Consider the following 230686-nt stretch of genomic DNA (forward strand, 5'->3'; position numbering starts at 1 on the left):
GTCAATGCCGCCAGCCACGGCGTGTGCCCGGTGGTCGTGGTGCACCAGCGCGACGGCGAGGTGCCCAGCGAGGGCCCGGTCGTCGTGGGCATCGACGGCAGCCAGACGAGCGAGCGTGCCACCGCGGTGGCGTTCGAGGAGGCGGCGCTGCGCGGGGTCCCCCTGGTCGCCGTGCACGCCTGGAGCGACACCCCGCACGGCACCCTGGCCGGTGGCCGCAGCGCGATCCGGGATCCGCGTGCGTTCGAGGACGCCGAGCGCGAGGTCCTCTCCGAACGTCTCGCCGGTTGGCGCGATCGCTACCCGGACGTCGAGGTCCAGCGCGAGCTGTACATCGACGGACCGCGCACCCATCTGCTGGCGTGGTCCCAGAAGGCGCAGCTCGTGGTGGTCGGCAGCCGTGGTCGCGGCGGATTCCGCGGATTGCTGCTGGGCTCGACCAGCAACGAGCTGGTCCAGAAGGCGCAGTGCCCCGTGATGGTGGTTCGGCCCGAGCGGTCGTAGAGTCCACTCCGTAACGTCCGTCACAGGTAAATACGGAATGGGGTCGCCGAAGTGCGCATCGGTATGGGCTTGAACTACAGCGGCGGGTTCGCCGAGACCGTCGAGGAGGTCGCCGACCTCGAACGGGCGGGCCTGGACATCGTCTTCGTCCCCGAGGCGTACTCGTTCGACGCGGTCAGCCAGATCGGCTACCTCGCGGCGAAGACGTCGACGGTGGAGTTGGCGTCGGGCATCTTCCAGATCTACACCCGCACCCCGAGCCTCACCGCGATGACCGCGGCGGGTCTGGACTACGTCTCGAACGGCCGATTCGTGATGGGTATCGGGGCGTCGGGCCCGCAGGTGATCGAGGGCTTCCACGGCGTCAAGTACGACGCGCCGCTCGGCCGCACCCGCGAGCTCGTCGACATCTGCCGTCAGGTGTGGCGGCGGGAGAAGGTCGAGTACCAGGGCAAGTACTACAAGGTGCCGCTGCCCGCCGACCAGGGCACGGGGCTGGGCAAGCCGCTCAAGCTCATCAACCACCCCGTGCGCGACCGGATTCCGATCGTCATCGCCTCGCTCGGACCGAAGAACGTGGCGCTGACGGCGGAGATCGCGGAGGGCTGGGAACCGATCTTCTTCCACCCGGAGAAGGCCGACGCGGTGTGGGGCGACGCGCTCGCGACGGGCAAGGCCAAGCGTGATCCGAGCCTGGGCGACCTGCAGATCTACGCGAGCCCGGCGCTGGCGATCGGCGACGACGTCGAGCCCATGCTGGAGTGGATCAAGCCGAATCTGGCGCTCTACATCGGCGGCATGGGCGCCAAGGGCAAGAACTTCTACAACGACCTCGCGTGCCGCTACGGGTACGAGGAGGAGGCCGAGAAGATCCAGGATCTGTACCTGGCCGGCAAGAAGGCGGAGGCCACCGCCGCCGTGCCCGACGACCTCGTGCGCGCGATCTCCTTGATCGGCACCGAGAGTTTCGTCAAGGAACGGGTCGCGGCCTTCGCGGCCGCCGGCGCCACCACTCTCAACGTGATGCCGCTGGCCGCAGACCGTGCCGGGCGCGTCGCGCTCATCGAGCAGTTGCGCGCGATCGTCGACTGACGGACCCCGGCGAGCCGTGACGTGCCGAGCGTCACGGCTCGCCCGGGACCGAAGGCCCACACGCGGGCCGCCGGAAATCAGGACAATGGGTCTCGACAGGTCCCGGAACACACCGCGGGTGTGAAGGAGAATCAGAATCCATGAGCGCAACAGATGCGATCGTCGTCGCAGTAGACGGTTCCGAAGCGGCATCGAACGCGGTGGTCTGGGCGGCCCGTGCCGCCGCGGCCCATCAGCGTCGCCTGCACATCGTGACCGCCGTGCACATCCCGGCGTTCTACTACTCCGAGCCCTACCTGGCACGCAGCTTCCAGGACGAGCTGCACGACACCGCCCGCGCCCGCCTCGACAGCGCACAGGTCCTCGCCCGGCAGTCGGCCGACGACAACGCGGCGATCGAGATCACGACCGAGGAACTCGAGGGCCGGCCGGCGCCGCTGCTGATCGACCTGTCGAAGCAGGCGTGGATGGTGGTCCTCGGCTCGCACGGCCACGGTGAGATCACCGGGCTGGTCGTCGGTTCGGTGACGGCCGCGGTGGCCGCGCACTCCGAGTGCCCCGTCGCCGTCGTTCGTGGCCGCACGCTCGACGGGCATCCGCCCACCGAGGGTCCGATCGTCGTGGGCGTCGACGGCTCCGAGTCCTGCAAGCCCGCCGTCGCCGCAGCGTTCGAGGAGGCCGCGATGCGCGGCGCCACCCTGGTTGCGGTCAACGTGTGGAGCGATGTCAGCGTGCAGCCGTCGCTCGGCGCGACACCCGACGACCCGCACTGGAGCCGTATCCAGACGGGTGAGGAAGTGGTGCTCGCCGAGCGGCTCGCGGGCTGGCAGGAGCGCTACCCGGATGTGACCGTCGAGCGTGTGGTCGCGCGTGACCGTCCGGTGCGGGTGCTCAGCGAGTACGCCGAGCAGGCGCAGTTGATCGTCGTCGGCACTCGCGGCCGGGGCGGCTTCAAGGGCATGCTGCTGGGTTCGACCAGTCGCGCGATGCTGCACACCGCCGATTGCCCGGTGCTGATCGTGCCATCGGGCACCTAGATCCGAGCTTTTCGCCGGGGCCGTGCGGTTCGCCGCGCGGCCCCGTGAAAATCGTGTGGTCTTCGACCCTCTCAGGCGCGGGCCAGGGCCCGATAGCCCGACTCGTTGAGCGCGTGATGGCGCGCCCACCGCGTCGCTGTCCAGCCGGCGTCGGTGTGGGCCGCGACCAGAGCGGCCGTCGTGGCCGAGTGCAGGTCGAACTCGAGGGCGCGTCGCAGCTCCCGAATCTCGGCGGGGTCGGATGCGGTGTCGACCTGTCCGATCGTCGCGTCGACCCGGGCGTCGGCGTCGTCGAGGATCCGCCGGTACGACGCGGGCAGCACCGCCCACAGCACGACGACGGCGACGACGACACCGATCACCGTCTCGACCAGGCGGTCGCGCGTCACCGCCGTCAGGTCCGCCGGGGACCCGAGCCCGGCGAGCAGCAGCGCGAGGATCGTGATGAACACCATCGCCAGCCCGTAGTTGCGGACCAGGTACGCCTGGATGCCGGCCATCGACGCGGCCAGCACGACGACGAGTGCCGCACCCGTCGGGTCGAGCGGGGTCAGCGCGGCGAGGATCACCAGGCCCAGGACGGTCCCGGCGAACCGGTGCACGGCCCGGTACGTCCCCAGGATCCGGTCCGGGCCCTGATGCAGGATCATGGCCGCGGTGATGACGGCCCAGTCCGGGCGGGCGACGCCGAGGAGCATCGCGGCCGCACCCGCTGTCGGGCAGGCGACGAGCAGTCGCACCACGATGAGCGTCGATCGGCTCCGCAGGTGCGCCGCGCGGCCGAGCCGGAATCGGACCGTCGGCCTCGGAGCGGGAACGCTCCGAGACAGGTCCTCGCCGTCGGCGTCGAGCGTCGAAGTGCTCCCGTGCAACAGGGCGACGCAGCGGTCCTGCGCGGTGAGCAGGTCTCCGGTGAGGGAATGGTCGCGGGCGGCGAGGTCGGCGTCGTGCAGGCACTGCCACGCGGTGTGGACCGCCTTGACCGCGGCGTGCCGTCGCACCGCCGATCCCCGGTCGTGGTCGAGGGCGTCGACCGCCGCGATCGCCGACGCCACCGCCGCGCGCTCGGGGGTCCGTGGCCGCAGCACGCATCCGGACATGGCGACGGCCACCGCGGTGGCCGCCCCGATCGCGGTCCAGCCGACGACGTGACCGACGGGAAGGCCGGCCGCCGGGAGGGCCGACGCGATCTCCACCGCGAGCAGCGGAAGGAAGGCGCCCGGCGCGCCGATGCGCAGCGCGTCGACCACGAAGGCGGCAACGGCCACGAAAACCGACATCGTCAGCACCAGCGCCATGGGCCACCACGCCGACCCATCGGCGGACGCCGCTTCGTGGACCGCGCTGCCGACGACCGCGCCGAGCGTGGCCGCGACCACCATCACTCCGGCCGCGGCCGAGACCGCTCGCCACCGCACCCGATACGGACGGCTCTCCCCGTACACGACCGCGAAGGCGCCGAGAGCGGCCGTCGCGGCCGCCGGACCGTGACCGAGTGCGATGCCGAGCAGGCCGGGCAGGGCGACGGCGACCGCCGCCCGCGCAGTTCCCGGCCAGCGCCGACCGTCCCGCGGCACGCGCACCAGCGCGGGCCAGGGCCGCGCCGGGGTGGGAATCGGGGGAGGGGCTTCGATCGACACGGATCCTTACGTTACGAAACGGTCGGGGGCGCGATCGAATCAGGCGAACCGGGAATGTCGCCTACCGTGCATCCGGGTCTCGTGGCCTTCTCGATTCCTCCCCTCGGCGGAGGGGATCGGAGTTAAATGGATTCGAACAGGCGCAAGGGATTTCGACAGCAGTAGCACGGCCAGCCCAGTCCACCGCCCGCCCGCACCGGTTCGTTGCCGCCCGCGGGAGGCAGATCGTTTCGGGGATGCGCGATGAACGAAGCAGCCTTGGGAGTCCACGCGAGCGGGAGCCGGCCCGCCTTGTCCGGATCGGAGCCGGCCGAGTCGTCCGACGACGACGCGGGCAGTGGCGGTGGCGGCGCCCCCGGTGGCCGTATCACGCTCCCGGCGCTGCTCGCGGTGGCCCGCCTGACGCCGCCGCAGGCCGCGCAACTGGTCGCGGACCTGCTCGAACAGGTCGAACTGACAGCTACGCGTCGGGGCAGGCCGGTAACGCTGCCCCCCGAGGCCGTCACGGTGTCCGACGGTGGACGGCTCACGATCGACGGTGTCGACTCCCGTATCGACGTGGACGACGGCCTCGTCGATCTGATCCGGGGCATCGCAGCCAACTGCCGCGGTTCGGGCTTCGGTGATCTTCTTCGCGAATCAGTCTCGGGCACTGTGGATCCCCAGGAGTCGTCTCATCGGATTCGTCGGGTGATCGATCCCGAACTCGACCCCGACGGGGAGGCCCGGCGGCGGCGCCGGATCGCCGACCTCGTCGAGGCGGCGACCGTCCGGCCCTCGGCGAGCAGCCGGGCGGCCGGGGATTCGCGCGACCCGTCCGCGACCCGGAACGGCCCGGCCGTGGCGACCGGATCGCTGGTGACGGGCACCGGTTGGTATCCGCCGGTGCGGAGTCCCTGGCACAGTCGGCGGCGGCGACCGTCCCGGCGTCAGGGCCTGTACGCCGTGCTCGCGCTCGTCGTTCTCGCCGGGTCGGCCGTCGCGGCTCCCCGCGCCTGGGATCAGTTGAGTCGGGGCTGGGACGCGCTGGTCCATCCGGTGAACACCTCGTCAGCACAGAACCGCATCGAGCCGGTGTCGCCGCCGCCACCCGCACCCGAGGACCCGGCGGCCGCAGGCGGGGTCGCGCCGGCGGCGGTGGACACCGGCGCCCCGGCCGCGTCAGGTCAGATAACCGGGGTCACAGCAAGTTTCGCCGACGGCTCGTGCAGTCCCGGCAAGCCCTGCGCCGTCCGAGTGGACGTGCGACTGGACCCGTCGACGGTGGGCGCGGTCACCTGGAAGCTGAACGTCTACGACCGTTGCACCGGCGAGGTGCGCGAGGGGTCCGACGTCACCATCCCGGCGGAGCCGGCGCGCGACGGCGTCTACGGCCTGAGCCGGGCCACCCTTCCGGACAGTCCGGCGCTCGCCGTCGCGGCGATCACGAGCGTCCCGGCCGTCGCCGCGTCGGAGCCGCTGTACGTACCCGCCGAGAACGCGGTCTGCCGATGAGTGGGGACGGCGGCCGGATTCGGGGACACGATCGGGAGTCCGACCCCTGGATCGTGGCGGCGGCGGTCGTTCTCGCGGTTCTCGGTCTCCTCAACCTGGTTTCCATCGGGTTCACGTCGCAGGCCATCCGCCACGCCTTCTTCACGGTGATCGGACTCGGATTGATGTGGGTCGTCTCCCGCATGCGCGTGAACAATCTGGCCCGGTTCGGATGGGTGACCCTCGCAGTCTCGGTCGTGATGCTGGCGGCGGTGCCGCTCGTCGGCGTCGCGGTGAAGGGCGCGCAGCGCTGGCTGGATTTCGGCCTGTTCACCGTGCAGCCGTCGGAGATCGCCAAGCTCGGTCTGGTGATGGTGTCCGCGACCATCCTGGCCGGTGGCTACACGGTGGGCCGACTGACGGCGGCGTTGGCGATCGCAGGCGGCGTCGTCGCGCTCGTCGCGCTGCAGCCCGACCTGTCGAGTGCCGTGGTACTCGTCGCGATCGCGGTGTTGATGCTGATCCTGGCCCGGGTGCCGGCGGCGCCGCTGATGCCGCTGTTCGCCCTGGGGATCGCCGCGCTACCCATCGCCGTGCTCTTCCTGCGCCCGTACCAGCTCGAACGGATCCAGACGTTCATCTCCAGCGACGCCGATCCGGGCGGGTCGGGCTGGGCGTCGATGCAGGCCGACATCGCGGTCGGCAGCGGCGGCCTGTGGGGCCTGGCGCGCGACCCGGTCTACGACCTGAGGGCGGCATACCTGCCCGAGGCGGAGCACGACCTCGCGTTCGCGAGCGTCGTCTACGGGTGGGGGCTGTTCGCCGGTATCGCCGTCATCGCGGCCAGCCTGGTGATCACGTGGCGGGCCGCGCTCGCCGCGCGCCGCGCCCGGACCCGGGAGGCCGCGCTCATGGCCGCGGGAATCGGCGGACTGTTCGGGATCCACGCGGTGCTGTCCATCGGGGCGAGCCTGTCGGTGCTGCCCCAGACCGGGATGCCGCTCCCGATGTTCAGCTACGGAGGCACCGTCGCGGTCGTCGGATTCGTGGCGATCGGACTGGTGCTCGCGGTGCGCCGCGACGGTGTCGGCCGCCCGCTGTGGGCGCAGCCGTCGACTCGCCGCGGTCGGCCCCGGGGCGTCACGGCCGGCTCGCTCGCGGTCACCGCGCTCCTCGTGGCCATGTCGGTCTTCGCGTGGCAGTTGCAGAGTGGCAGGGGTCCGGAGTTGCGCGCGCTCAGCGACACCCAGATGACCCGGTGCATCCGATTGCCCGCCGAGCGCGGCGAGATCCTCGACCGCAACGGGGTGCCGCTGGCGACCAACGTGCCCGAGTACTCCATATCGGTGGTCAGCCGCATGTTCGACGAGGACGATTCCGGGGAACGCATCATGCTGGCCGGGCTGCTCGGCGAGCCCGACGCCGAGCTGGCGGAAACGTTGAGCGCCCGCGGCGACGGCGAGATGCAGGCCGTCGTCGGCCGGGTGCCCCCGGAGCAGGCGCGGCGGATCATCGACGCGAAGCTGCCCGGGGTGCTCGTCGTGCCCTCCGGGAAGCGGCACTACCCGTACGGACCCTCGCTCGCCTCGGTGCTCGGCTACGTCGGCGTCGGCGATCCGCAGGACATGGAACGTTGGCCGCAGCTGGCCCTCGGGTCGAGGGTGGGCCGGGCGGGCCTCGAGAAGCAGTACGACGCGCTGCTCCGCGGCACCGACGGCAGACAATGTGTGTACGTCGACCCCGCCGGCAACCTGGTGGGCCCCGCCGAGCGGGTCGATCCGGTGCCGGGCCACAACCTGCGACTGCACCTGGACATCGGCCTGCAGACGCTGGCGACGGACGCGTTGGCCCAGGCGGTCCGTAGCAGCGGAGGCGACCTCGGCGCGGCGGTCGTGATGGACGCGCGTACCGGTGGGGTGCTCGCGCTCGCCAGCGTGCCCGGGTACGACAACAACGTCTACGGTCCCCCCGTCGACGCCGTCGCGCTGGCCGCCCAGACCGAGGGGGCGGGGCCCGGCAAGATGCTCAACCACGCCTACCAGACCGCCGCGCCACCCGGCTCCACCTTCAAGATCGTCGTCGCGTCGGCGAACCAGGAGGAGCAGGTCCTGGACCCGGAAGAGGTGATCGAGACCGGTGCCGCCTACAGCTACGGCGGGCACACGTTCGCGAACTGGCAACCGATGGGACCGAACAAACTGTTGGGCGCGATCCAGTGGTCGGACAACGTGTACTTCTACAAGCTCGGGGAACTCCTCGGTCCCGAACGGATGGCGCGGACCGCGTCCGAGCTCGGTGTGGGCAGCCGATCCGGCATCGACCTGCCCGGCGAGTCCGCCGGGTTCCTCGGCACCCCGGAGAACGTCGCCGACATCGGTGGCACGTGGTATCCCGGCTCCACGCTGTTGATGGGTATCGGCCAGGGCACCGTGATCGCGACGCCGGTGCAGGTGGCGCGCTGGACGTCCGGCATCGCGACCGGCGCGCTCGTCACCCCGCAACTCGCCGCCGCCGACGCCACCGGCGACGGCGCCCCGATTCCCACGGGCGAGCCGCAGCGCCTTCCCTTCGCCGACAAGCTCGGTCCTGTCCGCGCCGGAATGCGGGCCTCGGCCACCGCGGGTACCGCGGGCCAGCTGGCCACGCTGCCGGTGACGGCCGGCGCCAAGACCGGTACGGCGGAGGATCCGTCGGCGCCGGGCGGGCTCAACGCCTGGTTCTCCGCGGTGGTGCCCTTCGAATCCCCCGAGATCGTCGTGACCGCGCTGGTTCGCGGCGGCGGGTTCGGTTCCGCCACATCCGGCCCCGTGGTCAAGGCCATCCTCGAGCGCTACCTCGCGGAGCGGCCGGGCCCCCCGCCTGCGGCACCGGCGCCGGAACCCGGCCGGTGATCAGCCGCTGTAGGCGGCAACGACCTCGGGGTGATCGAGGCAGGCGGTGGCGCCCTCGGCGACGCACGTGAGGGGGCGTTCGGCCGTCTTCACCGGCAGGCCGAACGACTCCTCGAACAACTGGGACAGCCCGCGGAGCATCGCGCCACCGCCGATCATCAGAACACCCTCGGACATCACGTCGCTGATCGCTTGCGGGGGAAGATCTTCCAGGCATGCGGTGAGGGTCTGCACGATTCCCGTCGTGGTCGGTCGCAGCGCCTCCACGATCTCCTCGACGTCGAGCGAGATCAGCCGGGCGCGGCCGGTGACGGCGTCCAGTCCCTCCACCACGAGCGATTGTTCGTCGGCGGTGTCGGGGGCGCCCATCTTCGCCCGCTCCGCGGTGAGTTCGCCAACGATGATCTGGTGTTCTTCGCGCAGGTAGTGGTGCAGCGCCTCGGTCAGTTCCTCGCCCGCCAGTTGGCAACTGCGGTGCGAGATCACGCCTCCGAAGCAGATCGCGGTGACTTCCGAGACGCCGCCGCCCACGCTCACGACGAGATGCGCCCGCGGTTCGAGGGGGTTGACGCCGCACCCGAGTGCCCCGGCCACGGGTTCGGGGATCAGCCCGACCTTCCGCAGGCCGGCCTCGTGCCCGACCTCGAGCAGGGCGCGGCGCTCGAGCGGGGTGGCCCCGGCGGGTGCCGAGAAGACGGCCGTCTGCCGTCGGCCGTAACGGCGGTGCGGCGCGACCTGCTCGATGACGGCCGTGACGAAAGCCCGGGCCGACTCCAGGTCCACGATCACGCCGTCGCGCATGGGCCGCACCTGGGAGATCCCTGCCGGGGTGCGGCCGACGAGATTGCGCGCGTCCTGGCCGATCACGAGGGCCCGATGCGGGTCCTTGTTCCGCACCAGCATGAAAGACGGTTCGTTCAGGACGATTCCGCCGTCGAGGGTCCCGACGACAGTGTTGGTAGTTCCGAGATCGATGCCAAGTCCACGCACGTCGGCCTCCCGAAGGGAATCGAACGAGATGGATTAGATGCTACGCACACCACGCAGCTTCATGGCCGGTTTCGCGGGGCAGCGCTCGGTGCGATCGTGCGTCGCGAACGACCGCGCCCGCGGGAGGTGACTCCCGCGGGCGCTGCGTCGAACCTGTGAGCGTGTCTAGAGGGTCCGTGCCAGGCGGTTTGCGAGCATTTTCGCGAAGTGTGCCGGATCCTCCAGCTCGCCGCCCTCCGCGAGAAGAGCGGTGCCGTAGAGCAATTCGGCGGTCTCGGCGAGACTCGGATCGTCACCGCGTTCGGCGTGCGCGGCGCGCAGGCCCTCCACCAACGGGTGGGTCGGGTTGAGTTCGAGGATCCGCTTGAAGTGCGGGACCTCCTGGCCCGATGCCCGGTACATGCGCTCGAGCGACGGCGTCATGCCGAACTCGTCGCCGACGATGCAGGCGGGGGAGTCGGTGAGGCGCGTCGACAGGCGCACCTGCTTGACCTGCTCCTCCAGGGTGGAGGTGAGCCAGGCGAGAACGTCGGCGAACTGCTTGTCCTGTTCCTCACGCTTGGCCTCGGCGTCCTTCTTCTCCTCCTCGGTGTCGAGGTCCACCTCACCCTTCGCGATCGACTGCAGCGGCTTGCCGTCGAACTCGGGGACCGACGTCACCCACATCTCGTCGACCGGGTCGGTGAGGAGCAGCACCTCGAGGCCGCGGGCTCGGAACGCCTCCATGTGCGGCGACGCCTCGAGCTGCTGACGGGACTCGCCGGTGAGGTAGTAGATCTGCTCCTGGCCGTCCTTCATCCGCTCGACGTACTGCGCGAGCGTGGTCTGCTCGTCCTCGCTGTGCGTCGACGGGAACGACGAGATCTCGAGCAGGGTGTCGCGGTTGTCGAAGTCCGAGAGCAGACCCTCCTTGAGGACCCGGCCGAACTGCGACCAGACGGTCCGGTACTTCTCGCGGGTCGCCTCGTCGTCGGACGAGAGCATGTCCTTGATCGTGGTGAGGACCTTCTTGGTGAGCCGGCGCCGGATCGCCCGGATCTGGCGGTCCTGCTGCAGAATCTCGCGAGAGACGTTGAGCGACAGGTCCTGCGCGTCCACCACGCCCTTGACGAAGCGCAGGTACTCGGGCATGAGTTCCTCGCAGTCGTCCATGATGAACACCCGCTTGACGTACAGGTGGATGCCCGCGCGGTGCTCCCGGGAGAAGAGGTCGAACGGGGCGTGCGACGGGATGAACAGCAGCGCCTGGTATTCGAACGTGCCCTCGGCCTTCATCGGGATGACCTCGAGCGGGTCGTCCCACGAGTGGCTGACGTGCTTGTAGAACTCGTTGTACTCGTCGTCGGTGACCTCGCTGCGCGGCCGGGCCCACAGCGCCTTCATGGAGTTGAGAGTTTCGGTCTCGACCACCGTCTTCGGCGCGGCGTCGTCCGCATCGTCGTCACTCTTCGGTGCCGGACGCTCCACCTGCATCCGCACCGGGTACGCGATGAAGTCCGAGTACCGCTTGACGATCTCGCGGAGCTTGCGCTCGGACGCGTAGTCGTACAGGTGATCCTCGACGTCCTCGGGCTTGAGGTGCAGCGTCACCGACGTGCCCTGCGGGGCGTCGTCGACGGTCTCGATCGTGTAGGTGGCGTCGCCGCTCGACTCCCAGCGCGTGCCGTGCTTCTCGCCGGCCTTGCGGGTGAGCAGCGTGACCTTGTCGGCGACCATGAACGTCGAATAGAAGCCGATGCCGAACTGTCCGATCAGCTCCTCCGACGCCGCCGCGTCCTTCGCCTCGCGCAGCTTGCGGCGAAGCTCGGCGGTGCCCGACTTGGCGAGGGTGCCGATCAGGTCGATCACCTCGTCGCGGGACATGCCGATGCCGTTGTCGCGCACCGTCAGGGTGCGCGTGTCGGCGTCCACCTCGAGCTCGATGTGCAGATCCGACGTGTCGGCCTCGAGGTCCTTGTCGCGGTAGGCCTCCAACTTGAGCTTGTCGAGCGCGTCGGACGCGTTCGAGACGAGCTCACGGAGGAAGGTGTCCTTGTTGGAGTACACCGAGTGGATCATCAGATCCAGGATCTGGCGAGTCTCCGTCTGGAACTCGCGCTGTTCGATACCCGTGGTCATTCGTGGTCCCCTTCGACAGCAGAACGTTCGACGCAGATGGTAGCGGCTGGCCGGCCCGCGCACCGTCGCACGAACCGGCTGTTCGCGTGACGCGAACGTTACGCTCGCCTGCTGGTCGGAGTGGCTTTCCGGTGACGCGCGCGGACGTATCTTGGAATCGTGCGCGGTGCGGTGCGGACCGACGCGGGGATCGGCAGGGCGAGTCTTCCCGAGGAGCTGGACAGCTTCGTGGGACGGCAGAACGAGGTGGCCGAGATCCGGCGGCTGCTGTCCGAGTCGCGCCTGGTGACGCTCACCGGACCCGGCGGCGTCGGCAAGACCCGGCTCGCGCTCCGCGTCGCTCGCGAGTCCCGCAAGGTGTTCACCGGTGGAACGTGGTTCGTGGAGTTGGGGGACCTGCGCGATCCCGACCTGCTGTGGCAGACGGTGACGGACGTCCTCGGTCTGCAGGACTGGTCGGCCCGCCCGCCGGAGGCCGTGCTCGTCGAGCACCTGGCGGACGGGCGTGCACTGCTGATCCTCGACAACTGCGAGCACCTGGTCGACGCCGTGGCGAACTTCTCCGACACCCTGCTCCGCGCGTGCCCGGGCCTGTCGATGCTCGCGACCAGCCGCGAGCCGCTCGGTATCGGCGGGGAGGCCGTCGTCCGGGTGCCGCCGCTGACGGTCGCCGCGGGGACCGGTCCGGGCGAGCAGATGTCCGACGCGGTCCTGCTGTTCGAGGAACGGGCGCGTGCCGCAGTGCCCGATTTCCGCGTCACCGACGACAACCGGGCGGTGGTCGAGGAGATCTGTGCGCGGCTCGAGGGCCTGCCACTGCCGATCGAGTTGGCCGCCGCCAGGCTGCGGGCGCTGTCGGTGGAGCAGATCCGCGACCGGCTGAGCGATCGCTTCCGGTTGCTGACGCTCGGTGGCCGCACCAGCCCGGGCCGACAGCAGACGCTGCGGATGAGCATCGACTGGAGCTACGACCTGTGCACCGACTCGGAACGGCGGCTGTGGGCCTGCCTGTCGGTGTTCGCGGGTGGCTTCGATCTCGATACGGCCGAGAGCGTGCTGCACGACGAAGCCGGGCCGGTGGACGTGCTCGACGTGGTGACCGCGCTGGTGGACAAGTCGATACTGGTGCGCGACGAGGCGGACTCGACGGGGGTTCTCGCCCGGTACCGGATGCTCGAGACGATCCGCGAGTACGGGCAGGAGAAGCTGGAGGAGTTCGGCTGGACGGACATCGTGCGCCGTCGGCACCTCGACTGGTTCGAGCGTTTCGTCCTGCGCGCCAAGGACGACTGGATCGGTCCCCGGCAGGTCCAGTGGGCCGCCGCCGTGGACGTCGAGCAGTCGAACATTCGTGAGGCGATCGAATTCGCACTGGGGGAGCGTGATTGGGGTGCCGCGTTGCGGATCACGGCGGCGCTGTACCCGGCGTGGATCGTGCGGGGCCGGTTCAACGAGGGCCGCCTCTGGCTGAGACGGTCGTGGGAGGGGGACGGTGGGCCGATCGACGACCGTATCGAGGCGCTGTGCGTGAATAGCATGCTCGCCGCGCTCCAACAGGACATCGTCGCCGCAACAGTGTTGGCGGACAAGGCCCGTCGGCTGGCCGAGGAAGGTGTCGACGACGTGTCGACCGCACGGGCGGCGGCAGCGGTCGCCTACGCCGCGGTCACCCGGGGCGACCTGGAACCGGCGCAGGCCGACCTGGGGCGGGCGATCGCGGTGTTCCGCGAGCGTGACGATCTCTACGATCTCGTGCCCGCGCTCTACTGGCAGGGGTACGTGATCGACATCCTGGGCGATCCCGACGAGGCGTCCGCGCACTACGACGAGGCGCTCGCCGTCACCGAGGCCCACGGCGAAATCATGTGGCGCGCGATGATCATGTCCGACTACGGGTCGTCGCTGTGGCGGCACGGGCAGCTCGAGCGGGGGAGTGCGATGCTCGTGGAGGCTCTACCCCTCCTGCGTGCGTTGGACAACCAGTTCGGTGGGGCCTGGTGTTTCGAACAGCTGGCTTGGACGGTCGTCGAGCAGGATCCGGAACGGGCCGCGGTGTTCCTCGGCGCCGCCGAGGTGCTCTTCACCGCGACGGGCAGTCCCATCGAGACGTTCCAGCCGTTGGTGGCCTACCACGAGCAGTGCGTGCGTCGAGCCCGTGAGGCGCTCGGCGACAACGCCTTCGACGCTGCTCGTCAGCGCGGCGTGGCGATGAACACCGAGGAGGTCATCGCGTACGCGCTCGGGGAACAGCCGCTGGACGTTGCGGAACCGGCCGCCGACAGCGGGCACAACCTCACCCGCCGCGAGATGCAGGTCGCGGAACTCGTCGCCGAGGGCATGACGAACCGCGCCATCGCCGAGCGCCTCGTCATCGCCCCGCGCACCGTCGAGGGGCACGTCGACCACATCCTCGCCAAGCTCGGGTTCACCTCGCGCACCCAGGTCGCGGCGTGGATGGTCGCGCAGCGCGGGGGAGCCCGCTGACCGTGTCAGCCGACGAGGATCGGCTCCTCGATTCGGCAGAAGCTGTGGCACAGGGCGGTCACGATGCGCTGCCCGCGCTCGGCGTCGAACCAGCGGTCGACGTGCGCCCAGTGATAGGGGTGCGTCATGTACGGGCCGGTCAGTCCGTCCAGGCTCGCGTACTCCTGCTCCCACACGTGCGTCCACCGCGCCGAGCCCGACGCCTCGTGTACCCGGCCGAGTTGCGACGCCCCGATCGAGGGGATGTAGTCCGCCATCGCCGCGGTCTCGGATTCGAACTGCCGTAACACCTTCGGGTCCGTCGACGGATCGACCGCGACCAGCAGTGTCCGGAAGACGGTGGGCGGGGCATCGGACTTCGCGGGTCGCGGTGTCCCGGTGTGGGTCACGGAATCCACGTGCTCGACCGTTGCGGTCCACAAGCGTCGCTCGACGTCGTTCTGAGCTGCCCGCCAATCAGATTCGACGTCGAACCGGAACCGGGCGATGACGTCCCCGGCCGCGATACCGCCCGGCAGCGTGGGCCGGATCAGGGCGCTCCGGGCATGGGGCAAGACGTCGGACGCCACCCCCGACAGCACGGTCTCTCTTTCGGGTTCGTCGACGCCGTCGGCGAACCTGATCAGCTTGGTGACCTCAAACACCGGTCACCGCCGCGAGATCCTCGACCGGACACGACGTGCTGCGGTTTCGGCTGAGCAGCCAGTCGTCCGCTTCGGCCCACCACTGCGCGACGCCGGGGTCGCGTCCCGCCGCCCACCGCTGCTGCCACCACGCGTCGACTCCCGGGACCGTCCACGTGACGGTCACGGTGTTCGACTGGTCGTCGAGCCACACCGGCGGACTGACGAGGGCGCGGTCGAGGGTGAGGCCGCGAGCTTCCGCGCCGGGCGCGTACCGCTCGAGGTAGGCGGAGAGGAATTCGCGGCCCCGTCCAGGCCGGACCACCATCTCGTCGACGATGTAGACGATGGCTTCCGCCGTGTGCGTCATCGGGCTCCTCTCACCACAGCAACTCGACGCCGACGCTAGGTGTGGTGTGTGCGACACCGCCACGGCCGATTCCATGCAGCGGGAGGTCCGGCACCAGGAAAGCGGCCGCGGCGCGGTAGCGTTTTCCGGAACGGACATGGAGGTGACACCGATGACTCGGGTCTTTCTCGTCGACGATCACGAGATCGTGCGACGCGGGCTGGTGGATCTACTCGGCAGCGCGCCCGACCTCACCGTGGTCGGCGAGGCCGCGTCGGTGGGCGAGGCGATGGCCCGGATCCCGTCCAGCGGCGCCGACGTCGCGGTGCTCGACGTCCGGCTCCCCGACGGCAACGGCGTCGAACTGTGCCGTGACCTGCGCACCGTCCTCCCAGACCTCCGCTGCCTGATGCTCACGTCGTTCGCCGACGACGAGGCCCTGTTCGACGCTGTCATGGCTGGCGCGTCCGGGTTCGTGCTCAAGCAGATCCTCGGTACCGACCTGATCTCGGCGGTGCGGACCGTCGGCGCCGGCGGTTCGCTGCTCGACAGTCGCGCCACCGCCGCACTGATGCAGCGCATGCGCTCCGAGCGCACCGCCGACCCGCTCGCCGAACTGTCCGATCAGGAGCGAGCCGTCTTCGACCTCATCGGCCAGGGTCTGACCAACCGTGAGATCGCCGAACGGCTGTTTCTCGCCGAGAAGACGATCAAGAACTACGTCTCGCGACTGCTCGCCAAACTGGGCATGCAGCGACGCACCCAGGCCGCGGTGCTGGCCACGGAGCTGCGGAACAAGCGATAGGCGCCTGCGGCGCCCGTGCGCCTTTTTGGTAGCCGGCCCCACCACAAGTGCGCACGGGCGCGGAGCGCCTAACGCAGCGGCACCCGCCACGTCAGTTCGGTGCCGCAGCTGACACCCGGCAGCAGCGTGAAGGTACCGCCGCACTGCTCAGCGCGTCGGGCCAGGTTGTCGAGGCCGCTGCGTCGCGTGGTCTCGGGCACGCCGACGCCGTCGTCGCAGATCCGGATCGTGAGCCGGTCGGCCGCGTCGATCACGACGTCGATGGTCGTCGCATCGGCGTGCCGCAACGCGTTGCTCAGCCCCTCCCGCAGCACCGCCTCGGCGTGCGGATGGATCCGCGGCGGCACCAAGGTGTCGATCGCGCCGGTGAACTGGACGTTGGGCACCACTTCCGAGCGGGTCGTCAGGTCGCCGATCGCGTCGAGCAGGCGCCGGCGCAGGCTCGTGCTGGGCTGATCCCCCGTCGTCTGCAGGTCGAAGATCGTGGTGCGGATCTCGTGGATCATCCGGTCGAGCTGGGACACCGACTTCGTGATCGTGCCGGCCGTCGCCTCGGGCAGCGGCGCGGTCGTGTCCAGCAGCAGGCTCTGCAGGCTCATCCCGGTCGCGAACAACTGCTGGATGACGTTGTCGTGCAGGTCGCGCGCGATGCGGTCCCGGTCGGCGAGGACATCGAGCTGACGGCGACGTTGCTGCTGATCGGCGAACTCGACGGCCAGGGCCGCCGAATCGGCCATCGACCCCAGCCTCGTGATCTCGTCGGCGGCCCAACTCGCGGTGCCGGCGCGGGTCACCACGAGCATTCCGGCGACCCCCGACGTCGTCGAGAGCGGGAGCGCCGCGATCCGCACCGGTTCGTCGGCACCGAACGGCCCGATCCGGTCGTGCTCGCCGAGCAGCGCCGGGCGGCGGCCGCGGACCACGGACAGCAGGTCGGACCCGGACAGGTCGATGTGGCTGCCGGGGCGGAGACCGCCGTCGGACGACGCCGCCTCGATCGTCGCGTCGTCGTCCTCCTCCACCACGATCACGTAGGCTCCGCTGGCCGAGCACAGGTCGCGGGTGCGGGTGACCAGCAGATCGAGCGCCTCGTCGATGGACCCGCCGGACAGCAGGCGGGCGTTCGCGGACCGGAGCGCCGTCACCCAACGCTCCCGGGTTCGGGACTCCTCGAACAGATGCGCGTTGTCGATCGCGACGCCGGCCGACGTGGCCAGGGCGTCGAGGATCGTCTCGTCCTCGTCGGTGAACTCGGGGCCGGTGCGCTTCTCGGTGAGGTAGATGCTGCCGAAAACCTGGCCGCGCACGATGATCGGCATGCCCAGGAAACTGTCCATCGGGGGGTGGTTCGGCGGGAAGCCGACCGACGCCGGGTGCGCGCCCAGGTGTGAGACACGAACCGGCCGGGGGTGTTCCATCAACAGCCCCAGCAGCCCGTGCCCCTCCGGGAGGTGCCCCATCCGCGCCCGCTGCTCGGTGGTGATGCCCTCGTACACGAACTCCGACAGTCCGCCGTCCGGATCGCGGACACCGAGCGCCCCGTAGCGTGCGTCGAGCAGTGTCGTCGCCGCCTGCACGATGCGTTGCAGGATCGAATCGAGTTCCAGCCCCGCCCCGACGACCAGGACCGCCTCGAGCAGTTCCCGCAGCCGGGCCGGCGTCGCGACGCTCTCCACGAGGCGACTGCGCATGTCGGCGAGCAGTTCCTCCAGGTCGTCGAACTCCCCGAGGTCCCAGCTGCCGCTCTCCACCATGCACGCAGCATAGGCGCCCGAAACTCTCCCGAAAATTTGGTTGTGTCCGGGTGTAACGCGTTGCAGTAGGCGCCCGATGTAGGGAATGAAGTGATCGGGAGCGGGGTCGTGGTGGCCTGCTCCCGCCTTTGACTGTCCGGCGTCGATCCTCGGGGGAGGGGGTCGGCGCCGGACTTCCCTCTAGCATGGCCGCATGAGCTGCTCTCTGATCACGACCTGGCGAAGGCGGGATCTGCGAGCACTCGACGGGAGGGTTACCGGCGGCAGTGTCGCGCGCACCGCGATCCTCGACTGGGATGCGCCGGTGTTCGAGAGCCTCGGCGTTCCCGACGTCGACGGCGCCGGTGTGGAGTATCTGCAACAGGTCCACCGAATGGTTCAGCTGCGCATTCGGCCGGTCTACGCACTCGACGACACGCAGCGGACATCGGTGACGTTGGCAAAGCTCCGTGGATCGTGCAGCCAGCGTCTCGCTGTCGTCGAAGCGCTCGCGCGACGGAACGGAATCCCGACCAGGGTCGAGGGACTCGTCCTCCGCGGGGAGTTCTGGTATCCGCGCTTCCGCTGCCTTCGTCCTGTCGTTCCGGACCGAGTCCTGCTGGCGTGGCCGAGCTTTCTCGTCGACGGCGAATGGGTCGACGCGTCCCGCGCATTCACGTCCGGCTGCGCAACCTCGGCGGCCGACTTCTCTAATCGAGGCGGGGAAACACTTTTCGACGCCGCCGGAAGAAGCGTCATAACCTGGGAAAACACTGCTGCCACGGGGTGCGTCGACCTGTCGCGGTTCGTGATTCGGTCACTCGGCACGTTCGATTCGCGGGACGAGTTGTTCCGCGCGTACGGGCAGACCCTTCCCCGGGCCCTACGCGTGGTGCTGGAACCGGCCTTCGGTCGCTGGGGAGCGTGGTGACGTCGGGCCTGAAGAACTGAACCGGCCGGTAGGTGTCGTTCGCACTACAATCCCGCGAATGAGATCTCGCGCACAAGATCTGAGCCCCGTCGCGATTCGGGAACGGATCCTCGACGCCGCAGAAGCCTGCCTGGTCGAGTCCGGGTACGGCACGCGACTGCACGCGGTGATCTCCGAGCGGGCCGGCCTGTCCCGGCCGACGGTCTACAAGTACGTGGGCGATCAGGCCGAGATCTTCGAGGCGCTGTTCCAGCGGGAGATCACCCGGTTCTTCACGCTGTTGACGCCCGTGCTCCGGGACAGCGAGCGGCTGGATACCGGGCTCACCGACTGCGTCGTCTTCGCTGTCGGCTATGCGCGCCGCCACATGTTGCTCCAGAAGGGACTCCGCGACGACCCGGAGGTCGTGCTGCCATGGTTCACGGTGCGGGCCCGACCGTTCGTCGAGCGCGGCACCGACTACCTCGCCCCCCTGTTCGAACGACTGATGACCGCCGAGCAGCTCGCCACCATCGATCCGCGCGCGGTGTGCGAGTGGGCCTTCCGGTTGGTGACCTCGTTCATCACGACCGGGGGCGTGATCGACACGACGGACGAGACTGCGCTGCGCGCCTTCGTGGCCGGACTGCTGTCGCTCGGCGTGGTCCCCGCACCCGTCGACCAGATGGTGTGACTACTTCGCGACCGTGAGGAGGAACGCGACGTCCTCGAGCGCCTCCACGCTGTGCCGCGTCGGGGGAATGATGAGCAGGTCGCCCGTCGATCCCTTCCACGAGTCCTCGCCGGAGATGAGCGCGAGCTTGCCGCTGAGCACCAGGAGCGTCGCCTCGCCCGGGCTGTCGTGCTCGGCCAGCGACTTCCCGGCGCTCAGCGCGATGACGGTCTGGCGTAGATGCCGCTGGTGACCGCCGTGCACGGTCTGCGAGCTGCGGCCACTCGACGACGTGGCCGCCAGCTTGAGCTGCTGGCGGGCGAGCGCGGTCAGCGAGGTCTTGTCCATCACATGTCACTCCCGGGACGGCAGGGGCGGTGGTTCCCGCAGTATGACCCACCCGGGGGCGAATGGTCCGGACATCGACCTAACGGTTCGGCCACCGTCCCGGTCCGGTCAGCCCCGCACGTATGTCAGGAACCGGTAGCGCAGCCCGGACTTCTCGGAGATGTGCCAGTCGCCCTCGTCCCCGATCACCCACTCGTTCCCGATCGTCGGGGCGAAGGCATCGCCCTCGATGTCGGCGTCGATCTCGGTCACCGACAGCAGGTCCGCGAACGGCATTGCTGCTGTGTAGATCTGGCTGCCGCCCATCACCCAGGCGGTGTCGCCGGCGACCTCGAGCGCCTGTTCGATCCCGTGTGCGGTCCGGGCGCCGTCGGCACTCCATCCGTCCTGGCGGGTGACGACGATGTTGGTGCGGCCGGCCAGCGGACGGAACTTCGGGGGCAGCGATTCCCACGTCAACCGGCCCATCACCACGGGATGACCCATGGTCGTGTCCTTGAAGCGGGCCATGTCCTCCGGGACCCGCCACGGGATCGTGTTGTCGCGTCCGATCACGCCCGACGTCGTCTGGGCCCAGATCAGGCCGATCATCAGACGGCCACCGGTGCCTTGATCGCCGGATGGTGCCGGTAGTCGACGATCTCGACGTCCTCGAAGGTGTAGTCGAAGATCGAGTCGCGCTTGTTCAGCTTCAGCGTCGGATAGGGCAGCGGCTCCCGGGAGAGCTGCTCGGTGACCTGGTCGACGTGGTTGTCGTAGATGTGGCAGTCGCCACCGGTCCAGATGAAGTCGCCCACCTCGAGGTCGGCCTGCTGCGCCACCATGTGGGTGAGCAGCGCGTAGCTCGCGATGTTGAACGGCACACCGAGGAACAGGTCCGCGCTGCGCTGGTACAGCTGGCAGCTGAGCTTGCCGTCGGCGACGTAGAACTGGAAGAACGCGTGGCACGGCTGCAGCGCCATGGCGTCGAGGTCGGCCACGTTCCACGCCGAGACGATGATCCGCCGCGAGTCCGGGTTGGTCTTCAGCGTCTCGATGACCTTGGTGATCTGGTCGATGTGCTCGCCCGACGGCGTCGGCCACGACCGCCACTGCACGCCGTACACCGGGCCCAGCTCGCCGTCCGCGTCCGCCCACTCGTCCCAGATGGTGACGCCGTGCTCCTGCAGCCACTTGACGTTCGACTCGCCGCGCAGGAACCACAGCAGCTCGTAGACGATGGACTTGAGGTGCACCTTCTTGGTGGTGATCAGCGGGAACCCCTCGGCGAGATCCCAGCGCATCTGATGCCCGAAGACGCTGCGCGTCCCGGTTCCGGTGCGGTCCGCCTTGGCAGTTCCGGTGTCCATGACCAGGCGCAGGAGATCTTCGTAGGGGGAGTGCACGGGGGTCAGTCTAGGCGGCTGCGCCACCCGTGCGCCTTTCCGGTGGTGGGTGCTACCGGAAAGGCGCACGGGCGATAGCCTGCGCCCATGCGTGAGCTTCTCGTGATCGGCATCGGCGCCGGCGACCCCGACCAGGTGACGATCCAGGCCGTCAAGGCGATGAACCGGGCCGACGTGTTCTTCGTCATCGGCAAGGGCGACGAGAAGCAGGAACTGGTGGATCTGCGGACCAGCATCCTCGCCGAGCACATGGACCGCGACTACCGGATCGTCGACATCCTCGACCCACCGCGGGACCGGACGCCGTCCGACTACACCGGTGTCGTCGACGACTGGCACGACCGCCGGGCCCAGGTGTTCGAGGAGAAGTTCGCGGCCGAGGACGGTGTCGGCGCGATCCTCGTGTGGGGTGACCCGTCGCTATACGACAGCACACTGCGCATCGTCGAGCGCGTCCTGGCCCGCGGCAACGTCGCGTTCGACTACACGGTGATCCCCGGCGTCACGAGCATCCAAGCGCTCGCCGCGCAGCACCGGATCGTGCTCAACCGGATCGGCGAGCCGGTGCACGTCACCACCGGTAGGAAGCTGCGCGACGGCCTACCGGACGGCGTCGGCACGGCCGTCGTGATGCTCGACGCGGAATGCAGCTTCACCCACGTCCCGGACGAGGATGCCGAGATCTGGTGGGGCGCGTACCTGGGATTGCCGGACGAGGTGCTGATCTCCGGCAAGCTCCGCGAGGTAGAGGACGAGATCGTCCGCGTCCGCGCCGAACTGCGGGAGCGCAAGGGCTGGATCATGGACATCTATCTGATCAGGCGCTGACGCGCCCGTGCGTCTTTTCGGTGGTCGGAGCTACCGAAAAGGCGCACGGGCGGCGGAGCCGCCTTACGCTGGCCCCATGCCCGAACTGCCCGAGGTGGAGGCCCTGGCCCAGTTCCTGCGCGATCATGCCGTGGGTGCGGTCGTAGGACGCGTCGACGTGGCCGCGTTGAGTGTGCTCAAGACGTTCGATCCGCCGATCACCTCGTTGCAGGGCCGCAACGTCACCGGGGCGGACCGGTTCGGCAAGCACCTCGCGCTGGACTGCGACGGGCTGTGGCTCATCGCGCACCTGTCCCGCGGCGGCTGGCTGCGCTGGATCGACAACCCCGGTTCGGCGCCGCCGAAACCCGGCAAGGGGCCGCTGGCCGTGCGCGTGCACTTCTTCACCCCCGACGGCGAGACCCCCGCCTTCGACCTCACCGAGGCCGGCACCAAGAAGCGGCTCGCGGTGTGGGTGGTGACGGACCCGCTGCTCGTCCCGGGAATCGCGCGACTCGGGCCGGACGCGCTCGAGGTGACCCGACCACAGTTCGGCGAGATCCTCGCCGGCACCACGTCCCGGATCAAGACGGCGCTCGTGGACCAGTCGCTGCTGGCCGGAATCGGCAACGCCTACTCCGACGAGATCCTGCACGCGGCCCGGCTGTCCCCGTTCGCGACGACGTCGAAGCTGGCGCCCGACGAGGTGGACCGGTTGTACGACGCGATGCGCGCGGAGCTGTCCGACGCCGTCGAACGTTCGGTAGGGCAGGAGGCGGCCCGGCTCAAGGGCGAGAAGCGCGCCGGGATGACGGTGCACGCGCGGACCGGGATGCCGTGCCCGGTGTGCGGCGACACGGTGCGGGAGGTGGCGTACGCCGAGCGGTCGTTCCAGTACTGCCCGACGTGCCAGACCGGTGGCAAGATCCTCGCCGACCGGCGGATGTCACGGCTGTTGAAGTAGCGGGTCCCGGCGGCCGAACACCCAGCCGCGCAGCGCCACGAATCGCAGCCCTCCGACCACTCCACTCACCGCGATCACGAGCGCGATCGACACGAGATCGGTGGCGTCGGGAAGGAAGAAGTGCAGCGCGGCCAGCACGAGCGAGCTGATCACGAGGCCGAGCAGCGCGAGCGCGCCGCCCTCCCATTGAGCGGCGAACCACGGCACCCGGTCGGCGGCACGGAAGGTGCGGCGGCGGTGCAGTTCGTTGGCGAGCACCGTGCTGGTCGCGACGCCCACGGCGTTCGCCAGGAACGTTCCGTAGGCGTCGAGGACGACGAACGACAGCGCATACAGGACGTTGCTCGATCCGCCGACGAGTGCGAACCGAGTGAGCTGCGCGGCCCAGCCGTCACCGCCCAGACGCAGTTCGCGCATCGCCATCGAGGTCTCCCACAGCCTGAGATTTGGTTGCAACTCGCAACGGTAACCCATTCGAGATCTAATGACGGTGCCGGTATCCGAGCCATGCCTCCCGGCGGCGGCGCGCCGGGTCGCACTCCACCCGACAGACCTCGTCGATGATCAAGGTATCGCGGTGCTCGGACGAGTACCGCGGCCACGAGTCCAGCGGGCGGCCGGAGTGGGCGAACTCGAGCCAGTGGCGCTGCATCGTTTCGGTGACCGCGCGCAGTCCTTTGCACCCGCCCAGCGCGGTCAGCGTGCGGACGCCCACTCCTCGCCGGCCGAAGACCGCGAACAGTTCCGTCGCGTGCGTCGCACCCAGGCCGGCCAGGTGCAACAGGCGCGGCGCGAAGTCGTACCGGTACATGTAGGTCTCCGCGTGCCGGGTGTGCGCGTGTGCGCAGCGCAGCGACGGCTCCCAGAACACGACGTCCCCGCCGAGGTCGGCGGCCGCCCGCCGCCGCGGATAGCCAGGATAGGCGGCCGTCACGCGCGCCGCGATCGCCGGGTCGGTGCCCTCGAACATCTTCTCGATCCGGGTGCGGTCGGTCGGCAGGATGTCGAGCATCCGCGGAAAGATGCGCCCCTCCTGGGCGTTGGTACCGATGATCAGGGGGACCCGGTGTTCGGTACCCGCCTCGAACGCGTCGAGGGGATGGTCGGGCAGCACTGCGCCGTCGGCGACGGGCGCGAACGGGCGGACACCGGGAACCTCGTCGGCGCCTCGCGCGCTGAGCGTCGCGGCGGTCCGGACGAGTGCTTCGGGCGACGCCGTCGTCAGGTAGTGGGCCGCGTCCGCCCGTGACACGCCCGCCAGGTCCAGGAACTCCCGCGCCCACAGCCCTGCCAGTTCGGTGCCGTTGGACGTTGCGGGCGGCGGGCTCTGCGCGATCGCGCGGGCGAACAGGCCCCGCGCCGCCGGCGTGCACATCAGGGTGACGACGGCGTCCGCTCCCGCCGACTCGCCGAACAGTGTCACGTTCGACGGGTCCCCGCCGAAGGCCGCGATGTTCCGCTGCACCCATTCGAGCGCGGCGATCTGGTCACGCAGGCCGAGATTGACATCGAAAGTGTGTTCCGGTGTGGAGAACTCGCGGAAGTCGAGGTAGCCGAGCGCTCCGAGCCGGTAGCCGAGCGAGACGAACACGACGTCGCCGCGGCGGACGAGGGACGCCCCGCTGTACATCGGTGCCGCGGACGTCCCGGCCGTGTGTGCCCCGCCGTGGATGTAGACCATGACGGGGCGTGGGTCGGCGCTCGGTTCGGCCTGCCGGAGGACGTTGAGTGTGAGGCAGTCCTCGCTGCCACGGCGACGCCGCTGGGGGGCCGGCGGGCCGAACGAGAGGGCATCGCGAACGCCCGCCCACGGCGAGACCGGTCGGGGCGCGCGCAGCCGCAGTGGTCCGACCGGGGGTGCGGCGTAAGGGATTCCACGCCACGACAACAGATCCGCGAGGCGCCTGCCGCGGACGGTTCCGTCCGCATACGTGACAGCCGCGTGGTCGTCGCTCACGAAAGCCGTTCGGCTTCGGCCGTGCCCTCGCCGAGATAGCCGCGGTAACCGGACCAGGCGAGGCGCCGGTCCCGATTGGGGTCCCGCTCTACGCGGGTGGGGACGTCGAATATCAGGGTGCGCCGGTTCTCGGCGTCGTACCGGGGCCACCACGGCTCCGGAACACCGCCCCGGGCGAACGAGATCCAGTTCTCCTGGACCCGATCGGTGACCGTCCGCAGTCCGCGTCGACCACCGTAGGCCGTCAGCGCCCGACCGGCCGCGGACTCGCCGTAGCCGAACACCGCGAACAACTCGAACGCGTGCGTGGCACCGAGGCCGAGGCGATGCAGCAGACGCGGCGCGTAGTCGAACCGGTAGCTGTAGGTGGGGGCGTGCGCCGAATGCGCGTCGGCGATGTCGACCGACGGCTTCCAGAACGTGAGGTCGCCGCCGAGGTCGATCGCCGCGGCCACTCCCGGATAGCCGAGGTACGCGGCGACCACACGATCGCGGGCGGCGGGATCGGTGAGGGCGAACATCGCGTCGATGCGGGCCGCGTCGGTGGGCAGACCGTCCATCACCTTGGGGAACAAAGTGCCCTCGCGGGCGTTGGTGCCGATGATCAACGGCACGGGATGCGCGGTGCCGTCGGTGAACGCCTGCAACGGGGCGACGGGCAGGAAGTCGCCGTCCACGACCGGTCCGAACGGGTGCAGCCCGGGTGTCTCCGCGAGCACCTTCGCACCCAATCGTCCGGCCGCCTTGCCGAGTTCGGCCGGGGTGGCCTCGTCGAGAGCACGGGTCGCGTCGGCCGGGTCGTCGCAGCCGAGCAGCGGCAGGAACTGCCGGGCCCACGTCCGCGCGCGAGTGGCGTCGCCCACCAGGACAGGCGCGGAACTCTGGGAGATCGCGCGGGCGAACAGGCCCCGCGCCGCGGGGGTCGCCAGCAGGGTCGTCACCGAAGTGCCGCCCGCGGACTCCCCGAACAGCGTGACGTTGTCCGGATCACCGCCGAACGCCGCGATGTTGCGCTGGATCCACTGCAGCGCGGCGACCTGGTCGCGGAGACCGAGGTTGGCGTCGATGGGACGCTCGGGAGTCGAGAACTCGGTGAAGTCGAGATAGCCGAGGGCGCCCAGGCGATAGTTCAGCGACACGTAGACGACATCGCCGCGGCGCGCCAGGCGGTCGCCCCGGTAGATGCCCATCGCGGTGGTGCCGAGAACGAACGCGCCGCCGTGCACGAACACCATCACCGGCCGGAGCTCCGCACTCGGTGCGGCGGGCGCGACGATGTTGAGCGTCAGGCAGTCCTCGGAGATCGGCTGGTACTTGCCCGGTCGCAGCGTCGTGCCCATTCGGGACTGGGGGGCGGCGTTGCCGAACTCGGTGGCGTCGCGGACCCCGGCCCAGGGCTGCACCGGGTGCGGTGCCCGCAGCCGCAGCGGCCCCACCGGCGCAGCAGCGAACGGAATCCCGCGCCAGGTCGACAGATCGCCCATCCGCAGTCCCCGGACGCTGCCGTCGGAGGTGGTCACGTCGAGACTCGGCCTCATGTTCGCGACTATACGGCGGCAGGACGCCGCGGCCGGGCGGGTCGCGAGCGGTGTCGTCAGGCGAGTGCGCAGCGCTCCGGCCCGCCACGGGTCAGCGGGATCCCGGTCGTCGTGACCATGTCGTACGCTGCCTGCCCGATGCGTCCAGCGGTGGAGACGCGGCCGCCCGGCCCGAGCAGCCTCGCCGGACGCGTGGCCCAGCGCATCGCCGCCCACACGATGTCGGTCTGCTCCGACAACAGCCGATGCTCGTCCGGGCCCACCTCGGGCTCGGACCAGCGCACCGCGAGCCGCCCGGACGAAAAGGCCTTCCCATGCTCGCCGGACCGACTCCACTCGTCGTCCACGTGCCGCGAACGCAGGAGTTGGACGAGCGCCCGCCCCGTCAGCGCCGGGGTGATCTCGACGTCCGCGTCCGGCTCGACGTCGCCGGGCGGCGCCGCTGCGAAGGGCAGGAGCAGAAACGCCTGAACGGGCCCACACTCGAATGCCTGCTCGAGATTTCGGTGCAGGTGAACCGGGTGTAGTCCGGCCGGGGTCGGCGGGCTGCAGAGCCAGGCGGCGCGGGGTGCCGCATCCGCGATTGCGCGGCCGACGCGCACCTCGTCCTCGGGTGCCAGCCAGATCGCCGTCGTCTTGGTGCGAGATCCCTTGTAGGCCATGGTGACAGCATTTCATCGCACGCGGCGAGGTGTCGAAGGCCTGGCGGCTGTCGGTGCCCAACCTTATGCTCGGCACGCGAGCAAGCATCGGTAGCTAGGAGGAATCCGGTATGGGCACATGGGGTTCGGGACCGTTCGAGAACGACGGAGCGGGTGATCTGCTCGCCGGGCTGCGAGCTGGTGACTTCGTCATCGACGACTTCACGAGTCACGTCGACGAGGAGTACCTCGAGGCGGACGACGCGCAGGCGGCGATCGCTTACGCGGAGATCGTGGCGGTGGGCCGCGGAATCGAGTCGGCGTCCCCACATCTCGACGGGATCGACGCGGCGGCTTTCTGCGCGTCGCTGACACCCGACCAACACGCGTGGATCCTCACCACACTCGAACGTGCGATCGCGGACAGCGACACCTCGGAGCTGCACGAGCTGTGGGCCGAGAACGGCCCCGAGGATCTCGAGGAGTGGCGTGCCCCGGTTGCGCGCAGGCTGGAAAGCCTCCGAGCTCTGGGCTGACCCCCGGCAGGTCGCGGCCCGCCGCTCAGCGGGCCCGGAGGAACTGCCCGGTCCGCCGAGTGCCCAGGGCCTCGGCGGATCGGTCAGTTTCGGTTCGCCTTTGCGCGTCGTGCTCAGATGACGATCTGCTTGCGCATGGTCTTGCCGGTCGCGTTGCGCGGCAGCGGTTCCCCGGAGAGGCGCCAGCGCGTGGGCACCTTGAAGTAAGAGAGGCGCTCGGCCGCGAACTCCCGGAGTTCGTCCTCGGTGACCGTGGCGCCCGGTCGCAGCACGACCACCGCGGCGACCTCCTGTCCGAGGTCGGGGTGGTCGACGCCGATCACCGCGCACTCGGCGACGTCCGGATGCTCGTCGAGGCACTGCTCGATCTCCACCGGGTACACGTTCTCGCCGCCGCGCAGGATCAGGTCGGAGCGGCGGCCGGTGAGCCGGACCATGCCGTTCTCGATGACGCCGAAGTCGCCGGTGTGCAGCCAGCGGTCCTTGCGGATCGCGTCGGACGTCGCGGCGTCGTTCTCCCAGTAGCCGAGCATCACGTACGGGCTGCGCACACAGATCTCGCCCTCGGTGCCGTCGGGGACCGGATCGCCGAACGGGTCGCGCACCTCGACGCTGACGCCGAGGATCGGGCGGCCCAGGGTGCCCGGGAAGGCCTGCAGGTCCATCGGGGTCGCGACCGAGATCGCGGTGCTGCATTCGGTGAGCCCGTAGCTGTCGACGAGTGCGTTGGTCGCGAACGGCAACTTTTCGCGCAGGCGCTGCTGGAAGCCGGGGGACGACGGCGCCGACGCGAGCGCGAACGCGGTGAGCGACGACGTGTCGTAGCGCGAGACGTCCTCGTGCTCGAGCAGGCGCCCGGCCATCGTCGGGACCGCGCCCCAGTTGGTGACCTTCTCCCGCTCGATGAGCCGCAGCACGCGGTCGGCGTCGAACGAGCCCTGGTAGAGCACCACCGCGCTGCCGGTCGCCAGTCGCGGCACGACGAGGTTGTGGAGGCTCGCGATGTGGAACAGCGGCGAGGTGAGCAGGTACCGGAGGTCGCTGGGGCCGTCGCTCGGGGCCGCGCCCGAGAACGCTGCCAGGAGGGCGTCGCTGTAGCGGTGGTAGTCGATGACAGCCAGCAGGTTCCGCTGCGAGTGCACCGCGCCCTTCGGCCGCCCGCTGGTGCCGGACGTGTAGAGGATCACCGCCGGATCGTCTTCGGCGACAGCGGTTGTCGGAAGCTCTGCACCGGCGAACTCCTTGACGAGACGGGGCAGGTCGTCCTCCATCGTCAGGACCGGGACGTCGAGGTCGAGGCCGTCGAGCAGGGCAGCGCGCTTGGCGTCGACGATCAGCACCGACGGGCGGGTGTGCTCCACGCCGTACTCGATCTCGCGCGGCACCCACCAGGCGTTGAATCCGACTGCGATCGCGCCGAGCGCCTGCGCGGCCCAGAACGATTCGACCCACTCGGGGGTATTGGCGGCGAGAAGTCCGACCCGGTCGCCCTTGCCGACGCCGTACCGGTCGCGCAGTGCGGTCGCGAGTGCGGCGACGTCACGCAGGTGGTCGGCGTAACTGATCCGCCGGTCCTCGGTGACCAGGTAGTCGCGGTCGCCGTAGGCGGCGGACGCGGCGAGGACGTCGCCCAGCGCCTTGTCGCGGTTCTTCATCACCGGCATGGTCGTGCCGAGGACGTCCTCCTGGACGAATTCGAAACGGCCACCCGGGCCGGTCAGCCCGGCCATGACCGATGCGATGTAGGCCTGGGGGTCGACAGACTGGGTCACGGATGGATCCTTTCGACGAACGACTCTCGAGTGACGTGCGTCATAGTCGAGGGTGTCCGATTTCCTGTCAAGGGAGGTCTCGGTGAGTGGAGTCGGAATCGGGCGCGTCCTCGACCAGGACTGCCGATCGGGTGGCGTCCGGGTCGATCAGTGCGCGGAAGACCCGGTGCCGCGGGCCGCCGCCGGCCGGATCAGGGTGCGAGGGCGGCGTTGTGAGCCGTGAGCAGTGCCCCGAGGAGATAGTGCCCGTCGGCCGAATCGAGCGGGACCACGCCTCCCACCGCGGACACCGCGGACACCGCGGGGTGCGCGGTGACGGTGGGGCCGGCGGCGAGCATCCACGCGAGATCGTTCTCGTCGTGGCGTGGCCGGTACTGCAGACCGTCGATGTCCGGGTTCGCGGCGAGGACGGCGGCGGCCCAGCGACGCGTGGCGAGATAGCCGGAGGGGTCGCACTTGGTGAGCCACACATCGGCGTTGAGTCGCGCCGCGCCGGTGCCGGTCAGGTCTGCGACGCGAACCGGCCGGGTCGTACGCAGCTCACTCAGCACCCGGCCGCGGACCTGGATGCGCGGAATCAGCCTGGGGGACTGGTCGACCGGAAGGTTGCGGCACAGCGTTTCCGCTACTGCCGCCGCCGGGCTGTCGCCGACGTAGAGATACGCGTACGAGCCGTCGAGGCTGTCGAAGCGGCCCCCGGTGCGCACGCGCGGTCTCGGCGTCGGGTTGAGGTCGGCGGCGCCGCGAGTGGTGCTGTGGATGCGCCACACCGACGTGTCGGCGGGCACCGTCGTGATCAGGGCAGCCGGCAGCGCGGCCGGCGGGTCGGGGTACACGGGGGTCAGTCGGCGGCGAGGTCGTCGGCCATGTCCCGTAGATCCTGGTCGTGTCCGCCGGCGACGGCGAGGTCGGCGGGGGAGCGGGGGTCGTCGGCGAAGGCCGTCGGGTTCAGCCACCACGAAGCTGCGCCCCACGGATCTTCCTTGGCGCCGATGATGCGGTTGATCTCGGCGACGATGGGGCGCACCTCACGTCGCTCGGTGTCGAATTGGAAGGCGGGGAAGAGCTTGTGCCCGGCTGCGGGGAGCGCGATGACGCTGCCGGACGACGCGAGGCGGCTCGCGGTATTGCGGCTGGTGGCGGCCCTGCCCAGTGCGCGGCTGACGGCAGTGGAGTCGAGCATCTCGTGCTCCTCCACGAGCGAGCGCAATGCGGAGGACACGGTGCGGGTGCGGGCGACCGCCGCGGCGGCGGGATTGGCCACGGCACGTTCGTGTTGCAGCGCCAGTGCCGGCCCCATCGCCAGCAGTGCGGTGACGTCGTCGCGCACCGGGCGCAGGTTGGGGCGCCGGGAGAACTCCTCGGACAGCAGTTCCAGCAGGTCTTGATCCGACAATGCGTGGATCGTGTCGCGGGCACGGTCTCGGTCGACGAGCATGGTCGCACCTCCAAATGTGCCACAAGTGTACCGCGTACCGATCGTGTCAGCCAGGCTCGTCCACGGCCCTCGTTCCGCGGCGGGTCGCGTCACCGTTGGGCCCGTCGCCACGACATGATCGGGGCCATGGAGAAGACGGACGCCGCGGACGACATCGTCCGAACGGCCTACTCGGCCCGGTCGCGGGAGTACATCGATCTCTTCGGCTCGATGACGTCGACGCACCCGTCCGATCGGGCCCTCGTGGGCAGCTGGGCCCAGACGCTCAGCGGTCCCGTGCTCGATGCAGGTTGCGGGCCGGGACAGTGGACTGACTTCCTGACCGGGTGCGGATCGGCGGCTGCGGGCATCGACCTCGTTCCGGAGTTCGTCCGCCGCGCACGGACGCAGTATCCGCACCTCTCGTTCGCCCACGGCAACTTCGAAACACTGGACGCCGCAGACGAATCGCTCGGTGGGGTCCTTGCCTGGTATTCGCTGATCCACCACCGGCCGCGGGACGTCCGGATCCCTCTCGCCGAGTTCGCGCGCGCGATCCGCCCGGGCGGAGGACTGCTGGTGGGCTTCTTCGAAGGGCCGGCAGTGGAGCCGTTCGACCATGCCGCCACGACGGCTTATCGATGGCCGACAGCCGATTTCGAACGGGAGCTGGTCGTGGCCGGTTTCGAGGTGATCGAGACGCACACGCGGACGTCGGGCGAGCAACGCCCGCACGGTGCGATCGTCGCGCGGCGGCGGAGTGCGCCCCGCTCACGGGGTGACGATGGCGAAGGCCGGAGAAGGCTCGTCGAGTAACCCGAACAGCCGCCGCAGCGCCGTCTCGTCGCCGTCGGTGGTGACGGCGTCCAGGTCACCGCCGGCGAGCAGGCCGAGCAGTTGTGATTTGGTCAGTGTCAGTGACAGATCCACCTTTGTTGCGACGCTGCGCGGGTCGCGGGTGCGGATGAGTGCGCCGTTGGACAGCATGGTCCGTATCGTGAGGTCCGGCTCGGTGAAATGCCAGTCGATGCACAGCGATTCGCCGGCCGCTCGGAGACCGTCGACACGGATGGCGAGAGTGTCGAAGAGTTGTTCGACACTGAGTGCGGCGGCCATGCCACCGCCGAGGTCGAGCTCGGGGGCAGTGATTCCTTCGCGAAGTTCCTTCGCCCCGGTGAGATAGAACCCCCGCCACGTGGCGTTCTCCGAGCCGTGTCCCAGCCGTGTGTAGACCTCGGCCAGAGCTTCTCGCGCAGGCGCGTGGTCGGGATCGGCGAACACGGCGTGTTTGAGCAGTTCGGCAGCGAAGCGCAGGTCTCCCTCGTCGGAGAATCGGCGGCCGTGCTCGACCACCGCGTCGACGCCGCCGATGACCTGAACGTAGCGATGGGCAAGGGCTGTGGGTGGGTGTTGCCACAGGGAGCTGGGGTGGCCGTCGAACCAGCCGAGATAGCGCTGGTAGATGGCTTTGACGTTGTGGCTGACCGAGCCGTAGTATCCGCGCGCATGCCAGGCCTCCTCGAGTGCGGGAGGAAGGGTCATCTCTTCGGCGATCTCGACACCGGTCATGCCCTGGTTCATCCTCCGCACCGTCTGATCGTGCAGATAGATGTAGAGATCACGTTGCTGGGACACGAACCGGACGAGATTGTCCGTGCCCCAGGTGGGCCAGTGGTGGGAGGCGAAGACCACATCCGATGTGTCGGCGAAGAGCTCGATTGCCTCGTCGAGATAGTGGGACCACATCCGGGGATCGCGTACCTGCGCGCCGCGCAACGTCAGCAGATTGTGCAGGGTGTGAGTGGCGTTCTCGGCCATACACAGCGCGCGATGGCGCGGGAAGTGAAAGTTCATCTCCGAGGGCGCCTCGGTGCCCGGAGTGATCTGGAAGACGATCGGGACGCCGTCGAGAGTTTCGGTCTGGCCGGTGTAGGTCACGTCGAGTGTCGGCGCGAGCAGGCTGACCTGACCGGTCGAACCCTGCAGGCCCAGCCCGGCACCGACATGGCCCCGCGGCCCCACCGGCAAGGTCACGCCGTACATGTAGTTGCCGCGCCGGTTCATTGCGATACCGGCATAGACGTTTTCCGAGACGGCCTCGGCCATGAATCCGGCCGGAGCCAGGATCGGCACGTCGCCGGCACCGTCGGGAAGGACGCCGAGCACACCGCCGAAGTGGTCCCCGTGGGAATGGGTGTAGATGACACCGGTAACCGGGCGCTCGCCGCGATGCTCGCGGTAGAGAGCCAATCCTGCGGCGGCGCACTCGACGCTGACGAGCGGATCGATCACGATGACACCGGTGTCGCCTTCGACCAGGGTCATGTTGGACAGATCGAACCCGCGGATCTGATATATCCCCTCCACCACTTCGAAAAGACCGTTCTTGACGCAGAGGCGACTCTGGCGGAACAAGCTCGGGTCCACGGTGTCGGGACAGTCCCCGTCGAGGAACTCGTACCCCGACAGATCGAACACGATCCGCCCCTCGGCGTCGGTGATCTTCAACGGCTCGAGGGTTGCTACGAACCCACGCTCCGCATCGTCGAAGTCGGATCGGTCGGAAAAATCTGGCGCCATCGGAACTCCTCGCTCGCCGAAGCCAAGTGCTTCAGGCATTCTGCGCGCGCACGGGTCACCTGTGTCTCATCCGAAAGGGGTGAGATCACGACGATCCGCTGATTCCCGAAGCAGTGGGTGGGATCCGGCGAGCAGGTTCCGGGCGCCGGTCAGCTCGCGGACTTCAGTACACCCGCGAGGCCGAGGAGGACGAGACTTCCGAAGGCCCAGCTGACGAAGCCGGCAATGTTCTCCGCAGGCGTGAACTCGGATAAGGAACCCATGGTTACTCCTTCGCGTGATCGTGGCTGAGCGGCGATTCTGCCCCATGCCGAAACCGCCGCGACACCGGCCCCGACTACAACGCGAAGCTGTCGCAATCGAGCAAACGCTCGTCCTGCGGCCGCGACAGCGACATCCAGCACGCACGCTCCCTGCGTCCCATCAGGGCTAGTCGACACCGGAAGCGGGCGAGAGCGAGGACCCTGGCGGGCTGTCTGCTCATGGTTTCCTCCCTAGCTGACGAAGATGGTTCGATCCGGACAATCGAAGCTTTGTACGTCGGGTGCGAATGCACGACCGGACAATTACCCGTTCCCATACCTGGGTGTGCGTGCGTAGGTGCCGGGTTCGATGCTCCCGCGTCCCCGTCCGGGTCTATCGATCGCGCCGGGCCTCGAGCAGCCGTAGCCACACCTCGCTCACCGTCGGGTACGACGGGACCGCGTGCCAGAGGCTCTCGAGTGGCACCTTGCCGACGACGGCGACGGTTGCGGCGTGCACCAGTTCCGCGACACCCGAGCCGACGAACGTCGCGCCGACGACCGTGTCGGTCGCACCGTCGATCACCAGCGACGCCCGCCCGGAGTAGTCGTCGCGAGACAGTGCGGCACCCGCGACATCGATGTCGACGGTGACAACTTCGGTATCCAATCCGTCTGCACGGGCTTGACTTTCGGTGCGTCCGACGGCTGCGACCTCGGGGGTCGTGAACACCACCTGCGGCACCTGGCCGTGGTCGGCCGACGCGGCGAAGCGGGGACCGTCCAGTGGCCGGCCCTCGGCACGGGCGGCGATGACGTCGCCGCACACCCGGGCCTGGTACTTGCCCATGTGGGTGAGCAGCGTCCGGCCGTTGACGTCGCCGACGGCGTACAGCCACTCACCGTCCACCCCGGTGACGGTGAGATGGTCGTCGACACCGACGTAGCCGTGGTCGGGGAGTCCGAACAGATCCAGGCCGAGCCCGGCGGTCGCAGGTGTCCGACCCGTCGCCACGAGTACCTCGTCGACGGTCAACTCCGAATCGGAACCGTCACCGCTGACCGTGAGGGTGACCGGTCCGCCGTGGATGCGGCCCACTCCGGTGTCGGCGGCGCCCGGGCGGGACGCGGTCTGCAGCGAGGTGCCGAAGCGCACGTTCACACCGTGCTTGCGCAGCTTCTCGGCGACGAGTTCACCCGCGAACGGCTCGGTCCGCTCGAGCAACGCCGAGCCGCGGACCAGGAGTGTCACCTCGTCGGCGCCGAGTTCGTGCATCCACGTGGCAGCCTCACACGCCACCACGCCGCCACCGACGACCGCGAGGCGCGGGGGCACCTCGCGGACGTTGGTGGCGTCCCGCGAAGTCCACGGAAGTGCGTCCCGCAGACCCGGTAGATCCGGCACACTCGCCCTGGTGCCGGTCGCGAGAACCACCGCGTGGCGGGCCCGCAGCACGCGGTCGCCCACCGTCACTTCCCGTGCCCCGGTGATGCGTGCGGTGCCGCGGATCACGTCGATGCCGACCGAATCCGCCCACAACACCTGCGACGAGTCGTCGAGATTGTGGGTGAACCCGTCCCGTCGTGCGAGTACGGCCTCGGTGTCGAGGCCGTACGCGTTGACCTTCTCCTCCACTCCCGGCATGTGCCGGGCGGTGCCGAGCACCTCGACGGGTCTGAGCAGTGCCTTCGACGGCATACACGCCCAGTACGAGCATTCGCCGCCCACCAACTCGTGTTCGACGAGTGCCGCGGTGCGGTCGCTTCCGGCGATGGCGTAGGCCGCGGCGTTCTCCCCGGCCGGTCCGCCTCCGATGACGATGACGTCGAAATCTTCGGGAGCCATGGACCCACGGTAGGCCGGGGAGAACGGTTTCGCGCTACTTCCGGTCGGCGTCAGCGGGGAGAGCGTCGCTCGAACAGGCGGTTCGCCCAGACGTACCCGAACAGGCCGATCCCGACGATCCACGCCGCAGCGAGCGCACCGTTCGCGTCGATCGGCGTGCCCAGGAGCAGGCCGCGCAGCGTCTCGATGACCGGACTGAACGGTTGGTACTCGGCGAACCAGCGCACCGCGGTGGGCATCGAGTCGGTGGGTACGAATCCGCTGCCCAGGAAGGGCAGCAGGATGAGGAACATCGGCAGATTGCTCGCCGTCTCGACGCTCCGCGAGACCAGTCCCAGCGCCACTGACAGCCACGTGATCGCCAGTGTGAAGGCCGCGAGCAGGCCGAAGGCGGCGATCCACTCGGCCGCGGTCGCGGTGGGCCGGAATCCGACGAGGACGGCGACGCCGGTCACGACCGCCAGGCTGAGCATCGTCTGGAGCAGGCTGCCGACGACGTGCCCGGTGAGTACCGAGGCGCGGGAGATCGACATGGTCCGGAACCGGGCGATGATTCCCTCCGTCATGTCCGTCGCGACCGAGATCGCCGTTCCCTGAGCGGAACTCGCTACGGTCATCAACAGGATACCGGGCGTCACGTAGTCCACGTATGCCCCACGCCCGCCGCCCGGGTCGCCCAGTCCGGCACCGAGAGTGCCGCCGAAGACGTAGACGAACAGCAGCAGGAGCACGACGGGCATCCCGATCAGCATCACCGTCATCGACGGGTACCGGATCATGTGCCGCAGATTGCGCCGCAACATCGTGGCGGAATCGGTCACGGCGTAGGAGAGAGTGGTCATCGCGATACCTCCGTAGGGGAGTCGGATCGGGCGGTGAGGGCGAAGAACACGTCGTCGAGGTCGGGAGTGTGGATCGAGAGGTCGGCGACCTCGATGGCCTCGGCGTCCAGTCGGTCGAGAATCGACCGGAGCGACGGGATGCTGCCGTCTCCCGGCACCTGCAGCGTCAGGGTCTCGTCGTCGGGAGCGGACCCGGCGAGAGAGTGTGCAGCCGAACGGAGTTCGTCGACGTCGGCGAAGCGCAGGCGGACATGTCCGCCAGGTACGAGTTGCTTGAGATCGGCCGGCGTGCCGTCGGCGACCAATCGGCCCTGGTCCAGCAGCGCGATGCGATCGGCCAACTGGTCGGCCTCCTCGAGGTACTGGGTGGTGAGGAAGATCGTGACGCCGTCCGCGACGAGTTCGCGCACGATGTCCCACATGGTCCTGCGACTGCGCGGGTCCAGTCCGGTCGTCGGCTCGTCCAGGAAGATGATGCGCGGACGTCCCACGAGCGTCATCACGAGATCGAGTCGGCGCCGCATGCCACCCGAGTAGCTCGCGGCCGGCTTCGACGCCGCCTCGGTGAGATCGAACCGCTCGAGCAGTTCGGCGGTGCGGTGGCGCTCGCTGCGCCGATCGAGGTGGTGGAGATCCGCCATGAGCGCGAGGTTCTCGGCGCCGGTCAGAAGACCGTCCACCGCCGAGAACTGGCCGGTGACACCGATCGCGGACCTGATCGCGTCGGGGTGGCGGCTCAGGTCGTGGCCCGCGACCCACACCTCACCGGCGTCGGGCCGGACCAGCGTGGACAAGATGTTCACGACCGTCGTCTTGCCGGCACCGTTGGGGCCGAGCAGGGAGAAGATGGTGCCCTCGGCGATGTCGAGATCGATGCCGTCGAGTACCACCTTGTCCCCGAAGGACTTCCGAAGTGATCGAACTCGAACTGCTGATGCTGTGGAGACCGTGGATGTCATAGTTCCGCCCTCGAGTTGTGGTCCGCGCCCGGTCAGGGGCGGCGAACGGTGATGTCCCCGAAACTCGTCCGGGCCCGCAGTTCGACCCGTTCCTCGGTCGCTGAGGGGCCGGAGGCCTCGGTGAGAAGGTTGTGGACCTTGCCGAACGAGGTGTGCGCGTCGACGCGCGCGGCGGTGCCTTCGCGGATTCCGGCCTCGACCGCACCATTGCCGGTGCGCAGCGACACGACGCCGCGGGTCACCTCGCCGATCCGGACCTCGCCGTTTGCAGTCGCCGCATCGACGTCGCCCCCGGCGCTACCGACGACGACGTCGCCGTTCGCGGTCTTGACCCGTAGATTCCCGGCGACCGAGCCGATCCTGTTGTGGCCGTTGGAGTTCTCGACCAGAGCGTTTCCGCCGATGTGGGCGACCTCGATCCGGCCCGAACCGGTCGACAGATCGGCGGCGCCGCCGACGGATTCGACCGAGATGGCGCCGGCGCCCGTGTGCACGATCAGATCGCCGGTGCCGTCGAGGCGGATGTCGCCGGTCGCGGACTTCAGTCGGCAGTTACCGAGTAGGCCGGTGGAGCGGAAGCCGCCGACGGAGGCGTCGGACTCCACCGCCGAGTCGGTCGGCAGGTCGACGGTGATGTCGATCGACCCGACCTTGCCCCAGACGCCGAGCACGCGGGGCCGGGGTGCCTTGACGACCAGTCGTCCGGCGGCGAACTCGACTCGCGTCTGTTCGGCCGCGCGCACGTCCTGTTCGCGGTGTGGATCGCTGGGGTGGACCTCCACGACCGTGTCGTCCCGGTCGGAGGCGGTGACGGCGACGTCGCCGACCACGAGCGAGATCGCGGCCGAGATCGGTTCGGGGGTGCTGAAAGTGGGCATCGTGATCCTCGTTGTGTGATGGGGGCGGCGCTGTCGCGTGCTCAGTGGACCCAGCCGGTGAAGCGGTCGCCGCCCGTGGTGGCGCGACGCTCGGGACGACGTGCGCCGCCGCCGTCCTCGAGCCCTGCCGCGGCCGAGCGGACGAGCCACGCGTTGACCGACATTCCGGCGACGCGGGCAGCGTCCTCGACGCGGTCCTTGAGCTCCTGCGGCAACCGGAGGTTGATTCGAGTCATCGGGCCCTCGTCGACGTCGGGGCCCCGGGGCGGGGGTTCCGTGCCGGCCGTTTCCCCGGTGTCGTCGGCGGGTTCACCGGGCGGCGGAGTGACGACGAAGCTCGGCTCCCGACCCCGCAGTCGGAGATCGACCGAGCCGGGCGCGAGGTCGCGGGTGATCTCACCGGCCGCCGCGGACAGCGCGTCGAGCAGTGCCAGACGCACCGCCGAGTCGAGCGGAGCGGTCAGTCGCTCCGCGAGGGCGCGAGCGTCGGGGCCCGCGGCCTCGGCAGCGACTGCGAGGTCGTGCTGAAGGGCGCTGACGTACGGATCCAAGTTCATGGCACCACTATGGCATCACTGTGGTGCCATGTAAATGGGTTTCATGAAATTGATGGTGCCAAGACGGCGCAAAGTGGTGCCATCTGTCACCAGGAGCGCGCCGTGAGTCCTCGCTTTCCGAGTTCGGCGATGGCCAGTTCACGGAGTCGGTCGGAATCTCCGAAGTGCTGCGGATCCACTCCCACCAGCGACAACGTGTACGTCTTGCCGTGTGAGCAGAGGTAGCCCGACAGGCGCGTGGTCGTCGACGCCGGTCGGTGCCGGGACAGTCCCGGATGCACCGCGCGGGTCGCGACGCCGGTGGTGCGATAGGGGCCCAGTGATGCCAAGGAGCCGGGCAACCGACCGATGTTCGAGCACAGTGCGTCGCGCTCCCCGGCCCCGACGGTCAGCCTGTTCGCGATGCGGTCGGGCAGGATCTGCGTGATCTCCTCGGGAAAGCCCGACGGAGCGCCCATCGGTGGCCGAGTGAACGCCGCTCTGCTCAGCCGGCGGATATCGGACAGCGAATCAGTGGGGCGCACAACGACTTCGGTGATGACCATCGCGTTGTCGACGGCGTCGGAATCGCGGGTGTCGACCGGCACACTGACGTGCAACGGCATCGGGACGCCGGCCGCATCGGCGATCGCGGTGACGAGCGCGATGAACAGGCTGTTCGCAGTCCCGCCGTCCGCCGCGGCGGACGCGTCCCACGCCGCGGCGTCGACGTCGACTATCGCGGTCGACGTTCCGGTGGTGAGGTGTGTGCCGCCGGGCCGACGGTCGGCGGCCGCGACCTCACGGAACTCGCGCAGTTCGCGGCGCCTGTCCGCGCTGAACAGCAGACCGAGGGAGGCAGTCGCGCCGTCGGCGAGCACGGAGCCCACGGTGCGTAGCGCGTCGCCCACATCGGACGTCCGGGCGGGGGCCGGAGGCGGGGATCCGCCGGTGAGCGCGGTGGCCGCCGCCGACACGAGTCCGCGCGCGTCGGCGACGACGTGGGAGCACACCAACGAGATCGCAGTTCCGCCGTCGGCGGTGGGCGCCGCGGCGAGCGCCCACGCGGGGCTGTGCTCGGGATCGACGTCGACGTCGGCGCACGCGTCCGCCCACGCCACCACGTCGTCCACCGGGTGCGTCTCGTAGCGCAGCGGATGGGTGGCGGTGCTCGCCTCCCAGCGCATGCGGGCCCCCGGTACCCGGGGGCGGACCACTCGGCGGCCGAGAGCGCCGCGGGAAAGCGCCGCGTGCACCGCTTCGAGCGCCCGGACGTCCACCGCGTCGGCGGTGCGCCACACGCCCTGCATCACGATCGGCAAGCCGTAACCGTGGTGCCTGCGTAGGAAGATCTCGTCCACCATGGTCAGCCGGTCCATGAGACCGGACGTTACCGTCAGTCCCCGCCGAAGCTCCCGTGCCGACCCTCGCCGGCCGTGAAGCGGGCGGCGCCGGAGAGCGCGTCGACCGTGACCGCCACCATGCCGTGCCGGAACTCGGTGGCGAGGGCGTCCTCCTCGGACATGCCCTCCTGCTCGAGCAGCGACATGCGGTCCTCCCGCAGACAGGTCTGCGGGAACGTCGCCAGCTCGGCTGCCAGCTCCTCCGCGGCGACGCGGGCCTGACCGGGCGGTACCACCCGGTTCACCAGACCGATCGTCAGGGCCTCCTCGGCATCCACGGCGCGCCCGGTGAGCACGAGGTCCATCGCCCGCCCCGCCCCGACGATCCGCGGCAAGCGTACGGTGCCGCCGTCGATCAGTGGCACGCCCCAGCGTCGACAGAAGACGCCGAAGACGCTGTCGGCTTCGGCGATTCGCAGGTCGGCCCACAACGCCAGTTCGAGACCGCCCGCCACCGCGTGACCGGACACAGCCGCGATCACCGGCTTGGACAGGCGCATGCGGGTGGGCCCCATCGGGCCGTCGCCGTCCGGAGTGACGTGGTTGGACCGTTCGGTTCCGAGAGCCTTGAGATCGGCCCCGGCGCAGAACGTGCCGCCCTCGCCCCACAGCACCGCCACCGCGGCGTCCGGATCGTCGTCGAACTCCCTGAAGGCGGCCGCGAGAGCCGCGGCGGTGGGGCCGTCCACGGCGTTGCGAACCTCGGGCCGGGACAACACGATCGTGGTGACGGGCCCGGCCTTCTCGCTGCGTACCGGCATGATGCGACGCTACCCGCGGCCGTCCGCGCGGCTGGGGAGAATCCGCGATTCGACGGGAAACCGATTCACGGGCGGGCCCGGACCGGTGCGCCGAGCGCATAATTGAGGAAATGAACCCGTTGTCCGCACCGGTTCCCGAACCGGTTCGCACGGAGACACGGAGTGCGTCATGTTGGTCGAAACCAGATGGAGCGCCTGGGGCGAGGAGATCGAGGTCCAGGTGACCGAGGCAGCGGCCCTCGGGTCCGCTGTGGCCCTGGTGGGCGGGGTGCTCGCAGGGGCCGAGGCCGCCTGCAGCCTGCAGCGGGGCGATGCCGAGATCCACGCCGTCAATCTGGCTCAGGGCCTGCCGGTCCGGGTCAGCGTCGGGTTGGCGAGACTGCTCCGGTCGGCTCTGTGGGTGGCACGGATGACCGACGGGGCCGTCAGTCCGCTGGCGGTCGAGGACACCCTGTCCGCCGTGCCGTCCATCCACCCGTCACCGACTTTCCGGGACGTCCAGATCGACGGCGACACCGTTCTCGCACCGTGGGGCGCCTCGTTCGACATCGCGGGCATCGCCAAGGCCGACACCGCGGACCGCGCGGCGACCCTCGTCGCCCACGACCTGGAGTGCGGGGCGCTGGTGCGGATCGGCTCCGACGTCGCAACCGCGGGACACTGCCCGGCCGGCGGCTGGCAGGTGCCGGTGCCGGGAGACGGCACGATCGAGCTGCCGACGGAGACCGCGCTCGCGACGGCCGGCACGGACGCCACGTTCGCCGGCCACGACGCGGTGGGCGGGGAGTGGGAGCAGGTCTCGGTCCTGGCGGAGGACGCGCTGTGGGCCCACGGCGCCGCCGCTGCAGCCCTCCGTCGCGGAGTCGGCGCCGTCACCTGGCTGGAACAGCAGGAACTGGCCGCCCGGCTGGTCGATCGCGACGGGCGCGTCTACACGACGTGCGGATGGAGCCATCCGCACGCCGCGTGATCTCAGACCGCTCGGCCGCGCCGGCTCCGGTACCACCGCACCAAGGCGTCGGTGGACGAGTCGTCCTGCCGCGGAGGAGCTTCCGTGGACGTCAGCACGGGACCGAGCTCGAGTGCCTGGGCCTTGCCGAGTTCGACGCCCCACTGGTCGAACGAATCGATGCCCCAGATGACGCCCGCGACGAACACCTGGTGCTCGTACAGCGCGATGAGCTGACCGATCACCGACGGCGTCAGGCGCGGCGCCAGGATCGTCGTGGTCGGGCGATTACCCGGCATCACCTTGTGCGGTACCAACTCCGGCGGCGTGCCCTCGGCGGCGATCTCCTCGGCGGTCTTGCCGAACGCGAGCACCTTCGTCTGCGCGAACAGGTTGCTCATGAGCAGATCGTGCATGCTGCCGGTCCCGTCGGAGGTCGGCAGGTCGTCGGTGGGCTCGGCGAAGCCGATGAAGTCTGCCGGCACCAGGCGGGTGCCCTGGTGCAGCAACTGGTAGAACGCGTGCTGGCCGTTGGTTCCCGGCTCGCCCCAGAAGATCTCGCCGGTCCTGGTGGTGACGGGGGAGCCGTCGGCGCGCACCGACTTGCCGTTCGACTCCATCGTGAGCTGCTGCAGGTAGGCCGCGAAGCGGGCCAGATCGTTCGAATACGGAAGGACCGCACGGGATTCGGCGTCGAAGAAACTCGAGTACCACACCCCGATCAGTCCCAGCAGCACCGGCGCGTTCTCCGCGAGCGGCGCCGTCCGGAAGTGCTCGTCGACGGCATGGAAGCCGGCGAGGAACTCCGCGAAGCGCTCCTTGCCGATCACCGCCATCACCGACAACCCGATCGCCGAGTCCACCGAGTAGCGTCCGCCGACCCAGTCCCAGAACCCGAACATGTTGGCGGTGTCGATGCCGAACTCCGCGACCCGCTCGGCGTGCGTCGAGACCGCCACGAAGTGCTTGGGCACCGCGTCCTCACCGAGCTCGTCGACGAGCCAGCGGCGCGCGGCGGATGCGTTCGTCAGCGTCTCGAGCGTCGAGAACGTCTTCGACGCGACGACGAACAGCGTCGTGGCCGGATCCAGGTCGGCCAGCGTGCCCACCAGGTCGGCAGGGTCGACGTTGGAGACGAAACGCGCCGAGATCCCGGCGTCGGCGTAGTGACGCAGCGCCCCGCACACCATCACCGGACCGAGATCCGAACCGCCGATACCGATGTTGACGACCGTGCGGATCTTCTCGCCGGTCGCGCCCCGCCACTGCCCGGACCGCAGCCGGTCGGTGAACTCGCCCATCCGGCGCAGAACGTCGTGCACGTCGGCGACGACGTCCTGCCCGTCGACGGTGAGGTCGGCGTCCGCCGGCAGGCGCAGGGCGGTGTGCAGCACCGCGCGGTCCTCCGACGTGTTGATGTGCGCGCCCGCGAACATGTCGTCGCGGCGCTGCTCCACCTGTGCGGTTCGCGCCAGTTCCACGAGCAGATCAAGGGTTTCGCGAGTTACACGATGTTTGCTGTAGTCCACGTACAGGTCGCCCGCCGTCACCGTCAGTTCGGTGCCTCGGGAGGGGTCCTGAGCGAACAGGTCTCGCAGATGGGCAGATTCGACCACTCGATGATGCGCATCCAGATTCTTCCAGGCTGCGGTACCGGTGATGTCTGTGCTCATGCAGGAAGCTTATCGGCAGCGCGCCCGAAGCTCTTGCCGACTCTCGTTGAGCGACACACGGCGCGCTCGACCGGCGCATGATGGAAGCCATGAACCCAGCCGAACTGATTCGTGCCGTTCCTACCAAGCTGTGGATCGGGGGCACCTCCGTGGACGCCGAGAACGGCGCCACCTTCCCCGTGTACGACCCCGCGACCGGTGACGTACTCACCGAGGTCGCCGACGCCAGTCCCGGCGACGCCGTCAAGGCCCTCGACGCCGCGGCCGCCGCACAGGCGGACTGGGCCGCCACGCCCGCCCGCGAGCGCGGCGAGTTGCTGCGCTCGGTGTTCGACAAGATCACGACCCGCGCGGAGACCTTCGCGCAACTGATGACCCTCGAGATGGGCAAAGCGCTGCCCGAGAGCCGGGCCGAGGTCAAGTACGGCGCCGAGTTCTTCCGGTGGTTCGCCGAGGAAGCGGTCCGGATGGAGGGTCGCTACCAGGCCGCGCCCGCCGGCAACGGCCGCATCCTGGTGTCGAAGCAGCCGGTGGGACCGTGCTTGGCGATCACGCCGTGGAACTTCCCGCTCGCGATGGGCACCCGCAAGATCGGCCCGGCGCTGGCCGCCGGCTGCACCATGATCGTCAAGCCTGCATCGGAGACGCCGCTGACCATGCTGGCGCTGGCCGAGCTGTTCGTCGAGGCGGGGCTGCCGCCGGGCGTGCTGTCGGTGCTGCCGACGTCGCATTCGAGCGCGGTCACCGAGCCGCTGCTCGAGGACCCTCGGCTGCGCAAACTCACCTTCACCGGCTCCACCGGTGTGGGCCGGATGCTGGTCGAGAAGTCCGCGAAGGGGCTGCTGCGCACGTCGATGGAACTCGGTGGCAACGCGCCGTTCGTCGTGTTCGACGACGCCGATGTCGATGCCGCGGTGGACGGCGCGATGCTGGCCAAGCTCCGCAACGGGGGCGAGGCGTGCACGGCCGCGAACCGTTTCCACGTCGCGAACGCCGTCCGTGAGGAGTTCACCGCGAAACTCACCGAACGGATGGCAGCGTCGAAGATGGGCCCCGGCATCGACCCGGAGACGACGCTCGGCCCGCTGATCAATCGCGATCAGCTCGCCACCGTCGCCGAACTCGTCGACGACGCCGTGCAAGCGGGGGCGAAGGTACTGCTCGGCGGCGAGGCCTCGGGCGGCCCGGGGTGGTTCTATCCCGCCACCGTCCTCGCCGACGTCCCGGCGTCGGCGCGCATCCTGCGCGAGGAGGTGTTCGGGCCGGTCGCGGCAATCACCGGCTTCGACACCGAGGAGGAGGCCGTCGCGGCCGCCAACGACACCGAGTTCGGTCTCGCGGCGTACATCTACACCCGCGACCTGGACCGGGCGCTGCGCGTCTCCGACGCCCTGGAAACGGGCATGGTCGGTGTCAACCGCGGCGTCATCTCCGACACCGCGGCCCCGTTCGGCGGCGTCAAGGCCTCCGGGTTCGGCCGCGAGGGTGGTAGCGAGGGGATCGCCGAGTACCTCGAGACCAAGTACATCGCGCTCACCTGAACCGGCCGCTGCACGAGCACGAGAAACGCCCGGTCCGAACGGACCGGGCGTTTCTCGAGTTCGCGCTGTGAGGTGATGAGACGGGAGCGGTCAGTGCCCCAGCCGGCCGCGTCCGAGACGGAGCAGCAGCATGGCGAGGGTGTGGCCCTCCTGGCCGAGCTCACTGAAGCGCTCCAGAACCTTCATTTCCCGGCTGTGCACCAGCCGTGGGCCACCGGACGCCATACGGGTACGGCCGATGATCTGCGACACCTCGCTGCGGCGCTTGACGGCCGCGAGGATCTCGGCGTCGAGGCGGTCGATCTCCTTGCGGAGTTCGGCGATCTCGGCCTCGCTCGCAGGCAGCGACGAATCGGACGAAGAAGTGGTGGTGGGGCTGCTCATAGTCTGCTCCTCGTGTCGGAACTAGGTTCGTTCGGTTCCCTCGAGTCGTTACGAATCCGGGTCCTGCTCACAAGAACGCCCCGGGATCCAGTGGACCTCGGGGCTCGCGGAGGATCAGGCCGCGGGCACCATCGGTCGGTACCCGCTGGGAAATCGCCAGTGCAGACGGCACTCGCGCCATCGTGCACCGGATGCTCGCATCGTTGCGGCCATGATCACCTCTCCAGTTTGCCACGCGTACAAGTCCAACCCAAGCAAGGGTGACTGCCTTCACGACCAGGGTGATCGGGTACCTGCCGCGGTGTCGGACTTCGCCGGTAGCGTGGACAGACGATGAATACGATCTCCGGTTCCACGCTCGGTATTCCCGGCCATTCCCAGGGCGGATCCCAGGGCGGATCCCGCGGCCCTGCCGACGCGCTGCTCGAGGGGCTCAACCCGCAACAGCGTGAGGCTGTCCTGCACGCGGGGTCGCCGCTGCTCATCGTCGCGGGAGCCGGATCGGGCAAGACTGCCGTCCTCACCCGCCGGATCGCGTACCTGCTGGCCGAGCGGGGAGTGATGCCCGGACAGATCCTCGCGATCACGTTCACCAACAAGGCCGCGGCGGAGATGCGCGAGCGCGTCGCCCAGCTGGTGGGCCCCCGCGCCAACAGCATGTGGGTCTCGACGTTCCACTCGAGCTGCGTCCGGATCCTGCGCGCGCAGGCCGGCCTGCTGCACGGCCTGAACTCGAACTTCTCGATTTACGACGCCGACGACTCGCGCCGCCTGCTGACGATGATTTCCAAGGACCTGGAAATCGACACCAAGCGGTACTCGGCCCGGCTCCTCGCGACCAAGATCTCGAACCTCAAGAACGAGCTGATCGACCCCGAGGAGGCCGCGGCGGACGCCGATCGCGACTCCAACGACCTGGACAAGCTGGTGGCGCGGGTCTACGCGCACTACCAGCAGCGCCTGCGGGCCGCGAACGCTCTCGACTTCGACGACCTCATCGGCGAGACAGTGGGACTGCTGCAGGCGAACCCGCAGGTCGCCGAGTACTACCGGCGCCGCTTCCGGCACGTTCTGGTCGACGAGTACCAGGACACCAACCACGCCCAGTACGTCCTGGTCCGCGAGCTCGTGGGGGAGGAGTCGGACGACCCGTACGCCGTCCCGCCGGGTGAGCTGTGCGTCGTCGGTGACGCCGACCAGTCGATCTATGCGTTCCGTGGCGCGACGATCCGCAACATCGAGGAATTCGAGCGCGACTACCCGGACGCCCGGACCATCCTGCTCGAGCAGAACTACCGTTCCACGCAGAACATCCTGTCCGCGGCGAACTCGGTGATCTCCCGCAACACCGGTCGGCGCGAGAAGCGGTTGTGGACGGACTCCGGCGAGGGCGAGCTGATCACCGGCTACGTCGCCGACAACGAGCACGACGAGGCGCAGTTCGTGGCGTCCGAGATCGACCGCCTGGTCGACGCCGGCGAGACCAAGTTCGGTGAGGTGGCGGTCTTCTACCGGACCAACAACTCCTCCCGCGCGCTGGAAGAGATCTTCATCCGGCTCGGGATTCCGTACAAGGTGGTCGGCGGCACGCGGTTCTACGAGCGCAAGGAAGTGCGCGACATCGTCGCCTACCTGCGTGTGCTGGCGAACGAGGACGACACGGTGAGCCTGCGCCGGATCCTCAACACCCCGCGCCGCGGCATCGGCGATCGCGCCGAGGCGTGCGTGTCGGTGTACGCGGAGCAGAAGGGCGTCGGATTCGCCGAGGCGTTGCGGGCCGCCGGCGAGGGATCGGTGCCGCTGCTCAACACCCGGTCCCAGAAGGCGATCGCGTCGTTCCTCGAGCTGCTCGACGGGCTGCGCGCGCTCATGGTGAGCACCGACGCCGACGGCAACGACCTCACCGACATCGGAGAGGTCGTCGAAGGTGTCCTCGATCGCACCGGCTACCGCCGGGAGCTCGAGGTCAGCGGCGACCCTCAGGACGGTGCCCGCCTCGACAACCTGAACGAATTGGTCAGCGTCGCAAGAGAGTTCAGCTCCGACGCCCGCAACGCCGCTGCCTTCGCCGAGGAGAACGCCGCCGAGGGTGACGTCGTGGAAGACGAGGGTCAGCCCGATCCCGGCTCACTCGCCGCGTTTCTCGAGCGGGTGTCGCTGGTCGCCGACTCCGACCAGGTGCCCGACGAGGGTGAGGGCGTGGTGACCCTCATGACGCTGCACACCGCGAAGGGTCTCGAGTTCCCCGTCGTGTTCGTGACCGGCTGGGAGGACGGGCAGTTCCCGCACATGAGGGCGCTCGGCGATCCGGCGGAACTGTCGGAGGAGCGGCGGCTCGCGTACGTCGGGATCACCCGCGCGCGGCACCGGCTGTATCTCACCCGCGCGATCGTGCGGTCGGCTTGGGGGCAGCCCGTCACCAATCCGGAATCGCGCTTCCTGCAGGAGATTCCGGCCGATCTCGTGAACTGGCGACGCGAGGATCCCGGTGTGCTGGGTACCGGTGGTGCGATCGGCGGCGGGCGTCCGCGTGGCCAGGGCTACGGGGGCGGCTTCGGGGGCGGCGGAGCGGGATTCGGTTCGACGGGTCGCTCGGGCGCTTCGTCGCCGAGCTTCGGGGCGCCGCGCGGGCGCAACAACAATCTGGTGCTCGCCGTGGGGGATCGGGTCAGCCACGACAAGTACGGGCTCGGCAAGGTGCTCGAGACCAAGGGGGCCGGTCCGACCGCGACGGTCACGATCGACTTCGGTTCGGCCGGCAAGGTGCGGCTGATGCTCATCGGCGGCGTGCCGATGGTCAAACTCTGACGCGTCCCTGCGGAGACGCGGAGACCGAAACGCCTCCGGCCCAAGCGAAATGCTTGGGCCGGAGGCGTTTTCGGTAGCGGGGTGCGCGGCCGATCAGGGCTGTTCGACGCCGAGGCTGATGCCGCGGGTCGCAAGCCACGGCAGCGGATCGATCTTGTTCTCGCCGGCCAGGTGGACCTCGAAGTGCAGGTGCGGACCCGTGGAGAAGCCGCGGTTGCCCATGGTGGCGATCTGGTCGCCGGCCATGACCTTCTGCCCGACCGTCACGAGCGTCTCGTTGATGTGGCCGTACACGGTGATCGTGCCGTCGGCGTGCTGGAGACGGACCCACATGCCGAAGCCGGAGGCCGGACCGGAGTCGATGACCGTGCCGTCGGCCACCGCGTAGATCGGGGTGCCGATGGCGTTGGCGATGTCGACACCCGCGTGCAGGGTGCCCCAGCGGGCCCCGAACGACGAGGTGTAGGTGCCCTTGGCGGGCAGGACGAACAGCGGGCGCCGGGCGGCGGCCTCGCGGGCGGCGCGCTCCTCGCTGAAACGCTGGCCCTTGGCCAGCAGGTTGGAGAACTGGTTCAGATCCGTCGGGTTCGCGAGGGCGAGTACCTGCGGGGCGGAACTGGTGGAGGTCGTCTGCGCGACATTGCTGAACTGTGCCGCCTGGGGAGTCGCGGTGGTGGCGACGGATCCGGCCTCGTCGAGGGCGACCTCGGAATGATCGGAATCCTGCGACGGTCCGCTGACCGCGGCCTGTCCGGCGGCGACCACTGCGCCGGCGGCCACTGCGATGACCGCTGCCCGGCCCTTGAGGGCGGTGGGCGGGGTGGGGAGGCGGTGGCGACCACCGCGTCCGGGGGGAGCGGCAGCGGTGACCGTGGTGGCCCCGACGATCTCGGTGGGGGCCTCGCCGGTGCCGGGGGCATCCTCGCGGGCGGTGGGAACTTCGGTGCTGTGGAGCATGACGCTGTGAATCTCGGTTCTTTCCGCCCCGGAGCCTGTGGCTTCCGGACCTGCCGCCGCTGGGAACGCCCGGGTGGGCTCCTCGTCGGCGTGCTGTTTCACGAATCGGCTGGCGGTGAACTGAGTGCGGTGGTGCATGTGCCCTGCCGTCCTCCTGCCCGTGACCTGCCTGTGACTTAGACCTTGGCGACGGTAACGAAACGGTTGCAGCGGGGCAACCTGTACCGCGCAAGCAACATGGCATTGTGACGCGTGTCACACGGTGAGCTGGGAGGATGTCGAACATCCCGAATGGTTTCGTTCATATATCGGGACGGCTCGTGTTTGTTACAGCCCGATCGCGGCAGTGATCGGTTGCAGGTCGGTTGCAGTGCCGGGTAGTTGCCGCGCGGCGGTTTCGGGGGTGATTCGGGTGGTCCGATCGCGACGCCGTTCGGGCCACCTGCAATCCTTGGGAGGGCGCCTTCTGGCGCGGCCGCACCGAGTGCGCACCCGGATCGAATCGTGGGTGCCGCCGCTCCTGTGATGTGGTGGCCGCGACGGAGTGCCGCCGTCGGCTCGAGCGCGTGATATATGCCACATGGCACATAGGCGAGCGATAGTCGATTGATTGAACTAGTTAAAGTCCGACACGGACCCGCTCCTACCCCGAGCGGGCGTCAACGCAGACGAGACGGTGAGCAGATGGATCTCTTCGAATACCAGGCGAAGGAACTCTTCGCCAAGCATGACGTGCCGACGTCGGCCGGCCGTGTTACCGACACGGTTGCCGGTGCCCGCGAGATCGCGGAGGAAATCGGCAAGCCGGTCATGGTCAAGGCCCAGGTCAAGGTCGGCGGCCGTGGCAAGGCCGGTGGCGTGAAGTACGCCGCCACCGCGGACGATGCGCAGACCCACGCCGAGAACATCCTCGGCCTGGACATCAAGGGCCACGTCGTCAAGAAGCTCCTCGTCGCCGAGGCGAGCGACATCGCGGAGGAGTACTACATCTCCTTCCTGCTCGACCGCACCAACCGCACCTACCTGGCCATGTGCTCGGTCGAGGGTGGCATGGAGATCGAAGAGGTCGCCGCCACCAAGCCGGAGCGTCTCGCCAAGGTCTCCGTCGACGCCGTGAAGGGTGTCGACCTCGCGTTCGCGCGCAGCATCGCCGAGCAGGGCCACCTGCCCGCCGAGGTGCTCGACGCCGCAGCCGTGACCATCCAGAAGCTGTGGGAGGTCTTCGTCAAGGAAGACGCTCTCCTCGTCGAGGTCAACCCGCTCGTCCGTACGCCCGACGACCAGATCCTCGCCCTCGACGGCAAGGTCACCCTGGACGCCAACGCCGACTTCCGTCAGCCCGGCCACGCCGAGTTCGAGGACAAGGACGCGACGGATCCGCTCGAGCTCAAGGCCAAGGAGAACGACCTCAACTACGTCAAGCTCGACGGCGAGGTCGGAATCATCGGTAACGGCGCCGGCCTGGTCATGTCGACCCTGGACGTCGTCGCCTACGCGGGTGAGAAGCACGGCAACGTCAAGCCCGCCAACTTCCTCGACATCGGTGGCGGCGCCTCGGCGGCCGTCATGGCTGCCGGCCTCGACGTCATCCTGAACGACGCACAGGTCAAGAGCGTCTTCGTCAACGTCTTCGGTGGCATCACCGCATGTGACGCGGTCGCCAACGGCATCGTGGGTGCCCTCGAGACCCTGGGCGACGAGGCCAACAAGCCGCTCGTCGTGCGCCTGGACGGCAACAACGTCGAAGAGGGTCGTCGCATCCTCGCCGAGGCCAACCACCCGCTGGTGACGGTCGTCGCAACCATGGACGAGGCTGCCGACAAGGCTGCCGAGCTCGCGTTCGCCGCGAAGTAAGGGACACACACAACAATGGCTATCTTCCTGACCAAGGACTCCAAGGTCATCGTCCAGGGCATCACCGGCGGCGAGGGCACCAAGCACACCGCGCTGATGCTCAAGGCCGGCACCCAGGTCGTCGGTGGCGTCAACGCTCGCAAGGCCGGCACCACGGTCTCGCACACCGACAAGGACGGCAACGCTGTCGAGCTGCCGGTCTTCGCGACCGTCGCCGAGGCCATGAAGGAGACCGGCGCGGACGTCTCGATCGCGTTCGTTCCCCCGGCTTTCTCGAAGGACGCCATCGTCGAGGCCATCGACGCGGAGATCCCGCTGCTCGTGGTCATCACCGAGGGCATCCCGGTGCAGGACTCCGCGTACGCGTGGGCCTACAACGTGGAGAAGGGCAACAAGACCCGCATCATCGGCCCCAACTGCCCGGGCATCATCACCCCGGAGGAGGCCCTCGTCGGCATCACCCCGGCGAACATCGCGGGCAAGGGTCCGGTCGGCCTGGTCTCCAAGTCCGGCACCCTGACCTACCAGATGATGTTCGAGCTGCGTGAGTACGGCTTCTCGACCGCCATCGGCATCGGCGGCGACCCGGTCATCGGCACCACCCACATCGACGCCATCGAGGCGTTCGAGAAGGATCCCGAGACCAAGCTGATCGTGATGATCGGTGAGATCGGTGGCGACGCCGAGGAGCGTGCCGCCGACTACATCAAGGCCAACGTGACCAAGCCGGTCGTCGGCTACGTCGCGGGCTTCACCGCTCCCGAGGGCAAGACCATGGGCCACGCCGGCGCCATCGTCTCCGGTTCCTCGGGCACCGCGCAGGCCAAGAAGGACGCCCTCGAGGCGGCCGGCGTCAAGGTCGGCAAGACGCCGTCCGAGACCGCGGCTCTCGCTCGGGAGATCCTGCAGAACCTCTAGATCCCGACGGATCTTGCGAACGGCGCTCGCAGCCAGGACGTATCGTCCGGCTGCGGGCGCCGTTCGGCGTCTCACACGTCCACCCACCGGACGCCGGCCGGCTCGAGTTCGCCTGCCCCGGCGGTGAGTTCGGCGACGACCGCGGCGAGGTGACCGGGGTCCTTCGTGGCCAGGGTGAAGGTGACCTCGGCACCGTAGACGGTGTCGACGACGGGGATTCCGCGGCCGCGCAGTTCCGCCTCGATTCGGCCCGCGGTGTCGTGCCCGACGTCGAGGGACAGCAGATCGAGACGTTCGCGGCTGAGCAGTGTCGGCCGAGCGGCGTCGGCCGCCACGGCGACTGCGCCGGAATACGCGCGCACGAGGCCGCCCGCCCCGAGTTTGACGCCACCGAAGTACCGGGTCACCACCGCGGCCACGTCGACCAGATCGCGCGCCCGCAGTACCTGCAGCATCGGCACGCCGGCGGTGCCGCCCGGTTCCCCGTCGTCGCCCGACCGTTCGGCGCGTTCGGACGGTTCGTTGCCCGTCACGTACGCCCAGCAGTGGTGCCGAGCGTCCGGATGGAGCCGCCGCTGCTCGTCGAGGAAGGCCTGCGCATCCGCGGGGGAGTCGACCCTTCTCAGCGCCGCGATGAAGCGGGAGTGCTTGACCTCCGTCTCCTCTACGACGTCGGAACCTGCGGGCAGCGTGAACGGCATGATGTCATCTTCCCTTTCCGGCCCGGCTCCGCCGCCGCGGGGAGACAATGGTGCGGTCCCCACCCGAGGGAGGTGCGATGTCGAAAGTTGCCGAGGCTTCGATCCGGGCCGACCGCGCCGACCGGGGCGAGGCCGCCCGTCGGCGCGTGCCGTTCGACGCTCTGGCCGATCTCGCGGGCAGTGGTCGCGATCCGATCGAGTTGTTGAGAAGTCAAGACCTGCAACGAATTCCGGAGCTCCTACCGATCCGTTACGGGCGAATGGTGTCGACGCCCTTCGCGTTCTACCGCGGCGCGGCGGCGGTGATGGCCGACGATTTGTCGCGAACGCCGAACTCGGGACTGCACACACATCTGTGTGGGGACGCGCACCTGAGCAACTTCGGGGTCTTCGCGACCCCGGAACGACGGCTGGCTTTCGACGTCAACGACTTCGACGAGACGTACCCGGGACCGTTCGAGTGGGACGTCAAACGGCTCGTCGCGAGCGTCGAGGTCGCCGCCCGGGTCCTGTCGTTCGGTGGTAAGCGCCGCCACCGCATCGCCCTCGCGTGCGCCGCCGCGTACCGCGAGACGATGTCGGCGCAGGCCCGGCTCGGCAATCTGGCCGTCTGGTACTCGCACGTCGAGGCCGAACAGGAACTCGCCGATCTCCGCGAGACGCTCGATGCGGCCAGCCGCCGGAGTTCGCGAAAACTGGTCGAGAAGTCGTGGCGGCGTGACAGCCTCCAGGCTCTCGGCAAGCTGACCACGATGACCGACGACGGTCGCCGGATCGTCTCTCGGCCACCGTTGCTGGTGCCGATCGAGGAGGTGTTCGAGACGCAGGACGCGCGTGCGCTGTACCGCGAGTTGTCGGGGCGCCTCGCCGAGTACCGCGAGACGCTGCGCGCAGACCACCGTGTCCCGTTCGACCGGTATGCCTTCGTCCAGGCCGCCCGCAAGGTCGTCGGCGTGGGGAGTGTGGGGACCCGTAGTTGGATCCTGCTGTTGCTCGGTGCGGACGACAGCGACCCGCTGTTCCTCCAGGCCAAGGAAGCCCAGCCCTCGGTCCTGGCGCAGTACCTTCACGGACCGGACCACCCGAACCAGGGGCAGCGGGTGGTCGAAGGGCAACGGATCATGCAGGCCGCGAGCGACATCTTCCTCGGCTGGCAGCAGGGCGTCGGCAACGACGGTGTCCGACGGGACTACTACGTGCGGCAGCTGCGCGACGCCAAGGGATCGGCGACGGTCGAGTCGATGACCCCGACCGGGATGGAGCAGTATGCGAGGCTGTGCGGCCGTGTGCTCGGTTACGCGCACGCTCGCGGGGGCGACCGGTTCGCGATCGCCGAGTACCTGGGCCCCGGCACCGGATTCGACGAGGCGATGGCCGCCTTCGCGCGGGCCTACGCTGACCGGACCGAGCAGGACCGTGCCATGCTGGCCGCGGCCGTCGAGGAGGGCCGGATCCCGGTGAGCACGCCGACGTGACGCCCGTCGTGCGCCGTGCTCTCTTCGGGTGAGAGCTGTCGGTGATCGGGGTAGCGTTCATGGGGATTTCGACACATCGACGAGGAGCGCAGATGACTTACAACGATGCAGGGTCGGGCTACGGCCAGCCCCCGCAGACGTCGGGCGAGTCCAATTCGCGGGGACTCTCCTTCTACCTCGGCCTCGGGGCGGCGGCGTTGGGCGTCGTGAGCTTCCTCCTCGGCTTCGCCCCGTACCTCGACTCGCCGGGCTCCGCGATGATGTACGGCGTGACGCTCAATGCGTTCGAGCCGCTCAGCAACGCGGTGGCGCCGCTGTCGCTGCTGCTGCTGGGCGGTCTGTTGTCGGGTATCTCGCTGCTGCCGAAGCAGAATTTCACGGGGCCGGCGGCCGCGGCCGCGGTCACGGGCTTCCTCGCCGCGTTCGCGCTCATGCTCAACCTTCCGGGCAACAGCGAGCTCGCCGGCGGTGGAATCGCGATCCTCGTCCTCGGGTTCGTCCAGACGGTGCTGGCGGTCGCCGTGTTCCTGTTCTCGGCCGGAATCGTGAGTGAGCCGGCCGCGCGACCCAGCCGCACCCACACCCATCCCGCCGCGTACGGACATCCTCAGGGGTACGCGCCGCAGCAGGGCTACAACGCGCCCCAGGGTTTCGGGCCGCCGCAGGGCTACGCGCCCCAGCAGGGGTACGCGCCGCAGCAGGGCTACCCGTCCGGCTACGGACAGTCGCAGCAGCAGTACGGCTACCCGCAGTCGCACCAGGCTCCTCAGCCCACGGCCGGGTACGGACAGTTCCAGGCGGGGCAGCCCTACCAGTCGCAGCCGACGCAACAGATGTCGCAGCAACAGCCGGAGACGTCGTCGACGCCGGCCCCGCCCCGGCCCGAGCCCTCGCAGACCGACGTGACCGGGGCGCCCACCCAGGCGTTCGGCGCTCAGGGCGACCGGAACGACGCGCGAGACAAGGGCGACGACGAGAAGTGACCCGGCGAGGCGTCACCCGTCTCCTGGGCCAGTGGGGAAGGCCACGTTCCGGCGCGCCTGAGCGGACACCCGGCGCGCAGGTGCGACCCTCGAGATGATGACTTCTCTGCTTGGTCGTGGCTCCCGCCGCGACGTCCCCACTCGCCCCGATCCGATTTCCGGCGACGCCCGCGCACTCGTCGGTGTCGCACTGCGGCCGACCGGTGCCGCGATCGTGCTGTTGTCTGCGGTCGTGCTCGTCACGCTCGTGTCGTCGAACAGCGACCTGACGGGCGCGATCGGCGCGATCGCGACGAGTTGGTTCGCGCTGCACCAGGTTTCGCTGACGATCACGGACGCACCGCTCGGGATCCTCCCGTTGCTGCCGACCGCGGTGCTGATGTGGGTGGTGGCGCGCGGCTGTGCGCGAGTGGTGGAACCGGACACGTCTGCGCGCGAGGCCGCGAAGGTGGTCGGTGCTGCCGTCGCCGGTCCGCTCGCCGCGACGCTCATCGCGCTCGCGGTGGTGACCGACGCCTCCGCCGTCACGCCGATCTCCTCGCCGAACGCAGGGGCCGCGTTGGTGTGGGTGGTGGCGATCCACGCCCTGGCCGCGGGCGCCGGTGTCGTGTCGGTCGTCGGACGCACTCGGTGTGCTGCACTCGGGGCGCCCACGTGGCTGCCGTCGGTGGTCCGGCCCGCCGTGCGCGCGGCAGTGTCGCTGTTCGCGGCCGGCAGCGTGCTCGCCCTCGCCTCCCTCCTGTGGTCGTGGTCCGAGGTCGGTGACCTGCTCGGCGAGGGCGGCGGTGTGGTCGGGGTACTGGGTCTGACCGTGGTGTCGGTGCTGTACCTGCCCAACGTCGCCGTCGGCGGCGTCGCGGTGCTCCTCGGCGGGACAGCGAATGTCGGTGGGACGTCACTGAGCCTGTTCGAGATCGTCGCGGGTCCGGTACCGCCGGTGCCCGTCCTCGGAGGGGTGCCGACCGAACTGGCCGGTCCCGCGTGGCCCGTCCTGCTCCTCGTCCCGGTGGCCGTCGGAGCACTTCTCGGACGAGACTGCGGTCGGCTCCGGCTGTCGCTGCAGGACACCGCGTTCGCGGTGCTCACGGCGGCGGGCGTCGCCGGTGTCCTCGCTGCCGCGGTGGGCTTCGCGGCCGGCGGTGAACTGGGCGCCTACGGATTCGTCGGGGTGGAGCCGTGGGCGTTGGGCCTGCTGACCTTCGGGTGGCTCGTGCTGCCTGGTCTGGCCGTCGCGGCCGTGCTCGCGCGCCGGAACGAGAGTGACGTAGAGTTCGAGGAAACCCTCGACGAGGGAGCCGGGGAGGCCGAGGTGTCGCCGAGCGCGTCCGGTGAGCCTGGCGCAACTGAGGAGTTCGCGTTCGAGGTGAAGCGTCTCGAACTGCCGTCGATGCGCTACCGTTCGGAACCCGAACCGGATGCCGTGACGGCGGACGGCCCGGATGTGGACGGCGCGGATGCGGACGGCGCGGATGCTCCGGACCCGGCTGTCGAGGACGCCCTCGAGGCCGAGATCGTCGACGACGAGACGCCCGAACCGCAGCCCGCGGACGGCGAGTCGGAGGCCGAGGCGCTCGACGTCGTCGAGGTCGAGGTTGCGGCCGGCGGAGAAGATCCCGTCGATTCCGGCGATTCCCCGGACGGCGTTTCCGAGAAGAGCTCCGCGCGGGAGCGCGCCGCGGACGCGGAAGGCGACCTGCCGGACGGTCCGGTGACCCCCAGAGACTAGGCTTGGGGCGGCCCGTGACGCGGCCGGATCGTCTCGAAAACCAGGAGTAGTGCGCTGACTGCCACGCGTGACCAGCTGCGGCCCACGGTGCCCGCTCGGATTGTCGTACTCGCGTCGGGGACCGGCAGCCTCCTGGAGGCGCTCCTCGCGGCTACGCGCGCCGACGGCTATCCCGCGGCGATCGTCGCAGTCGGGGTCGACCGGGACTGCGCCGCCACCGATCATGCCGCGAACGCCGGTGTCGCACACTTCAAGGTCGCGCTCGGCGAGTATGCCGACCGCGCCGCGTGGGACGTCGCCTTCACCGAGGCCGTCGCCGCCCACCGGCCCGACCTGGTGGTCAGCGCCGGTTTCATGAAGATCCTCGGCCCGGCGTTCATGGAACGTTTCGGTGGCCGCATCATCAACACGCATCCCGCGCTGCTGCCGGCGTTTCCCGGCGCGCACGCGGTGCGTGACGCGCTCGCGTACGGCGTACGGGTGACCGGCTCGACGGTGCACCTGGTCGATTCCGGCGTCGACACCGGCCCGATCCTGGCCCAGGAGCCGGTCGAGGTCCGCGTCGATGACGACGAGGCGACGCTGCACGAGCGCATCAAGATTGTCGAACGGCGACTGCTGGCCGAGGTCGTGGCCGCCGTCGCCCTCCGAGGTGTTGTTTCCGACGGACGAAAGGCCGTGATCCCCAGTGAGTGAACGCAAGGCTGTGCGCCGCGCACTTGTCAGCGTCTACGACAAGACCGGACTGGTCGAACTGGCCACCGGCCTGCACCAGGCCGGTGTCGAGCTGGTGTCCACCGGCTCCACCGCAGCCAAGATCGCCGAGGCCGGCATCCCGGTCACCAAGGTCGAGGACCTGACCGGCTTCCCCGAGTGCCTCGAGGGCCGCGTCAAGACGTTGCACCCGCGCGTACACGCCGGTGTTCTCGCCGACACCCGCAAGCCCGAGCATCTCGCGCAGCTCGAGGAACTGGGCATCGAGGCCTTCCAGCTGGTGATCGTGAACCTGTACCCGTTCACGCAGACCGTCGCGTCAGGCGCCACCCCGGACGAGTGCGTCGAGCAGATCGACATCGGCGGTCCGTCGATGGTCCGCGCCGCCGCCAAGAACCACCCGTCCGTCGCGGTCGTCGTCGACCCCGCGAAGTACGAGGGCGTTCTCGCCGCGGTGGAGGCCGGTGGCTTCAACCTCTTCGAGCGCACCGCGCTGGCGGCACAGGCGTTCCAGCACACCGCGTCGTACGACGTCGCGGTCGCCACCTGGATGACCGAGAGCCTGGTCGAGACCGTCGCGCCCAGCGAAGAGACGGAAGATTCCGCACTGTCGAAGTTCCCGCGCTGGGTCGGTGCCACGTGGAACCGCTCCGCGGTGCTGCGCTACGGCGAGAACCCGCACCAGGCGGCGGCGCTGTACGACAGCCCGGCCGGTCCCGCGGGCCTCGCGCAGGCGAAGCAGTTCCACGGCAAGGAGATGTCGTACAACAACTACACCGACGGTGACGCCGCGTGGCGTGCGGCCTACGACCATGCCGAGCCCGCGGTCGCGATCATCAAGCACGCCAACCCGTGTGGCATCGCGGTGGGCGCCGACATCGCCGAGGCGCACCGCAAGGCGCACGCGTGCGATCCGGTCTCCGCGTTCGGTGGCGTGATCGCCGCCAACCGCGAGGTGACCGTCGAGATGGCCGAGCAGGTCGCCGACATCTTCACCGAGGTCGTCATCGCGCCGTCGTACGCGCCGGGTGCCGTCGAGGTGCTGGCCCGCAAGAAGAACGTCCGCGTTCTCGAGGCCGCCGCCCCCACCGAGACGGGCATCGAGCTGCGTCCGATCTCCGGTGGCGCGTTGCTGCAGGACCGCGACGTCCTCGACGCCGACGGCGACAACTCCGCAAACTGGACGCTGGTGGTCGGCGACGCTGCAGACGAGAAGACCCTCGCGGATCTGGAGTTCGCGTGGCGTGCGTGCCGCGCCGTGAAGTCCAACGCGATCCTGCTCGCGAACGACGGCGCCTCGGTGGGCGTCGGCATGGGGCAGGTCAACCGCGTCGACTCCGCGCACCTCGCGGTGCAGCGTGCCGGGGACCGCGCCAAGGGGTCGGTGGCGGCGTCCGACGCGTTCTTCCCGTTCCCCGACGGACTGCAGGTCCTGCTCGACGCCGGTGTCCGCGCCGTCGTCCAGCCGGGCGGATCGGTTCGCGACAACGAGGTGATCGAGGCGGCCCGCGAGGCCGGCGTCACCCTCTACCTGACCGGTGCGCGCCACTTCGCGCACTGATCGACACCTTCCGCAGCGCTCCCTCGTCCGGAGTTCGCGAGCCTCAGGCCGCGAGCTCGGACGGGGGAGCGCTGTGCTGTGCGGACTCGATGAGCGTGCGGGCGTGGGCGGCGTCGGTGCCCTCGACGACCAGGCGGGCCGCGCCGCGGGCGATCAGTTCGCTGAGCAGTGCCGCTGCTCCGACGTCCTGGCCGGGCTCGACGTGCCGCAGGTCGATGGTGACGACCTGGCCGGTGAGGTCGCCGGGCAGGTCCAGGGCGGTGGTACCGCCGGCGCCGTGTCTCGTGGCGCCGCCGGCGCCGAGTCGAAGCTTCATGTGATTTCTCCTGACTGGAAGTAGTAAAAGAAAAGGCACCCGAGGCGGTGTGCCTTCGGGTGCCCGAGAGAGGTTCCGGTTACGGGGAACCGGTCTCTCGGGGCCACCTGAAGAAGGCTGCGTGGCGGTGCCAGGCGGGTACGGCGAAATATGCGTGCTCGGAGATGTGCTGTGAAAAGTGCTTGTTGCCTACGTGCTTCAAGGCGTTTGCCGAGCTCATCGACTGCATCGCGACCGTACCTTTCTCGTGTGTGCCCGTTGGTTAACGGAGAACCATACAGCAGTGACGGCCCGGCGACATCTCGGTTTCTGCGCCGAGCGTGTCGCCGGGCCGTGCGAGTCCCGGATGAGAGGGGGATCAGAGGCTGCGGAGCCAGCCCTCGAAACCCTGGGTGAACTCGGTCGACCAGGGCAACGGTTCGATGTAGTCCGCACCGGTGGAGGGGGCGTCGCCGATCTCCTTGAGCACGTGGTTCGCGGTCGTCATGCGCACCTGAGTCAGCGCGGTGTGAGCGAGTGCGGCGTCGAGCGCGTCGACGTCGCTGCTGCTGAGCTGGATGTCCTTCGCCGAGCAACTGGTCACGACCGGCAGACCCGCAGGCAGGCGCGAGGCCAGCTCGCGCGGGTCGAGCGCGTCCTCCTCCGCGAGTGCTCGCGCATTGGCAGGAACGAGGCCCGCGGCGCGCAGCGGATCGGGCAGGTCGTCGGTCAGCGTGGCATCGCTCCGCAGCGACTCGACGGCTCCGGCGAGCGCAACCCGCAGCTCGTCCGCCAGTTCCACCGGTAGCTGTCCGGCGCCGACGACGGCGGTGAGCTGTCCGTCGATCTGCGTGGTGAGCAGGTCCAGAAGCCGGACGGCGAGCGGCTCGAGCAAACCCAGGCCGGCGACCTTTGCGCCGCTGCCGGCGAGGGCCAGCGCGATGAGCGCGCCCTCGCTGTGCCCGACGACGTATACCCGTTCCGGGTCCACGGCCGCCCGGTCGGACAGGAACGTCAGCGCGGCCGCGGCGGCGTCGGTGAACACCGAGAAGCCGAGGTCGCCGATGTCCTCGAGCTCGTACGGACCGAGTCCGGTCGAACCGCTGCCCAGCTTGTCGTAGCGCAGGGAGGCGAAACCGTGCCGCTCGAGCAGGTCCGCCAGGAACTCGAGGGTACCGATCGAACCGGGGAGCAGCGCGCTGTCGCCGTTGCGGTCGGTCGGCCCGCTGCCGGCCAGCAGCAGGACGGCGGGGGCGGGCGCGTCGGGCCCGCTGCCGGCCGGCAGACGCAGGCTGCCGTGCAGGGTGATCGCGCCGGTGGTGAAGGTGATCTCGGTGTCGGCCATGCCGTCGAGTCTCTCAGAGCGACACGTCCGCTCCGTATGCGGCGACGAGCCCACGTGCCGAATCGTCGGAACACTCGTAGCTTGGAGTGGTGACTGCCACACCGCCCGCGCATCTGCCCCGCACTCTCGGTGAACTCCGGGCGTCCGGCCACGTCCAGCGTCCGGTCAAGGAGGAGATGCGTGACAATCTGCTCGCGGCCCTCCGGGACGGCGTGGACCCGTGGCCCGGCATCGTCGGCTTCGAGGAGACGGTGCTGCCGCAACTCGAGCGCGCCCTCATCGCCGGCCACGACGTCGTGCTGCTCGGGGAGCGAGGCCAGGGCAAGACGCGACTGCTGCGCACCTTGCCGCTGTTGCTCGACGAGTGGACGCCGGTGATCGCCGGGTCCGAACTGGGCGAGCACCCGTACGAGCCGATCACCCCGGCCTCGCTGCGCCGGGCCGCCGAACTCGGCGACGCGCTGCCCGTCGAGTGGCGGCACCGCACGGAGCGCTACGCGGAGAAGCTCGCGACGCCGGACACGTCGGTCGCGGACCTGGTCGGCGACGTCGACCCGATCAAGGTCGCGGAGGGACGCAGCCTGGGCGATCCGGAGACCATCCACTTCGGGCTCGTGCCCCGCGCGCACCGCGGCATCGTCGCGATCAACGAGCTGCCCGACCTGGCCGAACGGATCCAGGTGTCGCTGCTCAACGTCATGGAGGAGCGCGACATCCAGGTCCGCGGCTACACGCTGCGGCTTCCGCTGGACGTGCTGCTGGTGGCCAGTGCCAACCCCGAGGACTACACCAACCGCGGCCGGATCATCACTCCGCTCAAGGACCGCTTCGGCGCCGAGATCCGCACCCATTACCCGTCGTTGCTCGACGACGAGATCGCGGTGATCCGCCAGGAGGCGAACCTGCAGGCGTCGGTGCCGCACCATCTGCTCGAGGTGCTGGCCCGGTTCACTCGGCTGCTGCGCGAGTCGACGTCGGTGGATCAGCGGTCGGGCGTCTCGGCGCGCTTCGCGGTGGCCGGTGCGGAGACGGTGAGTGCCGCCGCGGTGCATCGCAGCGCCGTGCTCGGCGAGGCCGAGGCGGTGGCCCGGCCGATCGACCTCGGCACCGTCGTCGAGGTGCTTCGCGGCAAGGTCGAGTTCGAATCCGGCGAGGAGGGGCGAGAACTCGAGATTCTCGAACATCTGCTGCGACGTGCGACCACGGACACCGCCCGCACCCGACTCGGCGGTATCGACATGGCATCGCTCGTGTCGGCGGTGGAGCAGGGGCAGCCCGTCGTCACCGGTGAGCGGGTGACCGCGAAGGCGTTGCTCGGGGAGCTACCGGAACTCGACGTGCTCGACGAGGTCGCGGCCCGGCTCGGGGCACAGACCGACGGCGAACGGGCCTCCGCGGCCGAGCTCGCACTCGAGGGCCTCTACCTGGCCCGGCGGATCTCGAAGAATCCGGACGAGAACGGGCAGGCGGTGTATTCATGAGGGCGTGGGCCTCATGAGCCCGTCTCGCGGCGCGCGGTACGGCCGGTACGAGGGCGGCGATCCACTGGCACCGCCGGTGGATCTGCGGGACGCGCTGGCCGCGATCGGTGACGACGTGCTCGAGGGGGCCTCGCCGCGGCAGGCGTTGCGGGAGTTGCTGCGGCGCGGCTTCGGGGACCGGCGCGGGCTCGACGACCTGGCCGCGCAGGCCAACCGGCGCCGCCGGGAGTTGCTGCAACGCAACAACCTCGGTGGGACGCTCGACGAGGTGAGGGAACTGCTCGACCGGGCGGTACTCGAGGAGCGCAAGGCCCTGGCGCGCGCCCTCGACGACGACGCCCGGTTCGCCGAGATGCGGATCGAGGAGCTGCCGCCGTCGACGGCGCAGGCCGTCGCCGACCTCGCCGACTACGACTGGCGCAGCAGCCAGGCCCGCGAGGACTACGAGAAGATCCGTGACCTGCTCGGGCGCGAGCTGCTGGACCAACGATTCGACGGGATGAAGCAGGCTCTCGAAGGCGCCACCGAGGAGGATCGCCAGCGGATCCGCGACATGCTCGAGGACCTGAACGCTCTGCTGGACAGCCATGCTCGCGGCGAGGACACCACGGAGCAGTTCGAGCAGTTCATGAATCGGCACGGCGAGTTCTTCCCCGAGAACCCGCGTAACACCGACGAACTGCTGGACTCGCTGGCCCGTCGGGCTGCCGCAGCTCAGCGGCTGCGGAACTCGCTCACCCCGGATCAACGCGCGGAGCTGGATGCACTGGCGCAGCAGGCATTCGGCGACCCGTCGCTGACGAACCAACTCGACCGCCTCGACGCGCACCTGCAGGCCGCCCGTCCCGGCGAGGACTGGAACGGCTCGGCGGAGTTCCGCGGCGACGACGGACTCGGGTTGGGGGAGGGGACGTCGGCGGTCGCGGACGTGGCGGATCTCGAGCGGCTGTCCGAGCAACTGTCGCAACAGTATCCGGGCGCCCAGCTCGACGACATCGACACCGAGGCGCTGGCCCGCCAACTCGGCGACGAGGCCGTCGCGGACGCTCGGACGCTCGCCGACCTCGAGAAGGCGCTGCAGCAGCAGGGATTCTTCGACCGGGCCCCGGACGGTCAGTGGCGCCTGTCGCCCAAGGCGATGCGCCAGTTGGGGCAGACGGCTCTGCGGGACGTCGCCGGAAGCCTCGCGCACCGCGGCGGGCAGCGGGAGACCCGTCGCGCCGGGTCGATGGGGGAGCCGACCGGGGCGTCGCGGGCATGGGAGTTCGGGGACACCGAACCGTGGGACGTCACCCGGACCTTGACCAACGCGATCCTGCGCGAACCCGGCCGGATGCCGGTGCGGATGACGGTCGCGGACGTGGAAGTGGCCGAGACCGAGCAGCGCGCGCAGGCTGCCGTCGCACTGCTGGTGGACACGTCGTTCTCGATGGTGATGGACGGGCGGTGGGTGCCGATGAAGCGCACTGCGCTGGCGCTCGAGCACCTGGTGACGACGCGGTTCCGGGGAGACGCGTTGCAGCTCATCGGTTTCGGGCGGTACGCGCAGGCCCTCAGTGTTGCCGAGCTCGCGGGCCTGGACGGCGCGTGGGACCAGGGCACCAATCTGCACCACGCGCTGCTGCTCGCGGCCCGGCACCTGCGCCGCCATCCCAACGCGCAGCCCGTCGTGCTGATCGTCACCGACGGTGAGCCCACCGCCCACCTCGAGCCGGACGGGCAGGCGTTCTTCGACTACCCGCCGAACGTGCGGACGCTGGGGCTGACGGTGCGCGAACTCGACACCCTCGCCAGGCTCGGCGCTCAGGTCACCATCTTCCGGCTCGGCGACGATCCCGGCCTGGCCCGTGTCGTGGACCGGATGGCGCAGCGGGTGGGCGGACGCGTCGTCGCACCCGACCTCGACGGTCTCGGTGCTGCCGTGGTGAGCGACTACATGCGGATGCGTCGCCCCGGGCGGTGAGAGGCGTCAGTCCTGCGCGACGATCTGGATCAGATTGCCGCACGTGTCGTCGAAGACGGCGGTGGTGACGGGCCCCATGGTCAACGGCTCCTGCGTGAACACGACTCCGAGTGCCTTCAGTCGCTCGAACTCGGCCGGCACGTCGTCGACCGCGAAGGAAGCGGCGGGAATCCCGTCCGCGACGAGACCGGTCTTGTAGGCCTGGGCGGCCGGGTGCTGGTCGGGTTCGAGCAGTAACTCGGTGCCGTCGGGGTTTTCGGGAGAGGCGACGGTGAGCCACTTGTGTTCGCCGAGGGGGACTTCGGTCTTCTTCACGAAGCCGAGGACGTCGGTGTAGAAGGCGAGCGCCTTGTCCTGGTCGTCGACGTGCACGCTCGTCAGATGGATCCTCATGGCACTTCTTCCTCTCCGCGGTGGTGCGTGATGTCGTGGTGCGTGATGCGAACCGGCCAGCGATCGGTGATCTCTCGTAGGGGTGTCGTGTCGAGATGGTGGAACTTGTACCGGCCCTCGCGTCGGGTTCGGAGCAGGCCGGCCTCCTCCAGTACCGCCACGTGCTGCGAGACGGCTTGCCGGGACGAGCCGACGTCGTGCTTCGTGACGAGTCGCGTGCACAGTTCGAACAGCGTCTGACCGTCCCGGTCGACGAGTTCGTCGAGGATCGCGCGCCGGGTCGGGTCCGCCAGGGCTCTGAACAGGTCACCCACACCCGAAACGATAGGCAAGTGCTCGCTTGCCTGTCAATCCCGTCGCCGCCCGTCGCCGCCCGTCGGGGTTCCGTCATCGGTCATCCGACCGATGGTGCGGGTGTGACGACGGTCATAGCGTGGCGATCGTCTCCGAAACACCTCACTGTGAAGGACGGTTCGCCATGAACACATCGGATCCGGGTTGGATGTCGGCTACCGAGATGGCCGCGCAGGTCGCCTCGAAGGGTCTGTCGCCCAACGAGATCGCGGAGGAGATGATCCGCCGGGTCGACGAGATCAACCCCGCGGTCAACGCGATCGTGCACTTCGACGCCGACCAGGTGCGGCGCGACGCGGCGGAACTGACACGCGCGCAGGCGAGTGGCGAACAGTTGGGGCCGCTGCACGGCGTCCCGTTCACGATCAAGGATCTCACCGACGTCCGCGGTCTCCCGACCACATTCGGCCTGAAGCCCATGCGCGACAACATCGCCGAGCGCGACGCGGTGATCGTGACCCGGTTGCGGCAGGCCGGCGGCCTGTATCTCGGCAAGACCAACACGCCGGAGAGCGGCTACTACGGCGGCACCGACAACCACCTCTTCGGCCCGACCCACAACCCGTGGAAGCCCGGCCACACCGCGGGTGGATCGAGTGGTGGCGCGGCCGCCGCGGTTGCCGCCGGACTGGGCCCGCTCGCCGAGGGCAGCGACGGCGCCGGATCGGTTCGGATCCCGTCGGCGCTGTGCGGCGTCGTCGGTCTCAAACCCACGACCGGCGTGATCCCGCAGACGATCCTGCCCGGTCGCTACAACAACTGGGCCTACCACGGCCCCATCACCCGCACCGTCGCCGACAACGCGCTGATGCTGGACGTGCTCGCCGGACCGGATCATTCGGATCCTCTCAGCATCGAGCGAGTCGAGACGTCGTACGTCGAGGCGGCGCGCGGGGGAATCGACGGCCTGCGGATCGCGTGGTCGCCGAACCTCGGTCTCGGGTACGTCGACCCCGACGTCGCGGCCGTGTGTGCCGAGGCGGTCGCGTGCTTCGAGGAGATGGGCGCGAAGATCGTCGAGGCGACCCCCGATTGGGGAGATCCGTCGCAGGCGATGTGGCACGGCATCTGGGTGCCCGGCTTCGCGGGCGAGCACGACATGCTCGACTGGGACTCGCTGCACGGCGACGTCGACGAGAATCTGATCGAGCTGATCCACGAAGGGCGTCGGCTCACCGGTGTCGACTACGGTCGCGCCGACACGTTCCGCGGTCGCATGTGGGACACCTGGACCGAGTTCATGAACGACTACGACGTCCTCATCTCGCCGACCCTCGCATCAGCGACCTTCCCGCTCACCCAGTTCGCGCCCGACTGGTTGCAGGGCAAGTCGCTCCGCGAGCAGCTTCTCGACTGGCTGCTGACCTACCCGTACAACATGTTGAACAACCCGGCGATCACCGTGCCGGCCGGATTCACCCCGGACGGACGTCCGGTCGGCCTGCAGATCGCTGCGCGGCACCGCCAGGATGCGCTCGTGCTCCGGGCCGCGGCGAACCTGGAGCAGGCGCGGCCGTGGGCGGATCGGCGTCCGGTGGCGTAGGTCACAGGTAGATTCGGCGCCATGAGCGAGCGGTGCGAGACGGCGGCCGGAGACCGGGACCTGATGTCGTCCCGATCCCCGGTCACCGTCGCGCACGGCCTGCTCTCACGCTGGTCCGCCGAACTCGGTTACGTCGCGGCCGCGATCACCTACCGACGCAGTGGGGACCAGGGGCAGCGGGTGCTCGCCAACGGCGGCTACGCGGTGCCCGTCGCGCAGTACCTGGCACGCGAGTTCGTCGACGACACTCGGATCTTCGACCACATCAGGGTGGCGTCCGGGCGGCCGGTCTGCTGGGAGGACGTCCCCGATTTCGAGCTGACATCGGCAGTGGAGGACGTGTTGCGGCCCTCCGGGTTCCGAGAAGGATCCTCGGTGGCACTCGGCCTGGAACGAGGGCAGGTCACCAGCGTCCTGCACGTGAGCTTCACGCGCTCGCAGGTCGATTCGACGGTGCGGGCCGGAATCGAGGCGCTCGCGCGGCAATGTCGCCGCATCGTCGCGGATCAGAGCGAACGTGAATCGTTCCGGCTCAGCGGCCGGGAACACCAGATCCTCGCGCTGGTCGCGCAGGGCGCAAGCAACGCCGAGATCGCGGCGGAACTGTTGATCAGTAGGCGCACGGTGGCGACACACCTGGAGAACATCTTCGCCAAGACCGGGACGCGGTCCCGTGTCCGCGTCGCGGTCCGGGCCACGGAACTGGGGATCCTGTGAGCCGGGTGGTTCAGGCGAGCAGCGCCGCCACCAATCCGATCGCCGGGATCGACGCCAAGGTCGTGACGAAGGCCGCGTCGCGGGAGAGGACCATGCCGCGCTGATAGCGGCTGGCGTAGACGAACACGTTCTGCGCGGTGGGCAGCGTCGACACGACGACGATCGCGAACAGTTCGTGACCCTCGAGGCCGAGCAGGTAGCGGGCCATCAGGTACCCGAGCACCGGCTGGACGCAGATCTTGAGCACCGACGCGAGCACGACGTCGCGGCGCGGACTCGCACCCTTCTCGAGCACGCGCACCCCGTACAGCGACAGTCCGAAGGCGAGCAGTGCCCCGGGGACGGAGGCGCCGCCGATGAGCCGGAACGGCTGCATCAGTGCTTCCGGCATCGTCCACCCCGACACGGCCACCGCGAGTCCGGCGGCGCCGGCCAGCACGATCGGATTCTTGAACGGCGCGGTGATCGTCTCGAGCCGGGACGCGTCCTGGCGCATCGTGCTGATGTCGAGCACGGTCAGCGCGATCGGCGAGAAGATCATGATCTGGAACAGCAGCAGCGGCGCCACGAACGACGCGTCGCCGAGTACGAACACGGCGATGGGAATGCCCAGGTTCGCCGAGTTCACGTACGACGACGCGAGCGCGCCGATCGTCAGTTCCGGCAGTTCCCGGCGCAGCCACACCCGGGCGATCACGAAATAGAGGCCGGCGACTGCGAACGCGGTGGCCGCCGCCACGGCGAGGGTCGGGGAGAACACCACCGACAGGTCCGAGTTGGCGAGGGTGTCGAACAGCAGCGCCGGAGTGGCGACGAAGAAGACGAGGCGGCTGAGGACGAACTGCCCGTGCTCGCCGAGGGTGCCGGTGCGACCGAGGAAGTACCCGATCGCGATGACGACGAAGATGACCGTGAAGCCTGCGACCACACCCGACACTGCCTACATCCGCCGATCTACCGAGGTGTCGCTGAACTGCACATACCGCCGCGAACTCTACTCCCGGGGCTTCGGGGCGCCGCGCCGGGCCGGTACCGCGAGCCGCTGCTCATCGGGCGTGTCCGGCACTGCTACCTTTCCCTTCGTGGGAATTCAACCGCCGGAGGACTCCTCACGCTCGAAGCGTGGCGTCTACGGCATCTCGGTGACGTCGGAGCTGTCCGGGATCGGTCCGCAGACGCTGCGGCTGTACGAGAGCCGCGGGCTCATCACTCCGTCGCGCACGTCGGGCGGGACCCGCCGATACAGCGAGGACGACCTGTACCGGCTGACCAGGATCAGTGAACTCGTCGCGCTCGGCGTCAACCTCACCGGTATCGGTCTCATCCTGTCGCTCGAGGACGAACGCGCGGCGCTGACCGCCGAGAACGCCAGATTGAGGGCGGCTGCCGAATCGGCCGTGTAGCAGCGAGACCACCGAGTCCGATCTCGCGTCGACCGAAGGGACGATGAAGTGCCACGCACACAGGAACACGCAGCCCGCTACGCCGATGCGTTGACCGCGCTCGCCGCCGCCACGCATCGGCCCACGAACGTCGTCAACATCGGTGGCGAGTACGCGATCCGTGTCGACTTCGCCTTCGGGATGTACGTGCTCGCCACCAATACCGAACACGGACTGAGCAGCGACCCCGACGCCCGCGACATCTGGTTGGTGCGGCTCTTCGAGCAGACCTCGGACGACACGACGGGCGACGTCGAACTCGTCCGCGCGCGTCACGAGTGGCTCGCCGACGCGTTCGATCTCGTGATCGCCGAACTGATCAGCACCGGCAAGTGGATTTCCTCCGACGCGATGCTCCACGAGATCGCGCCGCGGCCGGAGTCGCCGAACGACTCGGACGCCTGACGGCACTGCTGCCGCTCGGGTCAGGTGTACTCCACCACCACCCGCTCGATCGTTCCGTCGAACGGGAAGGGCGCGCGGTCACGGTAGTCGAGTGACACCGGTGAACCGAGGGACGTGCCGATGTCGAGACAGTCGTTCGCGGTGAACAGCAGCGGTGCGCTCACCGGAACCGTGGTCTTCCCGACGGGGCGACCGTCGACACTCAGCCGGATGTTCAACGGCCCACCGGGACGAGGGTCGGCGTACTCGGTGAGCACTTCGATCGTGTGCGGTCCCGGGGGAACCGGATGGGGCGAGCGAACCTTGGTACGCGCCAGGATGAACAGGTTGTACTCGTAACACAGGTAGCCGTCGTCCATGAAGCACGTCAGACCGCCGCTGTTGGCGCCCAGAGAGTAGAGGACGCCCTCGGCCCGCTCGGGAACGGTCAGTTCGACGGTGACCCTGTTGTCCTTGTTGCCCAACGCAGGTGCGCAGAACTCGGGCATCCGGACGATGTCGCCCGTGAACTCCCAGCTCGTGTAGGGCGTCGAGATTCTCTGTTCGGGGTGGATGGCTGCGACCCAGAGACCGCCGCCCACGGGGAGGGCACTGTTCCGCGCCGCCTCGATCGCGAAGATCTCCCGCAGCTGGGCGAGCTTCTTTGGGTGTTCCCGGGCGAGGTCCCGGTTCTGGGTCCAGTCCACGTCGAGGTGGTAGAGCTCCCAGGTGTCGTCGTCGGGGCTCCAGTCCCGGACACCGCCGGGGAGCCCCGGCACCCACGGGGCACGCGGGCCGAATGCCGACGCCATCCAGCCGTCGTGATAGATCGCGCGGCTACCCATGATCTCGAAGTACTGGGTGAGCTTGCCCGCCTTGGCATCCCGGTCGACCAGGGTGGACGCGAAGCTCGCGCCGTCGATCGGATCCTGCGCGATCCCGTTCACGGTCCGCGGGGCGGTGATGCCGAGCAACTCGTAGAACGTCGGCACGATGTCGTTGCAGTGCAGGAACTGCGTGCGCGGGGCGGGATCGGGCGGGATCTTCGCGGGCCACCGCGCAACCATCGGGTTGCGGGTGCCTCCGAGATGCGAGGCCAGCAGCTTCATTCCCTTGTACGGCGTGCTCCCCGCCCACGCCCACCCTGCGTGGTACATGTTGTCGGTCTTCGGGGAGCCGAGAACGTCGAGTCCGCCGAGTTCGTCGAGCGCGGCGATGTGCTGTGCCGTGGTGGTGGGAATGCCGTTCTGCGCGAGCAGTTCGCTGATCGTGCCGTTCTGGCCCTCGCCCGACGAGCCGTTGTCGCCCCAGATGTAGAGGACCAGGGTGTTGTCCCGGTAACCGAGGTGGTCGAGTTCGTCGAACAGCCGCCCGATCTGGACGTCGCAGTGCTCGGCGTAGCCGGCCGCGACCTCCATCAACCGCCGTTGGAACGGTTTCTCGTCCTCGGGAATGTCGTCCCAGGCCGTCATGGTGGGATCGCGGTCGGTCAATTCGGCCTCGGGCGGAATCCAGCCCTTGTCCTTGGCGCGCGCGAAGACTCGCTCCCGGTAGGCATCCCACCCGTCGTCGAACTTGCCGGCGTAGCGGTCGGCCCACGGCTTCATGATGTGGTGCGGTCCGTGCAGGCAACCGCTGGCCCAGTACATGAAGAAGGGTCGCTCGGCGTCGAGTGCCTTGTGTCGGCGCAACCATCCGATGGCGTCGTCGGCGAGGTCCTCACTGAGGTGATAGCCCTCCTCCGGGGTTTTCGGCGGAAGGACGACAGTGGTGTTACGCACCAGATTCGGCTCGTACTGTGACGCCTCGCCGGCGAGGAAGCCGTAGAAGTAGTCGAACCCGACCCCGGTGGGCCAATTGTCGAAAGGCCCGGCGGCGGTCGTCTCCTCGGCGGGAGTGTTGTGCCACTTGCCGAACGCGGCGGTGGTGTAGCCGTAGTGGCGCAACACCTCGGCGCCGGTCGCACTGGACTTCGGGATGTGACCGGAGTAGCCGTCCCAGTCGTTGGCGAGCTCGGCGATCTGACCGTTCCCCACACGGTGATGATTGCGGCCGGTGAGTAGCGACGCGCGGGTCGGCGAACACATCGCCGTCGTGTGGAAGCGGTTGTAGGCGATGCCCTCCCCGAGCATGCGGTCCAGCGTCGGGGTGTTCACCTCGCCGCCGAAGCCGGTCGGCAGACCCGGTCCCGCGTCGTCGACGAGGACGACGAGGATGTTCGGTGCGTCGGAGGGCAGGCGCCGACTCCTCGGGCGTGGGCTGTACACGGACTCCTGCATCGTCCGTCCCGCGACGCTGCCCGACGGCACCGGTGGAAACGGGAGGCTCTCCCCGCCGGGGATCGCCTCTGCCCACGAAGGATCACTCATCGCTCCGGACTCCTCCCGCCGCCGTCGGCCCTGTTCCGATCAGTGGACCATCGGTGCCCGCGCGCCGACCTCATCCCGGTCGGGTGAAAGACGGTGGCAGTGAAAGGACCGCGCCGTGGGAACGGCGACGGCGGCGTCGGTCCGCTTCCCTAGCCGTCGGCCAGGCGGAAGATGCCGTCGCGCGGATCGAAGTGGACCCGCCGTGAGTCGAAGGCGCGCGTGATCGCCCCTGATTCGACGAGTTCGGCGGGGCTGCCGTCGACGACGGTGCCGTCCCCGGCGGCCAGCCACACGTGCTGTGACGTGCGCAGCACCAGTTCGACGTCGTGCGTCGAGAGCAGCACCGTGATTCCGGTGTCGGTGGCGATCTCGTCCAGCAGGGCCAGCAGTTCGACGCGAGCGGCCACGTCGAGGAACGCGCTCGGCTCGTCGAGCACCAGCAGGGCCGGCTGCTGCACGAGCGCCCGCGCGATGAGGATGCGCTGTCGCTGGCCGTCCGACATCTCGTGCATGCGCACGTCGGTGAGGTGGGCGGCGCCGAGCCGGTCGAGACTGTCGGCGATGAGCCGCTTCTCGTCCGCGCTCAACCGGGATGTGAAGCCCTGGTGGGGGAGTCGTCCGAGGGCGGCCACCTCGCCACCCGTGAGCAGGCCCCCGTCGACGCGGTCGGTGAGGACCACCGCGATCCTCCGGGCGCGGTGTGCGGGGGAGAGCTTCGTGACGTCGTCCCCGTCGAGGAACACCGACCCGCCGAGGACACGCTGCAACCCGGCGACCGACCGCAGCAGCGTCGACTTGCCCGCGCCGTTGGGGCCGAGCAGGGCGGTGGCCTGACCGGCGTGGGCCGTCAATCGCACATCTCGCAGGATCGTCCGCGCCGGGCGGCCCGGGTAGCCGACGGTGACGTCGTCGAGGACGAGCGTCATGAGACGGTCCCGGCTTGGGCGCGGCGCGAGCGCAGGAGGACGAGGATCACGACCGGCGCGCCGACGAGCGCGGTGACGACGTTGAGGGGCAGGACGCCGTCGCGTCCGGGCAGCTGGGCGACCACCGAACACAGCAGTGACACACCGGCCCCCATGAGCACGACGCCGGGCAGGAGGATCCGGTGGTCGGAGGTGCCGAGCGCCAGCCGGGCGAGGTGTGGGACCGCGATCCCGAGGAAGGCGATCGGTCCGCAGAACGCGGTGACGGCGCCGGCCAGCAGCGCCGACGCCGTGATCGCGATCGTTCGGGTGCGGACCAGATGGACGCCCATCGAGTGGGCGTAGTCCTCGCCGAGGAGCATCGCGTTGAGCGGCCGGACCAGCGTCGCGGCCAACACGACACCGACGAGCACGGCGGGCACGAGAACCCGCAGATCCGACCACGACGCGCCCGCGTACGAGCCGAGGCTCCACAGGACGAACTGCTGCATCTGGGCGGGCTGCGAGAACGCGACCAGCAGCGAGACGATCGCGCTGGTGACGGACCCCACCATGACGCCGACGATGAGCAGCGTGACGACCGAACGGATCCAGCGCGAGATGGCGAGCACGAGCAGCAGCACGGCCAGCGCGCCTATCGCGGCAGCCGCAGCGACCCCGAGACGCCCGGTTCCCGCGACCGCCGCGAAGACGCCGGCGCCGGTACCCGAGCCGAGCACCACGAGCGCGACGCCCAGACTCGCGCCGGAGGACACCCCGAGGATGTACGGGTCGGCGAGAGGATTGGCGAACAGCGTCTGCATCAGCAGACCCGCCACCGCGAGCGCCGCGCCCGCACAGGCCGCGGTGACCACGCGGGGCAGACGGATGTCCGCGATGAGCGTGGTCCAGCGCTCTGAGCCCGCGTCACCGGTGAACAGGTACCGCGCAGTGGTGCCGAACGGGATGGTTACCGATCCGACCGAAACCGCGAGGATCGTCGCCGCGACGACGAACGCGGCCAGCGCGGTGACGGTGGCGGCGGTGCGGTTCACTGCAGTCGACGGTAGAAGGTGAACTCGTGGCCGGGCAGAAGGTCCGGATGCGCGATCGCGATGAGATCGGCGAGCACCAGGTCGGGGCGCAGGACGCCCTGCTCGTAGATGTCGAGCGCGCCCGCGTCGGTCATCCGCGCCGACGACGTCCACACCTGACCGTCGCGGAAGGCTGCGAACTCGGCGAGGCGCGGCTCGGCGGCGATCGCCTCGGCCTTCGTCCTGTTCGAAGACGTGCTGATCGCCAACGGGAATCCGCCGGCCTTCGCGAACACGGTCTCGAGGTCCGTCTGCAGGCTGCCGGTGCCCGGCTCCGACATCCACGGGTGCGTGATGCGGGCGGTGGAGTACAGGTCGTTGGAGTAGCTGGCCAGCGGGACCGACCACGCTCCCTGATAGGGCAGGCCCGGAACGATCGGCGCGTCCGCGACGTTCGCGGCGAGTGTCGTGTACTTGCCGTACTCGGAGACGATGCCGTCGAACGTCTCGGTGGCCTGCTGCTCGGTGCCGGTGAGGGCCGCGAAGAACTTGATCCACTCGGCCCGGCCCAACGGGTCGGTCTCGAGCCAGTCGTAGTTGTCGAGGACCGGGATCTTCGAACGCTCGATCACCGCGAAAGCGGGATCGGTGAAGCCGCCGGTCACGAACGCCTGCGGGGCCTGCGCCACGACGGCCTCCGCGTCGACCTGGCCGGCAGTGGCGAACTGGGTGACGCCGTCGTCGGCGATGTGGGCGCGCGCGGCCTCGCTGTAGACGTAGTCGGCGCTCGCGAAACCGGTCAGCACGTCGAGCTTGCCGAGGGCCTCGAGGCTCGGCAGGTGCGTGGTCGACTCGGCGAACAGGCTCGTCACCGGCGTCGTGACCTGCTGGGCGCCGGCGAGGTCGCCCGTGAGTTCGGGCGCGGGGGCGCCGCAGCGGGTGAGCACGTACGACTCGTCGGCCTGGCCGGGCTGGCGGACCGTCACCACCTGGTACGACTGGTGGTACTCGATGTCGAAGTTCTCCGCGTATTCCACGGTCTGCTTGTCCGGGAAGTAGTCGGTGCCCGCGTCGAAGTCGGTGATGCAGTCGGCGCCGGCGGCCGACGCGGCGTCGGTCGAGTCATCGGACGAGCACGCCGCGACAGCGCCCACGGTCAGGGCGGTCGCGGTGAGAAGAACAGCGGTACGGAACGAAAACGACACCCGGAGAATCTAGCGTGCAGCCGCGGCGGACCGTGCGTCGCTCGCCACGAACGCCGAGAGGCCGCGCGGTCGGTCGGACTGCGCGGCCTCTCGGGTGGGTCCTAGCGGCTGGTGAAGGGGAGAAGCGCCATCTCGCGCGCGTTCTTCACCGCCACGGCGACCTGGCGCTGCTGCTGCGGGGTCAGCCCCGTGACGCGGCGGCTACGGATCTTGCCGCGGTCCGAGATGAAGGTGCGCAGGAGGTTGACGTCCTTGTAGTCGACGGTCTCGATGCCCGCGGCGATGAGCGGGTTCTTCTTGGGGCGGCGGCCCTGCTCGCCGCGCGACTTCCTCGACGGTGATCTCTTGACTGCCATTGCTCTTTCCTTACCAGCTCGACTTGTGCACGCCTGGCAGTTCCCCGCGGTGTGCCATCTCGCGTACCCGAACGCGGGAAAGGCCGAACTTTCGCAGGTGACCGCGCGGACGTCCATCCGCGGCGTCTCGATTGCGCAATCGTACCGGACTCGCGTCCCGCGGCAGCCCTGCCAGCCGAAACTGTGCTGTGGCGCGTTCTTCGGGAGTGGACGTGGGCCGCCGGATGGTCTCCTTCAGTTCCGCGCGGAGCGGCGCGTAGCGCGCCACGGTCGCCTTGCGTTGTTCGTTCCGGACGATCTTCGACTTCTTCGCCATGTCGTCAGCGCTCCTCTCGGAAGTCGACGTGCCGGCGCACCACGGGGTCGTAGCGGCGCAGTACCAGACGCTCCGGGTCGTTGCGTCGGTTCTTCCGGGTGTAGTAGCGGTATCCGGTGCCCGCCGTGGACACGATCTTGGTGAGTGGGCGGATCTCGTTGCCTGCCATGGTTTTCAAACCTTCTCTCCGGCGGCCCGGAGGCGGGCGACCACGGCTTCGATGCCGTCGCGGTCGATGGTGCGGATGCCTTTCGGGGTGACGCGCAGGGTGATCCTGCGGCCCTCGCCGGGCAGGAAGTACGTCTTGGTCTGGATGTTGGGGTTCCAGCGCCGATTGGTCCGTCGGTGCGAGTGGGATACGGATCGGCCGAAGCCGGGGCGTCTGCCGGTCACCTGGCAGTGAGCGGACACGGAGGCTCCCTTCCGGCCGTCGAGCGGCCAGTTCTTGAAAACGGTTGTCGATAACGCTGAGTGAGCGTAGTCTCCTGTATCTGTAATGACAATCATTTTCGAAAGGGGTGTTCGTGGCTGTGAAATCGGACGGTCGGACTCCGCTGGTGCTCGTGAGCGGGTGGCGCGGGCCGGTGGAGGAGACGGCCCGCTCGTTCCTCGACGGCCAGGGCACCGTCGTGATCCGTCACGATCTCGCCGACCTCGGGCAGGGCGTCGTGCGCCGGACCGTCACCACGGGGACCGCCGCCGTGCCCGTCGTGACAACCGAGATCCTCGAACTCGCCCACGGGTGCGTGTCCTGCACACTGCGGTTCGACCTGCTCCCGCTGCTGCGGAAGCTGCATGCCCGCAGCACCGTGGACCGCGTCGTCCTCGAACTCGACCCTGCTCTGGAACCCGAAGCGGTGTGCTGGGCGATAGAGCACGTCCCGGTGGTGGGTGTGGTGGGACGGATCGACGGGCCCGCGGCCCGCGACATCCGTGTCGAAGCCGTCGTCACCTGCGTCGACGTCGACGGCTGGTGGGACGCGGTGACCGGCGACGAGGACCTCGACGACGACCGGACCGTGGCGCAGGTCGCCGTGGGACAGGTGGCGTTCGCCGACGCGCTCGTCGTTCACCCCTCCGCGCGCGATCCGTGGTTGACGCACAAGGTTCGCGCGGTGCTGGCCCGCCTCGCACCCGGCGCCCCCGTGGTGTCCGCAGCGGACGGACCCTCGCTCCTGCCGCGGGTCGGCGCCGACGCCCGCCGAGGTCGGGTCGACGGTGCCCATTCGCCGCTGCTGCGCGGACGTCCACCGCTCGAGGAGGAACACGGTGTCGCACTCGTCGAGTTCACCGCGCGCCGACCGTTCCACCCGGGTCGGCTGCACGAGGCGATCGACGTCCTGCTCGACGGGGTCGTCACCGCCCGCGGCCGGCTCTGGCTCGCGACGCGGCCCGACGCCGCGCTGTGGCTCGAATCCGCCGGCGGGGGACTGCGGGTGGCCGCTGCCGACCGCTGGCTCGCCGACATGACCGACGACGAGACCGAGCTCGTCGACCCGGAGCGTCGAGCTCTCGCCGCGCTGCGGTGGGACGACCGGTTCGGCGACCGGGACACCTCGATGGTGGTGCTCGTCCACGACGTCGAGCCGGAGGAGATCACCGCCGCGCTCGGGTGGGCGCTGGTCACCGAGCGTGAACTCGCGGACGAGGCGGCGTGGCCCACATGGGACGACCCGTTCGGCGAATTCCATACCGACCCCTGCGCCGAGGCACCCCTCGGTGCCTTCGAGAAGAACGGAGAGAACGCATCGTGAAGACCGGAATCCATCCCGACTACCGACCCGTCGTGTTCCAGGACGCGAACACCGGAACGGCATTTCTCACGAGATCGACGGCACACACCGACCGCACCGTCGTGTGGGAGGACGGCCGCAGCTATCCGCTCGTGGTCGTCGACGTGACCAGCGCGTCCCATCCCTTCTGGACGGGCGCGGACAGGATCGTCGACACCGAGGGACGAGTCGAGAAGTTCGAGCGCCGGTACGGCCGTCGCACCCGTCGCGGACCTCGGGAGGGCTGACCGATGGGGGTACCGAAGCGGCGCCTGTCGCGCGCCAACACCCGCAAGCGGCGGGCGCAGTGGAAGGCGGCGGCCCCCGCGCTGGTGACGGTCACCGTGGGTGGGCAGTCGTTCCGCGTTCCCCGACGTCTGGTGCGGGCTGTCCGACTCGGGGTGATCGATCCGTCGCGCCTGTGACGGCCGCCATGTCGGCCGTGCGAGGCTGTCGGCGTGCTGCTGAAGATCCTCGAACTGGTGGGCATCGTCGCGTTCGCCGCGTCCGGTGCCCTCGTCGGGGTCAGTAAGCGCTTCGACATCTTCGGGGTGTGCGTCGTCGGTGTCTTCACCGGCATCGGCGGCGGCATCGTGCGCGACATCCTCCTCGGGATCCATCCGCCGACGTCGCTGACGAACTGGCCTCTGTTCGGGACCGCGGCCGTGACGTCGATGGTCGTGTTCTTCCTGCACTCGGCGCTCGGCAGGCTGCGCCGCGAGATCCTGGTGCTGGACGCGCTCGGCATGGGATTGTTCGCGAGCACCGGCGCCGTGATCGCCCTCGACGCCGGTGCCGGAGCGCTCGCGTCGGTGCTGATCGGGGCCACCGCCGCGATCGGCGGCGGCATCCTGCGCGACGTCCTGGTGAACGAGGTGCCGCTGCTGCTGCACCGCGACCTGTACGCGATACCCGCGCTGCTGGGCGCCGGGATCGTGGTGGCGGGGACGTCGGCGGGTCTGACCGGCGACACCTCGCTCGTGATCGGGACGGTGGTGGCGTCGGGGCTGCGTCTGCTGGCGCTGTGGCGGAGCTGGTCGCTGCCCGGCCCACGGCTGTCCCGCGAGTGACCCGACACGCGTGAACGGGATCCTCTCAGCGGGATCTCAGCCGGTGGGGCCAAAATGTCGGCATGCGCATATTGGTGGTCGACGACGACCGGGCGGTGCGGGAGTCGCTGCGGCGATCCCTGAGCTTCAACGGCTACACGGTCGATCTCGCCGTCGACGGCATGGATGCGCTCGAGAAGGTCGCGGCGTCGCGCCCCGATGCCCTCGTGCTCGACGTGATGATGCCGCGCCTGGACGGACTCGAGGTGTGCCGCCGACTGCGCAGCACCGGCGACGATCTGCCGATTCTCGTTCTCACCGCCCGTGATTCGGTGTCCGAGCGGGTCGCCGGCCTGGACGCCGGTGCCGACGACTACCTGCCCAAGCCGTTCGCGCTCGAGGAGTTGCTCGCCCGTCTGCGCGCCCTGCTGCGCCGGGCTGCGCCGGCCGCCGGGGACGACTCCGAGGCCATGACGTTCGAGGACCTCACGCTGGACCCGGTGACCCGCGAGGTGACCCGCGGCGGTCGCTCGATCAGCCTCACCCGCACCGAGTTCGCGCTGCTCGAGATGCTGATGGCGAACCCGCGCCGGGTGTTGTCCCGCAGCCGCATCCTCGAGGAGGTGTGGGGTTACGACTTCCCGACGTCGGGCAATGCGCTCGAGGTGTACGTCGGCTACCTGCGGCGCAAGACCGAGGCCGACGGTGAGCCGCGCCTGATCCACACGGTGCGCGGTGTCGGTTACGTCCTGCGGGAGACGCCTCCGTGATGGGTGCGCCCTTCGGTAGGTCCGGTCCGCCGTCACAGCCCGCGTCGCCGCCCCCGTTCCGCCCCATGCGGCCCGTGCAGCACGAGATGCGGCCCCCGATGCCGCTGACGCGATCGGTGTCGCTGCGCTGGCGGGTGACGCTGCTGGCGGCGTCGGTCGTCGCGATCGCGGTGGCGCTCATGGCGTTCGCCGCGTATGCGGTGGTGTCGCGGGCGTTGTATGCGGACGTCGACCACCAACTGCGTTCCCGCGCATCCGCCATCGTCGACAACGACCTCATCACGTTCGACCCGCGGTACATCGCGGGCGCCACCCTCTACACCACCGATATCAGTGTGGCGCTGATCTTCCCGGATCTGAACAAGTACATCCCGCCGGGTTCCGTGGTGCCGATCGGCCCAGCCGAACTGGCCGTCGCCCGTGGGCAGCTCGACTCGTCGCTGCGCACCGTCGAGGGTAACCGGGTGCTGGCCGAGCGAACCCGCGACGGCAGCACCCTGGTGATCGCGCAGCGTCTGGAACCGACCGAGGACGTTCTCGACCGGCTCGCGTGGGTGCTGTTCGTGGTTGGCGGTTGCGGCGTCGTACTCGCGGCGGCCGCCGGCACCACCGTGGGACGCACCGGTCTGCGGCCGATCGCGCGGTTGACCGCCGCGGCCGAACGGGTCGCGCGCACCGACGACCTCACGCCCATCCCGGTGACCGGTAACGACGAACTCGCCCGGCTCACCGTCAGTTTCAACACCATGCTGCGCGCGCTCGGGGAGTCGCGGAACCGGCAGAGCCGCCTGGTGGCGGACGCCGGACACGAACTGCGCACGCCGCTGACGTCGCTGCGCACCAACATGGAGCTGCTGATCGCGTCGAGCCGCCCCGGCGCGCCGAGCATCCCCGACGAGGACATGGCCGATCTGCGCGCGGACGTCGTCGCGCAGATCGAGGAGCTGTCCACGCTCGTCGGCGACCTCGTGGACCTGGCCCGCGAGGACGCCCCCGAGACGGTGTTCGAACTCGTCGACCTGAGCGAGGTGGTCGAACGATCGTTGGAGAAGGCGCGCCGTCGCCGCAACGAGATCGACTTCGAGGCACGGACGACGCCGTGGTTCATCTACGGCGACCAGGCCGGGCTGTCCCGAGCCGTGCTCAACGTCCTCGACAATGCAGCGAAGTGGAGCCCCACCGGGGACCGTGTCGATGTCACGATGCGGCAGATCGGGGACCGGCTCCTCGAACTCGTCGTCGACGATGCGGGCCCGGGCATTCCGCTCGAGGACCGCGAACTGGTCTTCGAGCGGTTCTACCGGTCCACCGCCTCGCGCTCCATGCCCGGGTCGGGCCTCGGCCTGGCCATCGTCCGGCAGGTCGTCGTCAAACACGGCGGCACGATCGCGGTGGAGACGTCGGACCGGGGCGGCACCCGGATCCGCATCGTGTTGCCGGGCGAGCCCGAGGCCGAGGGGCGCTGATCCGTTCGGTCGGTTCGTTCGGCCGCTCTGCTGTCCGAATTGTGTTGTTGGCCAGCGCGGGTAAGGACACGGGAAACTGAAAGGACCGTCTCAGCGGCCTCTCAGACGGGCCGGGCAGTCTGGTAGTCAGCGACCCACCAGCGCCGCCCGACACAGGCGGACAGACAGAAAGCGGTGCGATGACCGACGACCGTAATCCTCACGGTGACCCGAACCAGGGCAATCCCTACCAGGGTCATCCCGCCCAGAACGCCCACCAGCACGGCGAGGGACAGCAGCCGTCCGCTCCGCGCGATCCGTGGAGCCCCGGAGCCGGCTACCACCCGACGACGCCGCAGGGCGCCGGCGGCTACCCGGGCTACCCGCAGCAGCCCGGGTACCAGGCGGGGTACCGCCCGACCGAGCAGATCCCGACGGTCGGTGCCACGGGAACCCTGCCCACCACCGGTGCGCCGACGCCGTCCACCGAGCCCCGGCGGGTGGGCCGGACGGCTCTCGTGGCGGGCGCAGTCGCGCTGGCGCTCGTGAGCGGCGGCATCGGTGGCGTCGTGGGATCGCTCGCGTCGTCGAACAACGGCAGCAGTGCCCCCGTCTCGAACGCGCTCGACGCACCGAAGCCCAGCACCAGTCCCGCGTCCAACGCGCCGGCGGGGTCCGTCGAGGCCGTCGCCGCCAAGGTCGTGCCGAGCGTCGTGCAGATCCAGGTCGCGGGCACCCGCGGTGAAGGCGAGGGCTCCGGTGTGATCCTCTCGTCCGACGGACTGATCATGACCAACAACCACGTCATCGCCGGCGGCGGAACCGACGGCAAGCTGCTGGTCGCGTTCTCGGACGGCAGCACGGCCCCGGCCACCCTCGTCGGTACCGACCCCACCTCGGACATCGCGGTCATCAAGGTCGACGGCAAGTCCGGCCTGACCCCGATCGAGCTGGGCTCGTCCGAGGACGTCAAGGTCGGCGAGGAGGTCGTCGCGATCGGTTCGCCGCTCGGCCTGGCCGGCACCGTCACCGCCGGCATCGTCTCCGCGCTCGACCGCCCCGTGTCGACGAGCGGGGAGACCGGCAACCAGAACACCGTCATCGACGCGATCCAGACGGACGCCGCGATCAACCCGGGCAACTCGGGTGGCGCGCTGGTGAACATGGAAGGCCAACTGGTCGGCATCAACACCGCGATCGCGACGGCCGGTGGGCAGGGCGGATCGATCGGACTCGGCTTCGCGATCCCCGTCGACCAGGCCCGGCGCATCGCCGACGAACTGGTGAAGACCGGCAAGGCCACGCAGGCGATCATCGGCGTCCAGGTCGCGGCCAAGGACGCGACGGGCGGCGCGACGGTGGTCGACGTCACCGGCGGCGGACCGGCCGAGAAGGCCGGCATCCCGAAGGGTGCGGTCGTCACCAAGGTCGACGATCGCGTGATCACGAGCGGGGACGCGCTGATCGCCGCGATCCGCTCCCACGCGCCCGGCGACAAGGTGAGCGTCACGTACAAGGACCCGTCCGGCAACAGCAAGACCGTCGACGTCGAACTCGGCACCGCGCCCACCACGGGCGGCCGTTGATGAACTCCGGAGCGCGACCGGCGCCGCGGATTCTCCGCCACGTCCCGACGTCGTCGGACGCTGCCACTACGGTGGGAACCATGGAACTGGAATCACCGATGGCCGGACGAGCTCTCGTCGTCATCGTCGACGATCGCACCGCCCACGGCGACCTCGACTCGACGGGTCCGCTCGTCACCGAACTGCTCACCGAGGCCGGATTCCTGGTGGACGCGACCGTCGCGGTGACCGCGGACGAGGTGGAGATTCGCAACGCGCTCAACACCGCGGTGATCGGCGGTGTCGACCTGGTGATCTCGGTCGGCGGCACCGGCGTCACCCCGCGTGACGTCACCCCCGAGGCCACCGCCGAGGTTCTCGATCGCGAGTTGCCCGGTATCAGTGAGGCACTCAGGTCCTCGGGTCTGGCGGCCGGCGCGGTCGACGCGGTGATCTCGCGCGGTCTGGTCGGTATCTCCGGCAGCACCCTGGTGGCCAATCTCGCGGCGTCGCGGGCGGCCGTCCGCGACGGCATGGCGACGCTGACGCCGCTCGCGAGCCACGTCATCGGTCAGTTGTCGGCGATCGACGAATGACCCAGGAAAAGAAGAAGGAGATCGACCGGGCACGGCTGGACGCCGTGTTCGGAACGGTCCTGCCCGACCAGACGTCGGACGAGCGGTCCCCGGACGGCGAGTCGCGCGGCGACGGCACTCCGGACGAGTGGCTGCGTCGTCAGGTGCCCCCGCACCACGGCTGATCTCGAGTCGCTCGGACGGCGACTCCCGCGGGAGAGAAGAAACGATGCGCGTGCCCTCCGGAGGGCACGCGCATCGTCGTTTCGGTGTGGGCCGACGGATCAGTCGTCGACTCGGGTGTGCCTGCCGTCGGACTCCGCGGACGAGGCCTCGCCGATGCGGCCCTCGGCCAGGATGTCGCGAATCTGGATGAGCAGGTCCGCCTCACTGGCTTTCGTGTCCTCTTCCTCCGTCGCGAAACGGGCCTTGACGGCGTTCGCGGGGACGATCAGGACGAAGTAGACGACGGCAGCGATGATGACGAAATTGATGATCGCGGTCACCACGGCGCCGACGTTGACGAACGTCGCGTCGTTGCCCTCGATGATCGCCATACCCCAGGGAAGGTCGTCGGATCCGCCGACCGCGGCGATGAGCGGGCTGATGATGTTGTCGGTGAACGCGGTCACGATCGCGGTGAACGCGGCGCCGACGACCACCGCGACCGCCAGATCCAGGACATTGCCCCGGAGCAGGAAGTCCTTGAATCCCTTGAGCATCTGTGCCCCCTCGCTTGGAATGACTGGTGCACCAGCAGACCCTAATTCACGGGGACACGGTGGGCGACCGGCGCGCGTTCACCGCAGGGTCACCGTGAGCGCGTCGGTCAACGATGCGGTCGCCACCGCCCCCGCGGCGGGCGCCGGCAGCGCGAGCATCACGACGCGGTCGCGCCGTCCCGCACCGGACGATTCGGGGGAGACGAGCACCACCGTGGCGTCGGTTGCCAGCACGGTGGCGGCGGGCCGTCGCGTCTCGGTGGGCCCGGACGTCTGGTCCACGGTCAGGACGTCGACGCGGTCGCCGGCGCGGATGAGTTCGGACAGACCCGGATCCGTCAGCCGGACCGGCACCATCCGCGCGTCGGGCGCCCCGGCAGCGGCCTCGGTGAGCCGGGGGCCGAGGAGACGGACATCGGTGAGCATCTCGCCCGCCCGTACCGGTGAGGCGACGGTGCGGCCGGAGGCGTCGGCGACGACACGCACGGATCCCTCGGGAAGATCAGGGTCCGGGCGGGCGACGATCCGGACGTCGTCGGGGGTGAGCACCGTTCCGGGGGTCAGATCGTGCGCCGCGACGAGGACCGGGGCGCCCGAGTCACGTAATCCGTCGCGCAGCAGGAGCACCCCGGCGGCGACGATCAGGACACCGGCGGTGACCCGCCGGGCCGTGTCGGTGCGGGCCCAGTCCGGACGCACAGCGGCGCCGACCCTGCCCAGCAGGGTCGGCGCCAGCGACGCATCGGGACTCGGCCCCCGGGAACGGACGGAATACTTCGGCATGCCGTCGGACGCTACGGCCGGGTGCGAGGAACCGGCCGGGGCTTTCCTGGGCGGACCGATCTGCCTGTGGATGAGTCCGGAGCTGTGGAGAAAGTGGTTCGGCGGCGGCTAGCTCGCGGCGGCCGTGCTCGATCCGCTCGTGGTGGACGAGGAAGAGGAAGCAGTCGACGTCGACTCCGACTTCTTCGCGGGCTCGCTCACGGTGCTCGAGCCGCCGCCACGGCTGTCGGTGCGGTAGAAGCCGCTGCCCTTGAACACGATGCCGACCGAGTTGAACAGCTTGCGGAGCTTGCCCGAGCATGCCGGGCACACGGTCAGGGTGTCGTCGCTGAACGACTGCACGATGTCGAACTTGTTGTCGCACTCGGTGCAGGCGTACGAGTAGGTGGGCACTGGGGTTCCTCCGCACTGTGTAGTCAAACCGCAGGTGTTGGCACTCTACAGTCGACAGTGCCAACAGCGGAAACCAGCATGCTATTTCCGCGAGTGAGCGAACGTCGCGAAAGTCACTCGTCGCGCAGCCGGACCAGCCCGCGGCCCGGGGTGAGCGCGTAGTGCATCCGGACGTCGTGCGGGTCGGCGGGCAGTGTGGGCACCAACTCGCAGTCGCGTACCACCGCGACGAGTGCCGCGCCGGGATCGGCGCAGCCGAGGGTGCGGTCGTAGAACCCGGCTCCTCGGCCCAGTCGGGTGCCCCGCTCGTCCACGGCGAGCGCCGGGACGAAGATCACGGACGCGGACGCGACCTCGCCGGCCGGCAACACCGGACCGGAGGGTTCCTGCAGTCCGTGGCCCGCCGCGGCCAGCCCTTCGGCGCCCGTGAACTCGGCCCACTCGAGCGGGCCGGGTTCACCGGTGACCGGGAGCAGCACCCGCAACCCGGCCGCACGCAGCGCGTCGAGCATCTCGATGGAACCTGGTTCCGAGCCGACAGGCACGTACGCGCACACCGTCGCCCCCGCCGGAGCCGTCGATCCGGCCACGGAAACCGCCGTCGCGGCCAGCGCCCGCGCCTCGGCCGCCCGCGTTCCGGAGGACACCGCACGGCGTTCGCGGAGGACGTGAGCACGCCATTCCGCCTTGGAGAGCGAATTCATGACCGCCACCTTAGGATCGCTCCGTCCGGCCGCGGGGGCCGGATGGATAGGGTGGTGAGTTATGACAGATGCCGTCACCAATGACAACAGGTGCTTCCGGACGGCGGTCGTGCCCGCTGCAGGGATGGGAACGCGGTTCCTACCTGCGACGAAGACCGTTCCGAAGGAGTTACTCCCGGTGGTCGACACGCCGGGCATCGAGTTGGTGGCGGGTGAGGCGGCCGATTCGGGGGCGAACCGTCTCGTCATCGTGACCTCGCCCGGTAAGGACGGTGTCGTCGCTCACTTCGTCGAGGATCTCGTCCTCGAGAGCAAGCTCGAAGCCAGCGGCAAGTACCACCTGCTCGAGAAGGTCCGGAAGGCTCCGGGACTGCTGGAGGTCGACTCCGTCGTGCAGGCCGAGCCGCTGGGCCTCGGTCACGCGGTCGGGTGCGCCGAAGCGGTGCTCGACGACGACGAGGACGCCATCGCGGTGCTCCTGCCGGACGATCTGGTGATGCCGCGCGGCGTGCTCGAGACCATGGCGCGGGTGCGCGCCAAGCGCGGCGGCAGCGTGCTGTGCGCCATCGACGTGCCCAAGGAGCAGGTCAGCGCGTACGGCGTGTTCGACGTCGAGACAGTCCCGGACGCGACCAACCCGGACGTCCTCAAGGTCGTCGGAATGGTCGAGAAGCCGGCGATGGAGGACGCTCCGTCCACCTTCGCCGCGGCCGGCCGGTACCTGCTCGACCGCGCGATCTTCGACGCCTTGCGCCGGATCGAGCCGGGCGCGGGCGGCGAACTCCAGCTCACCGACGCCATCGCACTGCTGATCTCCGAGGGACATCCCGTCCACGTCGTGGTCCATCGCGGAACTCGACACGATCTGGGAAATCCCGGCGGTTACCTGCGGGCTGCGGTTGACTTTGCGTTGAACAGCGACGAGTACGGTCCGTCGCTGCGTGAGTGGCTGGCCGACCGACTGCAGCAGCCTTCCGCCGAATAGCGGTTCGCAGCAGTACAGGTCGGGTCGACAGGGTCTGGAGGACGAGAAACCACATGCGCTCGGTTGAGGAGCAGCAGTCGAGAGTGACTGCTGCCGCGGTGGCGCCCCGGCCCGTCCGGGTGGCGATCTCCGAGGCGCAGGGGCTGCTCTGCGCGGAGGAAGTGGTGACCGAACGGCCACTGCCAGGCTTCGACCAGGCCGCGATCGACGGCTATGCGGTTCGCAGTGTCGACGTCCTCGCCGCGGGCACCGATGTCCGCGGCGAGGACGGCGAGCCCACCGAGCTCACACTGCCGGTGGTCGGTGAGGTCACCGCGGGCTCGCGTCAGCCGATCAGGCTCCAGCCCCGGCAGGCGGTGCGGGTCGACACCGGTGCGCCGCTGCCGACTCTCGCGGACGCCGTCCTGCCGATGGACCGCACCGACGGCGGTCACGTGCGGGTCAAGGTCTACAAGCCGGTGCGGTCCGGCGACTACGTCCGACGCGCCGGTGACGATGTCCAGCCCGGCGACGTCGCGGTCCGGGCGGGCACGATCATCGGCGCCGCCCAGGTCGGGCTGCTCGCCGCGGTCGGCCGGGACAAGGTTCTCGTGCATCCACGGCCACGCCTGTCGGTGATATCGGTGGGCGGCGAACTCGTCGACATCGACCGCACGCCCGGCCCGGGGCAGGTGTACGACGTCAATTCGTACGCGCTCGCGGCCGCCGCGCGGGACGCCGGCGCCGACGTCAACCGGGTCGGCATCGCGACGATGGATCCGCGGCGGCTCCGGGAAGTCGTCGAGGGGCAGTTGATCCGCTCCGAGATCGTCGTCATCGCGGGCGCCGTCGGGGGTGGCGCGTCCGACGAGGTGCGCGAGGCGCTCGCGGATCTGGGCGATCTCGAGGTGGAGCGGGTGGCGATGCACCCGGGATCCGTGCAGGGTTTCGGACAGTTGGGGCGCGACGAGGTGCCGACGTTCCTGCTGCCGTCCAATCCGGTCAGTGCGCTCGTGGTGTTCGAGGTGATGGTGCGGCCGCTGATCCGTATCGCCCTGGGCCGGCGGCAGCCGATGCGCCGGATCGTCACGGCCCGGTCGGTCGCCCCGATCACGTCCATCGCGAACCGCAAGGGCTTTCTGCGGGGACAACTGATGCGGGACGAAACCACCGGCGAGTACCTCGTGCAGGCGCTCGGCGGAGCGCCGGGAGCGTCGTCGCACCTGCTCGCCACGTTGGCCGAGGCCAACTGTCTGGTGCTCGTCGACCCCGAGGTCACCGAGGTTCGGGCCGGTGAAGAGGTGGAAGTCGCGTTCCTTGCGCAGCGGGGCTGAGCGGGGCGGATCGGTGCATCCTGGATGGCCTGCCCGGGTCGGGCCGCTGCGGGTGACGGCGGGCCGGGTAACGCTGCGGCCCATCCGGTTACGTGATGCGGCGACGTGGAGTCGGCTGCGCATCGTCAATCGGGAGCATCTCGAGCCGTGGGAGCCCACCGGGCAGGCGCCGTGGGACGATCGGCACCATGTCACCGTCTGGCCGGGCCTGTGTTCAAGCCTGCGCTCCGAGGCCCGCAAAGGCCGCATGCTGCCGATGGTCATCGAACTCGACGGTCGCTACTGCGGCCAGATCACGGTCGGCAACATCATCCGAGGCGCCCTGAGTTCGGCGTGGATCGGCTACTGGGTCACGAAGGACGTCGGCGGCCAGGGGGTGGCGACCGCCGCCCTCGCACTCGGTTTGGACCACTGCTTCGGTCCCATGGGACTGCATCGCGTGGAAGCCACCGTGCGCCCGGAAAACGTTGCGAGCCGGGCAGTTCTGGAACACGCCGGGTTCCGGGAGGAGGGATTGCTGCGCCGCTACCTCGACGTCGACGGCCAATGGCGGGACCACCTGCTGGTGGCGATGACGGTGGAAGAGGTTCCGGGCTCGATCTCCGACCGGTTGGTGCGGGCCGGACGCGCCACGTGGGGCTGACGGCCGAGCGACCCCGCCGGGGCCCGACGCCCGACGAGGCCGCTCGGCCGCGGATCACACGATGACGGGCGGGCCGTAACTGACGACGACGTCGTCGGCGATATCGGTCGACGCGGTGAAGATCGCGTAGGACCGCACCGACACCGTGCCGAGGGCGTGATTGACCTCGAGGTGCACGTCGCGCAGCGTGATGGCGCACTGCGTCGACTTGCACTCCTTCTTCTGGACCGGGACGGTCGCGATGGTGCCGGGCGCGATCTGCGTCGAGAGGTTGCCCTCGACCGGTGTCTCGACGCCCAGCTCGAGGGCCTGCCCGTTGAACAGTTCCACTACCGCCGGGACCTCCGGGTCGGCGGTCAGGATCAGATTCTCGGAGACCTCCGGAATGAAGACGGCGCCCGGCGTGACGCCGGCGTTGCCGGTGATGACGGCGCCGTTCGAAACGTCGGCCTGGTAGCCGATCTGGTAGCCGACCTCGAGGGTACCGCCGGTGTACGGCGAGCCGCCGTTGCCACTCACCGTGGCGAGCGCCCGCTGGCTCGCGAAGAGGTCGCGCGTGAACTGGTTGCCCGAGAGCGGTTGCACGCTGTTGATGGATTGCCCCGTCTGCTCGACGGTGAGATCCCAGCCGTCGAAGCTCACGGTGTGGGCGGAGGTGTTCTCCTGCTGGGTCACGGCGGCGCCCGCGGTGCCTAAGGCGCCCGCCAGCAGCAGGGCCGCCGAGCCGGCGACGACCGCGGTGGCCGAGCGGGTGAAGGAGCGGCGGCGAAAGTGGCGAAGTAAAGACCGGCGATTCGCGTGCATGGGAATTCCTCGTCTTCTCCTGTTGCGCGACCGGTGGGAAATCCCGGCCTCGGGCGGTGTGGACAGGCCGCTTCGCGAGTGCCTGTCCCGGTTGCAGTATTGGGGCTGAATCACTGATCCGTAAGATTTTGGCGACTTGTTTTTCCTAGATTTGATCAAGGGTCGCTAACGATTTGGAATCGACCGCACAATTTGTCGCTTTTCTGCGGCGGCCGAAGGTCGATTGCAGCTCGCTGTGCCGTTTCGCGTCAGATGTCGGGTCAGCTGCCGCCGGCGGCCGGCCTGCCACCGTGCGGCGCCTCGGTGGGGCGTCGTTTGCTGGGTGGACCCGGGACGGCGCGGGGTGGAAGGAATCTCGAGGCTGCAATTTCTTCCTCGAGAGGTGATAATCGAGTGACGGGTGTGACACCTGCGAAACTTGAGTCGGCGCGTCTGCGACGATTCGTGCCTCGCTGCCACTACCCTGAACGGGTCATTGGCGACATCAGTGCTGGTAGACGAATGGGAGGAGGCCGCCGGTATGCCGAGTTCCTCGATCATCTGGATCGCGCTCGTCGCCGTCTGGCTGTTCGTCCTTGTTCCGATGCTTGTCAGCAGGCGGCCTCGGATCCGGCAGACGACCGACGCAGCCCTCGCGACTCGAGTGCTGTTTCAAGGCGGGGCGAAGCGGACGGCGCGGGGTCCCGCGGCCGGGCACCGCAGCGACCCGAACTGGCGACCGGCACCGGATTTCGGTGACACCCACAGCGACGACCACCATGGCACGGACGCGGAGGATCGAATGAACGCTCACGCCGACGACGACCCGAGGGCGCGCGACCGCGGCGCCGCGGGAGAGTACGTACCGGACCGACGCGGCCGGGGTGGATTCGACCCCGAGGCCGACGCGATCGCCCGCGCGGCCCGATACCAGTTCCGTCAGCGCTCCGTGCTGGGATTGGTGTTCGCGTCCCTGCTCACGGCCGGGTTGGCCGTGGCACTCACCCCCGTCATGTGGTGGGTCTTTGCGCTGACGTTCGTCGGACTGGGGTTCTATCTGGCATATCTGCGCCGACAGGTGCACATGGAGCAGGCCATTCGCCGCCGCCGGATGGCCCGGGTCGGCCGGTCGCGACTCGGTGTGGAGTCGCTCTCCGACGACGAACTTCGCCTCGTCCCGTCGCGGTTGCGCCGGCCCGGCGCAGTGGTCCTCGAGGTCGACGACGGGGACCCGGCGTTCGACCACCTCGACTACTACGACGCGGAGACGGCCGAGTACGGGTACGACGACAGCCGTTACCGAGACGAGGATCTGCGCAGAGCGTCGGGACAGTAGTCCGACAGGTTTTGCGAAGGGCGTCCGATCACCGATCGGGCGCCCTTCGCGTTGTCGGGTGTCGGCGCGAATTGTGGCCGCTGACCAGCCGATTCGTTATCCGGAGGCATGTCCTGTTAGAGTTTCGGAGCGGTCAGGGAACGATGGACCGTGGTTCGGGGCTGTGGCGCAGTTGGTAGCGCGCTTCGTTCGCATCGAAGAGGTCAGGGGTTCGATTCCCCTCAGCTCCACCGGAAAGAAGGCCCCCTCCCTCGGGAGGGGGCCTTCTTCGTGTTTCTCCCGATCCCGGGCGGGGTTCACCGACTCACCGGGACCGTGGTCAGCGTGAAGCGTCCGGGGGGATCTCCGGTAGGCCCTCCGCTGCGCGCAGCTTCTCCGCGAGCGTCGTCAACAGCGTCTGGGACTCTTCGGACAGATCGAATGCACGGGTCGCGAGCCTGCGCAGCCCGTAGCCCTGCAACTGGTTGAGCAGCTCGAGATCGTGATCGATCTTGGAGGCGTAGATGTCGTTGAAGAAGTACGCCGGCTTGACCTTGAAGAACTTCGCGAAGGCGGCCACGGTCTCGTCCGACGGATTGCTTCGCTGGCCGGAGCGCAGCTGCGAGATGTACGGCTTGGAGATCTTGTGTCCGTCCGCGATGAGGGCGTTCGCCACTTCTGCGTTGGTATGCGGCTTCCGGCCCGGGGGATGGACGGTCTCGAAGAGCTTGTTCAGCCGTGCGGCGAAATCAGACATCGCGACGATAGTAGCACCGGTGATAGCCAATCGGTAGCTCGAAAGTGTCGACTGGTCAGGCGTTCGGCGTGTTCGTTGAATGGCCCGGATGGGATGGTAATTGCGGCGGTGCTACTCGAATAGCTTCGCCGTTGCTCGAATTCTTTTCCGGCAATTCCGGCGCTCTGCCGGTCAATTCCGGCCCGGCTGGCGAACCCCGGCCACACCGGGGAGACTTGTGACATGGACCGCAGAATGAGCGACAACGAATTGCGCAGGGCGATTCGCGTGCTGCGCGATCGGGCGGACGACGCCCGAAGCCACGGACGCCCCGAGGACGCGGACGGCATCGAGAGAACCATCCGCGACTACCAGGACGAGATGGCGCAGCGCCTCTGAGAAGAGGGCCCCTCGGAGTCCGATTCGCGCTGCCCCCGCGCCGACGCCTCGTTCGGCGCGGATGCCTCGTGTGCGACGTACACTGCCGGGACTGGACGGACCGATCGGCGAAGGCGGGGGACGGCAGACGATGGCGATCAGAACACTCGACGGGAAGAAGTGTCTCGTCACCGGTGCGGCCAGTGGGATCGGGCGGGCGACCGCCGTCGCGGCGGCGGGCAGAGGCGCGGAGTTGGTGCTCACCGACGTGAACGAGGTCGGTCTGGCGGAGACAGTCGCGCTGTGCGGTGGTGCGGGTGGGAAGGTGTTGTCCGCGCGCGCTTTCGACATCACCGACTTCGACGCCGTCACCGACTTCGCGAACGACGTGCACGAGGAGTTCGGCAGTCTCGACGTGGTCATGAACGTCGCCGGGATCTCTGCGTGGGGCACGGTGGAAAATCTCGAGCATCGGCACTGGAAGTCGATGGTCGACGTCAATCTGATGGGCCCCATCCACGTCATCGAGCGCTTCGTGCCGCCGATGATCGCGGCCGGCCGCGGGGGACACCTCGTGAACGTCTCGTCCGCGGCCGGGTTGCTGGCGCTGCCGTGGCATGCGGCGTACAGCGCCGGCAAGTTCGGGTTGCGTGGAGTGTCGGAGGTCCTGCGGTTCGACCTCAAGCGGCACGGTATCGGCGTGAGCCTGGTGGTCCCGGGTGGCGTGAAGACACCCCTGGTCGAAACGGTGCAGATCGCGGGCATCGACAGACAGGACCCGCGCGTGCAGAAGCTCACCCGGCGTTTCGAGAAGCACGCCGTCACGCCCGAGAAGGTGGCCGACTGCATCCTGGCCGGGATCGTGAAGAACCGTTTCCTGGTCTACACGTCGAACGACATCCGATTCGGATACTGGTGGGCCCGGAAGTTCGCCCCGCCGTACGAGTTCGTGATGCAGAAGGCCAACGACCGGTTCAGTTCACTGCTGTAGCGATCGGGCGCGGCCGCAGCGCACCGCTGTGCATCTCGAACGCGGCGTCGACGAGATCGAGTTGGCTCAGGTCGTGGGTCACCATGACCGTCGCGACGGATCGTTCGCGGCTCAGGTCCGCCAACAGCGCGACGATCTCCCGGCTGCGTTCCTCGTCGAGGGCCGACGTGGGCTCGTCGACCAGGAGCACCGCGGGGTCGTTGACGAGTGAGCGGGCGATCGCGACCCGCTGTCGCTGCCCACCGGAGAGCTGGTTCGGCCGCCGGTCGAGCTGGCCCTCGAGACCGAGGCTGCTGAGCAGGTCTCGGGCGCGGCGCCGGCTCTCGCGCACCTTGCCGCCGTTCAGATGCGTGATCATCTCGAGTTGCTCGGTGGCGGTGAGGGACGGCAGCAGGTTCGACTGCTGGAACACGAAACCGAGCTTCTCGCGCCGCACGTCGGTGCGGGCGCCGCGGTCGAGGCCCGTGACGTCGGTGCCGTCGATCGTGACGGTGCCGGAATCCGGCGTGGTCAGCAACCCTGCGACGGCCAGGACGCTCGACTTGCCGGATCCGGACGGTCCGGTCACGGCGACCAGTTCCCCGCGGCTCACGTGGAGACTCACGTCGTCGAGGGCGCGCAGGCGGGTGTCGCCGTCGGGGTAGGTGAGGACGATGTCACGCAGGTCGATGCTCATGGAAACCTTTCGTGGAGGGGGCGGCTCAGCGGGCGGTCGCGAGCGCGGACTGCGGGTCGATGGAGACGATGCGGGCCAGGGCGGCGGTCGCACCCACCATGCCCATCACGATCAATGCCACGAACGGGACGAGGGTGCCCGTCAGGGTCAGCGTGAAGGGCACGAACTGCGACGCGATGGCGCCGAGTCCCGCCGCGGCGAGGGCGCCGAGGCCGGCACCGAGGACGAGCACGATCAGCGACTGGCCGAGTGCATCCTTGAGCAGGTACTTCGTGGAGGCGCCGACGGCCTTGAGGACCGCGAGATCCTGGCTGCGCTGGATGGTCCAGACGGTGAAGAACGCGCCGACCACCAGGGCACTGACCGTCATGAGCATCGCCTGCATGAGGAGCAGCGAGCCCCGCTCGGACGTGTAGGAGCCGATCGCGTCGAGCGCACCCTTCTGGTCGGTGATCGACGTGCCGGTCGCGGCGGCAGCACCGTCGGCGTCGAACCCGCCCGACGTGCGCAGCGCGACGACGGTGCCGTCGCTGCCGCCCGCGGACGGCAGCTGCGTCCACACCCCGTGGTCGATCCACACCACGGGCTGATGGCTGTAGAGGGAGTCGTCGACGAGTGCGTTGATCGTGAACGTCTGGGCACCGATGGTGATTCGGCTACCGGCGTCCCAGCCGTTGTCCTTCGCGAGATCGGCGTCGACGGCGGCCGAACCGGCATCGAGCGGTACGGGGGCGGCGAAGGAATCGCCGTCGACTCCGAACGCGGAGGCGGCCACCTCCCTGCTGCCGTTGCTGATCCGGACCGGCGCGATGCCGACGATCGCGGCCTCGTCGACACCGGCCGTCGCGGCCAGAGCGTCGCGCTGTTGTTCGGTGACGGTGGATTCGCCGAACGAGAGCGACTGGCCCTCTGCGGGTTCACCGAACGCGAAGTTGTCGGCGCCGATGTGCTGGACCGCGGCGATCGATTGGTTGCCCAGACCCGTGGTCAGCCCCGACAGCATGACGACCATCAGGGAGATCAGGAACAGGGCCGAGCTCATGAGGGCGAACCGGCCCTTGGCGAAGCGGAGATCTCGAATACTGAGGAACATGTGATCCAGCGTCGCGGAGAAGGGGTGGTCGGGGCATCGCGCATCGGTTGACTTCCCCGGTCCATCGAAAGTAGGAGTCCGTGCTTGGCGGCGGTGAGCGTGGGATCGGCGGTGTTAGCGTGAGTGAAATGCAGACCTCCGACGCGTACCACCCCGGCGGTGTCGCCCCCGTGCTGCGCGCCATGCAGATCGGCGCGCACTTCCTCTTCCTGCTCCTGCTCGCCATCGGTGTCGGACGGGTTCTCGTCACGAAGGGCGCCGACGGTTGGTGGATCGTCGCGATCGCGGTCGCGGAACTGCTCTGGTACGGCTGCGGAGTGCTCTTCGCCCGTGGCGCGCGAAACGGCGGCGCCGTGGACAAGGCGTCCGGGCGGTCGTGGCTGGGCATCCTCGTCCTCGGCTGGCTGGCGCTCGTGGTCTCGGACCCCAACTTCGTCTGGCTCGTGTTCGCGCTGTTCTTCCTGTGCTTTCACCTGCTGACGATTCCGCAGGCGTTCGGAGCGACCGTGGCGCTCACGGCGGTGTCGATCACGGCGAGCCTGTGGCACGGCGTCACCGAGACGGTGCCGTCGATCGTGGGGCCGCTCATCGGTGCGGCCGTCGCCGCGGGCATGGCGACGGTGTACCAGTTGCTGGTGCGGGAGGCCGCCGAACGACAGCTGCTGGTCGACGAACTCACCGAGGCGCATCGCGAACTCCTGGGCGCACAGGACGAACTGGGCGCCCTGCAACGCGAATCCGGTGCCCTGGAGGAACGTTCACGGCTCGCCCGGGACATCCACGACACCCTCGCGCAGGGCTTCTCGTCGATCCTGCTGCTGGCCCGCGCGGGCCGGCGCGGCAACGACGCCGCGCCGATCTTCGACCAGATCGCCGATACCGCGCAGGAGAATCTGGTGGAGGCTCGCCGGGTGGTGGCGGCGCTCGCGCCCGCCGACCTGGAATCGGCGCCCCTCGAGTCGGCGTTGCGGCGCCTGGTCGCCCAACTCGGCGACCAGACCGGCATCATCGGTGAAGTGCACACCGACGGCGAGGACGTCCCCCTGCCGATGGACTACGACGTCGCGTTGCTGCGGGTCGCGCAGAGTTCGCTCGCGAACGTCCGCCTGCATTCGCGGGCGCAGCGGGTGCGGGTGACACTCACCTACGAGGCGGACGAGGTGCGCCTGGACGTCGTCGACGACGGGATCGGTTTCGATACCCGCGAGGCCGGTGGATTCGGTCTGCGGGCCATGCGCGAGCGACTCGCGGAGTTGGGAGGAACGTTGGTCGTGGAGAGTGCTCCGAACGACGGGACTGCGGTTGCCGCAACACTTCCGGTGGGGAGGCCGCTGTGAGTGGCGTGCGGGTGCTTCTGGTCGACGACCATCCCGTCGTGCGAGCGGGACTGCGCGCCCTGCTCGCGTCGCACGACGGTGTGGACGTGGTGGCGGAGGCGTCGTCGGGCGAGGAGGCGGTGGCGCTGGCCGGGAGCACCGAACCCGATGTCGTGCTGATGGATCTTCGGCTCGGCGCCGGCCTGGACGGTGCGGGGGCGACGGCACGGATCACCGCGGCCGAGAATCCACCGCGTGTCGTCGTGCTCACCACCTACGACACCGACGCCGACATCCTGCGCGCGGTGGAGGCGGGTGCCTCCGGATACCTGCTCAAGGACACGGCGCCGGAGGTGCTGATCGAGTCGGTGTTCGCGGCGGCGCGAGGTGACACGGTGTTGGATCCGGATGTGGCGCAACGGCTCTACCGGCGTATGCAGCAGCCGAGAGTGGAGCTCAGCGGCCGGGAGGTCGAGGTTCTGGACCTGGTGGCGCAGGGACTGTCGAACCGGGCCATCGCGAAGCAGTTGTTCGTGAGCGAGGCCACCGTCAAGTCTCATCTGGTACATGCGTTCACGAAACTCGGTGTCGACAGTCGCACCGCTGCGGTGGCCGCGGCCCGCGAACGAGGCCTGATCACCTGACGGATCGGGTAGCGTCCGACGCATGCCGAAGAGTTTCGAGTTCTCGGCCGAGTTCGCGCATCCGGTCGAGCGTGTGTACGCCGTGCTGACCGACGAAGCCTACTGGCGCGGGCGACTGGCTCCCGACTCGCGCGCAGCCGTGCAGGTGGTCGACTCCCTCGACGGGGACGGGCGGCCACTGGTGACGGTGACGATGACCGAGACGGTCGATTCGGCCAGTTTTCCGGCGTTGGTGCGCAAGGCAGTTCGCGGTGAGATGCGTATGCAGCGTGTCGACTCGTGGAGTCCTGTCGGCGACGGCCGGGCGTCGGGTCGGGTCGAGGGGACGTCGACGGGCATACCGGTCGTGATCCGCGGCGACTACGACCTGGGCCCGCACGCGGGCGGGGCGCTGCTCGCGGTGCGCGGAACGGTCACCGCGAAGGTCCCCGTGATCGGAGGCAGCATCGAGACTCTCGCCCGCCAGATGGTGGGGCAGATGGTGACCCGAGACCGTGACGAGGTGCTGCGCCGACTCACCGACATCGGCTGAGTGCGGGCGGGTCAGTCGATCTCGACATCGATGACCCGAGCCCCGGGCCCCTCGGTGCCGAGTTCGTCGTGCGGGTTGGCGAGAGTGCAACTCGCCAGGGACAGGCACCCGCAGCCGATGCAGTTGGTGAGGTCGTCGCGCAGCCGGGTGAGTTGTTCGATGCGCCGGTCGAGGTCGGCGTGCCAGCGGCTCGACAGCCGCGCCCAGTCGCTGCGGTTGGGGGTGCGGCCGTCGGGGAGCGTGGACAGTGCGTCCCGGATCTCGGCGAGCGGTATCCCGACTTTCTGGGACAGCCGGACGAACGCGACCCTGCGCAGCACGTCGCGCTTGTAGCGGCGTTGGTTGCCGCTGGTCCGGCGGCTCGAGATGAGGCCCTCGCGTTCGTAGAAGTGCAGCGCCGAGACCGCCACCCCGCTGCGCTCCGACAGCTGTCCGGGCGTGAGTTCCCTGGTGTTCCAATCCGGCATTTCCACTCCGTCCACCCTTCCCGTGCGCCAACCTCGACAATACTCGAGGATTGGGGCGTGGGATGCCGTCCGGCGCGGGCGGGACTACCGTTTACCCATGAGCGTGCAGGAGCCGGCGAAACCGGGGGTCGACACCGAGGTGGGCGCGCTGCGCACGGTGCTGCTGCACCGTCCCGGCGACGAACTGCGCAGACTGACCCCGCGCAACAACGACCAACTGCTCTTCGACGGCCTGCCCTGGCTGGACCGCGCGCAGGAAGAGCACGACGCGTTCGCCGACGTGCTTCGCGGGCGCGGAGTGGAGGTGCTGCTGCTCGCCGACCTGCTGGCCGAGACGCTCACCACGAGCGGTGCGGCACGGATGCAGGGCATTTCGGCGGCCGTCGACCCGCGCAAACTGGGGCACGCACTCGCGCAGGACCTCGCCGCGCACCTGCGCGGGATTCCCGCGGCCGACCTGGCCGACGTCCTCACCGCCGGGATGACGTTCGACGAGTTGCCGATCGGCACCGGTGCCGCGACCCCGTCGCTGGTCCGGTTGATGCACCACGGCGGCGACTTCGTGATCGACCCACTGCCGAACCTGCTGTTCACGCGGGATTCGTCGTTCTGGGTGGGCGGCCGCTTCGCGATCACGACCCTCGCCCTCCCGGCGCGGGCGCGCGAGGCGTCGCTCACCGACCTCATCTATGCGCATCACCCGCGCTTCCGTGGGGTGCGGCGGGCCTACGAATCGCACACCGCCCCGGTGGAAGGCGGCGACGTCCTGCTGCTCGCCCCCGGGGTGATCGCGGTCGGGGTGGGGGAGCGGACTACGCCGGCCGGTGCCGAAGCGTTGGCGCGCAGCGTCTTCGAGGACGGACTGGCGCACACCGTGCTGGCGGTGCCGATCGAGCAACGGCGGGCGTCCATGCACCTCGACACCGTCCTGACGATGGTCGACACCGATGCGGTCGTGATGTACCCGGCTGTTCGGGAAACCCTGTCGGCCTTCACGATCCGCAGCCTGGACGGAAGCGCGCGGATCAGCGGGCCGGAGCCCTTCCTCGAGGCCGCCGCAGCCGCGATGGGGATCGGGAAGCTGCGGGTGATCGACACCGGACTCGATCACGTCACCGCCGAGCGCGAGCAGTGGGACGACGGCAACAACACGCTCGCGCTCGCGCCCGGCGTCGTGGTCGCCTACGAGCGCAACGTCGAGACCAACGCGCGAATGGAGGCATCGGGCATCGAGGTGTTGCGAATCTCCGGCTCCGAGTTGGGGTCCGGGCGGGGCGGACCGCGCTGTATGTCGTGTCCGATAGCACGCGATCCGCTGCCCTGAGCCCACGGCGGTCAGAGGATGTCGCGCACCTTCTCGTACGGCCGCGCCAGCACGGTGCCGCGGTCGGTCACGACGATGGGGCGTTCGATGAGGATCGGGTTGTCGACCATCGCGTCGAGCAGTTCGTCCTCGGAGGCGCTCGCGAGGCCGAGTTCCTTGTAGACGGCCTCCTTCTTTCGGATCGCTTCGCTCGGGCGCAGGCCCGCGTCGTCGAGCAGTTTGCGCAGTCCGTCCCGCGAAGGCGGCGTCTCGAGGTACTTGACGACGGTCGGCTCGAGGCCGGCTTCCTCGATGAGTTTCAACGTGTTCCGCGACGTGCTGCAGCGGGGATTGTGATAGATCGTTGCGTTCTTTGCGGTACCTGCCATGCCTGCCATTCTGCACGGGGACAATGGATGACGGAGCATGGAGACCAGCTAGTCACGAACTCAGCGTGAGGAGTGTTGGACATGACCGATCGACGCATCGTCATCGCCGGCGGGCACGGCAAGATCGCCAGGCACCTGATCAAGGAGTTGACCGCGTCGGGCGACCGCGCGGTGGCACTGATCCGAAACCCGGACCACGTGGGCCCGGTGCGGGCGCTCGGTGCGCTGCCGGTGGTGATCGACCTCGAAACCGCGACCGTCGACGAGGTGGCGGACGTCGTCCGTGGTGCCGACGCGGTCGTGTTCGCGGCCGGCGCCGGACCGGGCAGCGGCGCGGACCGGAAGGACAGCGTCGATCGCGGCGCCGCGGTCCTCATGGCCGATGCCGCCGAGCGGGCCGGGGTGCGGAGGTTCATCCAGGTCAGCTCCTTCGGCGCCGGTGAGCCGATTCCCGACGGCACCGACGAGGTGTTCGCGGCTTACCTCGTCGCGAAGACCGCCGCCGAGGACGACCTGAGGCGGCGGGACGGCCTGGACTGGACGATCCTGCGGCCCGGAGGACTCACCGACGACGATCCGACGGGCGAGGTCACGTTGACGGAGCCGCCGCTCGAACGCGGCACGGTGCCACGGGGCGATGTCGCAGCCGTCATCGCCGCGTTGCTCGCGTCGGACGGGGACGGCCGTCCGCCGCGTGCGGTCCGGCGCACGCTGATGCTCACGGAGGGGTCGTTCTCCATTGAGGACGCCCTCGCCGCGTTACCGTGAATCCACTCGACAGGGGGCGGATGAGCAGGAAGGGGAGTCGTGGACATCGAGATCGACCACGCGTCGTCGACGCCGCCGTTCGAGCAGTTGCGCACGCAGATACTCGAACTCGTCAAGTCCGAGCGGCTCGTGGCCGGCACCAAGATCCCGACTGTTCGGGGCCTGGCGTCCCAACTCCACATCGCGCCGAACACCGTCGCGCGGACCTATCGGGAGCTCGAGCAACTCGGGGTCATCGAGACGCGTGGACGGCTCGGCTCCTTCGTGGCGGCGTCCGGCGATCCCACGCGGGCCAAGGCGCAGGAAGCCGCGACCGAGTACGCCCGGGTGGTTCGTCGGCTGGGAATCTCGGACGCGGATGCCGTGGCGTTCGTGGCGAGCGCCCTCGAGGGAGCCTGAGCCTGTAGCCGTTTAGGTTGACGCTTCAACTTAATCTGTGTCAGGGTGGGGTCATGAACTCCACCGTGTTCCGTGACGTCAGTCTGCTCATCGCCCGGCTGGGCCTCGGCGTGATCTTCATCGCGCACGGGTGGCAGAAGTTCTCCACGTGGGGCATCGACGGCACCCAGGCCGCCTTCGCCGGCATGGACGTGCCGCTGGCCGACGTCTCCGCGATCGTCGCCGCGACGATCGAGTTGGTGGGCGGCATCGCCCTGCTCGTCGGATTCGCCACCCGGGTAGCCGGCGTCCTGCTCTTCCTGAACATGCTCGGCGCGTTCTTCATCGTGCACGTCGGCAACGGCATCTTCGTCAGTGACGGCGGCTACGAACTGGTCCTGGCGCTCGGGGTCGCATCGCTGCTGATCGCGGGTGTCGGTGCGGGCCGGTTCAGCGTCGACGCCGTCGTCGGGAAGAGGTCGCGGGTGCTGTCCGCCTCCTGACCGTCGTCTACACGCACCCGGAACTCGCCACGGCGGGCTCCGGGTGCTTGCTTTTGGCCGCGAGAGTGAGCACCGTTTGAGGAATGGCAGGCGCACGCGAACTGTCCGGGACCGACCGGGTGGTGTTCGGCGTGGCCGCGAGCGCCGTCGCCGCGATCGTCGTGTGGGGACTGGCGGCGCCCGACAACCTCGAATCGGTCACCGGCAACATGCTGGACTGGCTGGTCACCAACATGGGCTGGTTGTTCGTCATAGCCGCGTCGTCGTTCGTCGTCTTCACACTGTGGATCGCCGCGAGCAAGTACGGCCGGGTTCCGCTCGGGAAGGACGGCGAGAAGCCCGAGTTCACGACCGTCAGCTGGATCGCGATGATGTTCAGCGCCGGCATGGGCATCGGCCTGATGTTCTTCGGCGTGGCCGAACCACTCGCCCACTTCGTCACGCCGCCGCCCGGCACCGACGGCGGAGTGGGTACCGCGATGGCCACCACGATGTTCCACTGGAGCCTGCATCCCTGGTCCATCTACGCGGTGATGGGCCTCTCGATCGCCTACGGGACGTACCGGCGCGGCCGCCCGCAACTGATCAGTGCGGCGTTCTTCCCGCTCCTCGGGCGGCGCAGCGGAGGCCCGATCGGCCGGATCATCGACGTCCTCGCGATCTTCGCGACCATGTTCGGCACGGCGGCTTCCCTCGGTCTCGGCGCGCTGCAGATCGGCTCCGGACTGGAGGTGATCGGCTGGATGGGCGAGGTCGGCACCTTCCTGCTGGTCGCCGTCGTCGCGGTACTCACCCTCGCATTCGTCGCATCGGCGGTGTCCGGTGTCGCGAAAGGCATCCAGTGGCTGTCGAACATCAACATGGTGCTCGCTCTCGCGCTCGCGGTCTTCGTGTTCGTGCTCGGGCCGACCGTGCTGATCCTCAACCTGATTCCCAGCACGATCGGCAACTACGCAGCCGACCTCGCGTCGATGTCCGCGCGGACCGCGGCGTCGAGCAATCCCGAGACCGCCGAGTGGCTGTCGTCGTGGACGATCTTCTACTGGGCGTGGTGGATCTCGTGGACGCCGTTCGTCGGAATGTTCCTCGCCCGGATCAGCCGCGGGCGCACCATCCGCGAGTTCGTGATCGGTGTGATCCTCATCCCGAGCCTGGTGAGCCTGCTGTGGTTCGCGGTGTTCGGTGGCGCGGGGATCAACGAGCAACGTGAGGGCATCGACCTGGCCGGGCGGGACACCACCGAGAGTCAACTGTTCGGGATGCTCGAGCACCTGCCGCTGTTCGGTATCTCCACCGTGCTGGTGATGGTGCTCGTCGCCATCTTCTTCGTCTCCGGCGCCGACGCCGCCTCGATGGTCATGGGCACGCTCTCGCAGCGCGGGGCTCTCGCGCCGGCGCGCTGGGTCGTCGTCTTCTGGGGCCTGCTCACCGGTGGCATCGCGGCGCTGATCCTGTGGACCGGTGGCGCCGACGCGCTCAACGGTCTGCAGACCATGACGATCATCGCGGCCGCGCCGTTCGTGATCGTCATGATCGGCCTGTGCATCTCGCTGTATCGGGACCTGTCCCGCGATCCGATGATCCTCGCCGGCCGCCAGGAGCGACGACTGTCGCCGCGAGCAGTGCGGCGTTGGAGTTGACGCCGGGGCCCGTCAGCCGCGGTCGGTGACCATCGACAGGATCCGCGGCAGCGGCGTCCAGTCCGTGGAGACGACGGATGCCGAGCGGCCCGCGAGGTCGAGCACCCGAGTGCGGGCGTCGGCCTCCGACGGTGCGACCGCGTCGAGCGCCGGGAGCACCTTGTGCGCGTCGGTGAGGACGACCAGATAGCCGTTGTCGCGGTACCACCCGGTGTCGATGTCGCGGCCGACGAAGTCCGCCGCGTCCACGTCGAACACCACGAACCACGGCCGCAGCACTGCGTCGTACCGGAACCGCGGGTCCCCGGCCTGCGCCCGGTGCACCGCGGGGAAGGCGGTCGCCAGGTCCAGGGCGCCGACACGGGAGAGATCCGACAGGTGCGTCGCATATGCGCGGTCGATCCACCAGGTGTCGAGAGGATTGTTCTCCTGCACGGTGCCGGGAATCAGTTCCACGAGAAACCTGCCGCGCAGGTCGTCGACATCGGGCCACCCCACGGAACGGACGGCGTCGTCGAGCGTCGCGGCGGACGGACCGGCGTGCGCGAGGAGATCGGCCGGACCGAACACCGCGTCGCCCAGCCGACTGCGGACCAGCGCGTCGAACTCGCGCGGGCCGCGACCGAACGGCGGCGTGAAACCGTCCTTCATCTCCACCTTCACCACGACCGGCCGGTGGTCGGGGTCGGCGTCGTGCCACGCGCGCAGGTCGTCGAGGCACCCGCTCAGGAACTGGTCACGTGGGCCCGTCCGCAACCGGTCGGCCGAGGTCGCGCCCGCGCAGTTGTTGTCGTTCGCGACCGGGTTCGAATGCGACACCCGCCAATCCGGACCGGCCGCATTGGTCCACACGTCGAGCTCGATCAGCCCCGCGCCGGCGTCGAGAGCATCCGCCAGGAACGGGTAGCGGTGCTTCTCGAACGTGTTGTGCACCCCGACCGACGTCACGTCGGACAAGCGTGGTGCGGCCGGACCGGAATCCGCTCGCGCGGTTGCCGGTACGAGCGCGGTCAGGGCGGCGAGCACGATCGTCACGATCACGGACGGTCTGGACATTCGGAGCACACTACCCACGGAGAGGGCGACCGCGGGCACGTTTCGCGGAGGAGGAGCGGTCACCCGTCGTGGGGGATCAGCGCCAGCTCGGCAACCACAGTTGCTGCTGCCACATCTCCGGCGTGATCGGCACGGCCGTCAGGATCGGCCACAGCCACACGAAGTTCGCGATCACCAGCCCCACGTAGAGACACACCGCGAGCAGGCCCGTGCCGCGCCGTTCGGCCGACGCCTTGGCGGCGCCGAGGAGCTCACCGAGGACGAGCGCGATCGCCATCACGAAGAACGGGGCCAGGGCGACCGCGTAGAAGTAGTACATCTGACGGTCCAGCGTCACGAACCACGGCAGCAGTGCGGCCGCATAGCCGGTCAGAACCGTCGCGTAGCGCCAGTCGCGGCTGACGAAGGTGCGCCACAGCGCCCACCCGAGGACCGGAAGAGCCAGCCACCACATCGCGGGTGTGCCGACCAGCATCACCGCCTTGACACAACTGGGCCCGCCGCAGCCGGACACGTGCTCGCCCTCGGCGAAGTAGTAGAGCATCGGGCGCAGACCCATCGGCCACGTCCACGGCTTCGACTCCCACGGATGGTGGTTGCCGGCCGAGTTGGTCAGGCCCGAATGGAACTCGAGCACCTTGGCGCTGTAGTACCACAGCGACCGCAGGGCCTCCGGTACGAACGAGAACGGCCCGCCCGTGCCGATCTGATTTCCGGCGGCGTGCCGGTCGACGCCGGTCTCGCTCGCGAACCACGCGCCGTACGTACCGAGGTACACGATCAGCGGCACCACGACGAGCGCGTACAGCGACGGGACGATGTCACGGATCGCGGTGCCGACCCACGGCCGCCGCACCCCGTACGCGCGGCGCGCGGCGATGTCGTACCCGACGCACAGCAGGCCGAAGAACGCGATGAAGTACATGCCGGACCACTTGGTGCCGCACGCGAGACCGAGCATGAGCCCGGCCCCGAATCGCCACCACCGCACGCCCAGCCGGGGGCCGAACTCGGTGACGCCGATACGTCCCTCCGCCCGGACCCGGGCCATCCGCTCGCGGACTTGGTCCCGGTCGACGACCAGGCAACCGAGCGCCGCGACGGTGAACAGGGCGAGGAAGATGTCCAGCATTCCGAGCCGGGACGAGACGAAGGTGACGCCGTCGACGATCAGCAGGACGCCGGCGATCGTGCCGATCAGCGTCGACCGGGTCATCCGCCGGACGATCCGCATCACCAACAGCACGAGGATCGTCCCGGCGAGTGCCGACGCGAACCGCCAGCCCCACGCGTTGTAGCCGAAGAGGGCCTCGCCCATCGCGATCAGCTGCTTGCCGACCGGCGGATGCACCACCAGCCCGTATCCCGGATTGTCCTCGAGCCCGCCACCGGTGAGGACCTGCCATCCCTGCGGCACGTAGTGCTTCTCGTCGAAGACCGGGGTGCCCGCGTCGGTGGGGTAGTTCAGCATCACGAACCGCGTGATGGCGGCGAGCGCGGTGACCACGAGGGTCGCGATCCAGCCGCGTCGGCGGTCGGTGGGGCCGAAGTCCGGTGGCGGGGCCATCGGAGCGGGGCTGACGGTCCGGGGTCCGCCGGACGAGGGCGCGGGGTGCTCGTCCGTCAGCTGGGTCACGTGTCGATCGTAGGCTGTCACCCATGACTGGTCGCCTCGTCCTCGCCGCAACTCCCATGGGGGACATCGGTGACGCCTCCGAACGCCTGCGCACAGCCCTCGGATCCGCCGACGTCGTGGCCGCCGAGGACACCCGGCGCACGAAGGCACTGGCCGCGGCCCTGGGGGTCACGATCACCGGACGTGTCGTCAGCTTCTACGACCAGGTGGAGGTGGCTCGGCTGCCGGTGCTCGTGGCGGACGTCGAGGAGGGCCGCACCGTACTGCTCGTGACCGACGCCGGGATGCCGTCCGTGAGCGACCCCGGCTACCGGTTGGTAGCGGCGTGCGTCGAGAAGGACCTACCGGTGACGTGCCTGCCCGGCCCGTCGGCGGTCACCACGGCGCTCGCTCTGTCCGGGCTGCCGGTGGAGCGGTTCTGCTTCGACGGATTCCCGCCCCGCAAGCAGGGTCAGCGCCGGACGTGGTTCGAAACTCTGAAGACCGAGCCGCGGGCGTGTGTCTTCTTCGAAGCGCCGCACCGGCTGGCCGCGTGTCTTGCGGACGCGGTGGATGTGCTCGGAGGCACCCGTAGGGCGGCGGTGTGCCGGGAATTGACGAAGACGTACGAGGAAGTGCGCCGCGGGACACTGGCCGAGCTCGCCGAGTGGGCCGTGGACGGCGCACGCGGTGAGATCACCGTCGTTCTCGAGGGTGCGCAGATGGTCGCAGCGGATCCGGAGGATCTCGTCGCCGAGGTCGAACGGCTCGTGGCGGACGGAGCGCGATTGAAGGACGCGTGCGCGCAGGTGGCCACCGAGGGCGTGTCGAAGCGCGAGCTGTACGAGACCGTACTGGCATCGCGAAGGGACTGACGCGTTCGGAGCGCTGGGAACGCGGTTCCCGCCGACCCCCGTCGAGCGACTACTCCGGGGCGGGTGCTCCGGTCGAAACCGGAGCACCCCCCACCGGGGCAGCGACCGCATCGGCGGGGGCCGCACCCAACAGCAACATCAGGCCCACGGTCGCGGCGATGACCAGACCTGCCCCGACAGCCGGCGGTGTCTTCGCCGTCAGTCTGGTCGCCATCGCGATCATCCGAGTTCCTCCTCCGTTGGACGCTGCACCCGGCAGGGGATACCCCTCGTGGATTTCTCCAACCCCCACCGGTTGCAGCACCGCTGGCGCAGGGCCTTTGTGCGTCGACGTCGACTTTGCCCCATTCGGCGGAACGGACGAACTGGATGGTTCGCAAGACGAGCTATCATCCCTGTTCGCGGGCGGTGAGGAATTATTCCGCAGCGGAATCCGCGGGGGCTGCCGAGCGCGGAAACGGGCCCGAACCGGGGGGAACGCCCGGCCGGCGACAGGGAAGGAACGACCAGCGCGATGACAGCGGACAGCGAGGCCCCGCAGGACGCGGAACGGTCCGGCGCGGAGGCGCGGTTGATGTTCGCCGACCAGCTGCGGCTGCTGTTCGCGACCGCCGGCGGTCCCCCGCTGAAGAAGGTCGCCGCCGAGGCCGCGACACTCGGTCGCTCGGTCGGCGGGGAGAAGCCCGCCTCGGTCCAGCGCATCAGCGACTGGCGGTCGGGCAAGCGGATGCCGGCCACGTTCGAGTCGGTCCGCCCGGTGCTGGCGGTCCTCATCCGGATGGCCCGCGCGCTCCACGAGGGTCCGCCACCCACCGATGGACTCTTCTCGATGCGCCAGTGGGAGGCGTGGTGGCGCAAGGCCAGCTCCGTCCCCACGACGAAGGCGGCGGCCGCGGCAGCCGGGGAGCCGGCGCCGGCGACGTTGCCGGCCGGGGTGCGGCCCTATCGCGGCCTGGCGCCGTACCGGGAGAAGGACGAGCGGCTGTTCTTCGGGCGCACCCAGAGCGTCGACGGACTCGTCGCCGCGGTCGAGGCGGCTCAGGGCAAGGGCATCGTGATCGTCACCGGCGCCTCGGGCGTAGGCAAGTCGTCGCTGGTCCAGGCCGGGTTGATTCCGCAGCTGAAGGCCCTCGACCAGGACGGCGATCGCAGCGCTTACGCGGCGGTGGTCTTCGCGCCGGGTGCGCACCCCCTGACGTCGCTGCGGTCCGCAGTGCCCGAGCTGACGGAGGACGTCCCGAGCGCCGACCAGCTCCACGACGCCTTGGGCCGCGCGGCGGAACGGCTCGGCGCCCACCACCTGCTGATCGTGGTCGACCAGATCGAGGAACTGTTCTCGCAGTGCTCCGACGCCGACGAGCGGGCGGCCTTCCTGACGGTGCTCGACCTGGCCGCGACGGCACCCGTCGGCGGCGGGGCGACCGATACGACGTCGGTCGTCGCGACGATGCGATCGGACTTCTATCCGCAGGCGCTCACCCATCCGGTGCTCGCGCGGGCGCTCGAACAGCGCAGCAAGACGGTCTCGCCCCTCCTGCGGGAGGACGTCGTCGAGGTGATCACGAAACCGGCCCGCATGATCGGGCTCAAGCTCGAGCCGGGCCTGGTCGACCTCCATCCTCAACGATCTCGGCGTACTCACCGCGGCGTCGCCCAACCCCTCCGAGAGCAGCGACACCGTGCTGCCGCTGGTCTCGCACCTGCTCGACACGATGTGGGAGCGGCGCCGCGGAGGACAGCTCACCATCGCGAACTACCGCGCCACCGGCGGGGTGCGGGGGTCCATCGCGGCCGCCGCCGAGCGTGCGTGGGAGCAACTCGACGAACGCGGCCGGGTGCTCGCGCGGGCGATGTTCGTGCATCTGGTCTACGTCACCAGCACCGGCACCGACGTGAAGATCCGTCGCACGATCCCTCAGCTGCTGGCACTCGAGGGCGACGACACCGGAGCGGGACGCCGCGTGGTGGACCACTTCGTCAACGCCCGGGTGCTCGTGGCCGACGGCGACGCGGTCGAGCTGATCCACGACGCGGTGATCTACACGTGGCCGCGGCTCCGGACCTGGATCCAGGAGGACCGCTCCTACTCCGCGCTGCGCCAACAGATCGAGACGGACGCCGTGCACTGGGAGGACTCGGACCGCAACAGCAGCCTGCTCTACCACCGCGGTCGGCTCGACCTGCTGACCGAGCACGCGCAGACCCGAGCCGATCACGGAACTCCGACGGGGGAGAGCGCTGTCGAGGCGGTGGCGGCGTCGCTGACCCCCGCGGCCGCGGATTTCCTGGAGGCGTCGGTGGGGCAGGTGCGGCGGCAGACGTGGCGCAAACGCACCGTCATGACCGCGCTGGCGCTGTCGACCGTCGTCGCGGTCGCGATGGGCGCGATGGCGCTGGCCGCGAAGTCGCGCGCCGAGGACGAGCGGAGCGCCGCGCAGTTCCAGCAGGTGGTCGCCCTCGCCGACGCACTGCGGGAGAGCGACCCCACCACGTCGGCGCAGTTGTCGTTGGCCGCGTGGCGGATGCGACCCGGCAGCGACGACGCGTTCTCCCGCCTGGTCGCCACCGAGACCACGCCCATCTCGCGCAGCCTGACCGGCCACACCGGTCCGGTGTACGGCGTCGCGTTCTCCGCCGACGGACGGACCCTCGCGACCGCGAGCGACGACCGTTCCGTGCGGCTGTGGGATCTCGCCGACGGTTCCGTTCCGGTACAGATCGGGCAGGAGCTGACCGGACCGGACCAGTACATGGCGTCGGTCTCGTTCAGCCCCGACGGGCATCTCCTCGCGGCCGGCGGCGGCGACGGCACGATGTGGATGTGGGACATCGGTGACCGGTCCGCGCCGCGAGCACTGATGTCGGGGCAGCGGAACGCGCCCGGTGCGGTGCACAACGTCCGGTTCAGCCCGGACGGCCGGTTGCTGGCGGTGCCGCACGACGACGGCACGGTCACGCTGTTCGACACCACGAAGCCGGATTCGGGAGAGTTCCCCGCATTCACGCTGCGGGCACACTCCGGTGCGGTGCGCACGGTGTCGTTCCGCGGCGGCACCGTGATGGCGACGTCGAGTGACGACCGCACCGTGCGGGTGTGGGACGTCGCCGACCCCGCCCGCCCCGTCCAGGTGGGGCGGGATCTGACGGGCTTCGACGACGTCGCGCACTCGGTGTCGTTCAGCCCCGACGGCACGACGCTCGCGGCGAGTAGCGACGACGGCATGATCCGCGTCTTCGACGCCACGAATCTCGCGGACATCCGTCAGGTCGGCGCCCCGGTGCAGGCCCATACGGGCGGCATCTGGACCGTCGCGTTCGCCGCCGACGGGTCGACGTTGGCGAGTGCGTCGTGGGACGGCACCGCGAAGCTGTGGTCGGTCGATCCGGGGACCCGCGCGGTGCACGAACTGCGGCCCGCGCTCAGCGGCAACGGCGGCGGTGTCCCCGCGCTCGCGCTCTCGCCCGACGGCACGACGATCGTCACGGGTGGCCAGGATTCGATCGTGCGGATGTGGACACTGCCGGCGGGAACGGTGCCGGTGTCGGACGCGTCGATGACCTTGCCGTCGATCAACAGCGACGGCTCCCGGGTGGTGACCGCCGGATACGACTCGCAGGTGCGGTTGTGGAAGGTGTCGGCTGCCGGGGAGATGGACCGCGCCGGCACGATCGAGTTGCCGCGACCGCTCGGCGGCGGCAACGTGGTCGAGCTGTCGCCGGACGGCAAGGTGCTGGCGACGACCCAGACGTCGGGCGGCCACGTCCAGTTGTGGGACGTCGCCGATCCGGAGCACCCGGCTGCGCTGGGGGCACCGATCACGACGGCGACGCGGTTCACGTGGGAGATGGCGTTCAGCCCGGACGGCCGGACACTGGCGATCGGCGACGACGACTTCAGCGTCGCGCTGTGGGACGTGCAGGATCCGCGCAACCCGGTGCGGCTGGGGGAGCGTCTCACCGGTCCAGGGAACCTGGTGCGGAGCGTCGCGTTCGGGCCCGACGGCGACGTCCTGGTCGCGTCGAGCGCCGACGGCGACATCTACGCATGGGACGTGTCCACGCCGGAGAAGCCCGCATCGCTTCCGGTCCGTGCCGGCGGGCACGACGGTGGCGTCAATGCCGTCTCGTTCGGTCCGGACGGCGACACCCTCGTGACCGCCAGCGACGATCACACGCTGGTGCTGTGGGATCGGGACGACGACGGGGGTTTCACGCCCCGCCCGGTGCCGCTGCGTGGACACACCGGCACGGTGTACAGCGTCGCGTTCGGCGGCGACGGCACCCACGTGGTCAGCGGCAGCGACGACGGTTCGGTGCGGCTGTGGAACGTCGACGGCGCCGGTGAGGCGGAGGAGGTGGGCGGGCCGCTCACCACCATCGGCACCGGACGTTGGCAGGTCGCGTTCCTGCCGCGGACCGACACGGTGATCGCGGGCGGCGGCGACGGTGTGCTGCGGACGTGGCGCCTCGACGAGGATCCGATCACCGCACGGATCTGTTCGTCTACCTCGGAGCTGACACAGGATCGCCCGGCGCATTTCGAGATGCCGGAATCGGGTCGGGGAGCGTGCGGGACTGGGTGAGCGTGACGATGCTCGACGCCTTGTCCAGGCACTCCTGCCATTCGGCGTCGGGGTCGGAGTCGATGGTGATTCCGCCGCCGACGCCGAGCCCGACCCGGCCGGCCGCGTCGAACTCCACGGTCCGGATCGCGACGTTGAGTTCGAGTCCTGCCAGCGGGCTGTGCATTCCGACGGCCCCACAGTAGACGCCGCGGGGGTCAGGTTCCCACGCGCGGAGCAGAGTCCGGGCCGAGTGTTTGGGGCACCCGGTCACCGAGGCGGGCGGGAACGCGGCGTCGAGCAGATCGGCGGCACTCACCCGGTCCGACACGGCCGCGGTCACCGTCGAGACCAGGTGCCACACGCCGGGTGCGGGCTTCACGCGCAACAGGTCGGTCACCCTGACCGACCCGGCGTCGGCAACGCGGCCCAGGTCGTTGCGGACGAGGTCGACGATCATCACGTTCTCGGCGACGTCCTTCACCGAATTACGCAGCCGCGCAGGGTCTTCGCTCAGTGGAAGCGTGCCCTTGATGGGGCTGGAGGTGACGGTTCCGCCGCGGCGGGACAGGAACAGTTCGGGGGACAGGGAAGCTACCGCGCCCCAATCGCCCTGCACGAAAGCTGCTCGGCCGGGCCGGGTTCGGTCGACTGCGTCGGCGAAGAAGTCGACGGGGCGGCCCGAACTGGTGCCGTGGAAGCGCGCGCACACGCACGCCTGGTAGACGTCGCCGCGGGCGATGGCGTCGAGACAGTCCTCGACTCCGCGGCGGTGGGCGTGACGGTCCGGGGTGGTCCAGTCGATGTGCCAGGGGCCGGGGACGGCGTCGGGTCGGCGCACCGCGTCGACGAGGTCCTCGGGGCACGGCTCGTCGAGGAGGCTCTCGAACCACCAGAAACCCGAGTTGTCCAGCCGCAGAACATGATCGGTCCATCCGCCCGCGGCCTCGGGCAGGATGCCGGATCGATCGGGGTAGGCGCGGTAGCCGATCCATCCGCCGCCGACGATCGGGTCGCCGGGGGTGGGGACCGGTCCCGTGCCGCGCGGCGGCAGTGTGAACGCCGATCGTGCGTCGTGCGGAGCGGCCCGAACGCTGGGTGCGATGACGGCGGCGGCGTCGAACCAGTTCCCGATCAGGCCGGCCGGTGGTGCCAGCTCCCGCGAGCGAGCCCGCCGAGCCAGTGCGCGGAACACGTCGGCGGCGCTGCCACCATCTCCGAGTCGCTCCGATCGCATCCGTCCAGCCTTCCATGTGGCTCGCTCTCCGCCGACATCGGACCGCGCCGACCCCGGCCGGTGGGGCAGCCGATCCGGGGTCCACGCATTGTCACGGCCGCAGCGCTCGGCTGCTCGGATCCAGCGAGGCGTCGTCGGCGGCCGACTGTCCCGCGTACCAGCCGCCGGCATCCACCGATCGGCTCCGCGCTGCCCTCGTCGTGGGGAACAGTCGATCGAACTCGGCGTCGACTGCCGCGGACCGTGCCGCCAGTGCGGGCAGCAGGTCCTCGACGGGGACGTGCGACTCGGCGGCGACGTCTGCCGTGGCGCGGTGCCCGGCTTCCTTCAGGCGCTGCCCGATCCGGACCGCGAACCCGAACAGGAACGCCTTCCGGAACGACGTGGTGCGCGCCCCGCGTTTCGCACGCGGGGACGACTCCTGCATCGCCCGGGTGGCCTGGACGAGCAGTGAGGTAAACAGCAGATCCACCTGGTCGAGGTCGACCGGACTGCCGACGACCGTCGCGATGCCGAACCTGTCGAACCACACCGTGCGCACCCGGTTGGCTTCACCGATGGCGGTGAGCAGGTGCACCTTCTCCTTGACGTACGGATTGTCGAGGTGGATGCGTCGGCTGCGTACGGTGGGGGAGCCTGAAACGGTCGCGTGCAGCAGTGCCGCGCTGATCGCGTACCGCGTCATCAGTTCCTGCGCCTTGGCCGTGAAAGTCTCCGCCTCCTCCACGAACTCGGTGGCCTCCGCCTTGGCCAGCAGTCCTCGGATCTTGTTGAGGACCTTGGGATCGGCGGTTTCGTCGTGGGCCTCCGGCGCGGACTCGACGCGGATCCGCGGCCATCTCGACGGCGGCACACACAGTTCGGTGACGCGGGGCAGCTCGAGCCAGAGCAGGGCCGTCGCCGTCGACTCGTTCTCGCCGAGATGCCACCCGGACGCGTCCAGCGCCGCACCGAACGCGCTGCTGTCGCAGTCGGCCGGGAGACCCGCCGCGAACTCGGCGGCGGCGGATTCCCGCTCCGCGATCTGGTCGAGTTGCGTGACCCAGACGGCCGGCGCTCGATCGGCTGCGCCCGTCGTCCGGTAGTGGTACAGCACCGTGGCGGCGGTGACCGCCGTCGAGTCCGCCCCGAGAGCGCGCCGGGTCACGTGCATGACGTCGGCCGGCTGCCATCCGCGCTCGTAGGCGTCGGTCAGGGCGATCAGTAGGCCGGTGATGGAACGCTCCCGTGGTGGTGGGCACTCGAATTGCCCGAAGTCGTCGAACATGCCGGCGTCGAAGTCCTCGAACTCGTCGTAGTCCTCGGACGTCGAGCCGGTCGGGTTTTCTCGAATGTATGTTCTATTGCTCCCCATGGGCGACAGTGTGCATCAGGGGGCTGACAACTTTCGGGAGCGTCGCTACGCCTCGGTCTCCTCGACGTACCGCGGGAACACGCCCACCGGCTTCGGCAGCGGCGTACCTGCGACGATCCGGTTCGCGAGGTCGACGAAGGCGCGGGCGTCGGGAGCCTGCCCGAGCAGGTCGAGGATCTTCTCGGCCGAGCCCGGCATCACCGGCTGGACCAGGATGCCGACGATGCGGACCACCTCGAGCGTGACGTACAGGACCGTGGCCATGCGGGCCGGGTCCGTCTTGCGCAGCACCCACGGTTCCTGCTGCGAGAAGTACCGGTTCGTCTCGCCCAGCACGTGCCAGATCGCCTCGAGCCCGAGATGCAGGGCCTGCACGTCGAACTCGGCCCGCACCTTCTCGAGCAGCGCGTCGGCCTGTGCGAGCAACGCGCGGTCGGCGTCGGTGAGCTCGCCCGGCGTCGGGACATGCGCGTCGCAGTTCTTCGCGACCATCGACAGCGACCGCTGGGCCAGGTTGCCCAGCTCGTTCGCCAGGTCGGTGTTCATCCGGGTGACGATCGCCTCGTGGCTGTAGCTGCCGTCCTGCCCGTACGAGATCTCGCGCAGCAGGAAGAAGCGGACCGCGTCCAGGCCGTACTGCTCCACCATCGCGAGCGGGTCGACGACGTTGCCGACCGACTTCGACATCTTCTCGCCCTTGTTGAACAGGAAGCCGTGCACGAAGACGCGCTTCGGCAGCTCGATCCCCGCCGACATCAGGAAGGCCGGCCAGTACACGGTGTGGAACCGCGTGATGTCCTTGCCGATGATGTGCAGGTTCGCGGGCCAGTACCGCTCGAACTCCGCGGAATCGGTGTTCGGGAACCCGGCGCCGGTGAGGTAGTTGGTGAGCGCGTCCACCCACACGTACATGACGTGTGCCGGATCGCCGGGCACGGGGACACCCCAGTCGAACGTGGTGCGCGAGATCGACAGGTCCTTGAGCCCGCTCTTGACGAAGCTGAGGATCTCGTTGCGCCGAGTGGCCGGCGCGATGAAGTCCGGGTTCTCCTCGTAGTGCGCGAGGAGACGGTCCTGGTACTTCGACAGCCGGAAGGTGTAGTTCGACTCCTCGGTCCACTCCACCGGCGTGCCGGTCTCGGTGGCGATGCGGGTGCCGTCCTCGAGAACCGTCGTCTCCTCCTCGGCGTGGAACGCCTCGTCGCGAACGGAGTACCAGCCGGAGTAGGTGTCGAGGTAGATGTCGCCGGCCGCGACCATCCGCTCCCAGATCGCCTTGCTGGCCTCGAGGTGGTCGGCGTCCGTGGTCCGGATGAACCGGTCGTACGAGATGTTCAGGGCCTTGTCCATGGCCTGGAACACATCGGAGTTGCGGGTTGCCAGGTCGCGGACGTCGACGCCTTCCTTGGCCGCCGTCTGCTGCATCTTCAGGCCGTGCTCGTCGGTGCCGGTCAGGAAGAACACGTCGAATCCGTCGAGGCGCTTGAAGCGCGCGATCGCGTCCGACGAGATGTACTCGTAGGCGTGCCCGATGTGCGGAACGCCGTTGGGGTAGGCGATCGCCGTCGTCAGATAGAACGGCGGACGGTCCGTCGGGGCAGGCATCTGGTTGGGCGAGGAAGGCACAGTCATGGTGCGCCTACTCTATCGACGTGAGCAAAGATCGTCCCGCCCCGGACCTGCCCGAGCCGCTTTTTCCACTCGTCGACGCGCACACGCACCTCGACGCGTGCGGTGCCACGGACGCGGAGAGTACGCGCGCGATCGTCGACCGTGCCGCGTCGGTGGGCGTCGAGCGGATCGTCACGGTGGCCGACGACCTGGCGGCCGCGCAGTTCGCGGTGAACGCCGCCAACTGGGACGAGCGGGTCTTCGCGGCGGTCGCCATCCACCCGACCCGGGCGAACACTCTCGACGACGCCACGAAGGCGGAGATCGAACGGCTGGCGTCGGACCCGCGTGTGGTCGCGGTCGGCGAGACCGGCCTCGACCTGTACTGGCCCGGGAAGCTCGACGGCTGCGCGACGGTGGAGGAGCAGGAGGACGGGTTCCGCTGGCACATCGATCTCGCGAAGCGCCTCGGCAAGCCGCTCATGATTCACAACCGTGAGGCCGACACCGACCTGCTGCGCGTGCTCGACGCCGAGGGCGCGCCCGAGACGGTGATCTTCCACTGCTTCTCGTCCGACAGCGCGATGGCCCGCGCCTGTGTCGATGCCGGCTACGTGCTGAGCTTCTCCGGCACCGTGAGTTTCAAGAACGCGAAAGCCCTGCGTGAGGCGGCGCTGTCGGTCCCGTCCGACCAGTTGCTGGTCGAGACCGACGCCCCGTATCTCACTCCGCACCCGTACCGGGGCGCGCCGAACCAGTCGTACTGTCTGCCGTACACGCTGCGGGCCCTCGCCGAGGTACGCGGCGAGGACCCGATCGAGTTGGCGAAGGCGTCGACCGCGACGGCCGAGCGCGTCTACCGCCTGCCGAGTCGCAACTGAGCGCGTCCGGCGCCGACGGAATGGGCGCTCAGGCCGACGGCGGGTTCTGCCGCGGCTTGATGCGTGCGTTCGGCAACGGCGGCGCCGGCAGTCGCTGCACGGTGCCCTCGTAGCCGTGCACCGCGCCGAAGCGGTCCGACGCGGCCTCCCATTCGGCGCGGAACTGCTCGATCTCCTCGTGGCTGCGGCCGACGAAGTTCCACCACATCACGATCTCCTCGCCGAACGGTTCGCCGCCGAGCAGCACGACGCGGGCGGGTTCGTCGGTGCGGTTGACCAACGTCAGATCCGACGCCCCGGTCCCGACGTAGCCGAGGTCGGCGCGAGCGAGCTCGAGTCCCTCCACGCCGATCGCCCCGGCGTCGACCAGGACGCCGTGCTCGAACGTCGGATCGACGTCGAGGCGCACCTCGGCGCGCGGCTCGAGGACGAGTTCCGCGCCGAGTAGGGGAGTGAAGGTGTGCACGGGGGAAGTCGATCCGGCCAGCGAGCCCAGGAAGACCCGAGCGCGTCCGCCGTCCAGATCCACTTGCGGCGGCACGTAGTGCTCGAAGTTGCGGGGCGCGTCCCGGGCGACGTCGGGCAGTGCCACCCACAGCTGGACGCCGTGCAGGATCGTCGTCTCCGCCGTCGACACCTCGGAGTGGCAGATGCCGCGGCCGCCGGTCATCAGGTTGACCTCGCCGGGCCGGACCGTCGCGTGCATGCCCAGGCTGTCGCGGTGCTCGATCTCGCCTGTGAACAGCCAGCTCACGGTCTGCAATCCGGTGTGCGGGTGTGGGGCGACGTCCATGCCCCCGGTCTGCGCGACGTCGTCGGGTCCGTAGTGGTCGGCGAAGCACCACGCGCCGATCAGCGAGCGCTGTCGCTGGGGCAGCGTTCGGCGCACCGGCATCGCCCGCGGCCCGCCCAGCGGGACCTCTCGTGAGGTGATGATCTCGGCGAGCGGGCGGCCCGCGGTGCCCGCGCGCGGTCCGTTCTCGCACTCGATCTCGATCGGTTCGGCTTCGACGTTGCTCATGTCCCTACCCTCCCACGGCCCCGTGCGGGTGTGACGCGCGCAACTGGCCGGAATCTTCCGTAATCGATTCGTGATCGACCAGCGCTTTCCTCGATATCTTTGTAGTCGTGTTTGTGCTGATCGAGACCGTGCGGTTGCCACATCACAGCCCCACCGTTACCGTGCTGTGATCGAACCTGTCGTCTGCCCCAGGATTTCTCGTGTCGCCTTTCGCTCGGATCAACACCGCCAGGTCGCCGCTCCTGTACGTCGTGGTCGCCGCACTCTTCGCGACCCTTCTCGTCGGTGGCGGCCTGGTCGTCACCCAGCACAAGACGATCACACTCGACGTCGACGGCGACCAGATCTCGCTGAGCACACTGCGTTCCGAGGTCGGCTCCGTGCTGGACAACGCCGGTTATCCGATCGGTGAGCACGACGTCGTCGCGCCGAGCGTCGATGCGAAGCTCTCCGACGGCGACACCGTGGTCCTGCGCCGCGCTCGCGAGATCGTGCTCACGGTGGACGGCGAGCGCCGCATCGTCTGGTCGACGGCGCTCACGGTGGACGACGCGATGCGCCAGCTGAACTTTGCCGGCGACGCCTACGCGTCCGCATCGCGTGGCCAGCGGATCCCGCTCGACGGCATCGAGTTCGACGTCGTGAACGCGAAGGCGGTACGGATCTCCGACAACGGCGCCCCGCACGCCGACGTCCGCGTGGCGGCACCGACCGTCGGCGCGCTCCTCGACGTCACGAACGTCCCGCTCGAACAGGCCGACACGGTCGTGCCCGCGCCGGAGACGCCGCTGACCGACGGCCTCGAGATCGTCGTGACCCGCAACCGCACCGAGACGCGCACCGAGACCCAGCCGATCCAGGCGCCGGAGAACCGCGTCGACGATCCGGGACTCGAGCACGGGAAGACCACCGTCGAGAACCCCGGCACACCGGGGGAGCGGACGGTGACGGTGACCGTCACGACCGTGAACGGCGCCGAGACGGACCGCCGGGAACTGTCGTCCGTGGTGGTCCGTGAGCCGGCGCCGGCGGTCGTGCGGGTCGGGACCAAGCCCAAGCCGTCGGCGCCCGCGGTCGCGTCCGGGTCGGTGTGGGACTCGTTGGCGCAGTGCGAGGCGACGGGCAACTGGGCGATCAGCAACGGCAACGGCTTCTACGGCGGGCTCCAGTTCTCGCAGAGCACGTGGGCCGCCTACGGAGGCACGCAGTACGCCCCCACCGCCGACCGGGCGTCGCGTGAGCAGCAGATCGCCGTCGCCGAGAAGGTCCAGGCCGCCCAGGGCTGGGGTGCGTGGCCGTCGTGTTCGAGCAAGTTGGGTCTCCGGTAAGGAATCGCGATGTCGCCACTGTCGAAGATCAACTCGAGCCGTTCGCCGCTGATGTACGGCGTCGTGGCCGCGACCCTCGTGACCCTCACGGTCGGTGGCGGTGTCGCGGTGGCACAACACAAGACGGTGACCGTCGACGTCGACGGTGAGCTGATCACGGTCGGCACGATGTCGTCGAAGGTCGACGGGGCGCTCGCGGCGGCGGGCTACAGCGTGGGCGAACACGACGTCGTGGCCCCCGCGTCGGACTCGGACCTCGACGACGGTGACACGGTGGTGCTGCGTCGCGGTCGCGAGGTCGCGCTCACCGTGGACGGTCGGCAACGCACGGTGTGGACGACGGCGCTCACCGTCGACGAGGCGTTGAACCAGTTCCGACTCGCCGGTGACGTGCACGTCTCGGCGAACCGGTCGCAGCGCCTGCCGCTCGAGGGATCCGATCTGGACGTCCTGAGCCCCCGCACGGTGAAACTGATCGACGGCACGTCCGCCCCGGTGGACGTCCGCCTGGCCGCGCCGACGGTCGGCGATTTCCTCGCCGCCCACGGCACCCCGCTCGAGCAGGCCGACACCGTCGAGCCGGCCGCGGAGACGCCGCTCGCGGACGGGATGGAGGTCGCGGTGACCCGCGGACGGGTCGAGACCCGTGTACTCACCGAGCCGGTCGCGCCGCCGGAGCAACGGATCGAGGATCCGTCGATGAACATGAGCCGCACCGTCGTGGAGAACCCGGGCACGGCCGGCGTCGCGGACGTCACCTACGAGGTCACCACCGTCAACGGAGTCGAGACCGGACGCAAGCCGGTCGCATCCACCGTCACGGTGCCGGCCCAGCCCAAGGTGGTCCGGGTGGGCGCCAAGCCCGGCACCGAGGTGCCGCCGGTGCAGAACGGTGCGACGTGGGACGCGCTGGCCCAGTGCGAGGCCACGGGCAACTGGGCGATCAACACCGGCAACGGCTTCTACGGCGGCGTGCAGTTCGACCAGAACACGTGGGAGCGCCAGGGCGGCCTGAAGTACGCGCCGCGGGCGGACCTCGCCACCCGGGAGGAGCAGATCGCGATCGCTTCCCGCACGCAGCAGACACAGGGCTGGGGTGCGTGGCCGTCGTGTACCAGCAAGCTGGGCCTGCGCTGACCAGTTCCGCCGTGCGTTAGGTTCTTCAGGTGTCAGACGCCGTGCCGCCCCCCATCCACCCGCGAGGACAGGCCGCCCTCCTGGGCCCCGCCGAGGTCCGTGCGCTCGCCGAAGAGTTCGGGGTGCGCCCCACCAAACAACTCGGCCAGAATTTCGTGCACGATGCCAACACGGTGCGCCGGATCGTCACGGTGGCCGGCGTGGGTCCCGAGGACACCGTCCTCGAGGTCGGCCCGGGGCTCGGTTCGCTCACGCTGGCACTGCTCGACGTCGTCGACCGCGTGGTCGCCGTCGAGATCGACCCCAAGCTGGCCGCCCGCCTGCCCGCGACGGTCGCCGACCGCGCCCCCGAACTCGTGGATCGGCTCACGGTCGTCGGCGCCGACGCGATGCGGGTGATGCCCGACGACGTCCCGGCGGAGCCCACCGCGGTGGTGGCGAATCTGCCCTACAACGTGGCCGTGCCGGTACTGCTGCACCTGTTCGCCGAGTTCCCGAGCCTGCGCACCGCATTGGTGATGGTGCAGGCCGAGGTGGCGGACCGGCTCGCGGCCACTCCGGGCAGCAAGGTGTACGGCGTGCCGAGCGTCAAGGCCAACTTCTTCGGCACGGTCAAGCGCGCCGGCCACGTCGGTCGCGCGGTGTTCTGGCCGGTGCCGCAGGTGGAGTCCGGCCTGGTGCGGATCGACCGGTACGAGCAGGCGCCGTGGCCGATCGACGCCGACCATCGGCGCAAGGTCTTCGCCGTCATCGACGCGGCCTTCGCGCAGCGTCGCAAGACTCTTCGGGCAGCCCTTGCCGGGTGGGCCGGTTCGCCGGTCGAAGCCGAGCGCCGGCTCGTCGCGGCCGGGATCGAACCGTCCACGCGCGGTGAGAAACTCGATGCGGCAGCCTTCGTGCGGCTCGCGAACGTCTCGTAGTTCCAGACGGCCGACGCACCTCCTCGAAACGGCCTCGACCACAATGGTCCGGGTGGTCCGTTCTGTCGGACCTTCGCGACGGTGTCCCCGGCGACGGGGTTGGTGTGAGGAATGTGATGGTGAACAAGGGAATTCGGGCGATCGTGCGACGATCGGGTGCGGTTGTGGTCGTGGCCGCGGCGTTGACCGCGGCGGGATGTGGGACGTCCGTCGACGGTACGGCGACCGCCGCGAGTACTTCCGCGGCCGCGACGTCGTCGTCATCGTCGACGACATCGACCGCACCACGCGAGGCCGATCTCGGCGGACGGGTCGACATCGACGTCGAGATCGGTGACTGTGTTCGCCTGGGCGGAACGGCCGACGCCGCGACGATCGACGAAGCGGTGTGCGGCAGTGACAAATCCAACTACAAGGTCGTCGGCAAGGCCGCGAAGAACGCGCAGTGCGCGTCGGACGTCGACCAGGTGTACTACGAGACCCGCTGGGGCAACGAACGTGGAGCGCTGTGCCTCGACATCGACTGGGTGATGGGCGGGTGCATGAGCCTGCCGGACGGTGACGACGACGAACCGCAGCGTGTCGAGTGCGACGACCCGTACGCTCCGGGTATCGAGCGTGCGATCGAGGTCATCGAGGGCGTCGTCGACGTCGAGCAGTGCTCGGAGGGCGGCTACGTCCACGACGAGCGCGAATTCACGGTGTGCACGGAGACGGTGCGTCCGCTGTAGACGTCGCCGAGCAGTCGGCGTCTCCTACTTTCGTAGGAAACGTCTCCTCCTTTCGTACCGAAGGCGGCCTGCGGGGCAGCGGAAACGGGCTGTGGCTCTCTAACTTCGTTGGAGTACAGCCTGTTTCCGCATCCGAAAGGTCTTCCTATGTCGAGTAGCTCGCTTCGTCGCGTCGCCACGGTGGTCGCGATCGCCGGTACCGCGATCCTGGTCTCGCCGGCCCTGTCCTCGGCCGCAACCGGCTCGCTCGGAGGCTCCCTCGGTAGCGCGTCCGGGTCGCTCGGCAGCTCCTCCGAGGAGCCTGCGGGTGGTTTCACGTGTGACGCCCTGTCGACCGAGTCGAATCCCGCCGGCTGGGGTGTGCCGTTCGAGGACGAGAAGGGGCAGGAGGCCGCGTACTCCGCGAGCAACGTCCTCGACGACAACGGTTCGCTCGAGCTGGCCGTGACCGGAACGACGGACCGCACCGCCTGGTACCACGAGGCCGGCAGCGTCGCGCTCGCGGACGTCATCTCGAAGGACATCGGTTTCGCCGAGAAGGCGGCCACGTCCACCGCGTCGTTCCAGATCCGTCTGCTGGGCACCAAGGGAGGCAAGTTCGAGAACGGCTTCACCACACTGGTGTGGGTCGCCGAGCCCGGCGCCGACGTCGCCGAGGGTGCCACCCACGAGGAAATCCAGAAGGGTCTGTGGTGGAGCACCCAGAACATCGACGGCGCGAAGGATCGTGTGCCGACCACGCTGGCGGCGATCTCGGCAGCGAACCCGAACGCGACCGTCGAGCACTACGGGGTGAGCGTCGGCTCGGGCTCGGCCGCGACGTCGACTCTGGTCGACGCCGTGCAGTTCAACGGGTGCACCACCGATTTCGCCAAGAACGATCCCGAACCGGCCGGAGCGGGTTCCCTGGGCAGCCTCGGCAACCTGTTCGGCAGCCTCTTCTCCTAGCGGCCGACGCCGCCCACGCACCAATTCTCCCGCTCAATGGGACCGGGCATTCCGTACGATTCGCGTCCGGCTAACGTCTGCGCGGATGTGTGGCGTGAGTCACACCGGAGCGACTGGAGGGTGCGTGGGCAGCAGGGCGAGGTTCGGCAAGAGCCTGACGACGGTGTTGGTGGTGGGTGCGCTGGCGCTCGCGGGCTGTGCCAGTTCGGACGACGGCGGTGGCGGCGACACCAGCGGTACCCGCACCCCGCCCGCGGTGGGCCTGGTGGGCGACCAAGCTCCGGACCCGACGGGTTCGACGCCGCAGCTCACGTTCAGCGTGCAGGCGCTCGCGGCAGTGCTCGATCCGGCCAGGACCACCGCCCGCGGCGGCAGCGGCGGCGACGAACTGGCCGCGGTCTACGACGTCCTGCTGCGGTACGACGAGGAGACGGGGGAGTTCGTGCCGCGTCTCGCGCAGTCCCTGACGTCCGATCAGGAGGGCAACGTCTGGACGCTGAAGCTGCGCCCGGGCGTCACCTTCAGCGACGGAACCCCGCTCGACGCGAACGCGGTCGTCGCGAGCATCAACCGCTACAACGCCAACAAGGGCAACGGCGCTGCCGTGTGGGTCGACGCCGTCGCGTCGACGACGGCCGTCGACCCGCAGACGGTGGAGTTCCGGTTGAACAAGAAGTGGCCCACGTTCCCGTCGATGCTCGCACTCGGCCACGGCATGATCGTCGCGCCCGGTGCGGGCGAGGGCGAAGCCTTCAAGCCGATCGGCGCCGGCCCGTTCGTCCTCGACCGCTACGCGCCCAACGAGGAGCGGGTGCTCACGGCGCGCGCCGACTACTGGAACGGCAAGCCCAAGTCCGACAAGTTGCGCTTCATCGCGTTGAGCGGTTCGCGGGAGAACCTGGAGTCGATGCGCACCAACGGTATCGACATCGGATTCCTGCGCGGCAACCCGCAGGCGATCTACGACACGATCGACGCCGGTTACCCCGGATCCTTCAGCATCCTCAACAGTGGTGGCGCCGAGCTGGTCAACAACCGTGAGGGCCGACCGGGCGCGGATGTGCGGGTGCGCAGGGCAATTGCGCTCGCGATCGATCCGGAGCTGGTCGGTCAGCGCGGCGACAACGGCCTGGGCCTGCCGGGCAAGGCCATGTTCAACGATCTCTCCCGCTGGGCCACCGACGTCGAGGGCGTGCCGTTCGACCCGGACGCTGCCCGCAAGCTGCTCGACGAGGCGAAGGCCGACGGCTACGACGGCAAGCTGAACTACATCGTGCTGCAGGAGCCGAGTGAACAGGCGATCGGCCTGGCCGTGCAGTCCCTGCTGCAGGCGGTCGGCTTCACGGTGAACATCATCAACGCCAACAACGCCGGCGACATCGTCAAGCAGGTGTACGTGCAGCGCGACTACGACATGGCGCACGCCGGTATCGGTCTGTACGAGGCCATTCCGTACCTGGGCCTCGACACCACGCTGTCTGCGACGTCCACGGCCAACTTCGCGGGCTATTCGAACCCGCAGATGGAGGTGCTGCTCGACAAGCTGCAGGCGGCGGACGGCGACGACCAGATCCGCGGTGTGCTGGCGGAGATCCAGACGCTGTGGAACGAGACCGTCCCGAGCGTCCCGGTGAGCTCGGTGATGATCTACGTCGCCTGGCAGAAGAATGTCGGCGGTGTCGTTCCCACTGCGACGGGAATCATGCTGCTCGACAAGGCCGGTCGCAACTGAGCGTCGACGAGCCGGTGACGTGACGAGGGCCCGGTGACCATACGGTCGCCGGGCCCTCGTATTGCGCCTGCTCTAGGCGGACGGGCTGAACCGCCGCAGCCGGAGGCTGTTGCTGACCACGAACACGCTCGAGAACGCCATCGCCGCACCGGCGAGCATCGGGTTCAGCAGACCCGCCGCGGCCAGGGGGATCGCCGCCGCGTTGTAGGCGAACGCCCAGAACAGGTTCCCCTTGATGGTGCGAAGGGTCTTGCGGGACAGCTCGATCGCGTCGGCGGCCGAGCGCAGGTCGCCGCGAACGAGGGTGATGTCGGCGGCTTCGATCGCGACATCGGTGCCCGTGCCCATCGCCAGGCCCAGATCGGCCTGGGCGAGAGCGGCCGCGTCGTTCACACCGTCGCCGACCATCGCGACAACCTTGCCCTCGGCCTGCAGGTTCTTGACGGCGTCGACCTTGTCGCCGGGCAGCACCTCGGCGACGACGGTGTCGATGCCCACCTGCGCCGCCACGGTGCGGGCGACGGTCTCGTTGTCGCCGGTGAGCAGCACCGGGTTCAGGCCCAGTTGCTTGAACCGGCGGACGGCGTCCGCACTGGTGTCCTTGATGGCGTCGGCGACCACGAACACGGCGCGGGCCTGTCCGTCCCAGCCTGCGGCGATCGCGGTGCGGCCCAGCTTCTCGGCCTCCCGCTTCGCGCGGGCGAGGTCGTCGGGCAGGTGCTGCGACCAGTCCGCGAGCAGACTCTCGCGTCCGGCGACCACGGCGTGGCCGTCGACGATGCCCTGCACACCCTTGCCCTCGACGTTGACGAAATCCTCGACGGAGGGCAGGGAGCCGACGCCCTCGGCGGCTCCTGCCGCGACCGCCTGCGCGATCGGATGCTCGGACGCGTTCTCGAGCGCGCCCACCAGGCGCAGCGCCTCGTCGCGGTCGACGCCGTCGGTGGTGACGACGTCGATCAGCGTCATCTTGCCCGTGGTGACGGTGCCGGTCTTGTCGAGCACGATGGTGTCGACGCCGCGGGTGGTCTCGAGAACCTCAGGACCCTTGATGAGGACGCCCAGTTGGGCGCCGCGGCCGGTGCCGACCAGCAGCGCGGTGGGGGTTGCCAGACCGAGGGCGCAGGGGCAGGCGATGATGAGCACCGCGACGGCGGCCGTGAACGCCATCTGCAGGGGGTTGCCGGTGCCGATCCAGTAGCCCAGGGCTGCAACGGAGATCGCGATCGCGATCGGGACGAACACACCGGCGATGCGGTCGGCGAGGCGCTGCACCTCGGCCTTGCCGTTCTGGGCGTCCTCGACCAGCGCGGCCATCTGCGCGAGTTGGGTGTCGCCACCGACACGGCGGGCGCGCACCACGAGCCGTCCGCCCGCGTTCACGGTGGCGCCGACGACGTCGTCGCCCACTCCCACCTCGACGGGCACAGATTCGCCGGTGAGCATGCTCATGTCGACGGCCGAGTTGCCCTCCACGACGACGCCGTCGGTCGCGACCTTCTCGCCGGGCCGGACCACGAAGAGGTCGTCGACGCGCAATTGGTCTGCGGGAATGCGGGATTCGACGCCGTCGCGCAGCACCGAGACTTCCTTGGCGCCCAGTTCGAGCAGAGCACGCAGTGCCGCACCGGCGGTTCGCTTCGACTTGGCCTCGAAGTATCGGCCCGCGAGCACGAACGTGATGACACCGGCCGCGACCTCGAGATAGATGTTCGCGGCGCCGTCCATCCGGTCGACGGTCAGCTCGAACGCGTGCTTCATCCCGGGGGTGCCGGCGGTGCCGAAGAACAGTGCGTACAGCGACCACGCGAAGGCTGCGGTGGTGCCGAGCGAGATGAGGGTGTCCATGGTCGCGGTGCCGTGGCGCAGATTCGTCCAGGCCGCGCGGTGGAAGGGGAGGCCGGCCCACACGATCACCGGGGCGGCGAGGGTGAGCGAGAGCCACTGCCAGTTGTCGAACTGCAGGGCCGGGACCATCGCCATCGCGATCACCGGCACCGACAGGATCGCCGAGACGATCAGACGGGTGCGTAGCGCGGTGAGTTCGCGATCACGCGGATCGTCGGTGGGGCCGGACTCGTCGGCCGAGGGGGGAGTGGGCAGGGTCGCGGTGTAGCCGGCGTTCTGCACCGCGGTGACGAGGTCGTCGGTGCTGACACCCTCGGGGAAGGCGATCTTCGCCTTCTCGGTGGCGTAGTTGACCGTAGCGGTGACGCCCTCGATCTTGTTGAGCTTCTTCTCGACTCGGGCGGCGCACGAGGCGCACGTCATACCGCCGATCGCGAGTTCGATGGTGTCGTTGCGGCCGGTGGTGAGATCGGCGGTAGTCATCAGTGTCCTCCTTCGTGACCGTCGTGAGGTGCGGGTACGGATCCTGTGGTCGATGGCGCGGTCGCCGGTCCGACCGGAACGGTGAACTCGGCGGTGTGGACGGTGCCCCGGTGCTGGAAGTCGAGGAACAGTCGGTAGGTACCGACGCTCGGGGCCTGTGCGTGGAACGTGACGTCCGGGCCGCGCGCGGTGACACCGTCGCCGGGTTCGCCTTCGGGGTGCACGTGCAGGTAGGCCAGGTCGCCGGTGCGCAGCGCGACCAGGTGGCCGTATGCGCCCAGGTAGGGATCGAGATCAGTGACGGGCGCACCGTCGCGGGCGACCGTGAGCGTCAGCGGTCCGCCTGCGGTGCCGAGGTCGCCGTCGAGGGTGACGGTGTAGCCGTCGACCGTCGCCGTGCGCGACGGGGTCGGCAGTGCCGCCGGCTGCAGATCGCCGCCGACGTCGACGTTCCGGCCCAGGGTGAGTTGGCGGGGAGCGCCGCTCGCCTGGAAGTCGGCGAACACGCGATACGTGCCGCCCGTGGGCCAGGTCCAGTCGATCGACCATGTGCCGTCGGGCCCGAGCGTGGGGTGGACGTGTCGGAACTGGCTGGTGTCCGAGCGGACGACGATGAGGTGCAGCTGCTTCTCGTGCAGGTCGTCGTACCCGCGCACCGGCGCTCCGTCCGCGTCCAGGATGCGGAAGCTCAGGGTGCCGGCCTGGCCGGCGCTGGTGGGCGAGGTGACCTCGCCGAGGGTGTAGCCGTCCTGCGAGACCTGTAACCCGGCGGGGGCACTCGAGGCGGGCTCGGGGTCCGCGGCCGCGTGGCTGTCGGAGTGTGTGCTCGTCATGTCGATCGGACTTCCCGTGACGGCGCCCACGCCGAGGGCCGCGGCGAAGACGACCGCGAGCCCCCCGGCGTAGGCGATGAGCGTGGTGGACGTACGCATCGGATTCCTCAGATCGGCTGGGCGGTGTAGCCCGCCTCCTCGACCGCGGCGGTGACCGCGTCGACGGGGAGGGGTGCCGCGGATGTGACGGTGAGGCGGCCGGACTTCAGATCGACCGCGACGTCGGAGACGCCGCCGATCGCGCCGACCTCTTCCTTGACCGAGGAGACGCAGTGTCCGCAGGTCATTCCGGTGACGGTGTATTCGGCGGTGCTCATGTCGGACTCCTTGCTTAGGTACCACTACCCGGTGTGGGTACTTCGTTCTGACATCTCGAAGGTACCCCTGGGGGGTATCCCCTTGCAAGGGATTCGAAGAGATCTGCGTCACTGCGACGAAGTGTGACGAGGGTCCCCGGGCGCATCCGGGCTGCGTGTGGTTGACTGGTCCTCGGTCGTAGTTTTTGTGTTTGTGTTAGTCCACGCTCGCAAATCCTGAAGTTGCGGGCGGACGGGTTCTCTCTCCGAGAATCGACGAAGCCGCCGTGTGACACCGGCCCGGGAACCCCTGACCTGGAGTTTCCCGAGTTTGCACTTCGTAAGAGAGAGAAAGAAACATGGCAGAAGGCACCGTGAAGTGGTTCAACGCTGAAAAGGGCTTCGGCTTCATCGCGCCCGACGACGGCAGCGCCGACGTCTTCGTCCACTACTCGGCCATCCAGACCAACGGCTTCCGCACCCTCGAGGAGAACCAGCGCGTTCGCTTCGAGATCGGTCAGGGCAACAAGGGCCCGCAGGCCACCGACGTCACCGCGGTCTGATTCCGCTCCCGGTCTGACCGGGATCTGACGTGCACGGGGCCCCATCCGCGAGGATGGGGCCCCGTTTCGGCGTTTCACGGCCGGATTCGTGGCACCGGTCGCCGGTTCGGAAGTAGGGTTCGGCAACCGCTCAGGTGACCGAAGGGACAACGGTGGCTGCCTACGAACTGCGCGCACTCGCGGACCGTGCCGAGATCGGCGACGTGCTGCTCCGCTACTTCCGGGGCGTCGATCGCCGCGACTGGAACCTGGTGCGTGGCTGCTTCTTCGAGGATGCGCACAACGACTACGCGCCGTTCTACCAGGGCGGGCTGGACGACTTCATGCAGTTCCTCGCGGACCCGGGCGGGTTCGGCCTGTTCGATCGCACGTTCCATTTCACGGGGAATCAGCTGATCGAGCTGGACGGTGACACCGCCGACGCCGAAACCTACGCGATGGCGCAGCACACCAGTGCGGCCGACGCGGGTCACGCCACCCGCAACTTCCTGGTCGTGTGGTTGCGCTACCTCGACCGGTTCGAGCGCCGCGACGGCCGGTGGGCCATCGCGGATCGCCGGATCGAGGTCGACTGGATCCGTAACGATGTCGGCGGCGGTTGGATGGACGTGCCCGGTCAGGCGCCGCGGTAACGCTCGGCGACCAGCGCGTGGTGCGCCGCGCGGCGTCGGCACTCGTCACGTAGTTCCGGGGGATCGAGCACCGTGAAGTCGACGTCGAACGCGCTCAGCCAGCGGGCGATCGACGACGGCGATTCGCCCGCCAGGGCAATCACGCACCGACCGTCCGGCGCGTCTTCGAGCGTGCCCCACGCGGCGTCCACCATCGGCGCGATGTCCCCGATCGGAGCGTGCAGCAGCACTCGGGCGCGCACCCGCGTCACCGCTCGGCCGATGCCGCGCGCGACGAACTCCGCGGCACCGCCGGGCGGGAGTGCGCGAGGGGTGAAGCGCGGTCCGGTGGGAATCCTCGGATCCATGCGGTCGACGCGGAACGACCGCCAGTCCTCCCTCGACAGGTCCCACGCCATCAAATACCACCGAGATCCGGAGCGGACAAGGCGATACGGCTCCACCTCTCGGCGGCTCTCGCCGCCGTCGTGCGTCCGGTAGTCGAAGCGGAGACGCTCGTGGCCGTGGCACACCGATGCGATCGCGGACAGCACCGCGGCGTCCACCGCGCTGGGCGCGGGTTCGCGCTGCACGACGTCCACCTGCAGTGCCTCGAGTCGGTGTCGCAGCCGTGACGGCATCACCTGCCGCAACTTGGTGAGTGCGCGTACCGACGACTCGCCGATGCCCACGACCGAGCCCGTCGCGCCGGACTGCAGCCCGAGCGCGACGGCGAGCACCTCGTCGTCGTCGAGCAGCAGCGGCGGCATCTCCACGCCCGCGCCGAGCCGGTACCCGCCCCCCACTCCGACGGTCGCGTCGACGGGGTAGCCGAGGCCGCGCAGCTTGTCGACGTCGCGTCGCACGGTCCGTGGGGTGATGTCCAGGCGCTCGGCCAGTTCCACGCCCGACCAGTCCCGTCGGGTCTGGAGCAGGGAGAGCAGCCGGAGCAGCCGTGCCGAGGTTTCCCGCATGCGTCGAAGTATCCCGGAGATTGCGGACGCCAGGTGTCCGCAATTGCTCCTAGCTTTCGTGGTCGGACGAAACGAATCACGAAAGCGGGAGGCGGAAGCGATGCACGCGATGATCCGGACGGTGGGTCTGACCAAACGATTCACGCAGGGCAAGAACACGGTGCAGGCGGTCGTGGACGTCGATCTCGACGTCGCCGAGGGCGAGCTGGTGGCGCTGCTCGGACCCAACGGTGCGGGCAAGTCGACGACGCTGCGCATGCTGACGACACTGCTGGAGCCCACCGCGGGTCGCGCCGAGGTCGCCGGCTTCGACGTCACCGCGGATCGCGACGAGGTGCGGCGCCGGATCGGCTACGTCGGCCAGGGGAGCGGGGCCGGGCACAATCAGCGCGTCCGGGACGAGCTGGTGACGCAGGGACGCTGTTACGGCATGACGAGGCAGGCGTCGGACGCACGCGCGAACGAACTGCTCGCGGCCCTCGATCTCGACGACCTCGCCACCCGCAAGGTCAGCACGCTCTCCGGTGGACAGCGCCGACGTCTCGACATCGCGCTCGGACTGGTGCACCGGCCGCCGCTGCTGTTCCTCGACGAGCCGACCACCGGAATGGACCCGCAGAGCCGGGCCAACCTGTGGGATCACATCCTGCGCCTGCGGGAGTCGATGGGCACCACGATCGTGCTCACGACGCACTACCTCGAAGAGGCCGACGCGATGGCCGAACGCGTGATCGTCATCGATCGCGGCACGGTGATCGCCGACGACACCGCGTCCGCACTCAAGGCGGATCTCGCGGGCGACCTGTTGACGGTGGGCTTCGACGACGCCGTCGCGGCCGCCGAGGCGGCCCGGCTGGCCGGGGAGCTCGTCACGGTCCGCGACGTCACGGTGGTCGGGACATCGGTGCGGATTCGTACGAGCGAGGGCGACGCGACGCTGCCGGAGCTGCTCCGGAGAAGCGAACTTTCCGGCCTGCGTGTCACGACCGCCGACATCACGCGGCCGACCCTCGACGACGTCTTCCTGGGCCTGACCGGACGCAGCCTGCGAGAAACGGCCGCCGCATGAACGTCTTCCCTTCCACACCTCTCGCCTTCCACACTCCAGGAGACCTCTCATGACCGGAATCGTGCGCGACAGTGGCATCGTGATGGCCCGCGAACTGCGACCCACACTGCGTGACCCGGTGAGCGTCGTGTTCAGCCTCGCTCAGCCGTTGATCCTGCTGGCGCTGTTCGGCCCACTCCTGAAGAACGTCCCGGGCATGGGCGAGGGCGTGTGGAACTGGTTCATCCCCGGTGTGCTGGTGATGATCGCGATCTTCGGGACGTCGATGACGGGCTCGAACCTGCTGATGGAGATGCAGCAGGGCTCGCACGAACGGATGCTGGTGACGCCTCTGCACCGCTCGGCGCTGCTGATCGGCCGGGCGGCGAAGGAAATGGTTCCGCTTGCCGCGCAGGCGGTCCTGATCATCCTGGTGGCGTTGCCACTGGGTCTCGACGTCGATCCACTCGGCGCGGTCGTGGGCATCGCGGTGCTCGGCGTGTTCGGGGTGGGCTTGGGCGCACTGTCGTACGCGCTGGCGCTCGCCGTGCGGGATCAGGACTGGATGTTCTGGGTGGTGCAGCAGACGCTGATGTTCCCGATGCTCATCCTGTCGGGCACGATGCTCCCCCTCGACGACGCCCCGAGCTGGATGCGCGCTCTGGTCGCGATCAATCCGCTCGGGTACGTCGTCGACGCCGAGCGCGCGCTGTTCGCGGGCGATCTCGCGTCCGGGCCGGTGCTGTCGGGCGTGATCGCAGCCGCCACCGTGGCGGCCGTGGGCCTCGGTGTGGGCGTGCGGTCCGTCCGCTAGCCGGAAGTGCCGCCTGAGGTGCGTTTTCGTCACCTCGGGCGCACCGCCTATTGTTGGAACCTGTGCTTTCCGTCGTTCCTCGCCCCGTCACCGTCCGGGCGCCGTCCAAGGTCAACCTGCACCTGTCGGTAGGTGACCTGAGGGAGGACGGCTACCACGAGCTGCGCACCGTCTTCCAGGCGCTGTCCCTCGCGGACGACGTGTCCGTGATCGCGTCGGACGCGCTGTCGGTCCGTGTGCGCGGTGAGGGCGCCGAGTCGGTGCCCACCGACCACACCAACCTCGTCTGGAAGGCCGCCGAGATGCTGGCCGCCGAGGCGGGGATCGCGCCCGACGTGGAGATCGCGATCGTCAAGGGCATCCCGGTGGCGGGCGGAATGGCCGGCGGCAGCGCCGACGCGGCGGCCGCGCTGGTCGCGCTCAACGAACTGTGGCGGCTCGGGCTCGATCGGGACGCCCTTTCCGTGTTCGCCGCCCGCCTCGGCAGTGACGTCCCGTTCTCCCTGCACGGCGGCACCGCCGTCGGCACCGGGCGCGGCGAGAAGCTGCTGCCGGTGCTCTCCCGCGATTCGTTCCACTGGGTGCTCGCCCTCGCCAAGGGTGGACTGTCGACGCCGACGGTGTTCCGTGAACTCGATCGACTTCGCGTGGAGGGTGACCCGCCGCGGGTCGGCGACGTCGACGATCTCATGCACGCGCTCGCGTCCGGTGACGCGGAGGCGCTGGCTCCGCTGCTCGGCAACGACCTGCAGGCGGCGGCGCTGTCGCTGGCCCCCGACCTGCGGCGCACGCTGCGCGCCGGCGTGACGGCCGGTGCGCTCGCGGGCATCGTGTCCGGCTCCGGTCCCACGTGCGCGTTCCTGTGTGCGGATGCCGACGCCGCGGTCGCGGTGGGGGCGGAACTCTCGGGTGCGGGAGTGTGCCGCACCGTGCGTGTCGCGAGCGGGCCGGTGCCCGGCGCACGCGTGATCGACTCCGAGCCGGAAGGCAGCCTCTGATGGCGAATTTGATCAATCTCGAACAGGTTTCGAAGTCCTTCGGCATCAAGCCGCTGCTCGACTCCGTCTCGCTCGGTGTGCAGGAGGGTGAGCGGATCGGTGTCGTCGGCCTCAACGGCGGCGGCAAGACGACGATGCTCGAGGTCCTCGCGGGCCTCGAGGAGCCGGACTCGGGCCGGGTGAGCCGGGTCGGCGGACTGCGCATGGCGGTCGTCACCCAGCGCGGTGTGCTCCCGTCCGGATCGACGGTCGGTGACGTCGTCCTGGGCCCGCTCGGTGTCGCGGACCACGAGTGGGCCGGTGACGCCCGTATCCGTGGCATCCTCGCCGGTATCGGCATCGACAACCTCGGGCTCGACGCGTCGGTCGACGGGCTGTCCGGCGGTGAGCGGCGTCGCGTCGCCCTGGCCGCGGCGCTCGTGCAGGAACTCGATCTGCTGGTGCTCGACGAGCCCACCAACCATCTCGACGTCGAGGGTGTGCAGTGGCTCGCCGAGCATCTGGTGTCGCGGCGCTCCGCGCTCGTGGTCGTCACGCACGACCGTTGGTTCCTCGACACCGTCGCCACCCGCACGTGGGAGGTGGTGGGCGGCAAGGTCGAGAGCTACGAGGGCGGCTACAACGACTGGATCTTCGCCCGCGCCGAACGTGCCCGGCAGGCCGACGCCGCGGAGGAGCGGCGCCAGAATCTCGCGCGCAAGGAACTGGCGTGGCTGCGCCGCGGACCGCAGGCCCGCACATCCAAGCCGAAGTACCGGGTGGAGGCGGCCGAGGCGCTCATCGCCGACGTGCCCGCCCCGCGTGACAGCATCGCGCTGGCGTCGTTCGCGAAGCGGCGGCTGGGCCGGGTGGTCATCGAACTCGAGGATGCCACGCTCACGACGCCGGACGGCCGCGAACTGGTGCACGACCTCACGTGGCGGCTGGCGCCCGGCGAGCGCGTCGGCCTGGTCGGTGTCAACGGCTCCGGCAAGACGACGCTGCTGCGCACTCTCGCAGGCGAGCTGGAACCGGCCTCGGGCAAGCGGATCCAGGGCCAGACCGTCAAGATCGGCTGGCTCCGACAGGAACTCGACGACCTGCCCACCGACATGCGGGTGCTCGACGCGGTCAAGGACGTCGCGGAGCGGATCACACTGGGGGACAAGGAGATCTCGGCCGGTCAGCTCGCCGAGCGCCTCGGCTTCGCCCCGGCCCGGCAGCGCACGCCGGTCGGCGATCTCTCCGGTGGTGAGCGCCGCCGCCTGCAGCTCACCCGCGTCCTGATGGCCGAGCCGAACGTGCTGCTGCTCGACGAGCCCACCAACGACCTCGACATCGACACCCTGCAGCAGCTCGAGGACCTGCTCGACGGCTGGGCGGGCACGATGGTCGTCATCTCCCACGACCGCTACCTCATCGAGCGGATCTGCGACACCACGTGGGCGCTGTTCGGTGACGGCAAGCTCACCAACCTGCCCGGTGGCATCGAGGAGTACCTGCGCCGACGCGCGATCCTGGCCCAGAAGCCGGAGAACGTAGCGCAGTCGGTGGCGTCGACGGCCGGAGCGGCCGCTCCGAAGGTGGCGCGCGACGGCGCGGCCGACCGCGCCGCCCGCAAGGAACTGTCCCGGCTCGAGCGTGCGGTCGCGAAACTCGACGAGCGCGAGGCGAAGCTGCACGCCCAGCTCGCGGAGGCCGCGACCGATCCGGCCAGGTTGATGACCCTCGACGCCGAGCTCAAGCAGGTGGTGGCCGAGAAGGAAGCGGCCGAGGAGCAGTGGATGGAGCTCGCGTCCGAACTCGACTGAGGCGGGGCGGTATCGCTGCCGGGCAACGATAATCGCACTACACACCTCATTCGGGCGCGCGGGCGGATAGCCTGCAGTTGTCACCGTACGCGCGGGTGGAGGGCGGGCATCGTGGATCTGGAGGCGATAGCCGAGATCAGTCGGCTCAAGTACCGGTACGTGCGCGCTCTCGACACCAAGTCGTGGGCGGACTTCGCGGAGACACTCATGCCGGACGTCACCGCCACGTACGCGGAGCATCTGCGGTTCGACTCGCGCGACGCGTTCGTCTCCTTCCTGCAGGACACGCTCGGCCCGCACGTGATCACCGAACACCACTGCGGGCATCCCGAGATCGACGTCCACGGCGACACCGCGACGGGAATCTGGTACCTGTCCGACACCGTCGTGGTGCCGGGCGATCAGATGGTGATGCACGGCGCCGCCTTCTATCAGGACCGCTACACCAGGGACTCGGCGGGACGGTGGAAGATCGCCGCCACGACGTACGAGCGCACCTACGAATCGGTGTACTCGCTGGTCGACGTGCCCAGTTTCCGTCTCACCTCCAACCGCTGGGCCCTCATCGGGTCGCCGCAGCCGGGGGTGTCCGGGGTGGCGCCGTGACCGCATTCCCGCCCGCCGGTGCCCTGCCCTACCTGACGGTACGCGGGGCGCGGGAGGCGCTCGAGTGGTATCGGAAGGCTTTCGGGGCTGAGGTCGTGGGCGAGCCGATCGTGATGGACGACGGGCGGATCGGACATGCCGAGCTGCGCCTGCCTACCGGGTTGATCTACCTCGCGGAGGAGTTCCCGGAGATGGGGCTGACGGCCCCCGAGTCGGGTGCCACCTCGGTGAGTCTGATGCTCCCGGTCGACGACACCGATGCGGTGCTCGAACGTGCCCACGACGCGGGCGGCACCGTCGAGCGCTGGATCTCCGAGAACTACGGTCGGCGCAACGCGACGCTGATCGACCCCTTCGGGCATCGCTGGATGCTCTCGGGCCCGGCGAAGGGCGACTCCGCTCGATAGGGTCGGTCGGTGGCCGTTCCGTCTCCCGCCGACTTCCCCGACACCCGCAGCTGGATCCGCGCCATTCCGGGCGCGGCGACGTCACCGCCGCCGAGCGGTCTGCCGATGCCCGGCGACCCGAACCTGCCCACCGACCCGGTCGCGCTGTTCGTGTCGTGGCTGGGGGAGGCGGTCGCCGCGGGCGTCGCGGAACCGCACGTCGCGACGCTGTCGACGGTCGATCCGGCGGGCGATCCGGACGCCCGGACGCTGTTGCTCAAGGACGTCACCGAGCGGGGATGGTGGTTCTCGAGCGACCGGCGGTCGCCGAAGGCCCGTCAGCTCGGCGCGCATCCCGCCGCGGCACTGACCTTCTACTGGCGCGAACAGGGCCGTCAGGTGCGGGTCTGCGGTCGAGTCGAGCGGGGCGACGCCGACGTGACCGCCCGCGACTTCCGCGAGCGGTCGATCACGGCGCGGGCGGCGGCCGCGGCGAGTCGGCAGAGCGAGATCCTCGCCGACGCCGCAGAGTACGACGCTGCCGTCCGGGCCGCGGAATCCGACATGGAGGCCGACCGATCGTTCGTTTCGGCAACCTGGCAGGCTTGGTGTCTGGTTCCGGCGACAGTCGAGTTCTGGCACGCAGACCCGGGCCGACGGCACCTGCGTGTCCGCTACCGACGCCTCCGTCCCCCGGAGGGGTCGGGTTGGCGCTCCGACGCGTTGTGGCCGTGAACAGTTCGACAGAAAGGGAGATGTGATGGCCTCGTTCATCCAGACCCAGGTGCACGGAAACGTCGCGGAGATCGTGCTCGATCGACCGAGGGCGCTCAACGCCTTGGACGGCAGCATGATTCGCGACATGTACGCCGCGCTGACCAAGTGGCGCGACGACGACGCGATCACGGCGGTGCTGGTGACCAGCGCGTCGGAACGCGCCTTCTGCGCGGGCGGCGACATCAAGTCCGTCCGCCAGTCCGCCCTCGACCGCGACCACAACGCGGTCCATGCGTTCTTCGCTGCCGAGTACAAGCTCAACGCGCTCATCGCGAACTACCCCAAGCCGTACGTCGCGCTCATCGACGGCCACGCGATGGGCGGCGGTCTCGGCATCTCGGTGCACGGGTCGGTGCGGGTGGTCACGGAGAAGGCCGGCCTGGCGATGCCGGAGACGGCCATCGGCTTCTTCCCCGACATCGGTGCCAGCTACTTCCTGCCGCGGCTCACCGGTGCGACGGGGATGTACCTGGGGCTGACCGGGGCCCGCGCGACGGCCGGCGATGCCGTCTTCGCCGGCCTGGCGACTCACTTCGTGCCGAGCGACGAGCTCGGGGCGCTCGCCGACGCCATCCGGGCGATGAGCGGCACGGATCTGGACGCGGTGCTGGCGAAGCACACCACCGACGCGCCGGCGTCCCAGCTGAAGGATCAGGCGGGCGAGATCGACCGAGTGTTCGGCTCCGGCACCATCACCGACATGGTGGCGCGCTTGACCGGCGACGACGAGTGGACCAAGCAGACCCGTGAGGCTCTCACCACGCTGGCTCCCAGCAGCCTGTGGATCACCGCGGAGCTGGTGCGCCGGGGTGCGGACCTGACTCTCGAGCAGTGCCTCGACCTCGAGCTGGTGCTCGGCGCCGAGGTGACCCGCAACGCCGACTTCATCGAGGGCGTGCGGGCCGTGCTGGTCGACAAGGACCGCAACCCGTCGTGGAATCCGCCGTCGATCGACGACATCGACGCCGAGGCGATCGAGGCGCTGTTCACCGAGATCACGGCCGAGCCGGCGCAATAGTATCCGTCAGTCGGTTCTCGGCAGGTCGAGCCGCAGCCGGGCACCGCCGAGCGGACTGTCGGTCAGTTCGGCGGTGCCGCCGTGCAGTGCGGCTTGTTGGGCGACGAGTGCGAGCCCGAGCCCGGACCCGACGGGGTGGGCGGACGCTCCGCGGGCGAAGCGCTCGAACACCGCCGTCCGCTCGTCTTCCTACGCCGACGCCGTTGTCGTCGACGGTGATCGTGATCGCGTGGGCAGTCGCGGCGACGGTGATCTCGATGCGATCGGCGCGGCCGTGCCGGACGGCGTTTGTGACGGCGTTGTCGAGGACGGATCGTAGTCCGGACGGGAGGCCGCGCATCGGGGACGACGATGCCGGTGCCGTCAGCCGGACGTCCACGTCGGGCAGGCGCCGAGACGATTCCTGGACACAGCGGTCCGCCAGTTCCACCAGATCGACGTCCTCGTGATCGGCGGGATCGGAGAGTTCACCCACCGCGAGGCTTTCGAGATCGGTGAGTGTCGACTCGATCTGCCGTTCGGTGGAGCGCAGTTCGCGCAGGATCTCGGCGCGTTGGGTCTCGGTGAGCGGCATCGTCGCGAGCACCTCGAGATCGGTGCGCATCGACGTGAGCGGTGTGCGCAGTTCGTGGGCGGAGACGGCCGCGAAATCGCGCGCCGCTCCCAGTGCGTCCTGAGTTCGACTCTGGGCCTTTCCGATTCGATCGAGCATGTGTCGGATCGCTTCACCGAGTTCCTCCGCCTCGCGCGCCCCGCGGATGTCCGGGAGCGACGCGGGTAGTTCGTCCCCCACGGTGTGGGTGGCTGCCGCGAGTCGCTGCAGCGGGCGCACGGCACGGCCGGCGAGGAGCCATCCGAGGCCGGCGGCCACCGCGATCGCGGCAACGGCCACCCCCGCGACCTGCCACTGCTGTTCCCGGATGGCCCGGCTGAGGGCGTCCTCCGGTACGGACACGGCAATCACCTCGCCGAGAGTGCCGGCGATGGTGACGTCCTTCGCGCGCACCGCGGCACCGTCGATCGTGGTCGTGCGGACCGGTTCGGACACCGCGGGGGTCGAATAGCCGTCGAGTGCGGCGATCTCGGGAGGACCTGCCGGGAAGTCGTTCGGCGCGGAAGTGGCGGGGGCGACGCTCAGCGATACCGAATCGAGGGTGCGGTCGAGCTGCTCGGAGCCGTTGACCCGGAGGAACACCGCGAACGCCACACCGATCGCGGCGATCACGATCGCCGCGGCGAGTGCGGAGACCACGGCGACACGGGCGCGCAGCGACAGCGACGGGCGGCGCACGGTCACGGCTGCTCCCTGAGTACGAAGCCGACTCCCCGCACGGTATGCAGCACTCGCGGCCTGCCACCGGCCTCCAACTTTCTCCGCAGGTACGTCGCGAAGACGTCCACCACGTTGGTGTCCGCGTCGAAGTCGTAGCCCCACACCAGCTCCAGCAGTCGGACCCGGCTGAGCACGATGCCGGCGTTCTCGGCGAGAACCTCGAGCAGATCGAATTCCCGTTTGGTGAGGTCGATTCGCTCGCCTCCCATGTGGACGCGGCGGCCCGGCAGGTCCACCTCCAACGGTCCGACCGTGACAGTCCCGGCCGGCGCCGGTGTCCGCGGCGCCCGGCGGAGCAGCGCGCGCAGCCGGGCGACGAGCTCGCCCAGTTCGAACGGTTTGGTGAGATAGTCGTCGGCCCCGGCCTCGAGTCCCGCGATCCGGTCGCCGACTGTGCTGCGCGCGCTGAGCACACAGATCGGAACATCGTTCCCCATCGCCCGTAGCGCGGTGACGACGCTCACCCCGTCGAGGACGGGCATGTTCACGTCGAGCACGATCGCGTCCGGGCGGGACTCGGAGACGGCCCGCAGCGCGGAAGCTCCGTCGTCGGCGGTATCGAGTTCGAAACCGGAGAGTCGGAGCCCCCGCGTGAGGGACGACAGGACCTTGGGGTCGTCGTCGACGAGCAGGATACGGGCGCTGTCGGTCACTGCATCCATAGTGCCCGTGCCCTCGGGGTGCTCAGCAGGCCTGCGCTGTGACCGTGGTCGCAGCGACGGAATCGCTTGCCGTCGCTGCGACGTCCGCGGGGAATTCCACGGGCGCGGCGGCCGTCTCGTCGGCCGCTGTGACGGCGGCGGCCATCGAGAACGAGACGGTCGACGACTCACCTGTCTCCGAGACCGTCTCCACCTCCTTCGTGACGACCCCACCGTCGCGCAGCGTCTGCAGTTCCGTGTCCGTCAGCGGCGCCACCGTCAGGCCGCAGACGGCTTCGTCGGGGGAGGCCGTGGCAGCGGGTATCACGGATGTGGCCGGTGCGGCGACACTGTTCACGGCGGCGACGGCCACGGGGGAACCACCCGGGATGGCGTTCTGCGCCCAGGCGACGCCGGGCACTGCGAGGGCTCCGGCGGCTGCGATGCTCGCGGCGGCGACCGCGATGCGGCGGCGGGTGACGACGTTCTTGTTCATGTGCGGCCTCCTGGCTCGGTGTCGGTGCCCCGGTGGCACCGACACCGGCCAAGCTATGGGCGCGGATATCGGTCCCCGTTAACGAACTGTTAGGGGTTGGTGAGGGTCGTCGGGTGCGGTCTAGCCGTTGAACTCCGCCGGATGCGGTCCGGTCCGTCCGTCGCGGTCCAGTGCATCGATTTCTGCCAGCTCGGCGGCCGAGAGTTCGAAGCCGAGGATGTCGAGGTTCTCGCGGATTCGTGACGGCGTCACCGACTTCGGGATGACGATGCGTCCCTGCTGCAGGTGCCAACGGAGGACGACCTGCGCGGGTGTCCGTTCGTGGGTGGCCGCGATCCGTGCGATCGACGCGTCGTCGAGGACCGCGCCCTGCGCCAACGGGCTCCAGGCTTCGGTGGCGATGCCGTGGGCGTCGGCGAACTCGACGACGTCGCGCTGCTGCAGTGCGGGGTGCAGCTCGATCTGGTTGACGGCGGGGACGATCGAGCCGGAATCGAGTACCCGACGCAGGTGCTCGGGCAGGAAGTTCGAGACGCCGATCGCCCGGACGCGTCCATCGGAGTACAGCTTTTCGAGGGCACGCCAGGAGTCGAGGTATCGATCCTGGGCGGGGGCCGGCCAGTGGATCAGGTACAGGTCGAGGTAGTCGAGGCCGAGACGGTCCAGGCTCGCGTCGAAGCCCGCGAGAGTGGCGTCGTAGCCCTGGTCGGTGTTCCACAACTTGGACGTCACGAACAACTCGTCGCGCGCGATCCCGGAGGCGGCCAGAGCTTTTCCGGTGCCGGACTCGTTTCCGTAGACGGCCGCGGTGTCGATCGAGCGATACCCGGCGTCGAGTGCAGCGGTCACCGCCGCCGTCGTCTCGTCGTCGGGAACCTGGAAGACTCCGAAGCCGATCTGCGGCATCGTGACGCCGTTGTTCAGGGTGATGCTGGGAACGGTGGACATGATTCTCCTTGGGTGTGGGTGAAGGTCGGTCGGTTGGGGACGGTCAGACACCGGCGAGGTCGCCGGTGCGGGGTGCGAGTTCGACTCCATTGCGGGAGTTCGCCTTTCGGGCCGCGAGTGCCATGACAGCGACGGCGGCCAGGGTGATGGCGGCTCCGGCCCAGATCGGTGAGGTGTAACCGAGACCCGCCGAGATGGTGACGCCACCGATCCAGGCACCGAACGCGTTGCCCGCGTTGAAGGCGCCGATGTTGGCGCCGGACGCGAGAGTGGGAGCCTCGCTGGCGTACTTCATGACGCGCATCTGCAGGCCGGGTACGGTCGCGAACCCGAAGATGCCCATCAGCAGCAGGGACACGACCGCCATCACGGCACTCGCGGCGGTCAGCGCGAAGACGGCGAGGACGACGGTCAACACGGACAGCGCCGCCAGAAGGGTGGCGTCGACGTTGCGGTCGGCGGCCTTGCCGCCCAGCGTGTTTCCGATGAACAGACCCACACCGAACACCATGAGCAGCCACGGCACCGTCGCGCTGTCGAAGCCGCTGACCGACGTGAGGGTGAACGCGATGTACGTGAAGGCGCCGAACATCCCGCCGTAGCCGAGGACCGTGATGGCGATCGAGGCCCACACCTGGCCGGAGCGGAAGGCTCGCAGTTCGCCGCGTAGCCCGGTGGTTCCTGCGGTGCCGCGCTCAGTGACGGGGACCAGTGCGAGGATGCCGACAAGGGCGACGACGCCGATCGCGCTGATCGCCCAGAACGTCGAGCGCCAGCCCGCGGCCTGCCCCAACAGTGTTCCGAAGGGGACACCGAGCACGTTCGCTGCCGTGAGGCCGGTGAACATGACGGCAATCGCGCCCGCCTTCTTGTGGGGCGCAACCATGTCGGCGGCCACGACGGCGCCGATACCGAAGAAGGCTCCGTGGCAGAGCGCCGCGACGACACGTCCCAGCAGCATGGTGGGGAAGTCCGGGGCGAGCGCCGAGAGCGTGTTCCCGACGACGAAGAGGACCATCAATCCGGCGAGGACAGGTTTGCGGGGGAGTCGGGTGACGGCAGCGGTCAGGACCAGTGCGCCGACCACGACGCTGAGTGCGTAGCCGGAGATGAGCCAGCCCGCAGTGGCCTCGCTGACTGCGAAGTCGGTGGAGACCTCGGGCAGGAGGCCCATGATGACGAACTCGGTCAATCCGATGCCGAACCCGCCGAGAGCGAGGGCTATGAGGCCTATGGGCATGTGGGGTGCTCCTTGAAAGCGCGGTGAGAGCAGATAGGGCGCGTAAGCTGTTAGTTGCAGGCGCTGGATAAATAGTTGCACGCGTAGATATCCCGCGCAAGCAACTATTTGAAGATGTAAGGCTCGTCACCAGGAAAGGGGCATCGTGGGCATCAGGGACGATGCGGTCGAGATCAGGTCGCAGGGGTGGCGCACTCTCGCCGCGCTGCACGGGCTGATCGAGTCCGAACTCGAGCGATCACTGCAGGCAGAGGCCGAGCTCTCGGTCGTGGAATACACGGTGATGGATGCCCTGAGCAGGCAGGACGGCTGGCACATGCGCATGCAGCAACTGGCCCGTGCGGCGGCGCTCAGCGCGAGTGCCACGACCCGTCTGGTGAATCGGCTCGAGGACCGGGGCCTGCTCACCCGGATCCTGTGCGCGGACGACCGGCGTGGGATCTACACCGAGCTCACCCCGGCTGGGCGTGAACTACTCGAGGAGGCGCGGCCTGTCCACGACGCGACGCTCGAGCGCGCGCTCGCCGAGGCGCGAGGGGTGCCCGAACTGGCACCCCTCGTCGACGCGCTGCCGCTGCTGCACGCCGCGCCGTAGGAGGGCGGCGGTTACCCGCCGATGTTCAGCGCCGAGGCCAGCTCTCGCAGCGCCGGCAGCGGGTCGCCCGCCATCGGCAGCACCTGGATCGCGACGTGGTCGGCTCCGGCGTCGAGGTGCGCGGTGAGCCGCGGGGCGATCGCGGCCGCGTCTCCGTGCGCGACGAGTGCGTCGATCACGCGGTCACTGCCTCCGTTGTCGAGCTCCTCGGTCGGGAAACCGAGGCGTTCGAGGTTGCGGCGGTAGTTCCGTAGATGCAGGTACGGGTTCTCGACGGCCTCCCGGCCGGTGGCGCGGGCGGCGCCGGAGTCGGTGCTCAGCACCACCTTCTGCTCGGGAGCGAGCAGTGCGTCCGGGCCGATGATCTCCCGCGCCTGCCGGGTGTGCTCGGGCGTCGTCAGATACGGGTGTGCGCCGGCCGTGCGATCGGCCGCGAGCTGCAACACCTTCGGGCCGAGCGCGGCCAGGACGCGCCGGTGCTTCGGGACACCGGCGTCGTCGAGGACGTCGAGGTACCGAACGAGGGCGTCGTACGGCTTCTCGGCGCCCATACCGGGCACCTCGGGGTGGCCGACGCCGATGCCGAGGACGAAGCGTCCGGGATGGCGGGACTCGATGCGTTGGTAGGACTTCGCGATCTCGTCGGCCGGTGCCGAGAAGATGTTGACGATGCCGGTGGCGACGGTGATCGTCTCGGTGCCGGCGATCAGGTCCTCGACCACCTGCAGGTCGGCGGGGGGAGACCCGCCGGCCCAGATCGCGCCGTAGCCGAGGCGTTCGATCTCGGCGCCCACCTCGGGCTGCAGCCCGAAGGCGTGTCGCCAGACGCCGAACTTTCCGTACGAAGGGGTATCTGCCGTGTCGTGTGTGACCGCTGCCATACCGGTTCCAACCGGACCGGTCGGTGGATCATTCCGCGGTGATCGCCGTCGACTGCGGCGCGGACTGCCGCTGGATTCGCAACCACACCGCGAAACCCCACAGCACGAAGGCCGCGTACACGAGGTACAGCAGGGCCGACGGGTAGTAGCCGCCGCTGAAGAGCAGCGGAACGCCCACGGCGTCGACCCCGATCCAGATCAACCAGAACTCGGTCCACCCGCGCGCCATGCCGTAGGTGGCGAGGATCGAACCGGTGAAGATCCAGGCATCGGGCCACGGTCCCCACGAGCCGAGCATCTCGAACACCTTCGCGAACGCGACGGTGCCGATCGCCATCGTCGCGATCATCCCCACTCGTGCGCGGGTGGACGCCCAGTGCGGGAGCACCGCCTTGCCGGAGTCGTGCCGCGACTGGAGCCAGCGCGTCCAGCCGTATGCACTCACGGTGATGAACAGCAGCTGGCGGCCGGCCTGGCCGTACAGGTCGAGGTTCTGCGGCGTGTGGAACAGCGCGCCCATGAACACCGTGAACAGCAGCGCGTTGCCGATGATGCCCACCGGCCACGCCCACACGACGCGCTTCATCCCGCCGATCGCCGACGCGATACCGAACGCGTTCCCGACGATCTCGCGCCACAGGATCGTGGCGCCGCCGACGTGGAGTTCGGCGTCGAAGAGCGTCTGGAGGAAACTCACTGATCGCCTGCGGCGACCAACGGCTCGAGTGTCAGCTCCGGCATCTCCTTCTGGATGTACTGCAGCCGCCACTTGTCGCTGAACAGAGCCAACAGCACCCCGTCGTTGCGGGTGAACACCTCGACGCCGCGCTGACGGCCGAGTTCGACGGCGGACTCGGCGTCGGTGCGCCGGGCGAGGGCGTAGCCGAGCGGCTCCATCCGGGCCTCGACGTTGAACTCGGCCTTCATGCGGGCCGCGACCACCTCGAACTGCATGGGACCGACGGCCGCCATGACCGGGGACGCGTCACCGCGGATGTCGTTGCGGAGGATCTGCACGACACCCTCGGATTCGAGCTGGTCGACGGCTCGACGGAACTGCTTGTACTTGCTCGCACTCTCCGCGCGCAGCACCGAGAAGTGCTCGGGCGCGAACGACGGAATCGGCGGGAACTCCACCTTCTTCTCGGAGAACAGCGTGTGGCCCGGGGCCAGCGCATTGGCATTGACCAGGCCGACGATGTCGCCGGGGTACGCGTTCTCGACCGTGTTGCGGTCACGGCCGAACACCGTCAGCGCGTACTTGGTGGCGAACGGCTTGCCGGTTTGCGCGTGCGTGACGACCATGCCGCGCTCGAACACGCCGGAGACTACGCGCATGAACGCCAGGCGGTCGCGGTGCGCGGTGTCCATGCCCGCCTGCACCTTGAACACGACGGCGCTGAACGGGTCGGTGACCTCGCGCGGCTCGTCGGCGACATCCTTGCGGGCGCCCGGTGCGGGGGCGAGCGCCACGAGCGTGTCGAGGATCTGACGGACACCGAAGTTGAGCATCGCGGACGCGAAGATCACCGGTGACGTCTGCCCGGCCAGAAACAGTTCCTGGTCGTGATCCTGGCCGCTGGCCGAGAGCAGTTCGCTCTCCTCCGCGGCGGTCACCCATTCGTCGCCCTCACGCTCGAGGGCGGCGTCGGCGTCCATGACCTCTTCGGGCGCGATCTTCGCGCCACCCGCGGTGCGGGTGAAACGGATGTACTCGCTCGGGGCCCCGTCCTCCCCGCGGCGCAGCAGTCCACGGAAATCGCCGGCGATGCCGACCGGCCAGTACAGCGGGGTGGGGGTGAGGCCGATGCGCTCGTCGATCTCGTCGAGCAACTCCAGCGGGGTGCGACCCGGTCGGTCCCACTTGTTGATGACGGTGATGACGGGGATACCGCGGTGGCGACACACCTGGAACAGCTTCAGGGTCTGCGGCTCGAGGCCTTTCGCGGCATCGATCAGCATCACGGCGGCGTCGACCGCGGTGAGGACGCGGTAGGTGTCCTCCGAGAAGTCGGAGTGACCGGGGGTGTCGACCAGATTGACGACGTTGATCTGGTCGTCGGGAGTCTCGTCCGAGTGGTAGTTGAACTGGAGGGCCGTCGACGACACCGAGATGCCGCGGGCCTTCTCCATCTCCATCCAGTCGGAGACCGTGGACTTGCGGCCGGCCTTGCCGTGCACCGCGCCCGCCTCCGAGATCATCTTCGCGTGCAGCGCGAGGGCCTCGGTCAACGTCGACTTGCCGGCGTCTGGGTGGGAGATGACGGCGAACGTCCGTCGCCGGGCCGCCTCACCGGCGAGGTTCTTGGGAGCGGTGGTCGACGCCTTCTCGGCGGTCGTGATCTCGGCCGAGTCGGGCGCGCTGGTCAACGGTGAACCTCTCAGAAGGGAATCGGGGCCGCTACCAGCGTACTCGGGGCGTTCGCCGGAGTAACAGGTCGGCACCGCTTCCGGATATACGTGTCGGAGATCGGCCGCGCAGTCGTAGTGTCCGCACAGGTATCGGCAGGAGCCTGCAGGAGCCTTCGATGAGCAAGTTCACCGACGAGATGTATGCCACCGCCGCGACCAGTGCGCAGGTGTTGATCACGGGTGAGCCCGATGCGCCGCTCCGCCAGTCGTGGGGCGAGGTCCACACGATCGCCCGTCGTATGGCCGGTGCCCTCGCGGATGCGGGTATCGGGTCCGGCGACGCGATCGGTGTCCTCGCCGGCATGCCTGTCGACATCGCGCCCGCGTGCCAGGCGATCTGGATGCGCGGCGGGTCGGTGACGATGCTGCACCAGCCCACCCCGCGTACCGATCTGCAGGTGTGGGCGCAGGACACCGAGGCGATCATCCGGATGATCTCCGCTGCTGCGGTGGTGGTGGGGGCGCCGTTCGAGGCGGCCGTGCCACTGCTCGTCGAGCGCGGCATCGAGGTGGTGACGATCGAGTCGATGCGCGACGGCCACGACATCGACCCCGTCGAGACCGCGGAGTCCGACATCGCGTTGCAGCAGTTGACCTCCGGCTCCACCGGATCGCCCAAGGCCGTGCAACTCACGCACGCGAATTTCTACGCCAACGCGTACGCGATGATCGACCGGGTCGAGTTCAGTCCCGAACGCGATGTGATGATCAGCTGGCTGCCGCTGTTCCACGACATGGGAATGATCGGGTTCCTCACCGTCCCGATGCAGATCGGTGCCACCACCGTCCACATCACGCCGCTCGATTTCCTCCGGACGCCGCTGCTGTGGGCCGAGCTGATAGGCAAATACCGCGGAACCGTCACCGCGGCACCGAACTTCGCGTACTCGCTGCTTGCCCGACGTCTCGCGCAGGCGCCGGCGGGCGAGTACGACCTGTCGTCGATGCGAGTCCTGCTCAACGGAGCCGAGCCGGTCGATCCCGACACCATGATCGCGCTCGCCGACGCCGGTGCCCGGTTCGGGCTGGACCCGCTCGCGCTCGCTCCGACCTACGGAATGGCCGAAGTGACCCTTGCGGTTTCGGTGCCGCAACCCGGCCGAGGGCTCGTCCTCGACCGCGTCGATCCCGATCTGCTGGAGGCCGGCGGACTCGCCGTCCGTTCCACCCGCGCCAATGCGCGCGCGATGGCGACGCTCGGTCCGCTCGTACCGGGACTCGAGGGACGCGTCGTCGCCCGGGACGGGCTGGAACTGCCCAAGCGCGCGGTCGGAGTGATCGAGCTGCGTGGAAAGTCGGTCACCCCTGGATATCTCACCGTCGACGGCCCCGTCGCGACGCAGGACGCGGACGGGTGGATCAACACCGGCGACATCGGCTACTTCACCGAGGACGACCTCGTCGTGGTGTGCGGCCGCGTCAAGGACGTCATCATCATGGGCGGCCGCAACATCTATCCCACCGACATCGAACGCGCCGCCGGCGCCGTCGCGGGTGTGCGGCCCGGCAACGCCGCCGCGATCCGCCTCGACGCCGGCGACAAGCGCGAGAGTTTCGCGGTTGCCGTGGAAACGAACGCCATCGACGACGAGGACGAGGTCCGGCGGATCGAACACGAGGTGGCGCACGCCGTCGTCGCGGAGGTCGGTGTGCGCCCACGCACTGTCGCCGTCCTCGCTCCCGGCTCGCTGCCCAAGACGTCGTCCGGCAAGCTGCGGCGGTCGAGTTCGATCGGGTTGCTCTGAACGACCGGATCAGGCTGCGCCGCGCAGCGGTTCGACGATCTGCTCGGCGATGGCGCGCCGCGTCTCGGTCGGGATGTGCGCCTCGTGGGCGCGGCGCATCGCCATGGCGAGCCGGTGAGCGGTCTCGTTGAGCAGGTGCCCGGCGTGCCCGCGCACCCACGACATCCGGATCTCGCGGCCCCGCATCGCCTCGTGGACGCGGGCCACGGCGGCCTTCGTCCCGCCGGTCGCCCGCATCGGCCACTGCCTCTCCAGTATCCCGAGGTGCTGAAGCGCGGCCTGGCTGTCGGTGAGGATGTGCAGGCGCCGCCCGGCGAACCGGTCGATCGTCAGTTCGATCGCGAGCAGCTCGCCCTCGAGCACCGTCGTGACGTTGGGAACCATCCGCTGGTGCCGGACGCCGTCCGAGCTCACACAGGCCACGCCGACTCCCCGGCGGCGTGACTTGGAGGCGTCGGTGGCGACCGTCAGCTCCGGCAGCGCCGCTACCCGGGCGCGTTCGTCTTCCTCGTCGACGGCCGTGCGGTCGCGGTCGTCCGCGTCGAGGACGTCGAGTGCGGTGAGGGTGAGCTGCAGGATCGTGCCGCGGGCGACACCGGCGATCGTCACCGAGGGGAACGCGTCGACGACGGCGGCGATCTCCCGGCGCAGCGTGCCGTCGGTGACGTGCAGGAGCAGGGGCTCGGACGCCGCGGCCGCGAGCTCCAGCAGCAGCGTGAAAGCATCGAGCCCGGCACCGTAGTAGGACGCGTCGCTCGCGTCGTCGCGGACGAACAGGCGGGTCTCGGTCGCGGTGCCGGTCTGCCAGACGGCGACCGCGCGGGAGCGGTCACGGTTCGTGGCTTGGGTTCGGCGGATGTGGATGACTGCGAGCAACGGCGTCCCCTTCATGTCGGTGGTACGGATGTCGAACACAATGCCTGATACGACTGACAAGATTCGGCGTGAAGTGCGATAACCCCTGTTATCAGGTAGTCGATGGAGCGACTTCCCGGAACCGGTCGTTCGATCGGCTAGATTTCTCGGGGCGGCACCGACCGGGGCCGATGGTCTGTTCAGGAGGGGCGTGACGCGTGCAGCAGCCGAGTACGTCGCCCATGCTCCTGCTCACCATGCGCGATATCGCGGCCCTGGCGAAGGTGCAGCGTCCCGTCGTAACGATGTGGACGAAGCGTTTCCGCAACGATGCTGATCGACCCTTCCCCCGCCCGGTCTCGCGGGACGGCCGGACGGCCAAGTTCGATGCGGTCGAGGTCGCCGGGTGGGTGCAGTCGCGCGGGCTGGGCAACAGTGACTCGTTCGCCCGGGACATGGCGATGTATGCCGCCTTCGAGCACGCATCCGGGATGGACCCGGTCACCGTCGCCGACGGCATCACCGCCTTGCTCTGTGTCAAGGCGCTGCTCGACGAGCAGGTGGGCGAACTCGGCACCGACGAACTGCTGGACCGGGCCGACGAGCTGGACCCGGACGACGAGTTCCTCTACTCGGAGCTCGAAGCCCTGGGCGAGCACCTCGGCATGGTTGCGACGCACGTCGACCGGATGGCCGACTCGGCGTTCACCCCGGCGCACGCGGTCGAAGCGTTGATGTCCAGACGGTTCCGGGATCGCTGGTCCGCATTGTCCGACACGACGCTCGGCGCCCGCGCTCTCGCGCTGTGCGCCCGGATGGGTGCGGCACTGGCCGAGGACGGATCCCCGCTGTTCGTCGACCCTGCTCCGGAGAACGCCGATCTGCTCGTCGCCGTCCGGGAGGCACTGCCGGAGTATCACGATCTCACTGTCATGACGGGCCCGTCGAGCACGCCGGGCGCGAGAAGAGCGCGGCGTCGACTCGCCACTCATCGGGTGGGGCGAATCCCCGCTCCGGACAGCGGTTTCGGCGACGGCTTCAGTCTGGACCGACCGGCGATGTTCATCACGCAGTACCCGTCGCCGTCGACGATCGACTACACCGATGCCGAGATCCTCGCGGAGATCGACAACATCGCGATGCAGATGGGTCCGGGTCAGCGTGCGGTGATCATCGGTCCGTCGGCTGCGCTCGTCGATCGACTGCGGGACCGCGAGTGCGAGTCGATCCGGTCGGGGCTGCTGCGGTCCGGTCATCTGCGCGCGGCGATCCGGCTGCCCGAGGGTTTGCTGCCGGCGCGGCCGGGTCTGCCGATGGCGCTCTGGGTGCTGGGCGGCGTCGACAACTCGGTGCCGGCCGCGGATCGGCACATGGTGCTCGCGGATCTCGGCGCCCTGGAGCTGTCGGACGACGTCATCGACGGTGTCCTGGCCGACGTTGCGGCGGCGATGGGGTCCGCGCGGGCAGTGCGGGCGCACGCCTTCCGGTTCGGCCACGCCTGTCGGACGTCGGAACTGCTGGCGCAGTCCGGTGCGCTTACCGCCGCGCCACGCGTCCACCGCCTGCGACCGGCACCCGCGGAGATCGCCGCACGGGTCCTCGAACTCGCCGGTGCCGCCGATGTGGCCGCCGACGGAGTCCACGCGGGGCAGGCGTTGCGGGTCGAATACCGGGATCCCGGCGGCGGGCGCGCACCCACGGCGGGGGAGTTGGCGGACGCGAAAGAGCTGCAACTGGTGTCAGGGAACCGCCTCGACGCCGACGACATCGAACCGGACGGCACCGTGCCGGTGATCGGCGTGGACGAGGTGACGGGCCGCTGCCCGGTCGGTAGCAGGGGCATCGACCGACTCACCTTCACCGCCCATTATCCGAGCGGCCGCTACACCGAGCCGGGCGACATCGTGTTCTGCACCGGATCGTCGTTCGGTGCGCTCGTCGACCACGTGGGCGCCTCGGTGGTGCAATCGCCGGCGCGAATCCTGCGGGTCGCGGACCCGCATCGATCCGGCATCATACCGGAACTTGTTGCCCAGCAGATTCTTTCGCGTGTCGGAGCGCAGAAGCCGCCCGGCGCGATCCGTGGCGGATCGGCGTGGCGGCAGTGGGAGGTGCCGCGGGTGAGTCCGGACGACGTGCCCGCGCTCACCGCGGCGCTGGCGGATCTCCGTGCCCGCCGCGCCGCAGCCCGAACGCTGCTGGAGACCCTCGACAACTTGACCACCACGCTGGTGGACGGTGTGGCGCATGGTGCGCTCACCGTCGCGCCGGCGCCCCAGAACGTCCCAGAGAAAGGCTGACAATGCCACCCAGGAAGAGGACCGACAAGGCCGCGGTCTCCGCGCCGTCGACGATGAAAGAACTGAAGGACACGCTGTGGAAGGCCGCGGACAAGCTGCGCGGGTCCATGGATGCGTCCCAGTACAAGGACGTGATCCTGGGGTTGGTGTTCCTCAAGTACGTCTCGGACGCGTTCGACGAGCGCCGCGAGCAGATCCGCGCGGAACTGATCGCGGACGGGATGAACGACGAGCAGATCTCGTATCTGATCGACGACGAGGACGAGTACGTCGGCGGTAGCGTCTTCTACGTGCCGGAGCCGGCACGGTGGTCGTATCTCGCGCAGAACGCGAAGGGCATCCAGGAGGCCGTCGGCGTCGAGGGCCGGACGGTCGGCGAGTTGGTCGACGCCGCGATGCGGGAGTTGATGCAGGCCAACGCGACTCTGGCGGGCACGCTTCCGACGATCTTCAACAATGCGAGTGTGGATCAGCGCCGCCTCGGCGAGCTGATCGATCTGTTCAACGACACCCGCTTCACCGGACACGGTGCGACCAAGGCCCGGGACCTGCTCGGTGAGGTGTACGAGTACTTCCTGGAAAAGTTCGCGCGCGCCGAGGGCAAGCGCGGCGGCGAGTTCTACACCCCTGCCGGTGTGGTGCGGGTGCTGGTGGAGATGCTCGAGCCGTACAGCGGACGGGTCTACGACCCCTGCTGTGGTTCGGGCGGCATGTTCGTGCAGACCGAGAAGTTCATCGAACGCCACGGCGGCAACCCGACCGAGGTGGCCGTGTACGGCCAGGAGTTGAACGAGCGCACATGGCGGATGGCGAAGATGAACCTCGCGATCCACGGCATCACCGGCAATCTGGGGGACCGGTGGGAGGACACGTTCGCGCAGGACAAGCATCCGGACCTGTTGGCCGACTACGTCCTCGCGAATCCGCCGTTCAACATCAAGGACTGGACGCGCAAGGAAGACGACAAGCGCTGGAAGTTCGGTGTGCCGCCGGTCGGCAACGCCAACTACGCGTGGATTCAGCACATCATCTCCAAGCTGTCCGAGCGCGGCAGCGCCGGTGTGGTGATGGCGAACGGGTCGATGTCGTCGAATTCCGGTGGCGAGGGCGAGATCCGCGCTCGGTTGGTCGAGGCCGATCTGGTGTCGTGCATGATCGCGCTGCCCACGCAGTTGTTCCGCAGCACCGGCATTCCGGTGTGTGTGTGGTTCTTCGCCAAGGACAAGGCGGTCGGACCCAAGGGTTCCATCGACCGTCAGGGCCAGGTGCTGTTCATCGATGCCCGCAACATGGGCTACATGGTCGATCGCGCCGAGCGGGCGCTCAGCGACGACGACATCGCCAAGATTGCGGGCACGTTCCACGCCTGGCGCGGAACGGAATCCGCTGCCGGCGCTGAGTATGCCGATGAGCCCGGCTTCTGCTATTCGGCGACTCTCGCGGAGATCAAGGAGGCCAATTACGCGCTCACACCGGGTCGCTACGTCGGTGCCGCGCCCATCGAGGACGACGGGGAACCGATCGCGGAGAAGTTGGAGCGGTTGACCAAGGAATTGTTCGAGCAGTTCGACGAGGCAGCACGGTTGCAGGCGGTCGTGCGTGAGCAGTTGGGGAGGGTGAAGTGACTCGCTCACTAGAACAGTGGCGCAGGGTCAAGCTTGGAGACTTTGCAGAAGTCACTGTTGGGCACGTCGGCTCGATGGCCAGTGAGTATGTCGGGGACGGTGTGATCTTCTTGCGTTCGCAGAACGTTGTTCCGCATGGATTCGACCTGTCCGACGTCAGGTACATTCCGGAAGAATTCCATTCGCGTCTAAAGAAATCGGCACTGCGTCCTGGTGATGTCGTTACCGTGCGAACTGGCAGCCCCGGCGCGACGGCAGTCGTGCCGAACGAATGGGGCTCGGCTAATTGCTCTGATTTGGTTATCACCCGACCATGCGGTGATGTCGATCCATATTGGTTGAGCTATTACATTAACAGCGCGGCTGCAGGATTCGTGAACTCGATGTTGGTTGGCGCCGTTCAGCAGCACTTCAATGTCGGCGCGGCACGATCGATGGTCCTTGAACTTCCTCCAATTCATGAACAGCGCGCCATCGCCGACGTCCTCGGTGCCCTCGACGACAAGATCGCCGCGAACCGCAAGCTGATTGGTGCGATTGATGAAGTCGCGGTGCTTCAAGTTCAGGCGGCCAATGGCATGCGTACAGCCATTGCCGACGTTGTTGAACACAATCGCCGGAATCATAGCCCCGAGAGCATGGACTCCGACGTTGTGGCTCACTACAGCCTTCCTGCCTTCGATGAAGGTGGTATACCCGCGTTGGACGACCCAGTCACGATCAAGAGTGCGAAGTTTCTGATCGAGCGGCCGTCGGTGCTAATCTCCAAGCTCAATCCACGTTTTCCGCGGGTTTGGGATGTGCCGACGGTTGGGCCGGAACCTGCGTACGCGTCAACGGAGTTCCTCGTGCTGGAACCGCGCTACTGTTCCACGTCGGTCTTGTGGGCATTGCTGCGCGAGCCAGTAGTGTCTGTGCAGTTGGAATCGAAAGTTGCGGGAACGTCGGGTAGTCACCAGCGAGTCAAGCCTGCGGATCTTCTGGCTACAGAGATCGTCGATCCTCGTTCGTTGCCCGACGGTGTCTTGAGTGCAATCACCGCACTGGGCCGTCTACGGCTGAACGCGATTGAGGAATCCCGGACCCTCGCCGCCACCCGCGACACCCTCCTCCCACGCCTGATGTCCGGCGAACTCCGTGTCCGCGATGCGGAGCGTCAGATCGAGGAGGTGTTGTGATCGACGGGAGTCGAACGAGCGCAGGACAGCCCGATTCCTACGAGTCCGCGACACAGCAGGCGGTTGCCGCGTTGACCCCGGCCGCTTGGGCGCAGTTGCGGTCATTCGTCGACCAGGTCAACGCTCGCTGGCCGGCTGGCAAGTCGGACTACCGGGCACCGTGGGATCGCGAGGGGGAGAAGTTCGACCCCCTCGCGGGGGCTGTCGTCGCCTTCGTCCGCGACAACGGTCTCGTCGTCCCCGGCTTCGATTGGGCCGCGTGGGATGGCGGCGGTGATCTGCTGAACCTGCACGGCATTCGGAACCTCGCCCCGGTTCTCGGCCCCGGCGAGGTCCTCGGGCTGATGACCGGCGTTGTCGGAGTCGAGGGGTCCTCGGTGTGGGCGCTCACCGACGCGTTCGAGAACGGCTTCCTACCAGCGCTTATCGCACGTCTGCTCGACTTCCGGCCGGACGCGGGTGAGCGGTGACCGACCAGCCCCTGAGGCGACGGCTCGGTCGAGCTGTCGTCTACCGGGCTCGCCTGCGTCACCGTGAGTCAGGCCTACGGCACTGAGCCGTCGCGGTTCGACGTCGGTACGGTGTTGAGTCTCGTGACGAGACTGGTTCGCGCTGATCAATCCAGCGACGGATAGGCGAGTCGTGCCGAAACCTGTCGGTGTCGACTGTCACAATAGCGGCATGTCGGCAGGCGGGAAGCCTTGCCACGGCGAAGTTTGGAAAGGCCATGAATACCATCAGTCCCTACCTGCGCGTCGTGGCCGGCTTCTTCGCCGGGATGTGCACGTGGCTGGCGATCGCCAGCCTCGTTCAAAGGTGGGGCGCCCGACCGCTCGACCACGCTGTCCCCTCGACGAGTGAGCTCCCGGGCGTTGCCGCCGTCCGTGCCGAAGGACGGGAAGCGATGCATGCACTCGCGGAACGTCGTAGTGCCGCACAGTCGGCGCAGGCCACTACTCGAGGTCCCCGGTCATCCGTGCGACCGACGAAATCCAGCGGCACGACGACGCCGCCGTCGGTCGATGATCTCCGTCTGCGCTGGAACACGCGCTCCTGATCGAATCCGGGTCGCGAAAGCGCTGACAGAGGCGCCAACAATCGGTAGACTCGAATGTATGTTCGGACAGGGGGCTGTTCTCGACACCGTGGATGTGACCGACGTTCTGCGCGGGATGCATGCGCGGATTGCTCGGGAGCAGTTCTGCGAGGTCGATGCGGTGACGGATCTGTTCGAGGCGCGGTGCGCGGAGGACCGGCGGGCGGGCCGCAGCGAGTCCCGGGAGGGCGAGTTCGCGCACGTCGAGGTGGCGGGGATTCTGGGGCTGACGGAGTCGGCGGCGCAGCGGATGATCGGCCTCGGCTACGAGTTGCGGGTGCGGCTGCATCGGGTGCGGGAGGCGTTCCGGTCGGGCCGGATCGATCTGGCGAAGGCCCACGCCCTGCACGAGGTGCTGGCGAACGTCGCCGACGAGGTGCTGGACGTGGTCGAGGAACGCCTGCTGGATGGCGCGGATCGGGTGTCCACGACGAAATTGAAGGCGCGGGCCCGCCGGTTGATCGCCCGCCTGGACCCGGGCGGGGTCGCCGAACGCCGCAAGGCCGCGGAATCGGATCGGGACGTGCGGGTGCTGGCGCGTGACGACGGATTGACCGATCTCGACGGAATCCTGCCCGCGGTCGGCGGCCGCATCGTGTCCGGCCGATTGCAGGCGATGAGCCGGGACGTGTGCGGCCGGGATCCGCGGACGATGGCGCAGCGGCGGGCGGATGCGTTGGTCGCGCTCGCGTCCGGGCACACCCACCTGGACTGCGCGTGCGGGCGCGCCGACTGCACGGCCCGCGCCCACCCCGACACCACGGCCGCGAATGTGCAGGTGCAGATCCTCGTCGGGGTCAGTGCCGCCACCCTGTTGGGGTTCGACGACGCCCCCGGTTTCCTGTTCGGGCACGGACCCATCGACGCCGACCTGGTCCGCGACCTTGCGGCCGACGGCACCTGGAAGCAGGTCCTCACGCTCAGCGACCAGGACCGGGCACGACTCGCCACTAATCCGGCGGTCGGTGCGGTCGGTGCGGTCGGTGCGGTCGGTGCGGTCGGTGCGGCCGGCGCGGCCGGCGCGGCCCGGACGCCCGGTGCGATCGCCGGGATCGGACGTGCTAGATCGGCCCCGACGCTCCCGCCCGCCCGGGTGGCCGTCCGATTCCGGGAGACCACGTACACGCCGTCGGACGCACTCGCGGCCACCGTCCGCATCCGCGACGGGGTGTGCCGGTTCCCGAACTGCACCGTCCCGGCCGCGGCCTGCGACCTCGACCACACGGTCCCGTTCGACCACGACAATCCCGGTGCGGGCGGACTGACCGTGGAGAACAATCTCGCGTGCCTGTGCCGGAAACATCACCGGCTCAAGACGATCGGGTACTGGACCGTGCGCCAGCGCGACGGTGGACGCCTGGACTGGACGGATCCGGCCGGGCGCACCGTCACCACCGCGCCCGAGGGCCCGTTCAGCCTCGACGGCCTCTACGCCGACGACCTCTATAGCGGAGTGCCCGAGCAGGTTCGGGCCCGGCTCACCGACACCCGGACGCTCGCGAAGCTGCACCGGTCCCCGGTCGAGCAGGAACTCGGGCTTCTCGTCGACCTGCACGTCCCACCGGCACGCCAGGCCGCCTACCGGCAACGCCGCCGCCGCGGGCACGTGCCGCGGCATCCCGACCAGCGGCGGGAACCGGTCCTCGTGGTCGACTACGTCGACAGTGACCCGCCCTTCTGACGGCGGAGGTAACCATCTGTGTCACTCTTTCGGTCGAAACTCGCATAGCCGAACACCTCGGTTCGTGCAGCACACTGTCCGCCCCGGACGATGTCCTGCGGGACTTCTGCCGAAAGACGAACGCTCGCGCCATCGTTGGATACACGCGGACCGTCGAATGAGCTCGAATCCGTTGCCTTCGAGCTCATTCTGCTCTCCGAGCTCGTGTATCGGACCAACATGAAGCCGGCCTACGACGCGATAGTGAAGAGGCATCGCGGCATGGCATCGCGCCTCGGCTTCCGAATGGCCCACGCCGATTGGGTTTCCGACCGGCGCATCGATCCGGTGGGGAAGATCGTCGAAGGATAGGGGGCGTGAACGGCCGAGTCGTCAGCGCGTGCCACACCCACACGTGCACCCGCTCATGTGCGGATTGCCGGTGCACTTCCAGTCGAGCGGAACAGGTGGAATGTGGTCGCCGAAGCCGAGCGGGGTGGCGAAGCCGCGGTCGATGGCTTCCTGCCAGGCTTCGCGATACCGCTCGACGAACGGCGCCGTCCTCAGCCCCTTGATACCGAGGCCGGCGAACTGCTCGACGGTCATTCCGCCGCGCGCGGCGTCCGTGTAGACCCAGACGATTGCCGCCCGCTGCCAGCGCTCGACCACGGCGAGCGTGGCAACGGCGTCGGGCGGGAACGGAATCCGATCAGTCGGCGGTGCTGTCAGCATGGATCCTCCATATGTCGGTCGAGTCGAAGTATCGAAAGAAGGGGGGTGCCTCCGACGCCGGTTGTCCGGGGGAAAGCCAGATCCCTCGGACTGGCCCTCCCCCCGCTCGACAACGATTGAGCGTGCGGGCGTCCCATGGGAATGCCCCGGCGGACGCGTGCCCCCTGCGCGCGCGCCCGCCGGGGCAAGCTTCTACTGCAGCGCGACGCGGGTGCCGCCGGAAAACATCGAGTCGTGCAGTTCGATTTCGGCAGGCACAGCATCGGCGGGCATGTCGAAGACGACCTTCATCGTCACCTTGTTGCCGGGGTTGATCTCGTCCCAGACCGAGACGTCCGAGCCGAGGGCGATCCCGGCCATCGTGTCGGCGGTGAACTTGCGGCCCTGCGTGTCGTACATCTCCTGGTCGCTCGGGCTCAGGCCCTTCGGCTTGTCGGCGGTGTTCTGCACCGTCATCGTCACGATCACGAACTGGCCCTGCGCTTTCTCGGTGAGGAACGGGTTGTCGCCGACGGTGCTCAGGCCGGTCGCGACATCCGTGACGACGAACTCGAACTTGCCGTCTCGCACGGGCGTTCCCATCCCCGGCACCGTCTTCTTCGGCGCAGGCGCAGGCGCAGGCGCAGGCTCAGGCGCAGACGCCGGTGCGGATGCGGCCGGGGTGGCACCGCCTACCGCAGCGACGTCGGCAGGCGCCGGCGCCGTCACGGTCTTCTTCTCGTCGTCACCACCACCGGAGACCGCGCCGATCACCACGACGGCGGCGATGGCACCGACGATCCACGGCCACTTCTTGGACTTCTTCTGCGGCGGCTGCGGGGCGGGAGGATAGGGCTGACCGGGGAAGGGCTGCTGAGGAGCATTCATGGTGAAAGCCTTTCGAAGGGAATGGAATGGGATCGGGATTGATCGGTCAGTCGCCGATCGATAGCGAGAGGCCGTCTTCGGCCTCCGCCTCGGTGAAGGACAGGCCGCCGCGGTGGGCGATCTCGACCTCGTAGAACTTGCTGCCGCGGGGCACATCGGTGACCGTGAAGTCGAAGACGCAGTAGCCGGTGGTGCCATAGCTTCCGGTCATGTGCCCCTTGGCGAGCAGCGTGCCGGACTCGTTCGACACCTTCACCGCCGCAGTGGGGGACAGGTCGCTGTATCCACCGGTACCGGCGCAGGCGAAGTCGGCGGGGAGTCCGGACGTGGTCGCCTTTCCCTTCAAGGTGAAGGTGCCCGCGATGTCGAACGTGGACGGGGTGCGCATGGCTTGGACGCCGGCCACGGCCGCGACGGCCATGCCTGCGACGACCACGGTGGCCGTGACTCCGGCACCGACACCCAGCCAGAACGGGCGCCGGCTCGGCTTCTGCTGCTCGGACGGAATGGACGGTGTGGGGAGGGAATTGGGTTCGCTGGGAACAGTCACGGACGGACTCCCTGGTTTGGTCGAAGTGATGACCACATCGTGCGAACTGACCCGCGGAAAGACCAAGTGAAGGATTGATAACCGGGGTTATCAGAGCGGCAGAGCCATGGAATGTGCCCGAGTATGTGCGCCCGGTACTGTTTGCCCTGTTGTGTTGTCGTGAGGGAGGGCATGGCCGTGATCGAGAGCCGCGGGTTGACCGAGAACGACTGGGAGCAGATGGCTCTCGACACGCTCGGCGAACTGGGGTGGAAGCACGCCGGTGGAACCGAGATCGCGCCCGGAACCGGCGAGCGCGCGTCGTGGGACGAACTGCTGATCGTGCCGCGGTTGAAGCAGGCCATTGCCCGGTTCAACCCGAATCTTCCCGAGCACGTCGTAGATCAGGCCGTGGCCGAGATCGCGACCGCCCGGTCGACCGACGCGATCGCCGAGAACGAGGTGATCCACGGGTTCCTGACCGAGGGTCTGCGGAAGATCTCGTACATCGACGACGCCGGCGAGGAGATCACGCCGACGATCCGCCTGCTCTCGCCGGACCCCGACGAGAACGACTGGCTCGCGGTCGACCAAGTGACGATCGTCAAGGGCGACCATCGGCGACGATTCGACGTCGTGCTGTACCTGAACGGCATGCCGGTCAGCATCGTCGAACTCAAGAAGGCCGGCGCCGAGAGCGCAGACCTGGTGCAAGCGCATGCGCAGCTGCGGACCTATCTGAAGGAGTTCCCGCTCGCGTTCCGCTTCGTCGTCTTCAATCTGATCTCGGACGGCATCACTGCCCGGTACGGGACGCCGTTCACGCCGTTCAATCACTTCTCGCCGTGGAACGTCGACGACTACGGCGCGCCGGTCACCAATGAGAATCTCGACGGTGCCACCCCCCTCGACACCGCTCTCTTCGGACTGTTCAATCAGGAACGTTTCCTGCAGCTGCTGCGCAACTTCACCGCGTTCGACCACGACGAAAACGGTCTGCTCAAGCGGATCGCCAAGCCGCACCAGTACTTCGCGGTCACGAAAGCGGTGGGGTCGACGGTGCAGGCCGTCGGCACCAGCGGCAAGGCCGGCGTCGTCTGGCACACCCAGGGTTCGGGAAAATCCATGGAGATGGAGCTGTACGCGAACCAGGTGATCCGACATCCGCAGCTGGCCAACCCGACGATCGTCGTCATCACCGACCGCACCGAACTCGACGGCCAGCTGTACGAGACGTTCCTGCGGTCCCGGTTGCTGCCGGAGCAGCCCAAGCAGATCCGCAGGCGCGAGGAATTGCGGCAGGAACTGTCCGGGCGCACCACCGGCGGAATCTATTTCACCACCCTGCAGAAGTTCGGCCGAACCGTCGACGAACGACACTCGGGCGCAAGCCATCCGCTGCTCACCGAGCGGCGCAACGTCATCGTGATGGTCGACGAGGCGCATCGCAGTCACTACGACAACCTCGACGGGTACGCCCGCCACCTGCGCGACGCGCTGCCGCATGCCACGCTGATCGCCTTCACCGGCACCCCGATCTCGAAGGCCGATCGCAACACCCGCGACGTGTTCGGCGACTACATCGACATCTACGACCTCACCCGGGCGGTCGACGACGGTGCCACGGTTCCGGTGTACTTCGAGAGCCGGCTCGTGAAGGTGTCGTTCGCCGAGGACGTTTCGGAGCAGGATCTCGATGCATCGGCGGACGAGGTGACGCTCGGGCTCGACGACACCGAGCGCGACCGCATCGAGAAGAGCGTCGCGGTCATCAATGCGGTCTACGGCGCGCCGACCAGATTGAAGAAGCTCGCCGCGGACCTGGTCGAGCACTGGGAGGCCCGCCGGGCGGCCATGACGCCGTTCGTCAACTCCGCCGAGAACCCGGCGGCTGCGGGAAAGGCGATGATCGTCGGTGCGACACGGGAGATCTGCGCCAACCTGTACCGGGAGATCGTGACGCTGCGCCCGGACTGGCACACCGACGACCTGTCCACGGGGCGGATCAAGGTCGTCTACTCCGGTGGCCCCACCGACGAACCGCCGATCAGCGACCACGTGCGCCGTGATTCCGAGAACGCGGCGATCAAGAAGCGGATCAAGGACATCGACGACGAGCTCGAGCTGGTCATCGTCAAGGACATGATGCTCACCGGGTTCGACGCGCCCCCGTTGCACACGATGTACCTCGACCGGCCGCTCCAGGGCGCGCTGCTGATGCAGGCACTGGCCCGCGTCAACCGAACCTTCCGTGGAAAAGAAGACGGACTCCTCGTCGCCTATGCACCGGTCGCCGACAATCTCGCGCAGGCGCTCGCGGAGTACACCGCCAGTGACCGTGAGCGTAAACCGATCGGCAAGGACATCGGTGCCGCGATCGACACGGCCAAGGATCTCATCCGGATCCTCGAGAACATCCTGCACGGATTCGACTGGCGTGAGCAGCTGCAAAAGCCCGGGCCGCGCGCCTATTTCGATGCCGCCAACGCGACCGTGAACTACCTGCGGGATCCCCGGCACCCCGAGAACCAGGTGGGTGACGGTCAGGAGAGCCTGGCGGCTCGCTTCCGCAAGTTCGCGTCCCAGCTGTCGCGGACGTGGGCCATCTGCGGCAGCCACGAGGCGCTGCGGGAGCTGGCTCCGGTAGCGCAGTTCTTCGAGGAGGTCCGGGTCTACATGGCCAAGTGGGACGCCGAGGAGCGCTACGCGCGCGGCCAAGCAGTCCCGGAAGACGTGCAGCGGGCCCTGCGGCAGCTGATGGCGGCCTCGGTGGAATCGGGGGAGGTCCTCGACATCTACGACGCCGCCGGCATGCCAAAGCCGTCTCTGAAGGACATCAACGTCGACTTCATCCGTCGCACGCAGGAAGCGAAGAACCCGAACCTGGCGATCGAGGCCCTACGCAAGCTCATCACCGACGAGTCCCGGAAGGCGGCCAAGCACAACGTCATCCGGCAGCGCGCGTTCTCGGAGCGGCTGCAGGCGCTGATGATCAAGTACACCAACAGCCAGCTCACGTCGGCCGAGGTGATCGCCGCTCTCGTGGAGATGGCGAAGGAGGTGGCCGCCGAGTCCGATCGGGGCAGCCGCTTCACACCGCCGCTCGATGAGAACGAGCTGGCCTTCTACGACGCGGTCGCTCAGAACGAGTCGGCGGTCGAGGAGCAGGGCGAGGGCAAGCTTGCCGACATCGCCCGCGACCTCGTCGCCGTGATGCGGCGGGACGCGTCGACCGACTGGACCGTGCGCGAGGACGTCAAGGCCCGGCTGCGGTCACAGATCAAGCGACTGCTCACGCGGCACGGTTATCCGCCGGATCGTCAGCCCGCGGCGATCAAGCTCGTCATCGAACAGATGGAGATCATTGCGCCGTCGATGGCGGCGTAGGCCCTCGCCCTCACCGCACCATCAGCACCGCATCCCCGGCGGGAACGAGTTCGCCGATCACCGGAGCCCCGGGGATCTCGCCGGCAACGAGCAGCCCGCCCGACGTCTGGGCGTCCGCGAGCAGCAGCAACTCGTCCTCGCTCACGGAGGCGTCCAGGTGCGGGCGGACCCAGTCGAGGTTGCGGCGGGTGCCGCCGCTGACGAAGCCGGCGGCGAGCGCGTCGCGGGCGCCGTCCAGGTACTCGACCGCGGCGGCATCGACGACGGCGGACACCCCGCTGGCGCGGGCCAGCTTGAACAGGTGCCCCAGCAGACCGAAGCCGGTCACGTCCGTCGCGCACGTGATCCCGGCCCCGACGGCGTCGCGGGAGGCTCGGTCGTTGAGCGTAGTCATCGCCGAGATCGCCTGCGGGAACACCTCTCCGGTGTTCTTGTGGCGGCTGTTGAGGACACCGATGCCCAGCGGCTTGGTCAGCGACAGCGGGATGCCGGCGCGTCCGGCGTCGTTGCGCATCAGGCGAGCCGGGTCGGCGGTTCCGGTCACCGCCATGCCGTACTTCGGTTCGGGGTCGTCGACGCTGTGCCCACCGGCCACGTGGCAGCCCGCGGCGGCAGCGACGTCCCGGCCGCCGCGCAGCACCTCCGCGGCCACCTCGTAGGGCAGCCGGTCGATCGGCCACACCAGCAGGTTGATCGCCACCACCGGAGTGCCGCCCATCGCGTATACGTCGGACAGGGCGTTGGCCGCGGCGATGCGCCCCCAGTCGTACGGGTCGTCGACGACGGGCGTGAAGAAGTCCGCCGTGCTGATCACCGCCAGGTCGCCGCGCACCTGCACGACGGCCGCGTCGTCACCGTTGTCGAGTCCCACGATCAGCGGGGCCGCGGGTTCGGCGACAGGCGCCGCGACCAGACCGGCCACCACCGACTCGAGCGCTCCCGGCGGGATCTTGCAGGCACATCCGCCGCCGTGCGCATATGAGGTCAGTCTGTCGGTGTGTTGTGCGGAACCCATGGAGGCAGCCTAAGGTCTTTCAGCGGAGGCGTATGGGCACCTGGTGGTCTCCGCGGTCTTCAAAACCGACGTGGCCGAGTATCTCGGTCAGGCGGGTTCGATTCCCGTCCGCCTCCGCCAAAGCCATGAGAAGTGAGGTACCGCGATAGCCGAGCAGCAGACCCGCGAGGCCGATCCGCGCCGGCGCGTCCCGTCCACCGACGCGGTGCTCCGGGACGAGCGGTTGCGCGAGGCGATCGACACGGTGGGCCGCGAGACCGTCAAAGCGGGGATCCGCGCCGCCCAGCAGCAGGTGCGGCAAGGTTTGCTGGCACCCGAGGGCGTCGTCGACGTCGTGCTCGACGGTCTGCCCGCCACGCCGGTGACGCTGACTCCCGTGCTCAACGCGACCGGAGTGCTGCTACACACCAACCTCGGCCGGGCGCCGCTGTCGACGGCCGCGGTCCGAGCGCTCGAACTGGCTGCGGGCACCAACGATGTCGAACTGGACCTGGTGTCGGGGCAGCGCGGCAAGCGCGGGCGCGGCGCGCTGGACGCCCTCCGGTCGGCGGTGCCCGATGCCGAGGACGTCCACATCGTCAACAACGGCGCGGCGGCGTTGGCGCTGGCCGCCACGGCTCTCGGCGGTGAACGCCGCAACATCGTCATCGCCCGCGGCGAGATGGTGGAGATCGGAGACGGGTTCCGGCTGCCGGACCTGCTGGAATCGACCGGCGCGCGACTGCGCGAGGTGGGCACCACCAACCGGGTGCACCTCGACGACTACGTGCGCGCGATAGACGCGGAGACGGCGTTCGTCCTGAAGGTGCATCCCTCGAACTTCCGGATCACCGGCTTCACGTCGAGCGTCGCGGTCCGCGACCTCGCGGGCCTCGACTGCCCGCTCGTGGTGGACATCGGCTCGGGACTGCTTGCGCGCCACCCGGTATTGCCCGACGAGCCGGACATGGCCTCGACGTTGCGGGCGGGTGCCGACCTCGTGACCGCGAGCGGTGACAAGCTTCTCGGTGGACCCCAGGCGGGGGTGATCGGCGGACGCGCGGAACTGGTGCACCGGCTGCGACGCCACCCGCTGGCGCGTGCGATGCGCGTGGACAAGCTGACGCTGGCCGCGTTCGAGGCGACCCTGCGCGGACCGCAAACACCCACCGCCGCAGCACTTTCCGCGGATGTCGCGGAGCTGCGACGGCGAGCCGAGACGATGGCGGACCGCCTGCGTAGCGCCGGCGTCGACGCGGTGGCCGCCGACTCGGCGGCCACGGTCGGTGGCGGCGGAGCGCCGGGGGTGGACCTGCCCAGCGCGGCGGTGAGTCTGCCCGCGGCGTACGCGGACCTGCTGCGCGCGGGTCGTCCGGCCGTGCTCGGCCGGGTGCTCGACGGCCGGTGTCTGCTCGATCTGCGAACCGTCCGCCCGTCCGCGGACGACGACCTGTATCGGGCGATCCTGGCGGCGCGGTGATGTTCGTCGTCGCGACCGCCGGGCACGTCGATCACGGCAAATCCACGCTGATCCGTGCGCTCACCGGCGAGGAACCGGACCGCTGGGCCGAGGAACGCCGCCGCGGTCTCACGATCGACCTGGGCTTCGCGTCCACGACGCTGCCGAACGGCCGGACCGTCGCCTTCGTCGACGTGCCGGGGCACCGACGGTTCGTGCCGAACATGCTCGCCGGCGTGGGCCCGGTGCCCGCGGTGTTGTTCGTCGTCGCCGCCGACGACGGCTGGATGCCGCAGTCCCAGGAGCACCTCGACGCGCTGACGGCGCTGGGCGTGCGGCACGGGGTGTTGGTGATCACCCGCAGCGACCTGCTGGACCCCGAACCGGCGGCCGAGGAGGCGCGGGCGGCGCTGGCGGGAACGTCGCTCGCGCACATCCCGACGGTGGCGGTGTCTGCCGTCACCGGCTCCGGGATGGGCGAATTGCGTTCGGCGCTGGAACGACTCGGGAACGATCTGCCCCCGGCGGACGTCGACGCCGACTTACGGTTGTGGGTCGACCGCTCGTTCACCATCGGTGGGGCGGGCACCGTGGTGACCGGCACCCTCGGAGCCGGCACCGTGCGGACCGGCGACACGCTGCTCGTGGGCGCGAACGGGCCCCGCGTGGTGGTGCGGGGCCTGCAGTCGCTCGGCCGGGACCGCGCGGAGGTGCCGGCCCCGGCCCGCGTGGCGGTGAACCTGCGCGGCGTCGCCAACTCCGACATCGCACGCGGCGACGCGCTGCTCACCCCCGACCGGTGGTACGAGACCGCCACGGTGGACGTGCACCTGACGGCGCCCGGAACGCTGCGGGAACACGTCGTCGTGCACTGCGGATCCGCCGCGATCGGCGCTCGCGTCCGACCGCTCACCGACGCGTTCGCCCGGTTGTCGCTCGAGCAGCCGCTGCCGCTGCGGATCGGTGACCGGATGATTCTGCGGGACCCGGACGCCGGGCACATCCCGTCGGGTGCGGTGGTACTCGATCCCGCGCCGCCCGAGCTTCGCCGCCGCGGCGATGCCCGTCGGCGCGCCGAGGTCCTGGCCGCGGCGGCCCCCGACGTCGGCTCGCAGTTGCGCCGACGTGGTTTCGCGCGGGCCCGCGATCTGCGGGCGTGGGGTGTCACCGGTGTTCCCGACACAGCGGGCCCCGGCGATTGGCTGCTCGACCCCGACACGGCACGTTCGGCGGCGGAGAGACTGGGGAAACTGGTCGACGAGCACGCTCGCACGCATCCGCTCGCGCCCGGCCTGCCCGGCGAGGCGGCGCGTCGAGCGCTCGCGTTGCCCGACCCGCAGCTGCTGGCCGCGGTGCTCGAACATGCGGACGCCCTCACGGTGGACGACGGCCGGATCGTGCGACGCGACGCCGAGGCCGGGCTTCCGGAACCCGTCGCGCAGGCGGCCGCCCGATTGCAGCAGCGGTGGGAGGACGAGCCCTTCGTCGCTCCCAGCGCGGGCGAGCTCGCCGAACTGGGGCTCGGGCACCGCGAACTCGCGGCCTGTGCCCGGGCGGGACTGGTCACTCCGCTCGGCGGGGGCGTCTGGCTCGGGGCCGGGGCGGTGGACGCCGCCGTCGAGGCGCTCCGGGAGCTACCGGAACCCTTCACGCCCAGCGAAGCCCGGACTCGTCTGGGAACCTCGCGCCGGGTGATTATGCCGCTGCTCGAGGTCCTCGCCCGCGAGGGGCGGACCCGCCGGACGGGGGAGGACGGTCACGTCGTGGCCTGAGCGGCACGCCGTTCCCGCTGCGGCACCACCGTGTACCGCGGATCGCGTGCCGAGGCCTGCCCGGCGTGGAAGACGGCGAAGCGCGTGCATGCCGATCCTGCGGTCAGCGCCAGGCCCGACAGTGCCGTCACCGCGCGGCTGCGTCGGCCGAGCAAGGCTCCCACCGCGCCGCCCGCGGTGAGGGCGGTCGCAGCGGAGTGCAGACGACCCGCGGTCCCGGTCCGCAGCGGTTCGGCTGTGATGCCCATGCTCCGCTGCATGATCTGCGACGCCGCCAGTTCGAGCGCCGCGCCCCCGACCGCGAGGCGCCGGGCCGGCCCGGACTCGGCGAGCGGTGCCGTCAGCAGGCCCGCCCCGCCCGCGGCCGCGGCCGCGCTGCCGACGAATACGAACGGCAACTCGCGCTTGGCCTCGTGCCAACTGGGCGTCGCGGTGTCGGTGAGCAACACGGCGGTGTACGACGCCACCGCGGGCGCGGTGACCGCGGCCAGGATCCCGGCGGGACGGGTCGCGAACGTCAGCAGCCGGCCCAGCGGTCCCCGCCGGATGGGGCGGGGGAGCAGATCCGCGAACTCGCCGACCGCGGCCAGGCCGTTGAACGGTCCGTACAGCGACAGGATCCACGTGCCCACACTCATCGGGGACGTCGGCTTGGCGACGCGGAGCATGTGATGGAACCGGGCCGGGCGGCCCAGGTCGTGGATCAGCGCGTACATGCTCGCCACGATGGCGCCGAGGGCGATCACCCGGGCGGAACGCCGTTGGTGCGGGCGCCCGGTCAGATCCGCCCCGGCGGCCAGCAGCGACGAGCCGCCGGCCAGCCCGCCGAGAAAGAGGTACGCGGGAATGTCCGCCTGCCACGGCGACGCCTTCACGATGGGGCGGCCGTAGTAGCTCTCGAACTTGGCGTCGGGCACCATCGCCTGCTCGCCGCGCCCGCGCCGTCCGCGGCGACGTGTCTGGGTACGGTCGGTCATCGGTGTCCCTTTCGACGGCCGGCGAACGCGACGACCGCGCCGCCGAGCAGCGTGGCAGCCGCGACCGCGGCCTGCCGCCACATCCCGGGCAGGTCCCGCGTGGTGACCACCGGGTCCGGGGGCAACCCGTACACCTCCGGCTCGTCCAGTAGCAGGAAGAACGCCCCGGTGCCGCCGACGCCGTCGCCCTCGTCGCGCCCGTACAGCTGGGCGGTCGACTCACCCGCGTCCTGCAGTTGCGCGAGCCGGCGGTCGGCGCGCTCGCGCAACTCGTCCAGATCGCCGAACTGGATCGAATCCGTGGGACACGCCTTCGCACACGCCGGTTCCATCCCGCCCGAGAGCCGGTCGTAACAGAGCGTGCACTTCTGTGCCAGGCCCACGGCCGGGTCCCCGGCGGGACCCTCGCGGCGGTCGATCACGCCGTACGGGCAGGCGGGAATGCAGTAGCCGCAGCCGTTGCAGATGTCGTTCTGAACCACGACGGTGCCGAACTCGGTCCGGAACAGCGCGCCGGTGGGACACACGTCCAGACATGCCGCGTGCGTGCAGTGCTTGCACACGTCCGACTCCATGAGCCAGCGGAAGTCCGTGCGTTCGGTGACGTCGGAGTCGGCGCCGGGCAACGACGTCCCCGGCATCCCCAGATCGACGGTCTCCCGCCGTCGCTCGGACGGCACCGGCTGTTCCACGAAGGCCACGTGCCGCCAGGTCGAGGCGCCGAGCGCCCCGGTGTTGTCGTACGACATCCCGGTCAGCTCGAGCCCGTCCTCGGGGACGGCGTTCCACTCCTTGCACGCGACCTCGCAGGCCTTGCACCCGATGCACACGCTGGTGTCGGTGAAGAAGCCCTTGCGGCTCGGCGGGTCGGTGTACCCCGCTTCCCGCGCGGGGTCGCCCGGGCCGAAGAACGCTCGACCCAGTTTCGACAGATTGTCCGACACGGTTACAGCTCCGTTCCTGTCTCGGGTGTCACGCCGGCGCGTCGCCGGTACTCGGCCACGTACTCCAGCAGCGCGGGACCCCGAGGCCGACGGCCCGGCTGGATGTCGCAGCTGGTGGCCTTGGTGGACGGGATGGACACGTTGGGGTCCAGCGCCTGCGGCAGCAGCTCGTTGGCGCCGTCACCGACGCTGATGCCGTTCCGTCCCCAGTGGTACGGCAACCCGATCTGGTGGAGCCGTCGACCGTCCACCACCAGCGGCTGCATCCGGTGGGTGACCAGGACGCGAGCCTCGATCGCCGTGCGGGCGGTGACGATCGTCGCCCACCCCCCGTTCTCGAGACCGCGCTCGGCCGCCAGCTCGGGGCTCACCTCGCAGAAGAACTCCGGCTGCAGTTCCGACAGGTACGGCAGCGTGCGGCTCATCCCGCCGGCCGTGTGGTGCTCGGTGAGGCGGTACGTGGTGAACATGTACGGGAACACCTCGCTGCCCGCCGCACCGTGAGCGGGGTTGTAGCGGTTGAACTTTCCCGGATGCGGCATCCGCGCAGGGTTGGACTGCTGCGGATAGAGCGGATTCGGCAGCGGCGACTCCGGTGGTTCGTAGTGCGTCGGCATCGGACCGTCCAGCAGGCCCACCGGCGCGTACAACCACGCCCGGCCGTCGTTCTGCATGATGAACGGTTCGGTGCCGTTGATCGCGTCCTCCGCCCTCGCCCCTTCCGGCGCCCGGTACGTCGGCGGCTTGTCGGCCTCGAAGTCCGGGACGTCGTGGCCCGTCCAGCGGCCGGCGCCGTCGTTCGCGTCCGGATCCCACCACACGAACGCCTTGCGTTCGCTCCACGGTTCACCGTCGGGATCCGCCGAGGCCCGGTTGTAGAGCACGCGCCGGTTCGCCGGCCATGCCCAACCCCAGTCCGGCGCCACCGGGCCCTGCTCGTGCCGGCTCCGGCGTCGATCGGCCTGATTGACGCCGTCGCCGTACACCCCGCAGTAGATCCAGCACCCGCACCGGGTCGATCCGTCCTCGCGCAACTGGGTGTACATCGACAGCGGCTGACCGTCGGGACCCGTGCCGTTGATCTCGGCCAGGACCGCGACCGCGTCGGGCTCGTCGGTGCCGGGCTCCATCGGGTAGTCCCACACGAGATCGAGCAGCGGCCGATCACGCTCGTCGGTGGAGTCCGCGAGCTTCTCCTTGAGGATGCGTCCGAGGTGGAAGTAGAACCACAGGTCGCTGCGGGCGTCGCCCGGCGGATCCAGCGCCTTGCGGTGCCACTGGAGCAGCCGCTGCGTGTTGGTGAAGCTGCCCTGCTTCTCGGCGTGGTTGGCGGCCGGGAAGAAGAAGACCTCGGTGCCGATGTCCTCGGTCCGCATCTCGCCGGTCTCGATCTCCGGCCCGTCCTTCCAGAACGTCGCGCTCTCGATCATCGCGAGGTCGCGCACCACCAGCCAGTCGAGATTCGCCAGGCCGGCCCGCTGCATGCGGGCGTTGGCCGTGCCCACCGCGGGGTTCTCGCCGACCAGGAAGTAGCCGCCCCCGCCCTCGTTGATCTGCCGTTCGACGGTGTCCGTCGAATCGTGCGTGCCGGTCAGGCGCGGCAGGTAGTCGAAGCAGAAGTCGTTCTCGGCCGTGGCCGCGTCACCCCACCACGACTTGAGCATGCTCACCGTGTACGCGCGCATGTTGCCCCAGAAGCCCTTCGCACCGGCGTTTTCGCCGACGAAGGTGTCCAGATCGATGTGCTTGTGCGCGTGCGGCATCGGGATGTACCCGGGCAGCAGGTTGTACAGCGTCGGGATGTCCGTCGACCCCTGGATGCTCGCGTGCCCGCGCAGCGCCATGATCCCGCCACCCGGCCGGCCGATGTTGCCGAGCAGGAGTTGGAGGATCGATGCCGTGCGGATGTACTGCACGCCGACGGTGTGCTGGGTCCAGCCCACCGCGTAGCAGAACGCCGACGTCCGGTCGCGGCCCGAGTTCTCGGTCAGCGCCCGGGCCACCTCGAGGAAGCTCTCGCGCGGAACACCGCACGCCTGCTCGACCATCTCGGGCGTGTACCGCTCGAAGTGCCGCTTGAGTACCTGGAAGACGCATCGCGGGTCCCGCAGCGAGTCGTCCCGCTGCGGCACCTCGTCCGCGCTTCCGGTGAGCGCTCCGCCGCTGCCCGACGCCTCGGTCTCCCCGGACTCGGCATCACGCGCACCGGCCGCTGGAGACTGCGACCCACCGTCCCGGTACTGCCAGCTGCTGGTGTCGTACTGCCGGCCCTCCACGTCGAACCCGGAGAACAGGCCCGCCAGATCCTCGGTGTCCCGGAAATCGTCGGAGACGATCATCGGCGCGTTCGTGTACGCCACGACGTAGTCGTGGAAGTACGCGTCGTGGGCCAGCACGTAGTTGATGAGCCCACCCAGGAACGCGATGTCCGAGCCGGCGCGGACCGGGACATGCAGATCCGCGACAGCGCTGGTGCGGGTGAACCGCGGATCCACGTGAATGACCTTGGCGCCCCGCAGCTTCGCTTCCATCACCCACTGGAAACCGACGGGGTGGCACTCCGCCATGTTGGAGCCCTGGATGATGATGCAGTCCGCGTTGACGAGGTCCTGCTGGTAGTTCGTGGCACCACCACGGCCGAACGAGGTTCCCAGACCGGGAACTGTGGAGGAGTGTCAAATACGGGCCTGATTCTCCACCTCGATCGCGCCGAGCGCGGTGTAGAGCTTCTTCATCAGGTAGTTCTCTTCGTTGTCCAGCGTCGCGCCGCCGAGGCTCGCGACACCGGACGTGCGCCGCACCCGTCGGCCCTCGTCGTCTTCCCACTGCCAGAACTGATCTCGCGACTCGAGCACCCGGTCGGCGACCATCTCCATGGCTGTGTCCAGGTCGATTTCTTCCCACTCGCTCGCATACGGGCGACGGTGCAGCACGGTGGTGACCCGGTCGGGGTTCGTCACGAGCTGCTTGCTGGCCGAGCCCTTGGGGCACAGACGCCCGCGCGAGATCGGGCTGTCCGGATCGCCCTCGATCTGGACGACCTTCTCGTCGCGGACGTAGATCTTCTGCCCGCAGCCGACGGCGCAGTACGGGCACACGCTCTTGACGACCCGATCGGCCGATTCGGTGCGGGGGGTGATCTCGAGAGAGCGGCGGGACTGGGCGGCCGCGCCGCGACCGAGCGGGTCGGTGCCGGTGATCTGCTGCCACACCGGCCAGCGCTGCGCGAAGTCACGAATACTCATCGGCTGCTCCCTGTCCGCTCCGTCGATCGAGTGGTCTCACCCATGCAACGTCACCAGGCGGGGATTCGCAACCGATGCGCAGGTCGGCCGTCAGTGCAGCCGGTTCTGCGCCGCCTCGAGTCCGAGCTGCAGCACCAGTTCGACGGCGTCCGCGGCTTCCTCGCAGACGAGATCGAGTTCCTTGCGTTCGACGGTGGAGAAGGGCTTGAGCACGTAGTCGGCGGGATCCTGTCGGCCCGGCGGGCGGCCGATGCCGACGCGGGTGCGCAGGTAGTCCTTGGTGCCGAGGGACTGCGAGATCGAGCGCAGGCCGTTGTGGCCGCCCTCGCCGCCGCCCTGCTTGAGCCGGATGGTGCCGAAGTCGAGGTCCAGTTCGTCGTGGATCACGACGATGTTCTCCGGCTTCACCGAGAAGAAGCGGGCCAGTCCGGACACCGCGCCACCCGACAGATTCATGTACGAGCGGGGCTTGGCGAGGATCACCTGCCGGCCGACGAGCCGGGTCTGCACGATCTCGGCGCCACTGCGCTTGTGGGCGCTGAACTTTCCGCCCACGCGGCCGGCGAGGACGTCGGCCACCATGAAACCGATGTTGTGGCGGGTCTTCTCGTACTGCGGTCCCGGGTTGCCCAGGCCGACGACCACTGCGGTGCCGTTGTCGTCACTCACTGCTCGGGAGTCCTTTCGATGCGACGGTGCTCATACGACAGTGCTCACAGAACAGCGGCGCGTCGAACCCGAACGGGATCGACGCGCCGCTGGATGTTCAGCGCGGAGCTGATCAGGCCTCGGCCTCGGCCTCGGTCTCCTCGCCGGCGGCGGGCTCGGCAGCCTGAGCGGCAACGACGTTCACGAGCAGCAGCTCGGCGTCGTCGGCCAGGGTAGCGCCCTTGGGCAGCGCAACCGCGCCGGCCAGGAACTGGGTGCCGACCTCGGCGCCCTCGACCGAGATCTCGACGGACTCGGGGATGTCCAGAGCGTCGACCTCGAGCTTGATCGTGGTGGTCTCCTCGGTGACCAGCGCACCCGGAGCGGCGGTGCCGGTGACGACGATCGGGACCTCGACGGCAACCTTCTCGCCCTTCTGGACGATCAGCAGGTCGGCGTGCTCGATGTGGCGACGGATCGGGTGGACGACGACCGACTTGGTCAGCGCCAGCTGATCCTTGCCGTCGATGTCCAGGTTGATGACGACGTTGGTGCCGTGCGCGCGCAGGATGGCGGCGAACTCGCGAGCCGGGAGGTTCAGGTGCTGCGGGTCGGTGCCGTGGCCGTACAGGACCGCGGGGACCTGGCCGTCGCGGCGGGCACGGCGGGCAGCGCCCTTGCCGAACTCGGAACGGACAGAGGCTACGAGCTTGTTGTCGTCAGACATGGTGAAACGGCTCCTACAACTCACGTGAGATATTCGTTGACGGTCGTTCGTCGCGACGAGGGGCGGACTGACACGAACGGCCGGAGCAAACTGCTCTATCGAAGCCGTGCCGCGTCGATCACGGTGATTCAGCGCGTTACGCGAATCGCCCTCGCCGAGACAACTCGATGCAGTCTACCGGATCGCTGTCCGGAACAGAATCGGGCCCGGTCTGCGCGAATGCGCCGACCGGGCCCGATGCGGATCGGGAAGGGTCAGGCCTTGGCGGCGCTGATGCCGGCGCGACGGCCGAAGAAGCTGCCGTCGCCGAGCGAGGTGCCCGACGCGTAGCCGCCGGCGCAGACGCCGGAGGTGCAGCGGCCGGCAGCGAACAAGCCGGGGATCGGTTCACCGGAGACGTGCAGCACCTCGGAGTCGGTGTTGGTGCGCAGGCCGCCGAGTGTGAAGCCCCCGGTCATGCCGCGCAGGTCGATCGCGGCCACGGGGGAGCCGATGGGCTTGACCCATTCCGTCTTCTTGCCGAACAGCGGATCCTCGCCGTTCTCGGCGTGGCGGTTGAAGACGTCGACGGTCGCCTGCAGGGCTCCTGCGGGCAGACCCATCTCGGCCTCGAGCTCCTCGACGGTCTCGGCGACCCACTTGGGCTGGTGACGCAGCTGCGGGCTCGACGTCGGGCGGGTCATGCCCTCCTCGTACGCGGCCTCGTCGATGATCAGGTACGCCTCGTTGTGGTTCTCGTACAGCGTGGCCTGGCCGACGCGGCCGGGGTAGGTGTCCTCGTTGATGTACCGCTGGCCGCGGCCGTTGACGAGGATGCCGCGGATGAACAGCTGCGGATCGCAGAAGAACGCGACCTCGGCCGCGTCCATGTGGGCGAGATCTGCACCGAGTGCCTGCGCCATGCGGATCGCGCGGCCGTCGTGCTCCTCGATCGAGGCGGCGGGCCGGTTGACCATCTTCGGCGCGAACGACTCGAGCATCTCGTTGTTGTAGGCGAAGCTGCCGGTCGCCAGGACGACACCCTTGCGGGCACGGACCGCGACGTCCTTGCCGTACTGCTTGGCGAGCAGGCCGACGACACGGCCGTCGGCGTCGACGATCAGCGTCTGCACGCGCATGTCGTACTCGGCGCGCACATTCAGCGCCTTGGCTGTATCCACGAGCGGCTTCATGAGCATGTAGCCGCCGCCCTTCTCGGTGCTGACGTGCTTGTCCTCCATCTGGGGGACGTGGCCGCGCGGTGCCGGCGGAATCGTCGCGTTGAAGGGGGCGGCGTTCTCGCCTCCGGTGTACTGCAGGCCGTCGTCACCCGGCGGCTCCCAGCCCGGCTCGCCCCAGAAGCTCATCTTGAACGGGACGCCGCACTCGTCGACCAGCCAGTGGTAGTGGTCGACGCTGCCCTCGCAGTACGCGTCGATCTTGGCCTCGTCGGTGCCCGGGCCGAGTGCAGCCTTCATGAAGGCCTTCATGCTGTCGACGGTGTCCTCGAACCCGCACGCCTTCTGCAGCGGCGTGCCACCACCCATGTAGATGAAACCGCCGGCCATCGCCGCGGCGCCGCCCCAGCCGCCGGTGCGCTCGAGCACCAGGACGTCGGCACCGTTCTGTGCTGCGCCGACCGCAGCAGATGCACCGGCGACGCCGAATCCGGCGACGACGACATCGGCCTCGTAGGCCCAATCGGTGATGTGATCTGCGGAAATCGGTCGGATCGGTGTGGCCTCGGCCATAAGGTTGTCCTCTCACAAGCGCAAACAAAGATGTGACACAGATCATTTACACGCGTCAAAACTGTTGCGTCACACAGTTCCCGCCCAGCGGGAACGAACTTCGCGGTTTGTGAGGTCGGCGCAGGTCGGCGGTGCGGCAATCCTGTCGGGGATTGCCGCACCGCCGCGGGGCTGTCGAGATCAGCCGTTCGAGTCCCCGGCGTCGCCTCCGGTCCCGCCGTCGGTGCCGTCGCCCGGCGCCGTCCCTTCCCCGGGCGGGGTGTCTTCGGGGGTCTTCTCCGGATTCTCCGTCCCGTCCTCCGGGCCCTCCTTCTCCGGATCCCCGACTGCGGGGGCCTCCGGTGCGGCGGGCGCGTCGCCCCCGCCGGGTGCGGGTGCGGGCGCCGGCGCCGCGGGGGCCGGCGCCTGGACGTTGCCACCGCCGGCGTTGTCACCGCCCGCGGTGCCCGGCGCCGGACGGTTGCCCCCACCCGTTCCCGCGCCGGAACCAGCAGATGCGTCGGCGTCGCCGGGCGGGCTGGTCGGTGCCGTCGTGGTACTCGGTGCGGTCGTCGTCGAGGACGGCGCGGTGGTTGTCGTCTCGGCCGTTGTGTCGCCGTCGTCGTTGCATCCCGCCAGCAACAGCGCCGACGCGATGACGCCCGCCCCGAGAACGGCAGCCTTGATACGTCGCATTACTCTATTCCTCCCCATTGATCGGTACATGCCGGACAAACAGATACCAGTCGGTTGGTAGGCAGTAAGTGAGCTTTGCGAATCAGTTGTCCGAATTGTTACTCGAGGGTCAGCTGGGAAACGGCGTCGACGAACCGCGACAGATCGCTGTCGGAGACGAAGTAGTGCGGCGAGGCGCGCACCACGGCATCGAGCCCGCGCGCACTCATGTCGAGCAGAGTCGACGACCGTCCACTCACGGTCACCGTTATCCCCTTGTCCGCCAGCGCGTCTCGAATGCCCGACGGCTCCCGGCCGTCGACCGTGAACGTCACGATTCCGCAGCGGTCGGTGCCGAGATCGTGGACCTGCACGCCCGGCAAGGCGTCCAGCTCGTTCCGAATCCGTTCGGCGCCGGCCGCGATCGCACGCGCCGCATAGTCGATCCCGAGGCTCAGCAGGTAGTCGACTGCAACGCCCAGCCCCAGTCGAGCAGCCACATCGCATTCCCACAGCTCGAAGCGCGACGCATCCGCGGCGGGCAGGTACTCGTCGGGCGACAACCACTGCGCCCCTTGCAGATCCATCGCCAGGGGCTTCAGTTCGCGGGCGAGGGCGCCCCGTAGATACAGGAATCCGGTGCCGCGCGGTCCCCGCAACCATTTGCGTCCGGTGGCGGAGAGTGCGTCGACACCGAGCGCGCCGACGTCGATGGGGAGCTGGCCCACCGATTGGCAGGCGTCGAGGAGGACCAGCGCGCCGTGCCGGTGCGCGAGGTCGACAACCTCGCGCACCGGGTTGATCAGGCCGCCGTTGGTGGGGACGTGAACGAGCGACACCAGCGCGACGCGGTCGTCGAGCATCCGAGCGAGGGCGTCCAGGTCGATCCGGCCGCTCGGGTCACTGGGGACGACCTCGACCGACGCGCCCGTCTCCTTCGCGCGATGCAGGGCAGTGATCGCGTTGCTCGCGTACTCCACCTGAGACAGCAACACTCGATCGCCAGGCCCCAACGGGATCGACGTGAAGAAGTCGCACCACGCCCGGGTCGCGCTGTCCACGAGCGCGATCTCCACCGGTGAGGCGCCGATCAGGCGTGCGATCGAATCCCGCACGGCGGCGAGGTCGTCCGCACGTTCGGCGGCCGCGACGTACCCGCCCACCTCGGCCTCGCGCCGAAGATGTTCGATCACGGTCGCGAGCACCGGCTGAGGGGGCAGTGACGATCCGGCGCTGTCGAGAAACACTCTTTCCAGACAACCCGGAGTGTCGAGCCGGAGGCGTTCGAGATCGAGCATCGGCTATTCCTCCCGATCGGTAGCCACGACAGGGAGTGAGCTCTACCCTCGAGAAGGACGCTCGACCGCTCCCGAGGGGAGGATTGCATGGTTGTCGCAGTCGAGTCCACCGGTTTCACCTCGCGCCCGGCTGCCGAGTCCTACGTCGGCGGCGTCTGCTTCAAGCTGGGTCCGCCGAGGCTCATCGGTGCCGAACTCGAATGGCTCACCCACCACGCCCGATCCTCGCCCGACCGTCCCGACCTCGCCTCCATCGCCGCAGCTCTCGGGCCGCACGCCCCGAAATCTGTGGCTCCCGATTCTCCCGCCCGCCCACTTCCCGCGGGCAGTCTCGTCACCGTCGAACCCGGCGGTCAGATCGAACTCTCCAGCGCACCCCACGACAGTGCCGTCGCCCTCTGTGCCGCCCTGGCCGCCGACGAGGGCACCCTGCGCGCGCTGCTCGCTCGACGTTCCATCACCGCACACGCCCACGCCGCCGATTCGCGGCGCACCGCGCGGCGTCTGCTCGAACTGCCTCGTTACCGGGCGATGGAGGAGCGATTCGAGGAGATCGGCCCGTTCGGGAAGCTGATGATGTGCAACACCGCCGCGGTTCAGGTGAGCGTCGATGCCGGAGCGGACGTCGCCGATGTCGCCCGCCGCTGGAACCTGCTGCAGGCGGTCGGCCCAGCGCTGATCGCAGCGTTCGCGTGCTCGCCCCGGTTGCGGGGTGTGCCGCCGGGGGAGTGGGCATCGCAACGGATGCGGACGTGGTTCGAGCTCGATCGGTCCCGCACGATCGGTCCACCCGAGTCGGCGGGGTTCTCGGCCGATCCGATCGCCGACTACGCGCGCTGGGTGCTCGACGTCCCCCTGCTCTGCGTGCGCCGCGACGGACCGTGTTGGGCCGCGCCGCCGGGTGCGACGTTCGCGGACTGGGTCGACGGTGCGCTCGACGACGAGATAGGTCGCCGTCCCACCCCTGCCGATCTCGACTATCACCTGACGACGGTGTTCCCCGCGGTGCGGGCGGTCGGCCACCTGGAGGTGCGTTACTTCGACACCCAGCCGGGCGACCAGTGGCGGCAGCCGATCGCCACGCTCGAGGCGTTGCTGGCATCGGGTGAGGCCGTGGATGCGGCCACCGCGATAGCCGCGAATACTCGGGGGCGTTGGATCGACGCGGCGCGGTACGGGCTCGCGGACGGTGAACTGCGCCGTGCTGCGGTGCAATTGACGGAACTGGCGGCCGACCTCGCGTCGGATCGCAACCTGGCCGCGGGGCTGGGGGCCGCGTCGGCGCGATGTCGGCGCGCCGAGAATCCGATGGGGGAGCGTTCGTGACCGGTCTTCGCGAGCAGTTGGAATCCGCGCTACTGAGAGCCCGGCATCGCAGCCACACCCTCACGGATTGCGTCGACGACTCGGATCTGATCGCCCAGCATTCGCCGTTGATGAGCCCGCTCGTCTGGGATCTCGCGCACATCGGCAACCAGGAGGAACTCTGGTTGATCCGCGATGTGGGTGGGCGGGACCCGGTCCGCCGCGACATCGACGAACTGTACGACGCCTTCAAACACGCCCGGTCCACCCGCCCGACCCTCCCGCTCCTCGGCCCGGACGAAGCCCGGAAGTACGTCGGTGAGGTCCGGGACAAGACGTGGGACGTGCTGGATGCGAGCAGGTTCCGGGGACGTCGACTCGAGCACGACGGGTTCGCCTTCGCGATGATCGCGCAGCACGAACAGCAACACGACGAGACCATGCTCGCCACCCATCAGTTGCGGAAGGGGCAGGCGGTGCTCACCGCGCCGGATGTCCCGAGGGCCGCCGCACCGATCGCCGATCGTGAGACCGTGATTCCGGCAGGCGAATTCACGATGGGAACGTCGGACGACCCCTGGGCACTCGATAACGAGCGGCCCGCGCACCGCGTGCACGTTCCGGAGTTCGCCATCGACACGGTGCCGGTCAGCAATGCGGAGTACGCGGAGTTCATCGACGACGGCGGATACCGGCGCCGGGAACTGTGGAGTGAACGGGGCTGGCAGCACAATCGCGAATCGGGTCTCGAGGCGCCGCAGTTCTGGACCGGTGACGGCAGCGGTCGATGGTGGCGGCACCGGTTCGGGGTGCTCGAACCCGTGCCCGCAGACGAGCCCGTCATGCACGTGTGCTGGTTCGAGGCCGACGCCTACGCGCGGTGGGCCGGCAAGCGGTTGCCCACCGAGTCGGAATGGGAGAAGGCCGCGCGGTGGCATCCCGCGAGTGGACGGTCCCGGCGTTTCCCCTGGGGCGACGAGGAACCCGACCGCACCCGGGCGAATCTGGGGCAACGTCATCTGGCCCCGGCCCCGGTGGGATCGTATCCGGCCGGTCGGTCCCCTGTCGGGGTGCTCCAGCTGATAGGGGACGTCTGGGAGTGGACGTCGTCGCGCTTCACCGGGTACCCCGGATTCACCGCCTTCCCGTACCGCGAGTACTCGGAGGTGTTCTTCGGCGGCGACTACCGCGTGCTGCGGGGCGGATCGTTCGGCACCGACCCCGTGGCCTGCCGCGGGACGTTCCGCAACTGGGATCACCCGATCCGCCGGCAGATCTTCGCGGGATTCCGCTGCGCCAGGGACGTGTGATGTGCCGGCACCTGGGCTATCTCGGGCCCACCCGGTCGGTGCGCGAGGTGATCGCGGCGGGAGAGTTCTCCCTGCTGCGGCAGTCGTGGTCGCCGCGGGACATGCGTGGCGGTGGGACCATCAACGCCGACGGTTACGGCGCCGCCTGGTGGGGTTCGACGCTGTCTCGGTATCGGTGCGCGATGCCGATCTGGTCGGATCCTGCTCTACCCGAGATGCTCTCGACGGTTCGTTCGCACGCGGTGATGGCCGCCGTCCGCTCCGCCACCGTCGGAATGCCCGTCGAACGCAGTGCGTGCGCGCCTTTCGTCTCGGGGCACTGGGCGTTCAGCCACAACGGTCGTATCGAGCAGTGGCCCGACTCGATGACGGGGCTTGCGGCCGGCCTGCCGGTCTCGGAACTGCTGAGACTCGAGGCGCCCACCGACTCGGTGTTCCTGTGGGCGCTGGTTCGGCACGCACTGCGCGACAACAGCCCGGAGGTCGCTCTGATGCAGGTGACGTCCGCGGTCGCGGAGGCGGCGCCGGGGTCGCGGCTGAACATGCTGCTCGGCGACGGACGCCAACTGTGGGCGACCACCTGGGATCACTCGCTGTCGGCGCTGGTGGACGACGACCGGGCGGTCCTCAGTTCCGAACCTTTCGACCACAACCACCTGTGGCGGGAGATCCCGGACGGGCACATCGTCACCGCCCGGCCGGGGCACCTGATCGTCACGCCCCTGTGAACACCCCTGTGAGCGCCCTGTGAGTTGACCGAGAACACCCACGGAGATCGGAGAGGTATGCGAGCACCGACCCTGGAAGTACACATCACGCCCGAGCAGTTGAACGCAGCACTACGGGCCGACGCCGAGCGTGGGCTCACCGCAACCCCCAAGTGGCTGCCACCGAAGTGGTTCTACGACGCGCGCGGCAGCGAACTGTTCGAGCGGATCACGAGGCTTCCGGAGTACTACCCGACGCGGACCGAGCGGGCGCTGCTCGAGGAGCACGCCCGCGAGATCGCCGCCGTCGTCATGCCTCAGATCCTCGTGGAACTCGGATCGGGCTCCTCCGACAAGACGCGGCTCCTCCTACACGAGCTGGGCGCCCGGGGAACGCTGGAGAAGTATGTGCCGCAGGACGTGTCGGAGAGCGCGCTACGGGACGCCACCCGCCGGATCGCCGCGGAGTTCCCGGAGATCGACGTGCACGGCGTGGTGGGTGATTTCACGCAGTCGCTGCAGCATCTGCCCAGCGGTGGCAGCCGGATGGTCGCCTTCCTGGGCGGCACACTCGGCAACCTCGTTCCCGACGAGCGGCAGCAGTTCCTCGCGGAGATCGCCGGTGTTCTCGAATCCGGCGAGCACCTCCTGCTCGGCGTCGCACTCGTGACCGATCCGCGCGTACTGGTCCCCGCCTACGACGACGCCGCCGGTGTCACAGCGCAGTTCGACCTCAATGTGCTGTCGGTGTTGAACAAACAATTGGGCGCCGACTTCGACCTGGACCGCTTCCGCCATGTCGCAGTGTGGAATCCCGTCGACGAGTGGATCGAGATGCGTCTCGAGGCGACCGCCGACATGACGGTGCACGTGGCCGACCTGGGGCTGGCGGTGCGGTTCGCGGCGGGGGAGCAGATGCGTACCGAGATCTCGGCCAAGTTCCGGCTGAGCGGCATCAGCGCGGAACTCGTCGCCGCGGGCTTCGAGGACATCCGGACGTGGACGGACGCCGATCAGCGCTTCGCTCTCGTGTGTGCGCGGCGCCGCTGACGGTGCGGGGCGTCTAGAGGGTCAGCTGCAGGTACGTCATGTCCAGCCAGCGGCCGAACTTGCGTCCCACCTCCGGCATCTGCGCCACGATGCGGAAACCGAACCGTTCGTGCAGGGCGATGGACGTCGTGTTGGACGATTCGACGCTGGCGACGATCACGTGGATCCCGCCGGCGCGGGCCCGCTCGATCAACGCGGTCATGAGCGCGGTCGCGATGCCCCGCCGATGGTGATCGACGTGGACGTACACCGAGTTCTCGACTGTGTATCGGTAGCCGCTCTTGGCCCGCCACACCCCGTACGAGGCGTACCCCGCGACTGCTCCGTCGACGTCGGCGACGAGCACCGGGAAGCCGTTGGCCCGACGATCGTCGAGCCAACGGCGCCGCTCGTCCAGATCGGCGAGTGTCTCGTCCCAGATCGCCGTCGAGTTGGCGATCGCCTCGTTGTGGATCTCGAGGATTCCGGGCAGGTCACCAGTGGTGGCGTCGCGGATCAGCATGGTCGAGAGAGCCTTACGCCCCTGCGCTGCGGCGCGCCTTCTCCAACGCCGCGAGCGTGCGCAGGATGGTGGCCTTCTGCCCGTTGAGGTCGTTGAGGCGAGCACGGGCCGCGAGGCCCTGAGCGGCCTCGGCCAGCGCGATCTGCGAATCGACCTTGGTGAGCTGATCGAGCAGACCGGTGACCCGCTGCTCGAGCGCCGCGACATCGATCTTCTTCGCAGGAGCGACGGCAGCGGTGGGTGTCGGCGCCGGTGCCGACGTCGTACGCGGGCGCGCAGCGGACGCCTTGCGGGCCGGAGCGGATTCCGCCTCGAAGGCCTTGACGATCCGAGCGGCCTTGGGGCGCATCGACTTGCGGACGAGGGCCGGGTCCGGGGGCTCGGGCAGGCGGATCTGGTTGAGGGCGGCACGCGCATCGCGGGCGCCCACGCGCCACTCGCGCTCCTCCTCGTCGTCGGACTGGAGGGTGCCGCCGATCGGACGCAGGCCGTACATGCCCATGAACTTGCGGGCCTCGTCGATCACGGTCTCGTGCTCGCGGCACACACCGCACCGGGGCTCGTTGCGGAACTCCTCGATCGAATCATCGCTTCCGCACCACACGCACGACCCGGGAGTCCAACGGCGAACCGGCTGAGGATTCGGAACAACAGAGGCGGCGGCGGGGTTTTGCAGGGTCTGCGCGTCGATCACGAGGAGCCAGAATAGGGCACCCGTTCGCGTCCGGCTACACCGAGGTCCAATCTTCTCCGCGGGCGTGACCAAACTCATGTTCGGTCGCCCTCGACGTCGGCAAAGGCTTGTGGCACACGAGTTCTCCGCTCCCGTGAGATCTACCGGAGGTGTCAGCCGTGAGCGCCGAAGACGTCGGTGAACCACTCCACGAGAGGCCGCATCGAAGCCCACGCCGAGCGGATCCGGTCGGCCGCCTCGGGTGTGCCCAGCCAGTCGGGGCAGCCGTAGTTCAGTCCGGCCGTGAGCGACCGGTGCCGCATCAGTTCGATGCGCGGATGACCCGGGGAGACGCCACGCGGACGGGTGGCCAGACGGTCGCCGCCGATCTCGAATCCCGCCTTCTCGATCTTGCGGACCAACCGCTCGAGCGTGCGTCCGTGCCGGTCGTCGTCGACCGCCGCGCGGTAGCGCGCGAGTTGCTCGGGGGTGTGTGAGTAGTGCCCACCGGCGACGAACAGGCCCGAGGCGTCGATCTGGACGTAGAAGCCGACGCCGGGACAGGACTCGACGAAGCCGCCCTGGTGGGTCTTGTAGGGGGACTTGTCCTTCGAGAAACGGACGTCACGATACGGCCGGAAGGCCTTACCCGGACCGAACTCGGGTTCCAGCACGGACAGTAGTTCGACCATGGGGGCGCGAACGTCCGTGTCGTAGACGGACTTGTGGGACGTCCACCAGGCCTTGCTGTTGTCGGCCTCGAGGTCCTCGTAGAAGTCCAGTGCGGTCGTCGAAAATCCGGTGAACACACTTGGAAAGACTACGCCCGTGCCCGGGCCGCGAATCGCGGACCGGGCACGGGCACGGGCGTAGTCTGCAGAACGTCTAGGCGATGCCGTTGAACAGCGAGGTCACCGAGCCGTTCTCGAACACTTCCTGGATGGTGCGCGCCAGCAGCGGTGCGATGGACAGCACGGTCAGCGTCGGGAATCGCTTCTCTTCCGGGATCGGCAGCGTGTTGGTCGCGATGACCTCCTTGGCGCCGCAGTTCGCGAGACGCTCGGCAGCCGGATCGGAGAACACTCCGTGCGTGGTCGCGATGATGACGTCGCCAGCGCCGGCGTTCTTGAGCACCTCGACCGCGCCGGCGATCGTGCCGCCGGTGTCGATCATGTCGTCGATCAGCACGCAGGTGCGGCCGCTCACGTCACCGACGACACGGTTCGACTTGACCTGGTTCGGAACCAACGGGTCGCGGGTCTTGTGCACGAACGCGAGCGGGGCGCCGTCGAGGGCGTCGGCCCACTTCTCGGCGACCTTCACCCGGCCGGCGTCGGGGGAGACCACGCAGATGTTCTCGGTGCCGTAGTTCTCGCGGACGTACTGAGCGAGCTGGCCGAGGGCGTGCATGTGGTCGACCGGGCCGTCGAAGAAGCCCTGGATCTGATCGGTGTGCAGGTCGACGGTGATGATGCGGTCGGCACCGGCCGTCTTGAGCAGGTCGGCGATGAGACGGGCCGAGATGGGCTCGCGGCCGCGGTGCTTCTTGTCCTGACGGGCGTACGGGTAGAACGGCAGCACAGCGGTGATGCGCTTGGCCGATCCACGCTTGAGAGCGTCGATCATGATCAGCTGCTCCATGATCCACTGGTTCAGCGGCGCCGGGTGGCTCTGGAGCACGAACGCGTCCGATCCACGGACGGACTCCTCGAAGCGGACGAAGATCTCGCCGTTCGCGAAGTCACGAGCCGTCTGCGGCGTGACCTTGATGTCCAGTTCCTTGGCCACCTGCTCGGCCAACTCGGGGTGTGCGCGGCCCGAGAAGAGCATCAAGTTCTTCTGCACGTCGCTGGATATCGCGCTCACTGGTCTTCGCCATCCTTCGAATCGGTGTCTTGCTGGGCTGCTCGAGCCGCTGCGTCGGCAGCGGGGGTACCGGGTCGGTTGCGCTGGACCCAGCCCTCGATGTTTCGTTGCTTGCCGCCCGAGACGGCGAGCGCCCCCGGAGGCACGTCGGTGCGCAGGACGGTACCTGCACCCGTGTACGCGCCGTCGCCGACACGGACCGGGGCGACGAACATGGTGTCGGATCCGGTCCGAACATGCGAACCGACGACGGTCCGGCTCTTGTTCACGCCGTCGTAGTTGACGAAGACGCTGGATGCTCCGATGTTGCTGTGATCGCCGATGGTCGCGTCGCCGACGTACGTCAGGTGCGGCACCTTCGAGTGCGCGCCGATGTCGGCGTTCTTCGTCTCCACGAACGCACCGAGCTTGCCGGCCACGCCGAGGATCGTGCCCGGCCGCAGGTACGTGTACGGGCCGACGGTGGCGTCCGGTCCGATCCGGGCCGATTCGCCGTGCGTGCGGATCACCGATGCGCCCGCGCCGACGGTGACGTCGGTGAGTGTGCTGTCGGGTCCGACGACCGCGTCCTCGGCGACGTGCGTGGCTCCACGCAACTGCACGCCGGGACGCAGCGTCACGTCACGCTCCATCGTCACGTCGACGTCGATCCAGGTGCTGGACGGGTCCTCGACGGTGACCCCGGCGCGCATGTGGCGTTCGAGAATGCGGCGGTTGAGTTCGGCTGCGAGGGTGGCGAGCTGCACGCGGTCGTTGGCTCCGGCTACGAGCAGGTCGTCGGCGATGTGCTGCGCGCGAACGGTTTTCCCGGCCGACCGGGCGATCGCGATCACGTCGGTGAGGTACAGCTCGCCCTGGGCGTTGTCGGCGCTCAGCGACGACAGGGCACCGCGCAGGGTGGCGGCGTCGAACGCGTACACGCCGGAGTTGACCTCGGTGATCGCCCGCTGCGCCTCGGTGGCGTCGGCCTGCTCGACGATCGCGGCGACCTCGCCGTCGGTGGTCCGCAGGATCCGGCCGTACCCGGTGGGATCGGTTGCCGTGGAGGTGAGCACGGTCACCGCGGCGGCGGGCTCGGCGGTGTGCGTCTCGATGAGGGCGCGCAGTGTGTCGCTGTCGAGGAGCGGGACGTCGGCGGCGGTGACGAGAACTGTGCCGTCGAAGTCGTCGGGGAGCGCGGTCAGTCCACAACCGACGGCGTGGCCGGTGCCGTTCTGTTCGTGCTGGACGGCGGTGGCGACGGCGCGTCCCAGATCCTTGGCGACCTCGTCCACCGCAGCGCCCACGGCGTCACGATCGTGGCCGATGACGGTGACCAGCTCGGTGGGTTCGATGCCGGCCGCGGCATGCAGTGCGTGCGAGAGCATCGAGCGCCCGGCCAGGGTGTGCAGCACCTTGGGGTTCTTCGACCGCATTCGCGTCCCGGCGCCGGCAGCAAGGACGATGACGGCGGTCTGCGGTGGCATGAAGCTCCCTCGAAGTCGATCTACGCTTAGCCGCTCGCGCGGCCCGACGGTCGCGCACGTTCCGGAAGAGAATATCGCGAGTCGAACCCGCGAAGGCAACGTGTCCGAGATTAACCACGGCCCCCGTCGGGTGTCCGGCGAACCGCTCCGGCGCCCGCGAACAGGCCGGGAAGTTAACGGGGGAGTAACAACTCCGAACCGAACGGTCAGTGGGTTGTGTGGAGGATCACAGCGCTCGCAGGCGTGGGGTGAGAAGGATCCGAAGGGCTCCGCCGCCAGGACTCGAACCTGAACTATCTGAACCAAAATCAGAGGTGCTGCCATTACACTACGGCGGATTACCGCGCGCCGGGATGACGCCCGGATACGCGGGAACGATCCTCGCATGCCGACGCGCCGTGCGTCGAACCGCCGGACAAATTCCTCGGCGACCGGGCTATAGGGTGGCCTCTACCAGCGCCGAGTGTGCGCGACGCGGCGTGTCGGAAAGGACGGTGGACCCCAGTGTCACGACCATCGCGGGAGGACCGGACCACCGAGCGTGCCCCCCGGACGCGGATGACGGGAACCCAACGCCGCGAGCAGTTGATCGAGATCGGCCGGGCGCTGTTCGCCGAACGCGGATACGAGGCGGCATCGATCGAGGAGATCGCGGCGCGGGCGAACGTGTCGAAGCCCGTCGTCTACGAACACTTCGGCGGCAAGGAAGGGTTGTACGCCGTCGTCGTCGATCGGGAGATGTCGACGCTGCTCGAGATGATCACGTCGTCGCTCACCCAGAATCGCTCCCGGATCCGGGTCGAACGGGTCGCGCTGGCGCTGCTCACCTACGTCGAGGAACGCACCGACGGCTTCCGGATCCTGGTCCGGGACTCGCCGGTCGCCGCCGACGACGGCACCTACTCGAGCCTGCTCAACGAGGCGGTCCGGCAGGTCGGCCACATTCTCGCCGGCGACTTCGCGCGCCGCGGACTCGATCCCGACCTCGCGCCGCTGTACGCGCAGGCGCTCGTCGGCATGGTCGCGACCACCGCGACGTGGTGGCTCGACGACCGCACCCCGTCCAAGGAGGTGGTCGCCGCACACCTGGTGAACCTGTGCTGGAACGGCCTGACCAACCTCGAGGCCGACCCGCAACTCGGGCAGTGAGGGACGACCGGGCGGCGGGGTCGGGTGCCCGGCCCGGTGTCGGTGGGCACGCCTAGAATCGAACGGTCTGCATTTCACGACATCAGGAGCGCCGTCGTTGTCTTCCGTGTCCACTTCAGATAACTCTTCGGCCCCTGGCGCCGCGGCCACGCCTCTCGCGGGTCTCGCGTCGACGGCGCTCGCGGACGGCGCGATCGGCCGGGTGCAGGACAGCGTCGGACGTACCGGTGTCGACATCGTCGCCCCGGTCGCGGCGCGCCCGTTCGTCGCCGCCGCGCTCGCCGACCGCACCCAGTTGTTGCTGGTGACCGCTACCGGACGTGAGGCCGACGACCTCACCACCGAGTTGCAGGAGATCTTCGGGGACGGCGTCGCGCAGTTCCCGTCGTGGGAGACGCTGCCGCACGAGCGGCTCTCGCCGAGCGCGGACACCGTCGGTCGCCGCCTGCAGGTGCTGCGGCGTCTCGCGTGTCCCGACGAGGCCGACTACGGCCCGCCGCTGCGGGTGATCGTCACGACCGTGCGCTCGCTGGTGCAGCCGATGGCGCCCGGGCTCGGCGACATCGAGCCGGTCGTCCTGCGGATCGGATCCGAACACGACTTCGGCGAACTGGTCTCGCGTCTCGCGGAACTCGCATACACCCGCGTCGACATGGTCGGCAAGCGCGGCGAGTTCGCGGTGCGCGGCGGCATTCTCGACGTCTTCCCGCCCACGTCGGATCATCCGGTGCGCGTCGAGTTCTGGGGCGACGAGGTCACCGAACTGCGGGCGTTCTCGGTCGCGGACCAGCGTTCGCTGCCGGAACTCGAGCTCAGCACGGTGGTCGCGCCGCCGTGCCGTGAACTGCTGCTGACGGAAGCGGTGCGCGACCGCGCCGCGCAGCTGGCCACCGAGAACCCCGCCGACGCGGCTCTGGTCGAGATGCTCGACAAACTCTCGGCCGGTATCCCGGTCGAGGGCATGGAGGCATTGCTGCCGCTACTGCAGCCCGGCGAGCTGCAGCTGCTCACCGAGGTGCTGCCGCGCGAGACCCATGTGCTGCTGTGTGATCCGGAGAAAATCCGGACCCGCGCCACCGATCTCGTGCGCACCGGGCAGGAGTTTCTCGAGGCGTCGTGGACGGCGGCATCGATCGGCGGGGCCGCGCCCATCGACACGTCGGTGCTCGGCGGCGGCATCGACCTGGGAGCGTCCGCGTACCGGTCGCTGCGTCAGGTGCGAGAGAACGCCGAGGCGCAGGGCCGTCCGTGGTGGACGATCAGTCCGCTGGCGTCGGGCAGCGAAGACGAGCTCGTCCTTCCGGTGCAGTCGGCGCCCGAGGTGCGCGGGTCCGAAGAGCTGCTGTCGATGCTGTTCGTGAACCTGCGGGCGCACGTGACCACCGGGGGACGCGCGGTGGTGGTCGTCGCCGGTTCGGGCACGGCCCACCGCGTGCTCGAGCGACTCAAGGAGGCCGACGTCCCGGCCGGCGAGCTCGCGCCGGGTGCCGAGCCGGCCCGCGGACTCGTCCAGGTCCTGCGTGGGTCGCTGCACGAAGGCATCGTGCTGCCGGGTGACGACGCGGCCGGGGTCCCCGGATTGGTGATCGTCACCGAGTCCGACCTGACCGGCAATCGGGTGGCCGCCGCCGGTGACGGCAAGAAGATGCCGGCCAAACGGCGCAACCAGGTCGATCCGCTCGCGCTCACCGCCGGCGACATGGTGGTGCACGACCAGCACGGCATAGGCCGCTTCGTCGAGATGGTCGAGCGCACCATCGGCGGGGCCCGCCGCGAGTACCTCGTCATCGAGTACGCCGCCAGCAAGCGCGGCCATCCGGGAGACCGGCTGTTCGTGCCGATGGAGTCGCTCGATCAGCTCTCCCGTTACGTCGGCGGCGAGATGCCCGCGCTGTCGAAGCTGGGCGGCTCGGACTGGCAGAACACGAAACGTAAGGCGCGCAAGGCTGTCCGGGAGATCGCCGGCGAGCTGGTGCAGCTGTACGCGGCCCGCCAGGCGGCGCCGGGTCACGCGTTCGGTCCGGACACCCCGTGGCAGAAGGAGATGGAGGACGCGTTCGCATTCACCGAGACCCACGACCAGTTGACCGTCATCGACGAGGTGAAGGCCGACATGGAGAAGCCGGTCCCGATGGATCGCGTCGTGATCGGCGACGTCGGCTACGGCAAGACGGAGGTCGCGGTCCGTGCCGCCTTCAAGGCCGTGCAGGACGGCAAGCAGGTCGCGGTGCTGGTGCCGACGACGCTGCTCGCACAGCAGCACCTGCAGACGTTCTCCGAGCGGATGGCGAACTTTCCGGTGAAGGTGCGGGGCCTGTCCCGGTTCACCGATGCCGCCGAGTCCAAGGAGATCATCGCGCAGCTGGCCGACGGCGAGATCGACATCGTGGTCGGTACCCACCGACTGCTGCAGACCGGTGTCCGTTGGAAGGACCTCGGTCTCGTGATCGTCGACGAGGAGCAGCGGTTCGGTGTGGAGCACAAGGAGCACATCAAGGCGCTGCGCACGCACGTCGACGTGCTCACCATGTCGGCCACCCCGATCCCGCGAACGCTCGAGATGAGCATGGCCGGCATCCGGGAGATGTCGACGATTCTCACGCCGCCCGAGGAGCGGCACCCGATCCTCACGTATGTCGGTGCGTACGCGGACAAGCAGGTGGCCGCGGCCATCCGGCGCGAGTTGCTGCGCGACGGTCAGGTGTTCTACGTCCACAACCGGGTCAGCTCGATCGACAAGGCGGCCAAGCGGATCCGCGAGATGGTTCCCGAGGCTCGGGTCGTCGTCGCGCACGGGCAGATGAACGAGGAGACCCTCGAGAAGACCGTGCAGGGGTTCTGGGAGCGCGAGTTCGACGTCCTGGTCTGCACCACGATCATCGAGACCGGCCTCGACATCTCGAATGCCAACACGCTCATCGTGGAACGGGCCGATTCGCTGGGCCTGTCGCAGCTGCACCAGTTGCGCGGCCGCGTCGGCCGTAGTCGTGAGCGCGGGTACGCGTACTTCCTGTACCCGCCGGAGAAGCCGCTCACCGAGACGGCGTACGACCGGCTCGCCACGATCTCGCAGAACTCCGACCTCGGCGCCGGCATGGCCGTCGCGATGAAGGATCTCGAGATCCGCGGCGCCGGAAACGTGTTGGGCGCCGAGCAGTCGGGGCACGTCGCGGGTGTCGGCTTCGACCTGTACGTGCGGCTGGTCGGTGAGGCCGTGGAGGCGTATCGCGCAGTCGCCGACGGCCGGCCCGTCACCACCGAGCCTGAGGTCAAGGAGGTGCGCATCGATCTTCCGGTCGACGCGCACATCCCGCCCGACTACGTCACCAGCGATCGGCTCCGGCTCGAGGGCTATCGCAAGCTCGCTGCCGCAGCCGACACCGATGCGATCGCCGGGGTCGTCGAGGAACTCGTCGACCGCTACGGTCCGCTCCCCGAGGAAGTGGGTCGGCTGGTGTCGGTCGCGAAGCTCCGATTGTTGTGCCGCGAGTACGGCATCGAGGAAGTGGCCGTCACCGGCACCCAGCTCAAGATCTCGCCCATGCAACTTCCGGACTCGAAACAGCTGCGGCTCAAGCGCATGTACCCGAGCGCGCAGTACCGGGCGACTACCGGGATGGTGCAGATGCCGCTGCCGCGTGCCGGTTCGGGCGGCGTCGGAGCCGAACGGGTGCGCGACGTCGAACTGCTGCAGTACATCGCGAACTTCCTCCTCGCGATGGACGGGAAGGCGGCGGACTCCGTGGATCTCGGTACCGCCACCGGCGTGCAGGCCGGGGTCTGACGCAGATGACTGCCGGTGACGAGCGCCAGGACGAGTGGCGCACGGGCGATGCCGTGGTCGAGGCCGCCCTGGTGATGGACAAGCTGTGGGGCTTCGGGGGCTGGGAGGTGACGCAGACCCACGACTCGCTGCGTCCCTATCTGCTCGAGGAGACGTACGAACTGCTCGACGCGATCCAGTCCGGCGATCCCGTCGCGATCCGGGAGGAACTCGGAGACCTGTTGCTGCAGGTCCTGTTCCACTCCCGGATCGCGGAGGCCGCCGGCGAGTTCACGGTCGACGACGTGGCTGCCACACTCGTGACCAAGCTGGCTCACCGCAGCCCCCACCTCGCGGACGACCTCGCGGGCCCGGTGGACATCGCCGAGCAGGAACGCGCGTGGGAGGCCCGCAAGGCGGCCGAGAAGGCCCGCGAATCCTGCATCGACGGCATCGCGTTGCAGCAGCCCGCCCTGGCGCTCGCCGAGAAGGTGATCTCGCGGGCACGCAAGGCGGGACTGCCGGACGAGTTGGTGCCCGACGAACTGTGGGTGGTGCGGCTGGGCGGCGACACCAGCGCCGAGGACGAACTGCGCAAGGCGACACTGCGGTTCGTCGCCCGGATCCGCGCCGCCGAGTCCGCCGCGCACGCGGACGGGGTCGCATGGGGCGGACTCGACGGTGACGCGTGGCGGACCTACTGGAGTAGTTGACCCTGGATCATTCCGGGAAACCGTTGTGATGAACCGTGATTCGGCCGTGCGCGTCGAGTTCGATCGTGACGTCCACCCCGATCTTGCCGAGGAACTCGTAGTCGTGGCTGACGACGATCATCGCGCCGCGGTAGCTGTCGAGCGCCTCGGCGAGTTGCTCGACGCTGGTGATGTCGAGGTTGTTCGTCGGCTCGTCGAGGATCAACAATTGTGCGGGTGGCTCAGCCAGTAGCAGTTTGGCGAGTGAGACTCGGAAGCGTTCACCGCCGGACAACGTCGCGACCGGGCGATCGGGCGCGCTGCCGCGGATCAAGAGACGGGCGAGTTGGTTCCGGATCGTGCCGGACGAGGTTCCGGTTGCGACGTCCTGCACGTTCTCGAGTGCGCTCCGCGTCTCGTCGAGGTTGTCGAGTCGCTGTGGCAGATAGCCGACCCGCTCGGTGAGCAACGCGCCGCGCACTCGGCCCGGGTCGCCCTCGGTGCCCCGGAGGAGATGGTCGAGAAGCGTGGACTTGCCGGCCCCGTTGGGGCCCACGAGCGCGATTCTCTCCGGGCCCTGCACGACGATGGTGCGTTCGCCGTCATGGAACTCGGCGATGCGTCGACTCCGTGGCACATCCGGGTCGGGCAGCGTGAGATGGATGTGCTCGTCTTCCCGAACCCGTCTGGCGGCCGCATCGGCCGCGGCCTTGGCGCTCTCGACCTTGTCGTCGAGCGTCCCGCGCATCGCCCCCGCGGAAGCCTGCGCCTTGCTCGCGCGATTTCCGGCGAGGATCTTCGGGATACCGCCGTCCTTCTGGGTCTTCTTCGCCGTCCGTTCGCGACGGGCCAGCTTCGTCTCGGCTTCGATCCTCTGGCGCTTCTCGACCTTGAGCGCCTGGTCGGCGGAGCGCGCGGCCTGCACGGCGGCCGCCTGCTCCTGTTCACGATGCTCCTTCCACGCGCTGTACGGACCGCCGAACACCTCGATCCGGCTGTCGTACAACTCTGCGGTGGCGTCCATGTGTTCGAGCAGTTCCAGGTCGTGGCTGACGACGACGAGTGTTCCGGTCCAGTTGTCGATCATCTGCGCGAGACGTGCGCGCGTGGGCCGGTCGAGGTTGTTGGTCGGCTCGTCGAGCAGGGTGACCGGGGTGCGCCGGATTCGGAGGCCGGTAATGGCGATGAGCATGGCCTCACCTCCGGAGAGCGTGTCGACTCGGCGATCGAGATCGACTGTGGTGAACCCGATCTCGTGCAGCGACTCGTCGGCGCGCGCCTCGATGTCCCAGTCGTCGGCGACGGTGTCGAAGTGGCGCGGATCGGGGTCTCCGGACTCGATGGCCCGGAGGGCTTCGACGATCCTGTCGATGCCCAGGAGTTCGGCGACGGTCGAGTCCTTTCGGGCGGTCAGCGTCTGCGGTAGATAGCCCACCTCGCCGACCGTGTCGATACGCCCCGACGAGGGCCGTAGCAGTCCTGCGATCAGTCGGAGCAGGGTGGACTTGCCGGCTCCGTTCCGACCGACGAGTCCGGTGCGGCCCGTGGTGAAGGTGCCGCTGACGCGGTCGAGCGCGACGGTGCCGTCGGGCCATTCGAAGGTGATGTCTCTCAAAGTGATTGCGGAGGCACTCATGTGTTGCCGTCTCTTTCGTGAAAGGTTGCTGATCAGCGGGGCTGAGGGAACGACCGATCACGAGGGGTCGCCCGGAGGGGCGAGCATGCGTCGCACGAGTAGGTCGACATCGCTGCGCACACGGGAGAACGTGATCGGCGCGAGCCGGAAGTGCCGGGGATGGGCGCCCTGGAATGGGCATGGGTCGTCAGCCTGGGCGCGGTCCGCGCCGGAGCGGCTACGCCACCGGCAGTCCGGTGGCTAGATTCTGTCGACCTCGATGTCCATGGCCGGCACTCTATCAGTCGTGCGTTGTATCAGTCGTGCGTTGCGCGTCACGCCTCGAACAGCGTCGATCCCCAGTAGTCGCCGTCACCGACACCCGGCGGCACCGCGAACACGGCGGAGCCGACGTGCTTGATGTACTCGTTCAGTGCGTCGTTGCGGGCGAGGTTCTGTTGCATCGGCACGAACTGCTTCTGCGGGTCGCGGCAGTACGCGATGAAGAACAGGCCGGCGTCGAGATGGCCGAAACCGTCTGTGCCGTCGGTGAAGTTGTAGCCGCGGCGCAGGATCTGGATGCCGTTCAACTCCTCGGCCGACGCGAGCCGAACGTGTGCGTCCTTGTCGATCACGAGCTTCCCGCCGGCGCCCTTGGCGCCCAGCTGCAGATCGTCGAACTCGTCCTTGCGGCCCAGCGGTGCGCCGGTGCCCTTGGTCCGGCCGAACACCCGCTCCTGTTCGTGCAGCGTGGTGCGGTCCCACGGCTCGATCAGCATCCGGATGCGGCGGGCCACCAGGTACGAGCCACCCGCCATCCATGCCTGGTCGTCCTGCGGATCCACCCACACGAACTCCGACAGCGCCGCGGGGTCCTCGGCCTTGATGTTCCGTGTTCCGTCCTTGAACCCGAACAGGTTTCGAGGCGTCGCCTGGGTCGTCGACGTCGAGGACGTGCGCCCGAATCCGAGCTGCGACCACCGCACCGCCACCACACCGAAGCCGACGCGGGCCAGGTTGCGCACCGCGTGCACCGCCACCTGCGGGTCGTCGGCGCAGGCCTGGATCGCGATGTCGCCGCCGGAGCGGGCCGGCTCGAGCGCGTCTCCGGTGAACTTGGGCAGGTCGGCGAGCGCCGCCGGCTTCCTGTCCGCGATCCCGAATCGGTCCTTACCGTTCGCGTCGAACAGAGACGGTCCGAACCCGATCGTGAGCGTGAGCTTCGAGGCGTGCAGGTCCAGTGCCTCACCGGTATCGGTGGGCGGGTTGTATTCGCCGGCGCCGACGGCACCGTCCGCGGCGGCCTCCTCGCCGGCGGTCATCCGCGCGGCCATCTCGGTCCACTTCTTCAACATCGCCACCAGTTCGTCACGCGAGTCGGTGATGACGTCGAACGCGACGAAGTGCATGCGATCCTGTGCGGCCGTGACGATTCCGGCCTGATGGATACCCCGGAAGGGCACCACTTCGGAGGTCGATGCCGCGGCCTCGGGGGCCGACAGGCGGCCCACCGCCGCACCCGCGCCGGCGAGGACCGCGCCGGCCCCGACGGCGCCGAAGAGACGCCGGCGGGACAGTCCTGGACGCGATTCGGCCCGGCGGGTGTCGTCCGACTGGTTGTCGTTCCGGGAGTTACTGTCCTGCGACGACACCCTGCACCTGGCTCACTTCGGCGGACAACGCATCGATCTTCTGGGACAGCGCCTGACGCTGCGGCTCGGTCACCGTCTCGTAGGAGACGAATCCGTCGCCCTGGCGGAACTGTGCGAGTTCGGCATCGAGGTCTGCGAAACGCTGGTCGATGCGGGCGGCGAGTTCCGGGTTGCGGTCGTCGAGGATCGGACGCAGCGACGCGATCGCGGCCTGCGAACCGTCGGCGTTGGCCTGGAAGTCGTACAGGTCGGTGTGCGAGAAGATGTCCTCCTCGCCGGTGATCTTGGTGCGGGCGATCTCGTCGAGCAGTGTCTGGGCGCCGCCGGCCACCTGGATCGGGTCGACGACGAAGTCGGGAGCCGCGACACCGTCGGCGAGCTCCTGGATGTCGGCGACGAGTTGGTCGGCGATCGCGTTGGTGTCGGGCTGCAGGCCCTGGACCCACAGGTCCTTCTCGAGGCGGTGGAAGCCGGTCCAGTTCCAACCGGGCTCGACGTCGACCTCGCGCAGGTCGATGCGCGGATCGAGGTCGTCGGGGAAGCTCTCGGCGATGGGCTCGATGCGCTCGTAGTACGTACGGGTCAGCGGGTACTGGGCCTTCGCGGCGGCCAGGTCGCCGGCCTTGAGCGACGCCACGAACGCGGTGACCGTCTCCTGCAGCGCGGTGAGCTGGCTGTCGACGTAACGCTTGTAGCCGTCGGCGGCCTCGGTGAGGCGGCCGTCCTGGTCGGTCGCGGCGACGGAGTCGCCCGTGACGACGAATTCGGATCGGATGCCGTTGCCGACCATGCCCGGCTTGCACGCGGTGTGGTAGGTCCCGGCCTCGGCGAGGTTGACGATGAGCTGGCGGGTCAGACCGGGGCCGACGTTCTCGACCTCGCCCATCACTCGATCGCCGGCGCCGAAGACGTAGAACTCGGTGACCTTGGAACCGTTGTTGGTGATGGAGAACGTGGTGTTGCCGGTCTCCGCCGAGTTGCCCGAGATGTCACAGGTGGAGTCGGTGGCGGTCACCGTGATCGCCTCGGCGTCCGCGGTCGACTTGGACGTGCACGCCGCGAGGGCGAGGGGGGCGATCGCGAGCAGGGCGAGCGCGGAGGTGGTACGACGCACGAGCGGAACCTTTCGGGTGACGGTCATCGGGAAGCGTTGAGTTCGGAGTCGGTCGGTCCCGGAGCGGCCTGCGGTGCTGCGGCTTTCGGCTTCACCGGGCGGAGGAAGAGCGGCATCACGATCGCGAGGTACGCCACCCACGCGATCACCTGGAGAACGGTGGGATCGGGGCGGAAGTTGAAGATGCCCTGCAGGACCGTGCCGTACCAGCTGGACGTGTCGAACACGGACGAGATGTCGAACGCGAGCGTCGATCCGCCGGGCAGCCACCCGGCGATCTGCAGTGCGCGCACGCCGTACGCGAGGATGCCGGCCGCGACGACGACGAGGAACGCGCCGGTGTAGCGGAAGAAGCGGGCGAAGTCGATGCGGACCGCGCCGACGTACAGCAGCACGGTCAGGGCGGCCGCGACCGCGATGCCGAGCAGCAGTCCGACGAGCGGCCACGAGCTTCCGGCCGCGTTCTCGGCGTAGCCGACGAGGAGGAGAGCGGTCTCGACGCCCTCGCGGCCGACGGCGAAGAAGGCCATCGTCGCGACGGCGACCGGGCCGACGGCGAGCGCCCGGTCCAGCCCGGCGCGCAGGTGCCCCGACATCGACGCCGCGGCGGTGCGCATCCACAGGACCATCGCGGTGACGATCGCGACCGCGACGAGCGACGCCAGGCCGCTGATGAGTTCGGCGGCCGTGCCGGTGACGGTGGAGGTGCCGAAGTGGATGCCGACGAAGATTGCGACGACCATCGCGACGGCGGCGCCGACGCCGACCCATACCCATCCGAGGGCGTCGCGGCGCTCGGACTTCACCAGGAAGGCGACCAGGATCATCACGACGATGCCGGTCTCGAGTCCCTCGCGCACCCCGATCAGGCCACTGCCGAACAGCTGGGTCGCGATGGACGGCGCGGCGGCACCGGCGGCGAGGACTGACACTCTGGGCTCCTGCTACGGGTCGGGACGGCGCGAACGGAAGGCAAGGCAAGGCAAGCCGAACCTCGAAGGACCACGCCGAAAGTAGCAGCCCCCGACATTGGACAAAAACCACCCCTGACCTGGTGCTTTTTGTCTGGAATGGGGCTTTGGTCCCGATTCGCCCGACGTCGCGACCGCGCGGTTCTGGATGATGGATGCCGTGACGAGAGAAGCCGCAACCCGCGCAACCGCGCCGAGGGCCGCTACGGGGCGGTCCTACGGATCACCCGCGCCGACGTACCCGCCACCCAAGCGCCGGCGTCCGCTGCGCACGTTCCTGGTCGTGGCGTCGTCCGTCCTCGTGGGCGTCGCGGTGGTGGTCCTCGCGGTCGGGTTGGACGAGCTGGACCAGCGCAAGCCCCGCATCGAGATCCCGGAGGGCGTCCCGCCGGGACCGGGTGCGCCGACGCCGCCGATCGACATCAACGGGCCCGGTCGGACTGCGGCCGGACTGGGGGAGTGGGCGGCATCCCTGTCGGACGCGCTGGCAATCTCGCCTACCGCGCTCGAGGCCTACGGGTACGCGGCCGCAGTGATGGCCGCGACCAAGCCCGACTGTGGCATCGGATGGACGACACTCGCGGGGATCGCGGCCGTCGAGAGCAAGCACGGCACGTATCGCGGCTCGAGCGTCGGCGAGGACGGGCAGGTGAGCCCGCCGATTCGAGGTATCCCGCTCGACGGCTCGCCCGGAGTCGCCGAGATCCCCGATACCGACGGCGGCGCGATGGACGGCGACGCCACCCACGACCGTGCCATGGGTCCGCTCCAGTTCATCCCGGAGACGTGGGCGCGCTGGGGCGTCGACGCCAACGGTGACGGTGTGGTCGACCCCGACAACATCGACGACGCAGCCCTCACCGCAGCGCGGTACCTGTGTGCGCGCGGTGGCGACCTCACCACTGCGGACGGGTGGACCGCCGCCCTCATGGCCTACAACCTGTCGGGGGAGTATCTGCGCGACGTCCGCGACCGCGCGGCTGCGTACTCGGTGGGAGTGCGGAGGTGACCTGCGCGACGGGCGTGCCTGGAGGCGGGAGTCGGTTACTCCCGCTAGGCTCAGACCTGGCACTATGCATCCGGCGACTCAGCGTGGTCGCTTGCCCGTAGACAACCCAGTTGCTGCTGCCCGGACCGGCTCGATCCGCTGTCCGCAGCAGCCGTACGAAGCCGCCGAAGGAGAACCATTCGTGGCCATCATTGAGCAGGTCGGAGCTCGCGAGATCCTCGATTCCCGTGGCAACCCCACGGTTGAGGTCGAGGTGCTGCTCGAGGACGGTAGCTTCGCCCGGGCCGCCGTTCCCTCCGGCGCGTCCACCGGTGAGCACGAGGCCGTCGAACTGCGTGACGGCGGCGACCGTTACCTGGGCAAGGGTGTCCAGAAGGCCGTCGAATCCGTCCTCGGTGAGATCGCACCGGCCATCATCGGCCTGGACGCCACCGAGCAGCGCACCGTCGACCAGGCTCTGCTGGACGCCGACGGAACCCCCGACAAGTCCCGCCTGGGCGCCAACGCGCTTCTCGGCGCGTCGCTCGCCGTGGCCCGCGCCGGTGCAGAGTCCTCCGGCCTGGAGCTGTTCCGTTACGTCGGTGGCCCCAACGCCCACGTGCTGCCGGTCCCGATGATGAACATCCTCAACGGTGGCGCGCACGCCGACACCGGCGTCGACGTCCAGGAGTTCATGGTCGCGCCGATCGGTGCGCCGACCTTCAAGGAGTCGCTGCGCTGGGGTGCCGAGGTGTACCACTCGCTCAAGTCGGTGCTCAAGGCCAAGGGCCTGTCCACCGGCCTCGGTGACGAGGGTGGCTTCGCTCCCGACGTCGCGGGGACCAAGGAAGCGCTGGACCTGATCAGCGAGGCCGTCGCCAAGACCGGCCTGAAGCTGGGTACCGACATCGCACTCGCACTCGACGTCGCCGCCACCGAGTTCTACACCGACGGCACCGGCTACAAGTTCGAGGGCAAGATCCGTACCGCCGAGGAGATGGGCGCGTTCTACGCCGAGCTGCTGACGCAGTTCCCGCTGGTCTCGATCGAGGATCCGCTGAGCGAGGACGACTGGGCCGGCTGGGTGGCGCTGACCGAGCAGATCGGCAACAAGATCCAGCTCGTGGGCGACGACCTGTTCGTCACCAACCCGGAGCGCCTCGAGGAGGGCATCGCCAAGGGCGCCGCGAACGCACTCCTGGTGAAGGTCAACCAGATCGGCACGCTCACCGAGACGCTGGATGCCGTCGACCTGGCCCACCGCAGCGGCTACAAGACGATGATGAGCCACCGTTCCGGTGAGACCGAGGACACCACGATCGCCGATCTGGCCGTTGCGGTCGGCAGCGGCCAGATCAAGACCGGTGCCCCCGCCCGCAGCGAGCGCGTCGCGAAGTACAACCAGCTGCTCCGCATCGAGGAGAGCCTGGGCGACGCCGCCCGCTACGCCGGCGAGCTGGCGTTCCCGCGCTTCGCCTTCGAGGCGTAAGCACGCCGATGAGTCAGCGCGGTAGGTCGCGGTCGGGTCGTCCCTCCCCGGGAGGACGCCCCGAGCGCCACGGTGCCGGGACCGGGCAGGGCTCTCGTAGGCCCCGCCGCAACCGGGTCGGCACCACTACCGCGACCGGACGTGTCGCCCCCGACGCGTCGAGCCCACTCGATGCGGGCGGCGACGCGGCCGGACCTTCGCACGCCACCGGCTCCCGTGTCCGCTCCAGGCGGGCGGGCGCGGGACGCCGGTCGGCGCAGGCGCAGCCCGAGCGCACCTTCTTCGGTCTGTCGACCGGCCGCGCCGTCATCCTCGGCGTCGTGATCTGCGCTCTCGCGCTCACGCTCGCGATGCCGTTGCGCACGTATCTCACGCAGCGTGCGGAGGCCGATCGGCTCGCCTCCGAGCAGGTGGCGCTCGAACAGCAACTGGACCAGCTGCGCCGACAGAAGGAACAGATCGAGGATCCCGCGTGGATCGCCACGCAGGGCCGCGAGCGACTCGGCCTGGTCCGCCCCGGTGAGACGCCCTACAAGGTGCAGTTGCCCGGGGACTGGCAGCCGCCGAAGAAGGACGCGCCCCCGCCGCCGCCGTCGACCGGCGCCTGGCACAGCGACCTGTGGCAGCGGCTCACCGAACCCGCGCCCGTCGCCGAGGCCGAAACAGAGACACCGCCGGAGGCCCCCGTGGTGCCGGCACCCGCCCCAGAAGAACCAGGAGTACCCACCGGGTGAGCGAATCGTCCGTCCCCCAGGAAGACCTCGACGCGGTGGAGGCCCAGCTGGGTCGTGTCCCACGGGGCGTCCTCGAGATCGCGTACCGCAGCCCGGACGGCCAGCCCGGCGTCGTGAAGACCGCCCCCCGGCTGCCGGACGGCACGCCCTTCCCCACCCTCTACTACCTGACCGACCCGCGTCTGACCGCAGAGGCCAGCCGGCAGGAGTCGGCCGGCGTGATGCGCGAGATGACCGAGCGCCTGGCCACCGACCCGGAGTTGGCCGCAGCCTACCGTGCCGCACACGAGTCCTACCTCGCGGAACGCAATGAAATCGATTCCCTGGGAACGGACTTCACCGGCGGCGGCATGCCGGACCGGGTGAAGTGTCTGCACGTTCTCATGGCGCATTCGCTCGCGAAGGGGCCGGGGGTAAATCCGCTCGGTGACGAGTCCGTCGCCCTCGCTGCACGCGGAAAGCTGCGCGGCACCGCGATTCCCGCCGACTGGCCCGAGTACCAGGGCCCGGGAGTTTCCGGAGACGCCGAGTGACCCGGGTCGCGGCGATCGACTGCGGCACCAACTCGATTCGTCTGCTGGTCGCCGACGCCGGCGAGGACGGCCGTCTCACCGACGTCACTCGTCTGATGCGGATCGTGCGCCTCGGACAGGGCGTCGACGCCACGGGAGCGTTCGCGCCCGAAGCCATCGAGCGCACGCGCGTGGCGCTCGGTGAGTACGCCGAGATCATCCGTGACACCGGCGCCACCGCGGTGCGTATGGTCGCGACGTCCGCCACGCGGGACGCGTCGAATCGCGACGACTTCTTCGCCATGACGCGCGAGGTGCTCGGAGCGGTGATTCCCGGCGCCGAGGCGGAGGTCATCACCGGCGACGAGGAGGCGCGTCTGTCGTTCGCCGGCGCCGTCGGCGAGCTCGACGCGTCGGAGGGTCCGTTCGTGGTCGTCGACCTCGGTGGCGGTTCCACCGAGGTGGTGCTCGGCGACGACGCCGGAGTCCACGCCGCGTACTCCGCCGACGTCGGGTGCGTGCGCGTCACCGAACGGTGCCTGCACGACGATCCGCCCACCACCGAGCAGGTCGACGCCGCCCGCGCGTTCGCGGCCGAGCGCCTCGCTCAGGCCTTCGAACGCGTGCCGGTGGAGCAGGCTCGCACCTGGGTCGGCGTCGCCGGCACCATGACGACGTTGTCGGCCGTCGCGCAGGATCTGCCCGAGTACGACGCCGAGCGGGTGCACCTCTCGCGGCTGAGCGTCGGGCAGCTGCACGACGTCGCGAACCGCCTGGTGTCCATGACGCACGACGAGCGGGCCGCGCTCGGGCCGATGCACCCCGGGCGGGTCGACGTGATCGGTGGCGGCGCCGTCGTCACCACCGTGCTCGCCGACGAACTCGCGAGGCGTGCAGGCATCGACGAACTGGTCGTCAGCGAACACGACATTCTGGACGGAATTGCAATGTCAGTCCTACTGGGTGGGTCGTGAATTAGCTCACTGTTTGTGCCGCTTACACTGTTCCTTGGTTTCCACTGTCGTGGCCACCGGAGTCGGGCCGGTGGTGGGCCCCCATAGCCCAATTGGCAGAGGCAGCGGACTTAAAATCCGCCGAGTGTGGGTTCGAGTCCCACTGGGGGCACGCCCGTCCCGCCGTCTGACGGCACATGGCATCGGGGATCCCGTCCACCGCGCTTCCGGTGGACGGGACCTTCCGCCATTTCGTCGCCTTCGCTCATGAATATCGGCAGTTCCGATTCGGTTCGTGTCGGTGGTGCGGTATACCTTGTGCTCTACAACCGGGCTGGTCGGTTTTCTTGGGGGATTCACGGGTGGGGATCTGTAGTTCCATCGCTCGCGCCTGCCCATTTCCGCCTCCAGCTGCGGTGGGGACTGAATTGATTTGTGAGCGAGGGGGATTCAATGACAGAGCAGTTTCCGCAGTACCCCGGTGGGGGTGCACCTCAGGGCGCGCAGCCGGCCTACGGCCAGATGCCGCAGCAGCCGATGCCGCAGGGCTACGGCCAGATCCCGGGTAACCCCGAGCGCAACGGGTTGGGCCTGGCGGCGCTGATCCTCGGCATCGTGGGCCTGCTGTTCTGTCTGGTGCCGTTGACGGGTTTCATCGGGCTGATTCTCGGCGTAATCGGCCTCGCCCTGGGTTTGGCGGGCCTCAGTCGGGTGCGCAAGGCGCAGGCGAGCAACAAGGGTGTCACGATCTCGGGCATCGTGCTCAGCGCGCTCGCGGTGGTCGGTGGTATCGCGGGCATCGTCATCGTCTTCACTGCGGTGGATCAGCTGGGTGACGACCTGAACCAGATTTCCAACGACTGGGACAGCTATTCGGAGTGCATCAGCAATGCCGATACCCCTGAAGAGATGAACGCCTGCAACTGAGACGCCCGTGGGAGGGCGTGGGTGGCGCCCACGCGGCGTCTACCCACTCACCTGCAGTGCCAGTGCCCGTAAGCGTTCGGGTTCTGCCATCGCCGGCACGGTGCGGTGCGGTCCGGGCTCGACTGGGCGGCCGCAACCGTGGGCAGATCGCGCGGGACGACCGGGGCGGCGGTCGAAGCTGCGGCCGGCGGAATCGCCAGTCCGGTCGCTGCGACAGTGGCTACGACGAGAACCCTTGCGAGCGTGAGGAATGTGGACGGGGAAGGCGGAACGCGCACCTGAGTCATCGGTCGATCCTTTCGGCGGGACCGCAGCGCTCCCCGTGTTGCGATCGAAGCGCCGATGGCGTCCTCGTCGCAGCCCATTGCGGCGCACTCACCATGCTATCGATCCGCGCGAGAGCGGAGAAGGGCCTCGCGCAGCAAGTTCAGATCGTGACCGCGGCAACGCCGACCGCAAGCGCCGACAGTCCGCCGACGGCGATGCCCTCGGTCGGTACTCCGGTGACGGCGAGGTCCACCATCGCGGGCAGCAGGCCGGCAGAAGCCGTCAGGGTCGGTTTGCCCGGCCTGTGACGCCTGGGGGCGGACTCGTCGGATTGCGCCCAGCACGGGGCGTACCCGCGACGGCGTGAGGAAAGGTGATTCCACGGGATCGAGACCGATGCCACATCCCGCATGCGTGTCGGTGCGAACGTGTGGTCGGTTGGGGGTCGGGGGCGAATCATTTTGAAGTCGTGGAGGATTCGATGGTTGACGCGGCGCTCACGCGACGTGTCGTCGTGAGTCTCCGGCTGGAGAGGTGTCCTTCCGTGTCGGGATCGCGTAGACTGTCCTGGTCAGGTACGCCGTCTTGTCGGTGTGTCAGCTCGGACACCGCTCTTGAGCCGCCGCAGCGACGCAGCCCTGACTCCTCACGAACTCACCGGTCGAGTGCTCGCGAGTCGAGCCGAACTTCGACCGAACGATCTTATTCACAGGCGCGAAGGCGCCGATATGTGTTGTCGCAGAGATGGTCTCGCGACGACCACGAAGGAAGTTCCATGCACCACAACTTCATCCCGTCGTCGGATGTCGACACTTCGACGCGAGTCGAATTGCGGCACAACCGATCCGCTGCTGTCCGTGCCCGCGCGCTGGAGATAGTGGGAATCCTCTATCGATGTGACGCCGACGCGTCTGCGGACCAGCTGCTGCGGCATTCGCAGGCGAACAACCTCAAGCTCGCCGCGCTCGCGGAATCGCTTGTCGCTGTTGTCGACGGCTCCTCGGACGGCTCGGCGGCCGACGCGCAGACGACCCTCGCGGCGCACTTCTGGCTGCGGGAGATCCGTCGGCTCGGTCACGTGCACCGTCGAACCGACCGAAGCGCGCGCCACATCGCTACAACGGCACGCTGTGTCGGCGGTGCGCGAAGCGCAGCGGGAAAAGCCGTTGCCCAGCAAAGTGATCGGAAACGCGTCGACTTCGCGGCCCGAGTGTGATTCACTGAAAGTGGTCATAGTGATTTGTGCCCGCTCGTTGCGCGCACAATTCCCTAAGTTGTGGGGGATGGATCTCCTCTTCGGGTATCGCTTTCAGCAGTACCGGCCCGGGTCGCTCGAACATCGGCGATTCGTGATCGGCAAGCAAGAGGAGCAAGAAATGGCAAACGGCACCGTCAAGTGGTTCAACGCTGAAAAGGGCTTCGGCTTCATCGCTCCCGAGGACGGCAGCGCTGACGTGTTCGCGCACTACTCGGAGATCCAGGGCGGCGGCTTCCGCAGCTTGGACGAGAACCAGCGCGTTTCCTACGATCTGGGCCAGGGCGCCAAGGGCCCCCAGGCCACGAACATCACCGCGATCTGATCGCGTGTCGCCCGTACCGGGCGATGTGAGAACGACAGGCCCCACTTCCGACCGGAAGTGGGGCCTGTCGTGTCGGGGGACGCGGGTCAGCGCTGGGAATCGATGACGGCTTGCTGTGCGGCCGGCGTGACGGCGTCCACGAACCCCTTGTAGTCGTCGTGCTTGTCGAGGAAACCCGCAACGAACGGGCAGATCGGCACGATTCGCTTATCGTGCGCGACGGTGTCGTCGAGCGCGGCACGGATCAGCGTTCCGGCGAGACCGCGCCCGGCGAAACATTCTCCGATCTCCGTGTGGAAGAAGATGCGCTGGTCACCGCTGTCGACGAACTGGGTGAACCCGGCGGTCGCGTCACCCACTCGAATCTCGTAGCGGCGGCGGTCGTGATCCGGGGTCACTTCGGGCTGGGCGTCGAGGTCACTCATGACTCCACTATGACGCTGCGGGCGCGCTGGTGCGAGTGTTCCGGGTTCGGGCCGCTCACGAACCCACCTTGGGCGTCGCGCGATCGATGATCGACGCCAGATCGAGGCCGGTCGGCAGCGTTCCGAACACGGTGCCCCACTCGCCGGACAGCCGGCTCGCACAGAATGCGTCGGCGACCGCCGGATGCCCGTACCGGACCAGCAACGCGCCCTGCAGCGCGAGGGCCATCTCGCCCACCACACTTCGAGCGCGATGCTCGAGGCTGGCGACGTCGGTGAACGCGCCCTTCAGCTTCTCGACCGCCGTGTCGAGTCGCTGGTCGCCTCCCGCACTGGCGTCGAGTTCGTCGAAGAACGCCTCGACCGACTCGGGCTGACGGGCCATCGCTCGCAGGACGTCGAGCGCCGCGACGTTGCCGGAGCCCTCCCACACCGACAGCAGCGGTGCCTCCCGGTACAACCGCGGCATCCGCGACTCCTCGACGTAACCGTTGCCGCCCAGGCACTCCAGTGCCTCCGCGGCATGCGCCGGCCCGCGCTTGCACACGTAGTACTTGCTCACCGCGAGCGCGACGCGGCGCAGGATCGACGCCTGCGGATCGCCGTTGTCGGCGTGGTCGGTGAGAGCGGCGAGCCACATCGCGACGGTGGTCGACGCCTCCGATTCGACGGCGAGGTCCGCGAGCACGTTCCGCATGAGCGGCTGGTCGATCAGATGGGCACCGAACGCGCTGCGGTGAGCCGCGTGGTGGGCGGCCTGCGCGACACCCAGGCGCATGCCCGTGGCGGTGCCGATCGTGCAGTCGAGACGCGTCATGTTGACCATCTCGATGATGGTCCGGACCCCGCGGCCCTCGTCGCCCACGCGCCAGGCGACGGCGTCGTCGTACTCCACCTCGCTGCTCGCGTTGGAGTGGTTACCGAGCTTGTCCTTGAGGCGCTGCAGGAACATCGCGTTCCGTGAGCCGTCGGGCAGTATCCGCGGGAGCAGGAAGCACGTGAGTCCGCCGGGCGCCTGTGCGAGGACCAGGAAGATGTCCGACATCGGCGCCGACGTGAACCATTTGTGCCCGGTGAGCAGGTACGAACCGTCCGGTTGCGGGACCGCGCGGGTGGTGCCGGCCCGGACGTCGGAGCCGCCCTGCTTCTCGGTCATCGACATTCCGGCGATCAGCCCCGGCTTGGTGAGCGGGGCGCGCAACTCGGGGTCGTACACCTTGGCGGTGAGCAGCGGTTCGTACTGCAGCGCCAGTTCCGGATCGTGTCGCAGTGCCGGGACCACGGCATAGGTCATGGAGATCGGGCACCCGTGTCCGGCGTCGACCTGCCCCCACACGGCGTTCTTGGCGGCGCGGATCAGGTGAGCCTGCGGACGGGGATCCGCCCACGGGGCGCCGTGCAGGCCCAGCTCCACCGCGGTGTCCATCAATTGGTGGTAAGCGGGGTCGTACTCGACTTCGTCGATCCGGTTGCCGTAGCGGTCGTGGGTCCGCAGAACCGGGGGATGGGCCTCGGCCAGATCGCCGAGCGCCTGCGCCTCGGCGCCGCCCGCGAGACGCCCGACGCGATGGATCTCGTCGAGTGCGTGATGTGCGCCCTCCCGCTGCAGGGCCTCCAGGATCGGCGGATAGTCGGCGGCGTCGTAGTCGATCAGCGGCGGAACCTGGTTGGTGACCTCGTGCGTGACCCTCATACGACCCCCTGCGGTGGTGGTGGCGATCCTCGAGTGCAGTCAATGACGCTTCGGCGGGAACGTCAAGGACATGCGCGGAATATGCGGCGTGGCGCTCGGGTTGGTGGCATATAGTTGAAAGTTGAAATACCTGGGAGGTAGGGCATGCAGTTCGGAATCTTCACCGTCGGTGACGTGACCGCGGACCCCACGACCGGTCGGACGCCGACCGAGGCCGAGCGGATCAAGGCGATGGTCGCCCTCGCGCAGAAGGCCGAGGAGGTCGGCCTCGACGTGTTCGCCACCGGTGAGCACCACAATCCACCGTTCGTGCCGTCGTCGCCGACGACGATGCTCGGCTACATCGCGGCGCGCACCGAGCGCATCACGCTCTCGACGTCCACCACGCTCATCACCACGAACGATCCGGTGAAGATCGCCGAGGACTTCGCGATGCTCCAGCACCTGGCAGACGGCCGGGTCGACCTCATGCTCGGTCGTGGCAACACCGGGCCGGTATATCCGTGGTTCGGTAAGGACATCCGCGAGGGCATTCCGCTCGCGATCGAGAACTACGCGCTGCTGCACAAGCTGTGGCGCGAGGACGTCGTGAACTGGCAGGGGCGCTTCCGGACTCCGCTGCAGGGCTTCACGTCGACGCCACGTCCACTCGACGACGTCCCGCCGTTCGTGTGGCACGGGTCGATCCGCAGCCCCGAGATCGCCGAGCAGGCCGCGTACTACGGCGACGGCTTCTTCGCGAACAACATCTTCTGGCCCAAGGAGCACTTCATCCAGCTGATCAACCTCTACCGGCGGCGCTACGAGCACTACGGTCACGGATCCGCCGACCAGGCGATCGTCGGGCTCGGTGGGCAGGTGTTCATGCGGAAGAACTCGCAGGCCGCCGTCCGGGAGTTCCGCCCCTACTTCGACAACGCACCGGTCTACGGCCACGGCCCGTCGCTCGAGGAGTTCACCGAACAGACCCCGCTCACCGTGGGCAGCCCGCAGGAGGTCATCGACAAGACCCTCACCTTCCGGGAGAGCTTCGGCGACTACCAGCGTCAGCTGTTCCTCGTGGATCATGCCGGGCTGCCCCTGAAGACCGTCCTCGAGCAGCTCGACCTGCTCGGTGAGGAAGTCGTGCCGGTGCTCCGTCGCGAGATGGATGCGATGCGCCCCGCGCACGTGCCCGACGCACCCACCCACGCGAGCCTGTTGGCCGGCAGGAAGGCGGAGGTGCTGTCGTGACCGAGACGAAAACACGCGCTCTGACGGTGATCTCGGCGGGCCTGACGCAGCCGTCGTCGAGCCGGCTGCTCGCCGACCGGCTCACCGCCGCCACCGTGGATGCGCTCACCGGCCGCGGCGTCGACGCCGACGTCGAGGTCGTCGAGCTGCGCGACCACGCACACGCGCTCGTCGACAATCTGCTCACCGGATTTCCCGGTGGCGCCCTGCGATCGGTCGTCGATCGGGTCGCGGCGTCCGACGGCCTCATCGCCGTCACACCGATCTTCAACGCGTCCTACAGCGGCCTGTACAAGTCGTTCTTCGACGTTCTCGAGCAGGGGACGCTCGACGGCATGCCGACGTTGATCGGTGCGACCGGCGGCACCGCGCGGCACTCGCTCGCGCTCGAGCACGCGATCCGGCCGATGTTCGCGTACCTGCGCGCGGGCGTCGTCCCCACGGCGGTCTACGCGGCCTCGGAGGACTGGGCGGGCTCGGGTGACCAGGCCCTCGCGGGGCGGATTGCACGAGCGGGTGACGAGCTTGCGACAGCGATGGCATCGCGTGAGCGGACCGCTCAGGCAGATCCCTTCGCCGACGCGGTGCCGTTCGAAGAGTTGCTGGCGCGGCAGCGCGCTAACTGACTCACCGGTAAGATGCCCGCAACAAGGTCGACAGGGCAGGGGAGAGTCGTGCGGGAATCGGGCTGGGGATCGCGGCTGAACACGTCGCTGCGCAATGCGTGGGGGCTGACGTTCGGAGGAGGCGTCGCGCCGGTGGAGCGGACGCCGTCCGTGCTGGTGCATCGCGAACCCCACCGCGACCTGCACCGCTACGGGGTGCGCAGCGTCGGGGCGCCGGTCCTGTTGGTGCCGCCGCTGGCGGTACCGATGCACTGCTACGACCTGCGCCCCGGCCAGTCCCTCGTCGCGCACCTGGCGCAGACCGGCCGTACGCCGTACGTCGTCGACTACGGAACCATCGGCTATGCCGACCGGAATCTCGGCTTCGAGGACTGGATCGACGACATCGTCCCGGCCGCGCTGCGGCGCGTGAGTGCCCTGCACGACGGCGCCCCCGTCGATGTCGTCGGCTGGAGCCTCGGCGGGACCATCTCGTTGCTGACCGCGTCGGCGCACCCGGAGCTTCCCATCGCCTCGGTCACCGCCCTGGGCACGCCGATCGACTACTCCAGGATTCCGACCATGGCGGTGGCGCAGGCCGTGGGCCGCATCACTGGGCATCGCCCGGTGACCGAGCTGACGCGCCTGATGGGCGGGCTCCCGGCGCCGCTGGTCCAGATCGCCTACCGGGCCACCGCTCCGCAACGGGAACTGCTCAAACCGTGGTTCGTCGCGAGCAATCTGCACGACACCGAGACCCTCGCCCGGATGGAGGCCATCGACCGGTTCATGGCCGAGATGCCCGGCTATCCGGCGCGGCTGTTCTACCAGACGGCCGAGGAGCTGGTGCTCGGAAACAGTTTGCGCGACGGCCGGATCACCGTGGGCGGCAAGACGATCAAGCTCTCCGAACTCGCCGTCCCGGTGCTCGCGGTCGGCGGCACGGGCGACGTCATCGCGACGGCCGATTCGGTCGCCGCGATCGTCGACGTGCTGACCGGCTCGCCGTCGGTGCGGTTCGAGACCGCGCCGGGCAGCCACCTGGGCCTGCTGGCCGGGCCCGGTGCGAAAGAGACCACGTGGCGGCACATCGACGCATTCCTAGCCGAGCGCGTCGACGCCTGACCGAGTCCGTCGCCAGTGGGTGTCGCCGATGTCCACTCCTGTGTGCGTCGGGCCGATTGCCGCAGATTCAGGTCGGGAACGGGCGCTCAGGCCGACTGCGCCGCGCACCGGCCGGTCGCGCACACTGGACGTCATGCTCTCCGTCGATGACCTGTTCGCCGGCCTCACACGTTTCCCGGACGTCGAGGCACCCAACCTGTTCGCCGTCGACGCGGCCGACCGGCTGATCCTCGACGAGGCCGCGGACGCACTGTCGGCCGCCCCGGAGGCGTCGGTGGTCGTGGTCGGCGACCACTACGGTGCGCTCACGCTTGCTGCAGCCGTCCGATTCGGTGCGAACGGTATTCGTGTGCACCAGGATCCGCTCACCGGTGAACGTGCGCTCGCGAACAATGCGGAACGGTTCGGGCTCGCGGGCCGGTATCGGTCCTGCGCACTGGGGGAGGACCTGCTGACCGGCGCGCGTGTCGTGCTGCTGCAGCTGCCGCGCAGCCTGGACGAGCTCGACGAGGTCGCCGACGCGGTCGCGCGGTACGCAGACCCTGACGTCGTCGTGTTCGCGGGCGGCCGCAACAAGCACATCACCCCGGCGATGAACGACGTACTGCGCCGCTCCTTCGGTGGAGTGCGCGCAACGCTCGGTCGGCAGAAGTCCCGCGTGCTGATCGCCGACACGCCGCGCACGAGTACCGAGCCCCCGCGATTCCCGGTTGTCGAGCACGTCGACGAACTCGGATCGGACGTCGCCGCGCACGGCGCGGTGTTCGCCGGTCCGAAGCTCGACATCGGCACCCGATTCCTGCTGGAATTCCTGCCCCGCATGCGGGAGGCCGGCACGGCCGTCGATCTCGGGTGCGGGACGGGCATTCTCGCGGTGAGTCTCGCGAAGGCGCAGCCGTCGGCGGAGGTGATCGCGAGCGACCAGTCGGCCGCGGCCGTCGCGTCCGCGGCCGCCACCGCCCGCGCGAACGGGGTGGCGGCGCGGGTGCGCGTGATCCGCGACGACGCGCTGTCCTCGCTGCCCGAATCGAGCGTCGACCTGATCCTGTGCAATCCGCCGTTCCATGTCGGGGCGGCGGTGCACACCGGCAGTGCAGGCAAGATGTTCGACGCCGCGGGCCGGGTTCTGCGACCCGGGGGCGAACTGTGGACCGTCTACAACTCGCACCTCGGGTACAAGCGCGCCCTCGAGCGCGCAGTGGGCCGCACCGAGGAGGTCGGCCGCAACCCGAAGTTCACCGTCACGCGGTCGGTGCGAGCGGTGTAGCCGCTATTCGACGGGTCCGCCGCCCGCCGCGTCGCCGTCGACCTGCCCGCGGTGGAGGCCGACGTCCTCGACGATCACCCCGTCGATGATCTCGGCTCCCTGGAGTTCGTCGGGGTCCTCGGACTCGTCCTCTCCACCGGACGGCGGGACGTCCGGCTCCTCCTCAGCGAGTCGCTGATCGAGGCTCTCGCCCTGTTCGGCCTCCCGCAGGGTGGTGCCGAACCGGTCCGCCTCGCTCCAGTGGTCCGGCGGATCGACCACGTCGTCGCCGTCCTCGTTGCGGACCTCGTCGGAGTCGAGGCTCTCGCTGACGTCCAGAGTGTCGTCTGGTCCTTCTTCGATGCCCATGACTTCATTCTGTTCCGGATCGCCGATTCGCGCTGGATTGTGGCCGACGGCGATACGGTTGCATGGGGCGCTCGGATGGCATCCACCTGCGGGCGCCCGGTAAAGTCCGAATTGTCCAAGTCATCTTCGTGGTGTGGGAACTTTCCCTGCCGGGCGGTGCGTTCTACGGACAACGACGCCGGTCCACCCGGCCGAGCTCGGGCCCCACAAGCCCGACAGACGACCACGAGAAGGGATGTTCACGGTGCGCACCACCAGCAACCCGGTGTTCAAGAACCTGCCCAAGCAGGAGGGCACGGGATACGCCACGTTCGGATCCGCGCAGGCCGGCGGCGCGCAGGTCGCGCAGGAGTACGGCCAGCAGTACGGCGCTCCCGAGCAGTTCCAGCAGACCACACAGCGGGCGATGACGATCGACGACGTCGTCACCAAGACCGCGATCACGCTCGGTGTGCTGACGATCTCCGCGATCGTCTCGTACTTCCTGGTCGACGGAAACACGAATCTCGCGGCACCGTTCGTCATCGGCGGCGGTCTCATCGGCTTCGTGCTGGTGATGGTCGCGTCGTTCGGCCGTAAGATGGACAACCCGGCGATCGTGCTCGCCTACGCCGCGTGTGAGGGCGTGTTCCTCGGCGCGCTGTCCTTCATGTTCACGAGTGTCGAATTCGGTGGCGTCGGCGGCTCGATGCTCATCGGCCAGGCCGTCCTCGGCACCTTCGGTGTCTTCTTCGGCATGCTGGTCGTCTACAAGACCGGTGCCATTCGCGTCACCCCGCGCCTGACCCGCATGATCATCGGCGGCCTCATCGGCGTCATGGTCCTCATGATCGGCAACCTGATCGCCAGCTTCTTCACCGACGGCGGTTTCGGCCTGCGTGACGGTGGCACCGTCGCGATCGTCTTCAGCCTGGTGTGCATCGCTCTGGCCGCATTCAGCTTCCTGCTCGACTTCGACGCTGCGGACGAGCTGATCCGCGCTCAGGCGCCGGAGAAGGCCGCGTGGGGCGTCGCGCTCGGCCTCACCGTCACCCTGGTGTGGCTGTACGTCGAGATCCTGCGCCTGCTGAGCTACTTCAACAACGACTAGTCTCACCGAGCCGGACACGAACGGGCGGTCGTCGCGAGAGCGGCGGCCGCCCGTTCTGCGTCTCGGTCACAGTCTTCGTCACAGAACACGAAACGGGCGGTTACTGCGGCAACGGCCGGAAGCCGTACGCAGTAACCGCCCGTTCGCGGCTCAACCGAGAATCAGCTCAGGCGCTCGAGCACCATCGCCATGCCCTGGCCGCCGCCGACGCACATGGTCTCGACGCCGAACTGCTTGTCCTGCGTCTGCAGGTTGTTGATCAGCGTCGCGGTGATGCGGGCGCCGGTCATGCCGAACGGGTGGCCGACGGCAATGGAGCCACCGGAGACGTTCAGCTTGTCCTCGTCGATGTTCAGCGCGCGGGCCGAGCCCAGCACCTGCACCGCGAAGGCCTCGTTGATCTCGAACAGGTCGATGTCGCTGATCGACTTGCCGGCGAGCGCGAGGGCCTTCTTGGTCGCCTCGATCGGGCCCAGGCCCATGATCTCGGGGGACAGGCCGGAGACGCCGGTGGAGACGACGCGCGCGAGCGGGGTCAGGCCCAGCTCCTTGGCCTTGGTGTCGCTCATGATGACCAGCGCGGCAGCACCGTCGTTCAGCGGGCAGCAGTTGCCGGCGTTGATGGTGCCGTCGGGACGGAAGACCGGCTTCAGCTGGCTGACGGCCTCGTAGGTGACGCCGGCGCGCGGGCCGTCGTCGGTGCTGACGACGGTGCCGTCGGCCAGCGTGACCGGGGTGATCTCGCGCTCGAAGAAGCCGGACTTGATGGCCTCCTCGGCGCGGTTCTGCGAACGGACGCCCCAGTGGTCCTGGTCCTCGCGGCTGATGCCGGTCAGCTGCGCGACGTTCTCGGCGGTCTGGCCCATCGCGATGTAGGCGTCGGGGACGATGCCGTTCTCGCGCGGATCGCTCCACTGCACGCCACCCTGCGCGGCGACGGCGGTGCGCTCCATGGCCTCGGCGAAGAACGGGTTCTTCGTGTCGGGCAGCGAGTCCGAGTTGCCGGCCGCGAAGCTCGACACCGACTCGACACCGGCGGAGATGAACACGTCACCCTCGCCGGCCTTGATCGCGTGCAGCGCCATACGGGTGGTCTGCAGCGACGACGAGCAGTAGCGGGTGATCGTTGTGCCGGGCAGGGTGTCGTACCCGAGCTTGATGGCGACGATGCGGCCCATGTTGAAGCCGGCCTTGCCGCCGGGCAGACCGCAGCCCAGCATCAGGTCGTCGATGTCGGCGGGATCGAGCTCGGGGACCTTGGCGATCGCGGCGGCAACCATCTGAGCTGCCAGATCGTCCGGGCGCATGCTGGCCAGCGAGCCCTTGACGGCGCGGCCGATGGGCGAGCGGGCAACGGAGACAATGACTGCCTCGGGCATGGAAACTCCTTCGTACGTTGGTCTCTTCGCCCTTGAACTTACGTTGCCCGCGCGGCATCACCACCTTGCCGTCTCCCGAACGGGCCCCACAGCCGCTCCCACAGCACGTTCGCGGGGGGTGTCGCCGTCGTAACCTGGGGGAACCGGTCGATTTCGGGAGCGCGTCCGGGCCCGCCGCGTGACGAAGGCCCGTCCCACTCAGCGAGAGCCCGCATCAGGGCCGGAGCCAGGCGATCCGCGGCCAGGCGATAGCCCGCGGCGGACGGGTGGTAGCGGTCGTCGGACAGCATCGTCGCAGGGTCCTCCAGGAAGCGCGCCGCGAGTAGACGGCCGAGCGGGACGGGGTGCCCGCCGGCTGCCCGCGTGGCCGCCGCCTGCAGTCTTGCCAGCTGCATGCCCCAGCTGTGGGCGAGCACCCGAAGGGGCTGCGGGATCGCGGTGATCACCCGCAGGTCGGGGCACGTACCGACGACCACGACGACACCGGCGTCACGCAGGCGGGACACCACGCGGCCCAGCCGACGGGCGGACCCGGGCAACGACATCCCGGTCGTGACGTCGTTGGCGCCGATCATGATCACTGCCGCGTCGGGCGCGGGCCCCGCGACGAACATCGCGTCGACTTGGCCGACCACCCCGCGCGACGTGGCACCCGAGATCGCCTTGGTGCTCAGTCGAACCCGCGCTCCCGTGCGCTCGGCGAGATCACGGGCCAGCAGGACGCCGGGAACTTCTGCGGCGACGTCGCAGCCGAGTCCAGCCGCGGTCGAGTCGCCGAAGACCATCAGGTGCAGGTCGACGTCGGAGCCGTGACGCCAGCGTTCCGGCTGCGCGGACCCCGGCGTGTAGATGCCGTCCGCCTGCGGGGGCCACCGGCGGGTGGGGACGATCTGTCCTCGCGCGAGCCCTGCCTGCCACACCAGGTACGTGTACGCCGCCCACGACGCCGTACCCGCGCCGGAGCCCGCGAGCAGGGCAGCCGTCCCCGCTCTCGCCGCCGTCCGCCACCGATCCATCGGACTCACCCTCCGCGAGTGTGTCGGACCTTTGAATCTAGTCGTCTCGCGCCTCGGTGGAGCGGTGTCCTGGAACCTGTCGGCGCAGGTAATGCCCCCTTCACGAGACGTGTCCGAATTCGATCTGGAAACATGGGGGCATGCGCATCGCGGATCATGTCGTCGATCTCATCGGCAACACACCTCTGGTCAAGCTGTCCTCGGTCGTCGGCGCGAATTCCGGCCTGGTCGCGGCGAAGGTCGAGTACCTCAACCCGGGCGGCAGCTCGAAGGACCGCATCGCGGTCAAGATGATCGACGCCGCCGAGGCGTCGGGCGAGCTGAAGCCCGGCGGCACCATCGTCGAGCCCACGTCCGGCAACACCGGCGTCGGACTGGCGCTGGTGGCACAGAAGCGCGGCTACAAGTGCGTGTTCGTGTGCCCCGACAAGGTCAGCGAGGACAAGCGAAACGTCCTGCGGGCGTACGGTGCCGAGGTCGTGGTGTGCCCCACCGCGGTGGCGCCCGAGCACCCGGACAGCTACTACAACGTCTCCGACCGTCTGGTGAAGGAGATCCCGGGCGCCTGGAAGCCCAACCAGTACGCGAATCCGGGCGGACCGGACAGTCATTACGAGACCACCGGGCCCGAGATCTGGCGGGACACCGAGGGCAAGGTGACGCACTTCGTGGCCGGCGTCGGTACGGGCGGCACCATCACCGGTACCGGCCGCTACCTCAAGGAGATCTCGGGCGGCAAGGTCAAGATCATCGGCGCCGACCCGGAGGGCTCGGTCTACTCGGGTGGCACCGGTCGGCCGTATCTGGTCGAGGGTGTCGGCGAGGACTTCTGGCCCTCCGCCTACGACCCGTCCGTGCCCGACGAGATCATCGCCGTCTCGGACGCCGATTCCTTCGAGATGACCCGGCGCCTGGCCCGCGAGGAGGGCCTGCTGGTCGGCGGCTCGTGCGGCATGGCCGTCGTCGCGGCGCTCGAGGTGGCCAAGCGTGATCCCGACGCCGTCGTCGTGGTGCTGCTGCCCGACGGCGGACGCGGGTACCTGTCGAAGATCTTCAACGACGAGTGGATGGCGTCGTACGGCTTCCTGCGCACGCCGCTCGACGGCGACACCACCGAGCCCACCGTCGGGGACGTGCTGCGCGGCAAGTCCGGTGAACTGCCCGACCTGGTACACACGCACCCGTCCGAGACGCTGCGTGACGCGATCGAGATCCTGCGCGAGTACGGCGTCTCCCAGATGCCGGTCGTCGGCGCCGAACCGCCGGTCATGGCGGGCGAGGTCGCGGGCAGCGTGTCCGAGCGCGACCTGCTGAGCGCAGTATTCGAGGGCCGCGCGGCACTCGCCGACCCGGTCGAGAAGCACATGAGCAAGCCGTTCCCGCTGATCGGTGCACAGGAGCCGGTGTCGTCGGCCACCAAGGCTCTCGGCGAAACCGACGCGCTCATGGTCGTCGACGACGGCAAGCCCGTCGGTGTCATCACCCGCCACGACCTGCTCGGGTTCCTCAGCGCGGGAGCCTGATTGCCCGAACCCTGACGAGTTCCCGGTGGATGCCCACCGGGAACTCGTCGTTTCGGGTGGCTGTCGGGCAGACGATCGCGGGCTGAACCGACGGCCCCCGGTCGCCGGTCGCTAGGCTGGGCGCCATGAGTGAGCAGGGAATTTCCAGCGGTTTCTCCACCAGGGCCATTCACGCCGGTTACGAGCCGGATCCGCAGACCGGTGCGGTCAACGTCCCGATCTACGCCAGTTCCACGTTCGCGCAGGACGGTGTCGGCGGCATGCGCGGCGGGTTCGAGTACGCGCGCACGGGCAACCCGACGCGTCGTCCGCTCGAAGCCAACCTCGCGGCGCTCGAATCGGGCACGTTCGGCCGGGCGTTCGGCTCGGGTATGGCAGCGACGGACTGCGTGCTGCGGTCGCTGCTGCGCCCCGGCGACCACCTGGTGATCCCGAACGACGCCTACGGCGGCACGTTCCGACTGATCGACAAGGTCTTCACGCAGTGGGGAATCGAGTACACGCCGGCCGCGGTGTCCGACGTCGATGCCGTTCGCGCCGCGATCCGGCCGAACACCAAGCTGGTGTGGGTCGAGACGCCGACGAACCCACTGCTCAACGTCGGTGACATCGCGGCGATCTCCGAGGTGGCGCAGGCCGCCGGCGCGAAGCTGGTGGTGGACAACACGTTCGCTTCGCCGTACCTGCAGCAGCCGCTGCAGTTGGGTGCCGACATCGCGCTGCACTCGACGACCAAGTACATCGGTGGCCACTCCGACGTCGTCGGTGGTGCGCTCGTGACGAACGACGAGGAGCTCGACACCAAGTTCGCGTTCCTGCAGAACGGCGCCGGCGCGGTGCCGGGTCCGTTCGACGCTTTCCTCACGATGCGTGGCATCAAGACGCTCGCGCTGCGTATGGAGCGGCACAGCGACAACGCCGAGAAGATCGTCGACCTGCTGACCGGGCACTCAGCGATCGCTCAGGTCATCTACCCGGGCCTCGAGTCGCATCCGGGGCATGCCGTGGCGGCCAAGCAGATGCGCCGGTTCGGCGGCATGATCTCGGTGCGCCTGAAGGGCGGCCGGCAGGCCGCGCTCGACTTCTGCGCGCGCACACAGATCTTCACGCTCGCCGAGTCGCTCGGCGGTGTCGAGTCGTTGATCGAGCACCCGGGCGCGATGACGCATGCGTCCACGGCCGGGTCCGCGCTCGAGGTTCCCGAGGATCTGGTGCGTCTGTCGGTGGGCATCGAGGACGCCGCCGACCTGCTCGCCGACGTCGAGCAGGCGCTCGGCTGATCCGGCCCCACTCCCGCGTTTCGCGCACTTGTCGTCGCGTCTGGTGAACACCGGTCGACGACAAGTGCGCGAAACGCTGAGGGTTTCCTGAATCCTACCCCCGGCAGTCGGTTTGCCCGTTACCGTGAGTCCTCGGATCAAGTACGACCCCAGGAGCGGTGTATGACATGGGAGCCCGCAGCCGCCATCGTGGCTGTCGCAGCAGTAACAGGTGTCGCGTTCCCGGCAGTGGCGAATGCAACTCCCGATCAGGCTCCCGAAACACAACCGGTACCGGCCGCGCTGCAGTCCGCGCCGCAGCTCGTGGAGCCGGTGAACAGCATCGTCGCGCTGCTCCCGCCGGACATGCGGCAGCAGGCGGCCAGCGATCTCGTGCGGGCCATCCCCGCTCTCGAAGCCCCGAAGCCTGCTGTACCGGAGGCGTCCCCCACACAGGCCCCCACGCCGGAAGCCGCTGCGCCCGAGCCGGCCCCGCCGGTGGCGGCTGCGCCCGCTCCCGCTCCCGCTCCCGTCGTGTCCGCTCCGGTCGCGGTTGCGGACACGGCTCCCGCGATCACTCTGCCCGGCGTCGGTAGTCTCACGCTGCCGACGCTGCCGGCGATCCTGCCCACCGCGAATTTCGGTCAGGTCGGCGCGATCGCTGTGTTCGCCCCGTGGCTGCGGCAGGCCGGCGAGATCTGTGGCGGCGTGAAGGCGCCCACGCTCGCGGCCCTGTTCTCCGTGGAGAACGACTTCCGGTACGGCCCCACGGCGCCGGTGTCGCTCGCAGGAGGGCGCGGACCCGCCAAGTTCATGCCGAGTGAGTGGGCCAAGTACGGCAAGGACGCCGACGGGGACGGCAACGCCGACATCCTGGGCGTCGCCGACTCCGTCATGGCGGCCGGACACATGTTGTGCGACAACTACGCTCAGGTCGAAGCCTGGAAGAACGAGGGGCTCGTCCAAGGCGACACCCTCGACCTCGCGTTGGCGGCCTTCAACGCGGGCGCCCGCGCGGTGCGCAAGGCCGGCGGGGTCCCGTCGGGCGTCGACGACGCGGCCGACCAGAGCGGCCCGTACATCCAGAAGATCCGGGCGTCGGAGGGGCAGTTCGAGCAGTTGCTCTCGCCGTTCGCGAACTTCAACCTCGACATCAACCTGCCGACCACCGGTATCGGTGGCGCGATCGTCCAGCTCGCGATGCGGTACCTGGGCCTCCCGTACGTGTGGGGCGGTGGCAACATCAGCGGTCCGACGGCGGGCGGTTTCGACTGCTCGGGCCTCACGTCGTATGCGATCTTCGCCGCCAGTGGCGGCAAGGTCGTGCTGCCGCGGACGTCGGAGACCCAGTGGGGTGTCGGAACGGAGATTCCGATGGCCGCCGCGCAGCCCGGCGATCTGGTCTTCGGCAACTGGCAGGCCGGCGGTCCCGGGCACGTCGGCATCTACATGGGCAACGGCATGATGGTGCACGCGCCGACCTTCGGCGACGTGGTCAAGGTCGGCCCGGTCTTCGACGGAATGAAGGCGCGCCGCGTACTGGCCTAAAATCACGAGGTGAGTGCGACGCCCGATCCCCGTGACCTGACCACCGCTGCCATCGCGGACCTGCGTGCCTCCGGCCCGTCGACCGGCGAGGACTGGGCGCAGCGACTCGTCGACGCCGGGCACGGCTCGCTGCCGGAGATGACCGAGTTCGTCGAACTGCTGGACCATCCCTCGGTGGTGCTCCTCGCCGACGGCCGCAACGCGGTCCTCGACACGCTGCTGGAGGGGCGGGTGTTCACCCACCGGCTGTCGGGCGGTGAGATCGAGTCGGGGTTGCTGCACGCCGATCCCGACCTGGCCCCGGTCGTGATGTCGGCGCTGGGACGGGCCGACGAATCGGTCCGTGTTCTCTTCCCGGACTACGACGCCGACGAGCTGGCGGCGCTGGGGATCGCGGACGAGGACCTCCCGGACGGGCCCGTGCTGCTGTTCGGGACCGAAGCGCTGCAAGGATTTTCGTCGGGCGATCTGATCGCGGTGACGGTCGGCGCCGGCGGATCGCTCGAATTGTCGTCGGCCGGCGGTGATGTGGCCGACGTACCCGACATGGCCGATCGGCTCGACCGGATCGTCGGCGCGGACAACGCGGACAATCTGGAAACCGTTGCCTGGCAGCTGCTTGCGGACGACGACGCCCTGTGCGCCACGCCGACGATGCCGCTCGGCGAGCTGATCGAGGCCGCCGGCTACGAGTGCGAGGGCGACTACATCGCTGCGCGCGGTTTCGATTTCGATGCACACCACCTCGCCGCGCACATCGCGATGGTGGCGCGAGAGCACGAGCTGCACCCGGACGAGGCGAGCGCGGTGGTGTCGTTCGTTCAACTGGTCGGCATCGTACACGACGACGAGCTCGATCTCCCGGAGGTTCTGGCGCGGGTGGGCGAGGACGCGGACTCCGTTGCGGGGTTGGAGGATCCGGCGGCGGCTGCCGCGGTGCTGGATCTGGTCAACGCGGTCGAGGACGACTACATCCCCGCGCTGTACACGACGGCGTCGGCGGTGGTGGGCGCTGGACCGCGGCGAGCCAAGGCGTCGGGTCACTGGCTGGCCGGGATGGCCGCGGACACCCTCGGCGACGTGCTCGAGGCCGAACGCCACTTCGCGGACGCCGCGGCGATGGACGAGGAGTGGACGCCGGCACTGTTCGAACTGGCGCAGATCGCGTCCGACCGCGGCGACGCACAACGGGGACTGTCACTGCTGGGCCGGATCGACGGCGGCCGGGACGAACGGCTGTACGACGTGCTGACTCGTTTCGCGCCCGCCGAGCACCCCGAACTCGGCCGTAACGACATGTGCTGGTGCGGGTCGGGGCGCAAGTACAAGGTGTGTCACCTCGGCAAGGCCGACGCCACGCTCGACGACCGTGCCTCCTGGTTGTACGAGAAGGCGACGCTGTACGCACAGTCGACGGTGCTGTTCGATCTGGTTCTGGGGCTGGCGCAGCGTCGGGCCGCGCACTGGGACGACGAGGACGCCGTTGCCCGCGCGTTCGACGAGCCCCTCGTGATCGACACCGCGCTGTTCGAGGGCGGCCTGTTCCGCCTGTTCGTCGCCCGGCGCGGGGTCCTGCTGCCGGCGGACGAACGGGAACTGGCCGACCGCTGGCTGCGGGTGCGGCGGTCGGTGCACGAAGTGGTGGCCGTGGACGGTTCGACGGCGACGCTGCGGGATCTCGCCACCGACGAGACGGCCACGGTCGACGACCTGGCTCGCGCGGTCGGGGAGTTGCTGTGCGCCCGCGTCGTGCCGACCGGTGAGCGGACGCAGATCCTCGGCGGCGTCGAACAGGTCGACCCCGACCGACTGGACGCGGTCCTCGCCGTGCTGACGGCCGACGACGTCGAACCCGAGGACGTCGTCGACGTGCTGAACTGACCGGTCCCGAGAACAGCCGAACCCCGGTCCGAGCGGATGCTCGGCCGGGGTTCGGGACGTTCGAGGCGGGATCAGCCGTGGTACGGCTCCGCGCTGATGAGCGTGACCTTCATCAGGCTGCCGTTGGGCAGGGTGTACTCGCGGGTCTCGCCGACCTTGGCGTTGAGCAGGGCTCCACCGAGCGGCGAGTTGGGGGAGTAGACCTCGAGCTTGTTGTCGCGGGCGCCCTCTTCACGGGTCGCGATCAGGAACGTCTCGGTGTCGGACTCGTCGCCGTCGTAGTAGACCTTGACGACGGACCCGGGCAGCGCGACGCCGGACTGCGTGGGCGCCTCGCCGACCTTGGCGTTGTTCAGCAGCTCCTGCAGCTGGCGGATACGCGCCTCCTGCTGGCCCTGCTCCTCGCGCGCAGCATGGTAGCCACCGTTCTCCTTGAGGTCGCCCTCTTCGCGACGCTCGTTGATCTCGGCGGCAATGACCGGACGATTGGCGATGAGCTGGTCGAGCTCATTCTTGAGCCTGTCGTGAGACTCCTGAGTAAGCCAGGTCACCTGGGTCTCGGTCATTCTCGATCACTCCCTTGTAGTCGAAGTCCGGGTGGACTCCCTCGGCAGATCGCTGCGAACAGCAACGATCAACGGTCAGGCCGGCTCTAGTCCGTGGCGAAATCCCCCGGGTACGCCCACCGCGTGAGCAGACTCGTCCTGCCGTCAATGCAGCAATACACGGCTCCGAGTGGAACCGTGTATCGACTCATTTTAGCACGATGAGGGTTTTCGGCCGATCGGAACAACGGCCGATCGGCCGTCCGCTCAGCCCGCGCGAAGGTAGTCCGGAACGTTCGTACTGCATCCGTACAGATCGCCCATAGCGGGCGGCTTGGATGCGTAGACGGGGGCGGTGATCTCGACGGTGTCCGAGTCGGACGGAGCGACGTACACCTCGCGGCGGCCGGTCTCCGAGCCGTCCTTGGACCGGGTCCTGATGATGCAGACCGCGGGCTCGGACGGGTTGTCGCGCGTCACGGTGAACTGGATGTTCATCGTCCGGTCGTCGACGATGTCGAATGCGATCTGCTTGCCCTCGACGTCCTTGACCGCGAACTTGGTGTAGCCGATGTACGCGATTCCGATGCCGGCGAGCACCACGAGGCCGGTGAGCAGCAGCTTGCCCCAGGGGAGCGGACCCGACCGGCGTCGGGCGGTTCCGTAGCGATCCGGGGAGGGGGTACTGCTCATCACTCTGCTCTCGCGCCGTCGGTCAAGGGGGCTGTGTGCGGCCGTCGGAGTCGCCGTTTACCGCGCGTAGCGGGGGTACGACAGACGGTCGTATGTGCCAGGTGGAACTATAGGGGAAGGACGACTGCGCCCCGCGAGTGGTAGCGGTCGGACACTGCAGGTGACACGCCACGACAGTGACACGCGAAGCTGAGGTGAAGACACACGTGAGCGGATTCCGACTCATGGCCGTTCATGCCCATCCCGACGACGAGTCGAGTAAGGGCGCTGCGACGATGGCTCGCTACGCCGCGGAGGGCAACGAGGTACTCGTGGTGACCCTCACCGGCGGTGAGCGTGGCGACATCCTCAACCCGGCGATGGACGTGCCGGGCATCCGGGAGCGGATGAGCGAGGTGCGGCAGGAGGAGATGGCCGAGGCCGCCCGCATCCTCGGGGTGCGGCAGACGTGGCTCGGATTCGTCGACTCCGGACTGCCGGAGGGCGACCCCAAGCCGCCGCTGCCCGAGGGTTGCTTTGCGCTCGAGCCTCTCGAAGTGCCCACCGAGGCGCTGGTGAAGGTGATCCGCGAGTTCCGCCCGCACGTGATGACCACGTACGACGAGAACGGCGGCTACCCGCACCCGGACCACATCAAGTGCCACGAGGTGTCGATGGCCGCGTTCGACGCGGCCGCCGATCCGGAGCAGTTCCCGGACGCTGGTGCGCCGTGGGAGGTGCAGAAGGTCTACTACTCGCACGGATTCATCCGGAAGCGTCTGGTCCAGTTCCAGGAGGAGTACGAGCGACGCGGCGAGGACTTCCCGATGGCCGAGTGGTTGAAGAAGTGGAAGACCGAGCAGGGTGACCTCATGGCGCGGGTCACCACGCAGATCGAGTGCGGCGACTACTTCCCGCAGCGGGACGACGCGCTGCGTGCCCACGCGACCCAGATCGACCCCAACGGGTCCTTCTTCGCGGTGCCGCTCGACATCCAGCAGAAGATCTGGCCGACCGAGGAGTTCGAGTTGGCCAAGACCCGGGTACACACCGCAATACCGGAGAACGACCTGTTCGCGGGCATCGTGAAGGATGAGAAGCAGTGATGACGACGTTGGCGTGGGAGATCCTCGCCCAGGGCACGAGCACCCCGAGCAGCCCGCAGGGGCCCGAGTTCGGCAAGGCGTCACCGCTCGGGCTGGTGCTCGTCGTTGCGCTCCTGGTCGGCACGGTCCTGTTGATTCGTTCGATGAACAAGCAGCTCAAGAAGCTCCCGGACACGTTCCAGCCCGAGCACCCCGAGGCGGATCAGGCGGCGGACGAGGGAACCGATCTGGGGGTCGCCACGATCGCCGAGGTCACCGAGCCGAAGCAGAGGGCCGAGCACAGGACGCAGGATTCGCGGACCGAGCAGGACCCGCCTGCGAAGCCGGCGAGCTAGGGGGCGTCGTGACTTCGCCGGGGGGACGTGAGCGCAACACGCTCGGCGAGGCGACCAGCCCGTATCTGCGTCAGCACGCCGACAACCCGGTCCACTGGCACCAGTGGGGGCCGGACGCGCTGGCGTGGGCGCGCGAGCGGGACGTGCCGGTCCTGCTGTCCATCGGCTATGCGGCCTGCCACTGGTGCCATGTCATGGCGCACGAGTCGTTCGAGGACGACGCGACGGCGGCCGTGATGAACGAGCACTTCGTGTGCATCAAGGTCGACCGCGAGGAGCGGCCCGACCTCGACGCCGTCTACATGAACGCCACGGTCGCGATGACGGGCCAGGGCGGCTGGCCCATGACGTGCTTCCTCACCCCGGACGGTGCGCCGTTCTACTGCGGTACGTACTACCCGCGGGAACCGCGCGGCGGGATGCCGTCGTTCGTGCAGCTGCTCCACGCCGTCACCGACACGTGGCGGAGTCGTCGCGGTGATGTGGACGACGCAGCCGCGTCTGTGGTGGCGGAGCTGCGTCGCAGCAGCGGCGCCCTGCCCGCGGGTGGGGCGCCGATCGACGTCCCGCTCCTGTCGGGTGCCGTTGCGAACGTGCTGCGCGACGAGGACCGCGATCACGGCGGGTTCGGCGGGGCGCCCAAGTTCCCGCCGTCGATGCTGCTCGAAGGACTGCTGCGGTCCTACGAGCGGACGTCGGCCGGACCGACCCTGCGGGCGGTCGAGCGCACCGCGGAGGCGATGGCCCGCGGGGGCATCTACGACCAGCTCGGTGGCGGCTTCGCCCGCTACTCGGTGGACACCCAGTGGGTGGTGCCGCACTTCGAGAAGATGCTCTACGACAACGCTTTGCTGGTGCGGTTCTATGCGCACCTCGCCCGTCGGACCGGTTCGGCGCTCGCACGCCGCGTGACGGAGGAGACCGTCGACTTCCTTCTGCGCGACCTTCGCACCGCGGCAGGGGCGTTCGCCTCCGCACTCGACGCGGACACCGACGGCGAGGAAGGCCTCACCTACGCGTGGACGCCGCGGCAGATCGCCGACGTCGTCGGAGACGACGACGGGCGGTGGGCTGCCGAGACGTTCGCGGTCACCGACACCGGAACCTTCGAGCGCGGCACGTCGGTGCTGCAATTGCCCGTGGATCCGCTGGACGCCAATTGGCTGGCCGACGTCCGTTCACGGCTACTCGCCGCGCGAACCCGGCGTCCGCAGCCGGCGCGGGACGACAAGGTCGTCACGGCCTGGAACGGACTGGCGATCACCGCGCTCGCCGAGGCCGGGGCCGCGCTCGGTCGTGCCGACTGGGTCGAGGCCGCCGAGGAATGCGCGCACATGGTGCTGTCGACGCACCTGGTGGACGGACGGCTGCGGCGCGCGTCGCTCGGTGGGACGGTGGGGGAGCCGGCCGGGATTCTCGAGGACTACGGCGCCCTGGCGGCGGGTTTGTCGACGCTGCACCAGGTAACCGGTGCGGCCGAGTGGCTGGAGGCGGCAACAGGACTGCTGGACACTGCCATCGATCACTTCGCCGACCCCGACGAGCCGGGAAGCTGGTTCGACACCGCCGACGACGCCGAGACGCTGGTGGCCAGGCCCCGCGATCCGCTGGACGGCGCGACGCCCTCCGGGGCATCGGTGACGACGGAGGCACTGCTCACGGCGTCGTCGCTGGTGGACGCGGACCGGTCGGCGAGGTACGCGGTGGCCGCCGCGGACTCGCTGAACCGTGCCTCGGTGGCCCTGCAACGTGCACCGCGATCCGCCGGGCACTGGCTGGCCGTCGCCGAGGCGTTCGTTCGCGGACCCCTGCAGATCGCGGTGTCCGAGGACGCGCCGTCCGAGCTGTCCATGCAGGCGCGGGTTCTCGCGCCCGGCGGCGCTGTGGTGGTGGCAGGGCGAGCGGATTCCACGCCGCTGCTGGCGGACCGGCCGCAGATCGACGGGGCGCCCACCGCCTACGTGTGCCGGGGATTCGTGTGTGATCGGCCGGTGACGGACCCGGAGGATCTGCGCGCGCAGATCGAGAGATGAGTTCGGCCCGTACGGCGATGCCGAACGGGCCGAACTCGAATCAGTCGCTCAGGAGCCGAAGCTGCTCAGCACGTTGCCGGCGACGGCAGTGATACCGGACAGCACGTAGTCGACCGAGTCGATGATGCCGGCGAGAACGAGATCGGCACTGCCGAACGGGATGCCGATCGCGGCGGTGAGAGAACCGAAGTCCATGGTGTACCTCCAAGACAGGGCGGGCCGGGGAGTGAGCCGGGCCTGCGAAATATGGTGGGGTGCTCCGTGGAGGAGCGAGGGCGCCGCAGGTTCAGGAATGAACCCGACTGCCCCGGTACTGAATCAGGCTCAGCTGCCGAAGATGCCGAAGATGCCCTCGACCGAGCCGGTGATGGTGTTGAACAGGTCCTCGAGCGCGGCCGAGGAATTGGCGAACAGGCCTTCGAGCGATCCCATGTGAGTCTCCTTGCGTAGTGCGGTGGGCGCCCACTGCTCGAGCGGTGCGCGATCTGTCCGCGAGTCGTCCGACCCGTGACGGGTGAGACGCTAGCAATCGGTTGGTATCTTTTGTGGCGATTTCAGATATTCGTGAAACCGGACCGCGGTGCGAATCCCTCACGTACCTTTGGCGGTTCTTCGCGCGTCGTCTCTGACGTTTTCTGTCTTTTCGTCAACGCGGCCGATTTCCCGCCGGTATTTGTCCATCGGATCAGGGGCCGGTATCCCGTTCTGGGTGCGCACTACAGTCCCGTAAAGCGGAAACAGCTGGGGCCCGTGCATATCTGCACGGGCCCCAGCTGTCCTGCCGACGTACTCGATCGGCGTCGACCTCAGCTCAGGACGAGGCCGGCGTAATCGATCAAGTTGCGGAACGAATTGAGCAGGCCGACACCGAGGGCGTCGACGCTCATCACGGGGATCTTGATCAGGTCTGCGAGCGAGCTCATTTCCAACCTCCGGATTTGTTACAGGCCCCCGTTGAGGGCGCTGTAGTCGATTGATGTGAAGCGGGTCGTGATCGCATCGCGATCACGCACAGTTCGCCGGTCGAGCTCAGGCCGAATCAGGCCCCACTGCTCGTGACGATGCCACCCAGCCAATCCAGGATGGCCTTGACCGTGCTGCCCGCCAGATCGATCGACTGGACGGAATCGAAGATGTCCGCTAAGGAACCCATTTTCTACTCCCGACAGTGTGCGGCCGCGCATCTCCGCCGGGGTCCCGACAGAAATGCGAGTGCCGAGTTCAGCACGAGCAATTGCCCGTACGCACCGAACTGTAGCAACGAACGGTCGGTTCGTCCTGTCGAAACCGCGGCGTTTCTTCCGGTTTCGTAAACTGGTCGAACGTTCGACAGCGGTAAGGCGACCGCGAGAGTCCATGTGCCCGAAGTCGTTGCGAGCACGACCGCTTCGTCGACCGAGTGCTACCGGAGGGCTGCTTCGATGGTGGGCCACGAGCGGCCGAGTTCGTCGCGCCAGTACGGCCACGCGTGGACGCCGACGGGCTGTGCGCTGCGGGTGACGTCGACACCGGCGTCCCGAAGTGCCTGCGCAAGTTGATCGGTGCACAGGTTCGAGCCGGCTTCGAGAAGTCCACCCACGATGACGGTCTGTGCGATGCCTTGGTGATTCAGTGATTCGTGTGGTCCGGGTAGGCCGTTGCCGGAGGAGAGATAGATCTTCTTGCCTGCGAGGGCGGACGCATTGCGGAAGAGGTCGTGCTCACGCCATGCCTCGCTGCCCTCCGGACCCCACATCATCTCGGAGTTGGCCATGCCGTTGAGCACGACCAGATCGGTGAGCGCACGGCCGACGGGGCCTTCGGTGAGATAGCAACCGCTGTAACCGACTGCGCCGGTGTACAGGTCGGGCGTCCTCGACGCCAACATCAGTGCGCCCTGCGCACCGGAGGAGATTCCGCCGATCACGTTACGTCCATTGGTAGCGAACTGCGCATCGATGACCGAGGGCAGTTCCTCGGTCAGGAACGTCTCCCACTTCGTCTTGCCGAACTTCGGGTGCTCGGTCTCCCAGTCGGAGTAGAGGCTGCCTGTTCCCCCGACGGGCATGACGACGTAGGCGTTCTTGTCCGCAAAGAACTCTTCGGCATTTCCCCGGCGCGGATCGAGCCAGTTGGTGGTGTCGACCTGACCGGAGTTGCCGTCGAGCAGGTAGTAGACACCCCGCGCTTCGGAGCGGTCCGCCGGCACGATCACGTTCACAGGTACGTCGCGACCCATGGCCGCTGAAGTGACCTGAAGGAGAAGGAGACGATCGGTGACGTCGATCGTCTCGACTATCGACGCTCGGGTGCTCTGAGAGGGTGTCTCGGCGAGTGCGAACGGAGCGGCGGAAGTCGACATCGTGGTCAATGCAGTTGTCGCGGCGAGGGTGCACGCGGCGCGACGGAGATGGGTGGACGTGCTGCGTCGTCGGAATGTTCCGAGGCTCGTCATTCTCGATGTCCTTCGGGGCAGGCAGTTCAGGTGCGCCGAGCCTGCGGTGCACGAGGTCGGTGGGCGTGGACGCGCACAAGTGCCAGGGCTGAGTAAGCAGAGGCGCCAAACGCAAACGGGACCCGCGCAAATCAATTGCGCGAGGCCCGATTGCGGTGCGTCCGGATTTGCTACTTCGGCATTCCGCCAGGGTAGCCGCTCAGGGTGAAGAGGGCATTGATGCCCTTCGTGATCTGTGCACTCACGCTCCCGGTCACAACTCCGAGGGCTTCGTAGATGGATCCCATGATTCTCCTTGAATGTCGCGGATCTGAGTGATCGACGGGCCGTGTGGGCCGGGGCGCGAAACGAACTCCAGCCGACTACGGTGCTCGATCGTGAACTGTCGGAGTACTACGGCGTCGGGGCGGCCGAGAAGCTGTCGATCGAGCCGAAGCCGATGTTGACGAGTTCACCCAGCGACGCCAGCGCGTCCGTGATGCTCGTCTGAGCCGAGCCGAGGAACGCCGGGAGCAGGCCGTCAGCCATGAGCGAGCCGAGCCCTTCATTTCCCAAGATCGCTCCGAGAACTCCTTCGAGTGAACCCATTTATGCCTCCTCAGGACGTTATGTGTACCCGGCGCCGAATCCCGCACACGCGATTCGGATGACACACCGGTTTCCGCGCATCACGGGCTGATTGCCTGTGATCCGAACTGAACGGTAACAACGGATCACGGGCGGATGGGTCGGTTTCGCGAAACTTCTCGCGAATCAGAGGAACGTCCGGCGATATCCGAGGTCACGGCGCGATCAGCGGATTTCACCAGTGCGCGGAATGACTGCGTGAGGAGAACCTTGTAGCGATCGGTGTCCGGCATCATTGCAGCGTCGGCACAGAACGAAATCTCGATTTCGTCGTCGTGATGGGACACGATCAGGTGCCTCAAACCGACCCTGTCGATGATTCCCAGAATGCCGACGCTTCGCACCAGGGGCGCATTTCCGAGGACGAGGTCCTCGCCGGTCCACGGGATGTTGCTGACCATCGTGTTGACTGCTTCGACAGTGTCGTCGGACCGATTGCGCAGGTTCTGCAGTCGTATGACGAGCTTCAGCAGCCAAGCAGGCGATGTGTCGATTCTGGACGCGGCCGCCTGGACGTCGGGATTGCGGTGCCGATTCTTCTCGGCCCGGACCGAAGTGTGGATGGCGCGCAGTCGCTGGATCGGGTCGTCGATGTCCGTATGGAGGTCTACCGCCATCAGCGCCAAGTGGTTCGCGCGGTTCCCGTCCGGATGGTCCGCCACCCCCGGACGGGTGCCGCGCAGCGACATCGGTACCAGTGCTGCGAGGGAACTCGGCGGTGTCTCGTCCTTCTCCGCGAGGTAGCCGGCGAGTGCGCCGGAAATCGTCGCCAGCAGAACGTCGTTGAAGGTCGCGCCCTCGACGGCGGATCGAACGGTGCGGATGTCGCTCGGTGAGAAGCTCACGACGTCGAAAGTGAGGTCCGAGGTGATGGCCGTGTTGAAGCGAGTCGCGGGGCGCCGCGGAGGCGCCGGAGCGATCGCGCCGGATCGGATCTGCTCGGCAACCCGGCGTGCTCCTTCTCCGGACTCGGTGAGTCCTCGGCGGAAGGCACGCCACTGCCGGGGCAATCGGCCGACGGCTCGGACGAATTCGGCGGTCGTGGACCACCTCGCCGTCGGTCGGGGAACAGGTGGGTGATCGCCCGCGCGGCCGAAGATTCGCAACGCCAGGTCGCGTGCCGCGAGACCGTCCCCGGAGCTGTGGTGGCAGCGCAGAACCGCGACCGTCATGCGGTCGGGCAGGCCGTCGATGCCGGTGACGTCGGTGAGGAAATGCAACTGCCACGGCGGGCGGGTGAGATCCAGCGGCTTGCCGGAGAACCTCGCGATGTGGTGGCGCAGCGCATCCCATCCGGGGCCGTCGACGCGTTCGACGATCACGTGCTTCGAGAGGTCGAGGGTGGGGTCGGGAACCCAACAGGGATAGTCGAGAGCGAACGGTACGTGCCGGAGCCGGCGGGTGAACACTCCGCTGTAGCCGAGACGCGGACGCATCCAATCGATGGCCTCGGCCTGTGTGATCGACGTGGTCTCGGCCGTCGTGTCGAAGAGATAGATGCCCGTCGAGTTCGAGATGTGGTGCTCGCGCTCGTGATAGACGAAGTCGGCATCCTGTGGGGCCAGTCGGGTGACGTCACCCACCGTGCCTTCGGTCGTTGTCACACTGTTCCTCCCGCGTCGGATCAGAACAGGGTAGGCAGACCGACTCGCCCGGCGGGTCCGTTTTGCGTTGCTCGGGCCTACCCGAACACCACCAGGCAGACCGCGACGAAGTGGCACAGGGCCGCGACCGCTGTTGCGGCGTGGAAGAACTCGTGGTGCCCGAAAGTCTGCGGCCACGGGTTGGGCCACTTGGTGGCGTAGAGGACCGCGCCGGCGCTGTAGAGGACGCCGCCGACGGCCAGCAGGACCATCGGTGCCACGCCGGCCTGGTCGACGAGTTCGCCGGCCACCGGGACGATCGCCCAGCCGAGCAGGAGATACAGCGGGACCCCGACCCAGCGAGGAGCGGTGGGCCAGAGCATCTTCAGTGCGACGCCCGCAAGCGCGCCGCACCACACGACGGTCAGTAGGACGGCGCCGGTGTGCGGTGGCAGTGCCAGCAGTCCGAACGGGGTGTAGCTGCCGGCGATGAACAGGAAGATCATCGAGTGGTCGGCGCGTTTCATCCACGTCCGGGCGCGAACCGTGTGCCAGTGGATCCGGTGGTACGTCGTGCTCACCGCGAACAGGCCGCAGACGGTGACGCCGTAGACGAGGGTGGCGATTCCGGCGCGCGGCCCTTCGGCGGTGAAGGCGAGCGATACCAGGACGGCGCTCGCGAGGATGGCGACCACCAGTGACCACGCGTGGATCCACCCGCGCATGCGGGGCTTGACCGGGAGGTCGTCGAGTCCGAGTGCCGTCATGTCGTGCCCTGTCTGTCGTTCCGCTCCATGGGACAGTCTCCGCAAAAGCTACGCAACAGTAACCTACGGTACCGTAACCTGGAAGGGGGTCGGTACTGAGGCGTTCGCGACACTCGGGTGCTCGGCGCGGGCACCGCAGGTTCGCGGCGTAGTCTTTGATCCCGTGGTGATGTCCAGGTGAAGTTGCGCGGCCTGCTGTACAGCATCTACGAGCGACGGCTCCTGCGCCGTCTCGACGGTTTACAGCATCCGCGCCATGTGGCGGTGATGTGCGACGGCAACCGCCGGTGGGCGCGTGAGAACGGATTCACCGACGTCAGCCATGGTCATCGGATGGGCGCGCGCAAGATTGCGGAACTGCTGCGCTGGTGCGACGCGGCCGGGATCGAGATGGCCACCATCTACCTGCTGTCCACCGAGAACCTGCGGCGCGAGCCCGAGGAGCTCGACACGCTGCTCGAGATCATCACCGAGGTGGTCGAGGAGATCTCCGGGCCGGGCAAGAACTGGAGTGTGAAGATCGTCGGCACGCTCGACCTGCTGCCGGAGGATCAGGCGCGGCGGCTGCGGGAAGCCGCCGAGGGCACCCGTGGCCGCACCGGCACGCACGTCAACGTCGCGGTCGGCTACGGCGGCCGGCAGGAGATCGCCGACGCCGTCCAGTCCCTGCTGCGCGACAAGCTGGCCGCAGGGCTGACCGGCGACGACCTCGTCAAGGCGATGAGCGTCGAAGGTATCGACGGGCACCTGTACACGTCGGGCCAGCCCGATCCGGACCTGGTGATCCGGACGTCGGGGGAGCAGCGGCTGTCCGGCTTCCTGCTGTGGCAGAGCGCGTACTCGGAGATCTGGTTCACTGAGGCGTACTGGCCCGAGTTCCGGCGCGTCGACTTCCTGCGCGCGCTGCGCGACTACGCCGCCCGGCACCGACGCTTCGGCACGTAGCCGCCACCGTCGGCGCGGGGCGTCCGACGGTCGTCAGCTCGCCGGCGGGGTGAGGGCGGGGTACCAGATGTCGGTGAGGACCTCCGCGGCCTGGTCGCGGGGGATCTCGATCGTGCCCTGCACGGCCCAGCGGGTGAAGAACCGTTCGAGTTGCGTGACGAGGAGTTCGATCCGGACCCGCGCCTCGCGCTCCCGGGCGCTGCCCCAGCGTGCGAGGTAGGACGGCATCGCGTCCGGTAGTGCCGCGATGGCCTCCCGGGCAGGTTCCCGGAAGTCCGGCTCGAGGACGAGGGCCTCGTCCCACGCGGGCAGGATCGCGCGATTGCGGTCGAACCAGTCGATGGCGCGCTCGACCCAGCGGGTGAACTCGGCCCGCGACCCGGTCCCGAGGACGTCGTCGAGGTCGGCGTAGACCGACGCGGCGCGTGGGTCCATCGACTCGGATCCGATCTTGCGCAAGATGTCGGTCTTGCCGGTGAAGTGCAGATAGAACGTGGCCCGGCTGCAGCCGGCTGCGGACGCGATGTCCTCGATCTTCACTGCGGCGTAGCCGTTCGCGGCGAACAGGTCTCGCGCGCAGTCGAGAAGGCGTCGGCGCGTCAGCCGCTTCTGCTCGTCCCGCAGTGTCGGCTTCCTGACTGGCGCTGCTCCGGTCTCGTTCAATGCACACCTCCGGTCAGATCGTACGGACACTGCCGGTTCCGCCCCGCCGACATTCGCTTGACAGTATGTCAGCGAATCCGGTTCTATGACGTACGTCACGTCCTTTCAGTTGTCTGCTGCAATCCGATTGTGGGAAGGGAGCTTCCATGCCCCAGCTGCCCAAGGTGTGCATCATCGGCGCCGGCTGTTCCGGCTTCACCACGGCCAAGCGGCTCAAGGATCACGGGATTCCGTACGACTGCTTCGAGGCGTCGGACGACGTCGGCGGCAACTGGTACTACAAGAACCCCACCGGCATGTCGTCGTGCTACGAAAGCCTGCACATCGACACGTCGTCGACCCGGCTGCAGTTCGAGGACTTCCCGGTTCCCGCGGACTGGCCGCACTTCCCGCACCACTCGCTGATGCACGGCTACTTCCGTGACTACGTCGAGAAGTTCGGCCTGCGGGAGACCATCACGTTCAAGACGATGGTCGAGAAGGCGCGGCGGAACGCGGACGGCACCTGGGACGTCACACTCGACACCGGCGAGACCCGTACGTACGACGCCCTCGTCGTCGCCAACG

Annotated in this window: 216 protein-coding genes, 4 tRNA genes and 2 pseudogenes (2 of these 222 only partly in view); 114 read left to right on the plus strand and 108 right to left on the minus strand. The window is 69.0% G+C overall.

Translation table 11 applies throughout. The annotated features are described in order from the left end of the window. The 3 genes from C7H75_RS06320 to C7H75_RS06330 form a co-directional block, all read left to right on the plus strand. Window positions 1-504, plus strand: partial view of a universal stress protein gene (locus C7H75_RS06320; RefSeq protein ID WP_013415131.1) — the 3' portion only. The gene continues 423 nt to the left of window position 1, outside the view; only the last 504 of its 927 coding nucleotides appear in the window; the start codon falls outside the window, past its left edge; the stop codon is at window positions 502-504. A 51-nt stretch (window positions 505-555) separates the two neighbouring features. After that, window positions 556-1596, plus strand: a complete 1041-nt coding sequence (locus C7H75_RS06325; RefSeq protein WP_013415132.1) for an LLM class F420-dependent oxidoreductase — start codon at window positions 556-558, stop codon at window positions 1594-1596. A gap of 140 nt (window positions 1597-1736) precedes the next feature. Then, the gene (locus C7H75_RS06330; protein WP_013415133.1) at window positions 1737-2633 is read left to right on the plus strand and encodes a universal stress protein; all 897 of its coding nucleotides are present in this window, start codon (window positions 1737-1739) and stop codon (window positions 2631-2633) included. A 71-nt stretch (window positions 2634-2704) separates the two neighbouring features. Here C7H75_RS06330 and C7H75_RS06335 read toward each other — a convergent pair whose 3' ends face one another. Next, on the minus strand, window positions 2705-4273 hold the full coding sequence (locus C7H75_RS06335; protein ID WP_013415134.1) for an FUSC family protein: 1569 nt from the start codon (window positions 4271-4273) through the stop codon (window positions 2705-2707). Between the two features lie 243 nt (window positions 4274-4516). Between C7H75_RS06335 and C7H75_RS06340 the strand changes: the two genes are divergently transcribed. Both C7H75_RS06340 and C7H75_RS06345 read left to right on the plus strand, forming a co-directional pair. Next, window positions 4517-5767 carry a hypothetical protein gene (locus tag C7H75_RS06340; protein WP_106851109.1) on the plus strand — a complete coding sequence of 417 codons (1251 nt, stop codon included), beginning with the start codon at window positions 4517-4519 and terminating at the stop codon, window positions 5765-5767. Further along, window positions 5764-8637: an FtsW/RodA/SpoVE family cell cycle protein gene (locus C7H75_RS06345; protein WP_106851110.1), complete on the plus strand. Its 2874-nt coding sequence runs from the start codon at window positions 5764-5766 to the stop codon at window positions 8635-8637. Before C7H75_RS06340 ends, C7H75_RS06345 begins: the two co-directional genes overlap by 4 nt. Here C7H75_RS06345 and C7H75_RS06350 read toward each other — a convergent pair whose 3' ends face one another. Together C7H75_RS06350 and htpG are read right to left on the minus strand one after the other, a co-directional pair. Further along, window positions 8638-9627 (minus strand): rod shape-determining protein, encoded by a 990-nt coding sequence (locus C7H75_RS06350; RefSeq protein WP_005514899.1) that lies wholly within the window; start codon window positions 9625-9627, stop codon window positions 8638-8640. 165 nt (window positions 9628-9792) lie between these two features. Then, window positions 9793-11745 (minus strand): molecular chaperone HtpG, encoded by a 1953-nt coding sequence (gene htpG / locus C7H75_RS06355; RefSeq protein WP_013415137.1) that lies wholly within the window; start codon window positions 11743-11745, stop codon window positions 9793-9795. A 159-nt stretch (window positions 11746-11904) separates the two neighbouring features. Between htpG and C7H75_RS06360 the strand changes: the two genes are divergently transcribed. Then, window positions 11905-14229: an ATP-binding protein gene (locus tag C7H75_RS06360; protein WP_233281866.1), complete on the plus strand. Its 2325-nt coding sequence runs from the start codon at window positions 11905-11907 to the stop codon at window positions 14227-14229. 5 nt (window positions 14230-14234) lie between these two features. On the opposite strand, the gene C7H75_RS06365 is transcribed toward C7H75_RS06360, so the two are convergent. Then, window positions 14235-14873, minus strand: a complete 639-nt coding sequence (locus C7H75_RS06365) for a Dabb family protein (RefSeq protein WP_081183185.1) — start codon at window positions 14871-14873, stop codon at window positions 14235-14237. Continuing rightward, a complete protein-coding gene (locus tag C7H75_RS06370) occupies window positions 14866-15222 on the minus strand; it encodes a hypothetical protein (RefSeq protein WP_064058000.1) in 357 nt (118 codons plus the stop codon). Before C7H75_RS06370 ends, C7H75_RS06365 begins: the two co-directional genes overlap by 8 nt. 151 nt (window positions 15223-15373) lie before the next feature. Here C7H75_RS06370 and C7H75_RS06375 point away from each other — a divergent pair, with 151 nt between their 5' ends. Beyond that, window positions 15374-16006 carry a response regulator gene (locus C7H75_RS06375; RefSeq protein WP_022594492.1) on the plus strand — a complete coding sequence of 211 codons (633 nt, stop codon included), beginning with the start codon at window positions 15374-15376 and terminating at the stop codon, window positions 16004-16006. A gap of 68 nt (window positions 16007-16074) precedes the next feature. On the opposite strand, the gene C7H75_RS06380 is transcribed toward C7H75_RS06375, so the two are convergent. Continuing rightward, the gene (locus C7H75_RS06380) at window positions 16075-17760 is read right to left on the minus strand and encodes a sensor histidine kinase (protein ID WP_106851111.1); all 1686 of its coding nucleotides are present in this window, start codon (window positions 17758-17760) and stop codon (window positions 16075-16077) included. Window positions 17761-17953: 193 nt separating this feature from the next. Here C7H75_RS06380 and C7H75_RS06385 point away from each other — a divergent pair, with 193 nt between their 5' ends. Further along, window positions 17954-18670, plus strand: a complete 717-nt coding sequence (locus C7H75_RS06385; RefSeq protein WP_106851112.1) for a transglutaminase domain-containing protein — start codon at window positions 17954-17956, stop codon at window positions 18668-18670. Between the two features lie 58 nt (window positions 18671-18728). Next, on the plus strand, window positions 18729-19343 hold the full coding sequence (locus C7H75_RS06390; protein ID WP_005514890.1) for a TetR/AcrR family transcriptional regulator: 615 nt from the start codon (window positions 18729-18731) through the stop codon (window positions 19341-19343). Here the strand turns inward: C7H75_RS06390 and C7H75_RS06395 are convergent, their stop codons facing one another. The 3 genes from C7H75_RS06395 to C7H75_RS06405 form a co-directional block, all read right to left on the minus strand. Then, complete coding sequence (locus C7H75_RS06395; protein ID WP_022594495.1) at window positions 19344-19670, minus strand: cupin domain-containing protein; 327 nt, start codon at window positions 19668-19670, stop codon at window positions 19344-19346. 108 nt (window positions 19671-19778) lie between these two features. Next, the gene (locus C7H75_RS06400; RefSeq protein ID WP_022594497.1) at window positions 19779-20261 is read right to left on the minus strand and encodes a dihydrofolate reductase; all 483 of its coding nucleotides are present in this window, start codon (window positions 20259-20261) and stop codon (window positions 19779-19781) included. Beyond that, window positions 20261-21019 carry a thymidylate synthase gene (locus C7H75_RS06405; RefSeq protein ID WP_049799418.1) on the minus strand — a complete coding sequence of 253 codons (759 nt, stop codon included), beginning with the start codon at window positions 21017-21019 and terminating at the stop codon, window positions 20261-20263. Before C7H75_RS06405 ends, C7H75_RS06400 begins: the two co-directional genes overlap by 1 nt. Before the next feature lie 123 nt (window positions 21020-21142). Between C7H75_RS06405 and cobF the strand changes: the two genes are divergently transcribed. After that, the gene (gene cobF / locus C7H75_RS06410; RefSeq protein WP_005514886.1) at window positions 21143-21883 is read left to right on the plus strand and encodes a precorrin-6A synthase (deacetylating); all 741 of its coding nucleotides are present in this window, start codon (window positions 21143-21145) and stop codon (window positions 21881-21883) included. Between the two features lie 76 nt (window positions 21884-21959). Continuing rightward, complete coding sequence (locus tag C7H75_RS06415) at window positions 21960-22826, plus strand: Fpg/Nei family DNA glycosylase (RefSeq protein ID WP_005514884.1); 867 nt, start codon at window positions 21960-21962, stop codon at window positions 22824-22826. Here the strand turns inward: C7H75_RS06415 and C7H75_RS06420 are convergent. From C7H75_RS06420 to C7H75_RS06435, 4 genes are read right to left on the minus strand one after another with little or no spacing between them, the layout of a single operon-like run. Then, window positions 22809-23249 carry a GtrA family protein gene (locus C7H75_RS06420; RefSeq protein WP_013415148.1) on the minus strand — a complete coding sequence of 147 codons (441 nt, stop codon included), beginning with the start codon at window positions 23247-23249 and terminating at the stop codon, window positions 22809-22811. The genes C7H75_RS06415 and C7H75_RS06420 overlap by 18 nt on opposite strands. A gap of 58 nt (window positions 23250-23307) precedes the next feature. After that, the gene (locus C7H75_RS06425; RefSeq protein ID WP_106851113.1) at window positions 23308-24783 is read right to left on the minus strand and encodes a carboxylesterase/lipase family protein; all 1476 of its coding nucleotides are present in this window, start codon (window positions 24781-24783) and stop codon (window positions 23308-23310) included. Continuing rightward, window positions 24780-26321, minus strand: a complete 1542-nt coding sequence (locus C7H75_RS06430; protein ID WP_106851114.1) for a carboxylesterase/lipase family protein — start codon at window positions 26319-26321, stop codon at window positions 24780-24782. The genes C7H75_RS06425 and C7H75_RS06430 overlap by 4 nt, the downstream gene beginning before the upstream one ends. A gap of 56 nt (window positions 26322-26377) precedes the next feature. Further along, window positions 26378-26983: a hypothetical protein gene (locus C7H75_RS06435; protein WP_064079059.1), complete on the minus strand. Its 606-nt coding sequence runs from the start codon at window positions 26981-26983 to the stop codon at window positions 26378-26380. A 110-nt stretch (window positions 26984-27093) separates the two neighbouring features. Here C7H75_RS06435 and C7H75_RS06440 point away from each other — a divergent pair, with 110 nt between their 5' ends. Next, a complete protein-coding gene (locus tag C7H75_RS06440; RefSeq protein ID WP_064079060.1) occupies window positions 27094-27498 on the plus strand; it encodes a DUF4259 domain-containing protein in 405 nt (134 codons plus the stop codon). A 113-nt stretch (window positions 27499-27611) separates the two neighbouring features. Here the strand turns inward: C7H75_RS06440 and casG are convergent, their stop codons facing one another. From casG to C7H75_RS06455, 3 genes are all read right to left on the minus strand, one after another. Beyond that, entirely contained in the window at window positions 27612-29270 is a 1659-nt protein-coding gene (gene casG, locus C7H75_RS06445) for a steroid-24-oyl-CoA synthetase (RefSeq protein ID WP_013415153.1), read from the minus strand. Between the two features lie 191 nt (window positions 29271-29461). Further along, window positions 29462-30106, minus strand: coding sequence for an RES family NAD+ phosphorylase (locus C7H75_RS06450; RefSeq protein WP_106851115.1), 645 nt, complete (start codon window positions 30104-30106; stop codon window positions 29462-29464). 5 nt (window positions 30107-30111) lie between these two features. Then, entirely contained in the window at window positions 30112-30708 is a 597-nt protein-coding gene (locus C7H75_RS06455; protein WP_084845593.1) for a hypothetical protein, read from the minus strand. Between the two features lie 126 nt (window positions 30709-30834). Between C7H75_RS06455 and C7H75_RS06460 the strand changes: the two genes are divergently transcribed. Further along, window positions 30835-31503: a class I SAM-dependent methyltransferase gene (locus tag C7H75_RS06460; RefSeq protein WP_372489566.1), complete on the plus strand. Its 669-nt coding sequence runs from the start codon at window positions 30835-30837 to the stop codon at window positions 31501-31503. Here C7H75_RS06460 and C7H75_RS06465 read toward each other — a convergent pair. The 9 genes from C7H75_RS06465 to C7H75_RS06505 all read right to left on the minus strand — a co-directional run bounded on the left by C7H75_RS06465 (window position 31459) and on the right by C7H75_RS06505 (window position 40734). Beyond that, the gene (locus tag C7H75_RS06465) at window positions 31459-33267 is read right to left on the minus strand and encodes an alkyl/aryl-sulfatase (RefSeq protein ID WP_081183167.1); all 1809 of its coding nucleotides are present in this window, start codon (window positions 33265-33267) and stop codon (window positions 31459-31461) included. The genes C7H75_RS06460 and C7H75_RS06465 overlap by 45 nt on opposite strands. A gap of 337 nt (window positions 33268-33604) precedes the next feature. Beyond that, window positions 33605-33751 carry a hypothetical protein gene (locus C7H75_RS25675; RefSeq protein ID WP_005514868.1) on the minus strand — a complete coding sequence of 49 codons (147 nt, stop codon included), beginning with the start codon at window positions 33749-33751 and terminating at the stop codon, window positions 33605-33607. Between the two features lie 152 nt (window positions 33752-33903). Beyond that, the gene (locus C7H75_RS06475; protein WP_106851116.1) at window positions 33904-35355 is read right to left on the minus strand and encodes a dihydrolipoyl dehydrogenase family protein; all 1452 of its coding nucleotides are present in this window, start codon (window positions 35353-35355) and stop codon (window positions 33904-33906) included. 50 nt (window positions 35356-35405) lie between these two features. Continuing rightward, a complete protein-coding gene (locus tag C7H75_RS06480) occupies window positions 35406-36197 on the minus strand; it encodes an ABC transporter permease (RefSeq protein ID WP_022594515.1) in 792 nt (263 codons plus the stop codon). After that, window positions 36194-37156 (minus strand): ATP-binding cassette domain-containing protein, encoded by a 963-nt coding sequence (locus tag C7H75_RS06485; RefSeq protein ID WP_106851117.1) that lies wholly within the window; start codon window positions 37154-37156, stop codon window positions 36194-36196. The genes C7H75_RS06480 and C7H75_RS06485 overlap by 4 nt, the downstream gene beginning before the upstream one ends. 32 nt (window positions 37157-37188) lie before the next feature. Beyond that, a complete protein-coding gene (locus C7H75_RS06490; RefSeq protein ID WP_013415160.1) occupies window positions 37189-38034 on the minus strand; it encodes a DUF4097 family beta strand repeat-containing protein in 846 nt (281 codons plus the stop codon). Window positions 38035-38075: 41 nt separating this feature from the next. Continuing rightward, a complete protein-coding gene (locus tag C7H75_RS06495) occupies window positions 38076-38591 on the minus strand; it encodes a hypothetical protein (RefSeq protein ID WP_005514863.1) in 516 nt (171 codons plus the stop codon). Window positions 38592-38677: 86 nt separating this feature from the next. Then, on the minus strand, window positions 38678-39949 hold the full coding sequence (locus C7H75_RS06500; RefSeq protein WP_106851118.1) for a hypothetical protein: 1272 nt from the start codon (window positions 39947-39949) through the stop codon (window positions 38678-38680). A gap of 17 nt (window positions 39950-39966) precedes the next feature. Beyond that, window positions 39967-40734, minus strand: a complete 768-nt coding sequence (locus tag C7H75_RS06505) for a crotonase/enoyl-CoA hydratase family protein (RefSeq protein ID WP_005514861.1) — start codon at window positions 40732-40734, stop codon at window positions 39967-39969. 169 nt (window positions 40735-40903) lie between these two features. On the opposite strand from C7H75_RS06505, the gene C7H75_RS06510 reads away from it, so the two are divergent. Further along, a complete protein-coding gene (locus tag C7H75_RS06510; protein ID WP_106851119.1) occupies window positions 40904-41704 on the plus strand; it encodes an FAD:protein FMN transferase in 801 nt (266 codons plus the stop codon). A 2-nt stretch (window positions 41705-41706) separates the two neighbouring features. On the opposite strand, the gene pgi is transcribed toward C7H75_RS06510, so the two are convergent. Then, window positions 41707-43356, minus strand: coding sequence for a glucose-6-phosphate isomerase (pgi, locus tag C7H75_RS06515; RefSeq protein WP_005514858.1), 1650 nt, complete (start codon window positions 43354-43356; stop codon window positions 41707-41709). A gap of 89 nt (window positions 43357-43445) precedes the next feature. Between pgi and C7H75_RS06520 the strand changes: the two genes are divergently transcribed. Beyond that, window positions 43446-44897 carry an NAD-dependent succinate-semialdehyde dehydrogenase gene (locus C7H75_RS06520; protein WP_175271891.1) on the plus strand — a complete coding sequence of 484 codons (1452 nt, stop codon included), beginning with the start codon at window positions 43446-43448 and terminating at the stop codon, window positions 44895-44897. 90 nt (window positions 44898-44987) lie between these two features. On the opposite strand, the gene C7H75_RS06525 is transcribed toward C7H75_RS06520, so the two are convergent. Next, window positions 44988-45281 (minus strand): chorismate mutase, encoded by a 294-nt coding sequence (locus C7H75_RS06525; RefSeq protein WP_005514856.1) that lies wholly within the window; start codon window positions 45279-45281, stop codon window positions 44988-44990. A gap of 333 nt (window positions 45282-45614) precedes the next feature. Here C7H75_RS06525 and pcrA point away from each other — a divergent pair, with 333 nt between their 5' ends. Next, window positions 45615-48089 (plus strand): DNA helicase PcrA, encoded by a 2475-nt coding sequence (pcrA, locus tag C7H75_RS06530; RefSeq protein WP_106851120.1) that lies wholly within the window; start codon window positions 45615-45617, stop codon window positions 48087-48089. Between the two features lie 93 nt (window positions 48090-48182). Here the strand turns inward: pcrA and C7H75_RS06535 are convergent, their stop codons facing one another. Further along, window positions 48183-49184, minus strand: coding sequence for a M23 family metallopeptidase (locus C7H75_RS06535; RefSeq protein ID WP_013415166.1), 1002 nt, complete (start codon window positions 49182-49184; stop codon window positions 48183-48185). Window positions 49185-49730: 546 nt separating this feature from the next. Here C7H75_RS06535 and sucC point away from each other — a divergent pair. Both sucC and sucD read left to right on the plus strand, forming a co-directional pair. Beyond that, a complete protein-coding gene (gene sucC / locus C7H75_RS06540) occupies window positions 49731-50900 on the plus strand; it encodes an ADP-forming succinate--CoA ligase subunit beta (protein ID WP_005514851.1) in 1170 nt (389 codons plus the stop codon). Between the two features lie 15 nt (window positions 50901-50915). Next, on the plus strand, window positions 50916-51818 hold the full coding sequence (sucD, locus tag C7H75_RS06545; RefSeq protein ID WP_005514850.1) for a succinate--CoA ligase subunit alpha: 903 nt from the start codon (window positions 50916-50918) through the stop codon (window positions 51816-51818). Window positions 51819-51889: 71 nt separating this feature from the next. Here sucD and C7H75_RS06550 read toward each other — a convergent pair whose 3' ends face one another. Next, on the minus strand, window positions 51890-52519 hold the full coding sequence (locus tag C7H75_RS06550) for an IMPACT family protein (RefSeq protein WP_005514848.1): 630 nt from the start codon (window positions 52517-52519) through the stop codon (window positions 51890-51892). Window positions 52520-52596: 77 nt separating this feature from the next. Between C7H75_RS06550 and C7H75_RS06555 the strand changes: the two genes are divergently transcribed. From C7H75_RS06555 to purH, 5 genes are all read left to right on the plus strand, one after another. After that, complete coding sequence (locus C7H75_RS06555) at window positions 52597-53994, plus strand: DUF2252 domain-containing protein (protein WP_069856159.1); 1398 nt, start codon at window positions 52597-52599, stop codon at window positions 53992-53994. A 92-nt stretch (window positions 53995-54086) separates the two neighbouring features. Further along, window positions 54087-54977, plus strand: a complete 891-nt coding sequence (locus tag C7H75_RS06560; protein ID WP_005514846.1) for a DUF5336 domain-containing protein — start codon at window positions 54087-54089, stop codon at window positions 54975-54977. 97 nt (window positions 54978-55074) lie between these two features. Then, a complete protein-coding gene (locus C7H75_RS06565; RefSeq protein ID WP_233281867.1) occupies window positions 55075-56703 on the plus strand; it encodes a cell division protein PerM in 1629 nt (542 codons plus the stop codon). A gap of 87 nt (window positions 56704-56790) precedes the next feature. Then, window positions 56791-57399, plus strand: coding sequence for a phosphoribosylglycinamide formyltransferase (purN, locus tag C7H75_RS06570; RefSeq protein ID WP_084865995.1), 609 nt, complete (start codon window positions 56791-56793; stop codon window positions 57397-57399). Further along, window positions 57392-58978, plus strand: a complete 1587-nt coding sequence (gene purH, locus C7H75_RS06575) for a bifunctional phosphoribosylaminoimidazolecarboxamide formyltransferase/IMP cyclohydrolase (protein ID WP_084844035.1) — start codon at window positions 57392-57394, stop codon at window positions 58976-58978. Before purN ends, purH begins: the two co-directional genes overlap by 8 nt. Window positions 58979-59021: 43 nt before the next feature. Here the strand turns inward: purH and C7H75_RS06580 are convergent, their stop codons facing one another. After that, window positions 59022-59294: a hypothetical protein gene (locus C7H75_RS06580; RefSeq protein WP_013415172.1), complete on the minus strand. Its 273-nt coding sequence runs from the start codon at window positions 59292-59294 to the stop codon at window positions 59022-59024. 358 nt (window positions 59295-59652) lie between these two features. After that, the gene (locus tag C7H75_RS06585; RefSeq protein ID WP_106851122.1) at window positions 59653-60618 is read right to left on the minus strand and encodes an alpha/beta hydrolase family protein; all 966 of its coding nucleotides are present in this window, start codon (window positions 60616-60618) and stop codon (window positions 59653-59655) included. An 86-nt stretch (window positions 60619-60704) separates the two neighbouring features. Between C7H75_RS06585 and C7H75_RS06590 the strand changes: the two genes are divergently transcribed. Together C7H75_RS06590 and C7H75_RS06595 are read left to right on the plus strand one after the other, a co-directional pair. Further along, window positions 60705-62099: an ATP-binding protein gene (locus tag C7H75_RS06590; protein ID WP_175280023.1), complete on the plus strand. Its 1395-nt coding sequence runs from the start codon at window positions 60705-60707 to the stop codon at window positions 62097-62099. A gap of 13 nt (window positions 62100-62112) precedes the next feature. Further along, the gene (locus C7H75_RS06595) at window positions 62113-64062 is read left to right on the plus strand and encodes a VWA domain-containing protein (protein WP_064058048.1); all 1950 of its coding nucleotides are present in this window, start codon (window positions 62113-62115) and stop codon (window positions 64060-64062) included. Window positions 64063-64068: 6 nt separating this feature from the next. On the opposite strand, the gene C7H75_RS06600 is transcribed toward C7H75_RS06595, so the two are convergent. Both C7H75_RS06600 and C7H75_RS06605 read right to left on the minus strand, forming a co-directional pair. Continuing rightward, the gene (locus C7H75_RS06600) at window positions 64069-64455 is read right to left on the minus strand and encodes a VOC family protein (RefSeq protein ID WP_013415176.1); all 387 of its coding nucleotides are present in this window, start codon (window positions 64453-64455) and stop codon (window positions 64069-64071) included. Beyond that, window positions 64452-64769 (minus strand): ArsR/SmtB family transcription factor, encoded by a 318-nt coding sequence (locus tag C7H75_RS06605; protein ID WP_197535464.1) that lies wholly within the window; start codon window positions 64767-64769, stop codon window positions 64452-64454. Before C7H75_RS06605 ends, C7H75_RS06600 begins: the two co-directional genes overlap by 4 nt. A gap of 164 nt (window positions 64770-64933) precedes the next feature. Here C7H75_RS06605 and C7H75_RS06610 point away from each other — a divergent pair, with 164 nt between their 5' ends. Beyond that, window positions 64934-66352, plus strand: coding sequence for an amidase (locus tag C7H75_RS06610; RefSeq protein WP_106851123.1), 1419 nt, complete (start codon window positions 64934-64936; stop codon window positions 66350-66352). Window positions 66353-66373: 21 nt separating this feature from the next. After that, window positions 66374-67069, plus strand: a complete 696-nt coding sequence (locus C7H75_RS06615) for a helix-turn-helix transcriptional regulator (RefSeq protein ID WP_049799420.1) — start codon at window positions 66374-66376, stop codon at window positions 67067-67069. A gap of 10 nt (window positions 67070-67079) precedes the next feature. Here the strand turns inward: C7H75_RS06615 and C7H75_RS06620 are convergent, their stop codons facing one another. Then, entirely contained in the window at window positions 67080-68006 is a 927-nt protein-coding gene (locus tag C7H75_RS06620) for an AEC family transporter (protein ID WP_005514833.1), read from the minus strand. 145 nt (window positions 68007-68151) lie between these two features. On the opposite strand from C7H75_RS06620, the gene C7H75_RS26180 reads away from it, so the two are divergent. After that, on the plus strand, window positions 68152-68472 hold the full coding sequence (locus C7H75_RS26180) for a MerR family transcriptional regulator (protein ID WP_013415180.1): 321 nt from the start codon (window positions 68152-68154) through the stop codon (window positions 68470-68472). Between the two features lie 48 nt (window positions 68473-68520). Further along, a complete protein-coding gene (locus C7H75_RS06630; RefSeq protein WP_005514830.1) occupies window positions 68521-68916 on the plus strand; it encodes a hypothetical protein in 396 nt (131 codons plus the stop codon). A gap of 20 nt (window positions 68917-68936) precedes the next feature. Here C7H75_RS06630 and C7H75_RS06635 read toward each other — a convergent pair whose 3' ends face one another. The 8 genes from C7H75_RS06635 to rpmB form a co-directional block, all read right to left on the minus strand. Further along, on the minus strand, window positions 68937-71264 hold the full coding sequence (locus C7H75_RS06635) for a sulfatase-like hydrolase/transferase (RefSeq protein ID WP_069856154.1): 2328 nt from the start codon (window positions 71262-71264) through the stop codon (window positions 68937-68939). Between the two features lie 149 nt (window positions 71265-71413). Further along, a complete protein-coding gene (locus C7H75_RS06640) occupies window positions 71414-72190 on the minus strand; it encodes an ABC transporter ATP-binding protein (RefSeq protein WP_081205263.1) in 777 nt (258 codons plus the stop codon). Then, a complete protein-coding gene (locus C7H75_RS06645; RefSeq protein WP_022594548.1) occupies window positions 72187-73224 on the minus strand; it encodes an iron chelate uptake ABC transporter family permease subunit in 1038 nt (345 codons plus the stop codon). Before C7H75_RS06645 ends, C7H75_RS06640 begins: the two co-directional genes overlap by 4 nt. Beyond that, a complete protein-coding gene (locus tag C7H75_RS06650) occupies window positions 73221-74408 on the minus strand; it encodes an ABC transporter substrate-binding protein (protein WP_013415184.1) in 1188 nt (395 codons plus the stop codon). Before C7H75_RS06650 ends, C7H75_RS06645 begins: the two co-directional genes overlap by 4 nt. Before the next feature lie 101 nt (window positions 74409-74509). Continuing rightward, on the minus strand, window positions 74510-74764 hold the full coding sequence (gene rpsR / locus C7H75_RS06655) for a 30S ribosomal protein S18 (RefSeq protein ID WP_005514823.1): 255 nt from the start codon (window positions 74762-74764) through the stop codon (window positions 74510-74512). A 10-nt stretch (window positions 74765-74774) separates the two neighbouring features. Further along, window positions 74775-75080, minus strand: a complete 306-nt coding sequence (rpsN, locus tag C7H75_RS06660; protein WP_041673955.1) for a 30S ribosomal protein S14 — start codon at window positions 75078-75080, stop codon at window positions 74775-74777. A 4-nt stretch (window positions 75081-75084) separates the two neighbouring features. Next, window positions 75085-75249, minus strand: a complete 165-nt coding sequence (gene rpmG, locus C7H75_RS06665) for a 50S ribosomal protein L33 (RefSeq protein WP_013415185.1) — start codon at window positions 75247-75249, stop codon at window positions 75085-75087. Between the two features lie 5 nt (window positions 75250-75254). Beyond that, window positions 75255-75491, minus strand: a complete 237-nt coding sequence (gene rpmB / locus C7H75_RS06670) for a 50S ribosomal protein L28 (RefSeq protein ID WP_005514820.1) — start codon at window positions 75489-75491, stop codon at window positions 75255-75257. A gap of 107 nt (window positions 75492-75598) precedes the next feature. Here rpmB and mrf point away from each other — a divergent pair, with 107 nt between their 5' ends. The 9 genes from mrf to C7H75_RS25940 all read left to right on the plus strand — a co-directional run bounded on the left by mrf (window position 75599) and on the right by C7H75_RS25940 (window position 82441). Continuing rightward, window positions 75599-76834: a ribosome hibernation factor-recruiting GTPase MRF gene (gene mrf, locus C7H75_RS06675; RefSeq protein ID WP_394342301.1), complete on the plus strand. Its 1236-nt coding sequence runs from the start codon at window positions 75599-75601 to the stop codon at window positions 76832-76834. Continuing rightward, window positions 76831-77100 (plus strand): type B 50S ribosomal protein L31, encoded by a 270-nt coding sequence (locus C7H75_RS06680; protein WP_013415188.1) that lies wholly within the window; start codon window positions 76831-76833, stop codon window positions 77098-77100. Before mrf ends, C7H75_RS06680 begins: the two co-directional genes overlap by 4 nt. A gap of 3 nt (window positions 77101-77103) precedes the next feature. After that, window positions 77104-77277 (plus strand): 50S ribosomal protein L32, encoded by a 174-nt coding sequence (gene rpmF / locus C7H75_RS06685; RefSeq protein WP_106851124.1) that lies wholly within the window; start codon window positions 77104-77106, stop codon window positions 77275-77277. Window positions 77278-77310: 33 nt separating this feature from the next. Further along, window positions 77311-77922 (plus strand): trimeric intracellular cation channel family protein, encoded by a 612-nt coding sequence (locus tag C7H75_RS06690; protein WP_013415189.1) that lies wholly within the window; start codon window positions 77311-77313, stop codon window positions 77920-77922. A 62-nt stretch (window positions 77923-77984) separates the two neighbouring features. Continuing rightward, window positions 77985-78671: a response regulator transcription factor gene (locus C7H75_RS06695; RefSeq protein ID WP_005514811.1), complete on the plus strand. Its 687-nt coding sequence runs from the start codon at window positions 77985-77987 to the stop codon at window positions 78669-78671. Continuing rightward, on the plus strand, window positions 78671-80137 hold the full coding sequence (locus C7H75_RS06700; RefSeq protein WP_013415190.1) for a sensor histidine kinase: 1467 nt from the start codon (window positions 78671-78673) through the stop codon (window positions 80135-80137). The genes C7H75_RS06695 and C7H75_RS06700 overlap by 1 nt, the downstream gene beginning before the upstream one ends. Window positions 80138-80316: 179 nt before the next feature. Beyond that, on the plus strand, window positions 80317-81702 hold the full coding sequence (locus C7H75_RS06705) for a S1C family serine protease (protein WP_005514808.1): 1386 nt from the start codon (window positions 80317-80319) through the stop codon (window positions 81700-81702). 80 nt (window positions 81703-81782) lie between these two features. After that, the gene (locus C7H75_RS06710; RefSeq protein ID WP_005514807.1) at window positions 81783-82277 is read left to right on the plus strand and encodes a MogA/MoaB family molybdenum cofactor biosynthesis protein; all 495 of its coding nucleotides are present in this window, start codon (window positions 81783-81785) and stop codon (window positions 82275-82277) included. Beyond that, complete coding sequence (locus tag C7H75_RS25940) at window positions 82274-82441, plus strand: hypothetical protein (protein ID WP_013415193.1); 168 nt, start codon at window positions 82274-82276, stop codon at window positions 82439-82441. The genes C7H75_RS06710 and C7H75_RS25940 overlap by 4 nt, the downstream gene beginning before the upstream one ends. A gap of 99 nt (window positions 82442-82540) precedes the next feature. Here C7H75_RS25940 and mscL read toward each other — a convergent pair whose 3' ends face one another. From mscL to C7H75_RS06730, 4 genes are all read right to left on the minus strand, one after another. Further along, entirely contained in the window at window positions 82541-82978 is a 438-nt protein-coding gene (gene mscL, locus C7H75_RS06715; RefSeq protein ID WP_013415194.1) for a large-conductance mechanosensitive channel protein MscL, read from the minus strand. Window positions 82979-83056: 78 nt separating this feature from the next. After that, window positions 83057-83761: an SAF domain-containing protein gene (locus tag C7H75_RS06720; protein WP_106851125.1), complete on the minus strand. Its 705-nt coding sequence runs from the start codon at window positions 83759-83761 to the stop codon at window positions 83057-83059. A gap of 108 nt (window positions 83762-83869) precedes the next feature. Next, entirely contained in the window at window positions 83870-84154 is a 285-nt protein-coding gene (locus C7H75_RS06725) for an FmdB family zinc ribbon protein (RefSeq protein WP_005514802.1), read from the minus strand. 113 nt (window positions 84155-84267) lie between these two features. Beyond that, on the minus strand, window positions 84268-84858 hold the full coding sequence (locus C7H75_RS06730; RefSeq protein WP_064058050.1) for a 5-formyltetrahydrofolate cyclo-ligase: 591 nt from the start codon (window positions 84856-84858) through the stop codon (window positions 84268-84270). Between the two features lie 61 nt (window positions 84859-84919). Between C7H75_RS06730 and C7H75_RS06735 the strand changes: the two genes are divergently transcribed. From C7H75_RS06735 to C7H75_RS06745, 3 genes are read left to right on the plus strand one after another with little or no spacing between them, the layout of a single operon-like run. Continuing rightward, complete coding sequence (locus C7H75_RS06735; RefSeq protein ID WP_005514800.1) at window positions 84920-85843, plus strand: UTP--glucose-1-phosphate uridylyltransferase; 924 nt, start codon at window positions 84920-84922, stop codon at window positions 85841-85843. Window positions 85844-85896: 53 nt separating this feature from the next. Continuing rightward, on the plus strand, window positions 85897-87156 hold the full coding sequence (gene glp, locus C7H75_RS06740) for a molybdotransferase-like divisome protein Glp (protein WP_005514799.1): 1260 nt from the start codon (window positions 85897-85899) through the stop codon (window positions 87154-87156). Between the two features lie 13 nt (window positions 87157-87169). Continuing rightward, on the plus strand, window positions 87170-87799 hold the full coding sequence (locus C7H75_RS06745; protein ID WP_226347404.1) for a GNAT family N-acetyltransferase: 630 nt from the start codon (window positions 87170-87172) through the stop codon (window positions 87797-87799). 54 nt (window positions 87800-87853) lie between these two features. Here C7H75_RS06745 and C7H75_RS06750 read toward each other — a convergent pair whose 3' ends face one another. Further along, a complete protein-coding gene (locus C7H75_RS06750; RefSeq protein ID WP_064077138.1) occupies window positions 87854-88603 on the minus strand; it encodes an MspA family porin in 750 nt (249 codons plus the stop codon). A gap of 520 nt (window positions 88604-89123) precedes the next feature. Between C7H75_RS06750 and sepX the strand changes: the two genes are divergently transcribed. Both sepX and C7H75_RS06760 read left to right on the plus strand, forming a co-directional pair. Next, window positions 89124-89918, plus strand: a complete 795-nt coding sequence (gene sepX, locus C7H75_RS06755; RefSeq protein WP_175280060.1) for a divisome protein SepX/GlpR — start codon at window positions 89124-89126, stop codon at window positions 89916-89918. A 157-nt stretch (window positions 89919-90075) separates the two neighbouring features. Further along, window positions 90076-90148: transfer RNA gene (locus tag C7H75_RS06760), tRNA-Ala, on the plus strand. Window positions 90149-90237: 89 nt separating this feature from the next. On the opposite strand, the gene C7H75_RS06765 is transcribed toward C7H75_RS06760, so the two are convergent. Continuing rightward, window positions 90238-90654 (minus strand): helix-turn-helix domain-containing protein, encoded by a 417-nt coding sequence (locus C7H75_RS06765; RefSeq protein ID WP_005514792.1) that lies wholly within the window; start codon window positions 90652-90654, stop codon window positions 90238-90240. Between the two features lie 234 nt (window positions 90655-90888). Here C7H75_RS06765 and C7H75_RS25945 point away from each other — a divergent pair, with 234 nt between their 5' ends. Both C7H75_RS25945 and C7H75_RS06770 read left to right on the plus strand, forming a co-directional pair. Then, on the plus strand, window positions 90889-91032 hold the full coding sequence (locus C7H75_RS25945; protein WP_022594568.1) for a hypothetical protein: 144 nt from the start codon (window positions 90889-90891) through the stop codon (window positions 91030-91032). A 130-nt stretch (window positions 91033-91162) separates the two neighbouring features. Continuing rightward, window positions 91163-92002: an SDR family oxidoreductase gene (locus tag C7H75_RS06770; RefSeq protein ID WP_064079126.1), complete on the plus strand. Its 840-nt coding sequence runs from the start codon at window positions 91163-91165 to the stop codon at window positions 92000-92002. Here the strand turns inward: C7H75_RS06770 and C7H75_RS06775 are convergent. Together C7H75_RS06775 and C7H75_RS06780 are read right to left on the minus strand one after the other, a co-directional pair. Next, window positions 91986-92678 carry an ABC transporter ATP-binding protein gene (locus C7H75_RS06775; protein ID WP_013415200.1) on the minus strand — a complete coding sequence of 231 codons (693 nt, stop codon included), beginning with the start codon at window positions 92676-92678 and terminating at the stop codon, window positions 91986-91988. The two genes, C7H75_RS06770 and C7H75_RS06775, sit on opposite strands and share 17 nt — an antisense overlap. A gap of 25 nt (window positions 92679-92703) precedes the next feature. Beyond that, the gene (locus C7H75_RS06780; protein WP_106851127.1) at window positions 92704-93771 is read right to left on the minus strand and encodes an FtsX-like permease family protein; all 1068 of its coding nucleotides are present in this window, start codon (window positions 93769-93771) and stop codon (window positions 92704-92706) included. Window positions 93772-93899: 128 nt separating this feature from the next. Between C7H75_RS06780 and C7H75_RS06785 the strand changes: the two genes are divergently transcribed. Genes C7H75_RS06785 through C7H75_RS06795 form a run of 3 tightly spaced genes read left to right on the plus strand, consistent with a single transcriptional unit; the run spans window position 93900 to window position 96263 of the window. Beyond that, entirely contained in the window at window positions 93900-95108 is a 1209-nt protein-coding gene (locus tag C7H75_RS06785; protein ID WP_022594576.1) for a sensor histidine kinase, read from the plus strand. Next, entirely contained in the window at window positions 95105-95731 is a 627-nt protein-coding gene (locus C7H75_RS06790) for a response regulator (RefSeq protein WP_005514786.1), read from the plus strand. Before C7H75_RS06785 ends, C7H75_RS06790 begins: the two co-directional genes overlap by 4 nt. 22 nt (window positions 95732-95753) lie before the next feature. Further along, window positions 95754-96263, plus strand: a complete 510-nt coding sequence (locus C7H75_RS06795; protein ID WP_106851128.1) for a DUF2505 domain-containing protein — start codon at window positions 95754-95756, stop codon at window positions 96261-96263. Between the two features lie 11 nt (window positions 96264-96274). On the opposite strand, the gene soxR is transcribed toward C7H75_RS06795, so the two are convergent. After that, window positions 96275-96736: a redox-sensitive transcriptional activator SoxR gene (gene soxR / locus C7H75_RS06800; protein WP_005514784.1), complete on the minus strand. Its 462-nt coding sequence runs from the start codon at window positions 96734-96736 to the stop codon at window positions 96275-96277. Between the two features lie 91 nt (window positions 96737-96827). Here soxR and C7H75_RS06805 point away from each other — a divergent pair, with 91 nt between their 5' ends. After that, a complete protein-coding gene (locus tag C7H75_RS06805) occupies window positions 96828-98054 on the plus strand; it encodes an arginine deiminase (protein ID WP_005514783.1) in 1227 nt (408 codons plus the stop codon). 11 nt (window positions 98055-98065) lie between these two features. Here the strand turns inward: C7H75_RS06805 and arsC are convergent, their stop codons facing one another. After that, window positions 98066-98422, minus strand: coding sequence for an arsenate reductase (glutaredoxin) (gene arsC / locus C7H75_RS06810; RefSeq protein WP_022594582.1), 357 nt, complete (start codon window positions 98420-98422; stop codon window positions 98066-98068). Between the two features lie 81 nt (window positions 98423-98503). Here arsC and C7H75_RS06815 point away from each other — a divergent pair, with 81 nt between their 5' ends. From C7H75_RS06815 to C7H75_RS06830, 4 genes are all read left to right on the plus strand, one after another. Further along, window positions 98504-99190, plus strand: coding sequence for an SDR family oxidoreductase (locus C7H75_RS06815; protein ID WP_005514781.1), 687 nt, complete (start codon window positions 98504-98506; stop codon window positions 99188-99190). Window positions 99191-99229: 39 nt separating this feature from the next. After that, window positions 99230-99589, plus strand: a complete 360-nt coding sequence (locus C7H75_RS06820; protein WP_005514780.1) for a GntR family transcriptional regulator — start codon at window positions 99230-99232, stop codon at window positions 99587-99589. Between the two features lie 53 nt (window positions 99590-99642). Beyond that, window positions 99643-100071, plus strand: coding sequence for a DoxX family protein (locus tag C7H75_RS06825; RefSeq protein WP_106851129.1), 429 nt, complete (start codon window positions 99643-99645; stop codon window positions 100069-100071). 83 nt (window positions 100072-100154) lie between these two features. After that, window positions 100155-101711 carry a BCCT family transporter gene (locus C7H75_RS06830; RefSeq protein ID WP_106851130.1) on the plus strand — a complete coding sequence of 519 codons (1557 nt, stop codon included), beginning with the start codon at window positions 100155-100157 and terminating at the stop codon, window positions 101709-101711. 12 nt (window positions 101712-101723) lie between these two features. Here the strand turns inward: C7H75_RS06830 and C7H75_RS06835 are convergent, their stop codons facing one another. Together C7H75_RS06835 and C7H75_RS06840 are read right to left on the minus strand one after the other, a co-directional pair. Next, window positions 101724-102767: a phosphatidylinositol-specific phospholipase C domain-containing protein gene (locus C7H75_RS06835; protein WP_044990623.1), complete on the minus strand. Its 1044-nt coding sequence runs from the start codon at window positions 102765-102767 to the stop codon at window positions 101724-101726. Window positions 102768-102843: 76 nt separating this feature from the next. Beyond that, window positions 102844-104334 (minus strand): dolichyl-phosphate-mannose--protein mannosyltransferase, encoded by a 1491-nt coding sequence (locus C7H75_RS06840; RefSeq protein ID WP_044990625.1) that lies wholly within the window; start codon window positions 104332-104334, stop codon window positions 102844-102846. Window positions 104335-104426: 92 nt separating this feature from the next. On the opposite strand from C7H75_RS06840, the gene rsmI reads away from it, so the two are divergent. Continuing rightward, complete coding sequence (gene rsmI / locus C7H75_RS06845; protein ID WP_022594589.1) at window positions 104427-105257, plus strand: 16S rRNA (cytidine(1402)-2'-O)-methyltransferase; 831 nt, start codon at window positions 104427-104429, stop codon at window positions 105255-105257. Window positions 105258-105306: 49 nt separating this feature from the next. Here the strand turns inward: rsmI and C7H75_RS25680 are convergent, their stop codons facing one another. After that, the gene (locus C7H75_RS25680; RefSeq protein ID WP_157349027.1) at window positions 105307-105471 is read right to left on the minus strand and encodes a hypothetical protein; all 165 of its coding nucleotides are present in this window, start codon (window positions 105469-105471) and stop codon (window positions 105307-105309) included. 615 nt (window positions 105472-106086) lie between these two features. On the opposite strand from C7H75_RS25680, the pseudogene C7H75_RS26445 reads away from it, so the two are divergent. Next, window positions 106087-106812: pseudogene (locus C7H75_RS26445) on the plus strand (ATP-binding protein); the annotation flags it as partial. A gap of 124 nt (window positions 106813-106936) precedes the next feature. Further along, window positions 106937-109840, plus strand: coding sequence for a WD40 repeat domain-containing protein (locus C7H75_RS06850; protein WP_233281869.1), 2904 nt, complete (start codon window positions 106937-106939; stop codon window positions 109838-109840). On the opposite strand, the gene C7H75_RS06855 is transcribed toward C7H75_RS06850, so the two are convergent. From C7H75_RS06855 to metG, 3 genes are all read right to left on the minus strand, one after another. Continuing rightward, on the minus strand, window positions 109761-111056 hold the full coding sequence (locus C7H75_RS06855) for an aminodeoxychorismate synthase component I (protein ID WP_022594602.1): 1296 nt from the start codon (window positions 111054-111056) through the stop codon (window positions 109761-109763). The two genes, C7H75_RS06850 and C7H75_RS06855, sit on opposite strands and share 80 nt — an antisense overlap. 91 nt (window positions 111057-111147) lie before the next feature. Next, window positions 111148-112410: a DUF2786 domain-containing protein gene (locus C7H75_RS06860; protein ID WP_022594604.1), complete on the minus strand. Its 1263-nt coding sequence runs from the start codon at window positions 112408-112410 to the stop codon at window positions 111148-111150. Window positions 112411-112455: 45 nt separating this feature from the next. Continuing rightward, complete coding sequence (gene metG / locus C7H75_RS06865; protein WP_022594606.1) at window positions 112456-114042, minus strand: methionine--tRNA ligase; 1587 nt, start codon at window positions 114040-114042, stop codon at window positions 112456-112458. Between the two features lie 20 nt (window positions 114043-114062). On the opposite strand from metG, the gene C7H75_RS06870 reads away from it, so the two are divergent. Further along, complete coding sequence (locus tag C7H75_RS06870; protein WP_064077150.1) at window positions 114063-114902, plus strand: TatD family hydrolase; 840 nt, start codon at window positions 114063-114065, stop codon at window positions 114900-114902. 28 nt (window positions 114903-114930) lie between these two features. On the opposite strand, the gene C7H75_RS06875 is transcribed toward C7H75_RS06870, so the two are convergent. Next, entirely contained in the window at window positions 114931-115923 is a 993-nt protein-coding gene (locus C7H75_RS06875) for a pirin family protein (protein ID WP_106851131.1), read from the minus strand. 200 nt (window positions 115924-116123) lie between these two features. On the opposite strand from C7H75_RS06875, the gene C7H75_RS06880 reads away from it, so the two are divergent. From C7H75_RS06880 to C7H75_RS06905, 6 genes are all read left to right on the plus strand, one after another. Further along, complete coding sequence (locus tag C7H75_RS06880; protein WP_106851132.1) at window positions 116124-117251, plus strand: resuscitation-promoting factor; 1128 nt, start codon at window positions 116124-116126, stop codon at window positions 117249-117251. 9 nt (window positions 117252-117260) lie between these two features. Next, window positions 117261-118388, plus strand: coding sequence for a resuscitation-promoting factor (locus C7H75_RS06885; RefSeq protein WP_013415220.1), 1128 nt, complete (start codon window positions 117261-117263; stop codon window positions 118386-118388). Window positions 118389-118417: 29 nt separating this feature from the next. Then, the gene (gene rsmA / locus C7H75_RS06890; protein WP_041673975.1) at window positions 118418-119308 is read left to right on the plus strand and encodes a 16S rRNA (adenine(1518)-N(6)/adenine(1519)-N(6))-dimethyltransferase RsmA; all 891 of its coding nucleotides are present in this window, start codon (window positions 118418-118420) and stop codon (window positions 119306-119308) included. 116 nt (window positions 119309-119424) lie between these two features. Next, a complete protein-coding gene (gene lppU, locus C7H75_RS06895) occupies window positions 119425-120039 on the plus strand; it encodes an LppU family putative lipoprotein (protein ID WP_005514758.1) in 615 nt (204 codons plus the stop codon). Window positions 120040-120186: 147 nt separating this feature from the next. Continuing rightward, window positions 120187-120987 (plus strand): hypothetical protein, encoded by an 801-nt coding sequence (locus tag C7H75_RS06900; RefSeq protein WP_041673978.1) that lies wholly within the window; start codon window positions 120187-120189, stop codon window positions 120985-120987. Window positions 120988-121111: 124 nt separating this feature from the next. Then, entirely contained in the window at window positions 121112-122719 is a 1608-nt protein-coding gene (locus C7H75_RS06905) for an ABC transporter substrate-binding protein (RefSeq protein WP_013415224.1), read from the plus strand. A gap of 72 nt (window positions 122720-122791) precedes the next feature. On the opposite strand, the gene C7H75_RS06910 is transcribed toward C7H75_RS06905, so the two are convergent. The 3 genes from C7H75_RS06910 to C7H75_RS06920 are packed head-to-tail and all read right to left on the minus strand — an operon-like array spanning window position 122792 to window position 126200. Further along, window positions 122792-125050, minus strand: coding sequence for a heavy metal translocating P-type ATPase (locus tag C7H75_RS06910; protein ID WP_013415225.1), 2259 nt, complete (start codon window positions 125048-125050; stop codon window positions 122792-122794). Beyond that, a complete protein-coding gene (locus C7H75_RS06915) occupies window positions 125050-125982 on the minus strand; it encodes a DUF8832 domain-containing protein (protein ID WP_106851133.1) in 933 nt (310 codons plus the stop codon). Before C7H75_RS06915 ends, C7H75_RS06910 begins: the two co-directional genes overlap by 1 nt. Before the next feature lie 8 nt (window positions 125983-125990). Next, entirely contained in the window at window positions 125991-126200 is a 210-nt protein-coding gene (locus tag C7H75_RS06920) for a heavy-metal-associated domain-containing protein (RefSeq protein ID WP_005514751.1), read from the minus strand. 338 nt (window positions 126201-126538) lie between these two features. Here C7H75_RS06920 and cspE point away from each other — a divergent pair, with 338 nt between their 5' ends. Together cspE and C7H75_RS06930 are read left to right on the plus strand one after the other, a co-directional pair. Continuing rightward, window positions 126539-126742: a transcription antiterminator/RNA stability regulator CspE gene (gene cspE, locus C7H75_RS06925; RefSeq protein ID WP_005514750.1), complete on the plus strand. Its 204-nt coding sequence runs from the start codon at window positions 126539-126541 to the stop codon at window positions 126740-126742. Window positions 126743-126894: 152 nt separating this feature from the next. Beyond that, complete coding sequence (locus C7H75_RS06930; RefSeq protein WP_226347406.1) at window positions 126895-127374, plus strand: nuclear transport factor 2 family protein; 480 nt, start codon at window positions 126895-126897, stop codon at window positions 127372-127374. On the opposite strand, the gene C7H75_RS06935 is transcribed toward C7H75_RS06930, so the two are convergent. Then, window positions 127359-128327, minus strand: a complete 969-nt coding sequence (locus C7H75_RS06935; RefSeq protein ID WP_081183113.1) for a helix-turn-helix transcriptional regulator — start codon at window positions 128325-128327, stop codon at window positions 127359-127361. The two genes, C7H75_RS06930 and C7H75_RS06935, sit on opposite strands and share 16 nt — an antisense overlap. A gap of 109 nt (window positions 128328-128436) precedes the next feature. On the opposite strand from C7H75_RS06935, the gene C7H75_RS06940 reads away from it, so the two are divergent. The 8 genes from C7H75_RS06940 to C7H75_RS06975 all read left to right on the plus strand — a co-directional run bounded on the left by C7H75_RS06940 (window position 128437) and on the right by C7H75_RS06975 (window position 135764). Next, window positions 128437-129396 carry an ATP-binding cassette domain-containing protein gene (locus C7H75_RS06940; protein WP_013415228.1) on the plus strand — a complete coding sequence of 320 codons (960 nt, stop codon included), beginning with the start codon at window positions 128437-128439 and terminating at the stop codon, window positions 129394-129396. A gap of 49 nt (window positions 129397-129445) precedes the next feature. Further along, a complete protein-coding gene (locus C7H75_RS06945; protein ID WP_013415229.1) occupies window positions 129446-130189 on the plus strand; it encodes an ABC transporter permease in 744 nt (247 codons plus the stop codon). Between the two features lie 62 nt (window positions 130190-130251). Beyond that, window positions 130252-131187, plus strand: coding sequence for a 4-(cytidine 5'-diphospho)-2-C-methyl-D-erythritol kinase (locus C7H75_RS06950; RefSeq protein WP_106851134.1), 936 nt, complete (start codon window positions 130252-130254; stop codon window positions 131185-131187). Continuing rightward, window positions 131187-132977, plus strand: a complete 1791-nt coding sequence (locus C7H75_RS06955) for an ABC-F family ATP-binding cassette domain-containing protein (RefSeq protein WP_069856135.1) — start codon at window positions 131187-131189, stop codon at window positions 132975-132977. The genes C7H75_RS06950 and C7H75_RS06955 overlap by 1 nt, the downstream gene beginning before the upstream one ends. A gap of 111 nt (window positions 132978-133088) precedes the next feature. Beyond that, window positions 133089-133583 (plus strand): nuclear transport factor 2 family protein, encoded by a 495-nt coding sequence (locus C7H75_RS06960; RefSeq protein ID WP_005514743.1) that lies wholly within the window; start codon window positions 133089-133091, stop codon window positions 133581-133583. Beyond that, window positions 133580-133990, plus strand: coding sequence for a VOC family protein (locus C7H75_RS06965; protein WP_005514741.1), 411 nt, complete (start codon window positions 133580-133582; stop codon window positions 133988-133990). Before C7H75_RS06960 ends, C7H75_RS06965 begins: the two co-directional genes overlap by 4 nt. Window positions 133991-133999: 9 nt before the next feature. After that, window positions 134000-134704, plus strand: coding sequence for a pyridoxine/pyridoxamine 5'-phosphate oxidase (locus tag C7H75_RS06970; RefSeq protein ID WP_106851135.1), 705 nt, complete (start codon window positions 134000-134002; stop codon window positions 134702-134704). 22 nt (window positions 134705-134726) lie between these two features. Further along, window positions 134727-135764 carry an enoyl-CoA hydratase/isomerase family protein gene (locus tag C7H75_RS06975; protein WP_106851136.1) on the plus strand — a complete coding sequence of 346 codons (1038 nt, stop codon included), beginning with the start codon at window positions 134727-134729 and terminating at the stop codon, window positions 135762-135764. Window positions 135765-135770: 6 nt separating this feature from the next. Here C7H75_RS06975 and C7H75_RS06980 read toward each other — a convergent pair. The 5 genes and pseudogenes from C7H75_RS06980 to C7H75_RS07000 form a co-directional block, all read right to left on the minus strand. Then, window positions 135771-137061, minus strand: a pseudogene (locus C7H75_RS06980) (sensor histidine kinase). After that, window positions 137058-137759 carry a response regulator transcription factor gene (locus C7H75_RS06985; protein WP_005514737.1) on the minus strand — a complete coding sequence of 234 codons (702 nt, stop codon included), beginning with the start codon at window positions 137757-137759 and terminating at the stop codon, window positions 137058-137060. The pseudogene C7H75_RS06980 and the gene C7H75_RS06985 overlap by 4 nt, the downstream one beginning before the upstream one ends. 22 nt (window positions 137760-137781) lie before the next feature. Further along, window positions 137782-138234, minus strand: coding sequence for a hypothetical protein (locus C7H75_RS06990; protein WP_064058919.1), 453 nt, complete (start codon window positions 138232-138234; stop codon window positions 137782-137784). 120 nt (window positions 138235-138354) lie between these two features. Next, the gene (locus tag C7H75_RS06995) at window positions 138355-139182 is read right to left on the minus strand and encodes an aldo/keto reductase (RefSeq protein ID WP_022594637.1); all 828 of its coding nucleotides are present in this window, start codon (window positions 139180-139182) and stop codon (window positions 138355-138357) included. 43 nt (window positions 139183-139225) lie between these two features. After that, the gene (locus tag C7H75_RS07000) at window positions 139226-140422 is read right to left on the minus strand and encodes an MFS transporter (protein WP_106851137.1); all 1197 of its coding nucleotides are present in this window, start codon (window positions 140420-140422) and stop codon (window positions 139226-139228) included. A 145-nt stretch (window positions 140423-140567) separates the two neighbouring features. Between C7H75_RS07000 and C7H75_RS07005 the strand changes: the two genes are divergently transcribed. Next, window positions 140568-141017, plus strand: coding sequence for a MarR family winged helix-turn-helix transcriptional regulator (locus C7H75_RS07005; RefSeq protein ID WP_005514729.1), 450 nt, complete (start codon window positions 140568-140570; stop codon window positions 141015-141017). Between the two features lie 11 nt (window positions 141018-141028). Here the strand turns inward: C7H75_RS07005 and C7H75_RS07010 are convergent, their stop codons facing one another. From C7H75_RS07010 to C7H75_RS07020, 3 genes are read right to left on the minus strand one after another with little or no spacing between them, the layout of a single operon-like run. Then, entirely contained in the window at window positions 141029-141898 is an 870-nt protein-coding gene (locus C7H75_RS07010; protein WP_013415238.1) for an LLM class F420-dependent oxidoreductase, read from the minus strand. A gap of 28 nt (window positions 141899-141926) precedes the next feature. Then, entirely contained in the window at window positions 141927-142595 is a 669-nt protein-coding gene (pnuC, locus tag C7H75_RS07015; RefSeq protein WP_005514725.1) for a nicotinamide riboside transporter PnuC, read from the minus strand. Beyond that, a complete protein-coding gene (locus C7H75_RS07020; RefSeq protein WP_013415240.1) occupies window positions 142592-144268 on the minus strand; it encodes a peptide chain release factor 3 in 1677 nt (558 codons plus the stop codon). Before C7H75_RS07020 ends, pnuC begins: the two co-directional genes overlap by 4 nt. 158 nt (window positions 144269-144426) lie before the next feature. Here C7H75_RS07020 and C7H75_RS07025 point away from each other — a divergent pair, with 158 nt between their 5' ends. Continuing rightward, the gene (locus tag C7H75_RS07025; RefSeq protein WP_106851138.1) at window positions 144427-146055 is read left to right on the plus strand and encodes a fatty acyl-AMP ligase; all 1629 of its coding nucleotides are present in this window, start codon (window positions 144427-144429) and stop codon (window positions 146053-146055) included. A gap of 9 nt (window positions 146056-146064) precedes the next feature. Here the strand turns inward: C7H75_RS07025 and C7H75_RS07030 are convergent, their stop codons facing one another. Next, window positions 146065-146970, minus strand: coding sequence for an RNase H family protein (locus C7H75_RS07030; RefSeq protein ID WP_106851139.1), 906 nt, complete (start codon window positions 146968-146970; stop codon window positions 146065-146067). 158 nt (window positions 146971-147128) lie between these two features. On the opposite strand from C7H75_RS07030, the gene C7H75_RS07035 reads away from it, so the two are divergent. The 5 genes from C7H75_RS07035 (at window position 147129) to C7H75_RS07055 (ending at window position 154790) form a co-directional block, all read left to right on the plus strand. Then, on the plus strand, window positions 147129-149210 hold the full coding sequence (locus C7H75_RS07035) for a hypothetical protein (RefSeq protein WP_233281871.1): 2082 nt from the start codon (window positions 147129-147131) through the stop codon (window positions 149208-149210). 2 nt (window positions 149211-149212) lie between these two features. Then, on the plus strand, window positions 149213-150835 hold the full coding sequence (locus tag C7H75_RS07040; RefSeq protein ID WP_106851141.1) for a class I SAM-dependent DNA methyltransferase: 1623 nt from the start codon (window positions 149213-149215) through the stop codon (window positions 150833-150835). Next, window positions 150832-152013, plus strand: coding sequence for a restriction endonuclease subunit S (locus C7H75_RS07045; protein ID WP_106851142.1), 1182 nt, complete (start codon window positions 150832-150834; stop codon window positions 152011-152013). The genes C7H75_RS07040 and C7H75_RS07045 overlap by 4 nt, the downstream gene beginning before the upstream one ends. After that, window positions 152010-152483, plus strand: coding sequence for a DUF6508 domain-containing protein (locus tag C7H75_RS07050; RefSeq protein WP_106851143.1), 474 nt, complete (start codon window positions 152010-152012; stop codon window positions 152481-152483). Before C7H75_RS07045 ends, C7H75_RS07050 begins: the two co-directional genes overlap by 4 nt. A 645-nt stretch (window positions 152484-153128) precedes the next feature. Then, a complete protein-coding gene (locus C7H75_RS07055; protein WP_106851144.1) occupies window positions 153129-154790 on the plus strand; it encodes an HNH endonuclease signature motif containing protein in 1662 nt (553 codons plus the stop codon). A gap of 372 nt (window positions 154791-155162) precedes the next feature. Here C7H75_RS07055 and C7H75_RS07065 read toward each other — a convergent pair whose 3' ends face one another. The 3 genes from C7H75_RS07065 to C7H75_RS07075 form a co-directional block, all read right to left on the minus strand. After that, window positions 155163-155501, minus strand: coding sequence for a hypothetical protein (locus C7H75_RS07065; RefSeq protein ID WP_106851146.1), 339 nt, complete (start codon window positions 155499-155501; stop codon window positions 155163-155165). A gap of 192 nt (window positions 155502-155693) precedes the next feature. Then, on the minus strand, window positions 155694-156368 hold the full coding sequence (locus tag C7H75_RS07070) for a DUF4352 domain-containing protein (RefSeq protein WP_106851147.1): 675 nt from the start codon (window positions 156366-156368) through the stop codon (window positions 155694-155696). Window positions 156369-156414: 46 nt separating this feature from the next. After that, a complete protein-coding gene (locus tag C7H75_RS07075) occupies window positions 156415-156918 on the minus strand; it encodes a hypothetical protein (protein ID WP_106851148.1) in 504 nt (167 codons plus the stop codon). Between the two features lie 171 nt (window positions 156919-157089). On the opposite strand from C7H75_RS07075, the gene C7H75_RS07080 reads away from it, so the two are divergent. Further along, the gene (locus tag C7H75_RS07080; protein WP_106851149.1) at window positions 157090-160284 is read left to right on the plus strand and encodes a type I restriction endonuclease subunit R; all 3195 of its coding nucleotides are present in this window, start codon (window positions 157090-157092) and stop codon (window positions 160282-160284) included. Window positions 160285-160294: 10 nt separating this feature from the next. Here C7H75_RS07080 and selD read toward each other — a convergent pair whose 3' ends face one another. Next, window positions 160295-161299 carry a selenide, water dikinase SelD gene (selD, locus tag C7H75_RS07085; protein ID WP_106851150.1) on the minus strand — a complete coding sequence of 335 codons (1005 nt, stop codon included), beginning with the start codon at window positions 161297-161299 and terminating at the stop codon, window positions 160295-160297. Between the two features lie 24 nt (window positions 161300-161323). Between selD and C7H75_RS07090 the strand changes: the two genes are divergently transcribed. The 3 genes from C7H75_RS07090 to selB all read left to right on the plus strand — a co-directional run bounded on the left by C7H75_RS07090 (window position 161324) and on the right by selB (window position 164509). Next, a tRNA-Sec gene (locus tag C7H75_RS07090) sits at window positions 161324-161419 on the plus strand. 85 nt (window positions 161420-161504) lie between these two features. Then, window positions 161505-162758: an L-seryl-tRNA(Sec) selenium transferase gene (gene selA / locus C7H75_RS07095; RefSeq protein ID WP_022594652.1), complete on the plus strand. Its 1254-nt coding sequence runs from the start codon at window positions 161505-161507 to the stop codon at window positions 162756-162758. Continuing rightward, window positions 162758-164509 (plus strand): selenocysteine-specific translation elongation factor, encoded by a 1752-nt coding sequence (gene selB / locus C7H75_RS07100; protein ID WP_217451369.1) that lies wholly within the window; start codon window positions 162758-162760, stop codon window positions 164507-164509. The genes selA and selB overlap by 1 nt, the downstream gene beginning before the upstream one ends. Here the strand turns inward: selB and nrfD are convergent. The 8 genes from nrfD to C7H75_RS07145 form a co-directional block, all read right to left on the minus strand. After that, the gene (gene nrfD, locus C7H75_RS07105; RefSeq protein WP_022594655.1) at window positions 164494-165486 is read right to left on the minus strand and encodes an NrfD/PsrC family molybdoenzyme membrane anchor subunit; all 993 of its coding nucleotides are present in this window, start codon (window positions 165484-165486) and stop codon (window positions 164494-164496) included. The two genes, selB and nrfD, sit on opposite strands and share 16 nt — an antisense overlap. Further along, window positions 165483-166430, minus strand: a complete 948-nt coding sequence (locus tag C7H75_RS07110; RefSeq protein ID WP_069856127.1) for a 4Fe-4S dicluster domain-containing protein — start codon at window positions 166428-166430, stop codon at window positions 165483-165485. Before C7H75_RS07110 ends, nrfD begins: the two co-directional genes overlap by 4 nt. 2 nt (window positions 166431-166432) lie before the next feature. Further along, entirely contained in the window at window positions 166433-169675 is a 3243-nt protein-coding gene (fdh, locus tag C7H75_RS07115) for a formate dehydrogenase (RefSeq protein ID WP_175280024.1), read from the minus strand. 90 nt (window positions 169676-169765) lie between these two features. Then, a complete protein-coding gene (gene pth / locus C7H75_RS07125; RefSeq protein WP_013415249.1) occupies window positions 169766-170344 on the minus strand; it encodes an aminoacyl-tRNA hydrolase in 579 nt (192 codons plus the stop codon). Between the two features lie 112 nt (window positions 170345-170456). After that, window positions 170457-171050: a 50S ribosomal protein L25/general stress protein Ctc gene (locus C7H75_RS07130; protein WP_005514712.1), complete on the minus strand. Its 594-nt coding sequence runs from the start codon at window positions 171048-171050 to the stop codon at window positions 170457-170459. Between the two features lie 254 nt (window positions 171051-171304). Next, window positions 171305-172780 (minus strand): FAD-dependent oxidoreductase, encoded by a 1476-nt coding sequence (locus tag C7H75_RS07135; RefSeq protein ID WP_005514711.1) that lies wholly within the window; start codon window positions 172778-172780, stop codon window positions 171305-171307. Window positions 172781-172960: 180 nt separating this feature from the next. After that, window positions 172961-173455: a hypothetical protein gene (locus C7H75_RS07140; RefSeq protein WP_106851153.1), complete on the minus strand. Its 495-nt coding sequence runs from the start codon at window positions 173453-173455 to the stop codon at window positions 172961-172963. Between the two features lie 98 nt (window positions 173456-173553). Then, window positions 173554-174732: an aminotransferase class V-fold PLP-dependent enzyme gene (locus C7H75_RS07145; RefSeq protein ID WP_106851154.1), complete on the minus strand. Its 1179-nt coding sequence runs from the start codon at window positions 174730-174732 to the stop codon at window positions 173554-173556. 87 nt (window positions 174733-174819) lie between these two features. Here C7H75_RS07145 and egtA point away from each other — a divergent pair, with 87 nt between their 5' ends. From egtA to egtD, 4 genes are read left to right on the plus strand one after another with little or no spacing between them, the layout of a single operon-like run. Beyond that, entirely contained in the window at window positions 174820-176058 is a 1239-nt protein-coding gene (egtA, locus tag C7H75_RS07150; protein WP_022594680.1) for an ergothioneine biosynthesis glutamate--cysteine ligase EgtA, read from the plus strand. Continuing rightward, window positions 176019-177347, plus strand: coding sequence for an ergothioneine biosynthesis protein EgtB (gene egtB / locus C7H75_RS07155; protein ID WP_106851155.1), 1329 nt, complete (start codon window positions 176019-176021; stop codon window positions 177345-177347). Before egtA ends, egtB begins: the two co-directional genes overlap by 40 nt. Then, window positions 177347-178075 (plus strand): ergothioneine biosynthesis protein EgtC, encoded by a 729-nt coding sequence (gene egtC / locus C7H75_RS07160; protein ID WP_005514700.1) that lies wholly within the window; start codon window positions 177347-177349, stop codon window positions 178073-178075. Before egtB ends, egtC begins: the two co-directional genes overlap by 1 nt. A 57-nt stretch (window positions 178076-178132) precedes the next feature. Continuing rightward, window positions 178133-179104 (plus strand): L-histidine N(alpha)-methyltransferase, encoded by a 972-nt coding sequence (egtD, locus tag C7H75_RS07165; protein ID WP_037084491.1) that lies wholly within the window; start codon window positions 178133-178135, stop codon window positions 179102-179104. A 13-nt stretch (window positions 179105-179117) separates the two neighbouring features. On the opposite strand, the gene C7H75_RS07170 is transcribed toward egtD, so the two are convergent. From C7H75_RS07170 to C7H75_RS07195, 6 genes are all read right to left on the minus strand, one after another. Beyond that, window positions 179118-179606, minus strand: a complete 489-nt coding sequence (locus tag C7H75_RS07170) for a GNAT family N-acetyltransferase (RefSeq protein WP_064058933.1) — start codon at window positions 179604-179606, stop codon at window positions 179118-179120. A gap of 13 nt (window positions 179607-179619) precedes the next feature. Then, the gene (locus tag C7H75_RS07175; protein ID WP_306256193.1) at window positions 179620-180153 is read right to left on the minus strand and encodes a hypothetical protein; all 534 of its coding nucleotides are present in this window, start codon (window positions 180151-180153) and stop codon (window positions 179620-179622) included. A gap of 299 nt (window positions 180154-180452) precedes the next feature. Beyond that, complete coding sequence (locus tag C7H75_RS07180; protein WP_064058934.1) at window positions 180453-181088, minus strand: DUF2461 domain-containing protein; 636 nt, start codon at window positions 181086-181088, stop codon at window positions 180453-180455. A 76-nt stretch (window positions 181089-181164) separates the two neighbouring features. After that, window positions 181165-182145 carry a ribose-phosphate diphosphokinase gene (locus C7H75_RS07185; RefSeq protein WP_005514695.1) on the minus strand — a complete coding sequence of 327 codons (981 nt, stop codon included), beginning with the start codon at window positions 182143-182145 and terminating at the stop codon, window positions 181165-181167. Beyond that, window positions 182142-183611, minus strand: a complete 1470-nt coding sequence (gene glmU, locus C7H75_RS07190) for a bifunctional UDP-N-acetylglucosamine diphosphorylase/glucosamine-1-phosphate N-acetyltransferase GlmU (protein ID WP_106851156.1) — start codon at window positions 183609-183611, stop codon at window positions 182142-182144. The genes C7H75_RS07185 and glmU overlap by 4 nt, the downstream gene beginning before the upstream one ends. A 267-nt stretch (window positions 183612-183878) precedes the next feature. Continuing rightward, a tRNA-Gln gene (locus C7H75_RS07195) sits at window positions 183879-183949 on the minus strand. Between the two features lie 220 nt (window positions 183950-184169). On the opposite strand from C7H75_RS07195, the gene C7H75_RS07200 reads away from it, so the two are divergent. From C7H75_RS07200 to C7H75_RS07210, 3 genes are all read left to right on the plus strand, one after another. Then, entirely contained in the window at window positions 184170-184760 is a 591-nt protein-coding gene (locus C7H75_RS07200; protein ID WP_005514691.1) for a TetR/AcrR family transcriptional regulator, read from the plus strand. Between the two features lie 106 nt (window positions 184761-184866). Beyond that, entirely contained in the window at window positions 184867-188544 is a 3678-nt protein-coding gene (gene mfd / locus C7H75_RS07205) for a transcription-repair coupling factor (RefSeq protein ID WP_106851990.1), read from the plus strand. Between the two features lie 5 nt (window positions 188545-188549). Next, on the plus strand, window positions 188550-189236 hold the full coding sequence (locus C7H75_RS07210) for a nucleoside triphosphate pyrophosphohydrolase (protein ID WP_084844581.1): 687 nt from the start codon (window positions 188550-188552) through the stop codon (window positions 189234-189236). Window positions 189237-189243: 7 nt separating this feature from the next. Here C7H75_RS07210 and C7H75_RS07215 read toward each other — a convergent pair whose 3' ends face one another. From C7H75_RS07215 to efeU, 4 genes are all read right to left on the minus strand, one after another. Further along, window positions 189244-190851 (minus strand): ABC-F family ATP-binding cassette domain-containing protein, encoded by a 1608-nt coding sequence (locus C7H75_RS07215; protein ID WP_106851157.1) that lies wholly within the window; start codon window positions 190849-190851, stop codon window positions 189244-189246. A 314-nt stretch (window positions 190852-191165) separates the two neighbouring features. Beyond that, window positions 191166-192407, minus strand: a complete 1242-nt coding sequence (gene efeB / locus C7H75_RS07220) for an iron uptake transporter deferrochelatase/peroxidase subunit (protein WP_237169127.1) — start codon at window positions 192405-192407, stop codon at window positions 191166-191168. A 55-nt stretch (window positions 192408-192462) separates the two neighbouring features. Further along, window positions 192463-193623 (minus strand): iron uptake system protein EfeO, encoded by a 1161-nt coding sequence (gene efeO, locus C7H75_RS07225; RefSeq protein ID WP_106851158.1) that lies wholly within the window; start codon window positions 193621-193623, stop codon window positions 192463-192465. Next, window positions 193620-194528, minus strand: a complete 909-nt coding sequence (gene efeU, locus C7H75_RS07230) for an iron uptake transporter permease EfeU (RefSeq protein WP_069856122.1) — start codon at window positions 194526-194528, stop codon at window positions 193620-193622. Before efeU ends, efeO begins: the two co-directional genes overlap by 4 nt. 190 nt (window positions 194529-194718) lie before the next feature. Here efeU and C7H75_RS07235 point away from each other — a divergent pair, with 190 nt between their 5' ends. The 7 genes from C7H75_RS07235 to C7H75_RS07265 all read left to right on the plus strand — a co-directional run bounded on the left by C7H75_RS07235 (window position 194719) and on the right by C7H75_RS07265 (window position 200170). After that, window positions 194719-195576: a lytic transglycosylase domain-containing protein gene (locus tag C7H75_RS07235; protein WP_233281914.1), complete on the plus strand. Its 858-nt coding sequence runs from the start codon at window positions 194719-194721 to the stop codon at window positions 195574-195576. Window positions 195577-195757: 181 nt separating this feature from the next. Beyond that, window positions 195758-197044, plus strand: a complete 1287-nt coding sequence (gene eno, locus C7H75_RS07240) for a phosphopyruvate hydratase (protein ID WP_013415268.1) — start codon at window positions 195758-195760, stop codon at window positions 197042-197044. An 8-nt stretch (window positions 197045-197052) separates the two neighbouring features. Beyond that, the gene (locus C7H75_RS07245; RefSeq protein ID WP_064079575.1) at window positions 197053-197778 is read left to right on the plus strand and encodes an FtsB family cell division protein; all 726 of its coding nucleotides are present in this window, start codon (window positions 197053-197055) and stop codon (window positions 197776-197778) included. Further along, window positions 197775-198311: a DUF501 domain-containing protein gene (locus tag C7H75_RS07250; RefSeq protein ID WP_106851159.1), complete on the plus strand. Its 537-nt coding sequence runs from the start codon at window positions 197775-197777 to the stop codon at window positions 198309-198311. Before C7H75_RS07245 ends, C7H75_RS07250 begins: the two co-directional genes overlap by 4 nt. After that, window positions 198308-199264: a Ppx/GppA phosphatase family protein gene (locus C7H75_RS07255; protein WP_106851160.1), complete on the plus strand. Its 957-nt coding sequence runs from the start codon at window positions 198308-198310 to the stop codon at window positions 199262-199264. Before C7H75_RS07250 ends, C7H75_RS07255 begins: the two co-directional genes overlap by 4 nt. Before the next feature lie 77 nt (window positions 199265-199341). Further along, window positions 199342-199415 (plus strand) — tRNA-Leu (locus tag C7H75_RS07260). Between the two features lie 281 nt (window positions 199416-199696). Continuing rightward, window positions 199697-200170, plus strand: coding sequence for a DUF4190 domain-containing protein (locus C7H75_RS07265; protein WP_013415271.1), 474 nt, complete (start codon window positions 199697-199699; stop codon window positions 200168-200170). 47 nt (window positions 200171-200217) lie between these two features. On the opposite strand, the gene C7H75_RS25685 is transcribed toward C7H75_RS07265, so the two are convergent. Beyond that, window positions 200218-200457 carry a hypothetical protein gene (locus tag C7H75_RS25685; protein ID WP_159025977.1) on the minus strand — a complete coding sequence of 80 codons (240 nt, stop codon included), beginning with the start codon at window positions 200455-200457 and terminating at the stop codon, window positions 200218-200220. Window positions 200458-201212: 755 nt separating this feature from the next. Between C7H75_RS25685 and C7H75_RS07270 the strand changes: the two genes are divergently transcribed. Beyond that, entirely contained in the window at window positions 201213-201653 is a 441-nt protein-coding gene (locus C7H75_RS07270; protein ID WP_106851161.1) for a hypothetical protein, read from the plus strand. A gap of 160 nt (window positions 201654-201813) precedes the next feature. Continuing rightward, window positions 201814-202017: a cold-shock protein gene (locus tag C7H75_RS07275; protein WP_013415272.1), complete on the plus strand. Its 204-nt coding sequence runs from the start codon at window positions 201814-201816 to the stop codon at window positions 202015-202017. A gap of 86 nt (window positions 202018-202103) precedes the next feature. Here C7H75_RS07275 and C7H75_RS07280 read toward each other — a convergent pair whose 3' ends face one another. Next, on the minus strand, window positions 202104-202442 hold the full coding sequence (locus C7H75_RS07280) for a GNAT family N-acetyltransferase (RefSeq protein ID WP_106851162.1): 339 nt from the start codon (window positions 202440-202442) through the stop codon (window positions 202104-202106). 55 nt (window positions 202443-202497) lie between these two features. Beyond that, window positions 202498-204135 carry an acyl-CoA dehydrogenase family protein gene (locus tag C7H75_RS07285; protein ID WP_064076595.1) on the minus strand — a complete coding sequence of 546 codons (1638 nt, stop codon included), beginning with the start codon at window positions 204133-204135 and terminating at the stop codon, window positions 202498-202500. Between the two features lie 144 nt (window positions 204136-204279). Here C7H75_RS07285 and C7H75_RS07290 point away from each other — a divergent pair, with 144 nt between their 5' ends. The 4 genes from C7H75_RS07290 (at window position 204280) to C7H75_RS07305 (ending at window position 208365) form a co-directional block, all read left to right on the plus strand. After that, complete coding sequence (locus tag C7H75_RS07290) at window positions 204280-205368, plus strand: LLM class flavin-dependent oxidoreductase (protein WP_005514668.1); 1089 nt, start codon at window positions 204280-204282, stop codon at window positions 205366-205368. Beyond that, a complete protein-coding gene (locus C7H75_RS07295) occupies window positions 205365-205994 on the plus strand; it encodes an FMN reductase (protein ID WP_106851163.1) in 630 nt (209 codons plus the stop codon). Before C7H75_RS07290 ends, C7H75_RS07295 begins: the two co-directional genes overlap by 4 nt. Before the next feature lie 48 nt (window positions 205995-206042). Continuing rightward, entirely contained in the window at window positions 206043-207098 is a 1056-nt protein-coding gene (locus C7H75_RS07300) for an alpha/beta fold hydrolase (RefSeq protein WP_013415275.1), read from the plus strand. Between the two features lie 133 nt (window positions 207099-207231). Continuing rightward, entirely contained in the window at window positions 207232-208365 is a 1134-nt protein-coding gene (locus C7H75_RS07305; RefSeq protein ID WP_013415276.1) for a methyltransferase, read from the plus strand. Between the two features lie 3 nt (window positions 208366-208368). Here the strand turns inward: C7H75_RS07305 and C7H75_RS07310 are convergent, their stop codons facing one another. After that, window positions 208369-208713: a hypothetical protein gene (locus C7H75_RS07310; protein ID WP_005514663.1), complete on the minus strand. Its 345-nt coding sequence runs from the start codon at window positions 208711-208713 to the stop codon at window positions 208369-208371. Window positions 208714-208957: 244 nt separating this feature from the next. Here C7H75_RS07310 and C7H75_RS07315 point away from each other — a divergent pair, with 244 nt between their 5' ends. Beyond that, on the plus strand, window positions 208958-209803 hold the full coding sequence (locus tag C7H75_RS07315) for a Bax inhibitor-1/YccA family protein (protein WP_013415277.1): 846 nt from the start codon (window positions 208958-208960) through the stop codon (window positions 209801-209803). A gap of 161 nt (window positions 209804-209964) precedes the next feature. Here C7H75_RS07315 and C7H75_RS07320 read toward each other — a convergent pair whose 3' ends face one another. Next, window positions 209965-211182, minus strand: a complete 1218-nt coding sequence (locus C7H75_RS07320; RefSeq protein ID WP_005514661.1) for an acetyl-CoA C-acetyltransferase — start codon at window positions 211180-211182, stop codon at window positions 209965-209967. 38 nt (window positions 211183-211220) lie between these two features. Next, window positions 211221-212198: an SGNH/GDSL hydrolase family protein gene (locus C7H75_RS07325; RefSeq protein ID WP_106851164.1), complete on the minus strand. Its 978-nt coding sequence runs from the start codon at window positions 212196-212198 to the stop codon at window positions 211221-211223. A 140-nt stretch (window positions 212199-212338) separates the two neighbouring features. On the opposite strand from C7H75_RS07325, the gene C7H75_RS07330 reads away from it, so the two are divergent. From C7H75_RS07330 to C7H75_RS07345, 4 genes are all read left to right on the plus strand, one after another. Beyond that, the gene (locus tag C7H75_RS07330; protein ID WP_013415279.1) at window positions 212339-213721 is read left to right on the plus strand and encodes a cystathionine beta-synthase; all 1383 of its coding nucleotides are present in this window, start codon (window positions 212339-212341) and stop codon (window positions 213719-213721) included. 125 nt (window positions 213722-213846) lie between these two features. Continuing rightward, window positions 213847-215001, plus strand: a complete 1155-nt coding sequence (locus C7H75_RS07335) for a cystathionine gamma-synthase (RefSeq protein WP_013415280.1) — start codon at window positions 213847-213849, stop codon at window positions 214999-215001. A 162-nt stretch (window positions 215002-215163) separates the two neighbouring features. Next, complete coding sequence (locus C7H75_RS07340; RefSeq protein WP_106851165.1) at window positions 215164-216528, plus strand: C40 family peptidase; 1365 nt, start codon at window positions 215164-215166, stop codon at window positions 216526-216528. A gap of 9 nt (window positions 216529-216537) precedes the next feature. Further along, window positions 216538-218409, plus strand: a complete 1872-nt coding sequence (locus C7H75_RS07345) for an SEC-C domain-containing protein (RefSeq protein WP_106851166.1) — start codon at window positions 216538-216540, stop codon at window positions 218407-218409. A 71-nt stretch (window positions 218410-218480) separates the two neighbouring features. On the opposite strand, the gene greA is transcribed toward C7H75_RS07345, so the two are convergent. Further along, complete coding sequence (gene greA, locus C7H75_RS07350; RefSeq protein ID WP_005514653.1) at window positions 218481-218975, minus strand: transcription elongation factor GreA; 495 nt, start codon at window positions 218973-218975, stop codon at window positions 218481-218483. Between the two features lie 246 nt (window positions 218976-219221). After that, window positions 219222-219647, minus strand: a complete 426-nt coding sequence (locus C7H75_RS07355; protein ID WP_005514652.1) for a DUF4307 domain-containing protein — start codon at window positions 219645-219647, stop codon at window positions 219222-219224. 206 nt (window positions 219648-219853) lie between these two features. Here C7H75_RS07355 and mca point away from each other — a divergent pair, with 206 nt between their 5' ends. From mca to C7H75_RS07370, 3 genes are read left to right on the plus strand one after another with little or no spacing between them, the layout of a single operon-like run. After that, window positions 219854-220732 (plus strand): mycothiol conjugate amidase Mca, encoded by an 879-nt coding sequence (mca, locus tag C7H75_RS07360; protein ID WP_106851992.1) that lies wholly within the window; start codon window positions 219854-219856, stop codon window positions 220730-220732. Continuing rightward, window positions 220732-221067: a hypothetical protein gene (locus C7H75_RS07365; protein ID WP_005514650.1), complete on the plus strand. Its 336-nt coding sequence runs from the start codon at window positions 220732-220734 to the stop codon at window positions 221065-221067. The genes mca and C7H75_RS07365 overlap by 1 nt, the downstream gene beginning before the upstream one ends. An 8-nt stretch (window positions 221068-221075) precedes the next feature. Then, window positions 221076-223100: a thioredoxin domain-containing protein gene (locus C7H75_RS07370; protein ID WP_106851167.1), complete on the plus strand. Its 2025-nt coding sequence runs from the start codon at window positions 221076-221078 to the stop codon at window positions 223098-223100. A 48-nt stretch (window positions 223101-223148) separates the two neighbouring features. Here C7H75_RS07370 and C7H75_RS25690 read toward each other — a convergent pair whose 3' ends face one another. The 5 genes from C7H75_RS25690 to trhA form a co-directional block, all read right to left on the minus strand. Next, the gene (locus C7H75_RS25690; protein ID WP_005514648.1) at window positions 223149-223295 is read right to left on the minus strand and encodes a hypothetical protein; all 147 of its coding nucleotides are present in this window, start codon (window positions 223293-223295) and stop codon (window positions 223149-223151) included. Between the two features lie 1207 nt (window positions 223296-224502). After that, window positions 224503-225534: an alpha/beta hydrolase gene (locus tag C7H75_RS07375; protein WP_106851168.1), complete on the minus strand. Its 1032-nt coding sequence runs from the start codon at window positions 225532-225534 to the stop codon at window positions 224503-224505. A gap of 393 nt (window positions 225535-225927) precedes the next feature. Beyond that, a complete protein-coding gene (locus C7H75_RS25695; RefSeq protein WP_041674000.1) occupies window positions 225928-226122 on the minus strand; it encodes a hypothetical protein in 195 nt (64 codons plus the stop codon). Window positions 226123-226247: 125 nt separating this feature from the next. Next, the gene (locus tag C7H75_RS07380) at window positions 226248-227765 is read right to left on the minus strand and encodes a wax ester/triacylglycerol synthase domain-containing protein (RefSeq protein ID WP_106851169.1); all 1518 of its coding nucleotides are present in this window, start codon (window positions 227763-227765) and stop codon (window positions 226248-226250) included. A 77-nt stretch (window positions 227766-227842) separates the two neighbouring features. After that, window positions 227843-228511: a PAQR family membrane homeostasis protein TrhA gene (trhA, locus tag C7H75_RS07385; protein WP_005514643.1), complete on the minus strand. Its 669-nt coding sequence runs from the start codon at window positions 228509-228511 to the stop codon at window positions 227843-227845. Window positions 228512-228688: 177 nt separating this feature from the next. Here trhA and C7H75_RS07390 point away from each other — a divergent pair, with 177 nt between their 5' ends. After that, complete coding sequence (locus tag C7H75_RS07390) at window positions 228689-229456, plus strand: isoprenyl transferase (protein ID WP_005514642.1); 768 nt, start codon at window positions 228689-228691, stop codon at window positions 229454-229456. Window positions 229457-229489: 33 nt separating this feature from the next. Here the strand turns inward: C7H75_RS07390 and C7H75_RS07395 are convergent, their stop codons facing one another. Beyond that, window positions 229490-230119, minus strand: a complete 630-nt coding sequence (locus C7H75_RS07395) for a TetR/AcrR family transcriptional regulator (RefSeq protein WP_005514641.1) — start codon at window positions 230117-230119, stop codon at window positions 229490-229492. Window positions 230120-230265: 146 nt separating this feature from the next. Between C7H75_RS07395 and C7H75_RS07400 the strand changes: the two genes are divergently transcribed. Further along, window positions 230266-230686 carry the beginning of a flavin-containing monooxygenase gene (locus tag C7H75_RS07400; protein ID WP_084844563.1) on the plus strand. Its footprint extends 914 nt past the window's final position, so the window shows 421 of its 1335 coding nt (coding positions 1-421); its start codon is at window positions 230266-230268; the stop codon falls past the right edge of the window.

Origin of the sequence: Rhodococcus (subgen. Prescottella) equi, assembly GCF_003013675.1 — a bacterium.
In the GTDB taxonomy this organism is placed as follows: Bacteria; Actinomycetota; Actinomycetes; order Mycobacteriales; family Mycobacteriaceae; genus Prescottella; species Prescottella equi.

Coding starts and splice junctions, on each gene's coding strand:
- C7H75_RS06330 (WP_013415133.1), top strand. CDS start 1,737: ATGAGCGCAACAGATGCGATCGTCGTCGCAGTAGACGGTTCCGAAGCG.
- C7H75_RS06340 (WP_106851109.1), top strand. CDS start 4,517: ATGAACGAAGCAGCCTTGGGAGTCCACGCGAGCGGGAGCCGGCCCGCC.
- C7H75_RS06345 (WP_106851110.1), top strand. CDS start 5,764: ATGAGTGGGGACGGCGGCCGGATTCGGGGACACGATCGGGAGTCCGAC.
- htpG (WP_013415137.1), bottom strand. CDS start 11,745: ATGACCACGGGTATCGAACAGCGCGAGTTCCAGACGGAGACTCGCCAG.
- C7H75_RS06370 (WP_064058000.1), bottom strand. CDS start 15,222: ATGACGCACACGGCGGAAGCCATCGTCTACATCGTCGACGAGATGGTG.
- C7H75_RS06375 (WP_022594492.1), top strand. CDS start 15,374: ATGACTCGGGTCTTTCTCGTCGACGATCACGAGATCGTGCGACGCGGG.
- C7H75_RS06380 (WP_106851111.1), bottom strand. CDS start 17,760: ATGGTGGAGAGCGGCAGCTGGGACCTCGGGGAGTTCGACGACCTGGAG.
- C7H75_RS06385 (WP_106851112.1), top strand. CDS start 17,954: ATGAGCTGCTCTCTGATCACGACCTGGCGAAGGCGGGATCTGCGAGCA.
- C7H75_RS06390 (WP_005514890.1), top strand. CDS start 18,729: ATGAGATCTCGCGCACAAGATCTGAGCCCCGTCGCGATTCGGGAACGG.
- C7H75_RS06395 (WP_022594495.1), bottom strand. CDS start 19,670: ATGGACAAGACCTCGCTGACCGCGCTCGCCCGCCAGCAGCTCAAGCTG.
- C7H75_RS06400 (WP_022594497.1), bottom strand. CDS start 20,261: ATGATCGGCCTGATCTGGGCCCAGACGACGTCGGGCGTGATCGGACGC.
- C7H75_RS06405 (WP_049799418.1), bottom strand. CDS start 21,019: ATGGACACCGGAACTGCCAAGGCGGACCGCACCGGAACCGGGACGCGC.
- cobF (WP_005514886.1), top strand. CDS start 21,143: ATGCGTGAGCTTCTCGTGATCGGCATCGGCGCCGGCGACCCCGACCAG.
- C7H75_RS06415 (WP_005514884.1), top strand. CDS start 21,960: ATGCCCGAACTGCCCGAGGTGGAGGCCCTGGCCCAGTTCCTGCGCGAT.
- C7H75_RS06420 (WP_013415148.1), bottom strand. CDS start 23,249: ATGGCGATGCGCGAACTGCGTCTGGGCGGTGACGGCTGGGCCGCGCAG.
- C7H75_RS06430 (WP_106851114.1), bottom strand. CDS start 26,321: ATGAGGCCGAGTCTCGACGTGACCACCTCCGACGGCAGCGTCCGGGGA.
- C7H75_RS06435 (WP_064079059.1), bottom strand. CDS start 26,983: ATGGCCTACAAGGGATCTCGCACCAAGACGACGGCGATCTGGCTGGCA.
- C7H75_RS06440 (WP_064079060.1), top strand. CDS start 27,094: ATGGGCACATGGGGTTCGGGACCGTTCGAGAACGACGGAGCGGGTGAT.
- C7H75_RS06455 (WP_084845593.1), bottom strand. CDS start 30,708: ATGCTCGTCGACCGAGACCGTGCCCGCGACACGATCCACGCATTGTCG.
- C7H75_RS06460 (WP_372489566.1), top strand. CDS start 30,835: ATGGAGAAGACGGACGCCGCGGACGACATCGTCCGAACGGCCTACTCG.
- C7H75_RS06465 (WP_081183167.1), bottom strand. CDS start 33,267: ATGGCGCCAGATTTTTCCGACCGATCCGACTTCGACGATGCGGAGCGT.
- C7H75_RS25675 (WP_005514868.1), bottom strand. CDS start 33,751: ATGAGCAGACAGCCCGCCAGGGTCCTCGCTCTCGCCCGCTTCCGGTGT.
- C7H75_RS06475 (WP_106851116.1), bottom strand. CDS start 35,355: ATGGCTCCCGAAGATTTCGACGTCATCGTCATCGGAGGCGGACCGGCC.
- C7H75_RS06480 (WP_022594515.1), bottom strand. CDS start 36,197: ATGACCACTCTCTCCTACGCCGTGACCGATTCCGCCACGATGTTGCGG.
- C7H75_RS06485 (WP_106851117.1), bottom strand. CDS start 37,156: ATGACATCCACGGTCTCCACAGCATCAGCAGTTCGAGTTCGATCACTT.
- C7H75_RS06490 (WP_013415160.1), bottom strand. CDS start 38,034: ATGCCCACTTTCAGCACCCCCGAACCGATCTCGGCCGCGATCTCGCTC.
- C7H75_RS06495 (WP_005514863.1), bottom strand. CDS start 38,591: ATGAACTTGGATCCGTACGTCAGCGCCCTTCAGCACGACCTCGCAGTC.
- C7H75_RS06500 (WP_106851118.1), bottom strand. CDS start 39,949: ATGGACCGGCTGACCATGGTGGACGAGATCTTCCTACGCAGGCACCAC.
- C7H75_RS06505 (WP_005514861.1), bottom strand. CDS start 40,734: ATGCCGGTACGCAGCGAGAAGGCCGGGCCCGTCACCACGATCGTGTTG.
- C7H75_RS06510 (WP_106851119.1), top strand. CDS start 40,904: ATGTTGGTCGAAACCAGATGGAGCGCCTGGGGCGAGGAGATCGAGGTC.
- pgi (WP_005514858.1), bottom strand. CDS start 43,356: ATGAGCACAGACATCACCGGTACCGCAGCCTGGAAGAATCTGGATGCG.
- C7H75_RS06520 (WP_175271891.1), top strand. CDS start 43,446: ATGAACCCAGCCGAACTGATTCGTGCCGTTCCTACCAAGCTGTGGATC.
- C7H75_RS06525 (WP_005514856.1), bottom strand. CDS start 45,281: ATGAGCAGCCCCACCACCACTTCTTCGTCCGATTCGTCGCTGCCTGCG.
- pcrA (WP_106851120.1), top strand. CDS start 45,615: ATGAATACGATCTCCGGTTCCACGCTCGGTATTCCCGGCCATTCCCAG.
- C7H75_RS06535 (WP_013415166.1), bottom strand. CDS start 49,184: ATGCACCACCGCACTCAGTTCACCGCCAGCCGATTCGTGAAACAGCAC.
- sucC (WP_005514851.1), top strand. CDS start 49,731: ATGGATCTCTTCGAATACCAGGCGAAGGAACTCTTCGCCAAGCATGAC.
- sucD (WP_005514850.1), top strand. CDS start 50,916: ATGGCTATCTTCCTGACCAAGGACTCCAAGGTCATCGTCCAGGGCATC.
- C7H75_RS06550 (WP_005514848.1), bottom strand. CDS start 52,519: ATGCCGTTCACGCTGCCCGCAGGTTCCGACGTCGTAGAGGAGACGGAG.
- C7H75_RS06555 (WP_069856159.1), top strand. CDS start 52,597: ATGTCGAAAGTTGCCGAGGCTTCGATCCGGGCCGACCGCGCCGACCGG.
- C7H75_RS06560 (WP_005514846.1), top strand. CDS start 54,087: ATGACTTACAACGATGCAGGGTCGGGCTACGGCCAGCCCCCGCAGACG.
- C7H75_RS06565 (WP_233281867.1), top strand. CDS start 55,075: ATGACTTCTCTGCTTGGTCGTGGCTCCCGCCGCGACGTCCCCACTCGC.
- C7H75_RS06580 (WP_013415172.1), bottom strand. CDS start 59,294: ATGAAGCTTCGACTCGGCGCCGGCGGCGCCACGAGACACGGCGCCGGC.
- C7H75_RS06585 (WP_106851122.1), bottom strand. CDS start 60,618: ATGGCCGACACCGAGATCACCTTCACCACCGGCGCGATCACCCTGCAC.
- C7H75_RS06595 (WP_064058048.1), top strand. CDS start 62,113: ATGAGCCCGTCTCGCGGCGCGCGGTACGGCCGGTACGAGGGCGGCGAT.
- C7H75_RS06600 (WP_013415176.1), bottom strand. CDS start 64,455: ATGAGGATCCATCTGACGAGCGTGCACGTCGACGACCAGGACAAGGCG.
- C7H75_RS06610 (WP_106851123.1), top strand. CDS start 64,934: ATGAACACATCGGATCCGGGTTGGATGTCGGCTACCGAGATGGCCGCG.
- C7H75_RS06615 (WP_049799420.1), top strand. CDS start 66,374: ATGAGCGAGCGGTGCGAGACGGCGGCCGGAGACCGGGACCTGATGTCG.
- C7H75_RS06635 (WP_069856154.1), bottom strand. CDS start 71,264: ATGAGTGATCCTTCGTGGGCAGAGGCGATCCCCGGCGGGGAGAGCCTC.
- C7H75_RS06640 (WP_081205263.1), bottom strand. CDS start 72,190: ATGACGCTCGTCCTCGACGACGTCACCGTCGGCTACCCGGGCCGCCCG.
- rpsR (WP_005514823.1), bottom strand. CDS start 74,764: ATGGCAGTCAAGAGATCACCGTCGAGGAAGTCGCGCGGCGAGCAGGGC.
- rpsN (WP_041673955.1), bottom strand. CDS start 75,080: ATGGCGAAGAAGTCGAAGATCGTCCGGAACGAACAACGCAAGGCGACC.
- rpmG (WP_013415185.1), bottom strand. CDS start 75,249: ATGGCAGGCAACGAGATCCGCCCACTCACCAAGATCGTGTCCACGGCG.
- rpmF (WP_106851124.1), top strand. CDS start 77,104: ATGGGGGTACCGAAGCGGCGCCTGTCGCGCGCCAACACCCGCAAGCGG.
- C7H75_RS06695 (WP_005514811.1), top strand. CDS start 77,985: ATGCGCATATTGGTGGTCGACGACGACCGGGCGGTGCGGGAGTCGCTG.
- C7H75_RS06700 (WP_013415190.1), top strand. CDS start 78,671: ATGGGTGCGCCCTTCGGTAGGTCCGGTCCGCCGTCACAGCCCGCGTCG.
- C7H75_RS06705 (WP_005514808.1), top strand. CDS start 80,317: ATGACCGACGACCGTAATCCTCACGGTGACCCGAACCAGGGCAATCCC.
- C7H75_RS06710 (WP_005514807.1), top strand. CDS start 81,783: ATGGAACTGGAATCACCGATGGCCGGACGAGCTCTCGTCGTCATCGTC.
- C7H75_RS25940 (WP_013415193.1), top strand. CDS start 82,274: ATGACCCAGGAAAAGAAGAAGGAGATCGACCGGGCACGGCTGGACGCC.
- mscL (WP_013415194.1), bottom strand. CDS start 82,978: ATGCTCAAGGGATTCAAGGACTTCCTGCTCCGGGGCAATGTCCTGGAT.
- C7H75_RS06720 (WP_106851125.1), bottom strand. CDS start 83,761: ATGCCGAAGTATTCCGTCCGTTCCCGGGGGCCGAGTCCCGATGCGTCG.
- C7H75_RS06730 (WP_064058050.1), bottom strand. CDS start 84,858: ATGAATTCGCTCTCCAAGGCGGAATGGCGTGCTCACGTCCTCCGCGAA.
- C7H75_RS06735 (WP_005514800.1), top strand. CDS start 84,920: ATGACAGATGCCGTCACCAATGACAACAGGTGCTTCCGGACGGCGGTC.
- glp (WP_005514799.1), top strand. CDS start 85,897: ATGCGCTCGGTTGAGGAGCAGCAGTCGAGAGTGACTGCTGCCGCGGTG.
- C7H75_RS06750 (WP_064077138.1), bottom strand. CDS start 88,603: ATGCACGCGAATCGCCGGTCTTTACTTCGCCACTTTCGCCGCCGCTCC.
- sepX (WP_175280060.1), top strand. CDS start 89,124: ATGCCGAGTTCCTCGATCATCTGGATCGCGCTCGTCGCCGTCTGGCTG.
- C7H75_RS06765 (WP_005514792.1), bottom strand. CDS start 90,654: ATGTCTGATTTCGCCGCACGGCTGAACAAGCTCTTCGAGACCGTCCAT.
- C7H75_RS25945 (WP_022594568.1), top strand. CDS start 90,889: ATGAGCGACAACGAATTGCGCAGGGCGATTCGCGTGCTGCGCGATCGG.
- C7H75_RS06770 (WP_064079126.1), top strand. CDS start 91,163: ATGGCGATCAGAACACTCGACGGGAAGAAGTGTCTCGTCACCGGTGCG.
- C7H75_RS06775 (WP_013415200.1), bottom strand. CDS start 92,678: ATGAGCATCGACCTGCGTGACATCGTCCTCACCTACCCCGACGGCGAC.
- C7H75_RS06780 (WP_106851127.1), bottom strand. CDS start 93,771: ATGTTCCTCAGTATTCGAGATCTCCGCTTCGCCAAGGGCCGGTTCGCC.
- C7H75_RS06785 (WP_022594576.1), top strand. CDS start 93,900: ATGCAGACCTCCGACGCGTACCACCCCGGCGGTGTCGCCCCCGTGCTG.
- C7H75_RS06795 (WP_106851128.1), top strand. CDS start 95,754: ATGCCGAAGAGTTTCGAGTTCTCGGCCGAGTTCGCGCATCCGGTCGAG.
- C7H75_RS06805 (WP_005514783.1), top strand. CDS start 96,828: ATGAGCGTGCAGGAGCCGGCGAAACCGGGGGTCGACACCGAGGTGGGC.
- arsC (WP_022594582.1), bottom strand. CDS start 98,422: ATGGCAGGTACCGCAAAGAACGCAACGATCTATCACAATCCCCGCTGC.
- C7H75_RS06815 (WP_005514781.1), top strand. CDS start 98,504: ATGACCGATCGACGCATCGTCATCGCCGGCGGGCACGGCAAGATCGCC.
- C7H75_RS06825 (WP_106851129.1), top strand. CDS start 99,643: ATGAACTCCACCGTGTTCCGTGACGTCAGTCTGCTCATCGCCCGGCTG.
- C7H75_RS06830 (WP_106851130.1), top strand. CDS start 100,155: ATGGCAGGCGCACGCGAACTGTCCGGGACCGACCGGGTGGTGTTCGGC.
- C7H75_RS06835 (WP_044990623.1), bottom strand. CDS start 102,767: ATGTCCAGACCGTCCGTGATCGTGACGATCGTGCTCGCCGCCCTGACC.
- C7H75_RS06840 (WP_044990625.1), bottom strand. CDS start 104,334: ATGGCCCCGCCACCGGACTTCGGCCCCACCGACCGCCGACGCGGCTGG.
- rsmI (WP_022594589.1), top strand. CDS start 104,427: ATGACTGGTCGCCTCGTCCTCGCCGCAACTCCCATGGGGGACATCGGT.
- C7H75_RS25680 (WP_157349027.1), bottom strand. CDS start 105,471: ATGGCGACCAGACTGACGGCGAAGACACCGCCGGCTGTCGGGGCAGGT.
- C7H75_RS06855 (WP_022594602.1), bottom strand. CDS start 111,056: ATGCGATCGGAGCGACTCGGAGATGGTGGCAGCGCCGCCGACGTGTTC.
- C7H75_RS06860 (WP_022594604.1), bottom strand. CDS start 112,410: ATGGGGAGCAATAGAACATACATTCGAGAAAACCCGACCGGCTCGACG.
- metG (WP_022594606.1), bottom strand. CDS start 114,042: ATGACTGTGCCTTCCTCGCCCAACCAGATGCCTGCCCCGACGGACCGT.
- C7H75_RS06875 (WP_106851131.1), bottom strand. CDS start 115,923: ATGAGCAACGTCGAAGCCGAACCGATCGAGATCGAGTGCGAGAACGGA.
- C7H75_RS06885 (WP_013415220.1), top strand. CDS start 117,261: ATGTCGCCACTGTCGAAGATCAACTCGAGCCGTTCGCCGCTGATGTAC.
- lppU (WP_005514758.1), top strand. CDS start 119,425: ATGGTGAACAAGGGAATTCGGGCGATCGTGCGACGATCGGGTGCGGTT.
- C7H75_RS06900 (WP_041673978.1), top strand. CDS start 120,187: ATGTCGAGTAGCTCGCTTCGTCGCGTCGCCACGGTGGTCGCGATCGCC.
- C7H75_RS06910 (WP_013415225.1), bottom strand. CDS start 125,050: ATGACTACCGCCGATCTCACCACCGGCCGCAACGACACCATCGAACTC.
- C7H75_RS06915 (WP_106851133.1), bottom strand. CDS start 125,982: ATGCGTACGTCCACCACGCTCATCGCCTACGCCGGGGGGCTCGCGGTC.
- C7H75_RS06920 (WP_005514751.1), bottom strand. CDS start 126,200: ATGAGCACCGCCGAATACACCGTCACCGGAATGACCTGCGGACACTGC.
- cspE (WP_005514750.1), top strand. CDS start 126,539: ATGGCAGAAGGCACCGTGAAGTGGTTCAACGCTGAAAAGGGCTTCGGC.
- C7H75_RS06935 (WP_081183113.1), bottom strand. CDS start 128,327: ATGCGGGAAACCTCGGCACGGCTGCTCCGGCTGCTCTCCCTGCTCCAG.
- C7H75_RS06940 (WP_013415228.1), top strand. CDS start 128,437: ATGATCCGGACGGTGGGTCTGACCAAACGATTCACGCAGGGCAAGAAC.
- C7H75_RS06945 (WP_013415229.1), top strand. CDS start 129,446: ATGACCGGAATCGTGCGCGACAGTGGCATCGTGATGGCCCGCGAACTG.
- C7H75_RS06955 (WP_069856135.1), top strand. CDS start 131,187: ATGGCGAATTTGATCAATCTCGAACAGGTTTCGAAGTCCTTCGGCATC.
- C7H75_RS06985 (WP_005514737.1), bottom strand. CDS start 137,759: ATGGATGCAGTGACCGACAGCGCCCGTATCCTGCTCGTCGACGACGAC.
- C7H75_RS06990 (WP_064058919.1), bottom strand. CDS start 138,234: ATGAACAAGAACGTCGTCACCCGCCGCCGCATCGCGGTCGCCGCCGCG.
- C7H75_RS06995 (WP_022594637.1), bottom strand. CDS start 139,182: ATGTCCACCGTTCCCAGCATCACCCTGAACAACGGCGTCACGATGCCG.
- C7H75_RS07000 (WP_106851137.1), bottom strand. CDS start 140,422: ATGCCCATAGGCCTCATAGCCCTCGCTCTCGGCGGGTTCGGCATCGGA.
- C7H75_RS07010 (WP_013415238.1), bottom strand. CDS start 141,898: ATGGCAGCGGTCACACACGACACGGCAGATACCCCTTCGTACGGAAAG.
- C7H75_RS07025 (WP_106851138.1), top strand. CDS start 144,427: ATGAGCAAGTTCACCGACGAGATGTATGCCACCGCCGCGACCAGTGCG.
- C7H75_RS07040 (WP_106851141.1), top strand. CDS start 149,213: ATGCCACCCAGGAAGAGGACCGACAAGGCCGCGGTCTCCGCGCCGTCG.
- C7H75_RS07055 (WP_106851144.1), top strand. CDS start 153,129: ATGTTCGGACAGGGGGCTGTTCTCGACACCGTGGATGTGACCGACGTT.
- C7H75_RS07065 (WP_106851146.1), bottom strand. CDS start 155,501: ATGCTGACAGCACCGCCGACTGATCGGATTCCGTTCCCGCCCGACGCC.
- C7H75_RS07070 (WP_106851147.1), bottom strand. CDS start 156,368: ATGAATGCTCCTCAGCAGCCCTTCCCCGGTCAGCCCTATCCTCCCGCC.
- C7H75_RS07080 (WP_106851149.1), top strand. CDS start 157,090: ATGGCCGTGATCGAGAGCCGCGGGTTGACCGAGAACGACTGGGAGCAG.
- selD (WP_106851150.1), bottom strand. CDS start 161,299: ATGGGTTCCGCACAACACACCGACAGACTGACCTCATATGCGCACGGC.
- selB (WP_217451369.1), top strand. CDS start 162,758: ATGTTCGTCGTCGCGACCGCCGGGCACGTCGATCACGGCAAATCCACG.
- nrfD (WP_022594655.1), bottom strand. CDS start 165,486: ATGACCGACCGTACCCAGACACGTCGCCGCGGACGGCGCGGGCGCGGC.
- C7H75_RS07130 (WP_005514712.1), bottom strand. CDS start 171,050: ATGTCTGACGACAACAAGCTCGTAGCCTCTGTCCGTTCCGAGTTCGGC.
- C7H75_RS07135 (WP_005514711.1), bottom strand. CDS start 172,780: ATGGCCGAGGCCACACCGATCCGACCGATTTCCGCAGATCACATCACC.
- C7H75_RS07140 (WP_106851153.1), bottom strand. CDS start 173,455: ATGCGACGTATCAAGGCTGCCGTTCTCGGGGCGGGCGTCATCGCGTCG.
- C7H75_RS07145 (WP_106851154.1), bottom strand. CDS start 174,732: ATGCTCGATCTCGAACGCCTCCGGCTCGACACTCCGGGTTGTCTGGAA.
- egtA (WP_022594680.1), top strand. CDS start 174,820: ATGGTTGTCGCAGTCGAGTCCACCGGTTTCACCTCGCGCCCGGCTGCC.
- egtB (WP_106851155.1), top strand. CDS start 176,019: ATGTCGGCGCGCCGAGAATCCGATGGGGGAGCGTTCGTGACCGGTCTT.
- egtC (WP_005514700.1), top strand. CDS start 177,347: ATGTGCCGGCACCTGGGCTATCTCGGGCCCACCCGGTCGGTGCGCGAG.
- egtD (WP_037084491.1), top strand. CDS start 178,133: ATGCGAGCACCGACCCTGGAAGTACACATCACGCCCGAGCAGTTGAAC.
- C7H75_RS07170 (WP_064058933.1), bottom strand. CDS start 179,606: ATGCTGATCCGCGACGCCACCACTGGTGACCTGCCCGGAATCCTCGAG.
- glmU (WP_106851156.1), bottom strand. CDS start 183,611: ATGCCACCGCAGACCGCCGTCATCGTCCTTGCTGCCGGCGCCGGGACG.
- C7H75_RS07200 (WP_005514691.1), top strand. CDS start 184,170: ATGACGGGAACCCAACGCCGCGAGCAGTTGATCGAGATCGGCCGGGCG.
- C7H75_RS07210 (WP_084844581.1), top strand. CDS start 188,550: ATGACTGCCGGTGACGAGCGCCAGGACGAGTGGCGCACGGGCGATGCC.
- C7H75_RS07215 (WP_106851157.1), bottom strand. CDS start 190,851: ATGAGTGCCTCCGCAATCACTTTGAGAGACATCACCTTCGAATGGCCC.
- efeO (WP_106851158.1), bottom strand. CDS start 193,623: ATGACCGTCACCCGAAAGGTTCCGCTCGTGCGTCGTACCACCTCCGCG.
- C7H75_RS07235 (WP_233281914.1), top strand. CDS start 194,719: ATGGATGCCGTGACGAGAGAAGCCGCAACCCGCGCAACCGCGCCGAGG.
- C7H75_RS07245 (WP_064079575.1), top strand. CDS start 197,053: ATGAGTCAGCGCGGTAGGTCGCGGTCGGGTCGTCCCTCCCCGGGAGGA.
- C7H75_RS07265 (WP_013415271.1), top strand. CDS start 199,697: ATGACAGAGCAGTTTCCGCAGTACCCCGGTGGGGGTGCACCTCAGGGC.
- C7H75_RS25685 (WP_159025977.1), bottom strand. CDS start 200,457: ATGACTCAGGTGCGCGTTCCGCCTTCCCCGTCCACATTCCTCACGCTC.
- C7H75_RS07270 (WP_106851161.1), top strand. CDS start 201,213: ATGCACCACAACTTCATCCCGTCGTCGGATGTCGACACTTCGACGCGA.
- C7H75_RS07275 (WP_013415272.1), top strand. CDS start 201,814: ATGGCAAACGGCACCGTCAAGTGGTTCAACGCTGAAAAGGGCTTCGGC.
- C7H75_RS07280 (WP_106851162.1), bottom strand. CDS start 202,442: ATGAGTGACCTCGACGCCCAGCCCGAAGTGACCCCGGATCACGACCGC.
- C7H75_RS07285 (WP_064076595.1), bottom strand. CDS start 204,135: ATGAGGGTCACGCACGAGGTCACCAACCAGGTTCCGCCGCTGATCGAC.
- C7H75_RS07290 (WP_005514668.1), top strand. CDS start 204,280: ATGCAGTTCGGAATCTTCACCGTCGGTGACGTGACCGCGGACCCCACG.
- C7H75_RS07305 (WP_013415276.1), top strand. CDS start 207,232: ATGCTCTCCGTCGATGACCTGTTCGCCGGCCTCACACGTTTCCCGGAC.
- C7H75_RS07310 (WP_005514663.1), bottom strand. CDS start 208,713: ATGGGCATCGAAGAAGGACCAGACGACACTCTGGACGTCAGCGAGAGC.
- C7H75_RS07320 (WP_005514661.1), bottom strand. CDS start 211,182: ATGCCCGAGGCAGTCATTGTCTCCGTTGCCCGCTCGCCCATCGGCCGC.
- C7H75_RS07325 (WP_106851164.1), bottom strand. CDS start 212,198: ATGGATCGGTGGCGGACGGCGGCGAGAGCGGGGACGGCTGCCCTGCTC.
- C7H75_RS07330 (WP_013415279.1), top strand. CDS start 212,339: ATGCGCATCGCGGATCATGTCGTCGATCTCATCGGCAACACACCTCTG.
- C7H75_RS07335 (WP_013415280.1), top strand. CDS start 213,847: ATGAGTGAGCAGGGAATTTCCAGCGGTTTCTCCACCAGGGCCATTCAC.
- C7H75_RS07340 (WP_106851165.1), top strand. CDS start 215,164: ATGACATGGGAGCCCGCAGCCGCCATCGTGGCTGTCGCAGCAGTAACA.
- greA (WP_005514653.1), bottom strand. CDS start 218,975: ATGACCGAGACCCAGGTGACCTGGCTTACTCAGGAGTCTCACGACAGG.
- C7H75_RS07355 (WP_005514652.1), bottom strand. CDS start 219,647: ATGAGCAGTACCCCCTCCCCGGATCGCTACGGAACCGCCCGACGCCGG.
- C7H75_RS07365 (WP_005514650.1), top strand. CDS start 220,732: ATGACGACGTTGGCGTGGGAGATCCTCGCCCAGGGCACGAGCACCCCG.
- C7H75_RS25690 (WP_005514648.1), bottom strand. CDS start 223,295: ATGGACTTCGGTTCTCTCACCGCCGCGATCGGCATCCCGTTCGGCAGT.
- C7H75_RS07375 (WP_106851168.1), bottom strand. CDS start 225,534: ATGACGAGCCTCGGAACATTCCGACGACGCAGCACGTCCACCCATCTC.
- C7H75_RS25695 (WP_041674000.1), bottom strand. CDS start 226,122: ATGGGTTCACTCGAAGGAGTTCTCGGAGCGATCTTGGGAAATGAAGGG.
- trhA (WP_005514643.1), bottom strand. CDS start 228,511: ATGACGGCACTCGGACTCGACGACCTCCCGGTCAAGCCCCGCATGCGC.